The sequence below is a fragment of the Flavobacterium sp. N1719 genome, assembly GCF_025947045.1.
GTDB classification, from domain to species: Bacteria; Bacteroidota; Bacteroidia; order Flavobacteriales; family Flavobacteriaceae; genus Flavobacterium; species Flavobacterium stagni.
The window spans coordinates 230,687-461,372 of sequence record NZ_CP109993.1 but is presented as its reverse complement, the minus strand read 5'-3'; the positions used below and the strand labels follow the sequence as shown (position 1 = coordinate 461,372).

At 38.1% G+C, this 230,686-nt stretch carries 185 protein-coding genes and 3 tRNA genes (1 of these 188 only partly in view); 95 read left to right on the top strand and 93 right to left on the bottom strand.

What is annotated here, in order from left to right; genetic code table 11:
* Positions 1-127 precede the first annotated feature (127 nt).
* Both OLM45_RS01760 and OLM45_RS01755 read left to right on the top strand, forming a co-directional pair.
* Entirely contained in the window at positions 128-667 is a 540-nt protein-coding gene (locus OLM45_RS01760) for a hypothetical protein (RefSeq protein WP_264511464.1), read from the top strand.
* Between the two features lie 108 nt (positions 668-775).
* Positions 776-1,495: a porin family protein gene (locus tag OLM45_RS01755; RefSeq protein WP_264511462.1), complete on the top strand. Its 720-nt coding sequence runs from the start codon at positions 776-778 to the stop codon at positions 1,493-1,495.
* Here the strand turns inward: OLM45_RS01755 and OLM45_RS01750 are convergent.
* From OLM45_RS01750 to OLM45_RS01735, 4 genes are read right to left on the bottom strand one after another with little or no spacing between them, the layout of a single operon-like run.
* Positions 1,490-2,095 carry a hypothetical protein gene (locus OLM45_RS01750; protein WP_264511460.1) on the bottom strand — a complete coding sequence of 202 codons (606 nt, stop codon included), beginning with the start codon at positions 2,093-2,095 and terminating at the stop codon, positions 1,490-1,492. The two genes, OLM45_RS01755 and OLM45_RS01750, sit on opposite strands and share 6 nt — an antisense overlap.
* Positions 2,096-2,121: 26 nt before the next feature.
* Positions 2,122-3,591: an RNA polymerase factor sigma-54 gene (gene rpoN, locus OLM45_RS01745; protein WP_264511458.1), complete on the bottom strand. Its 1,470-nt coding sequence runs from the start codon at positions 3,589-3,591 to the stop codon at positions 2,122-2,124.
* Positions 3,592-3,644: 53 nt separating this feature from the next.
* Complete coding sequence (gene asnS, locus OLM45_RS01740; RefSeq protein WP_264511456.1) at positions 3,645-5,078, bottom strand: asparagine--tRNA ligase; 1,434 nt, start codon at positions 5,076-5,078, stop codon at positions 3,645-3,647.
* Positions 5,079-5,114: 36 nt separating this feature from the next.
* Positions 5,115-7,535, bottom strand: coding sequence for an efflux RND transporter permease subunit (locus OLM45_RS01735; protein WP_264511454.1), 2,421 nt, complete (start codon positions 7,533-7,535; stop codon positions 5,115-5,117).
* A 186-nt stretch (positions 7,536-7,721) separates the two neighbouring features.
* Between OLM45_RS01735 and OLM45_RS01730 the strand changes: the two genes are divergently transcribed.
* The gene (locus OLM45_RS01730) at positions 7,722-9,992 is read left to right on the top strand and encodes a cation:proton antiporter (protein WP_264511452.1); all 2,271 of its coding nucleotides are present in this window, start codon (positions 7,722-7,724) and stop codon (positions 9,990-9,992) included.
* On the opposite strand, the gene OLM45_RS01725 is transcribed toward OLM45_RS01730, so the two are convergent.
* The 4 genes from OLM45_RS01725 to OLM45_RS01710 all read right to left on the bottom strand — a co-directional run bounded on the left by OLM45_RS01725 (position 9,989) and on the right by OLM45_RS01710 (position 14,718).
* Positions 9,989-12,469 (bottom strand): DUF5686 family protein, encoded by a 2,481-nt coding sequence (locus OLM45_RS01725; RefSeq protein WP_264511450.1) that lies wholly within the window; start codon positions 12,467-12,469, stop codon positions 9,989-9,991. The genes OLM45_RS01730 and OLM45_RS01725 overlap by 4 nt on opposite strands.
* Before the next feature lie 97 nt (positions 12,470-12,566).
* A complete protein-coding gene (frr, locus tag OLM45_RS01720) occupies positions 12,567-13,127 on the bottom strand; it encodes a ribosome recycling factor (RefSeq protein ID WP_129460568.1) in 561 nt (186 codons plus the stop codon).
* 22 nt (positions 13,128-13,149) lie between these two features.
* The gene (pyrH, locus tag OLM45_RS01715; protein WP_264511448.1) at positions 13,150-13,857 is read right to left on the bottom strand and encodes a UMP kinase; all 708 of its coding nucleotides are present in this window, start codon (positions 13,855-13,857) and stop codon (positions 13,150-13,152) included.
* 78 nt (positions 13,858-13,935) lie between these two features.
* Positions 13,936-14,718, bottom strand: coding sequence for a patatin-like phospholipase family protein (locus tag OLM45_RS01710; RefSeq protein WP_129460570.1), 783 nt, complete (start codon positions 14,716-14,718; stop codon positions 13,936-13,938).
* 72 nt (positions 14,719-14,790) lie between these two features.
* Between OLM45_RS01710 and OLM45_RS01705 the strand changes: the two genes are divergently transcribed.
* Positions 14,791-15,393: a thioredoxin family protein gene (locus OLM45_RS01705; RefSeq protein WP_264511446.1), complete on the top strand. Its 603-nt coding sequence runs from the start codon at positions 14,791-14,793 to the stop codon at positions 15,391-15,393.
* 31 nt (positions 15,394-15,424) lie between these two features.
* Here OLM45_RS01705 and truB read toward each other — a convergent pair whose 3' ends face one another.
* The 4 genes from truB to OLM45_RS01685 are packed head-to-tail and all read right to left on the bottom strand — an operon-like array spanning position 15,425 to position 18,080.
* On the bottom strand, positions 15,425-16,117 hold the full coding sequence (gene truB, locus OLM45_RS01700; RefSeq protein WP_264511445.1) for a tRNA pseudouridine(55) synthase TruB: 693 nt from the start codon (positions 16,115-16,117) through the stop codon (positions 15,425-15,427).
* A complete protein-coding gene (locus OLM45_RS01695; protein ID WP_264511443.1) occupies positions 16,117-16,926 on the bottom strand; it encodes an undecaprenyl-diphosphate phosphatase in 810 nt (269 codons plus the stop codon). Before OLM45_RS01695 ends, truB begins: the two co-directional genes overlap by 1 nt.
* Positions 16,927-16,946: 20 nt before the next feature.
* Positions 16,947-17,192 carry a DUF3098 domain-containing protein gene (locus OLM45_RS01690; protein ID WP_264511441.1) on the bottom strand — a complete coding sequence of 82 codons (246 nt, stop codon included), beginning with the start codon at positions 17,190-17,192 and terminating at the stop codon, positions 16,947-16,949.
* 12 nt (positions 17,193-17,204) lie between these two features.
* On the bottom strand, positions 17,205-18,080 hold the full coding sequence (locus OLM45_RS01685) for a cell division protein FtsX (protein ID WP_129460575.1): 876 nt from the start codon (positions 18,078-18,080) through the stop codon (positions 17,205-17,207).
* Between the two features lie 173 nt (positions 18,081-18,253).
* On the opposite strand from OLM45_RS01685, the gene leuS reads away from it, so the two are divergent.
* The 3 genes from leuS (at position 18,254) to OLM45_RS01670 (ending at position 22,677) form a co-directional block, all read left to right on the top strand.
* On the top strand, positions 18,254-21,088 hold the full coding sequence (gene leuS, locus OLM45_RS01680; protein ID WP_264511439.1) for a leucine--tRNA ligase: 2,835 nt from the start codon (positions 18,254-18,256) through the stop codon (positions 21,086-21,088).
* A gap of 163 nt (positions 21,089-21,251) precedes the next feature.
* Complete coding sequence (locus OLM45_RS01675) at positions 21,252-21,920, top strand: hypothetical protein (protein WP_264511437.1); 669 nt, start codon at positions 21,252-21,254, stop codon at positions 21,918-21,920.
* Between the two features lie 67 nt (positions 21,921-21,987).
* Complete coding sequence (locus OLM45_RS01670) at positions 21,988-22,677, top strand: zinc metallopeptidase (RefSeq protein ID WP_264511435.1); 690 nt, start codon at positions 21,988-21,990, stop codon at positions 22,675-22,677.
* A gap of 85 nt (positions 22,678-22,762) precedes the next feature.
* On the opposite strand, the gene OLM45_RS01665 is transcribed toward OLM45_RS01670, so the two are convergent.
* Together OLM45_RS01665 and OLM45_RS01660 are read right to left on the bottom strand one after the other, a co-directional pair.
* Positions 22,763-23,047, bottom strand: a complete 285-nt coding sequence (locus OLM45_RS01665) for a hypothetical protein (RefSeq protein WP_129460578.1) — start codon at positions 23,045-23,047, stop codon at positions 22,763-22,765.
* Entirely contained in the window at positions 23,047-23,517 is a 471-nt protein-coding gene (locus tag OLM45_RS01660; RefSeq protein WP_264511433.1) for an Lrp/AsnC family transcriptional regulator, read from the bottom strand. The genes OLM45_RS01665 and OLM45_RS01660 overlap by 1 nt, the downstream gene beginning before the upstream one ends.
* A 194-nt stretch (positions 23,518-23,711) precedes the next feature.
* Here OLM45_RS01660 and OLM45_RS01655 point away from each other — a divergent pair, with 194 nt between their 5' ends.
* A complete protein-coding gene (locus OLM45_RS01655; RefSeq protein ID WP_264511432.1) occupies positions 23,712-23,906 on the top strand; it encodes a hypothetical protein in 195 nt (64 codons plus the stop codon).
* Between the two features lie 64 nt (positions 23,907-23,970).
* Here OLM45_RS01655 and OLM45_RS01650 read toward each other — a convergent pair whose 3' ends face one another.
* The 3 genes from OLM45_RS01650 to OLM45_RS01640 form a co-directional block, all read right to left on the bottom strand.
* Positions 23,971-25,347 carry a saccharopine dehydrogenase family protein gene (locus tag OLM45_RS01650; RefSeq protein ID WP_264511429.1) on the bottom strand — a complete coding sequence of 459 codons (1,377 nt, stop codon included), beginning with the start codon at positions 25,345-25,347 and terminating at the stop codon, positions 23,971-23,973.
* An 80-nt stretch (positions 25,348-25,427) separates the two neighbouring features.
* A complete protein-coding gene (locus OLM45_RS01645; protein ID WP_264511427.1) occupies positions 25,428-25,754 on the bottom strand; it encodes a hypothetical protein in 327 nt (108 codons plus the stop codon).
* Between the two features lies 1 nt (position 25,755).
* Positions 25,756-26,517 (bottom strand): DUF3108 domain-containing protein, encoded by a 762-nt coding sequence (locus tag OLM45_RS01640; protein WP_264511426.1) that lies wholly within the window; start codon positions 26,515-26,517, stop codon positions 25,756-25,758.
* Positions 26,518-26,633: 116 nt separating this feature from the next.
* Here OLM45_RS01640 and OLM45_RS01635 point away from each other — a divergent pair, with 116 nt between their 5' ends.
* Both OLM45_RS01635 and pckA read left to right on the top strand, forming a co-directional pair.
* Complete coding sequence (locus tag OLM45_RS01635) at positions 26,634-27,020, top strand: DUF423 domain-containing protein (protein ID WP_264511424.1); 387 nt, start codon at positions 26,634-26,636, stop codon at positions 27,018-27,020.
* 82 nt (positions 27,021-27,102) lie between these two features.
* On the top strand, positions 27,103-28,728 hold the full coding sequence (pckA, locus tag OLM45_RS01630; RefSeq protein WP_264511421.1) for a phosphoenolpyruvate carboxykinase (ATP): 1,626 nt from the start codon (positions 27,103-27,105) through the stop codon (positions 28,726-28,728).
* Between the two features lie 124 nt (positions 28,729-28,852).
* On the opposite strand, the gene OLM45_RS01625 is transcribed toward pckA, so the two are convergent.
* Positions 28,853-29,611 carry a uroporphyrinogen-III synthase gene (locus tag OLM45_RS01625; RefSeq protein ID WP_264511420.1) on the bottom strand — a complete coding sequence of 253 codons (759 nt, stop codon included), beginning with the start codon at positions 29,609-29,611 and terminating at the stop codon, positions 28,853-28,855.
* Between the two features lie 8 nt (positions 29,612-29,619).
* Entirely contained in the window at positions 29,620-30,285 is a 666-nt protein-coding gene (locus OLM45_RS01620; protein ID WP_264512904.1) for a DUF4271 domain-containing protein, read from the bottom strand.
* A gap of 98 nt (positions 30,286-30,383) precedes the next feature.
* On the opposite strand from OLM45_RS01620, the gene OLM45_RS01615 reads away from it, so the two are divergent.
* Genes OLM45_RS01615 through OLM45_RS01605 form a run of 3 tightly spaced genes read left to right on the top strand, consistent with a single transcriptional unit; the run spans position 30,384 to position 32,830 of the window.
* Complete coding sequence (locus tag OLM45_RS01615) at positions 30,384-31,106, top strand: polyprenol monophosphomannose synthase (protein ID WP_264511418.1); 723 nt, start codon at positions 30,384-30,386, stop codon at positions 31,104-31,106.
* A 1-nt stretch (position 31,107) separates the two neighbouring features.
* Complete coding sequence (locus OLM45_RS01610) at positions 31,108-32,445, top strand: dihydroorotase (RefSeq protein ID WP_264511416.1); 1,338 nt, start codon at positions 31,108-31,110, stop codon at positions 32,443-32,445.
* Positions 32,446-32,452: 7 nt separating this feature from the next.
* A complete protein-coding gene (locus tag OLM45_RS01605; RefSeq protein WP_264511414.1) occupies positions 32,453-32,830 on the top strand; it encodes a DUF4296 domain-containing protein in 378 nt (125 codons plus the stop codon).
* A gap of 1 nt (position 32,831) precedes the next feature.
* Here the strand turns inward: OLM45_RS01605 and OLM45_RS01600 are convergent, their stop codons facing one another.
* The 3 genes from OLM45_RS01600 to OLM45_RS01590 form a co-directional block, all read right to left on the bottom strand.
* Positions 32,832-33,842, bottom strand: coding sequence for an NAD-dependent epimerase/dehydratase family protein (locus OLM45_RS01600; RefSeq protein WP_264511412.1), 1,011 nt, complete (start codon positions 33,840-33,842; stop codon positions 32,832-32,834).
* Positions 33,843-34,207: 365 nt separating this feature from the next.
* Positions 34,208-34,636, bottom strand: coding sequence for a hypothetical protein (locus OLM45_RS01595; RefSeq protein ID WP_264511410.1), 429 nt, complete (start codon positions 34,634-34,636; stop codon positions 34,208-34,210).
* A 4-nt stretch (positions 34,637-34,640) separates the two neighbouring features.
* Entirely contained in the window at positions 34,641-36,176 is a 1,536-nt protein-coding gene (locus tag OLM45_RS01590; RefSeq protein ID WP_264511408.1) for a glycoside hydrolase family 19 protein, read from the bottom strand.
* A gap of 396 nt (positions 36,177-36,572) precedes the next feature.
* Between OLM45_RS01590 and tyrS the strand changes: the two genes are divergently transcribed.
* Entirely contained in the window at positions 36,573-37,868 is a 1,296-nt protein-coding gene (tyrS, locus tag OLM45_RS01585) for a tyrosine--tRNA ligase (RefSeq protein WP_264511406.1), read from the top strand.
* A gap of 148 nt (positions 37,869-38,016) precedes the next feature.
* On the opposite strand, the gene OLM45_RS01580 is transcribed toward tyrS, so the two are convergent.
* From OLM45_RS01580 to OLM45_RS01570, 3 genes are read right to left on the bottom strand one after another with little or no spacing between them, the layout of a single operon-like run.
* Positions 38,017-39,285 (bottom strand): nucleotide sugar dehydrogenase, encoded by a 1,269-nt coding sequence (locus OLM45_RS01580; RefSeq protein ID WP_264511405.1) that lies wholly within the window; start codon positions 39,283-39,285, stop codon positions 38,017-38,019.
* Complete coding sequence (locus OLM45_RS01575; protein WP_264511403.1) at positions 39,282-40,574, bottom strand: glycosyltransferase family 4 protein; 1,293 nt, start codon at positions 40,572-40,574, stop codon at positions 39,282-39,284. Before OLM45_RS01575 ends, OLM45_RS01580 begins: the two co-directional genes overlap by 4 nt.
* A 9-nt stretch (positions 40,575-40,583) precedes the next feature.
* Positions 40,584-41,933 (bottom strand): OmpA family protein, encoded by a 1,350-nt coding sequence (locus OLM45_RS01570; RefSeq protein ID WP_264511401.1) that lies wholly within the window; start codon positions 41,931-41,933, stop codon positions 40,584-40,586.
* A gap of 252 nt (positions 41,934-42,185) precedes the next feature.
* Here OLM45_RS01570 and OLM45_RS01565 point away from each other — a divergent pair, with 252 nt between their 5' ends.
* The 13 genes from OLM45_RS01565 (at position 42,186) to OLM45_RS01505 (ending at position 63,125) form a co-directional block, all read left to right on the top strand.
* A complete protein-coding gene (locus OLM45_RS01565) occupies positions 42,186-45,086 on the top strand; it encodes a TonB-dependent receptor (protein ID WP_264511400.1) in 2,901 nt (966 codons plus the stop codon).
* A gap of 167 nt (positions 45,087-45,253) precedes the next feature.
* Positions 45,254-49,150, top strand: coding sequence for a T9SS type A sorting domain-containing protein (locus OLM45_RS01560; RefSeq protein ID WP_264511398.1), 3,897 nt, complete (start codon positions 45,254-45,256; stop codon positions 49,148-49,150).
* A gap of 102 nt (positions 49,151-49,252) precedes the next feature.
* The gene (locus OLM45_RS01555; protein ID WP_264511396.1) at positions 49,253-50,500 is read left to right on the top strand and encodes a hypothetical protein; all 1,248 of its coding nucleotides are present in this window, start codon (positions 49,253-49,255) and stop codon (positions 50,498-50,500) included.
* Positions 50,497-51,945, top strand: coding sequence for an MOP flippase family protein (locus OLM45_RS01550; protein ID WP_264511394.1), 1,449 nt, complete (start codon positions 50,497-50,499; stop codon positions 51,943-51,945). The genes OLM45_RS01555 and OLM45_RS01550 overlap by 4 nt, the downstream gene beginning before the upstream one ends.
* Entirely contained in the window at positions 51,942-53,000 is a 1,059-nt protein-coding gene (locus OLM45_RS01545; protein ID WP_264511392.1) for a glycosyltransferase, read from the top strand. Before OLM45_RS01550 ends, OLM45_RS01545 begins: the two co-directional genes overlap by 4 nt.
* Positions 52,991-54,118, top strand: a complete 1,128-nt coding sequence (locus OLM45_RS01540) for a glycosyltransferase family 4 protein (protein WP_264511390.1) — start codon at positions 52,991-52,993, stop codon at positions 54,116-54,118. The genes OLM45_RS01545 and OLM45_RS01540 overlap by 10 nt, the downstream gene beginning before the upstream one ends.
* A gap of 64 nt (positions 54,119-54,182) precedes the next feature.
* Complete coding sequence (locus OLM45_RS01535; RefSeq protein WP_264511388.1) at positions 54,183-54,869, top strand: class I SAM-dependent methyltransferase; 687 nt, start codon at positions 54,183-54,185, stop codon at positions 54,867-54,869.
* 3 nt (positions 54,870-54,872) lie between these two features.
* On the top strand, positions 54,873-55,982 hold the full coding sequence (locus tag OLM45_RS01530) for an acyltransferase family protein (RefSeq protein WP_264511387.1): 1,110 nt from the start codon (positions 54,873-54,875) through the stop codon (positions 55,980-55,982).
* Positions 55,983-55,984: 2 nt separating this feature from the next.
* A complete protein-coding gene (locus OLM45_RS01525; protein ID WP_264511385.1) occupies positions 55,985-57,172 on the top strand; it encodes a glycosyltransferase family 4 protein in 1,188 nt (395 codons plus the stop codon).
* A gap of 92 nt (positions 57,173-57,264) precedes the next feature.
* Positions 57,265-58,257: a glycosyltransferase family 4 protein gene (locus OLM45_RS01520; RefSeq protein WP_264511383.1), complete on the top strand. Its 993-nt coding sequence runs from the start codon at positions 57,265-57,267 to the stop codon at positions 58,255-58,257.
* Positions 58,244-59,263 (top strand): acyltransferase family protein, encoded by a 1,020-nt coding sequence (locus OLM45_RS01515; protein ID WP_264511381.1) that lies wholly within the window; start codon positions 58,244-58,246, stop codon positions 59,261-59,263. The genes OLM45_RS01520 and OLM45_RS01515 overlap by 14 nt, the downstream gene beginning before the upstream one ends.
* Positions 59,264-59,307: 44 nt before the next feature.
* A complete protein-coding gene (locus tag OLM45_RS01510) occupies positions 59,308-60,405 on the top strand; it encodes a hypothetical protein (RefSeq protein ID WP_264511379.1) in 1,098 nt (365 codons plus the stop codon).
* Positions 60,402-63,125: a leucine-rich repeat domain-containing protein gene (locus OLM45_RS01505; RefSeq protein WP_264511377.1), complete on the top strand. Its 2,724-nt coding sequence runs from the start codon at positions 60,402-60,404 to the stop codon at positions 63,123-63,125. The genes OLM45_RS01510 and OLM45_RS01505 overlap by 4 nt, the downstream gene beginning before the upstream one ends.
* Here OLM45_RS01505 and OLM45_RS01500 read toward each other — a convergent pair whose 3' ends face one another.
* The 7 genes from OLM45_RS01500 to OLM45_RS01470 form a co-directional block, all read right to left on the bottom strand.
* The gene (locus OLM45_RS01500) at positions 63,126-65,501 is read right to left on the bottom strand and encodes a polysaccharide biosynthesis tyrosine autokinase (protein ID WP_264511375.1); all 2,376 of its coding nucleotides are present in this window, start codon (positions 65,499-65,501) and stop codon (positions 63,126-63,128) included.
* A complete protein-coding gene (locus OLM45_RS01495) occupies positions 65,502-66,242 on the bottom strand; it encodes a polysaccharide biosynthesis/export family protein (RefSeq protein ID WP_264511373.1) in 741 nt (246 codons plus the stop codon).
* A 157-nt stretch (positions 66,243-66,399) separates the two neighbouring features.
* On the bottom strand, positions 66,400-67,377 hold the full coding sequence (locus tag OLM45_RS01490; RefSeq protein WP_264511372.1) for an acyl transferase: 978 nt from the start codon (positions 67,375-67,377) through the stop codon (positions 66,400-66,402).
* 70 nt (positions 67,378-67,447) lie between these two features.
* Positions 67,448-69,166 carry a T9SS type A sorting domain-containing protein gene (locus OLM45_RS01485; protein WP_264511370.1) on the bottom strand — a complete coding sequence of 573 codons (1,719 nt, stop codon included), beginning with the start codon at positions 69,164-69,166 and terminating at the stop codon, positions 67,448-67,450.
* A gap of 93 nt (positions 69,167-69,259) precedes the next feature.
* Positions 69,260-69,592: a T9SS type A sorting domain-containing protein gene (locus OLM45_RS01480; RefSeq protein ID WP_264511368.1), complete on the bottom strand. Its 333-nt coding sequence runs from the start codon at positions 69,590-69,592 to the stop codon at positions 69,260-69,262.
* A 109-nt stretch (positions 69,593-69,701) separates the two neighbouring features.
* Positions 69,702-70,886: a hypothetical protein gene (locus OLM45_RS01475; protein ID WP_264511366.1), complete on the bottom strand. Its 1,185-nt coding sequence runs from the start codon at positions 70,884-70,886 to the stop codon at positions 69,702-69,704.
* Positions 70,887-71,017: 131 nt separating this feature from the next.
* Positions 71,018-73,807 carry a TonB-dependent receptor gene (locus OLM45_RS01470; RefSeq protein WP_264511364.1) on the bottom strand — a complete coding sequence of 930 codons (2,790 nt, stop codon included), beginning with the start codon at positions 73,805-73,807 and terminating at the stop codon, positions 71,018-71,020.
* 199 nt (positions 73,808-74,006) lie between these two features.
* On the opposite strand from OLM45_RS01470, the gene OLM45_RS01465 reads away from it, so the two are divergent.
* Positions 74,007-74,690, top strand: coding sequence for a response regulator transcription factor (locus tag OLM45_RS01465; RefSeq protein WP_264511362.1), 684 nt, complete (start codon positions 74,007-74,009; stop codon positions 74,688-74,690).
* A 36-nt stretch (positions 74,691-74,726) separates the two neighbouring features.
* On the top strand, positions 74,727-75,767 hold the full coding sequence (locus OLM45_RS01460) for a sensor histidine kinase (RefSeq protein WP_264511360.1): 1,041 nt from the start codon (positions 74,727-74,729) through the stop codon (positions 75,765-75,767).
* On the opposite strand, the gene OLM45_RS01455 is transcribed toward OLM45_RS01460, so the two are convergent.
* Positions 75,741-76,799 (bottom strand): glycosyltransferase, encoded by a 1,059-nt coding sequence (locus tag OLM45_RS01455; protein ID WP_413614190.1) that lies wholly within the window; start codon positions 76,797-76,799, stop codon positions 75,741-75,743. The genes OLM45_RS01460 and OLM45_RS01455 overlap by 27 nt on opposite strands.
* Before the next feature lie 68 nt (positions 76,800-76,867).
* On the opposite strand from OLM45_RS01455, the gene trmB reads away from it, so the two are divergent.
* The 3 genes from trmB to OLM45_RS01440 are packed head-to-tail and all read left to right on the top strand — an operon-like array spanning position 76,868 to position 78,535.
* The gene (gene trmB, locus OLM45_RS01450; RefSeq protein WP_264511356.1) at positions 76,868-77,539 is read left to right on the top strand and encodes a tRNA (guanosine(46)-N7)-methyltransferase TrmB; all 672 of its coding nucleotides are present in this window, start codon (positions 76,868-76,870) and stop codon (positions 77,537-77,539) included.
* A 21-nt stretch (positions 77,540-77,560) separates the two neighbouring features.
* Complete coding sequence (locus OLM45_RS01445) at positions 77,561-78,184, top strand: LysE family translocator (RefSeq protein WP_129460603.1); 624 nt, start codon at positions 77,561-77,563, stop codon at positions 78,182-78,184.
* Positions 78,185-78,535 carry an MGMT family protein gene (locus OLM45_RS01440; protein WP_264511354.1) on the top strand — a complete coding sequence of 117 codons (351 nt, stop codon included), beginning with the start codon at positions 78,185-78,187 and terminating at the stop codon, positions 78,533-78,535. It begins immediately after the preceding gene.
* Here OLM45_RS01440 and OLM45_RS01435 read toward each other — a convergent pair.
* Positions 78,513-79,343 (bottom strand): UDP-2,3-diacylglucosamine diphosphatase, encoded by an 831-nt coding sequence (locus tag OLM45_RS01435; protein WP_264511352.1) that lies wholly within the window; start codon positions 79,341-79,343, stop codon positions 78,513-78,515. The two genes, OLM45_RS01440 and OLM45_RS01435, sit on opposite strands and share 23 nt — an antisense overlap.
* 321 nt (positions 79,344-79,664) lie before the next feature.
* Between OLM45_RS01435 and OLM45_RS01430 the strand changes: the two genes are divergently transcribed.
* The 4 genes from OLM45_RS01430 (at position 79,665) to OLM45_RS01415 (ending at position 82,691) form a co-directional block, all read left to right on the top strand.
* Complete coding sequence (locus OLM45_RS01430; protein ID WP_129460606.1) at positions 79,665-80,795, top strand: Mrp/NBP35 family ATP-binding protein; 1,131 nt, start codon at positions 79,665-79,667, stop codon at positions 80,793-80,795.
* A 56-nt stretch (positions 80,796-80,851) separates the two neighbouring features.
* Complete coding sequence (locus OLM45_RS01425) at positions 80,852-81,091, top strand: NifU family protein (protein WP_129460607.1); 240 nt, start codon at positions 80,852-80,854, stop codon at positions 81,089-81,091.
* Between the two features lie 211 nt (positions 81,092-81,302).
* The gene (locus tag OLM45_RS01420; RefSeq protein WP_264512902.1) at positions 81,303-82,355 is read left to right on the top strand and encodes an NAD(P)/FAD-dependent oxidoreductase; all 1,053 of its coding nucleotides are present in this window, start codon (positions 81,303-81,305) and stop codon (positions 82,353-82,355) included.
* Positions 82,356-82,358: 3 nt separating this feature from the next.
* Complete coding sequence (locus OLM45_RS01415) at positions 82,359-82,691, top strand: 2Fe-2S iron-sulfur cluster-binding protein (protein ID WP_264511350.1); 333 nt, start codon at positions 82,359-82,361, stop codon at positions 82,689-82,691.
* Here the strand turns inward: OLM45_RS01415 and OLM45_RS01410 are convergent.
* The 6 genes from OLM45_RS01410 to OLM45_RS01385 all read right to left on the bottom strand — a co-directional run bounded on the left by OLM45_RS01410 (position 82,688) and on the right by OLM45_RS01385 (position 88,597).
* On the bottom strand, positions 82,688-83,383 hold the full coding sequence (locus OLM45_RS01410) for an SGNH/GDSL hydrolase family protein (protein ID WP_264511348.1): 696 nt from the start codon (positions 83,381-83,383) through the stop codon (positions 82,688-82,690). The two genes, OLM45_RS01415 and OLM45_RS01410, sit on opposite strands and share 4 nt — an antisense overlap.
* 98 nt (positions 83,384-83,481) lie before the next feature.
* On the bottom strand, positions 83,482-84,864 hold the full coding sequence (locus OLM45_RS01405; RefSeq protein ID WP_264511346.1) for a T9SS type A sorting domain-containing protein: 1,383 nt from the start codon (positions 84,862-84,864) through the stop codon (positions 83,482-83,484).
* Positions 84,865-85,155: 291 nt separating this feature from the next.
* The gene (locus OLM45_RS01400; protein ID WP_264511344.1) at positions 85,156-86,160 is read right to left on the bottom strand and encodes a T9SS type A sorting domain-containing protein; all 1,005 of its coding nucleotides are present in this window, start codon (positions 86,158-86,160) and stop codon (positions 85,156-85,158) included.
* 90 nt (positions 86,161-86,250) lie between these two features.
* Complete coding sequence (locus tag OLM45_RS01395) at positions 86,251-86,868, bottom strand: hypothetical protein (protein ID WP_264511342.1); 618 nt, start codon at positions 86,866-86,868, stop codon at positions 86,251-86,253.
* Entirely contained in the window at positions 86,865-87,548 is a 684-nt protein-coding gene (locus tag OLM45_RS01390) for a LytR/AlgR family response regulator transcription factor (RefSeq protein WP_264511340.1), read from the bottom strand. Before OLM45_RS01390 ends, OLM45_RS01395 begins: the two co-directional genes overlap by 4 nt.
* Entirely contained in the window at positions 87,545-88,597 is a 1,053-nt protein-coding gene (locus OLM45_RS01385) for a sensor histidine kinase (protein WP_264511338.1), read from the bottom strand. Before OLM45_RS01385 ends, OLM45_RS01390 begins: the two co-directional genes overlap by 4 nt.
* 247 nt (positions 88,598-88,844) lie before the next feature.
* Between OLM45_RS01385 and OLM45_RS01380 the strand changes: the two genes are divergently transcribed.
* The 5 genes from OLM45_RS01380 to OLM45_RS01360 are packed head-to-tail and all read left to right on the top strand — an operon-like array spanning position 88,845 to position 93,603.
* A complete protein-coding gene (locus OLM45_RS01380) occupies positions 88,845-91,103 on the top strand; it encodes a CotH kinase family protein (protein WP_264511336.1) in 2,259 nt (752 codons plus the stop codon).
* A 9-nt stretch (positions 91,104-91,112) separates the two neighbouring features.
* Positions 91,113-91,496: a hypothetical protein gene (locus OLM45_RS01375; protein WP_264511334.1), complete on the top strand. Its 384-nt coding sequence runs from the start codon at positions 91,113-91,115 to the stop codon at positions 91,494-91,496.
* Positions 91,497-91,504: 8 nt separating this feature from the next.
* Complete coding sequence (locus OLM45_RS01370; RefSeq protein WP_264511333.1) at positions 91,505-92,287, top strand: polyphosphate polymerase domain-containing protein; 783 nt, start codon at positions 91,505-91,507, stop codon at positions 92,285-92,287.
* The gene (locus tag OLM45_RS01365) at positions 92,256-92,891 is read left to right on the top strand and encodes a DUF4956 domain-containing protein (protein ID WP_264511331.1); all 636 of its coding nucleotides are present in this window, start codon (positions 92,256-92,258) and stop codon (positions 92,889-92,891) included. The genes OLM45_RS01370 and OLM45_RS01365 overlap by 32 nt, the downstream gene beginning before the upstream one ends.
* Entirely contained in the window at positions 92,884-93,603 is a 720-nt protein-coding gene (locus tag OLM45_RS01360; RefSeq protein ID WP_264511329.1) for a DUF2490 domain-containing protein, read from the top strand. Before OLM45_RS01365 ends, OLM45_RS01360 begins: the two co-directional genes overlap by 8 nt.
* Here OLM45_RS01360 and OLM45_RS01355 read toward each other — a convergent pair.
* Positions 93,600-94,382, bottom strand: a complete 783-nt coding sequence (locus OLM45_RS01355; RefSeq protein ID WP_264511328.1) for a DUF3050 domain-containing protein — start codon at positions 94,380-94,382, stop codon at positions 93,600-93,602. The two genes, OLM45_RS01360 and OLM45_RS01355, sit on opposite strands and share 4 nt — an antisense overlap.
* A 232-nt stretch (positions 94,383-94,614) precedes the next feature.
* On the opposite strand from OLM45_RS01355, the gene OLM45_RS01350 reads away from it, so the two are divergent.
* Entirely contained in the window at positions 94,615-97,140 is a 2,526-nt protein-coding gene (locus tag OLM45_RS01350; protein ID WP_264511325.1) for a zinc-dependent metalloprotease, read from the top strand.
* 69 nt (positions 97,141-97,209) lie between these two features.
* Here OLM45_RS01350 and OLM45_RS01345 read toward each other — a convergent pair whose 3' ends face one another.
* The 5 genes from OLM45_RS01345 to OLM45_RS01325 all read right to left on the bottom strand — a co-directional run bounded on the left by OLM45_RS01345 (position 97,210) and on the right by OLM45_RS01325 (position 101,428).
* The gene (locus tag OLM45_RS01345) at positions 97,210-98,388 is read right to left on the bottom strand and encodes an acyl-CoA dehydrogenase family protein (RefSeq protein ID WP_129460620.1); all 1,179 of its coding nucleotides are present in this window, start codon (positions 98,386-98,388) and stop codon (positions 97,210-97,212) included.
* A 175-nt stretch (positions 98,389-98,563) separates the two neighbouring features.
* Positions 98,564-99,298: a hypothetical protein gene (locus OLM45_RS01340; RefSeq protein ID WP_264511323.1), complete on the bottom strand. Its 735-nt coding sequence runs from the start codon at positions 99,296-99,298 to the stop codon at positions 98,564-98,566.
* A 209-nt stretch (positions 99,299-99,507) separates the two neighbouring features.
* Positions 99,508-100,215 carry a tRNA1(Val) (adenine(37)-N6)-methyltransferase gene (locus OLM45_RS01335; protein WP_264511321.1) on the bottom strand — a complete coding sequence of 236 codons (708 nt, stop codon included), beginning with the start codon at positions 100,213-100,215 and terminating at the stop codon, positions 99,508-99,510.
* A 47-nt stretch (positions 100,216-100,262) separates the two neighbouring features.
* Positions 100,263-100,790, bottom strand: coding sequence for a ribosome maturation factor RimM (gene rimM, locus OLM45_RS01330; protein ID WP_264511319.1), 528 nt, complete (start codon positions 100,788-100,790; stop codon positions 100,263-100,265).
* A gap of 14 nt (positions 100,791-100,804) precedes the next feature.
* A complete protein-coding gene (locus OLM45_RS01325; protein ID WP_264511317.1) occupies positions 100,805-101,428 on the bottom strand; it encodes a 30S ribosomal protein S16 in 624 nt (207 codons plus the stop codon).
* A gap of 181 nt (positions 101,429-101,609) precedes the next feature.
* Between OLM45_RS01325 and OLM45_RS01320 the strand changes: the two genes are divergently transcribed.
* From OLM45_RS01320 to OLM45_RS01290, 7 genes are all read left to right on the top strand, one after another.
* Complete coding sequence (locus OLM45_RS01320) at positions 101,610-102,359, top strand: DUF6252 family protein (protein WP_264511315.1); 750 nt, start codon at positions 101,610-101,612, stop codon at positions 102,357-102,359.
* Between the two features lie 134 nt (positions 102,360-102,493).
* Complete coding sequence (dnaE, locus tag OLM45_RS01315) at positions 102,494-107,002, top strand: DNA polymerase III subunit alpha (RefSeq protein ID WP_264511313.1); 4,509 nt, start codon at positions 102,494-102,496, stop codon at positions 107,000-107,002.
* Between the two features lie 118 nt (positions 107,003-107,120).
* Positions 107,121-107,438 (top strand): thioredoxin, encoded by a 318-nt coding sequence (gene trxA, locus OLM45_RS01310; RefSeq protein WP_129460628.1) that lies wholly within the window; start codon positions 107,121-107,123, stop codon positions 107,436-107,438.
* Between the two features lie 62 nt (positions 107,439-107,500).
* A complete protein-coding gene (locus tag OLM45_RS01305; RefSeq protein ID WP_264511311.1) occupies positions 107,501-108,427 on the top strand; it encodes a DUF58 domain-containing protein in 927 nt (308 codons plus the stop codon).
* Positions 108,428-108,512: 85 nt separating this feature from the next.
* Positions 108,513-108,586, top strand: a tRNA-Asp gene (locus OLM45_RS01300).
* 1,020 nt (positions 108,587-109,606) lie between these two features.
* The gene (locus OLM45_RS01295; RefSeq protein ID WP_264511310.1) at positions 109,607-109,972 is read left to right on the top strand and encodes a hypothetical protein; all 366 of its coding nucleotides are present in this window, start codon (positions 109,607-109,609) and stop codon (positions 109,970-109,972) included.
* Between the two features lie 3 nt (positions 109,973-109,975).
* Complete coding sequence (locus OLM45_RS01290; protein WP_264511308.1) at positions 109,976-110,449, top strand: hypothetical protein; 474 nt, start codon at positions 109,976-109,978, stop codon at positions 110,447-110,449.
* Here the strand turns inward: OLM45_RS01290 and OLM45_RS01285 are convergent, their stop codons facing one another.
* Positions 110,450-111,580, bottom strand: coding sequence for a glycosyltransferase (locus tag OLM45_RS01285; protein WP_264511306.1), 1,131 nt, complete (start codon positions 111,578-111,580; stop codon positions 110,450-110,452). It abuts the gene before it with no gap.
* Positions 111,553-112,494: a lysylphosphatidylglycerol synthase domain-containing protein gene (locus tag OLM45_RS01280; protein ID WP_264511304.1), complete on the bottom strand. Its 942-nt coding sequence runs from the start codon at positions 112,492-112,494 to the stop codon at positions 111,553-111,555. Before OLM45_RS01280 ends, OLM45_RS01285 begins: the two co-directional genes overlap by 28 nt.
* A 47-nt stretch (positions 112,495-112,541) precedes the next feature.
* On the opposite strand from OLM45_RS01280, the gene ruvC reads away from it, so the two are divergent.
* The 13 genes from ruvC to OLM45_RS01215 all read left to right on the top strand — a co-directional run bounded on the left by ruvC (position 112,542) and on the right by OLM45_RS01215 (position 122,070).
* Positions 112,542-113,093, top strand: coding sequence for a crossover junction endodeoxyribonuclease RuvC (gene ruvC / locus OLM45_RS01275; RefSeq protein WP_264511302.1), 552 nt, complete (start codon positions 112,542-112,544; stop codon positions 113,091-113,093).
* 68 nt (positions 113,094-113,161) lie between these two features.
* Positions 113,162-114,295 carry a radical SAM family heme chaperone HemW gene (gene hemW / locus OLM45_RS01270; RefSeq protein WP_264511300.1) on the top strand — a complete coding sequence of 378 codons (1,134 nt, stop codon included), beginning with the start codon at positions 113,162-113,164 and terminating at the stop codon, positions 114,293-114,295.
* 39 nt (positions 114,296-114,334) lie between these two features.
* Positions 114,335-115,093, top strand: a complete 759-nt coding sequence (locus OLM45_RS01265; RefSeq protein WP_264511298.1) for a cyclase family protein — start codon at positions 114,335-114,337, stop codon at positions 115,091-115,093.
* Position 115,094: 1 nt separating this feature from the next.
* Positions 115,095-115,493 (top strand): GNAT family N-acetyltransferase, encoded by a 399-nt coding sequence (locus OLM45_RS01260; protein ID WP_264511296.1) that lies wholly within the window; start codon positions 115,095-115,097, stop codon positions 115,491-115,493.
* Between the two features lie 24 nt (positions 115,494-115,517).
* On the top strand, positions 115,518-115,889 hold the full coding sequence (locus tag OLM45_RS01255) for an MmcQ/YjbR family DNA-binding protein (protein WP_264511294.1): 372 nt from the start codon (positions 115,518-115,520) through the stop codon (positions 115,887-115,889).
* A 48-nt stretch (positions 115,890-115,937) separates the two neighbouring features.
* A complete protein-coding gene (locus OLM45_RS01250; protein ID WP_264511293.1) occupies positions 115,938-116,636 on the top strand; it encodes a PH domain-containing protein in 699 nt (232 codons plus the stop codon).
* A 170-nt stretch (positions 116,637-116,806) separates the two neighbouring features.
* Positions 116,807-117,217: a response regulator gene (locus OLM45_RS01245; protein WP_264511291.1), complete on the top strand. Its 411-nt coding sequence runs from the start codon at positions 116,807-116,809 to the stop codon at positions 117,215-117,217.
* A gap of 4 nt (positions 117,218-117,221) precedes the next feature.
* Positions 117,222-117,773: a heme NO-binding domain-containing protein gene (locus OLM45_RS01240; protein WP_264511290.1), complete on the top strand. Its 552-nt coding sequence runs from the start codon at positions 117,222-117,224 to the stop codon at positions 117,771-117,773.
* Entirely contained in the window at positions 117,770-120,115 is a 2,346-nt protein-coding gene (locus OLM45_RS01235; RefSeq protein ID WP_264511288.1) for a PAS domain S-box protein, read from the top strand. Before OLM45_RS01240 ends, OLM45_RS01235 begins: the two co-directional genes overlap by 4 nt.
* Positions 120,090-120,422 (top strand): Hpt domain-containing protein, encoded by a 333-nt coding sequence (locus tag OLM45_RS01230; RefSeq protein ID WP_264511286.1) that lies wholly within the window; start codon positions 120,090-120,092, stop codon positions 120,420-120,422. The genes OLM45_RS01235 and OLM45_RS01230 overlap by 26 nt, the downstream gene beginning before the upstream one ends.
* Positions 120,419-121,120 (top strand): LytR/AlgR family response regulator transcription factor, encoded by a 702-nt coding sequence (locus OLM45_RS01225; RefSeq protein ID WP_264511284.1) that lies wholly within the window; start codon positions 120,419-120,421, stop codon positions 121,118-121,120. The genes OLM45_RS01230 and OLM45_RS01225 overlap by 4 nt, the downstream gene beginning before the upstream one ends.
* Before the next feature lie 159 nt (positions 121,121-121,279).
* Positions 121,280-121,702, top strand: a complete 423-nt coding sequence (locus OLM45_RS01220; RefSeq protein ID WP_264511283.1) for a hypothetical protein — start codon at positions 121,280-121,282, stop codon at positions 121,700-121,702.
* A gap of 5 nt (positions 121,703-121,707) precedes the next feature.
* On the top strand, positions 121,708-122,070 hold the full coding sequence (locus OLM45_RS01215) for a hypothetical protein (RefSeq protein WP_264511281.1): 363 nt from the start codon (positions 121,708-121,710) through the stop codon (positions 122,068-122,070).
* Positions 122,071-122,237: 167 nt separating this feature from the next.
* On the opposite strand, the gene OLM45_RS01210 is transcribed toward OLM45_RS01215, so the two are convergent.
* Together OLM45_RS01210 and OLM45_RS01205 are read right to left on the bottom strand one after the other, a co-directional pair.
* Positions 122,238-123,341 carry a DUF4407 domain-containing protein gene (locus tag OLM45_RS01210; RefSeq protein WP_264511279.1) on the bottom strand — a complete coding sequence of 368 codons (1,104 nt, stop codon included), beginning with the start codon at positions 123,339-123,341 and terminating at the stop codon, positions 122,238-122,240.
* A gap of 432 nt (positions 123,342-123,773) precedes the next feature.
* Positions 123,774-125,162: a dipeptidase gene (locus OLM45_RS01205; protein ID WP_264511278.1), complete on the bottom strand. Its 1,389-nt coding sequence runs from the start codon at positions 125,160-125,162 to the stop codon at positions 123,774-123,776.
* A gap of 108 nt (positions 125,163-125,270) precedes the next feature.
* Here OLM45_RS01205 and OLM45_RS01200 point away from each other — a divergent pair.
* The 3 genes from OLM45_RS01200 (at position 125,271) to OLM45_RS01190 (ending at position 129,847) form a co-directional block, all read left to right on the top strand.
* Positions 125,271-125,352: transfer RNA gene (locus OLM45_RS01200), tRNA-Leu, on the top strand.
* A gap of 275 nt (positions 125,353-125,627) precedes the next feature.
* A complete protein-coding gene (locus OLM45_RS01195) occupies positions 125,628-128,945 on the top strand; it encodes a T9SS type A sorting domain-containing protein (protein ID WP_264511276.1) in 3,318 nt (1,105 codons plus the stop codon).
* Positions 128,946-129,103: 158 nt separating this feature from the next.
* Positions 129,104-129,847 carry a hypothetical protein gene (locus OLM45_RS01190; RefSeq protein ID WP_264511275.1) on the top strand — a complete coding sequence of 248 codons (744 nt, stop codon included), beginning with the start codon at positions 129,104-129,106 and terminating at the stop codon, positions 129,845-129,847.
* Between the two features lie 30 nt (positions 129,848-129,877).
* Here the strand turns inward: OLM45_RS01190 and OLM45_RS01185 are convergent, their stop codons facing one another.
* Together OLM45_RS01185 and OLM45_RS01180 are read right to left on the bottom strand one after the other, a co-directional pair.
* Positions 129,878-131,641: a DUF885 domain-containing protein gene (locus tag OLM45_RS01185; RefSeq protein WP_264511273.1), complete on the bottom strand. Its 1,764-nt coding sequence runs from the start codon at positions 131,639-131,641 to the stop codon at positions 129,878-129,880.
* Between the two features lie 10 nt (positions 131,642-131,651).
* Positions 131,652-132,545, bottom strand: coding sequence for a NifU family protein (locus OLM45_RS01180; protein ID WP_264511271.1), 894 nt, complete (start codon positions 132,543-132,545; stop codon positions 131,652-131,654).
* 129 nt (positions 132,546-132,674) lie between these two features.
* Between OLM45_RS01180 and OLM45_RS01175 the strand changes: the two genes are divergently transcribed.
* Genes OLM45_RS01175 through OLM45_RS01165 form a run of 3 tightly spaced genes read left to right on the top strand, consistent with a single transcriptional unit; the run spans position 132,675 to position 141,249 of the window.
* Positions 132,675-139,679 (top strand): T9SS type B sorting domain-containing protein, encoded by a 7,005-nt coding sequence (locus tag OLM45_RS01175; RefSeq protein ID WP_264511269.1) that lies wholly within the window; start codon positions 132,675-132,677, stop codon positions 139,677-139,679.
* Positions 139,680-139,683: 4 nt separating this feature from the next.
* Positions 139,684-140,685 (top strand): type IX secretion system membrane protein PorP/SprF, encoded by a 1,002-nt coding sequence (locus OLM45_RS01170; protein WP_129461770.1) that lies wholly within the window; start codon positions 139,684-139,686, stop codon positions 140,683-140,685.
* Positions 140,686-140,727: 42 nt separating this feature from the next.
* Positions 140,728-141,249 (top strand): gamma carbonic anhydrase family protein, encoded by a 522-nt coding sequence (locus OLM45_RS01165; protein WP_264511267.1) that lies wholly within the window; start codon positions 140,728-140,730, stop codon positions 141,247-141,249.
* A gap of 132 nt (positions 141,250-141,381) precedes the next feature.
* Here the strand turns inward: OLM45_RS01165 and OLM45_RS01160 are convergent, their stop codons facing one another.
* Genes OLM45_RS01160 through mvaD form a run of 3 tightly spaced genes read right to left on the bottom strand, consistent with a single transcriptional unit; the run spans position 141,382 to position 144,351 of the window.
* The gene (locus tag OLM45_RS01160; protein WP_264511266.1) at positions 141,382-142,299 is read right to left on the bottom strand and encodes a geranylgeranylglycerol-phosphate geranylgeranyltransferase; all 918 of its coding nucleotides are present in this window, start codon (positions 142,297-142,299) and stop codon (positions 141,382-141,384) included.
* 9 nt (positions 142,300-142,308) lie between these two features.
* Entirely contained in the window at positions 142,309-143,247 is a 939-nt protein-coding gene (locus tag OLM45_RS01155; protein ID WP_129461767.1) for a mevalonate kinase, read from the bottom strand.
* 15 nt (positions 143,248-143,262) lie between these two features.
* Positions 143,263-144,351 carry a diphosphomevalonate decarboxylase gene (gene mvaD / locus OLM45_RS01150; protein ID WP_264511264.1) on the bottom strand — a complete coding sequence of 363 codons (1,089 nt, stop codon included), beginning with the start codon at positions 144,349-144,351 and terminating at the stop codon, positions 143,263-143,265.
* Between the two features lie 75 nt (positions 144,352-144,426).
* Here mvaD and OLM45_RS01145 point away from each other — a divergent pair, with 75 nt between their 5' ends.
* The gene (locus OLM45_RS01145; RefSeq protein WP_264511262.1) at positions 144,427-144,903 is read left to right on the top strand and encodes a TspO/MBR family protein; all 477 of its coding nucleotides are present in this window, start codon (positions 144,427-144,429) and stop codon (positions 144,901-144,903) included.
* Between the two features lie 52 nt (positions 144,904-144,955).
* Here OLM45_RS01145 and OLM45_RS01140 read toward each other — a convergent pair whose 3' ends face one another.
* The 12 genes from OLM45_RS01140 to OLM45_RS01085 all read right to left on the bottom strand — a co-directional run bounded on the left by OLM45_RS01140 (position 144,956) and on the right by OLM45_RS01085 (position 164,008).
* Positions 144,956-149,017 carry a fibronectin type III domain-containing protein gene (locus OLM45_RS01140; RefSeq protein WP_264511260.1) on the bottom strand — a complete coding sequence of 1,354 codons (4,062 nt, stop codon included), beginning with the start codon at positions 149,015-149,017 and terminating at the stop codon, positions 144,956-144,958.
* A gap of 98 nt (positions 149,018-149,115) precedes the next feature.
* On the bottom strand, positions 149,116-150,324 hold the full coding sequence (locus OLM45_RS01135) for an NAD(P)/FAD-dependent oxidoreductase (protein ID WP_264511258.1): 1,209 nt from the start codon (positions 150,322-150,324) through the stop codon (positions 149,116-149,118).
* Positions 150,321-150,980, bottom strand: coding sequence for a glycerophosphodiester phosphodiesterase (locus tag OLM45_RS01130; protein ID WP_264511257.1), 660 nt, complete (start codon positions 150,978-150,980; stop codon positions 150,321-150,323). The genes OLM45_RS01135 and OLM45_RS01130 overlap by 4 nt, the downstream gene beginning before the upstream one ends.
* Positions 150,980-151,843 (bottom strand): cupin-like domain-containing protein, encoded by an 864-nt coding sequence (locus OLM45_RS01125; protein WP_129461760.1) that lies wholly within the window; start codon positions 151,841-151,843, stop codon positions 150,980-150,982. Before OLM45_RS01125 ends, OLM45_RS01130 begins: the two co-directional genes overlap by 1 nt.
* A 110-nt stretch (positions 151,844-151,953) precedes the next feature.
* Positions 151,954-153,612, bottom strand: a complete 1,659-nt coding sequence (locus tag OLM45_RS01120; protein WP_264511254.1) for an alpha-amylase family glycosyl hydrolase — start codon at positions 153,610-153,612, stop codon at positions 151,954-151,956.
* A gap of 5 nt (positions 153,613-153,617) precedes the next feature.
* Complete coding sequence (locus OLM45_RS01115; protein WP_264511252.1) at positions 153,618-155,984, bottom strand: TIM-barrel domain-containing protein; 2,367 nt, start codon at positions 155,982-155,984, stop codon at positions 153,618-153,620.
* 83 nt (positions 155,985-156,067) lie between these two features.
* Positions 156,068-157,894 (bottom strand): glycoside hydrolase family 13 protein, encoded by a 1,827-nt coding sequence (locus OLM45_RS01110; RefSeq protein WP_264511250.1) that lies wholly within the window; start codon positions 157,892-157,894, stop codon positions 156,068-156,070.
* Between the two features lie 71 nt (positions 157,895-157,965).
* Positions 157,966-158,331, bottom strand: coding sequence for a GxxExxY protein (locus OLM45_RS01105; protein WP_264511248.1), 366 nt, complete (start codon positions 158,329-158,331; stop codon positions 157,966-157,968).
* Between the two features lie 106 nt (positions 158,332-158,437).
* Positions 158,438-160,738: a glycoside hydrolase family 65 protein gene (locus OLM45_RS01100; RefSeq protein WP_264511246.1), complete on the bottom strand. Its 2,301-nt coding sequence runs from the start codon at positions 160,736-160,738 to the stop codon at positions 158,438-158,440.
* Positions 160,739-160,790: 52 nt separating this feature from the next.
* Positions 160,791-161,444: a beta-phosphoglucomutase gene (pgmB, locus tag OLM45_RS01095; protein ID WP_264511244.1), complete on the bottom strand. Its 654-nt coding sequence runs from the start codon at positions 161,442-161,444 to the stop codon at positions 160,791-160,793.
* A gap of 4 nt (positions 161,445-161,448) precedes the next feature.
* Positions 161,449-162,795 carry an MFS transporter gene (locus tag OLM45_RS01090; protein WP_264511242.1) on the bottom strand — a complete coding sequence of 449 codons (1,347 nt, stop codon included), beginning with the start codon at positions 162,793-162,795 and terminating at the stop codon, positions 161,449-161,451.
* Between the two features lie 190 nt (positions 162,796-162,985).
* Positions 162,986-164,008 (bottom strand): LacI family DNA-binding transcriptional regulator, encoded by a 1,023-nt coding sequence (locus OLM45_RS01085; RefSeq protein ID WP_264511240.1) that lies wholly within the window; start codon positions 164,006-164,008, stop codon positions 162,986-162,988.
* Positions 164,009-164,233: 225 nt separating this feature from the next.
* On the opposite strand from OLM45_RS01085, the gene OLM45_RS01080 reads away from it, so the two are divergent.
* The 5 genes from OLM45_RS01080 (at position 164,234) to OLM45_RS01060 (ending at position 175,792) form a co-directional block, all read left to right on the top strand.
* Positions 164,234-167,185 (top strand): SusC/RagA family TonB-linked outer membrane protein, encoded by a 2,952-nt coding sequence (locus OLM45_RS01080; protein WP_264511238.1) that lies wholly within the window; start codon positions 164,234-164,236, stop codon positions 167,183-167,185.
* 10 nt (positions 167,186-167,195) lie between these two features.
* Complete coding sequence (locus tag OLM45_RS01075) at positions 167,196-168,779, top strand: RagB/SusD family nutrient uptake outer membrane protein (RefSeq protein WP_264511236.1); 1,584 nt, start codon at positions 167,196-167,198, stop codon at positions 168,777-168,779.
* A gap of 48 nt (positions 168,780-168,827) precedes the next feature.
* Positions 168,828-169,985 (top strand): SusE domain-containing protein, encoded by a 1,158-nt coding sequence (locus tag OLM45_RS01070; protein WP_264511234.1) that lies wholly within the window; start codon positions 168,828-168,830, stop codon positions 169,983-169,985.
* Positions 169,986-170,055: 70 nt separating this feature from the next.
* Entirely contained in the window at positions 170,056-172,929 is a 2,874-nt protein-coding gene (locus OLM45_RS01065) for an alpha-amylase family glycosyl hydrolase (RefSeq protein WP_264511232.1), read from the top strand.
* 100 nt (positions 172,930-173,029) lie between these two features.
* Entirely contained in the window at positions 173,030-175,792 is a 2,763-nt protein-coding gene (locus OLM45_RS01060; RefSeq protein ID WP_264511230.1) for an AsmA family protein, read from the top strand.
* A gap of 186 nt (positions 175,793-175,978) precedes the next feature.
* Here the strand turns inward: OLM45_RS01060 and OLM45_RS01055 are convergent.
* Positions 175,979-176,051, bottom strand: a tRNA-Phe gene (locus OLM45_RS01055).
* Between the two features lie 99 nt (positions 176,052-176,150).
* On the opposite strand from OLM45_RS01055, the gene OLM45_RS01050 reads away from it, so the two are divergent.
* From OLM45_RS01050 to OLM45_RS01020, 7 genes are all read left to right on the top strand, one after another.
* Positions 176,151-176,882 carry a type III pantothenate kinase gene (locus tag OLM45_RS01050; protein ID WP_264511228.1) on the top strand — a complete coding sequence of 244 codons (732 nt, stop codon included), beginning with the start codon at positions 176,151-176,153 and terminating at the stop codon, positions 176,880-176,882.
* Positions 176,875-178,119, top strand: a complete 1,245-nt coding sequence (locus OLM45_RS01045) for a hypothetical protein (RefSeq protein WP_264511226.1) — start codon at positions 176,875-176,877, stop codon at positions 178,117-178,119. The genes OLM45_RS01050 and OLM45_RS01045 overlap by 8 nt, the downstream gene beginning before the upstream one ends.
* Before the next feature lie 17 nt (positions 178,120-178,136).
* Complete coding sequence (locus tag OLM45_RS01040; protein ID WP_264511225.1) at positions 178,137-179,384, top strand: hypothetical protein; 1,248 nt, start codon at positions 178,137-178,139, stop codon at positions 179,382-179,384.
* Positions 179,384-179,926, top strand: a complete 543-nt coding sequence (gene lptC, locus OLM45_RS01035) for an LPS export ABC transporter periplasmic protein LptC (protein WP_264511223.1) — start codon at positions 179,384-179,386, stop codon at positions 179,924-179,926. The genes OLM45_RS01040 and lptC overlap by 1 nt, the downstream gene beginning before the upstream one ends.
* A 1-nt stretch (position 179,927) precedes the next feature.
* A complete protein-coding gene (locus OLM45_RS01030) occupies positions 179,928-180,125 on the top strand; it encodes a hypothetical protein (protein WP_264511221.1) in 198 nt (65 codons plus the stop codon).
* Entirely contained in the window at positions 180,126-181,391 is a 1,266-nt protein-coding gene (locus tag OLM45_RS01025; protein ID WP_264511219.1) for a hemolysin family protein, read from the top strand. It abuts the gene before it with no gap.
* 98 nt (positions 181,392-181,489) lie between these two features.
* Positions 181,490-183,580 carry a peptidylprolyl isomerase gene (locus OLM45_RS01020; RefSeq protein WP_264511217.1) on the top strand — a complete coding sequence of 697 codons (2,091 nt, stop codon included), beginning with the start codon at positions 181,490-181,492 and terminating at the stop codon, positions 183,578-183,580.
* A 51-nt stretch (positions 183,581-183,631) separates the two neighbouring features.
* Here the strand turns inward: OLM45_RS01020 and OLM45_RS01015 are convergent, their stop codons facing one another.
* Both OLM45_RS01015 and OLM45_RS01010 read right to left on the bottom strand, forming a co-directional pair.
* Entirely contained in the window at positions 183,632-184,549 is a 918-nt protein-coding gene (locus tag OLM45_RS01015) for a GYDIA family GHMP kinase (protein WP_264511215.1), read from the bottom strand.
* Positions 184,550-184,559: 10 nt separating this feature from the next.
* Positions 184,560-185,876, bottom strand: a complete 1,317-nt coding sequence (locus OLM45_RS01010; protein WP_264511213.1) for a hydroxymethylglutaryl-CoA reductase, degradative — start codon at positions 185,874-185,876, stop codon at positions 184,560-184,562.
* A 168-nt stretch (positions 185,877-186,044) separates the two neighbouring features.
* On the opposite strand from OLM45_RS01010, the gene OLM45_RS01005 reads away from it, so the two are divergent.
* The 5 genes from OLM45_RS01005 (at position 186,045) to OLM45_RS00985 (ending at position 193,797) form a co-directional block, all read left to right on the top strand.
* Entirely contained in the window at positions 186,045-188,213 is a 2,169-nt protein-coding gene (locus tag OLM45_RS01005; RefSeq protein ID WP_264511211.1) for a S9 family peptidase, read from the top strand.
* A gap of 26 nt (positions 188,214-188,239) precedes the next feature.
* Complete coding sequence (locus tag OLM45_RS01000) at positions 188,240-189,949, top strand: peptide MFS transporter (protein WP_264511209.1); 1,710 nt, start codon at positions 188,240-188,242, stop codon at positions 189,947-189,949.
* A 78-nt stretch (positions 189,950-190,027) separates the two neighbouring features.
* Entirely contained in the window at positions 190,028-191,686 is a 1,659-nt protein-coding gene (locus OLM45_RS00995; protein WP_264511207.1) for a peptide MFS transporter, read from the top strand.
* Positions 191,686-193,191 (top strand): peptide MFS transporter, encoded by a 1,506-nt coding sequence (locus tag OLM45_RS00990; RefSeq protein ID WP_264511205.1) that lies wholly within the window; start codon positions 191,686-191,688, stop codon positions 193,189-193,191. Before OLM45_RS00995 ends, OLM45_RS00990 begins: the two co-directional genes overlap by 1 nt.
* Positions 193,192-193,227: 36 nt before the next feature.
* A complete protein-coding gene (locus OLM45_RS00985; protein ID WP_264511203.1) occupies positions 193,228-193,797 on the top strand; it encodes a thioredoxin family protein in 570 nt (189 codons plus the stop codon).
* Positions 193,798-193,802: 5 nt separating this feature from the next.
* Here OLM45_RS00985 and OLM45_RS00980 read toward each other — a convergent pair whose 3' ends face one another.
* Genes OLM45_RS00980 through surE form a run of 5 tightly spaced genes read right to left on the bottom strand, consistent with a single transcriptional unit; the run spans position 193,803 to position 198,713 of the window.
* The gene (locus OLM45_RS00980) at positions 193,803-195,794 is read right to left on the bottom strand and encodes a ComEC/Rec2 family competence protein (protein ID WP_264511201.1); all 1,992 of its coding nucleotides are present in this window, start codon (positions 195,792-195,794) and stop codon (positions 193,803-193,805) included.
* A gap of 25 nt (positions 195,795-195,819) precedes the next feature.
* Positions 195,820-196,506 (bottom strand): C40 family peptidase, encoded by a 687-nt coding sequence (locus OLM45_RS00975; protein WP_264511199.1) that lies wholly within the window; start codon positions 196,504-196,506, stop codon positions 195,820-195,822.
* 44 nt (positions 196,507-196,550) lie between these two features.
* Positions 196,551-197,663 carry a lipid-A-disaccharide synthase gene (gene lpxB, locus OLM45_RS00970; RefSeq protein WP_264511197.1) on the bottom strand — a complete coding sequence of 371 codons (1,113 nt, stop codon included), beginning with the start codon at positions 197,661-197,663 and terminating at the stop codon, positions 196,551-196,553.
* 2 nt (positions 197,664-197,665) lie between these two features.
* The gene (locus OLM45_RS00965) at positions 197,666-197,941 is read right to left on the bottom strand and encodes a hypothetical protein (RefSeq protein WP_264511195.1); all 276 of its coding nucleotides are present in this window, start codon (positions 197,939-197,941) and stop codon (positions 197,666-197,668) included.
* 1 nt (position 197,942) lies between these two features.
* The gene (surE, locus tag OLM45_RS00960) at positions 197,943-198,713 is read right to left on the bottom strand and encodes a 5'/3'-nucleotidase SurE (RefSeq protein WP_129461728.1); all 771 of its coding nucleotides are present in this window, start codon (positions 198,711-198,713) and stop codon (positions 197,943-197,945) included.
* Between the two features lie 147 nt (positions 198,714-198,860).
* Here surE and OLM45_RS00955 point away from each other — a divergent pair, with 147 nt between their 5' ends.
* A complete protein-coding gene (locus tag OLM45_RS00955) occupies positions 198,861-201,032 on the top strand; it encodes a carboxy terminal-processing peptidase (protein WP_264511193.1) in 2,172 nt (723 codons plus the stop codon).
* A 31-nt stretch (positions 201,033-201,063) separates the two neighbouring features.
* On the opposite strand, the gene OLM45_RS00950 is transcribed toward OLM45_RS00955, so the two are convergent.
* The 7 genes from OLM45_RS00950 to purH are packed head-to-tail and all read right to left on the bottom strand — an operon-like array spanning position 201,064 to position 208,851.
* The gene (locus tag OLM45_RS00950) at positions 201,064-201,570 is read right to left on the bottom strand and encodes a hypothetical protein (RefSeq protein WP_264511191.1); all 507 of its coding nucleotides are present in this window, start codon (positions 201,568-201,570) and stop codon (positions 201,064-201,066) included.
* Between the two features lie 44 nt (positions 201,571-201,614).
* Positions 201,615-202,880: a rod shape-determining protein RodA gene (rodA, locus tag OLM45_RS00945; protein WP_264511189.1), complete on the bottom strand. Its 1,266-nt coding sequence runs from the start codon at positions 202,878-202,880 to the stop codon at positions 201,615-201,617.
* Complete coding sequence (gene mrdA / locus OLM45_RS00940; protein ID WP_264511187.1) at positions 202,877-204,853, bottom strand: penicillin-binding protein 2; 1,977 nt, start codon at positions 204,851-204,853, stop codon at positions 202,877-202,879. The genes rodA and mrdA overlap by 4 nt, the downstream gene beginning before the upstream one ends.
* Complete coding sequence (locus tag OLM45_RS00935) at positions 204,850-205,359, bottom strand: rod shape-determining protein MreD (RefSeq protein WP_129461723.1); 510 nt, start codon at positions 205,357-205,359, stop codon at positions 204,850-204,852. Before OLM45_RS00935 ends, mrdA begins: the two co-directional genes overlap by 4 nt.
* A complete protein-coding gene (gene mreC, locus OLM45_RS00930) occupies positions 205,349-206,182 on the bottom strand; it encodes a rod shape-determining protein MreC (protein WP_129461722.1) in 834 nt (277 codons plus the stop codon). Before mreC ends, OLM45_RS00935 begins: the two co-directional genes overlap by 11 nt.
* 55 nt (positions 206,183-206,237) lie before the next feature.
* Positions 206,238-207,266 (bottom strand): rod shape-determining protein, encoded by a 1,029-nt coding sequence (locus OLM45_RS00925; RefSeq protein ID WP_264511185.1) that lies wholly within the window; start codon positions 207,264-207,266, stop codon positions 206,238-206,240.
* A 58-nt stretch (positions 207,267-207,324) separates the two neighbouring features.
* Positions 207,325-208,851: a bifunctional phosphoribosylaminoimidazolecarboxamide formyltransferase/IMP cyclohydrolase gene (gene purH / locus OLM45_RS00920; RefSeq protein ID WP_264511183.1), complete on the bottom strand. Its 1,527-nt coding sequence runs from the start codon at positions 208,849-208,851 to the stop codon at positions 207,325-207,327.
* 149 nt (positions 208,852-209,000) lie between these two features.
* Between purH and OLM45_RS00915 the strand changes: the two genes are divergently transcribed.
* Positions 209,001-210,245 carry an ABC transporter permease gene (locus OLM45_RS00915; RefSeq protein ID WP_264511181.1) on the top strand — a complete coding sequence of 415 codons (1,245 nt, stop codon included), beginning with the start codon at positions 209,001-209,003 and terminating at the stop codon, positions 210,243-210,245.
* Positions 210,246-210,315: 70 nt separating this feature from the next.
* Here OLM45_RS00915 and accD read toward each other — a convergent pair whose 3' ends face one another.
* Genes accD through OLM45_RS00900 form a run of 3 tightly spaced genes read right to left on the bottom strand, consistent with a single transcriptional unit; the run spans position 210,316 to position 214,915 of the window.
* The gene (gene accD, locus OLM45_RS00910) at positions 210,316-211,170 is read right to left on the bottom strand and encodes an acetyl-CoA carboxylase, carboxyltransferase subunit beta (protein ID WP_129461718.1); all 855 of its coding nucleotides are present in this window, start codon (positions 211,168-211,170) and stop codon (positions 210,316-210,318) included.
* A 51-nt stretch (positions 211,171-211,221) separates the two neighbouring features.
* Complete coding sequence (gene fbaA / locus OLM45_RS00905) at positions 211,222-212,289, bottom strand: class II fructose-bisphosphate aldolase (RefSeq protein ID WP_264511179.1); 1,068 nt, start codon at positions 212,287-212,289, stop codon at positions 211,222-211,224.
* A gap of 49 nt (positions 212,290-212,338) precedes the next feature.
* Positions 212,339-214,915, bottom strand: coding sequence for a BamA/TamA family outer membrane protein (locus tag OLM45_RS00900; RefSeq protein WP_264511177.1), 2,577 nt, complete (start codon positions 214,913-214,915; stop codon positions 212,339-212,341).
* Positions 214,916-214,930: 15 nt separating this feature from the next.
* Here OLM45_RS00900 and OLM45_RS00895 point away from each other — a divergent pair, with 15 nt between their 5' ends.
* Positions 214,931-215,656: a TrmH family RNA methyltransferase gene (locus tag OLM45_RS00895; protein ID WP_264511175.1), complete on the top strand. Its 726-nt coding sequence runs from the start codon at positions 214,931-214,933 to the stop codon at positions 215,654-215,656.
* On the opposite strand, the gene OLM45_RS00890 is transcribed toward OLM45_RS00895, so the two are convergent.
* The 3 genes from OLM45_RS00890 to OLM45_RS00880 form a co-directional block, all read right to left on the bottom strand.
* The gene (locus OLM45_RS00890; protein ID WP_264511173.1) at positions 215,653-216,354 is read right to left on the bottom strand and encodes a porin family protein; all 702 of its coding nucleotides are present in this window, start codon (positions 216,352-216,354) and stop codon (positions 215,653-215,655) included. The genes OLM45_RS00895 and OLM45_RS00890 overlap by 4 nt on opposite strands.
* Positions 216,355-216,356: 2 nt before the next feature.
* Positions 216,357-217,085, bottom strand: a complete 729-nt coding sequence (gene ubiE, locus OLM45_RS00885) for a bifunctional demethylmenaquinone methyltransferase/2-methoxy-6-polyprenyl-1,4-benzoquinol methylase UbiE (protein WP_129461714.1) — start codon at positions 217,083-217,085, stop codon at positions 216,357-216,359.
* 66 nt (positions 217,086-217,151) lie between these two features.
* On the bottom strand, positions 217,152-217,634 hold the full coding sequence (locus tag OLM45_RS00880; RefSeq protein ID WP_264511171.1) for a dihydrofolate reductase: 483 nt from the start codon (positions 217,632-217,634) through the stop codon (positions 217,152-217,154).
* A 314-nt stretch (positions 217,635-217,948) separates the two neighbouring features.
* Here OLM45_RS00880 and OLM45_RS00875 point away from each other — a divergent pair, with 314 nt between their 5' ends.
* On the top strand, positions 217,949-218,245 hold the full coding sequence (locus OLM45_RS00875; RefSeq protein ID WP_264511169.1) for an isoamylase early set domain-containing protein: 297 nt from the start codon (positions 217,949-217,951) through the stop codon (positions 218,243-218,245).
* A 50-nt stretch (positions 218,246-218,295) separates the two neighbouring features.
* On the opposite strand, the gene OLM45_RS00870 is transcribed toward OLM45_RS00875, so the two are convergent.
* The 5 genes from OLM45_RS00870 to OLM45_RS00850 all read right to left on the bottom strand — a co-directional run bounded on the left by OLM45_RS00870 (position 218,296) and on the right by OLM45_RS00850 (position 222,650).
* Positions 218,296-219,225 carry a hypothetical protein gene (locus OLM45_RS00870; RefSeq protein WP_264511168.1) on the bottom strand — a complete coding sequence of 310 codons (930 nt, stop codon included), beginning with the start codon at positions 219,223-219,225 and terminating at the stop codon, positions 218,296-218,298.
* Positions 219,226-219,235: 10 nt separating this feature from the next.
* Positions 219,236-220,060, bottom strand: coding sequence for a thymidylate synthase (locus tag OLM45_RS00865; protein ID WP_264511166.1), 825 nt, complete (start codon positions 220,058-220,060; stop codon positions 219,236-219,238).
* 12 nt (positions 220,061-220,072) lie between these two features.
* A complete protein-coding gene (locus OLM45_RS00860; RefSeq protein ID WP_129461709.1) occupies positions 220,073-220,693 on the bottom strand; it encodes a bifunctional nuclease family protein in 621 nt (206 codons plus the stop codon).
* Between the two features lie 219 nt (positions 220,694-220,912).
* Entirely contained in the window at positions 220,913-221,881 is a 969-nt protein-coding gene (locus OLM45_RS00855; RefSeq protein ID WP_264511164.1) for an electron transfer flavoprotein subunit alpha/FixB family protein, read from the bottom strand.
* 22 nt (positions 221,882-221,903) lie between these two features.
* Positions 221,904-222,650: an electron transfer flavoprotein subunit beta/FixA family protein gene (locus OLM45_RS00850; RefSeq protein ID WP_264511162.1), complete on the bottom strand. Its 747-nt coding sequence runs from the start codon at positions 222,648-222,650 to the stop codon at positions 221,904-221,906.
* Between the two features lie 344 nt (positions 222,651-222,994).
* Here OLM45_RS00850 and OLM45_RS00845 point away from each other — a divergent pair, with 344 nt between their 5' ends.
* The 5 genes from OLM45_RS00845 to OLM45_RS00825 form a co-directional block, all read left to right on the top strand.
* Positions 222,995-223,972 (top strand): pyruvate dehydrogenase complex E1 component subunit beta, encoded by a 978-nt coding sequence (locus OLM45_RS00845; protein ID WP_129461706.1) that lies wholly within the window; start codon positions 222,995-222,997, stop codon positions 223,970-223,972.
* A 68-nt stretch (positions 223,973-224,040) separates the two neighbouring features.
* Positions 224,041-226,527, top strand: a complete 2,487-nt coding sequence (locus OLM45_RS00840) for a DUF5686 and carboxypeptidase-like regulatory domain-containing protein (RefSeq protein ID WP_264511160.1) — start codon at positions 224,041-224,043, stop codon at positions 226,525-226,527.
* A 278-nt stretch (positions 226,528-226,805) separates the two neighbouring features.
* Entirely contained in the window at positions 226,806-227,336 is a 531-nt protein-coding gene (locus tag OLM45_RS00835) for an inorganic diphosphatase (protein WP_264511158.1), read from the top strand.
* Between the two features lie 319 nt (positions 227,337-227,655).
* Complete coding sequence (locus tag OLM45_RS00830) at positions 227,656-230,106, top strand: sodium-translocating pyrophosphatase (protein WP_264511156.1); 2,451 nt, start codon at positions 227,656-227,658, stop codon at positions 230,104-230,106.
* A gap of 143 nt (positions 230,107-230,249) precedes the next feature.
* On the top strand, positions 230,250-230,686 hold the 5' portion of the coding sequence (locus OLM45_RS00825; RefSeq protein WP_264511154.1) for a carboxypeptidase-like regulatory domain-containing protein. Its footprint extends 718 nt past the window's final position; only the first 437 of its 1,155 coding nucleotides appear in the window; the start codon lies at positions 230,250-230,252; its stop codon lies beyond the right edge, outside the window.

Sequence of the window (230,686 nt, the reverse complement as noted above, 5' to 3'; positions counted from 1 at the left end):
CGTTTGGAGGATTTCGGCATTAAACCCGTTGCAATTTTCTTCGTTTTTTTACTACAAATAACAGGACACTCTTCTTTTGTTTTTCATTAATTCTTATATTTGAAGAGAACCCTAATTTTATAAGAACATGAAAAAAATTATTTTGAGTATTGCTTTGGCCTTTATTGGGCATTTATCGTGGAGTCAGACTAGTATTGGTACCTATGCCGAAATTTCAGAGCCCTCTACTGTAGGTGTGAGCTTTGAATACAAAAACGAAACAAAGAAAGACGGTCGTACAACAACCGGTTTACTCAATGTGGGTTATTCCTCAATGACCTTATCCGATGGGCCATTGAGTGTAGATGGGAAAGGATATACCTTACAATTGGGCGGTCGCACCTATTATTCTGGTACTAAAGGTTGGTATGGTGAAAATTTTATAACCTACAGTTCGGTAAAATTTGAGGAAACAATTTTAGGAACAAAAGTGGATGGAAAATACAGTTATTGGTCATTAATCAACCCAGCAGTAGGGTATCGATTTGATTTAGGGAAATACATTATGATTGATCCTTATATCGGATTCAATTGGAAATGGGAAGTTAAAGGCACCGGAATTGTCGATAACAAAGCCGTGGATAATTTAATTTACAAAGCGGGAATAAAAATCGCATTTAAATTGTAATCTCTTCACCCGCCTCGTGCGGGTTTTTTAATGCGTTCTATTCAGGATTCGGAATTGATGGGAACTCCAAAAAAAACTGTAGTTTTGTTTTTATAAATCCGCGCTATTTTGAAAAGTAATTGGTATTTGTTTGTTTGTGTGCTATTCTTTGGTTCGATGCATTCCATTTGGGCTCAGGAGGAACAAAATGATAAACCTGAAATTCAGGTCGTAGATTCCCTGTATCGTGAGGATCAATTTTATTTTACGTTTACTTACGACAGCGCCAATAAAGTGAAAGGATTGTCGCAAAATAAATTTTCTCCTGGAATTTCATTAGGTTTCCTAAGAGATTTTCCAGTAAATAAAGCCCGTACGTATGCAATCGCTATCGGAATGGGGTACAATTTATCCGTTTTCAATCATAATGTCTATCAATATGCCAATACAACGGGTGTGGGAACATCGTATCAATACGAGTTTATTTCTTCAGACACCTATTATCAAAAGAATAAATTGACATTGCATACTATCGAACTCCCCATTGAGTTTCGTTGGCGAGCTTCTACCGTAGGAAGTCATAAGTTCTGGCGAATTTACACAGGATTTAAAGTGGGATATGTGGTGTCCGACCGCTATCGTTTTCAAAATGATGTCCAAAATGTGTTGTTTAAAAACAATAGCGATTTGCAGCGGATTCAATACGGTTGTTATATTTCAACGGGTTGGAATACTTGGAATTTCTACGCCTATTATGGGTTAAATTCATTGTACAAAAATGCAACCGTTTCAGGGAAGCCTTTGGAGCCGCATTCACTAAATATAGGTTTGCAATTCTATATTTTATAGCCAAAAATACCAAAGACAAAGTTGTGGAACAACCCCGCAAAGGTAACCCACCGTCAATTCTTCTTGCGTATGGGCGCGCATGTACAATCGAGAGGAAGCAATGATTCCGGTAAGTAAAACCAAGGAAGCAATGGTGTAAATGATATTGATTTGGAAGTGAATGCTGAGTCCGATTACAAAAAAATTCAATGCACTAATGGCCACCATGTGAATACTTGCCTTAAAGTGGATGTAAATCAACAGAAACACAATCAGCGTACTTATCAATCCACCTAAAAAGAAAAAATACAATTCTGGAAAGCGATCGATAGTAATGCTTTTTTGAAGTAATACAGCGGTAAGCACCATCTGCATGATCAAGGGAATTTTTCGTTGTTTAACCTCAGACATCATGATGGAGTCTACTTTTCCAAAGGTTCGCAACAAATAAAAAAAGGATAGTGGTAAAAAAAAAGTAATAATAATTACTTGAAACAATACCAAATAATACTGTTCTTCTGTATAGAGTCGCTCGCTAAAAATAATATAACTCAAGGTGCCCAATATCGGAATGAATATAGGGTGGAAGGCATACGAAAAAAAGGGGAGTATTTTTTTCATTGTTCCGAATGAATTACCGCATTCGTTTAAATTTTCTTGCGCATTCGTGCCACGGGGATATCTAATTGTTCGCGGTATTTTGCAATCGTTCGACGGGCAATTAAATAGCCTTTTTCTTTTAAAATATCAACCAATTGATCGTCAGGAAGCGGTTTGCTTTTATCCTCTTCTTCAATGACGGTTTTCAATATTTTTTTGATTTCTAAAGTAGAAACGTCTTCGCCTTGATCGTTCTTCATAGATTCCGAAAAGAACTCTTTGATCAATTTTGTGCCGTAAGGGGTTTCCACATATTTGCTATTGGCTACTCGGGAAATGGTAGAAATATCCAACCCGACCATATCGGCAATATCTTTTAAAATCATCGGTTTGATTTTCAATTCGTCACCTTCTAAAAAGTAATCGTATTGAAAATGCATGATGGCATTCATCGTCACAAACAAGGTTTCTTGCCGCTGTTTAATGGCATCAATGAACCATTTGGCAGAATCCAATTTTTGTTTGATAAATTGAACCGCATCTTTTTGGGCATTCGATTTGTCTTTCGAATCTTTATACGTGCGCAACATGTCTTGGTAATCCCGCGAAACATGCAAGGTGGGCGCATTTCTGCCGTTCAAGGTAAGTTCCAATTCTCCTTCTACAATTCGGATGGTAAAATCGGGAACAATATTGTCAGTAACGCGGGTGCTGCTTGAAAAACTACCTCCGGGTTTCGGATTTAATTTCTCTACTTCAGCAATCGCTTTTTTTAATTGGTCCTGACTAATTCCGTATTTTGATAATAATTTGTCGTAGTGTTTACGCGTAAAACCGTCAAATTGTTCTTCGATAATTCGGGTAGCCAAATCCACCGATTCAGTAGGGGTTTTATGCTTTAACTGTAACAATAAGCATTCTTGTAAATCACGCGCGCCAACACCGGAAGGTTCTAATTCATGAATGATGTTTTTTAAAATGCTTTCTACCGTTTTTTCATCCGTGTAAATCCCTTGCGTAAAGGCCATATCATCGACTATGTCTTGGATGCTTCTACGGAGATAGCCATCATCATCAATGCTTCCCACGATAAACTCAGCGATGTCACGTTCGGCATCACTGATGATAAAGGTTTGCAATTGATTGAGTAAATCTTGATGAAAACTCATTGCTGCAGCCAACGGTGATTCACGATCATCATCGTCGTCACTGTAATTGTTGGCGGCTAATTTATAATCGGGAATTTCATCATCGCTCAAATATTCATCAATGTTGATGTCGTCGGCGTCGATGGATTCATTGCCATAATCATCATCAAAATCATCGCTGTTGTTGAAATCATCGCCTTCATACAATTCCTCTTGCTCGGTTGATCCTTCCAGCGCGGGATTCTCAACCAATTCTTCTTTTAAACGTTGTTCAAAAGCTTGCGTAGGCAACTGAATCAGTTTCATCAACTGAATCTGCTGCGGGGACAGTTTTTGCGAAAGTTTAAATTGTAGGTTTTGTTTTAACATGAAGATGAAGTTTCAAGTTTCAGGTTTCAGGTTTCAAGTTGTTCGAATTACGTTTAGAATTCAGCGTTTTGTGGTGTTCTTGGGAATGGGATTACGTCACGGATGTTTGTCATTCCGGTTACAAACAACACCAATCGCTCAAATCCGAGTCCGAAGCCTGAGTGTATAGCGGTTCCGAAACGTCGGGTGTCTAAATACCACCACAATTCTTCTTCAGGAATGCCCAACGCGTTCATTTTTTCAACCAATACATCCAAACGTTCTTCCCGTTGTGATCCACCTACGATTTCGCCAATACCTGGGAATAAAATATCCATAGCGCGAACCGTCTGTCCGTCTTCATTCAAACGCATGTAGAACGCTTTTATTTTTGCCGGATAATCAAACAAAATTACCGGTGATTTGAAGTGTTTTTCAACCAAATAACGTTCGTGCTCACTTTGTAAATCAGCACCCCATTCATCAATAATATATTGGAACTTTTTATTTTTATTCGGTTTCGAATTTTTCAAAATGTCAATCGCCTCCGTATAGGAAACGCGTTTGAAGTTGTTTTCCAAAACGAAGTTCAACTTCTCCAACAAACTCATCTCACTGCGTTCCGCTTGCGGTTTGTTTTTCTCTTCATCAATCAAACGTTGCTCCAAGAATTTCAAGTCATCTGCGCAGTTTTCCATCGTATATTTGATCACATAGCGAATGAAATCTTCGGCCAAATCCATGTTGTCGTTCAAATCGTTGAAGGCCACTTCGGGTTCGATCATCCAGAATTCCGCCAAGTGACGTGAGGTATTCGAATTCTCCGCACGGAATGTTGGACCAAAAGTATACACCTGACCCAAAGCCATCGCATAGGTTTCCGCTTCTAATTGACCCGAAACCGTAAGGTTGGTTTCACGACCAAAGAAATCTTCTTTAAAATTCACTTTACCGTCTTCGGTTCGCGGTGTACCATCAAAAGGTAAAGCCGATACTCGGAACATTTCACCCGCACCTTCGGCATCACTTCCCGTAATAATGGGCGCATTGAAGTAGAAAAATCCTTTTTCATTGAAATATTTGTGAACGGCATACGCCAATACAGAACGCACACGCATAATCGCTCCAAATGCATTGGTTCGCACACGCAAATGGGCATTTTCACGTAAAAATTCTAAGGAATGTTTTTTCGGTTGAATGGGGTATTTCTCCGCATCCGAATCGCCTAAAATTTCCAGTTTAGTGACTTGAATTTCGTATTTCTGGCCCGAACCTTGGCTTTCTACTAACGTGCCTTGGATGTCCAATGCCGCTGAGGTAGTAATGCGTTTTAAGGTAGCTTCAGGTGTGTTTTCAAAATCAACAACACATTGAATATTGTGGATGGTCGAACCGTCGTTCAACGCGATAAATTGCTTGTTACGAAATGTTCTTACCCAACCGCGGGTTGCTACTTCCATACCGCCTTTTTCACTTTCAAGTAAGGCTTTAATCTTAGAATATTTCATGATTTTATCTTGATTTTCTGCTACTGCAAATATAATTTAATTCTCGTTTTTTTCCAGCGCATCCAATTCTTCATCGGTATGCTCCAAAATGTCAATGGTGGGTTCTATAAATTCTTGTTTATTAGCGAGTGATTTATTGAGCGAAAGTACCAAAGACGGTAATAAAACCAAATTCGATAACATTCCGAAACACAAGGTAATGGCCACTAATCCTCCTAACGCTACGGTGCCGCCAAAACTCGACAACATGAAAACTGAGAACCCGAAGAACAATACAATGGAAGTGTAAAACATACTGATTCCTGCATCGTCAAAGGTCGCAAAAACCGACTTTTTAATTTTCCAATCGTTTCGCGACAATTCCAATCGGTATTGGGCTAAAAAGCGCAAGGTGTCGTCGACCGACATTCCAAACGCAATTCCAAAAACCAAAAGGGTAGAAGGTTTTAACGGAATGCCGAGGAAGCCCATCAAGCCTGCCGTCATCAATAAGGGAAGAAGGTTTGGAATAATTGAAACCAATACCATTTTGAAGGAACGGAACATGATGGCAACTAATCCGCCGGTAATGAAAAAGGCAAACAACAAAGAAGATAATAAGTTGTCTAACAAATAATTCGTCCCTTTTTGAAATACCGAAGAACGTCCCGTGATGACCACATTGTAGCGCTCTTTTGGGAAAAGTTTGTCGGCTTTTTGACGAATTTGCTGTTCGATCCATGGCATTTTTTCACCATTTTCATCTTTGATAAAAGTGGTAATTCGCGCTATGGATTTGTCATCGCTTAGATAACTTTTGAAAATATTGGCGTTTTTGCCTTTGGCGGTATTTTTTATGTAGGAAGCAATAAACAATTCTTCTTGTGAAGAGGGTAATTGGAAGTATTCGGGGTTGTCATTGTAATAGGCTTGTTTGGCATATTTGGCTACACTCACTATCGATAAGGGTTGGGAAAGATCGGGAATGTCGGTGATGGTTTCTTCCAACTCTTCCATGCGACGAAGATTGGTGCCTTTCAGCGCTCCGTTTTTCTTTTTGGTATCGATCATGATTTCCAAAGGCATGACGCCATCAAATTCCTTTTCAAAAAAGCGAATGTCAGCGAAGAAGTCGGTTTTCTTTGGCATATCTTCAATGATACTTCCCGAAATTTTGATTTCGTAAATCCCAATAATTCCGAAAATCAATAAGATCAAGGAAACGATATACACGCCCAAACGATTGTATTTAACCGTATTGATGATCCAAACGAAAAATCCAGTTAAATATTCGCGTTCAAGGTGACCCAAGTGTCTTGGAATCGGTGCCGGAATATAACTGAAGAAAATCGGGATCAACAACAAACTCAGCACATAAACCGCTATGATGTTGATGGTTGTGAGTACTCCAAATTCTTGAAGCAATACATTGTTCGTGGCAATAAACGTAGCAAATCCAACCGCTGTGGTGATGTTGGTCATCAACGTGGCGGTCCCAGTTTTGGTAATTACCCGTTGTAACGCTTTGGCTTTGTTGGCGTGTTTGTGATATTCTTGGTGGTATTTGTTGATAAAGAAAATACAATTGGGAATCCCAATTACGATCATTAACGTGGGCACCAATGCGGTCAACACCGTAATTTCATACCCCATACCGCCCATGATTCCGAAGGACCACATTACGCCGATAATTACAACAATCATCGAAATTAATGTCGCCCGGAACGAACGGAAGAAGAAAAAGAAAATGAGTGAGGTGATTAGTAAAGCCGCCCCAATGAACAATCCAATTTCGTCGGTGATGGTTTTGGAATTGTAGGAACGAATATACGGCATTCCAGAAACCCGTAAATCCACACCATTTGCTTGTTCAAAGGCTTTGATTTTATCTGTGAAACGACCGAGAATATATTCTTTTCGCGCTTTGGTATTGACGATTTTTTTATTCAAATATACCGCAGAGCGCACCGCGGTTTTGTGTTTGTTGTATAACAAACCGCTGTAAAACGGAAGTTTGTTTAGTAGATCTTTTCGTACAGTTTGCAAATAGTTGGCATCGGCAATTTTTGTTGAATCGACAAAAGGAACCAATACAAAGGTTTGCAGCGAATCGTTTTTCTGTAAAATTTTTAAATTATCAACGGATAAAACTAAGCCCACTTCTTTGTCTTTGGCCAGGTTTTGCATTAAAGCGTTGTAAGCCTTAAAAACTTTGGGCGTGAAAAGTTTAGGATCTTTTGTACCAATGACTACCAGGTTTCCTTCTTCTCCAAAAACCTTCAAAAATTGGTTGTAATCCACATTGACTTGGTCATCGGAAGGAATTAGATTGGCTTCGGTGTTGGAAAAGCGAATATTCTTCCATTGCAGCGCTAATCCTACTGTAATGAGTACGATGCCGGCAATGAACGCGATGCGGTTGCGAAGAATGATTCGAGCAATCAATTCCCAAAAACCGATTCCGAGTAATTTTTTCATAGGCTAAAAAGGTGCGCAAAGGTAGTGAAAACCACTGAAAACAAAAGGGTAACCTTAGAATCTTTTGTCAGAAAATGGAATTGAAATAGGGAGGCACTTCAAACGTATAAATTTAGCGATTCACTAACAGAAATTGCTGAAGAAATTCCCATATTTGTAAAACAAACCGCTTCAAATTTCAAATTCATGAAAAATCTAAAAAATGCACTTTTTTATTTGGGAATCACAGGAGGCTTTACGGCTCTGATTTTTTGGATTGTTACCAAAGGAAAAGATCTTGAGCTTGGACGTCATATTGTTTCCAATGCCTCCAAAGATACCTTGTTCAATCAGTTTTTGGATTCGATGATTCATAATTTGAAGCATCCTTTGGCGATTTTACTCCTTCAAATCATCACGATTATTATCGTAGCTCGCTTTTTTGGCTGGATTTTCCGAAAGATTGGGCAACCCACCGTTATTGGTGAAATTATAGCGGGTATATTTTTAGGACCTTCTGTGGTGGGAATGTACTTACCGGAATATTCTGCATTGCTTTTTCCAGCAGAATCACTCGGAAATTTACAGTTTTTGAGTCAGATCGGTTTGATCCTTTTCATGTTTGTAATCGGAATGGAATTGGACTTAAAAGTGTTAAAAAATAAAGCCAATGACGCTGTAGTAATCAGTCATGCGAGCATCGTAATTCCATTTGCCTTGGGGATTGGTTTGTCGTATTTCATTTATCATAAGTTCGCTCCCGAGGGTGTCGAATTTTTAGCCTTCAGCTTGTTCATGGGGATTGCCATGAGTATCACTGCATTTCCCGTTTTAGCCCGTATCGTTCAAGAACGCGGTATTCATAAAACACGTTTGGGAACCATCGTAATCACTTGTGCTGCCGCCGATGATATTACCGCTTGGTGTTTATTAGCAGCCGTTATTGCGATTGTCAAAGCGGGAACATTTATGAGTTCGCTCTACGTCATCGGCTGTGCGACTTTGTACGTGTTGATGATGTTGTTTATCGTCAAACCTTTCTTGAAAAAAGTAGGGGATTTGTATGCCAACCGCAGTGATTTAAGTAAACCCGTTGTGGCCATCTTTTTGTTGACGTTAATTGTATCGGCTTACATGACAGAAATTATTGGGATTCATGCGCTGTTTGGGGCATTTATGACGGGTGCCATTATGCCGGATAACACCAAGTTTCGAAATATTTTTATAGAAAAAGTAGAGGATGTATCGCTAATCCTTTTGCTTCCTTTGTTCTTTGTGTTTACGGGTTTGCGTACCCAAATCGGGTTGATTAGCGATCCTGAACTCATGCGAATTACGGGCTACATCATTTTAGTGGCCGTGGCTGGTAAATTTGTAGGTTCGGCCTTGGCGGCCAAATTTGTAGGTCAAAATTGGCGCGACAGTCTTACCATCGGGGCGTTGATGAATACGCGCGGTTTGATGGAATTGGTTGTGCTTAATATCGGGTATGATTTGGGTGTGTTGTCTTCGGAAGTATTTACCATGATGGTGATTATGGCCTTGGTGACCACGTTTATGACCGGACCCGCCATTGACATTATTAATTTTATTTTTAAACGAAAAGAAGCCATTCTTCCCAAGGAGAGTATTGGCGACGGTAAATTCAAAATTTTAATCTCTTTTGGGAACAATGAAAAAGGGAAATCGTTATTGCGATTGGCCCATAGTTTGGTCAAAAAACAAAAAGAAAACACCAATATTACGGCTTTGCACTTGTCGTTAAGCGATGAAATTCATTCCTATAATTTGGAAGAATACGAACAAGAAACCTTTGCGCCGATTCTAGCCGAATCCCAAGAACTCAATCAAGAAATTACACCCATTTTAAAGTCAACCGTCGATATCGAAAATGACATTTCTGAGATAGCTACAGAAGGTAACTTTGATTTGGTTTTGGTCGGACTAGGAAAATCGATCTTCGAAGGGTCGTTGCTAGGGAAAGTACTCGGATTCACTACGCGCATCATCAATCCCGATCGTTTGTTGGATAAGTTTACAGGAAAAGAAGGATTGTTTGAGAATTCTCCATTTGATGATCGTACCCGTTTGATTATTTCCAAAAGTAAAAAGCCGTTGGGAATTTTGGTTGACAAAGAATTGAACCAAGTCAATGAGGTGTTTTTACCCATAGTAGTCACGGAAGATGTCTTTTTGTTGGATTACGCCCAAAAATTAATTGTAAACAGCAATGCCAAAGTGACTTTGTTAGATACCAACAATCATTTAAACACCCATTTTGTGGTAGAACAAGCAGTTAATGGTTTGCAACAAAAGTTCCCCGATAAAGTAGCAGTCATATCAGAAGGTGACATCAAAGCCGGATTTATGGCGCATCAAGATTTAATGGTTATTTCATTGGAAAGTTGGAAACAACTCGTCGATGCTCAAACCTTATGGTTGAGTACGGCACCGTCTACACTAATCATTAAACCTTAAAAACCGAGGTCTAATACATAACTAATTTTCAACGAAAGATTGTCCTCAAATTTTGGCAATCCATACGGACCGTAACGGGTGAAAAAGGTTACACCAAAGCCTTTGAAGAGTTGGTTAACTTCGACGCCGCTTTCAAAATAACCCTTTTCCATCGTTTTATAGGCAAATCCAATATGGCGGTTTTGGTTTTCCATAGTACCAAATGCCACGCGGGATACCACCGAAATTTCGGGTTTGATTTTATAGGCCAATTTGACTTTGTTGAACGTGTGACGCGCTTGCAAACTAAGGTACCGACTGGAGAAAAATTCATTGAAAAACATCGTTTCAAAGCTGTATTTCCCTGCGAAAGTAATGCGTTTTAAAAGAGCGTCTTTATTTAAGTTGTTGGGCGCAATACTGTACAAATGCGTCAGTGGTGCTTCTCCAAACACCAAACCGCTCTGAAGAATGAAAGCCGTTTCATGTCCGGATAAATATTTAATCTCGTGCGTAATACGAAAATCTACTTTGGAATAACTAAAATCGGAGCCCAATAAATGATTAAAAGATTGGGTGAGTTGTAAGGCAAATTTTGGAAAACGTTTGTCGATTTCCAATCGTCCCGTTGAGGTTTGCATGAACGAACTAAACGGATTCCATTGTATCGCAAACTGCGCTGTGGTGAGGTTGTAATCGGTTAACGCTTCAGTTCCCCGAACATACGTATAATCAAACAGCGGTTTTATAGCGCTTCGCGACAAACCAAAATACATTTCTGTCTTGGGAATGTATTTACTTTCTATAAAAGCATTGGCCGTTTTATGGTTGTAAAAAGTCGAAATATTGATAGGGCGAGGATCGTAAATTTTAAAGCGACGGCTTTGTGTTGCAAATTGAATCTGACCAATTTCGGCGACATCATCGGTGTACGAAGCCGAAACCCAAGTGGTTGTCTCTTTGTCCAAAAGCAACGAGGGTGTCAGTTGGTATTTCCATCCATTGTCTTTTAATCCATACGCAACATAAGCCCCTAAACGGTATTTTTCAGATAATTTATCATTGGTCACACCGCCAATCCCAAAACGAAATCCTTCGTAATTGTTATACTTCAACAAGGTTCGCAAATCAATGTCAAAAAAGCTTACAGGTAAATAGCCGTTGAATATTTTCTTTCCTAAAAAGATTTTGTGCTCGATTTTCTCCGCGGCCGATAAACTGTCAATGTTGATGTAAGTAGGCGCTTTTCTCCGGTCGATAGAATCCCGCTGAAAATTACGCCAATAGCCTTCGGGCTTACTCATGCTCGATTCTGGCACTTCAATGCGAATGGCGGGTTGCTTGATGATGACATTCTCGTTGATTTTGACATCATACGGTTTGGATTCCAATTTCAAATACATACGGTCCGAGGCATTCTGACCCAAACCTTCAATGCTGGAATTGAATTTGATCGTTCCTCCAAAGATTTTTAAATCTTCTGTATTGTTGCCCTTTACCACGGTAAACGTTCGCTTTTCGGGAAACCAAATCTGGTGTTTTTTTAGGTAATTAAAACTAAAGGTCGCATTGATGTTGACCACACCATATACACGATAAAATGCTTTCGCAATGGCAAAATTCTCGGCATCAATGTATAATAATCCACGAAGTTTGTTGGAGTTTAATTTTTTTGGTTGAAAATAAATGCGGTAGATTTTTCGATCCTGAATTTTAACCGTATCAATCATTTTAAAAACAAACATTCTTCGCCCTGCATTGGAAACCGGATTTTGAACCGAAACTTCCAAGATGTCCAAATGGTTTTCATACAACGAATAGGAAACCAAATTCAGGCCCAAATATTCATACAACGGTTTTTTAAACCCGGCCATGCGCGAAGCCAAAACCGTTTCCTTTGTACCGTATTTACTGTGCTGAATTAAGTTGACCTTCTCCGTTTGGTAAATGTGCTGTTTTTCGACTAGTTTTTTGAATTTATAATTGGTGGAATCCAAGACGAGTTTGGGCTTGCCAAACCAACGCGATTTATAGGTCGTGTCGATTTTTGAAGCAATCGAATCGGGATTTGCCGTTACCAATAAATGCTCGTAATTCTTGTATTCGTAGGTATTGAGTACTTTCTCGGGTTGGTTTTGGTTCCGACTTTCAATCACCTTTTTAATCACCAAGTTGGTTTGGTTGTCGGTATACATTTCTTGGTTGGCTTGTGAATTGTCCGAAACCATTTTGATGATAATGTATTTGGCGCCCACGCTCAAATAATGGCTTTTGTCGTGGTAGCCTTTGTAGCTCACATTAATGGGTTTGCTTTCATCTTTGATGTCAACGGTGAATCGGCCTTCCCAATTGGTGTACAGTATTTTATTGTTGTAATTGATTTTGGCAAAAGCAATAGGAATCGTCGTGTCATAGTCAATCACTTGACCGTGCATGATTTTTTGGGCAAAAAGAATTTGGGTGAGAAAAAATAACCCGAGTATCCAACTCTTTTTCATGTTGCTTATAGGCTTTTGTAAGAATGACAAAGGTAGAAATAAAAAAATCCGTCAAGGAATTCCCGTTGACGGATTTTCTATAGTTTTAACGAAAAACTTATACTTTCATGATTTCGGCTTCTTTTACTGCCAAATGTTCTTCGATTTTTTTGATGAAATTATCCGTTAATTTCTGAACATCGTCTTCTGCTTTTTTACACAAGTCTTCAGAAACACCGTCTTTTTCTAATTTTTTGATTTCCGTGTTGGCATCTTTTCGGTGGTTGCGAATTCCGATTTTTGCATCTTCCGCTTCGTTTTTCGCTTGTTTTACCAAATCACGACGACGTTCTTCAGTCAAAGGCGGAACGCTAATGATGATCACATCACCGTTGTTCATTGGGTTGAAACCGATATTAGCCATTAAAATCGCTTTTTCAATCGGGGTCAACATGCTTTTTTCATACGGTTGAATGGTCAATGTACGCGCATCGGGCACATTGATGTTAGCAACTTGAGAAAGAGGAGTCATCGAACCGTAATAGTCAACGAAAACACTTCCCAACATTTGAGGAGAAGCTTTTCCTGCACGAATATTTAAAAACGATTTTTCAAGGTGCGCCACTGATGCGTTCATTGCATCTTTCGCTTCTTCCAGAATCAATTCAATATCTTCCATGAGTTTATTTGTTTAGCTACGATTAAATTTTAACTACAGTTCCTACGTTTTCGCCTTGACAAATTTTCAAAAGATTTCCTTCTTTATTCATGTCAAAAACCACAATTGGCAATTCATTTTCTTGACTCAATGTAAAGGCTGTAGTGTCCATTACATTCAAGCCTTTTTTCAATACATCTTCAAAGGTGATGGTATCGAATTTTACTGCATTTTTATCTTTTTCTGGGTCGGCGGTATAGACACCGTCCACACGCGTTCCTTTTAAAATTACGTCGGCATCAACTTCCACACCGCGTAAAACCGCAGCTGTATCGGTAGTGAAATACGGATTTCCTGTTCCTGCACCAAAAATTACAATGCGACCTTTTTCCAAATGGCGTACCGCTCTTCGTTTGATATATGGTTCCGCAATCGATTCAATTTTTAAGGCGGTTTGTAAGCGGGTTTGCATGCCTTTGTCTTCCAAAGCACCTTGCAACGCCATGCCGTTTATCACCGTCGCCAACATACCCATATAATCTCCCTGCACACGATCCATTCCATTACTAGCTCCCGCTACACCTCTGAAAATATTTCCACCTCCAATAACAATCGCAATTTGTACTCCTTGATCGTGGACTTGTTTGATTTCATCCGCGTATTCAGCTAAACGTTTCGGGTCAATGCCGTATTGACGGTCACCCATAAGTGCTTCACCGCTTAGTTTTAAAAGAATTCGATTGTATTTCATAATGGTAGTTCTGTTGTTTCAATTTTTGCATTGCAAATATAGAGATATTCTCTCGTAGAAAAAGTGAGGCGAAAAAAATTATCCAAACTGGGCAGTGAATCGTTTTTTTGCTTCATCATAGCCTATTTGGAAAATTTCATCCATCTTGGATTTGTTGGTTTCAAAGGTACTATAATTGCATAAAGCCTCGGGTTCGATGACCAAATCACAATTGCCAAACTTTTGCATGTGCGTGTGGGCATAGAGCAAGTCAAAAGCCCGCGTTGTTACTGCTTTGATGGAACGCAACTGGTGGGCTTCTATTTTTTCAATCGGACTCACATAAATGCCAATGATAAAATCGCATTCGTCTGCAAGAATATCAGCCGGAAAATGATTGAGAATGCCGCCATCACTGTACATGGTGCCGTTAATTATATGTGGTGAAATCACCCCCGGAAAGGCAGAAGAAGCCAGTACGGCATCGGCGAGGGGAACCTCAGACTCAAATATTTTCAATTCGCCTTTTACCAAGTCGGTTGCTGTAATATAAAGGGGAATCTGAGAATCTTGAATTAAAGCATTACCAAAAAGCGCTTCAAAATATTTTTTAAACGAATTGGAATCAATCAATCCGGGTTTTTTTAGGGTGAAATGGGTCCAATGAAAAAAATAAATCGACTTGAAGAAATCGAGAATTTCCTCGGGTTTTTTCCCCCAAGCATAAAGTGCTCCCACGATAGAACCCGCACTAGTTCCCGAGATCACAGCCGGACGAATGCCTTGTTCTTCTAAATATTGAAGTGCACCAGCATGGGCCAATCCCTTGGTTCCTCCACCAGAAAGTACAAAACCAATGCGTTGCGCTTGAAAAATTGACATAGGCGTGTAATAAAGGTTACTTACCAAATGTACTAAAAGAACTACCTTTGTACAAACAAATTAACTAAACCCATGAACCCAATTATTGAAAACAGTTTACAATCGAGTTATTCCTATCAAGAATATCGAAACTTGATGCAAACCTACGCACAAGAAGGTAAAACCACGGGCGAATCCACAGAAGCCTATATTCATTACACGCATTTGAACGAAGCACGCATGCACCGTTTAGACAAAACAATGCAATTAACGCCAGAAGTTGCTCAACAATTAGAACAGTTAGCCACCGATTTTCTTTGGGTGGTTTTAGCCGAAACTTGGTGTGGAGATGCCGCTCAAGTATTGCCCGTTTTGGATAAAATGGCATCGCATACGGATAAAATTGAGTTGCGTGTTATCTTACGGGACGAACATCCGGCGGTAATGAATTTGTTTTTGACCAATGGAACCCGTTCTATTCCGAAGTTGATTATTATTGACAAAATTTCTGGGGAAGTAATCGGTAATTTTGGCCCACGACCTCAAGGAGCAAAACAGCTTATTCTCGATTACAAAGCTACACACGGTGTGGTCGATGAAACCGCCAAAACAGAATTGCAAAAGTGGTATTTACAGGATAAAGGGGTCAGTATTCAAAATGAAATTATGGAGTTGCTCAAACTTTCCATAGCATAAAAAAGAAAGGATTTGGAAACAAGTCCTTTTTTTATAACTGTTCTTCAAAGGCTATTGGCGTGATGCCATTGGTTACATCAAAATCCCCAATTTTGGTCCGACGTAAAGCCGTTAAATGCCCCCCCGATTGCAACGCTTTTCCGAAATCGTAGGCCAAGGAGCGAATGTAGGTGCCTTTACTACACGTTACCCGAAAATCAATTTCAGGTAAGGCAATGCGCGTGATTTCAAATTCGTAAATGGTCGTTTTTCGCGCTTCAATTTCAACTTCTTCACCTGCTCGTGCATGTTCATATAAGCGTTTGCCGTCTTTTTTTATGGCTGAAAAAACGGGTGGCTTTTGCATGATTTCCCCTTCAAAGGTTTGAGCAGTTGCTCGAATCAATTCCTCTGTAATATGTGCGGTGGGAAAAGTGGCGTCTACTTCGGTTTCTAAATCATACGAAGGTGTCGTTGCGCCTAGGGTTATCGTTCCCGTATATTCTTTGGTTTGCCCTTGAATTTCAGGGATTTTTTTGGTGAATTTTCCAGTGCAAATGATGAGTAAGCCCGTGGCTAGTGGATCCAGCGTTCCCGCGTGTCCAATTTTAAAGGTTTTTGGAAATTGGTATTTGCGTTTTAAAGCGTATTTGATTTTATTCACCGCTTGAAACGAACTCCACGTTAGGGGTTTGTCAATCAAAAGGATTTGTCCTTCTTTGTAGGCTTCAGCGGGTAAACTCATTATTTTCCTAAAGTGAAGTATAACAACAATACGGTTCCAGCAATGATGCGGTAGTAACCCCAGGGTTTGAAGCCGTATTTTTTGATAATGCCAATAAAAAACTTTATAGCCAAAATAGCTACCACAAAAGCGACTGCATTACCAATTAAAAACAATTTTAGGTTTTCACTGTGTTGGGTTAACAATTCATAGCCTTTTAAACCCGAATGCTCGTAGGTTTTTAAAAAAATGGAGTACGTTGTCACGGCCAACATGGTGGGAACGGCCAAGAAAAACGAAAATTCAGCGGCTGCAGCACGGGTCAATCCCTGTTGCATGCCACCTATAATCGAGGCTGCCGACCGACTCGTTCCGGGCATCATGGCTAAGCATTGCCACAATCCGATGAAAAATCCTTTTTTTACCGTAATCTCTTCTTCAGAGGAAATGGTCGGGTTTTGAAAACGGGAATCGATAAACAATAGAATGAAGCCGCCCACGATTAATACAATCGCAATCGGAATGGGATTTCCTAAAACGGCATCGATTTTATCATCAAACAATTTGCCCAAAACCAATGCAGGAACAACCGCAATCGCTAATTTGAGGTAAAAATGAATTCGTTTAAAATCAAAGAATTTGCGCCAATACAATACGACTACGGCTAATATAGCGCCAAATTGAATCGCCACTTGAAAGAGTTTTACAAAATCATCTTCTTGAATACCAAAAAAGGAACTGGTAAAAATCATGTGTGCCGTTGAAGAAACCGGTAAATATTCGGTCAATCCTTCTACGATGGCAATCCACAAGGCTTGAAGTAAATCCATGAATTAAAGAGGTACTTGAATTAAACTTCTCCTTTTCCTTTGCGGAAAATAGAATAAATGGTAATGCCAAACCCGATTAACACTACTGTAGGTGCCAAACGAATACGACGGAAACTCATGATGTCTGCATTCCAAACCTCAGGATTGTTGTTGCTGCTTCCCGACATTAGTATAAAGCCCAAAGCGATTACGCCCAATCCAATCAATAAGAATTTATAATTTTCTTTTCCAAAAAGGAAATCCGGTTTTTGTTCGTTGTTGCTCATGTTTATTTCCTTTTAGTATAAATCGTCTGTTCGTAAATTTAAAAAGCGTTGCGTTGCAAAATAAGTGCTGATCCAAGTAATCAAAATACTCATTCCAAGTACAGCTACCAAGACCAAAACGGTTAATTCAATTTGGTTAAAAATATCCAATCCGGGGTAAGCCGTTTCAATGTTGAGTAGAACGATAACTAAAGTAACTACCGCTAAAATTCCGCCGATCAATCCCAACAGCATACTGCGCAAAATGAAAGGGCGACGAATAAACGACTTGGTAGCGCCCACCATTTGCATGGTTTTAATGATAAATCGGTTGGCGTAAATCGAGAGGCGCATCGAACTGTTAATTAACAATACCGAAATCACCATCAAGACACCCGTTACGATCAACACCCAAAAACTGATTTTTTTGATGTTGTCGTTGACCAAAGTGATCAATTGTTTATCGTATACCACATCAGCGACAAAGGTGTTTTTGCGAATGGCGCGTTCCATATTGGCAAAGCCAGGATTTGAAACGTATTCGGCTTTCAAGTGAATATCATACGAATTCTGCAACGGATTCATGCCTAAAAACTGCATGAAGTCTTCACCAACAATCTCTTTGTGCATTTTTGCAGCTTCTTCTTTGGGAACAAATTTGAAGTCTTTTGCATATTTCCCAGCTTTGATTTCTTCTTCAAATGCTTTGAAAACGGTGTCGTTGGCCTCATTTTTAAAGAAAACCGTCATCACAATATCTTCCTTGAAGTTGTCAGATAATCGCTTGGAATTGATGATGAATAATCCCAAGGCGCCCAAAAGGAACAACACTAAGAATACACTCAACACCACCGAAAAATAGGAAGAAATTAATCTGCGCTTTTGATACTTATCGAAAGAAGATGCCATAGAGTTTGTTTTACGCCGTAAAAATAAAAAAGAAAATCATTTTACCCTTAATAACGCACAAAGTTTTCTCTTCTTACAATTATCGTGTAAATTTGCGCTTAAATTTTAAAAACCGCCTGAAAATCCGTGGTTTGTCGCAGATTTCAGGACCAAAGACTATTTTGTAACACATCATGAAATATTTTCACGAACAAATTGAAGCCAGATGGCAAAAATATTGGGCCGATAACCACACGTTTGCTGCCTCCAATTCCTCCAAAAAACCCAAATATTATGTGTTGGATATGTTTCCGTATCCTTCTGGTGCGGGATTGCATGTGGGGCATCCGCTAGGGTATATTGCCTCGGATATTGTTGCCCGTTACAAACGCCACCAAGGTTTTAATGTGTTGCATCCGCAAGGCTATGATTCTTTTGGGTTACCTGCCGAGCAATATGCCATCCAAACAGGACAACATCCAGAGAAAACAACCCGTGAAAATATTGCGCGTTATCGCGAACAGTTGGACAAAATCGGATTTTCCTTCGATTGGGATCGCGAAGTGCGCACCTCCAATCCAGAGTATTACAAATGGACGCAGTGGATTTTCATTCAGTTGTTTGAATCCTACTATTGTTATGATGCGAATCAAGCGTTGCCTATCGCCAATTTGGTGGCAATTTTTGAAAAAGAAGGAAATGCTGCCGTCAATGTTGCTTGTGATGACGATGTGTTTGTTTTTTCAGCCAACGAATGGAACGCATTTTCTGAAGATGAAAAAGCACGTTTGTTGTTGAAATATCGTCTGACTTATTTGGCAGAAACCGAAGTGAACTGGTGTCCGGCTCTAGGAACCGTTTTGGCGAATGACGAAATCGTAAATGGCGTTTCAGAACGGGGCGGTCATCCGGTGATTCGCAAAAAAATGACCCAATGGTCCATGCGTATTTCGGCTTACGCTGAGCGTTTGTTGGAAGGCTTGGAAACCATTGATTGGACCGAATCCTTGAAAGAATCGCAACGCAATTGGATTGGAAAATCCGTAGGAGCTTCAGTGAAGTTTCAAGTTTCAGGTTCCAAGTTTCAAATAGAAGTATTTACAACGCGTCCCGATACCATTTTCGGCGTTACGTTTATGACTTTGGCACCCGAACACGAGTTGGTTCCACAAATCACTACTCCTGAACAAAAAGCAGCGGTAGAGGCCTACATTGAAGCCACCGCAAAACGTTCAGAGCGCGATCGTATGGCCGATGTGAAAACCATTTCAGGGGTGTTTACTGGGGCGTATGCCGAACATCCGTTTACCAAAGAACCCATTCCGGTTTGGATTGGGGATTATGTGTTGGCAGGATATGGAACAGGTGCCGTTATGGCGGTTCCGTGTGGCGACGAACGCGATTATGCGTTTGCCAATTATTTCAAAGGAACCTTGGGCATGCCCGAAATCAAAAATATTTTCAACCAAGATATTTCTGAAGCTGCTTTTGCAGAGAAAAGTGGTTTTGAATTGGTAGCTTCCGATTTCCTAAACGGATTGGATTATAAAGCGGGTACCCAAAAAGCTATTGAGGAATTGGAAAAAATCGGAGCCGGTAAAGCCAAAGTGAATTACCGTTTGCGCGATGCGGTGTTTTCGCGTCAGCGCTATTGGGGCGAACCTTTTCCCGTATATTATGTGAATGGCTTGCCGCAAATGATTGATGTCCAACATTTACCCATTGTATTGCCCGAAGTGGAGAAATATTTACCGACGGAAGACGGTCAGCCACCCTTAGGCAATGCGACCACTTGGGCGTGGGATACAGCGAAGTGTACAGTAGTTAGTAATCAGTTCATAGACAACGTAACTGTTTTTCCTTTAGAATTAAATACCATGCCGGGTTGGGCTGGAAGTTCGTGGTACTGGATGCGCTATATGGATGCGCAAAACGAATCCGAGTTTGCTTCAGAAAACGCGTTACAGTATTGGCAAAATGTCGATTTGTACATTGGCGGAAGCGAACATGCTACAGGACACTTGTTGTATGCCCGTTTTTGGAACAAATTCTTGAAAGACCGCGGATTTGCACCTACCGAAGAACCGTTCAAAAAGTTGATCAACCAGGGGATGATTTTGGGAATGAGTGCGTTTGTGTACCGTTCTGAAGATTCAAAAAAATTATATTCTAAAGGACTAATTGCTGGATTAAACGTACATCCCATCCACGTCGATCTGTCGGTTATCAATGATATTACCAACGAATTGGATATTGAAAAATTTAAAGCACATCCGTTATACTCTGATTATGTTGATGCGGAATTTATCTTAGAAGACGGCAAATACATCGTAGGTCGTGAAGTGGAAAAAATGTCCAAATCCAAATACAATGTGGTCAACCCCGACGACATTTGTAACGAATACGGTGCCGATACCTTGCGTTTGTATGAGATGTTCTTGGGGCCGCTGGAACAAGCCAAACCCTGGAATACAGCCGGAATTACGGGGGTTTACGGTTTCTTAAAAAAGTTATGGCGTTTGTATTTTGACGACAACGGTTTGGTGGTGGTAAACGACGAACCTACGGCGGACATGTACAAAACCTTACATAAAACGATTAAGAAAGTAACGGAAGATATCGAGAACTTCTCCTTCAATACTTCGGTGTCGCAGTTTATGATTTGTGTGAATGAATTGGCGCAACAAAAATGCCGTCACCGTGCGGTTCTCGAACCTTTAGCGGTGTTGATTTCGCCCTACGCACCACACATCGCCGAAGAATTATGGAATCAATTGGGTCATGAGGGTTCGATAGCCACCGTTGCTTTCCCACAATTTGAAGCCAAATATTTAGTAGAAAGTGAAAAAGAATATCCGGTTTCGTTCAATGGAAAAATGCGTTTTACCATCAAATTGCCGTTGGATTTATCCGTAGCCGAAATCGAAGCAATTGTGATGGCCGACGAACGTACGCAGCAACAATTGCAAGGACGTACGCCAAATAAAGTGATTATTGTCCCCGGGAAAATTATCAACTTGGTGGGGTAATTAATGTGCCAACCTGCCTGCGGGTAGGTAGTTGTAACAATGAGTCGATTAATGAATAAATTAGGAATCCGTGGAGTTGCGACTTCACGGATTTTTTTTAACAAAAAGTTAAAGTGAAATCGGTCTCGCAATTTGTGATTTATTTTTAAAAAAAATTAAACACATGAAAAAAATTGTACTTATTCTCGGAATGGTTCTCCCTAATTTGATGGGAGCTCAGGTGGCAAAAGATTCGACAAAGTCGAAAGTAGAAACCGATTTTTACATTGGTGTTTCTTTCAATGCCAACCAATCCCTCAATTTAAATCAAAAATTACGAAACGGAAATCTTCCTGAAATGCGGGATGTGACGCCTGAATTAACCTTTGGATTAAATTTTTTGGGTGAAAAATACTCGGGGGATTTGGAGTTGGGTACTTCTTTTTTGGAAAATAAAAAAGGGGACAATACATTGAAATACTTAGGGTTGAATTCAAGAGCACGTTTTAATTACAACCTCATTCACAAGCCAAAAGTAACCCTTGCAACAGGATTGTCGTTGGCGTATCAAACCAATCGCTACGATTTGTACAGCAATAACAACAGTACGGATTTGAATGTATTGGCTCCCGAATTAAATAGTGGACATGTCAATTTGGAAAACCGAATGTTTTATGTAGGTCCGACAGCCACCGTATATTTATTTAAAAAATCGAGTTTTAAATTGCGATTAAACTTGGGGTATGATTTTGCTTTAACGCGAGGAAAGTACCGTTCGGAATATGGCAGTATCACGAACAATATTCGTGAAAACGGAAATAATCGTTTTGTTTTTGGAATAGCCTTTATGTAATGCCACTTTGTCAGCACCGTTCATTTGGTCTTGATTTTGCAGTATTTATTTAAAAATAATTGAAAAAATGGGATCAGGTTATATGTTATTGGCCTTATTGATAATGGGCGCCAGTTGGTTAGTGAGTAGTACGCTGAAAAGCAAATTTGAACATTACTCCAAATTGTATCTGCAAAACGGCATGAGCGGAAAAGAAATTGCCGAACAGATGTTGCACGACAACGGAATTTACGATGTAAAAGTAATTTCGACGCCCGGAATGCTCACGGACCATTACAATCCAGCGGATAAAACGGTGAATTTAAGTGAGGGTGTTTATAATCAGCGGAATGCAGCAGCGGCAGCAGTAGCCGCACACGAATGTGGGCATGCCGTGCAACACGCCAAAGGCTACCAATGGTTAACCATGCGTTCGCAGTTAGTTCCCGTGGTTTCTTTCGCTTCCAATATTGTGCAATGGGTGTTGTTGGGTGGTATTTTAATGATTAAGGTTTTCCCTTCCTTATTGTTTATCGGAATCCTATTATTTGCGGCTACCACTTTATTTTCCATCATTACATTGCCAGTAGAATATGACGCGAGTAATCGTGCGCTAGCTTGGCTAAAAGACAAACGAATGGTAAATCAAGCGGAATATGCCGGAGCAGAAGATGCTTTGAAATGGGCGGCTCGAACGTATTTAGTGGCTGCTATTGGATCGATTGCCACCTTGTTGTATTATGTGTCGATTTTCATGGGGAGTCGGGAGCGTGAGTAATTAGCCAGTGAGTCGATGTAACAATGAATTGATGAATCGATTTGAAATAAACGAATGAAATCCGTGGGGTGTATGCTTCACGGATTTATTTTTTTGCGGAAGAGAAAGCAAATAAAAGGACGAACAACGCCACCCAAGCCACGCCGTGAATCAAGATACACTTAGTATAATTTCCTTTGCCAAAAAGTTGTTTGACCAAATGAACCATGAAATACACCAAACTAATAGGAATGAATAAATACATCAAGGCAATGCCCATATTCGGGTTTTCTGTATCCCCAGGAAAGAGTTCGAAGCAAATTCCCGCGGTTAAAAAATAGAGAATATAAAAGCCTAAGGCGATATTTTCTTTGGTGTATTTTAGTGCCATTAGAGTTGAATTTGTCGTTCGATTTGTTGTTCTAAAGAAATAAAAGTTTCGGTTCGGGAAACACCTTCGATGGGTTGGATTTTTTTGTTGAGCAATTGCATCAAATGTTCGTTGTCTTTGCAAATGATTTTTACCAAAATACTCCAATTCCCAGTCGTATAGTGGCATTCCAACACTTCTGGGATTTTCCGTAGTTCCCGCACTGCTTCAGAGTTGCTGGATGCTTTATCCAAATAGATGCCTACAAATGCCATGGTTCGGTAGCCCAAGACTTTGGTATTGATGATGAATTTTGAACCCGAAATGACCTGTGCTTCTTCCAGTTTTTTAAGTCGTTGATGAATGGCCGCACCCGAAATTCCGATGCTGTGCGCAATTTGCAAAATCGGTTTTCGCGCATCTTCCATCAATTGACGCAGAATCTCTTTGTCAATCCCGTCAATTTCAATTTGTAGCTGATTTATTTTCATTTTGAAAATAGTTTAAGCAAAAATACACATCTTGTTGTAAACAGCAATTGAAATGATTCGGTTTAATCCTTTTTTTAATTAATAAATGAATTAAGTTTTTATTAAGTCGGACTTAAGTCGCTTTAAAGATAGTCTGGCCAACTTTGTTATGTCGAAAGGCAGAAAACAATTATTAATTCAAAAAAATAGAAATCATGAAAAAAGTAGTAATGATGGTTGCTTTGGCAACTTTCGCAATCGCAGGAACAGTTTCAGCACAACAAACTAAAGCAACAGCTGAAAAACCAAAAAAAGAAGTAAAAGCTGAAAAAAAAGAAGCTAAAAAAGAAGCCAAAGCTGAGGTGAAAAAAGAAGCCAAAGCCGCAACTCCTAAAAAAGAGAAAAAATAATAAAATCCCTGTTTGTTTTTTTAAGCGCCTGATTTTTTTGGTTTTCAATCAGGCGCTTTTCTTTTTATACAGCTTGCGTAATTTTATCGGGATTATAACCAATGTACGGCAAGGTTGTTTCTTTAAAAATTACCCCATATTCCTCCAATTCAGCTAAAATTGGTTCGTACACTTCTTTACGAATCGGCAATTGCACACCGGGCGTGGTGATTTTTCCATTTAAAATTTGGAGTGTAGCCATGGCTACTGGTAATCCCACTGTTTTCGCCATGGCGGTATAGGTTTGGTCATCTCCAATACACACCATTTTAGAATCGATTTGCTCTTCTTTTCCATTAAGTGAATACCCAAATTTGTGATACATCACAATCATGTCTTTATCTTCGGGAGCTAAAGCCCATTTCTCATTTAAAATATGTTCGAGAATCTGTGCAGGCGTGGCATTCGGTAAGCCTATTTTTTTCGACCCATTAAACAAATCCAATTCGATCAATTTATCCCACATCACATCATCTTGCTCAATGCCCAATTGTAAACGCATTTTGATTTCAACGGAGTCGGTTGGGTGATAGGGTAGGAACGAATTCACAAAATCGCGGTAGCTCATGTGCTCCGAATTTTCAATCACGTACGTATCATCAGTCATTCCCAATTGCACAAACATATTCCATGCTCGCGAGTAACCCACACGGCGAATCGTACCGCGGTACAACGTTAGTACATCATCCAAACCATAAACGCTACGGTATTTTAGTGAATCCCGATTGGCATAAGCTTCGAATTTTCCATAGCCTTCAACATGTAAAAATTCGGTACGACGGAACAATCGATTATATGGAATGTATTTGTATTTGCCTTCTTGAATGAATTTGGCAGCACCACCTTGTCCAGCCAAAACCACATTACGAGGCGCCCAAGTAAATTTATAATTCCAAAGGTTAGTATCCGATTCAGGCGCTACTAAGCCGCCACAAAACGACTCGAATAAAAGCATTTTTCCGCCTTTTTCTCGAATTTCGTCTATGACTTTCATCGCACTCATGTGATCGATTCCGGGATCGAGACCGATTTCATTCATGAAAATTAGTTGGTTTGCTTTAGCTTCGGCATCTAAGGCTTGCATCGCGTCCGAGATATAGGAAGCAGTAACCATGTGTTTTTTGAATTGGATACAATCTTTAGCTACTTCGATGTGCATGTGAGCAGGCAACATGGAAATGACAATGTCGGCTTTTGCAACTTCGGATTGGCGTTGTTCTTGGTTTTGAATATCCAATTGAATCGCTGTCGCATTGGGATGATTGTTCGTTTTGCGTTGGGCTAATTCCAAGGATAAATCGCCAATGGTTACGTGTAATTGTTGGTCATCAGATTTCTCCAACAAATATTTGATTAAAGAGGAAGCCGAACGGCCAGCTCCTATGATTAATACATTTCTCATTCGGTTGGTTTGTTGTGCGACAAATGTATAAAAAGGAAGGCGGATTCAATAAAAAAAGTCTGCGATTAAGCAGACTTCCGTTATTCTAGATCTTTTTCCAATTGTTCGAGTTCTTGTTTGGCTTCTTGTTTGGCTTCTACTTTTTGTTGTTCAAAGACTTCATCTTTAACGATTTCATCTTCCATCAAAAATGTTTTGCCTAAAACGCCTAATGCACACACATAAGCAACAATAAATAACCGTTTTGGCCATTTGCGTTGGTCGGGAGCTGATTTAACAAAGGTAATGGTTATAAAAACCAAAGCTGGGATTATCATTACAAATGCCAAAGTGTCCAAAGGTAACACAGAGAATACTATACTAAGTGCAGTAAATAGATAAGCTAAAATTAAAAAGGTTTTTCTCATGTTACAATCCGGTTGCTGAGGTCAATTTTAATTCGCCGGTTCCTACAGGAATACTGAATTTCATAAGAGCCGGAACTTTATGATTGTCGGCTGTAAGCCAAATTAAGTTTTTGTCTTTGCCGCGCAAGGCATCCGTTTTGGCGCCAATGGATAATTTATAACACGATTTCGATCCCAAATTACCTGCCGAAATTGTCTCCGTTCCCATGTATTTTAACGTCACCGGAATTTGTTTTTCGTCGAAAACAATGGTGAAAGATTGGGTTTGTCCCGGTTTCATTTTGGTGAAATCTACGGTTCGAACCTTGTAAAGTAACGTAATGGCATCAACAGTACTGGCGCCAATAGTAAAGGTACGTGTCGTTTCCGGTTTGTTGCGTTTTTTGGAGGTACTAGTAACCGAAGTTCCTTTGAAAACATATTTTTCTTTTTTGGTATACCCACCTTCGTCGATGCTTCTTTTGTAAAGGTTAGGTTTTAAAGATCCCGGCGTCACATAGGATTCGTATAAATCTCTAATTTTAAAAAATTTATCCCATTTGCTAAACGTGGATAATTCACAGCTTAAATGGAGGTATTGATTTTTGGAAGTATTCACATTTTCAGTACTCATAGTAATTTGAGCAATATGCGTCATCAAGCCACTCATGTTGTAGGATCCAGCATACACTAATTTTTCACCGGCTTGAATTTCAGTAGCATCATCTGCTTTGAAGGAACTTAATAATAGGGCAAAGCCAAGGAATACAAAAAACTTTTTCATGATTGAAATTTGATTGCAAATATAAAACTTTAAAATTCGACTCTTGTGAAAGAAAAGTCAAAATGACTTGGTAAATCAGTTGAATAACCGGTAATTTTGTGAAATAGTATTGACTTATGGATAAAAAAATTCTTTCAGCAGCAGGTTTTTTAGGCATGACGGCCATTGTATTAGGAGCTTTTGGGGCTCATGCTTTAAAGAAAGTATTGGATGTAGAGGCCTTAGCTACTTTTGAAACAGGAGTGAAATACCAAATGTACCATGCGTTATTTTTATTGTTTGTGGCGGTAAATGGTGCTTTGAGCCACAAGATGAAACAATGGATATATCGATTAACGTTACTAGGAGTTTTGTTGTTTTCAGGCTCCATTTATTTGTTGGCTACCAAGAGTTTAAGTGGGATGGAGTTAAAATTTGTGGGTCCGTTAACTCCGATTGGAGGCTTCTGCTTAATTAGTGCATGGGGTGTGCTTATGGTACATTTTTTAAAGAAAAAAGCATAAAATTTTTCCCAACTACAACGTTGTAATAATTAATTTTTACCTTTGTGCAAAAATTTAGATTAACACAACAAACGAATTATCTATGGATAACTACACCCAATTTACGAAAACGATTTCGTTAGAAAAGTACGGAATTACCAATGTACAAGAAATCGTTTATAATCCTTCATACGAGCAGTTGTATAATGAAGAGTTAAGTCCTGAACTTTCGGGCTATGAAAAAGGACAATTGTCAGAGTTGGGTGCGGTCAATGTGATGACGGGTGAATTTACCGGTCGTTCCCCAAAAGATAAATACATTGTCAAAGACAGTGTGACTGAAAATACCATTTGGTGGAATTCAGATAAGGCAGCCAATGATAACAAGCCCATTTCTACTGATACGTGGAATGCTTTAAAAGAAACGACGGTCAATCAGCTTTCTGGAAAACGGTTGTTTGTTGTAGATGCTTTTTGTGGAGCCAATGAAAATACCCGTTTGAAAGTTCGCTTCATCATGGAAGTAGCTTGGCAGGCGCATTTTGTAAAGAATATGTTCATTCGACCTACCGAGGAAGAGTTGGAAAACTTTGGCGAGCCTGATTTTATTGTGATGAATGGGTCGAAGACTTCGTTCAAGGATTATGCCGCTCATGGCTTAAACTCAGAAGTATATATCGCGTTCAATCTTACAGAAAAAATGCAATTGATTGGCGGTACTTGGTACGGTGGTGAAATGAAAAAAGGAATGTTCGCCATCATGAATTACTATTTACCACTTCAAGGTATGGCTTCGATGCACTGTTCGGCCAACAAAGGAAAAGACGGCGATGTTGCGGTATTCTTCGGGTTGTCAGGAACAGGAAAAACAACATTGTCTACCGATCCAAAACGCGAATTAATAGGAGATGATGAGCACGGATGGGACAATGAAGGGGTTTTCAATTTTGAAGGAGGATGTTATGCCAAAACTATCGACTTGAGTAAAGAAAACGAGCCGGATATTTTTGGTGCCATAAAACAAGATGCGTTACTAGAGAATGTAACCTTAGATGCGGATGGCGTTATAGATTTTACCGACGGTTCGGTTACACAAAATACACGCGTTTCCTATCCTATTTATCATATTCAAAACATTGTTAAGCCAGTTTCAAAAGCAGGACATGCGAATAAAGTTATCTTTTTAACGGCTGATGCTTTTGGGGTTATGCCACCCGTTTCTAAATTAACTCCTGAGCAAACAAAGTACTATTTCTTGTCGGGATTTACTGCGAAATTGGCCGGAACGGAACGCGGAGTGACACAGCCTGAGCCAACATTTTCCGCTTGTTTTGGAAAAGCATTTTTAACGTTACATCCCACGAAATATGGTGAGGAATTAGTGAAAAAAATGGAAGAGCATAAGGCTACAGCATATATGGTGAATACGGGCTGGAATGGAACGGGTAAACGAATTTCTATTAAAGATACGCGTGCCATCATTGATGCCATTTTAGATGGATCGATAGAACATGCGGCTACCAAAACAATTCCGGTGTTTAATTTTAATGTTCCAACGGAATTGCCTAATGTGAATCCTGCGATTTTAGATCCGAGAGATACATATGATAATGCTGCTGATTGGGAGGTGAAAGCGGCTGATTTAGCAGGTCGTTTTATTAAGAATTTTGTTCAATATACCGACAACGAAGAAGGGCAACGTTTAGTGCAAGCGGGGCCGCAATTATAAAACAAACCAAACAAATTATAACTAACCCAACCTAGAAGTCCGACAATAATATGTCGGGCTTTTTTTATTCCATAAAAAACCCGAACTGTAAAAGTTCGGGTGAATATTTTAAGGGTTGAAGGTCTTATTTGCCTTTATTAACTTCAGCGACATATTTTTCAAGCGCCATTGTCATAGAAGGAGTGTCGGGCGTTGGGGCTAAAATGTCGATTCGAAGTCCGTGCTCTAACGCTTCTTTTTGCGTTGTACTTCCAAAGACAGCAATACGCGTGTTGTTTTGTTTGAAGTCGGGGAAGTTTTTGAATAAAGATTTGATTCCGGTCGGACTAAAGAACGCCAAAATATCATAGTACACATCGGCCAAATCCGAAAGGTCACTCATGACGGTTTTGTAAAATGTTCCTGCAGTCCAATCCAATTTTAAATTGTTCAAGGTTTGCGGAATGTCAGCATTCAATTGATCAGACGAAGGAAGTAAGAACTTTTCATCCTTGTACTTTTTAAACAAGGTAGACATGTCTGCAAAGTCTTTCTGACCCACATAAATCTTTCTTTTACGATACACCACATACTTTTGCAAGTAGTATGCAATCGCTTCAGATTGGCAGAAATAACGCAAATCTTCGGGAACTTTATAACGCATTTCCTCAGCCACTCTAAAAAAGTGGTCCACTGCATTTTTGCTGGTTAGAATAATGGCCGTAAAGTTGTTAAGGTCAATTTTTTGAGCTCTGACATCTTTTGCACTTATTCCTTCAACATGAATAAAAGAGCGAAAATCAACTTTTACCTTGTGCTTTTGCATCAAATCGTGGTACGGTGAATTTTCAACTTTTGGCTCGGGTTGGGACACCAAAATGGTTCTCACTTTTAGACTAGACATCGTAAACTCTAATTTTTTGTAATCAAATAATAGATGAAATAATAGGGCGCTATTTCAAGTGCGCAAAGATACAAAATAAAATAAAACAACTTCCCTATTACAAAATTTTGATAAATCTTCAAATAAAACAGATAAGTCAGTAAGTTTATTAGCAATAAAGTGCCAATAATGATGATTATAAGAGAATTTGTTGCATAATCTCCATAATACATGATGGCAGACACTGGAAATAATAGTAATCCAATGTAGGTTCTAAAGTTAACTTTCTGTAAATTAAATTCATCGATAAGTTCTTCGATGTCAAAGGTTACAGCAATGATTTTTTCAATTAAGAATTTGGACAAAATAAAAACAGTGAGTCCGGTAAATATTCGGGTAAAAAGCATCCAGTCCTTTTTTTCTCCCAAGCCATAATGGTCGAGCACTAATTGAATGAAAAAGGAAAATGAAACTAGATTTACCAGAAATAATAAGATATTGAAACCGTTCCAAAGATGGGAACTATCTCTGTAAATTTTGGTGTATTTGTCCGAGACTAGGAGTCGGATGTAATCATTAAATCGAGATGAAAAGGCCGTGCGGGCAATGACAATTAGTGCCAAAGCAAGAATAAAAATCAGGGTTGCCCAATCTTTGCTCTCATAAATCCTCGGATGTAAAGCCCATACCATCATTGCATGCAAAAATACTAATTTTATTTCGCGCTGTATTATGAAATTATTAGCAGGAACGCATTTAATTTTGATTATTTTTGCCAAAATTTATTTCCTACATGAACAGCGGTATTGTAATCATTCCAACTTACAACGAAATTGAAAATATCGAAAGTATTATTCGTGCCGTTTTTTCATTGGAGAAATCGTTTCACATTCTTATTGTGGATGACAATTCGCCGGACAAGACTTCAGAGAAAGTTAGAGAATTACAGGCTGAATTTTCGGACCAATTGTTTTTGGAAGTCCGAACCAAAAAAGCGGGACTAGGAACTGCTTATGTTCATGGTTTTAAATGGGCATTGCAACATCATTATGACTATATTTATGAGATGGATGCCGATTTTTCACACAATCCGACCGACTTAAGTCGTTTGCATGACGCAACGGAACAAGGCGCGTCGATTAGTATAGGTTCGCGCTATGTGACTGGAGTTAATGTGGTGAATTGGCCATTGAGCCGCGTACTATTATCTTATTTTGCTTCTGTATATGTTCGTTTGATTACAGGAATGAAAATAATGGATACTACAGCAGGTTTTGTTTGTTATCAACGTCAAGTTTTGGAAGCTATCAATTTGGATCAAATAAAATTTGTAGGCTACGCTTTTCAAATTGAAATGAAGTATCGCGCTTGGGCAAAAGGATTTTCAATTGTTGAAGTTCCAGTAATATTTACCGATCGTACCAAAGGACAATCTAAAATGAGCGGCTCCATTATCAAAGAAGCTGTTTTTGGTGTTTTGGCCCTTCGCTTAAAAAAACTACTCAACCGACTATAATATGAATACAACGCTAATTAAGAATGCCAAAATTGTCAATGAAGGTATAGTTACCGAAGGCGATGTTTTGGTAAAGGACGGTATTATTGCGCAAATTGGAACCACTCTTTCCCATGCTACGGCTGTAGTGCTTGATGCAAAAGGGAAATATTTGCTACCTGGAATAATAGATGACCAAGTACATTTTCGGGATCCTGGACTAACGCACAAAGGCGATATTGAATCAGAGAGTCGCGCAGCAGTAGCTGGCGGTGTTACTTCGTATATTGATCAGCCTAATACAGTACCACATGCGATTACCCAAGAATTATTAGCCCAAAAATACCAAAATGCTGCGGGTCGTTCGTATGCCAATTATTCGTTTATGATGGGCGGTACGAATGATAATTTAGAAGAGATTCTAAAAACGAATCCGCGCAATGTGGCGGGTTTGAAATTGTTTTTGGGGTCGTCAACAGGTGATATGTTGGTTGATAGTTCAGCGGCAATCGAATCCATTTTTTCAAGTACACCACTCTTAATCGCAGTGCATTGTGAAGATGAGACTACAGTTAAAAATAATTTAGTCCACTACAAAGAACAATTTGGAGAAGATATTCCTGTTTCTTATCACCCGATTATTCGCAGTGAGGAAGCGTGTTATTTATCCTCTTCCAAGACGGTTGAATTAGCTAAAAAGACGGGAGCTCGTTTACATGTTTTTCATATTTCTACCGCTAAAGAGTTGGCACTATTTGATAATTCACTTCCTTTAGAAGAAAAGAAAATTACGGCTGAAGTCTGTATACATCACCTATGGTTTACGGATGCGGATTATGCGACCAAAGGGAATTTTATCAAATGGAATCCAGCGGTAAAAACAAGTGCCGATCGCGAGGCGCTTTGGAAAGCAGTGTTGAATGATACTATTGATGTCATTGCTACGGATCATGCACCTCATACTTTGGAAGAAAAGGCACAAGTGTATACTAAAGCACCTTCAGGCGGACCTTTGGTTCAGCATTCGCTAGTTGCTATGTTGGAGAAAGTTCGAGAAGGCAAGATTTCCATTGAGAAAGTGGTGCAAAAAATGGCGCACAATCCGGCGTTATTATTTAAAATTGAAAACCGCGGTTTTATTCGAGAAGGCTATCATGCCGATTTGGTTTTGGTTGACCCAAATGCCGAATGGACGGTAGAAAAATCAAATCTTTTGTACAAATGTGGTTGGTCGCCATTGGAGGGAACTTCGTTTCATCATCAAGTGACGCATACTTTTGTCAATGGAAAATTGGTTTACGAAAATGGTAAAGTCAATGATATTAAAGCGGGGGAACGACTTTTATTTAATCGAATGTAAGGCAAATATGAAAAAAATAATTGCAATTGGATTACTGGTTTTTTTGGGAATATCATGTAAAGATGATGCCATTGCTCCTCCCAAAAATAAAATCGATAAAGAAACCATGATTAATATTTTGTATGACATGGCGGTTTTGGAAGCTGCGCGTTCACAATCGTATGCTACTCAGGTGAATTATCCTTCATCAGTGCAGTTTGTAAAAGAGAAGTACAAAATCGACAGTTTGACATTAGCCGAAAATACAAAATACTATGCTTCTGATTTGAAAGGCTTTAAAAAAATGTATGAGGAAGTTCGCAACCGGCTAGAAGAAAGTCGGAAAGCTGCTGGAGATGTTGTCATCCCAAATCCTGTGAATGCCTCTGATGGAGTTGTAAAATAGGTTACTTATAGCAATTAATAATTTTTTTAAGGTACTCGTCTATTGCTTCAAACTCAAATTGAAGTGTATTTTTTATTTTTTCATTTGAAATTTGATCCCTATTCAGCAAGGCGTTTGCACTGTGTTTGGACAATCTGCGACGGGTTCTAAAAACAAAACTCATCAAGGCATCCAATCGCCATCCCAATTCAAGTATCCCTTTTTTTACTTCGAAAGAGGGTTTTTTAGCGTTGAGTAATGAAGCGATGTAGAAAATAATATCCTTGTAGGTTCGGTTTTCTGCCACCACTATAAATCGCTCTCCTGTAATCGATGAATTCATCAATTGGTGCATGGCTTTTACTACATCATTTACACTTACATAACCAGTGCTGCCACTACTGTAAAATGGCATTCCTTTTTTTATGGAAGAAAATAATGCTCCGCTTCCTTGGGATTTATCCCAGTTTTCAGGATAAGGGCCCAAAATAATTCCGGGGTTAACGATCACACATGGCAAACCTTCTTGAAGTCCGCGCCAAACTTCCATTTCAGCGCCATATTTAGAAATAGCATAGTCGCTGTGAGCAAGTTCTGGATTCCATTCGGATGTTTCGGTAATTATTGATTCGTTTTGTTTTGGGCTTCCCAAAGCGGCTATAGAGCTCACAAAACAGAGTTTTTCTATTTTTTTTGCAATACAAAAATTGACAATATTGGCTGTTCCTTCGATATTGGTTTTTCGCAATAGGTCTTCGTCATTTGGGTCAAATGAAATTTGAGCGGCACAATGGTAAACGTGTGTACAATTTTCAAATGCCTTTTCTAAAGAAGGAATATCAAGAATATTTCCTTCAATCCAGTGAATAGCTGAAAATAAATCTTCTTTATTATAGTAATTAAAAAGGGATTTTGTTTTTGCTTTTTGGTTTTCAGAACGATATAAAGCACTTACTTGTTGTTTGTCGTTTTCGAGCAAATATAGCAGTAAGTGAGCCCCAACTAGTCCAGTGCCTCCAGTAACTAATATCATAAGTTCAAAGGTAAACTTTTCTTCAAAGTTAATGAAGGATTTGAAGTTACTTTCTGTATTTAGATCAAATAAATTATGAGTATAATAAGCGTGACAATTAATGAATATAGGGCAAATACTTTTAAAAATAATTTTCTCATGGTTTGTAAATTGAAAATAGAAAACTGAGCCCTGAGGAACAGGACTCAATTTTCAAGAATTAACGAAAGTGAACGTTTAACCAATTCGATTGGTTGTATGATTATTTTTTTACTGTAAAAAGACCAAGTTATAATTTAATAATATGTTTTTTATAGATATCAAAATTGGAATCGTAAAACAAAGTCTTTCATATAGTTACCGAAAATTGTTCATTTAAACTTAATTTATTGGCGTACAAGAATTATAATTTTGCCTCTTTCATCCATTAAAGACATCATTCCACTATTGTTTTCATTTATGCCATTTATTAAATAACAATTTTCAAAACCATCTTGATCCGTTTCTTTTAGAAAAATATCGTTTGGGTCGGATGAACTAAAATTATTACAAGTTGTTGTAATTTCATAAGTGCTACTATATAATAGCACATTATCAGAATAAGTGTTCTTTATACCATTACTTAGAAATTCATAAGTGTCAGTACTTGAGTCTTCAAGGTGCCATGTTCCTAATATTTCTTGATTGGGTGGTGTTAAAGGCATTATTGTTGCCTCTTTTTTGCTAATTGAGGTTTCATTCAATTTAGTATATGCAAATGCCATTCCTAAACTTAATATTAAAATAAGTGGGAAAATTATTTTTTTTGATTTCATGATTCTAACAATTTAATTTACTTAATGTTTGATTGAATTTATTTTGTCTAATTTGTCGACTATTATCACTTACATACTTGTTTACCTTATTTGTAACAGCATTTGAGCTTGCATTTTCAATATCTATGGCATCGATAATTCTAGTTTTAAAATACCAAAGTCCACTAAGTAAAGCATGTAATTGGTTTGGATCAGATAAATTATCTGGATGAGTGTAAGGAATATTTATATTGTGTGTAGTTAAATAGTTTAAATAACTATTGTAATTGTCTTTAAATGTAAGTTGAAAAGTACCTCTGCCACGATATAACCAACCCTCTCCGCTGTTTTTATCACCATTTCCCATTTTACAACAATATACTAAATTTGCTAATAATTGAGGGTTGTTAATGTAGTTGTAAGGCAGTGTTAAATTTGGATCAGTTGTTGAAAATTTTTTTGGCCAGGTTTCTATTAATTTTTGTGCAGTAGTATAATTTAAATTCTCTTGAGCATTTAAAATGTTGGTTCCTCCAGTCTCTCCCATTACTTGTGCCAAAAAATGTGCTAACTTTTTATTTGAATTTATCCCAAATACGGGTCCATATTCTTTTAATTGATTATAAAAAGTAGTTATAGTTGCTGTAGACGCATTTGGAAAAATTTCTCCTAATTTGCTAACGGTTAGACAGTCTAACGGGTTTTTGACTGGTTCCATAACACCAATCAATCCTTCAGGATTACAGGGGTCATCTTCTGTGCGGCAGAGCATGTTGTATTGATAATTGATGACAACGGTGACCGAATAGCCGGGGTAAGAACCATTACCACATACCGAACTTGTATAATTATCCCAACTGCTGTAGGATCTTCCGCATGAACATTCCACACTGACCACGATGTCGACACAACCCGATGACATTCCTCCACCGGCGCCTGGATCACTTCCAGGACTTCCATAGCTTGGTTCTCCTGGATCGGCACTTCCTCCTGCTGGATCGCCTGGTGTTTGTGAAATTGGGTCAGGGATTTCGACAATTATTTCTTGGCAAGGATCGGCGATTGGTGTAATGCTCGAGGCACCTACTCGTCCAGCAAATTCTTGAAAGGATTTCAATTGACTATTATAAGCTGCTGCAAATTGTTCGGTCATTTTGTATTCCATCATAGTGGCTTCAAAAACACCTTGTTTTTCGGTTAAAATGAGATTATGAAATGTCTTATAATCATCTTGGGGATGATTAATGACTCGAAATGTATAGTTTTTTACACCCAATGTGTCCATAACTTCAAGAATGGAATTAAAATCAATCGTGCCGCCATCTGTTCTGGCAAATTCGTTACTTTCTTCTAAAACATGTATTGTACCTTTTTCTTTGAGAAGGGACATTAATTTATTTCGTACTTGTTGTGCATCTTCGCCATTTAAGGTTCGGATGGAATTCCCGTTATCTACTTTTTCATGGGGATTGTGTTGCACTTCGTCTTCTAGTTGACAACCTATAAAAATAAGAGTTGCCACAAGTAGTGTAGCCACTACATACAATTTACTTCGCTTCATTGTGTTTGATTTTGGATTATAAAAAATTTTTTGGCTTAGATGAAGGATATCTTAATGAGGAAGTTGCGGTGTGATTTCTTTTTTAATGTTTCATAGGCGTATAATTTAATAGGTTAAAATTAACAGTTTGTTTTTAATAATCGGTACACAAAAAGTGTATATCGTGTTAAAAAACAGCATTTTAGCTATTTTGTTTTTGAACGATTTGCTAAAAATGCGAATTGGATTACAAAACCTGTTGTTTAGCCCTGATCGAAGTGGAAATCCTGTTGGCGGGAGGTTCGGTTTTCCGACCGCCAACCGATTGCTACGAAGAGCAGGAAGTGACTTGATGAAACGCTAAAGCTGCTGCTCCAAATCAATAAATCGTGTATCTTTGCGCAAAATTTTTATCCGATGAATAATATTGTTGAAGAATTACAATGGCGTGGTTTAGTGCATGACATGATGCCGGGAACGGAAGAGCAACTTTTAAAAGAGGCCACCTCGGTTTATATTGGATTTGACCCGACGAGTGATTCCTTACATATCGGGAGTTTGGTGCCCATTATCTTGTTGGTACATTTGAAAAATTTCGGTCACCGTCCCATCGCTTTAGTGGGTGGTGCTACAGGAATGATTGGTGATCCTTCGGGAAAATCGGACGAACGCAATCTTTTGGACGAAGCAAGTTTGCAGAAAAATGTAGAAGGAATAAAAGGTGTTTTGTCGCGATTTTTGGATTTTAATGCGGAAGGACCTACAGCTCCGGTTTTGGTGAACAACTATGACTGGATGAAAGAATTCTCGTTTATCGCTTTTGCGCGTGATGTGGGGAAACGCATTACGGTAAATTATATGATGGCTAAGGATTCTGTAAAAAAGCGCTTAACAGGTGAAGCGGGTTCCGGAATGAGTTTTACCGAGTTCACTTACCAATTGATTCAGGGTTACGATTTTTATCATTTGCACAAACACTACAATTGTTTGTTACAAATGGGAGGATCTGATCAATGGGGGAATATTACGACAGGTACCGAGTTGGTGCGTCGAATGAATGACGAACATGCCAAAGCTTATGCAATGACGTGTCCGTTAATTACAAAAGCGGACGGATCCAAATTTGGTAAAAGTGAAGGTGGAAATGTATGGTTGACCGCCGATAAAACATCGGTGTATAAATTTTACCAATTTTGGTTGAATACGACGGATGTTGATGCAGAAAAATACATTAAGATTTTCACCTTTTTAGATAAAAATACAGTTGCTGGATTAATTGAAGAACATCAGCAAGCTCCCCATTTACGGGTGTTACAAAAACGTTTAGCCGAAGAAGTGACGGTATTTGTGCATGGGCGTGAAGAATTTGATAAAGCGGTATTTGCCTCAGCAGCATTTTTTAGTCCGACCATGGATGAGTTGAAGCAATTGGATACGCAGACCTTTTTAGAGGTTTTTGAAGGCGTTCCTGTTGCTGAATTAGCGGCTTCCGAATTGGAAAATGGTTTGGATATGGTAGGTGCTTTGGCTGCCAAAACGGGTTTTTTGAGTTCGAACAGCGAAGCCATGCGTGAATTGAAGCAAAATGCAATCTCCTTGAATAAAGTAAAGGTAACTTCAGCGTATAAAATTACGTCCAGTGATTTGATACATGGTAAATATTTGTTGCTTCAAAAAGGGAAGAAAAATTACTATTTGATTGTAGTAAATTAAAAAAAAAGAGGGTCCGATAAGGGCCCTTTTTTTTCAATATAGTGTTTTTTTAAAATTTTAACATTGATGCCTTTTTCATGCATTATCCATGCTTTTGACTAGCTTTTTATTATGAGTGTCAAAACTTTATTAAAGAGATTAAATTATGCTATAATTTCTTGTCTACTTCACAGGTTAAAAAACCTTTAATGTCATATATGATTGATTTTTTCTTTAAGTATTGAGTGGGGTTGAAATTTTTAAATTCTTGGTGCTTTACTGCCAAAACAGCAGCATGATATTTTTGAGTTAAAGGGAGTTGGTTCAACAAACTGATTCCATATTCGTGTTTTACTTCATCACGATCTGCAATGGGGTCGTAGATGTCAACTTTGAATCCAAAATTAACCAAAGCATGATATAAGTCGACTACTTTTGTGTTTCTTATATCTTTGCAATCTTCTTTAAAGGTTATACCGAGTAGTAGTAATTTAGAGTTTTTTATTTTTATTTTTTTCTCAAGGGAAATTTTTACGATTTCGAATGCTATAAAATTACTCATGCTATCATTCATTCTTCTTCCTGCAAGAATGATTTCAGGATGATAGCCCAATTCTTGAGCTTTATTTGCTAAATAATAAGGGTCAACACCGATACAATGACCTCCAACTAAACCAGGTCTAAAATTAATAAAGTTCCATTTTGTAGCAGCAGCATCTAACACTTCATTAGTGTCAATATTCATTAAGTTGAAAATTTTGGAGAGTTCATTTACAAAAGCAATATTTATGTCTCTTTGTGCATTTTCAATGACTTTTGCGGCTTCTGCAATTTTTATACTACTTACTGGAAAAGTCCCTGCTTTGATTACTGATTTGTATAATTGGTCAACTTTTTCTGCAATTGTAGGATTTGACCCTGAGGTAATTTTAATGATGGTTTCAACCGAATGTATTTTATCACCGGGGTTAATTCTCTCTGGAGAGTAACCTGCAAAAAAATCAACATTATATTTTAATTTACTGTATTTTTCAATTACCGGAATACAAATTTCTTCTGTAGCACCAGGATAAACCGTTGATTCAAAAATTACTATTGAGTTTTTAGTAATTACTTTTCCAACAGTTTCACTAGCCTTGATTAAAGGAGTGAAATCCGGATTATTAAATTTATCTGTTGGGGTAGGGACAGTAACTATGTAGAAATCAGCATCTTTTATTAAATCGATTGAATTGGTAAATTTTATGGAATTGTCAGATAGACCGTACTGTAATTCTTGTAATGTTTTACTTTCTATTTCATTGGTATTGTCATTACAATTTTCTAATTCTTGAATTCTTTTTTTATTGATATCGAAGCCAATAACAGAATATTTTTTTGCAAACAAGACACTTAATGGTAAGCCAACATAACCAAGACCAATTACTACAATTTTCATTTTTTTAATTGGGATATACTAAGATTTTTATATTCATTGATGATAATTTCCCATAAGTTTTTTTGGTCATATTTTTCAGCAATGACTTTTCTAGAGTTATTTTTTAAATGATAATAAAGCAAATGGTTACTGCTTATCCATAACATTGCTTTCAATAAAGATTTATCACATTTTGGAGGTACTAGTAGCCCGTTTACATGAGATGTTATAATTTCATTACAACCATTAATATCAGAGGCAATAATAGGTAATTTCATTGCACCTGCTTCCATAATAACATTAGGAAAACCTTCTCTATAACTTGGAAAAATAAAAACGTCTGAAAGTTTATAAAACATTCTAACGTCAGATTGATAGCCTGTAGTTATAATATTATTATTGGATTGGATAATTTTTAATGTAGAAGCATGTAACGGATTTAAATCTTGTTCATAAGGTCCAACTAATACAAGTTTAAATTGATTATCTGAATTATCAATTTTTGAAAAGGCTTTCACTAATTCATTGATACCTTTATCGCCAACCAATCTACCAACAAAGAGAAAAACAAAATCATTATCGTGAATATTAAATTCTCTTCGATATTCTGATTTGGTTTTTAATGTGTCATGGTTAGGGTCAAATTGTTTTAAATCTATACCATTTGTACTGCCATTACCCAACACGTTAATTTTAAAAGAAAACGGGAAAAGGGTTTTGATTAGTTTTAAGATATTAAATGAATTGGCATATACATTGGTTGCACAAGAATAAGTGATTGTTTCACAAAGGATTAGCAATTTCTTTTTTAAGCCTTTTGTTTCAACTAGAGGGAGTCCACTTATAGTATGCATTCGAATTGGTACTCCACTGAGTTTAGCTGCAATCATGCCAACAAGCCCAGCTTTTGGCGTGTGAGTATGGACTATTTCGGGTCGTATTTCTTTAAAATATTTGTACATTTTAAAAATAGAGATGATGTCCTTAAAAGGTGTTATCTTTCTTGACATTTCAATATTTTTAACTTTAATTTTTTCTTTTTCACCAATCTTTTTAAGGTATTCTTCATCTGAAGATACCGCAATTACTTCAAAGTGATTGTTTACAAAGTTTAATTGGCCATTTAGCAATTTGTCGAGAGATAGCGGTACTGTTGTAACGCGAACAATTCGAATTTTATGTTCCGTTTCAGGGGTATTTGTTTTGGATACTTCAGTATTCGCAATAGTTTTAGTAACAGTTAATATATTTTCTTGATTTGAAATATATTCAAGACTATTTTTTTCGGCTATTTTAACAGAAGCATTCATACAAACAAATTAATTTATTTTAAATATTACTCTCCTTACCAGTTTTCTTGCTTCAATTGCATTGATATCAACAGTATCATCCATACCTCCTGAAATTGCCTTTAATCTATTGGTTTCAATCCCAGATTTCACGAGTATATTCTTCACATTTGTAGCTCTAGCCAAGGCTAATTTTTTATTGTATTCAAGATCCCCTTTAGCATCTGCATAACCAATAATTGTGAGGTTTGAAGAAGGATTTTGTTTTAAGAAATTTAGAATAAAATAAATACCATCATAAGAGATAGAATTTGGAGTCGCACTATCAATATCAAATAATATTGAAACATATCCTTCTTCGATAGAGCGTCTGAAAAAGTCTGCAGATTCTTTGTCTTTGGATAAGTTTGTGGATTCTAGAGAACCATATTTTTTCTCTAAATAACGTTCCAGTTCATCAGGTACACCATTTTTATTGATATCAACCATAACACCTCTTGAATCTACTGCAACACCAGCAACCGAATTATTTTCACTGTCCAAATAGTCGGCTACTCCATCTTTATCAGTGTCATTCATTTTTATTTCGATGTCCTCAATTCTCTTTTCAAGATTTTTGTTTTTGTTTTCTAGATCAACAATTTCTTTGTTTTCCGATTTCCATTTTAATTGTTTTCCAAATGAATAGGAAAATCCTAGAGAAGCGTTGAGCATGTGGCCGTATAGGTTGTTATTGGGATTGGAATACGTTCCATCCCAGGTATAGTGCTGTCTAAAGTTGTGAATTGTTGAAAGATCTAAGTGAACAAATCCCTGTTTAGTAATACGATACATGGGTGTTAATCCTAAAATCACACCCCCATTTAGTTCTCTTCTTCCAGCTACAGGATTGTTTTCTGAAGTGATTTTCTGAAGTGTTGAAAGTACAATTCCCGAGTGTAATAAAATTTTAAATCGGGAATCCTCAGAATTAAATTTTAAATAACTATTTAAGTTTAAAACAGTTTCTAGGCTCAATCTAAATTGTGCAGTTTCAAAAGACTTACTTTTATTTTCTTTTTCTCGAAATCGATCAAAGGCAAGAGTACTTTTAAATCCAATTGAATTTGAATACGTGTAGTGAACTCCCAATGTGTAGGAATTAATGTCTATGTTTCCAAATTTCTTATTGTTATTAGTAGAAAAAAAACTTTCGGAAAAAGGAACAATCCCTTTACTTTCTCCAATGGACATTTCAAATCTCCATCGATAATTATTTAAATTGGAAATCGTAGAATCTTTTATTTTTTTGGTTTCAACTTCACCAGTTTGTTCACTATTTTGACCAAAAGTACTATTTAAAGAAAGTAAAATTATGACTAAATTAAGTTTTGATTTCATTGCATATTTAGATAATTGTTGAGCAAATATAATGTTAAAATATATCCAATTTTGACTGTGCGAATTACATAATATTATTGAAACATTTACATAACATATTGTCCTAAAAAAATGAAATAATTTCAAAAAATAACAATGTAAAAACCACATAATCAGAACTATAGAATATGAATTGATTTTTTAAAAATGTTAATTTTAAGTTAACTTATATTGGTACTTATTGTATTTATTTTGGAGTTTCAAATTTTAACTATGAAAACAACAATACTATTATTTTTTACCTTTTTAAGTAGTTTAACATTTGCTCAAAATGGATCAGTACGAGGGACTGTTGTTGATGCCAAGAATGGGACTACATTAATAGGAGTTAACATTGTAATAAAAAGTGTCAAGAAAAGTACAATTACTGATGGTGATGGTAAATTTGTGATCAGTGGTTTGCCAATTGGAGTCTATGAAATTGATTTTTCATTTATTGGCTATAATTCAAAAACAGTAAGTGAAGTTATTATTGTAGCTAATGAATTTATCGAACTTAACGTTACATTAGAGGAACAAAAAAATACACTTGATGAGGTGGTCATTACAAAAACTAGAGCAAAAGCGGAGTCTATTAAATCGTTATTGACACAACAAAAGAACAATGCAAGTGTTTCAGACGGAATTTCAGCAGAATCCATTAAGAAAACCCCTGATAGAACTACCTCTGATGTATTGAAAAGAATTAGTGGTGCAAGTATTCAAGATAATAAATTTGTAGTCATTAGAGGATTAAATGATCGCTATAATGTTGCCTTTTTAAATGGGGCTCCTTTACCAAGTTCTGAATCCGATAGAAAAGCTTTTTCATTTGATATATTCCCTTCCAATCTTTTAGATAATTTAATAATCACAAAATCAGCAACTCCAGACTTGCCAGCTGATTTTGCTGGGGGTGTTGTTCAGATCAACACAAAGTCAGTTCCCGATAAAAATTTTCAAACGTTTTCATTTGGATCGGGCTACAATACCATTACCACATTTAAAGAACAACGAACATACGAAGGAAGTTCTACTGATTGGATCGGTTATGATAATGGTACGCGTGCCATACCCAGTACACTTCCATCTACAGCCATATTCAATACCTTATCTTATCAAGATAAAGCACAGTTGGCGAAAACATTTGAATACGATTGGAGAATTAACAGTCAAAAATTTGCTCCTAATTATAGTTTTCAGTACAGTATTGGTAGAAGCATTAAATTCAATGAAAAAACCTTGGGTTTAATTTTTTCCATTTCGAATACAAAATCCAATACTTTCGCAAATGTAAAACGTTTTGATTATGATAATCCAGATCCAAATTCTTCGTTATTAATTTCAAAATTTTCTGACAATAATTACACAGAGCAGGTAATGACAGCTGGGTTAGCCAATTTGTCGTTTAAATTTAATGATAATCATATACTTTCATTTAAAAACATTTATAGTATAAATTCAACTGATTTAGTTGTAGAACGAACAGGGCAAAGAGATATCAATGATACGCGAGTTTTGCAAGCTGATGTTAGATGGTTTACGAGCAATAAAATCTATTCCGGACAATTAACAGGAGAACATTCTTTTAATAATAAAAAACAAAAATTAACCTGGAATGCATTTTACAGTAACATTAATAGAAGTATTCCAAATTTGAGAAGAAATATTTATTCTATAACTGACCCAAATAGTACAGATCCCAATTTAAATACACCAAGGGCTGAAATAGCTTACAATAATGGAGGTCCAGATTATGGTGGGGGTATGTTTTTTTCTGAAAACAAAGAAGATATTAAAGGAGGTAAAATTGATTTAATCAATAAGTTCAACTTAGGTAAAGAAGTTATCAATGAATTTAAAGTAGGTGGATTAATTCAAAAAAGAGATCGTGATTTTTATGCTCGTCAATTACAATATAATGCATTAAATCTGGGGGGTAACTTTGATACTAACCTTTTAACATTACCTAATGATCAAATTTTTAATTTGGCTAACATGGGGGTGCTTTCACCAGGAGTAAATGGGTTTACCATTGCAGATTTTACCAAATTTACAGATTCCTACACCGCGGGTTCAGATTTAATTGCAGGATATGCAATGTTGGATAATCGTTATAAATTTTTACGCTTGGTTTGGGGGGTTCGTTATGAAGAGTATACCCAAAGAATTAACTCACGTTTAACGGAGAATGATTATCTAGCACTTGAAGATAAAATAGATAATTTACTGCCTTCTGCTAACTTAATTATTTCATTAAATTCAAAACAAAATTTACGATTCAGTTACTCTAAAACCCTGAATAGACCCGAGTTTAGAGAATTAGCACCCTTTGGTTTTTATGATTTTACAAATCAATTTTTCACACAAGGTAACCCACTTTTAAAAACAGGTGAAATTAAAAATTTTGATGTGCGTTATGAAATTTATCCCGGGAAAAATCAAATATTTTCAGTTTCATATTTCAGAAAAAAATTCAAAAACCCTATTGAAATTCAACAGCAAGTGAATAATAAAACCATTACTTATGTCAATGCAAATGCAGCAGTAAATAGTGGTGTTGAAATCGAATTTCGAACGCTATTAAGTAGTATACTGAATTTTCCAAGCTTGAAATTCTTAGAGGATATGACTTTATTTTCTAACATAGCAATTATTCAATCTGAAGTAGATATTTCCAATTTAAATTCGGCTAATATTAACACTAAAAGACCCTTACAAGGGCAATCTCCTTACGTTGTCAATGCAGGATTGCAATATTTAAACAATGATAATGGATGGTCTATCTCGGCAAATTTAAACCGAACAGGTAATCGAATTGCCTTTACTGAAAGTGAAGTGAAACCCGCCATCTGGGAAAAAGGAAGAACATTTATTGATTTACAGATTTCAAAGACTTTCAATAAAAAAATGGAGGTTAAATTAAATGTTCAAAATTTACTTGCTCAAGATTTAATATTTTATCAGAATAATTATAAAAATTCTGTTCGCTATGGAACCCTTGAAACTTTAGCAAATCAAGTTTTTACAGGAGATTATCATAACCAAGATGGTTACAATTCTATAGAAGATGATGTGATTTGGAGGACTCGATTTGGACAAAGTATTTCTTTAACTTTTACCTATAATTTTTAAATATTTTTTATTCCCACTATATGAAGACGCCTCTTAAAAGGCGTCTTTTTTTAACATTAAATTTAACATTCATTAACTAAATAGTGACAAAATGGTAATCCTCACTTTTAATTAGTTAAACCCTTAAAAATTAGATTTGTATACAAATTAAACCTAAAATTTTAATTATGAGAAAAAATTATTTTTTGCCATTTCTTTTACTGTTAGTTAGTATGTTGAATGCGCAAATCGAGCAAACCTCGTATAGAGGTGCTTTTGCACCGGCACCAACGCCGATGTGGACGGATTCTTGGACAAATTATGATCCAAAAAATGAAATTTATCCTGACGGTACTGTTGTTAATATCACCACTGATATTACAACAAATACCACTTGGACAACAGGTAAAACGTATTATCTATCAGGATTAATCTACGTTAGAAATAATGCAACGTTAACCATTCAACCTGGAGTTGTAGTGAAAGGAAATTACACCAATTCTGGAACTGCATTAATTGTAACGAAAGGTTCAAAATTAAATGCAATTGGAACAGCTTCTCAACCTATTGTATTTACTTCTGCAAAAACTGTTGCTGAGGGAAGACAGCCAGGTGATTGGGGAGGAATTGTATTGTTAGGTAAAGCAGGATTCAACATCAATAATGGTGTGAATAACATTGAAGGGATTACTGCATCAGTTAATACTGAATATGGTGGTGGTGCTGCACCTGATGATAACGATAACTCTGGAACATTAAAATATGTTCGTATTGAGTTTGGTGGATATGTATTTTCACCAAATAATGAGATTAATGGTTTGACAATGGGTGCTGTTGGTAAAGGAACTACGATTGACTATGTTCAAGTTTCTTATGCTAATGATGACGCTTTTGAATGGTTTGGTGGTTCTGTGAACTGTAAACACTTAGTAGCTTACAGAAATTTAGACGATGATTTTGATACAGATAACGGTTATAAAGGATTAGTACAGTATGTATTAGGTATTAAAGATCCATCTATTGCTGATAATCCATCGGTATCAACTTCTGAAGGTTTTGAATCTGATAATAATGCAGCAGGTACTACTGTAGTATCGCCAAATGATAATACTTCTGCAATTTTTACAAATGTAACTTTAATTGGTCCGGCTTTTAGAGCAACATTATCTCCATCAACTACAGTTGCAACAGGTCACGAACGTCCATTACGTTTAAGAAGAGCAACACAGTTGAAAGTGTACAATTCCATTTTTATGGATTTTAAAAATAATTTTGTGTTCATAGACGGGTCAGCAGCTGTAGCTAACGCCAATGGAGGAACTTTGAAATTTAAAAATAACATTATTGCTGGAACACCTAATGCATCATTTACTGGAGGTGTTAACCCAACATCTTTAAATTCATGGTTTACTTCAAATGGAAATTCATTTTTATCTTCTAGTACAGGTTTATTAGCAACACCTTACGGTTCAACAAATACTTATTTAGGTTTGGATTATCGTCCAACAGGAGTTGCTGCTTCAGGAGCTGATTTCGCAGACAGTTCAATTGCTCCTTATGTAGTTATTGTAACAGGATCTACACCTCAAGTTACCAATGTAACGTATTGTAAAGGTACAGTTGCTTCTCCTCTTACAGCTACTCTAACTACAACTGGTGTTTCTTTAAAATGGTATACTTTAGCTACAGGAGGAACAGCTGCAACAACTGCACCAACACCTACAACAACTGTTGTTGGAGTAAAAACATATTATGTGTCACAAGTTGATACAAATGGCGTTGAAAGTGCTCGTGTTCCGTTAACTGTAACAATTTTAGCACTTCCAACAGAAGTCTTGAGTGCAATCACTGGTGTTGGTCCTGCTGGATCAACTTCTGCCACTGCAGTTGGACCTTATGTTGCAACAACAGCACAATTTACGTATTCAATTTCAACATTTGTGGATACTTCATTAAGTTATTTATGGACTGTTCCAAATGGAGTGAATATTGTTTCTGGTCAAGGTACAAATTCAATTGTAGTAAATTATTTGAATGTTCCTCCAGGAGCAGGTAATGTTGGTTCTATTCAAGTTCAAGCTGTAAATGCGAACGGATGTAAAACATTAGCGAAGTCATTGTTAATTACTAAAGCATTACCTGCTGCTCCAACAGTAATTAATTTCTATGATAGAGCAAGTGCAACTCCAACAACAGCCCTGACTTCTTATGCTAAATACATGGGTTCTACTACACCAATTACTATTTTGGTAAGTACTGTACCGGCTGCTACTGGTTATGAATGGGAATTACCTTCAGGTGTTCAATTATCTTTACCATCTAATACTCCTGCACCTGTTGTTACTACTGTAACTTACACTGCAGAGCCATTCTACAGTCCAGCTTCAACGCCAACAACAGTTGGAACTAAATATTGGGTAGTTACTTTTAACAAATATACCGTTGATGTTAATGGAGAATCTACAGATATCGTTGTTTCAACATGTCAACAAAGAATTGTTGGTTCGGGAGCTTATGGGGCTACAACTTCACAAAATTATCCGCGTTACGGAACTAAGATTGTGTCGAACAAACCATCAATTTTAGTGAATTTTTCAGGAGTAAATAATTCAGCTACAACTGCATTATATTTTGGTGTGAAATCTGTAAATGGTGTAGGTACATCTGTTACAACGAATGCTACAAATGCTGATGTAGTTGCTGGAAATATCATCCCTGGTCTTTATTATACTTCATACAATGAAGTTTTTACACCAGTAACACCGCCTAGCACAAATGCAACTTCTGTATTTTCTGTGGCTAGTACTACAGTGGTAAAAAATTCTAAATTGAAAAAATTAGTTGCTGCAATTCCAGCTGCACCAACAACAGTTAAGTTATTCAATGATGCAATCAGTTCTACTACAGCGGTAACAATTGTAAGTAAATATATTGGAACTACAACTCCATTACGTTTATTAGCTGCTGTATCTCCAACTGCTTCTTCCTATTCTTGGGAATTACCTTCAGGTGTAAATCAAGTAAGTGGTGGTAACACGAATGAAATCGTTGTAAATTTCGCAGGCGTTGCTCCAGGTACAACTGTACTTTATTTGGGTGTAAAAGCGGTTAACGGTATTGGGTCATCCATTACAAATAATGCAGCATTAACTCCTGCAACTACATCAACTGCTAAGTTGTTAAAAGTTACTGCTACTGTACCAGCAGCTGTATCAATTGTTTCCGGTCAAATTACAGGTATTTGTGGTGATTCTACATACACTTATACAATAACGGCTTCTCCATTGGCAAATAGTTATGTAATTACTGGGCCTGTAGGATCAATCGTTACATCAGCTAGTAATCCATCTAATGGGTCATCATCATTATCAACAAGTGATTTGACATTCTCTGTAACAATGCCTGCTAATTTTGCAACAATCACACCGAAAACAATTGTTATTTCTGCTGTGAATGGTGTTGGTGCTAGTTTAACAAATAAAACATTGACGTTATCAACTGCTTTATCTCCAATTGGAGTAGCTACTGGAGGTACTACATTTACTCGTTGTGCCACACAAACTTTCTCTGTTCCAGAAGTTCCTGGAGCTGTTTCATACACATGGTTACCAGCAGCTGGAGCTACAATTGTATCAGGTCAAGGTACAAATACAGTAGTAGTTGATTTTTCTGCTGTACCAACTACAGCTACATCAAACTTGTTAAAAGTTACTGCAACAAATGGTTGTGGTGTGTCAAGTGCTGCTAAATCTATTTCTTTAACAAGCGTTTCTTGTGCTCGTGAATCTCAAATTGTAGAAGAGAATCCTGTTAATGAAGTGTCAATTGTACGTTCAGAAGTTTATCCTAACCCAACTTATGGAGCAATCTCAATTACAGTAGAAAATGAATTAAAAGGTTCTGTTGAAGTTGCTATTTTCTCAATGGATGGTTATTTGGTAAATGAGCCAAAAACAATTCAGTTAGAAGAAGGTGTAAATACAATTCAAGAAGATTTAAGTCGCTTAGAAAAAGGTATTTATATTGTAAAATTAATTTCTTCTTCAAATAAAGAAGTTGTTGTTAAAAAAGTAATTAAACAATAATAAAGTTTAGTTCTAATTTATAAAGCCGCCCAAAAGGCGGCTTTTTTCTTTAAATCATCCTTAGCACTATAATTTTGGTTATTTTTATACAAACAAAAACAAATGAATAGGAGAATTGTAGTTTTAGGCCTAGGACAAAATAATTTCTTGTCTTATCTATATTCAGTTTTGAAAATTCATCATCAAGATTACAGTATATCCGCCCCTTTTTTTAGTGAATTAAATACCGAAAAAAAAGATGAATCTTGGATGTATGATAATCAAAACATAATTCGTAAACCCAGAATTCCCCATTTTTTAAAAGCAGTTGTTTCTATATTATTAAACAAGTACACCTACATCTTTTTTCATTATATCCTCTTTGTAGACGGAAAAGGGAAAAAGGCTTTTCATTTTTTATACTCTTTTTTTAAAGAGCAATCTTTTCTTTATGCAAATGACGCCTTCAAAACGTATGATATTGCACATTTTCATTTTATGCAATACAGTTATGTGCGAAGTGTATTTTTATTGCCTTCTACAAAAAAAATAGTTTGTTCTTTTTGGGGGTCTGATTTGTTGCGAACATCGGACAATTTTAATCATTTTATCATTCAAAAAGTTTTGTCAAGGGCTAATGCAATTACTTGTCAAACACCTGAGATGAAAGAGATAATATTGTCCAAATTCGGTAGAAATTTAGAAAAAAAAATAAAGTTATGTCTCTTTCCATTAGATCGTCTTTCGTATGATAATATTGATTTATACAGGAACGATAATGCTGAAATTGAAAAATTTAAAAAAGATTTTGGTTTTCATTTGACTAAAAAAAACATTTTGATAGGGCACAATGGGAATGCGTCTAATCAGCAGATTGAAGTCATTCAATCGTTATTAGATTTAAAAACAATCAATGATTATCACTTGATTATTAATTTAAATTATGGCTGTCCTCCTGAAGAAATAACAGCATTTAAAAATGCACTAGAAACACTTTTAAAAAGTACACAAACCACATTCTATATTAATGAAATTTTTTACAATAAAAAAGAATTAGCGCTTTCACGATTAGCCACAGATATTTTTATTCATGTTCCCATTTCAGATGCTTTGAGTGGTAGTATGTTAGAAATGCTCTATGCAAATACAACGGTTATTACAGGTACTTGGTTAAATTACAAAACTTTTAAAAAAGCGCATCTTGACTATTTTGAAGTAGAAGCAATTCGTGATATACCTTATACAATTGAAAAAAGCTGTTTAGAATCCGATAGAGATCATAAAGTGTCAAATAATCAAAGAAATATTATTACATATTTCAACAATGCTATTTTAATCGAAAATTGGCACAATACCTTTCAAGAACTATGAGTCTCAAGCAAAAAGTAACAAAAAGTTTGATTTGGACTTTTTCAGACCAAGTAGTTGTTCAAATAGCCAATTTATTTTTTGGGTTATATATTGCACGATTGTTAGGCCCTGAGACCTTTGGAATTATAGGGATAGTACTAATGTTTACCAATTTTGCTCAGTTATTTGTAGATATGGGTTTTGGTTCTGCTATCATACACAATCAACAGCTTAATACGATTCATTTTTCTTCTGTTTTTTGGATAAATAGTATTGCTGCTTTGCTATTGTATTTTCTGTTTTATTTATCCGCTCCAAGTCTTGCATTATTTTTTAAACAACCAATTTTAGAAAATGTCATCCGGGTTTGTAGTTTAACACTACTCTTGAATGCATTTTGTGTTGTCCAATTTAGTTTGATGGTAAAAGAATTAAATTTTAAGAGAAAAGCAATTATCAATTGGATTTCACTTTTTACAGGATATGGGGCAGCATTATATATGGCTTATAATGGTTATGGCGTTTGGTCCGTTGTTGGAATGTATTTAACAATGGGATGTTCTAACGTACTGGTTATATGGCTAACTACAAAATGGAAACCCAGTTTTCAATTGAATAAAGAAGCCATCAAAACGATTTGGAGCTATGGAATCCACGCTTTTGGAGATAATGCACTAAATTACTGGTCACGAAATTTTGATAATTTTATTATAGGAAAATGTTTAGGCACTCTTCAACTCGGACTTTATACTAGGGCTTATTCATTAATGCTTTTGCCTGTAAAAAATTTATCAACTGTTATTTCAAAAGTTTTTTTCCCTGCATTTGCTCAACGACAAGAAGACAAAGAAAAATTAGCGAAACATTATTTACAACTAATTCAATATATCTCTTTAGTTACCTTTCCTCTCTTAATTGGCTTGTCTTTGGTGTCTTCAGAATTTGTAATTATATTTCTGGGTGAAAAGTGGCGCGCAATGATACCTATATTATCGCTACTTTGCATTGTTGGTGCTTTGCAATCCATTGTCACATTGAATGGTGTAATTTATTACTCATTGGGTCAAACCAAAACAGCATTTAAAATTTCCATTCTTGTAAATATTACTTTGATAATTGCTTTTGTAATTGGAGTTAACTACGGAATAAAAGGAGTGGCTTGGAGTTATTTAATAGCCAATATTTTGTTGTTTTATCCTGTTTATACCACAGCTATACGATTGCTTAATTTGTCATTAATAAATGTTTTTTATAGATTAAAAGGCATATTGGCAGCACTTATTTTAATGGTTGCGGTGATTTCATTAATTGGGTATTTTATTAATTTTACGGTAATTATTGCCTTCACTTTCAAAATTTTGATAGGAACCAGTGTGTATTTAATATCTCTTTATGCTTTTGAAAGAAAACTTGTAATCCAAATAATTGATAAGGGTAAAAAGACATTCAAAAAACTAAAAAAATGAAGATTGTTCGTTTGACTACATTACTCGATTTTGGGGGGCAAGAGCGTAAATACTTGTCTTTCACAAACGATAAATCAAAATTGCATCATGAGTATATTTTTGCGGCCTTAGGCCATGGTGGCTATACTTCAAATGAATTACAAAAAAGAGGATTTTCTGTAGAATTATTGGATTTAAATTATAGGCTAATTCATATCAAAACATTGTGGAAATTGTACAAATGGTTGAAGAAAGTAAAACCGGATTTAGTTCATACTGCTGCAGTAGAAGCAAATTTTTACGGTGTTTTAGCGGCAAAACTTGCTGGAGTTAAAATAATTGTTGCTGAAGAAATTGGAATCCCAAATCATTCGCAAAAAGTACAAATTCTAATGCGTTTCGTTTATTTACTGACCTATAAAGTAATTTGTGTTTCCCAAGCAGTTAAGGATTATTTAATTCAAATTAAAGAAATTAAAGATTCAAAAGGGTATGTCCTTTATAATCCAGTTGCACCCAAGCCTTTTCAGAATCCTTCTTTAATTGGAAGTTCGATAGTTTGTGTCGGTCGATTGGAAAAGGTCAAAAATCAAAAAATACTAATTCAGGCTCTCGCACTATCAAAACACAAGGATTTGAATTTAATTTTAGTTGGTGATGGAAGAGAGCGGGGTAATTTAGAACAACTGATAAAGGATTTACATGTTCAGAATCGTGTAATAATTTCCGGTTTTGTTCCTAATCCAGAAATCTATTTAGGAAAAAGTGATTTATTTGTTTTGCCTTCATTATCAGAGGGGTTCGGAATAGCCGTTTTAGAGGCAATGCAACAAGGAATTCCCTGTTTATGTACAAATGTAGGGGGTGTTCCAGAATTTATTGATGATGGGATTAATGGCTGGCTTTTTAATCCACATGATGAGAAAGAACTTGTCAACAATATAGATGCATACTTTGACTTGAGTGTGGAAGAAAGAAAACAAATAGGTGAGGCTGGACGCCTAAAAGTGCGCTACAATTTTTCAGAATCTGAATATATTTTGAAATTAGAAAATCTCTATACTCAATGGAATTGATACGGGTTTTACATATAGTAGAGACTATTGGATCAGGCGGAGTAGAACGCAGGAAATTATTACTTTGTAAAAATTTGGATTCTTCTCGATTTGAGCAAAAAATACTTTGTACCAATGCTTATGGAGATTTTATCAAAGCATTTGAGACACTTGGGATTGAAGTGGTAGCGGTGGGGAAGATGAGTTCCCCCTTGGATGTAAAGTGCCACATAAAAGTGCAAAATTTCATCAAAAAATTCAAGCCTCATATTGTTCACGGTGCTGTTTTTGAAGGAGTAACATTAGCGGCGATTAATGGTTTTCTATGTCGTGTACCTTTAATACTTATTGAAGAAACCTCTGCACCTATTCATAGAAGTTGGAAAGCAAATTTATTGATGCGATTTTATGCAACACTGTCAAAAAAAGTTATTGCTGTATCGCCTGCAACCCTAGATTATCTTCAAAAAACTTTACGGTTGTCAAATAAAAAAACGGTGTTAATTAACAATGGAGTGTCAACTCCAACTTTTTTAACAAAAGAGGAAAAAGAAAAACTTAGATTGGATTTACATATCAAAGATCATGAATTTGTTATCGGAAGTGTAGGTCGATTACACGACAATCATGTAAAACGATTTTCGGATGGTATTCGATTAACAGCAATGTTATTAAGCAAAGGTTTACCAATGAAGTTCCTTTTAGTAGGTGGCGGACGTCAATTACCGTATTATAAACAATTAGCAAAAGAGTTGCAAGTAGAAGATGCCATTGTTTTTACTGATTATCAAAACAATGTACAGCCCTTTTATGAAATTATGGATTTGTTTATTTTACTGTCGACAACCGAATCCTTTGGTTTAGTGCTTGCAGAAGCTATGTTGCATAAATTACCAATTGTTGCCACGAATGTTGGTGGAATACCCTATATTGTTGAACACGAAGTACATGGGTTAATTATTTACGATTATAATTTAGAATCTATTTCAAACAAGATTGAAACACTCTATTTTGACAAGTTTCAACGAAAACTGATGGGCGAAACGGGGTATGTAAAAGCTTCTACAAAGTATTCGGAGCATTCATATTGTCAGTCAGTTGAAGAGTTGTACCTAAGTTTAATGAAAAATTTGGGTTAACAAATTATTATCATTTGTAATAGGTAATGCATTACTCCAATTTCATTTTAATTTTGAAAGAAAAATGAAATCATTCATTTCAAAAATTTTTAGAAAATTTTTCCCTTTCAGAAATGAGGATATTCCTTCATTTCTATTACATTCTTTATTTCATCAAGGTACTTTTTTACCCTTTACGACTTCAAGTTTAAAGTTTCGTTCTCTGGCTTGTGTGTGTAATGATTTGGTGGTAAACAACCGTCAAGAATACCTTGAGTTTGGGTCGGGAATTTCAACGATAATTGTGGCCCGTTTAATTAAAAAAAATCAACTTAAAACAAAAATTACAACTGTCGAAGAAGATTTAGGGTGGATTTCAATAATAAAAAAAATAATTGAAGATGAAGGGCTAGAGGATTTGGTAACTTTTATCCATGCGCCAACAGAAAAATCTGAAGAAATAGATAATGCTTTTGGGTATTCTGCCAGCCTAGTCAAAACCCATTTTTCACAAGGGAATAAATTTGATTGTGTTTTAATTGATGGTCCTGCAGCTTGGGAACCCCATAAAAAAAACAGTAGAATATGTAACGCAATATTACTCAATGAAAATTTAGCTTCAAACTATTCCATTTTTGTTGATAATGCAAACCGTCCAGGCGAATTGAAGTTATTGGATCGATTAGCTACAAATGCCCATGTGAAACCATTACATATTGATGAAACTTTTGCGGTATTGATTAAAGGAACACACTATAATTTCATAATTTAATTGATGGGTAAATCATTGTATTTTAAGGGATTAAATGGTATCCGTGCCATTGCGGCTTTAGCTGTAGTGGTGAGTCATATCAATAATCGCTTAGACTATTTTCAGTTGCCAAAATTGCCCTTATTGGATTTGGCAAATTTTGGAGTGACTCTTTTTTTTACACTTAGTGGATTTTTAATTACCTATTTACTTCTTGAAGAAAAAGAGCAAACAGGAACAATTGCCTTACGAAAATTCTATTGGCGACGGGTATTACGGATTTGGCCACTGTATTTTTTTTATCTACTAATTGTAATTTTATACGTTGGGGATGCGGAAATAAATTGGAGTATTTTGTTTTTCCTGTTTATGATTCCCAATTTTAGAAATTCTTTTAAAAATAGTCTCAATATCCACCCTGGGAATCATGATTTAACCTATATGATAGGACATTATTGGTCATTGGGTGTTGAGGAACAGTTTTATTTGTTTTGGCCAATACTTGTTCGTAAAGTAAAACGTATTTTATTTTTTACCCTTTTATTTCCCATTTTTTTCATTCTTTTAAAATTGACATTAAAAGTAATGCATGCCCCAGAGGGCTTGACTACTTTTTTTCATTATACTCGATTGGGATGTTTGGTTATTGGTGCATTGGGAGCATATTTGTTAAAATTTAATTACACAAAGATTATTTCCTATTTTCTACATCCAATTTCAGAGGTAATAAGTTGGTTATTTTTAATTATAGTTTCTTTTAATCAATTTCATATTGCATCAATCATTGATCATGAAATAATTTCTGTGGTGACTTTAGTTATAATTTTTAATCAAATAAAAAAAGACAAGCCCATTCTAAATTTGGAACAGAAGATTTTTGATTTTCTAGGAAAAATATCTTTTGGACTATATGTTTATAACCCCCTTGTAATTTATCTTACAGCTCAATTTATAAATCGTTTGGGGATTGAAAATACTGTAGTTAAATATGGAGTGATATATTTCATTTCAATATCTTTTTTGATTTTAGTGGCTTATTGTTCCTATCAATTTTTTGAAAAGAGATTTTTAAAATTAAAAAATCGCTATGCAGTAATTCAAAGTAATGCCAGTAAATCTGCTCAGTTTAATTAAAAATGAAACAAATACTATTTATCAGTTGGGACGGTGCTGAAACCAATTATATGGAGGGACTTTTTCTTCCTATTTTTGATGTCATTCAAAAAAATAGCGATTATCGTTTCCATGTCATACAATTTTCTTGGAGTGAACCTTATAAAATCAGTAAGATAGAATCTACTGCTGTTTCCATGGGAATAAAATACCATCATTTAAAAGTGATAAAAAAACCAACTAATAGTATTGGGAGTATATATTCTTTATTCAAAGGTAGAAAGTTTATTGAGAAATATATAGTCGCGCATTCCATCGATATAGTAATGCCACGAAGTATTATGCCTGCTTTATTAGTCAATAAGCTTCGAATGAATGGATTTAAATTAGTTTTCGATGCAGACGGATTGCCTTTAGAGGAACGAATTGACTTTGGACAATTACAAATGAATAGTTTTCAATACCGGTATTTAAAAAAGCAAGAGGATATTATTTTAGCCAATGCAGATTTGGTAATTACTCGGTCAAAAAAATCGATTCATATCCATACGGAATCCATTGGAGGGAAATCTTTTGAAAAATTTTCAAGAGTAATCAATGGAAGAGATGTTGATTTTTTTAAACCGAATAAACTATCGCGTAAAAACATAAGAGAGCGGTTAAATATTGGTCCCAAAGAAACCGTATTTGTGTATTGTGGTTCACTAGGACCTCAATATTGTTTGGAGGAAATGATTGAAATTTTTACGCGCTATCAAGAACAAAATATCAATTGTAAGTTTTTAATTTTAACAACAAACATTGCGTATGCAGAACGATTTATACCGATATCAAAAAAAGAATTATTTATCGTAAAGAAAATACTGTTCAATGAGGTTCCAATGTATTTATCTGCTGCAGATATAGCTTTTTCATTGCGAATTCCCAGATATAGTATGCGGGGTGTTTTTCCAATTAAATTAGCGGAATATTTGTTGATGGGTTTACCGGTTATTACTTCTAAAGGAATTGGTGATACTGAAGATTTGCTAAAGGATGCTCCTGGGTGTTTTATTTTCAACCATTTTTCAAGAAAATCGATGCATTTAGTTTTTGAATTTATTTTGCAAGTTCAAGATGTTGATCATAAAAAAATAAGGGCTTTTGCTGTAAAGAACTTTTCTTTGGAACGTAGTGCCAATCAATATATAAAAGCGTTTGATAAATTGTAATGAGGATTGTCTATTTTACTAAATATTCGCGTCTTGGAGCTAGCAGTAGACTTCGAAGCTTTCAATTTGAATCGTATTATCAAATGAATCAAATGGAAGTATCGTATTTTTCGTTATTTGATGATGAATATCTATTAAAATTATATCAAAATAAATCCATTTCAGTTCTTAAAGTATTGTATTTGTACTTTCGACGATTTTTTCAATTATTTCGTGTTTTTGAATACGATCAAGTGATAATTGAAAAAGAACTTTTTCCTTATTTACCCCCTTTATTTGAACAAATTTTATCCTTACTAAAAGTCTCTTACATTGTTGATTATGATGATGCCATTTTTCACAACTATGACATGCATCCAAATAAATATGTTCAAAAATTACTTGGAAAAAAAATTGCACATGTAATGCGAAACAGCGCTGTAGTTACGGTAGGTAATCAATACCTCAAATCATATGCAGTGCGTTCAGGAGCAAAATCAGTAGTTATTTTACCCACGGTTATTGATTTAAGTCGTTACACCATACAATCCCCAAAAGCGAATAAAACCAATCGAAAAATTAGTATTGGATGGATTGGAAGTCCTTCAACATTTAAGTATTTTAAAACTCTTGAAAATGTTATTCGAGTATTAAACCAAAAGTATGAATTGGAATGGCATGTTATCGGTGCAGACTGGGATGATAAACCGTTGGATATTCATTCTGTGATTTTTAAAAAGTGGTCTGAAAAAGAGGAGGTAAACATGTTAAATCAGGTAGATATTGGTATAATGCCGCTTCATGAAACACCTTGGGAAAATGGAAAATGTGCGTATAAGATTATTCAATACATGGCCTTGGGTTTGCCAGTAGTAGCCTCTCCTGTCGGGGTAAATTCTGAGATTGTCAAGCATGGAGAGAATGGCTTTTTAGCAACACAGTTAAGTGATTGGGAGTTATATTTGGAAACTTTAATTGAAAATAAGGAGTTACAGAAAAAATTTGGGCAAAAAGGGCGCTATCAAATAATTGAAAAATTTACTGTAGAAAATAATTTTAGAGTTCTTAGTGAATTATTTAAGATGAATCAAAATGGCAGCACCTAACCGTTTTTTCATACTTGAAGTTTTTCGTGGAATTGCAGCACTTTTTGTTGTGTTTCACCACGCATTAGTATCTATAGAATATTACCATAACTATACCACTCCTTTTTTGAAATTTATTTGCCATATTGGAAAATACGGAGTCGATTTCTTTTTTGTTCTTTCAGGTTTTATCATCACCTATTCATATTCGGAAACTACATCAAACAATTTTCAAGGGTTGAAGCGTTTTTTGAAATTACGTTGTATTCGGATTTACACACCTTTTGTACCCATAAGTATATTTTTATTATTATTATATTATATTTTCCCAACGATTTCCAATGCTTCAAAAAACATAGATCTAATTACATCTCTAACCTTAATACCACTTGGAAAACCAGCATTAACAGTAGCTTGGACATTAAGTCACGAAATGTTATTTTATCTTATTTTTTCTTTACGGATTTTACTGCCAAAATATTGGAATACACTCATTATCTGTTGGGTTAGTTTGATTGTATGCCATTATCTTTTTTTTGATTTTTCATCCCATTCAATGATTCAAGTTTTGGTATCACCTTATAATTTAGAGTTTATTTTTGGGTGTTGGGTAGCGCATTTATTTTTGACAAATCGAATGTTTTCAATCAAACAAATGGGAAGTATACTCTGTCTTTGCTTAGTTGTTTTCTTTTATATAGTTGCAAATGGGTATTATGAAGTTCCTTTTTTGTCCAATTTTGTTTTTATGCTTTTTTGTGGATTACTCATCCAATGGAGTTTAGTAAAGCAATTACAGCCTGTTAAATCTATAATATATGTTGGAACAATTTCGTATTCTATTTATTTAATTCATAACCCTTTACAGGTAATCATTGTACGTTTTTTCCCTAAGTTTCATTCGGAATTATCCTTGATTTTCTTGCTGACTTTAATTCTATTCTTCGTACTTTTATTTAGTGGGTTTTATTACCAAATTTTTGAAAAAAAATTAACAAATTTCTTCAAGCGAATATGGATTTCATAGTGTTAATCTTAATTGTATTGTTAAGTGTATTTTACCTCTTTCGTTTGAAACAAAAGTTAAGTAAAGTTAACTTCCAAAATCTACTTTACTTATATTTTTTTCATTTACTCTTTGGTATTTATTATTATTTCTTCGTTTTTGGTGATTCTATTGGTTATTGGAGTCAAGCAGCTTTATTGGATGAAAGTACTTTCTATTATTGTTTGACAGAGCAAAAAGGAACTTTATTTATATATGCAATCAACTACATTCCGGCAGGAATTCTTGGATTAAGTTATTTTACCGGAACCATGCTCTATACTTTTTTAGGATTCGTTGGATTAAGTCATTTCTACATCACAAGTATTCAATTGATACCACAAAATCCAAAGTTTAATTCGCTACATTTATTTCCGTTACTTTTTTTTCTTCCTAACCTTCATTTTTGGAGTTGTGCTGTAGGTAAGGATACTCTATTATTTTTAGCACTAGGATTAATAGCACGAGCTATCATCTCATTTAAATCAAAATGGTATTTGTTTATTACTGGGATATTTTTAGCTTATTTGGTTAGACCTCATATTAGTTTATTCATAATCATAGCTGTTTCAGGGGCAATTTATCTATCTAATAAAACAAAAACGTATCAAAAGGTAATATTGACAGGAATAATGATTACGCTTTTCCTAATGATTTTTCCGAAAGTCATGGAATTTGTAAAATTAGAAGAAGCATCCATCGATAGTTTCAATAATTATGCGAGTACAAAAGCATCAAAATTGGGTAGCGCTAACAATTCAACTGCTATTGATATAAGTAATTATCCATTTTTATTAAAAGTATTTACCTTTTTGTTTCGACCATTACCATTTGACATCTCGAGTATTCCAACCTTATTAGCCGCAATTGAGAACATATTTTTGCTGATTTTATTTACAGTTGGCTTCAAATTTAACTATATAAAAAGCATCAAACAGGCACCTTTAACAATCAAATATTCGGTTTTATTTTTTTTATCAGGGGCTACTGTTTTGTCTCAGTCTTTAGGAAATTTAGGAATTATGTTACGTATGCGTAACATGTTCTTGCCGGCAATGATATTTGTATTGTTATGGCATTATTATTTTGCGAATCAAAATGTAAAAAAAATAACCTCACTATGAAAACAATTTTAGGTTCATTATTCTTCTTTTTTGGATTTCAGTTGTTTGGACAAACAATAAATTTTACAGATACTGTTTTTAAACAACGATTATTGCAGTCAAATCCAGGAAATTTCATCGCACAAAATTTAAATGGCGATTACTTTGCAATAGATAGCAATTCAAACAATCAAATCGAAGTAAATGAAGCATTAGCCGTAAGTTATCTTAATGTAGAAGATTCAGGCATTTCTGATTTAGGTGAAATAAATTATTTTTCGAATTTGACAGGGTTAAATTGTAATCACAACAATTTGCAAAGTCTGAACGTAAGTTTAATACCTAATTTAATAGATCTAAATTGTTCTTATAATTTATTGTCAAATTTAAATATCGCAAATACAACACAGCTTCAAGTTTTGGATTGTTCCAATAATGCATTAAATCAACTGGATTTAAGTTCTGCAATAAGCTTAGAGCAATTATATTGTGACCATAATTTATTGAGTTCATTAAATTTTTTAGGAAATGCGATACAATTAGAAAATCTTAACTGTAGTAATAATTCCCTTTCCCAAATTGACATAACAGATTTAGTTGTATTGAAGTATTTTGATTGTTCTTATAATTTATTGACCAATATTGATATTAATTCTAGTGGTCAATTAATTAATTTAAATGTTGCACATAATTCCATTACTTCACTTGTACTTATTAATTTAAATCAACTTCAGGAATTAGACTGTTCTTATAATGCTATTTCTCAGTTGGTTTTGCAGAATTTGATTCACTTAACCACATTGAGTTTGCATCATAATACATTAACATCACTTGGGTTTATTGGTTTGACAAGTATACAAAGTATTGATTGTTCATTCAATCAATTGACAGCTATTGATATTTCAGATTATACAACATTATTATATTTAGACACCAGTTATAATGCCATTAGTTCATTACATCTTTTAAACGTATCTAGCTTACTTAATTTAGATATTCAACATAATGCATTGCAGCAATTAACCTTTGAGAATTCCTATCAAATTCGGTATTTGAATTGTAGTTTTAATACTTTACAAATACTCGACATAACTCAACTAGTCAATTTGGTTCAGTTAAATTGTAGTTCCAATAACATAAATGCGCTCAATGTTCAAGGAAATGTTTTTCTTCAATCTTTGATTGCTAATAATAATGAAATAACAATATTAGACTGTTCATCAAATATTTCTTTAGTCAATGTTGAAATACAACAAAACCTTTTAACACAATTAAATATCAAAAATGGAGTTTCCGAGAATTTGGTTAATTTTTCTAATAATCCAAGTTTAGTTTATCTCTGCTGTGACTATTCAGAATTGAGTTTTATTCAATATTTAATTACACTATATAATCAGCAAAATTGTATTGTCAATGATTTCTGTAGTTCACCATCAAATTATAATTTACTGACATTAGATAGTCAAATTGATTCCAATACGAATGGTCTTTGTGATACGAATGATATTTATTATCCTTTTTTAAGGCTTAAAGTAGCCGATTCAAATCAGGAGACTGTTTATTTTTCAAGTAAATCGGGATTATTTACCCATTATTTTTCACCTAATTATTATTATATCACACCGGAAGTATTACCATTAAATAATTTTTCGATATCTCCGTCCGAAGCCATTGTTGATTTTCCAGCGGATGCCCCTTTTTCCAATACATTTTGTGTTGGTCATCAAGCGTCAAGTAATGATTTAGAGGTGGTTGTGTTTCAAAACAGTAATCTTACGGGGTCCAATTTACTTTCGCTAAGTATAGTTTTTAAGAATAATGGGAATTTGAGTGCTAATGGAACATTACAGTTGAATTTTGAGTCAAATTCTTTTGTTTATAGTAGTTCAAGTAGTACTCCTCTGAGTTTTGGAAATGGGACAATAAATTGGAATTTTATAAACATATTACCGGGTGAGACGCGTGTTATTTTAGTAACATTTCAAATTATTGGGGTGCCAACAAACACAGTTTTTTCAGCAAATATTACAAATAATCTGGCCTTGGATGATCAACCCGATGATAATATTTTTATTTATCAAATGCCAAATTTAAATCTCTCAACTGATGATTTAATAGCATTAAATGGGAATCAAATGAGTTCTTCAGCATTAACAAAATATCAATATTATTCTGTTACTTTTTCTAATACAAGTAATCAAACAATTCAACAATTAAATATCCAATTGCAAATTCCTAATTATGGGTATGATATCGCCACATTTTGGCCCGTTTTTTCAAACAACAATGATGTTATTAGCCGAATGAATATTTCAAGTGTAGATTTATTATTTCCGACTTTACATTTAGAGCCAAATCAAAGTTTTGTGTATGTATTTAAAATTAAAGCCAATTCGAGTTTACAAGTAGGTGATCAAATCAATCTCGTTAGCAATATATTCAATTCACCTTCAACAATAGCTTTAACTTCACAAGTGACCACAACGATACAAGATCTTAAAAACATAAATTTTCAACAAGTACAAGTAACGATTTATCCAAATCCTTGTTATGATTTTATAGAATATAAAGTTGATGGATTTGAACCAACGTTTTATGAAATTTATGATATTCAAGGAAGATTGATCCGCAAAAAAAGTATGGAAACTAAGATTCAGACCACTAGTTTTGAAACAGGGCTATATTTTATTTTGTTTTCTGATGGAAAAAATAAAACAGTAAAGCGATTTTATAAAAATTAACTAATTCATTTTTTTACTTCGAAGCCAACGGAAAAATTTAAATTTAAAGGGTAATTTTTTACTATAGTTTTTTTCATAACCATAGCCATAACCATAATTGTAGGAATAGCTATAGCTAGAGGAATAGATTTTGTTTTGTCCAACATTATTTAAAAGTATACCAAAACTAATAGTAGGGTTAATTTTTTGAAAATCCTCGATATGTTTTAGAAGTTTCTTTTCTGTGAAATTAGCTCTAGTAACAAAGATTATAGCATCAGCTAGCCCAGATATTAACGTTGTGTCAGTAACTAAAAGTGTGGGAGCAGTGTCAACTATTATATAATCATATTTTTCTTTGAGAATTTCTATTAATTCTAAAAATCGATTACTTGATAACAATTCAGCTGGATTTGGAGGGATGGTTCCTGAGAAAATAACATCGAAATTATTTTTTAGTTGTTCGTCAGAACCTGAAATAATAATTTCATCAACGTGCATTTCTTCGTCAAAAATATAATTAGAAATTCCTTTATTATTTTTTCTGTCAAAATTTAATATAGTATGTAATTGAGGATTTCGCAGGTCTGCGCCTACAAGAATTACTCTTTTTTTTGTAGCATTCATTGAGATTGCCAAATTGACCGAAGTAAATGTTTTTCCTTCACCTTTAACAGAGGATGTAACATAAATAACTTTACTTTTTTGCTTTTTGTTGTTGGATAAAAGAAAAGAAATATTAGTTCTTAAAATGCGAAAAGATTCTGAAAGTACTGAACGATCAAATTGTTTAATTAGTTTGCTTTCAGTCGACTCAACAAATGGTATTTCCCCCAATATGGGTAAAGAAATTCTAGACTCTAATTCTGATTTTGTTTGTATTTTATCGTTTGAAATGTAATAAAAATAAATTATGAGAATAGGAATTAAAAGTCCAGTTATAAATGCTAAAATATAAATTAACGACCGATCTGGTGCTATAGGATTACTACTAGTATTTGGTAATTCTATTAATTTAATGGTTGGATTTGTAATAGCGAGATTTACTGCGGCCTCCTCTCTTTTTTGAAGTAATAATATATATAGAGATTCTTTTATGTTTTGTTGACGCTCGATGGATCGCAACGATTTTTCATTGTCAGGGATTCGATTGTAATCTTTGTAACTTAATCCATTAATTTTTACGAGTTGTTGTTTTTGGTAATTAAGGGTGTTTTTATAGGTAAAAATTGTTGATTTTAAATTGTTTTTAATTAAAGTAGATTGTTGACTTAATGAAACTATCATGGGATTAGTTTTACCTCCTCCATCACTGATGAATTTATTTCGGTTTAAAATCACTTCATTCAATTTGCTGCTTAAATTGTTGATGTCTTCATTAGTTATGCCAATATTCACAGGTATTAATTCATGCTCTTTACTATTATTAATAGCATTTAGCATTAAATCAGATAATACAATTTGGGTGTCAATTTTTTCTACTTCGTTTTTTGAAGAGTAATTTTTTTCCATTAATACTCCAGCGTCAGCTTCTAAAAATGAAAGTCCCTTGGATTTTTTAAAAGAAGCTTTTTCATTTTCAATTGAATCAAGTTCTGTAAATAGAAAACGAAAACGATCATCAACAAATTGTATTGTTTTTTTGTAAATCATTTGTCGATCTTTAACCCCATCTTCATCGAATATGCCAATTAAAGTATTCAATATGGTGTTAATTTTTGAGGTGTTACCGCCTTTCAGATTTATTTTTAAAATATTACTTTGCGCACCTTGTTTTGTTATTGTTAAGTTGTTGGAAAGTTCTTGAATAACCTTTTTCTTGTTTTTTAAGTAAACAAAATAGTTGCTAACCTTGATAGGTTGATCATTTTTTAAAATGATATTGAACGGAATGCTTAATGTTAGATTAGTTTTATTATAGGGATGGATAGTGTTAGATGCATTGATTTGATATCCATTTTCTAACAAAGTAACTTCAAATGATAAATTATTTGCTTCTAATTCATCATGACTCATTCCCCAGATTACCTTAAAAGGAGCGGTGTCCCAAACTTCAATAGATTTAATCTTACCTTTGGCAAAAATTTCAGTTTGTAAATCAAGACTATCGATTACTTTGTTGAAAATTCGAGTTGATTTAAATAATTCGATTTCATTTTCTAATTGTTTGTCATTTTCACCAAAGATTGTGAACGCGTTTGTAGGTAATTTAAACGTGTTATTGCTTTGATCTAAAATTTGAATTTTTGCTTGAGTGGCATATATATCACTTACATAGCGCAAATAAATAAAAGCAACTAGTATCGAAAGGATTAATGAAAGTAGTATCCATTTCCAAAAAATGAAATATTTGACTAATTCCTCTTTTAAATTAAATTGAATAGTATTGCCTTCCATTTATTTTGCTAGTAGTATGATTGCTAAAATTGTTGATATGCCTACAGATGTTATTGTTAATAAATTGCCCAAGCTTTTCACATAGCCTCCAGTTTTCACTTTAGGGTCATTGGGAAGTACATAAACTACATCGTTGGGTTTAATATAATAATAAGGGCTTGTGAACCAGTCTTTAGAAGTTAGGTCAAGTTTATTGTATTTTAAAACGTTATTTTCTTCACGAATTAAATAAACCTCTTTTCTTATACCGTTTATTGTTAAATCTCCTGCATAACCTAATGCTTGAAGTAAGGATATATTCTCTTCTAAAAAATTATAAGTTCCTGGTTTATTTACCTCACCAAGAACAGTAAATTTTGAGTTAGTCACTCGTACATTCACTATTGGGTTGTAAATATGACCTCCACTAATAAGTAGGTTGGAAACTAATTGTTCTAATTCGCTACAACTTAAACCTACAACATTTATTTTCCCTAAAATTGGCAAAGTAATCATGCCATCAGAATTAACTAGATATCCTGAAGGTGATGAAGCGCCGTCTTGATTGTATAGTTTAACTAATTCAGAGGAAGTCGAAGAAATAACCACACTTAAAATATCATTTTTAGAAATTTTAGTTATTTCAAGTTTAGTTTGATCTGAACTTTGAGTATTAATATTGTTAAAATAAATAATATCTTTTTTAGAAGTACAAGAGGAAAAGATTAAAAGTAATAGAATAAAATGGAGGTATGTTCTCATTTATTATTTTAATAAAATGGTTTCACCTACTAAAGTAGTTAATTTTTAAATAAAAACAGAAGTAGAGTATATCTGATTACAAAACTAAGTATTTACATGTATACACTTATTTCGATTCTATCTACTTGATAGTTATTTAACATTAAGATAATATAGGTTAAATAACCATCAGATTACATCCTCGAATATCAGAATGGTCAAATCGGCCCAAAACTTCAAAGGAATTATTTGAATATTTTTTGCCTAAGTCTTGGGTGGCAATAAAAGAGCACGAATTGTAATTGGCCAAATCAATCACATTGATGCCACCATTTTTTCCATTGGCTACATACGATAAGGCATCCTCAGGATCACGGATGAGAATGTGCATCCAATTGGGACATTCAAATAGTCCATCACCAAATGAATAGGCTTGAGAAAGTAATTCGGTCATCCCGTATTCGGAATGAATCGTTGGCACACCAAATCCTTGGCACAACACCTGATGAAGTTCTTCGCGAATCATTTCTTTACGGCGACCTTTCATGCCGCCGGTTTCCATGATAATGGTGTTTTTGAGTTGGAAGGTTTCTTTTTCGATGAGGTCCAACAGGGCATATGTCACTCCTATTAAAAGTATATTTTGACCCGATGCATCTAGTGTTTTTAATGTGGTGATGAGTTCGTCGTAATTGTTCAAATAAAACCCACTTTGTTCGTTTTGCGAACCTTCAATTAAGTCTTCCACCATATAAATGAGTGACGAACCTTCCCTTTCCAAATAGGAGGGAAGTAGTGCTAATACGGCATAATCTTCAATATGGCCATAAAAATTGGAAAAAGCAGCACGAAAACTTTGGGTGTACAAACTTAGGTCGGTCACATGGTGTTGACTTGTAATTGTGCCAGTGGTACCGCTAGAGGTGAAAGTAGTTTGTGCAGGATCGTTGTTTGAAACCACTTTCCGACTTTTAAAAAATTGAATAGGTAAAAAGGGAATGGCTTCAAGTGATTTTACTACTGTTTTTTCTACGTTTAATAAATCACAAAATTCACGATAGACGGCATTGTTTTCGTGTTGATGACGAAAAACTTTAAGTGCCATTTTTTCAAATTGCTTGGGATTAGCTATAGTAAATATATCGTGAGGATTCATTGGGCAAAAGTACAGAATAAAAAAAGCCCCGACAAATTGCCGGGGCTGGTGTTTATGTGAACTGTGATAATTATTCGATGATTAATTTTTTCACAGCTGTATTTCCATTTTCAGTGATTTGTACTAAATACAAACCTTTGTTTAATCCGCTTACGTTAACTGCATCAGTAGTTGTAGTATTGATAACTTCTTTACCAATCATATCATAAACACGAACTGATTTAGTTGCATTAGCGTCAGTATTGATGTAGAAAACACCATTTTTAACAGGGTTTGGATAAACCGCTAAACCTGCAATAGTGTTATTGTTAACCGCTAATAAGTTAGGGGTAGTTGAAATTCTTAATTCGTCAACAGTAACAACAGGAGTTGTATTGTCTGAATCTTGACGGAATAAGAAACCACCTAACGTTGCAATTGCTGTTGCAGGAGTATCTGTTAATGTTGGAGTTTGTGTTCCATCAAAACCGGCAACTGTTGGGTTAATCCATACTTTTAAAGCATTGTTAGCAAAATCGTATCCCATAACTACGAATACAACATCATTTAAATTGTATGTAGCAGTTGTATAGTTTGTAGTTGAGGTTCCAGAAGTTAAACCTAACTGGTAAGTAGTGCCTGTTTTTTTGTAGAATAAACGACCTTTAAAGTTGCTAGCTACACCGTCAGTTAAAACAGCGATGTACGTTTCAGCTGGATCAGTTGTTAAAGCGAAATCAGTTACTTTCATTAAGAAAGAAGCGTACAATGCGCCTTCAGTAGCAGTGGTAGCTGTAAAAGTTTTGTGGATTTCTTTACCCTGACCGTTCAAACCAGCCGCATTACCAGATGAAGTTAAACCTGTATACGATAAGTTGTCAGTAGTTACTAATACATCATCGCCAGAGTTTGCATTTGCCCAATATTGAGTAGCACCTACTGATGCACCTGTATTATAAGCAAATCCGTCATATAATGGTAATGTGTTAACAGGTTTACAATCAGGAGCATTAATAGTTACTGTATAAGAACAGTTACCGCGTGTCATTGTTACAGTTGCACCAACACCTTCTGTAATACCAGAAACAGTGATTGTACCGTCAGCAACAGTGCCAGGGTTATCACCACCCACAGTTCCCGCTGTAGAAGTAACTGTATAAGCACCTCCGCCGCCGCCTGTGTAAGCGATAGTTGCAGAATAAGTATCTAAGCCAAAAGTTGTAGCGTCACAAGTAGTTGTTACTGTTCCAGGAACTACGGTACATGTTGGGTCAAAACTAAAAACACGCACATCATCCAAGCGGAATTGTGATGTTGTGGAAGTTTGCGTAAAACGAATACGTAAATTCGTTGCGCTTGGAATTCCTGAAGTAATTGTAATTAAAGTCCAGTTTGTTGTTCCTGTTCCAGTAGGGCGCGTATAAGTAAGAGGAGCAAAAGTAGTTCCGTCAGTACTTACTTCAACAGTTAATTCATTACTAGCTGCTGTTGCACTTTTATAATGCCCAAAGCTCAATTGTAATGTAGAGGTGTTGTATGCAGAAGTATTGATTCCTTCAATTAAAAAGTCTTTTCCTGCAGTGTTTGTAAAAAATACGTTTCCACTTCCTGAAGCTCCTGTATATCCAGAAGAAGCTGTAGTAGCTCTTACATCAGCTGTTCCTGTGTAAAGAATTGGCGATGAATTTTGAAAAACATTAGAAGCAATTGCAGTAGTCGCTGAAGGAGTTCCCATGTTTTCGCTGTAAATAGTTTGAGCTAAAACATTTACTCCGGTCAGCATTAAAAGCATGAAGTAAAATTTTTTCATAGTTGAAATATTAAATTAAGCATACAAAGATAAGCACTATTTTTAGAATTAAAAAAAGCGTAAGTTAAAAAAAGGTAAATAAGAGGTTTTTAACTATCTGACAATAAGTTTTCTAGTGGCTGAAGCATCACCTTCTTCAATTTTAATGAAATAAACCCCCGGCTGAAGTGTCGATAAGTTTAATTCTCGAGAAGATAGAACGGTTTGAAAAACTTTTTTACCTAAAACATCATATATGGTGATGTTTTTGTCGTCATTGTTACGAGTAGTGATATACAATTTACCACCAGTTACTGGATTGGGGTAAAAGCTCAGACCCTCGATGGAGTTGCTCTCCTTCAAGTTCGGCTTAGCTTCTTGTGCAGCTACACTAGCTGTACCAAGAACTAAGAAAAATAAAACACTATACAAGTAATTTTTGGTCATGAGTATACAATGATTAAAACAAATATACTGGAATTATTTCAAATACAATGCCACAAAAAGAAAAAATCCCTCCAAAAGAAGGGATTTTAACATATTTTGAGAAAAATTCTTATTGAATCAAATTGGTTCCATCTACAGTAGCCCATGCGCCAGGCGACAAAGTAGCTCCCGTAGCTGAAGTACTAGTAGTGAATTGACCTGAAGGAAACGCGACTGTAAAGGTATTGGCTCCTGTGGCAACATCCACCGAAGTATTTGTTATTTTGAAGTTTGTCAATTTGATTTTACTTCCATTCACTTGATTAGTGTTCGTTGTGATATCTTGAATTTTTATAGCAGCACCTTGATAGGTTGTAGTCCCTTCAGTGTAAGTTCCATAACCATCGATTACCACATTACTAAAGTCACCATTACCTTCTTTTTTGAATTGGATGGCATCAATTTCAATGGCTCCAGCAACTTCAGGTACACAACCTGCTGCACGTTTTAACGTAATGTTGGTGAATTTTGGGTAAAATGTATTGTTGTTTGAAGAAGATTCAATTTCAATTCCGAAGTTCCCTTTCGTTACTTGATACGCTAACCAGTTAGTGTTGTTTTGACCTTGCCATCCATCTTGCCAGTCGAATGAATCGTCATAATTGCCATACGAAATAGCATTGGTTAAACTTGCTGTTCCACCATAAAATTCGAATCCATCATCCGCACCTTTGTAGGACACTAAGTGGTCTAAAATCGTTCCAGAACCCACTGCATAGAATGAAAATCCGTTCAACTCTTTTGTACCATCCGCTAATTTTTTACCAGCATATTCAACACGAGTATAACGTAATGATCCACTACTGTGTGTAGCATTTGTACCTCCGTAAGTATACGATAATCCATCTTCTGAAGTAGCCGTTGAACCACCACCCAATACTTTTACAGGAGCATCACCATACATGATGATACCACCCCAAGACCCAGGAACTTTTGAAACTTCAGTAAATACAACTGGAGCAGATTCAGTTCCGTTAATTACCAATTTACTTCCGTTTTCAATCACAAGTGCATTATCACCATTGTTTTTATCACAAGTAATCGTGCTTCCCGCTTCAAAAGTAAGTGTAGCTCCATTTTGAACTTTTACAATTCCTTTTAAAGTATAATTTCCGTAAGCATAGGTTTTGCTTGTTGTAATGTTTCCAGTAATTTCACCTACTTGTGGAGTTACTGTATTTTCGTCTTCATTATCACTAGAACAACCCGTAAATACAGTTGCTAAAAGGGCAAGACTAAAAAGAAATTTTTTCATTTTTTATATGTATTAATTTTTTGCAAAGTTATTTTTTAGTTGAATTTTTTGTGTTAATTCAAGGCTAAGTTATTTTTATTGAATTTTAAATCAATAGTTAATTCAATGTTAATGGTGTTAGCCTTGTATTATTAGAAGGTATAACTTAAGTTAAGCGAGAAGCCTACTCCTTTTTTATAATCTTGAATACGGTGCGAAGCCTCTGTAAACGTGTCTTTGTTGTTGTCTCCCAATTCCAAACGGTAATACGGATTCAAAAGATTGTCTGCAGAAAATTTAACATCAATGTGTTTGTTTACTTTGCTTGTCCAAACAAAATCCAATTTACTCACTGGCAATTCATATACATGATCAATTCCCGCCGTTCCTAAACTATAAATACGTTTTCCAAAAACGGAGTATACTAATGTCACAGTATTTGTCCAATCTTTTGTGAATTTAAAATCGTATTTCACATCAGAGTTGATTAACCATTTTGAAGCACCTTGTAATTCACGCTCTCTGTGCGTTTCAATACTCTGACTCACATTTCCTGTCGGGCTGATATTCGTAGAAGGAACTGTTACCTTCGTATTCATTACCGAAGTATTGAATCCCCAAGTAAAATCTTTTAAGCTCTCAGAGAAACGCGATAAGTCTAAGATAAATTCCGCCTCAATACCATATAATACAGCTTTTTCAGAATTTAAAAAGGACATGATGGTAGTTCCAGGATTCGCTACAAACGTGCGCTCAATAGGATCTTTGATGTTTTTACCAAAGGCACCCACCGCTAACATTTCTTTTCCGGTTGGGAAAAACTCATATTTAAAATCAACATTTGTATTGGTGCTGTTTTTCAAATAAGGATTTCCTTGAAATACCGTTCCGTCTGGATTTACGATTGAAATTGGGAACGACTCCATAATGACCGGTTTGGTGTAGGTTTGAGAAATCGCCAAACGCAAGTTGGTCTTTTCATTCAAACTGTATTTTGCATTCACAGAAGGCAATACATACAAGTCGTCGGTTTTGATTTTTAGATAATTTTGATCCCAACTTCCGATTTCCTTGTATTTGGTAATACGGTTGTATTTTTCCAAACGCAATCCAGTATTAATCCCTAAGTTTTCATTGATTTTGAAATAAATATTAGCATAACCTGCATTAATGGTTTCTTCTAATTTCGATTTCCAGTTGGCATTACTTTGCTCTTGGAATGAAATCTCATAATCCAATAAATCTTGACGGATTACATTGTCAATTTCATAAGGGTTTACCGTAAAGGTCGATGCCGAGTTGAAGTTTTTGATGGTATTAATAAAACGGTACGATGATTTTGTAAAATTGTGGTTACCGTTATACCCAACAGTTAACTTATTATCCGATCCAAATTTCCATTGGTATTCTAAAAAGGCCGATGAAAATAAGTTGCTCTTAATATCTAAATATTGACGTAAGAAGTTATTTCCGCCATAGCTTACAATCACTTCTTGGTCGTTTACATACGTTCCTGTATAACTGTTGCGGTCGGGTTGACTGAATTTTGTTTGTGCCAAAGACCCTCCGTATTTCAATACATGATTTTTGTTTTTTGTGATTTTATAATCCCCAAAAATTTGTCCATTATAAAAATCAGATTGTTCAAATTGATTGGTGCGAATCAAATAATTTGGATTATTGGCAAAGGCACTTTGTACCCCCAATTGATCTTGAATCTGACTGTCGGTTGATTTTAAATACAATAGTGAAGTAGAAACTGTGAAGCGTTCTGTGCTGAAGTTAATCCCAACAATTGAAGATAAATTCGTTTTGTAATCGTACGTTGTTCTGCGGAAATTGTTCGAATATTGGATCAAACTTCCCGCTTGTAATGTGCGGTCAACTCCTTGACGGAATTGATAACTGTTGTCAAAATTGATCGAAAACAAATAACTCAATTTATTTTTTCCAACGTCAAATTTTTCAGCATGTAAAATACCTACACTAGTATTCAACGGACTTTTCGATTTCTCCATGCCAAATCCGTTTTTGAACGCATTGATAGCGTCATTACGACTCACCGTAATCGGAGGGTTGGGTGTTGAACCAAATACGGATGGTAAATCGCGATCACTTCCTGAAAAGCCAAAAAACCCTTTGGTGGATCCCGCTGAAGTGGGTAAATTAAAATCGCGTAAGTTGTTGTTGGTGGTAAAACCCGTTCCCAAACTCAATTTGGTAATGCTTTTTATTGGTTTTGTCGTCGTTACTACATTAAAAGTAGCTCCCGCAAAATCCCCATAAATATCAGGATTGAATGTTTTGTACGTTTCAATCAAACTCACCACGTCAGTCGGAATTAAATCCAACGGAATAATCTTTTTAAAAGGATTGTTTGACGGTACCGCCAAGTTGTTGATCAATAAATTGTTGTAGCGGTCTTCCAATCCACGAACAAACAATCCGCGCGAACCTACTTTGGAAATCCCTGTGATTTTTGTCAAACCTTCTTCCACATCGCTCACCCCTTTACGAGACATTTCTTGGGCACCAATACTTTGTTTGATTTCAACAGCTTTCTTTTGTTCTAATAACAAAACCGTTTCTTTCTCGCGATTCACCGATTTTTGAATGACAACATCTTCCAATTTGAAACTTCCAGATCCTAGTGCTTTATCAATTGTTACCGTTTCGCCCGCTTTTACATGGATTGGTACTTCAATCGTTTCATAGCCTACAAAACTAAAAACCAAGGTGTAATTGCCAGCCTCAGCTTTTATACTGTATTTTCCTTTTTCATCGGTAGTAACACCCACTCCAGCGCCTTTCAAACCTACATTAGCAAATTGTAAAGGTGCATTATTCATGTCTTTATCGGTGACAGTACCGCTGATTGTTCCTTTTTGTGCGGTCATTACCAGACACATAAAAAAAGTAAGGAAGAAAAATTTAATTTTCATTGTATTTACGTTTTCTTAAAATTTTGTGCAAAGAACGCTTTAGAGTTTAAACAACAAGTTAACAACAAGTTATTTAAATGTTTTATAAATATGAACATAATGTTAAGTGATTAAATTATTGTTAACTCAAATCTTAGGGTAACTTGGACTTTGTAATAGTGTTATATTTACCGAAGATTTATTTGCGTAAATTTACGTTATGAAGAAAAAGGACATTAAAATTTTATTGGTTGATGATGAGCAAGATATCCTCGAAATCGTTGGGTATAACTTGGCTCAAGAAGGTTACAAAATAGTAACAGCTACTAACGGTAAAGAAGCCATTGCTAACGCAAAAAAAGAACGTCCTCATCTCATTATTATGGATGTGATGATGCCTGAAATGGACGGTATGGAAGCTTGCGAAAACATTCGTAAAATCCCCGAATTAAACAATGTAATCATTACCTTTTTGACGGCTCGTAACGAAGATTATTCGCAAGTGGCCGGATTTGATGCCGGTGCTGATGATTACATCGCAAAGCCTATTAAGCCAAAGTTACTTGTAAGTAAGGTAAAAGCTTTACTTCGTCGCCTAAAAGATGATGCAGTAGTTAATGAAAATATTACGGTTGGCAGTATTGAAATCAATCGTGAAGAATACAAAATTATTCGCGAGGGTGAAGAAATTATTCTACCTCGAAAAGAATTCGAACTTTTCTATCTACTCGCTTCAAAACCCAGTAAGGTGTTCAAACGCGAAGAGATTTTAGATAAAGTTTGGGGAAATGAAGTTATTGTTGGCGGTCGCACTATAGATGTTCATATTCGCAAACTTCGTGAGAAAATAGGTGAAGATTTCTTCAAGACGATTAAGGGTGTTGGGTATAAGTTTGAAATATAAATTACCTACCTTTATAAACTCAAACTAATGAGTTTTATGAAATTAAAAATTAAGAAAACATATAAATTTGCTGTAGTTTCTTCTCTCTATATTACGCTTTTTTCTGCCCTTTTTTTAACTATCACTCAATTGTTTTTTATTGAGTTTTCATGGGAATTAACCCTGATTTTTACACTTGGGATTCTCATCTTTTCCTTTTTTGTAATTCAATACCGTTCGGAGCTTTTTATTTATCAAAGGGTAAAAAAAATCTATGATGATGTCTCGTTACTAGATTCTACTTCTTTTCGAAGTCAATCCATCACTACTGATATGGCTGCTTTAGAACGAGAAGTCAAAAAGTATGCTACCGATAAAAAAGTAGAATTAGAAAACTTGAAAGAACGCGAAGAATACCGTCGCGAATTCATGGGTAATGTATCCCATGAATTAAAAACGCCCTTATTTACAGTTCAAGGTTATATTGACACCTTAATTGATGGTGTCAAGGATAAAGAAATACGGAAAAAATACCTCAATCGTGCCCAAAAAGGAGTTGAACGACTCGTATATATTGTAGAAGATTTGGATATGATTGCCAAATTAGAAATGGGCGAACTCACCCTTGACTACTCCGAATTCAATATTGTCGATTTGATTCAGAGTGTGTTTGATATGCTGGAAATGCAAGCCGACAAAAAAAATATTATTTTGATGTTTGATCGAAAGTACAGCAAAGACATCAAAGTAAGAGCCGACAAAGAAAAGATTCGTCAAGTCTTGATCAATCTTGTCATGAACTCTGTAAAGTACGGGAAAGAAAACGGCACAACCGAAGTCACCATTGAAGATTTGGTCAAAAATAAAGTGATTGTACGCATTCGCGATAACGGTGAAGGTATTGAAAAACAATTCATTCCCCGCTTGTTTGAGCGGTTCTTCCGTGTGGACAAAAGTGGGGCGCGCAGCGAAGGCGGCTCCGGATTAGGGTTGTCCATTGTGAAACACATCATTGAACGCCACGACGAAAAAATATATGTAGAGAGCGAATTTGGAAGTGGCTCCGAATTTTCATTTACGCTCGAAAAGGGAGAATAAATTATCGGGTAAATTTTGATTTTGATTTTTAGGAAGCCCTTGATAAAACATTGCAGAATTAATTTTTCTTAAAGAAAAATCATCTTGTTTTACCATTAAAACCATCCCTTTTTTGTGAAAATATTTAGCTAAGTATTCTTGTTCATATTGACCAGGAGTGGGAATAAATATTGCCTTCTTTTCCATTTCAACCAAATCCATGATGGTAGTGTAGCCTGATCGACATATTACTTTTCCACAACTTGCAATCGCCTTAGGTAAATCAACTGAAGTTAAATAGTTAACTATAGTAAATGGGGGTTCGTATCGAATAGGTTGGTCCTCAATAACACCTCGAATGAGCAGCAATTTACCCTCAAAATCCTGCATTTCTTTTCGGATTTTTTCTTCCAATAAACTGCGCTGCGGCTCTGGGCCCGAAAGTAAAATGGTATAATCGTATTCTTGGGGAACATCCATTTTTTGCAAACGGCTCAAAGGACCGATGTACCGAACATTGGAAATTTTCTTGTTGGGATGGCCCAATTCTCCTGTTAAGTTTAACACGCCATTCCAGTCGGGGACCCAACATTCCTTAAATTTTTTGATGAAAAAATGATGCAAACTGCTCGAAATCCAAGTCGTTTTTCCCGAAAAAACAGTCAGTTGATGGGTGATAATAACCGAAGGAATTTTTTTACTATACACTCCTAATCGATTATCCGAAATAATGCCTGCCAATTGAAAATCGGAAATCCATTGATTCACCAATTTTTTTTCTTTAAAAATGGCAGCAATGGTTTTCGGACTGTTTTTCAGCAATTTCCATTTAAAATTCTTCGGATTTTTTGCATAAGCAATGTGATAGGAAGGGAGTTCTAAACATTGTACGTTTGGAAATTCTTTCTTTAAAAGCGCTAAAGCAGCTCCATCGCTCGCGATGATGGGGTTGTATCCCACCGTCTGCAATTGACGAATAATCGGAATACAGCGGGTTGCATGGCCTAGTCCCCAATTTAAGGGTGCCACTAAAATGTTGTTCAAGGGTTCCACATTACAAATATAAAAGAATTTGTTATGTCCTACTTTTCGTTAATTTTGCCAAAACTTTAAGAAATCTCGTGGGTAGTAAAAACAAATTAAAACGATTCAACGAAAACGCTAGCTTTAGTAATGTCATCCAACCAACACGCGAGGAAGTCGTCGAAGGACGTTTTCCACACCGTGGCTCTTGGCGTCAATTTTTTAATAATGACAATCCGATTATTATCGAACTCGGTTGCGGGAAGGGTGAATATACCGTCGGTTTGGCCCAACGCAATCCGAATGTTAATTATGTGGGGATCGATATCAAAGGGGCCCGATTTTGGCGCGGGGCAAAAACCGCTGTCGATACGGGTTTGCATAATGTAGCTTTTGTACGTACGCAAATCGAACTCATCGAATATATTTTTGCAGAAAATGAAGTCGATGAAATCTGGATTACCTTCCCCGATCCGCAAATCAAATACAAACGCACCAAACACCGCATGACCAATGCCGAGTTTCTCAATCGCTACAAAAAGATTTTAAAACCCAATGGCGTGGTGAATTTGAAAACGGATAGCGAGTTTATGCATGGCTATACGTTGGGATTATTACACGGTTTAGGACATGAAGTCTTATATGCCAACCACAATATTTACCATAATCTCGGTGCCCCTGAAGAAGTAACCGAAATAAAAACATTTTACGAGCAACAATATTTGGAAATCAACAAGGCGATTACGTATATTCGTTTTAAAATCAATTAGTTTCCAATTTAACCCTATTTAATGACTCTTTTCATCCCATTTTTAACGGGATTGGTGGCGGCAATTGTGGGCGTACTTCCGCCTGGTCTCATCAATATGACTGTCGCCAAGGTTCGATTGACCGATGGGTTGAAACGGGCGATGATTTTTGTATTGGGTGCCTTGTTGGTCATTGCGATACAAACCTATGTATCGGTTCTGTGCGCGCGATATATCAGTCAGCACCAAGAAATTGTAACCACCTTGCGCTTGATTGGATTAATCGTTTTTGTCGTTTTGACTCTCTATTTTTTCTTTTTTGCGAAAAAACCGGATCTAAACGATAACCGCATCCAACTCAAAAGCAAGCGCAGTCGGTTTTTTATGGGGATGTTGATTTCAGCGTTAAATTTATTGCCCGTACCGTATTATGTAGTGATTAGCGTGACGTTGGCTTCTTACGGCTATTTTGATTTTAGTTGGGGCCAAGAAGTAAGTTTGGTCGTGGGCGTTGTGGCGGGATCCTTTTTGGTTTTCTATAGTTATATGATTTTTGTGGCGCATTTAAAATCCAAAACTGATTTTTTCCTGCAGTACATGAATCGGATGATTGGTTCAATCACCGCTATAGTTGCTTTACTTACCCTTTGGAATATTCTCAAATAAATGAAAAAACAACCCGATAACGACCATTTTTTCGAACGGGTATATGCCATCGTTCGGCAAATTCCGGAAGGGAAAGTAACGTCGTATGGCGCTATCGCGAAAGCACTCGGGGCAGCACGTTCAGCGCGTATGGTGGGTTGGGCGATGAATGCGAGTCACAACCGTGAAGATGTTCCTGCACATCGCGTAGTCAACAGACTGGGTTTACTCACGGGGAAACACCATTTTGAGGGAACGAATTTAATGCAGCAACTGCTCGAAAGCGAAGGTATTCGTGTAGAAAACAACCAAATCGTTGATTTTAAGAATCACTTTTGGCAACCGGCAATTAGTTCCGAATCAACTCCATAAACTGTTCAACCAACTGGTTTTCATAATCGAAATTTATTTCCTCTTCTATATTTTCTTGGCGAATAAAATCCGTTTTGTGGTGGTAGATTTTCCACCGTTGGTGATGGTATTCCAAGGCGGTTAAGTTTTCTACCCAGTCGCCCGAGTTGAGGTAGAGGGTCGAACCCTTTTTTGTTGTCACCGTTTCCATTTTGGGTTCGTGAATGTGGCCGCAAATCACATAGTCATAGTGGTTTTCAATCGCAATCTCAGCGCAAATGCTCTCAAAATTGGAAATAAATTTCACCGCACCTTTTACACTCGATTTAATTTTTTTGGAAAGCGAATAGGGTTCTTTCCCCATTTTCTTCAAACCCCAATTGATACAACGGTTCAAAACAATCATCAAGTCATAGCCCCATCCGCCGAGTTTGGCCAACCATTTGGCGTGGGTAATCGACGCATCAAAAACATCACCGTGAAACAGCCACGCTTTTTTGCCATCTAGGTTTAACGTAAGTTTGTTTAACAATGAAAAGTTGCCCAAATGCACATCGGTAAACTTGCGCAAGAGTTCGTCGTGATTGCCTGTTAAATAATAGACTTTTGTTCCTTTGGCGCTCAACGAAATGATTTTCTTCAATACTTTTTGATGTGCAGGCGGAAAATACGATTTCCGAAATTGCCAAATGTCTACAATGTCGCCATTTAAGACCAAGGTTTTGGGTTTGATCGAATTCAGGTATTCCAACACTTCGGTGGCATGACAGCCATAGGTGCCCAAATGAATGTCAGAGAGCACAACCAATTCTACTTTTCGTTTTTTCACGATTGTTAGTTTTCTTCAAAGTTAGAACAAGCATGTTGCGTCACCGTAATGCACAAATTATCAAAAAGTAAAGGTTGATAGCCGCACGTTACGTCAAAGTTAGCCCCGATAGCAGTGGAAATCCTGACGGCGGGAGGGCGGTTTATCCGACCGCCGGCAGATTGCAACGGATAGCGGGAAGCAGCGTGAAAAGTGCAGCCTACTGCCGCTCCAAATTCACTATAATTAAATGCCCTTTTCCCATAAACATTTTCAATTCTTTAACGGTCGTTTCTTTGCATTTCCTTGTATCTTTGCAATCTAAAATCAGTCTTAATAAAAATGAAATTAGATCGTAAAGATATTCTCAAGGCGTTGGAATCCATTTCAGTGGCCGGAGAAGGTAAAAATATGGTGGAGAGTGGTGCGGTAAAAAACGTCATGACCTTTGGCGATGAAGTGGTGGTGGACTTGGTATTAACCACACCCGCCATGCACATCAAAAAACGCGCAGAAGACGATATTCGCAAACTTATCCACGACCAATTTTCAGCGGAAGCGGTGGTGAAAGTGAACATCAAAGTAGAAGTGCCCGAGAAAAATGAAATTAAAGGCCAACCCATTCCAGGTATCAGCAATATCATTGCAGTAGCTTCAGGAAAAGGCGGCGTGGGGAAATCAACCACAACGGCGAATCTAGCTGTAACCTTAGCCAAAATGGGCTTTAAAGTGGGGGTGCTCGATGCCGATATTTACGGACCGTCGATGCCAATCATGTTTGATGTTGAAACCGAGAAACCGATTTCCATCGAAGTAGACGGCAAGTCCAAAATGAAACCTATTGAGAGTTACGAAATCAAGTTGCTTTCTATCGGTTTCTTCACGTCACCGAGTCAGGCTGTGATTTGGCGCGGACCCATGGCGGCCAAAGCGTTGAACCAAATGATTTTTGATGCGGCTTGGGGCGATTTGGATTTTATGTTAATCGATTTACCGCCAGGAACGGGTGATATTCACCTTTCGATTATGCAATCGTTACCGATTACAGGTGCCGTTGTGGTGAGTACGCCGCAGCAAGTGGCCTTGGCCGATGCCCGCAAAGGAGTAGCGATGTTCCAATCGGAGTCCATCAACGTTCCGGTTTTGGGAATCATTGAAAATATGGCCTACTTCACACCTGAAGAATTGCCGAACAATAAATACTACATCTTCGGAAAAGAAGGGGCTAAAAATTTGGCCGACGACTTGCAAGTACCCTTCTTGGGGGAAGTGCCGTTGGTACAAAGTATCCGCGAAGCCGGCGATTTCGGTCGTCCCGCTGCCTTGCAAACCGCTTCTCCGTTGGAGAAAGTGTACGAAGACATCGCGCGCAATGTGGTGAGCGAAGTGGTGAGTCGCAACGAACATTTGCCACCCACCGAAGCCATCAAAATTACCACGATGGCCGGATGCTCTGCTGTAAAGAAAAACTAATCCATTAACCCTAGCGCGGTGCCCATCGCCCTGGGGTTTTATACTATTTTGAGAACATGAGTCAGGATCAATTAATTGAAAATATTGAAAAAGCCCTCGAGGAAATTCGACCCTTCTTGAATTCAGACGGTGGCGATATCAAATTGGTTGCTATCGAAGAGGATAAACACGTGAAAGTGCGTTTTGAAGGCGCTTGCATCGGCTGTAGTGTGAATCAAATGACACTCAAAGCCGGCGTAGAAACGACCATCAAACGCTATGCACCCCAAATCGAAACGGTAGAAAACGTACTGTAATTTGATTTTGGGCGCGCCCCCGCTGGTCACGGTTGTGCAATACACAGCATAAGCCATCATCGGGGTCGGGCTTTTGGCACTCGCATCCCTTCGGGCGTGCTCAAACAATGCCGCAATCCCTCGCGCAGTGCTCGCCGGACGTGACAATTATCATAGAATGTTTCGAGAAGTGGGACGAAATTTGGATCCGACTTTTAAACCCAAAAGACAAATGATTACAACCGATATTTTAATAATTGGGGCCGGACCCACCGGACTCTTTGCTGTTTTTGAAGCGGGACTTTTACAGATGAAGTGCCATTTGATTGATGCTTTGCCCCAACCGGGCGGGCAATTGGCCGAACTCTATCCGAAAAAACCCATTTTCGATATTCCCGGTTACCCTGAAGTTTTAGCGGGTGATTTGGTGAACAACTTGATGGAACAAATCAAGCAGTTCCAACCCGGATTTACCTTAGGAGAAACCGCTGAAACCATCGACAAATTAGAAGACGGAACATTTATCGTAACTACCAATAAAGGGACAAAACACCATGCCAAAGCAATTGCGATTGCAGGCGGCCTAGGAACCTTTGAACCGCGTAAACCGCTCATCGATAACATCGACGAATACGAAGAAAAAGGCGTGGAATATTTCGTGAAAGATCCAGAAATGTTCCGTGACAAGCGTATCGTCATCGCGGGTGGTGGCGACTCCGCTTTGGATTGGAGTATTTTCTTGTCCAATGTGGCGAGTGAAGTGACTTTAGTACACCGTCGCAACGAATTCCGTGGCGCATTGGATTCGGTAGAAAAAGTACAAGAATTGAAAAAGTTGGGGAAAATCAACTTGATAACCCCAGCAGAAATCACCGCCATCGAAGGAAACGGTCATGTGCAACGCTTAACCTTAGACATCAACGGTGAACAACAAACACTCGACACAGATTTCTTCATTCCGTTGTTTGGCTTGACTCCAAAGTTGGGCGCTATTGCCAACTGGGGCTTGGAAATCGAGAAAAACGCCATCAAAGTAAACAATGCGTTGGATTATCAAACCAACATCGACGGCATCTATGCCATTGGTGATGTGAATATTTATCCGGGCAAATTAAAATTGATTTTGTGCGGTTTCCATGAAGCGACGTTAATGTGTCAAAGCGTGTACAATCGTTTGAACCCCGGAAAACGCTATGTGTTGAAATACACTACGGTTTCAGGTGTTGACGGTTTTGACGGTACCCGTAAAGAAGCTGAGAAAGCGGTCGTAAAATCAATCGAATAACGTATGGCAACCGATATTACAATTTCCATCACCGATCGTGACGGGGTCACTCATGAAGTACAAGCACCTACCGATATGAACATGAATATCATGGAGTTAGTGCGTGCCTACGAATTAGCTCCCGAAGGAACCATTGGGGTGTGTGGTGGTATGGCGATGTGTGCCTCGTGTCAATGTTATGTATTGAATGATGTCGCCTTACCCGAAAAAAACCCCGATGAAGATGCCATGTTATGGGAAGCCTACAATGTAAAAGATAACAGCCGCTTGGGCTGTCAAATTCATATTACCCCCGAAATTGACGGATTGGCTATAGAATTGGCGCCGTATGCTTAATTCGTGAGCCCTAGTTTTTGTAAAGCTACCGGAAGAATACGTTCCACAAACTTCGTGTAGGCTAGCGTAGAAGGATGCAAACCGTCGGAGGCGACCAAATTAGGTTGTTGTAGTCCCAACTGTGTAATATCCGTAATATTTACAAACGTAATTTGCTGTTGCGAACAGTAATCCGCTGCAAATTGGTTGTAGGGTAAAAGTCCATTGGTAATCGCCGGATTTCCGCCTCCATACGGTGTGAAAGCATAATCCGGAATCGAAACCACAATGACTTTTGTTTTATCGCCTTTTGCTTTTTGAATGGCCGTTTGTACCAATTCAGGGAATTCGGTTTGGTACAAAGAAAAGGGTTGGTTTTGGTATTGATTATTCACTCCAATTAATAAGGTAACCAAATCATAGTCATTTGGGACATTCGCTTGATTAATTCCATTTTTTAAATTGTAGGTTGTCCAGCCTGTTTGGGCAATAATTCGTGCCGTGGTGAGGGTGTTTTTTCTGCGTCCGTTGATACTGTCTCGAAGTTGTGAAGGGAAATTGCAGGTACTGCAAACCGATTCGCCTTTGGTATAGCTATCGCCCAAAGCAAGTATATTAATCATCCGTGTATCCGTTGGTGTGGATACAGTGCTATTTTCTGAAGAGCATCCTATTAGTAGGAAGGTGAGCCCTAATGCAATGAGTTTTCGCATGAAATTGCCTTTTAACTACTTACGAAAGTACGAGACCTAAGGATGAAAAAAAAGGCACAATTGTTAAACTGTGCCCTTTTTTCAATTAGAATAAACATTTATTTTTTCAGCAATTGCAATGTTTTAAAGCTGTTTTGTTTGATTACCTTGACAAAATACACCCCACTTTCCCAGTTTTCAGTGGAAAGGGTTAAATCGGCACTTGAAGCAACTTGACCTTCAGCGATTTTTTGTCCCAAAGCATTAAATACTTGATACGCATCGGGTAAGTCCGTTCCTTCTGAGATATTGATAATAACCTTATCAGTGGCGGGGTTAGGATACAGTTTTAAGTTGTCCAATACGCCAAATTCAGCCCGACTTAAAGGCGCTTGACAAGCCAAGGAAGTTGGTAATGTACTTCTACGAGGCGAATTTTGAATTACGGCCAAAATACGCGCTTTTTGATTTAAAGTAAACGTATTCATACAACTGTCATTCGTGTAATCCATATAGTTTTCGGTCATATCATTTCCTGTTGCAGAAGGACACGAATCATAGGTTGAAGCACAATCGTAGTTTTCGTTGGCTGCCGCAGGCGTATCGGGACAATAATCTTTGGCGCTATCGGTAGCATTAACTGTACAACTAGTATTGTCTCCCCAAATGTGGCGTAAACCAAAACAGTGACCGATTTCATGGGTAGCTGTTCGACCCAAATCATAGTCGGTGAAGTAAGTTCCAGGTGCAATTTCACTAGTGCCAAAACAACGGTAATCGATGATTACACCGTCGGTGTTCGCTGTATTGGTCACTCCAGTTAATCCTGAAAGTCCAGAGCCGTAAGGAAATTGTGCATAACCCAAAACTCCACCCAATTCTGCAGATGCACTTGTGCTAAATGCACACACCCAAATGTTGAAGTATTGGGTAGGATCCCAAATGGTATTGGGTTTTAAGGTGCCTTCTACACTGGCTTCAGTCGCCCAATTGGCTGTGCCCAAATTTACACGGTCAATACCATTGGTTGCTGTTCCATCCGGTTTGCGTTGCGCCATGCAAAATTCCACTTCAATGTCTGCACCTACAGCATTAGAATTATAGCCATTGGTGTTCAACATTCTTCTAAAATCCTGATTCAGTACAGTGATTTGCGATAATACTCGTGCATCTGAAATATTTTCATTGCTACCTACCGCATCTCCGTTATGAATCACGTGAACTACAACAGGAATTGTCACTACAGTTGCAGTAGATTTTCCACTCAATAATTGATTTTTGATGTTTTCTACTTTTGGAGCAATCCATTGTTCAAAGGCTGCGGTATTTCGGGATGCATCCTGACTTTGTAAATAGTTTTCATATTCGGTTGAAACACATTTAATTAAACCATTGTTTGGGTTTATTTTTTCCACTGTGTTACCAAATACGGTTCGTTGTGATTGACCCCAAGAAGCATATCCTGCAACAAGAGCCAACAATGTAAATAGTTTTGTTTTCATTATAAATTGATCATTAGGGAGCTAATGTATTTCGCTATCATTTTAATTACAATAAATTGAGGTAAATAGGATTTTTTGGGAGGTGAAATTCAATTTTAGTCAAAAAAACAATGAAGGAGCTCAAAACTTGAAACTCCTTCATCATGAAAAAAACTAAACACATTACTTAATTCACAACAAGTGTGATATAGCAAACTCAATTAAGTTTGTCCTTAATTGCTGATTCAAAATTGAGATTAAATTTTTTGACAAAAAAAAGATTGAGGTAAACAGCAGTATTCTTGCGGTTAATTAATCTTTAATCAATTTTTTACTCTGTTCCAATCGGCCAGAAGTGTTTTCCACAACCACTTTGTAGATGTACATCCCTTTAGCTAGCGAACTTACATCAAGTTCGATTTCATGAATACCCGCACTTAGATTGGATTGAATTGGCGTTAGTATACGCTGACCCGTAAGTGTGAAAAGTGTTGTTTCAACTTGTGAGTCTTCATTCAATACAATTGGGATTTTGGTTGAAGTAGCAGACGGGTTGGGGTAATTTTGACCCAAGAAAAAGGAATTGGAATTGAATTCCTCTGATTCAAGTACAGGTCCTGCTACATAAATCGTATGTGTCAATGCAAAACCTGAACTAACGGAGCCCGTAATCGTACTCATTTCACTAGTCACACTATCCGAAAAAACATTATCACTGGCGTTGTAAGTGTACCCTGTCATGCCTTTGGTGTAGCCATAAGCAGTGGCACTATTGGCTTGTACAACGGCACTGTTAGTTCCTTCAGGAAATGCAATTTGTGTGACTAACAAAGAAGTCCCCGCTGCATTATAAATATGAACGTGTATATGCGTGGCTCTACTGGTATACCATCCAGGGAAAATGGAAGTAAAAGCTACTTGACCATTTGCATTTGTGGTCTGTCTTCCTCGTAAAAAAGTATTAGTCGTATAATTGACAGTTTGCATGGCCGTTCCTCCATATTGCGAGTAGTAACCGTCTTTGTCACAATGCCAAATATCAACAATTGCACCTTCTAAAGCAGCACAATTGGCATTAATATTCATGATTGAAATTGTGATATCAAAAGGAATGCCTGTACGATCGCCGACTATGTTCGTTCTAATAAGGGAGTCGGGTGTAAGCGTAGGAAAGGGTCCTGCAGTTTCACTACTCGTTACTGAACAAGTAGTCGTACTTTCTTCATTTTCTGAATTACCTGCTTTTAATATACTCGGCACAACAATAGCTGCGCTTAATACACCAAAACTTTTTCGAATAAAATCTTTTCTTTCCATGATTTTTTTGTTTTAGTGTAATAAAGAAAAAAAATTTAAGAATACATTTATGAATTAAGAGGTTAACTAGATAATTTATGCGGTGAAACTTTAATATTGCTCTATAAACAGCAGTATAGAATCCTCAATTAGAGATTCCATTTCACATTTGTCAATAGCCATCAACCGAAGTGCTTCACGGTCTTCGACCAAGCGATTTTCAAATTCAAAAGCCCCTGCTAGACAAACTATAAGTAGTTCGCTGCTAGTTTTTTGTGGGTGATAATCATATTCTTCTCGATTACCAAATTTGCGTATAGCCAGATAAAAGTTGTCGTGAGTAAGTTCGAACAATGGAAATTCAATCGTGTAAAGTCTCTGTTCAAAGGATGATTTTTTTATTTGAATGGCTAAAAAATTAACGGCATCATTATTATACGGATTGGTAATTCTTCCGCTTTTTTCATCGAAATTTGAAGCAAATGCCAATTGGGATGGTGACAATTCTTCGGAAAACGTCACACAGTTGACACCAATTGTGCCAGCTAATGGCAATAGAATTATGGAGGTGTCTGGAGGAGGAATTTGCCACTGATGCTCCGGAAAAATCACAAGGTCATAAATAGTTAATTCATTTGGAATTGCTACAATAGTAGTACATTGAAAAGCGGCTGTATTTTCCTGTTTTTGGAGAAAACGTTTATAGATAGTGGATGGGAATTGTTTCATTGAATAATTTTTAAAACATCATCTCTATATGTGTCTCCGATGGGCAAAACAAAATCATTCAATGTTACGGTTTTGTTTTGAATGGATTTGATATAATTGGTGGACACGATATAAGAGCGGTGAATCCGTATGAACTTTTGATCGGGGAGTTTTGCCAAAATACTTTTCATGGAATACCGCGCCACGATCTTTGTGCCGTTAGTTTGGTGAATTTGAATGTAGTCGTCCAAACCTTCTATAAAAAGGATAGAATCAAACTCAATGCGGTACAATTTATAATCGGCTCGAATCATCAAATGCGTTTGGACAGAACGGTTTTTTCGGAACTCAAATTCGTTGCGTGCTTTCATTGCGGCCTGTACAAAGCGTTCTTCAGAGAACGGTTTTAAAAGATAATCCGTCGCATTGATATTGAAACCTTCCACAGCAAATTCGCTATAGGCCGTTGTGAAAATTAAAATCGGATCAGCATTTAACGATTTAAAAAAATCAATTCCATTTTTTTGAGGCATGTTGATGTCCAAGAATATTAAATCAACCGGATAATTACGCAAATACTTCATCGCTTCATTTTGTTTGGTAAATGTTTTTTCCAAGTGGATAAAGTCAATGGATTTTGAGAAATGACTAATTATTTCTAGCGCTAAAGGTTCGTCGTCTAAGGCAATTGCTTTTATCATTCCAAATAGATTTTGAGTTGGATAGTATAAACAGTTTCGGACTCAAACACCCTAAATTGATGTTTTTTGGGATAAATAAATTCCAAACGTTTCAAAGTGTTTTCTATGCCTTGTTCTGTTTTGAATTCTTCAGAAATTTCAGCATTCACAATGGAATTTTCGACCTCCAAGTACAATTCATTTTCAAAAATTTTAATCAAAATGGAAATGTAGCTTTGTTCATCGGGATTAATACCATATTTAAACGCATTTTCAATAAACGGAATTAATACTAAAGGCGCAATTTGTTTGTTATTACTATCACCTTCAATATTGACTTTCAAATTAACCGATTCATCCAGTCGTAATTTTTGTAGTTCAATATAATCCTGAATGTAATTAATTTCTTTAGATAAAGATACGTGTTCCTTAGAGCTTTCCACGACTACATAGCGCATAATGCCGGATAATTTTAAAACGGCTTTAGAAGCTTCGTCTGATTTTTGAAGGGTCAAAGCATATAAACTATTCAAAGTGTTGAATAAAAAATGCGGGTTAATTTGCGCTTTCAAGTAGGAAACTTCAGCACTCAACTTTTCATTTTTTAATTCTGAAAAGCGTTGATTCATTTTTAGCAAATAGGATAACCCTAAAATGAGTCCTGCTTTAAAAATTCCTCCTTCCATGAAGGGACCAAAAATTCCATTTTTGGGTTTGGGGAAACTTTTCATAGGAGGAATTTCTCCCATCATCGCATTCGGAGGTAATTTATTTTCTCCCATATGAAAAGGAAAAAAATAGGAGGGAATTGTAAGTATTAAGGCTAAGAATAATCCATTAAACAAGTAATAGTAAAGCGTTGGGTTTTTGCCAAAAAAGTAATTTGGAATGAGCCAATAGTAGTTAACGTAAAACAAAGTCAACAAAAAAAATTGCTGACTAAAATGATTTAAAAAGGGATTGATCCGAAATAAATTCCAACCCATATTTATGTCGGGAGAAAGTAGTACAGGCAGGCTTAAAAAAGCAATGCTTCCCAATAGATGAAGGAAAAATTTTTTGTTTTGCATGGTTTTGTTTCTATGACCTAAAGATAAACAATGTGTTGGTTATGTTTATTTTATTGAGGTAAAACGCTTTTTTTTGGAGGTAAAATATAGTTGACCTACAAAAAGCTGCGGTTAACCGAATTCTTTTTTTTGCAAAGACATTTCAATCTACTTTCACAAAATATTACCAAATTGTTAAGAAATTGAGAAATTTGTGCATGAAGTTTTTGATAATTTCGTCTAATCAAGTTTAAATAATTTAGTAAAAATGAAAAAACTCATTACTTGTTTTGTTGTTGTTCTCTTTGCAGGAATTGTGAACGGTCAGTCCTTTTACGATACCAACACCATTCAAACTATCGAAATTACCTTTTCCCAATCCAATTGGGATGCTATTTTAGATGCGGCAGAAGCTTCGGATGTTTACACTCAAGCGCAATCGGTTTCTATTAATGGCACTGTTTTTCCCAATGTTGGGGTGAAATACAAAGGGAACAGTTCGTATAATCCCAATAATGTTAAAAATCCGTTTCACATTGAATTGGATGCCTATGTTAATCAAGATTATCAAGGTTATACCGATATTAAATTGAATAATGTTTTTTCCGATCCATCCTTTGTGCGTGAAACCGTTGCCTATGATATACTTCGCCAATACATGCATGCGCCTAAAGCCAATTATGCAAAGGTGTATGTGAATGGGACTTTCATCGGACTGTATACCAACGTAGAGTCTATTTCTAAGAAGTTTGTCGATGCGCATTTTGGTTCCAATGGAAATGCTTTTTTTGATTGTAGTCCGCCAGCTGGAGCCGGTCCAGGTTCGTCCAACTATCCAAGTTTGGAGTATTTAGGAACTTCCAGTGCGAGTTATACTGCCGCTTATGATATGAAATCATTGGATGGCTGGAATGACTTAATCAATTTGTGTAATGTGTTGAATAACAATACCGCTGCCATCGAAACGGTATTGGATGTTGATCGTGCACTTTGGATGCTGGCCTTCGATAATGTGATGGTGAATTTAGATAGCTATATCGGTAAGTTCAAACAAAATTATTATTTGTACAAAGACGATAACGGTCGCTTTAATCCTATCGTTTGGGATTTGAATATGTCGTTTGGAACGTTCAGTGATACAGGTTCGGGCAACCTTACCACAACTGCTGCAAAACGTCAAATGTCACACACATTGCATTCAGCCGATGCGGCTTGGCCGTTGGTGAGTAAATTATTGGCTATCCCAACGTATAAGCGCAAATATTTAGCCCATTACAAAACGATTTTGACAGAAAATATTTCCAACAATTCCTATTACACCAAAGCGCAAAGTTTCCAATCGTTAATTGCAAGTGATGTTGCTGCTGATGTAAATAAATTCTTTACAACTGCTCAATTTACGTCCAACTTGACAACCGATGTAGCTTCGGGAATGCAAACGGCTCCTGGGTTGTCGAATTTAATGAACGGAAGAAATACGTATTTAGTGGCACAGTCCGATTTTACTGCCACGCAACCTTCTATTGCAGCGATAACCGCGGTACCTGCTGCACCTGCTCTTAACAGTACTTTCACCATGCGGGCAACCGTTACCAATGCCACAGCAAGTTCGGTGTACATCGGTTACCGGTTTAATGCACTCCAGCCTTTCACTAAAGTAACGATGTATGACGATGGAGCGCATAATGATGGTGCCGCCGGAGATAATGTCTATGGTGCTCAACTTACGTTAGCAGCCATTTCAATGCAATATTATTTATATGCAGAAAATACGACTATTGGTAAGTTTGCACCCGAACGCGCCGAGCATGAGTACTATACTTTGTTGGGCGATTATCCCGCAGTTACTTCAGGTCAAGTAGTGATTAATGAATTGATGGCACAGAATAACAGTACGATAACGGATGAGGTTGGCGAATTTGAAGATTGGGTAGAGTTGTATAACAATATGAGTTATCCTGTCGATTTAAGCGGATTTTACCTGAGTGATAATACCACCAATTTAACCAAATGGCAATTTCCTGTAGGAACCATTATTCCTGCCAATGGGTATTTAATAGTTTGGGCTGATGATGAAGCCATTGATGGTATACTCCATGCCGCTTGGAAATTATCGGCTACTGGAGAATCAGTGACCTTGGCCAATCCCGCACAAGTTGTCATTGATCAAGTGGTTTTTAATGCCCAAACAGTCGACATGGGGTATGCCCGTGTACCAAACGGAACTGGAAATTTTGTGATTCAAGCGCCAACATATAACGCGAATAACAGTCCGCTGGCCACCGCCGAATTTGGAAATCAAACTCCAATGATGCAAATTGTTCCCAATCCAACCCATGGTTCGGCAACGGTAGTATTAAATCAAATCAATGAGAATACTAAAATTGAAGTATACAATATGTTAGGTCAATTGGTGCAAGAAACCAATGCTCAATTGGAAACCGTTATCAATTTTGACAGTAGGGTTTCTGGAACCTACCTTGTTAAATATGGAGCGTTAACCCAAAAAATAATCGTCTTAAATTAAACTATAGTCATGAAAAAAATAGCATTTTTAGTAGTAATTACGATATTATCCTTGTCTTGTTCTCACGATGAAGGATACGGTGGATTGGCCACTATTCGAGGAAAAGTATTTGGAAAAGATTACAATTCGAATGGAAATGTTGTGGGACAAGGTTATGTGGGTGGTTTCAAAGTCTATATCAGCAAACACGGCGAACCCAATTATTTTGATAGTAAAGACTCTGCTCCCGATGGTTCATTCAAATTTGATTATCTCTACGAAGGGAAATACGATATTTGGGTCTATGGCGATTGTGATTATTGCGCTTGGGATCAAGTCTATGTGTTAAAAACCATAGAAATCACTTCTAAAAAACAAACGGTTGAAACCGAGGATTTTGTCGTTTCATTCTAATTAAAATAATGAATTTGCACCCACTTCATCCTACTATACAGCGTCTACAAGGCATTTCGTTGTACGAACTCGATGGTGTTGCTTTGCAAAATCGTATTGACTCAAAATACGTTTTGACAAGCTCCCAACTCGAGGCATTGATGCCGGTTATTATGCAGCATTATCAAGTGCTTGACATAGATGGCAACCGTATTTTTACTTACGAAAACAATTATTTTGATACTCCCGATTTGCGGTTTTATTACGATCATCACAATGGATATACCCAACGTATCAAAGTGCGAAGTCGGAAGTATGTGGAAACAGGGGCAAGTTTCTTTGAAATCAAGAAAAAGGAAAAGGTAGAGCGAACCCAAAAAATTCGGCAACCTCTTACCGATATTCTTTCCCGATTGGATTCGGTTCGACAAGAATTAATTGATGGGTTTTCAAGAAAAAATGTGAAGAATCTGGAAGTAATACTATCCAATACATTTCAACGCATCACCTTTGTAAATAATGAATTTACCGAACGCATGACGTTGGATTTCAATATATCGTTTTCCAATACTACGGAAACCAAAGCATTAACCGATTATTACGTATTGGAAATCAAACAACCCAAGTCGACCAATTCCCCCATAGTTAATGCATTAAAATCGGATGGAATTCGTCAACGTGGATTTAGTAAATACATCTATGGTGTGATGTTATTGCATCCAAGAATTAAAAAAAATAATTTTTTACCTCTAATTAAAAACTTAAATAAACTCAATGGAAATGGAAGAATTGACCACAACGAATGCCTTTAATTTACTTGATTTTGGATCGCGTGCTGCAATTGATGTAGTTGCTTTACTTGTATTAGTCGGGTTTATTTATTACCCCAAACACCGCAACAAAGATTTTGTCTTCACTTTTGTGTTGTTCAATATCATCAATTTTATGATCTGTTTTTTATTGGGGACGGCCAAGATTAAAATGGGATTTGCCTTCGGGTTGTTTGCCATTTTCTCGATTATTCGTTACAGAACCATCATGGTGTCCATTAAGGACATGGGCTATTTCTTTGTCTGTGTAGCTTTAGGAATGTTGAATTCCTTAGCTTCTGCCAAAGATGGATTTTTGTTATTAGCCGTTTGTAATGGGATTATTTTGATCATGACGTTCTTTTTAGAGCGATTGAATTTTATCAATAACGAAAGCTACAAAGAGATTTTATACGATAATGTGCTTTTAATTCGCCCAGAACAACGCCAAGAATTAATGGAAGATTTACGCAATCGAACTGGATTGGAAGTGCACAAAGTAGATATTGTTTCCATAAATTATTTAAAAGATACGGTGTTGTTAAAAGCGTATTATTATTCGGCAGAAAGCGAAAATTCATTACCAACGAGTATTGACAATGACTAAGAAAATCCTCTTCTTTTGCCTAATGACCATGAGTCTGGCTGCTCAAAACATTGACAATCAATTGCGGTTGTCAGCGGCTGTGGATTATCAATTTGCAAAAAAATGGAAAGTAGAAACCCAGTACCGCTATGGATTAGATCATGATTTTGGGGCTTTTCAATCCTGTGTGATTCAGACTGGTATTACGTATAAGTTGACAAAAAAATGGGACATCGAAGTCGGTTATCGTTTTGCTACGGCCTTTGATCATGACAATCACCGTTTGTTTGCTAGTATAAAATTTGAGCACAAGTTCAAAAAGCAATACAGTATTAGTGCCCGAACACGCTACCAATGGACAACGCAACAATTTGATGCTGATTTTATGGCCAATTTTAAAGCGCCTTCGCAGTATTTGCGGGAACGCATTGCTTTTGAATATAATGTACCAAAAAGCAAATGGTCGTTTAATGTGGGTCCCGAATTTTTCATCCGTTTGGATAAAAGTCCGATTGCCTATCACCGAATCCGGTATTATGTTGGTGCCAAATACGATTTGAAGTATGGCCAAGCCATCGGAATCACGTACTTCTTTGAAGACCGATACAAAGCCACTCAAGATGATCGCTCGGTATGGAATGTCAATTATAGCTTATCCTTAGATACCTTTTTAAAGAAATTGAAAAAGGGGAAAGACAAAGAAAAAAAGGCTAAAAAAGAAAAAGCCGACTAAACGAGTTCGGCTTTTTGTACTACTTGCTCTTCAATCGCATTCCATAATCCAATGCGTTTTTCCAAGGCTTGTTGGGAAACTTCGAGTACTTCATTCCATTTGGTTGCGCTGTCTCCACATAATTCGGTAATCATTTGCATCGCCATCGGACCGTGTTCGTCGGCATCCAATTCAATATGGCGCTCAAAGTAATAGATCAGTTTTGACAAATCGGTTTGTGGAAAGTTCTGTTGAAAATTCTTTAAAATTTCCGTAAACATGTTCGGAATCAAATCTTCTCGCCCAAAGGTAAATGCCGCCGCAATTTTGTGGGGTTTGCCTTCTTCAATCACACGGAAGGTGAAATCCAAGAAAGCGCGTACGTTGGGATGTACATCCGCATGTTTGATGGAAACAAAAATATTTTGTGTTTTTTGAATGTCTTCTAAAAATTGACTCACCGTCACTACGTCAGCACCGCATTGGGCCATCGCATCCAAATACATTTCGTAATGACTCATTCGTCGTCCGTCTAAGGCAATATCCGTTTCCTCTGCCACCACAATCTCATTGATTAAGTAGCGAATTTCTGGATTTCCCACAGGTAACCATGGCGTAGTTGTACACGTCAATTTTTGTTGTAATGCCTTCAATAACGACATAAAATCCCAAACTGCATACACATGGTTCTCTAAAAAACAATGTAAATCTTCGGGGGTTCTCACTTTCTCGTATAACGAATGCTGCAACAACTGGTCTTTCAAAGGTTGAATCGCATTGTTAATTTCTCGGATAGTCATAGCGTAATTTTTTGTAAAAATAAAAAGGCTACCTAAATAACGGAAGAATTTTAAATCAATTTTATTTATTGTTTGATTTTTTAGTTTGGATAAAATGGCTACTCCCATAAGTTAGCTTTGAAATCACAAGAAAGCCCGGTCACTAATTTCACAATAATCACATGTTAATTTTATTTTAAAATATGATAGTCTACTATCTTAATTGTATTTTTAGCCAACTAAACTCACAAACATGAATAGTAAATTCTTAAAGGTTTTTGTATTGTTTTTGCTTTTTTTCAATATAAAAACGGTTGCTCAAAAAAAGGATAAAGGTGCTCCACCGGTAACGCAAGAAGTCAAAAAACCGGAGACGAAGAAAGAGCCAAAGCCCTATAAAAAAGTAATCGATTCGACGGCAGTTACTCAAAAAGGGTTAATCGATGTGCACAAAGTTTCAGATAAATACTTGTTTGAAATTCCGGATGCTTTATTAGGAAAAGAAATTATGACCACCACACGGTATTCCAAAACACCTGCTGGAGGCGGAATTTTTGGTGGAGAAGAAGTAAATCGACAAGTTGTTCGTTTTGAAAAAGGGTTAAACAATACTCTCATTTTGCGTTCAATTACCTATGTAATCATGGCAACTGAGGAAGATAAACCCATTACACAATCGGTTAAAAATTCCAGTGCCGACCCCATAATTGGGATTTATGACATATTAGCTTACAAAAAAGATGAGGCTGGGAAAAACAATGTAGCCAGCGTTATTGACATGACACCCACTTTTGAAGCCGATGTGCAAACCTTTTCTTTGGACCCTATCAAAAAACAATTATTAAGCATACAAGCGTTTCAAAAAGATAAGTCGTTTATTCAATACGTAAAAAGTTTCCCCATCAATACCGAAATTAGAACCACAAAAACATTTAGTACGGTGGCGCCTCAAATTTCGCGTTCTCCTGCCCCCAAAATCGGGGTTGATTTGCCTGCAGGTTTAGACGCGGGTGTGGTGACAATGGAATTGAATACCTCTTTTATTTTGTTGCCTGAAAAGCCGATGCGCAAGCGTTCATTCGACAAACGCGTGGGATATTTTGCTAATCGCTATGAGGTCTTTGAAGAGGATTCACAAAAAGCAGATACCGATGTCTTTGCAGTTCGCTGGCGCTTAGAACCCAAAAATGAAGAGGATGCCCAAAAACAAAAGCGTGGCGAATTGATCGAACCGTTAAAACCTATCATTTATTACATCGACCCAGCAACACCTGATAAGTGGAAGCCGTTCATCAAACAAGGAATTGACGATTGGCAAGTTGCCTTTGAAGGTGCAGGATGGAAAAACGCCATTCGCGGGGAATACTGGCCCGAAAACGATCCAACCATGAGCTTGGAGGATGCCCGTTTCTCAGTGTTGCGCTACTTTGCGGCCGAAATTCAAAATGCCTATGGTCCAAATGTGCACGATCCCAGAACGGGTGAAATCATGGAAAGCCATATCGGTTGGTACCACAACATCATGAGCTTGTTGCGCGATTGGTATTTAATTCAAACCGCGGCAGTCGATCCGAAAGCACGCAATAAAAAGTTTGACGATAAATTGATGGGCGAACTCATTCGTTTTGTCGCCGCTCACGAAGTGGGACACACCCTAGGCTTACGCCACAATATGGGAGCAAGTAATGCAACTCCTGTGGAAATGTTGAGAAATCCCGAATACCAAAAGAAAAATGGACACACGTCTTCCATCATGGATTATGCCCGTTTCAATTATGTGGCACAACCGGGCGATGGGGTAACCGATTTGTTTCCACGCATTGGCGATTATGACAAATGGGCCATCAAATGGGGCTATTCTTATTTTCCAGATGCGAAATCCGAAGACGAAGAGAAAGCCTTGCTGAATGAAATGACCAAAGAAGCCTACAAAAATCGCCGACTTTGGTTTGGTACCGAAAGCAGTCCTTTTGATCCGCGTTATCAAACGGAAGACTTGGGAGATAATGCCATGAAAGCTTCAGAATATGGGATTAAAAACCTAAAATTTATTTTACCGAATCTTATCGAATGGAGTAAAGAAAAAGGTGAAGATTATTCCGAATTGGAAGATATGTATATGGCTTTGGTGGGTCAGTTTAGACGGTATATGGGCCATGTAACGAAGAATGTGGGCGGAATTTATGAAACGCCAAAAACCTACGACATGCAAGGGAATGAATACGAAACAGTACCGTCAAGTATTCAAAACGAAGCCGTTGACTTTTTGAACAAGCAATTATTTAAAACCCCTACGTGGTTGTTGGATCAAAATATTTTGGCAAAAATTTATCCGGATAAAGGGGTCGAACTCATTCGCGGCATTCAAGACGGAACGCTTTCCAACTTATTGTCCTTAGATCGAATGGCACGCTTGCAAGAAACCGCTTCTTTAGGGAAAGAAAACTATTCGGTTGACGAATTGATGAGCGATTTGAAAGGCGGAATTTTCTCGGAACTTAAAGCCAATGCACCTATTGATGTATACCGAAGAAATCTACAAAAAGCCTTTGTTTCGAAACTCATCGATGCCATCAAATTGGATAAAAGTGCAGTGGCCAATTTCAACGGAAGACGCATCGTTATGGTAGACACCGATTTACCGTCGATTGCTCGCGGTCATTTGATCGAGTTGAAAGGTCAGTTAAAAACAGCGTATACCACAGCTACAGATCGACTAAGTAAGTTCCATATCGCTGATTTAATCGCTAGAATTGACCAAGCGTTAAATCCGAATTAATACCCCTATAAGACACAAAAAAAATGCTTCACGATTCGTGAAGCATTTTTTATATCGAGTAATTTTATTTTATTTAAAAGCCGCAAAACCGGTAATGTCCATACCTGTAATTAACAAGTGGATGTCGTGCGTTCCTTCATACGTAATTACCGATTCCAAGTTCATACTGTGACGCATGATCGAATATTCACCGGTAATTCCCATACCACCCAAAATCTGACGCGCTTCACGAGCAATGTTAATCGCCATATCCACGTTGTTGCGTTTCGCCATCGAAATCTGAGCCGAAGTCGCTCTTCCTTCATTGCGCAATACGCCCAAACGCCATGTCAATAATTGTGCTTTGGTGATTTCTGTAATCATTTCGGCCAATTTCTTTTGTTGTAATTGCGTTGCAGCAATCGGTTTGTCAAATTGTACACGCTCTTTTGCATAACGCAAAGCCGTGTCATAACAATCCATCGCAGCACCAATGGCTCCCCAAGCAATTCCATAACGTGCCGAATCCAAGCAACCAAGCGGCGCTCCTAATCCGGATTTGTTGGGTAATAAATTTTCTTTGGGAACTTTAACGTTGTCAAAAATTAATTCACCCGTTGCCGAAGCACGCAACGACCATTTGTTGTGCGTTTCCGGTGTGGAGAAACCTTCCATTCCACGCTCCACGATTAACCCGTGAATACGACCTGTTTCATCCTTGGCCCAAACCACCGCAATGTCTGCAAAGGGTGCATTTGAAATCCACATTTTGGCACCATTCAACAAATAATGATCGCCCATATCTTTGAAGTTGGTCACCATACCGCCCGGATTCGATCCAAAGTCGGGTTCGGTCAATCCAAAACAACCCATCATTTCACCCGTCGCCAATTTAGGAAGGTACTTCATGCGTTGTTCTTCGTTGCCGTATTTCCAAATCGGATACATCACCAAAGAGGATTGTACCGATGAGGTCGAACGTACGCCCGAATCCCCGCGTTCAATTTCTTGCATAATCAAACCGTAGGAAATTTGGTCCAATCCTGCACCACCGTATTCCTCGGGAATGTAGGGGCCAAATCCGCCGATTTCTCCCAAACCTTTGATGATTTGTTTCGGGAATTCCGCACGTTGTGCATAATCCTCAATGATGGGAGAAACTTCGCGTTTCACCCAAGCACGGGCCGCATCGCGTACCAATTTATGTTCGTCTGTCAATAGATCATCCAACAAATAATAGTCGGGTGCCTGAAATAAGTCTGGTTTCATTTGTTTGTTATTGTTGTTGACGGACTTACCGTCGGATTGTTATTTTACGAAAACGTTTGCAAATTTAACAAAACCAACTTCAGAAAGAAACGAACAACTGTTATTTTTTGGAGCTTTTTCCTGCTATCCGCTGTATCTCCCTTCTTACGTCGGGAGGATGCCGCTCCTATCAGGGCTAGGGCTTGGGTGCAACGATGACCGCTTGGCCTTCGAATTCCTTCTTTTTCTGCAAGAAAAATTCCGTTAATTCCAAGCCGTCTTCCCGCGCCAAAATGGGTTTTATTTTAGGGTCTTGAAGGCAGTAGGTAATAAATGCCTCTTTTTGTTCAGGTTTGATATGAAGGGTGGTTTCCCAATAATCTTCCGTAAACCGACTGTCGATAAACTCGTTTACCGTTGGCGCAGGAGCAGTTGTCGTTTCTTCGGTTTTCTTTTTGAATAATCCGCCCAGTTTTTTGAAAATACTCACAAAGTCGACACCAAGGGGCATCGAACCGTTGTAGACACCCGTGTAGCGTTCAAATTCGGCATTTTTAATAGCGGTCATTTTCGCGTCTGCGGGATCAAATTTTACTTTTACTTTGTTTAACTTGGTAACATCCACTTCGTCCAGTTGTATGGCTTTTGGGGTGAGTTCTTCTTCATAAAGCCATGTGGTCGCACTCATTATAATGATTTTTTTGACTTCAAAATCGGGGTGCACTAAATACAACACATCGTCCAACGCCACATCGATTTCGAAATAACCGTTGGCATCAGTAGTCACATGTTTTTTGGTGCGCTCGTTGGCGACATCCACTTTGGAAACGTATAGTTCTTGGGAGCGCAACGTACCGTGAATGCGGAATTCTTGGGCGTGTACCCATGAAAAACTGAAAATAAAAAGGAGAGCAGCGAGTATTGGTTTCATGGTCTTGTGGTTGTACAACGAAAGTACGAAGGTTGCCACCGACCCTTTTCCAAAGTTTTGTTAATTAAAAACTAGCGAAATGTGAAAGTTTTTCTACGTGATTTGAAAAGCGGCAGGTCTTTTTTAGCCCCGATAGGAGCAAGCTACCGTGTAGCGCGGATAGCGGGGAGGTACGGGAAAATAAACGAGACTACAGCTCCTTAGTCGGCTTATTTGATATAAAACTCTTGAGTCAATGTTTGGTAGGCTTCCGTGTAGTTATGACGCGTGGTTTCAATAATTAAGGAGTCGATTTTTGGTTCTTGGGGTTGTCGTGAAAAGGCCAACAAGCTGCGTTTGATTTCGGATTCGGGCGTACCTTGAACGCGGGTGATTTTGAACGGGAAGAGGTCGTTTTCTGCAGCGAGAGCGATAAAATTCTCTTCTTCTTTGTGGGGAATGATAACGGCCAAAACGCCATTTTCAGTGAGGAGAATGCCAGCGGCTTCGCAAAGATCTTCGAAGGGCAAGGATGCGTTTTGACGGGCTTGATCCCGTTGTTCATTACCGGACGAGACGGTTTCTGAGTAAAAAGGCGGATTGGAAACAATTAAATCATATTCCTCGTCTTGGAGATCATCCATGAAGTCGTCGAGTGAGGCATGAAAACAAAAGAGACGGTCGTTCCAAGGCGAATTTTCAAAATTTTCAACCGCTTGTTCGAAAGCATCACCATCGATTTCTAGCGCTTCAATTTGTTCGGCAAAACTGCGTTGCGCTACCATCAAAGCAATCAGACCTGTTCCAGTTCCAATATCCAACACGGAATAGGGTTGGTGCTCCAGTGGACACCAAGCGCCCAGCAGTACACCGTCTGTTCCCACTTTCATGGCACAACGGTCTTGTTCAATGGTGAATTGTTTGAATAGGAAAGGCATGCTTAGTAATTATTCTAAATTCTAAATTCTAAATTCTGAATTCTAAATTATTCCATGTACAAATCCACCAATCCTACCGGTGTATTGAGTACAATTTTCTTTTGAGCACGATTCACCTCGATGATGAAGTCGTCAATCATAGGAACGAGAATTTGTCGGGTGTTCCACTCGATTTCAAAAAGGGGTTGGGCCGAGGAGTCATTAACACCTGTGATTGTTCCTATGGGTCCGAGGCGTTGGTCTTCAACCGCAAATCCGATAATCTCGTGAAAGTAGAATTTATTGCCTTCCAGTTGGGGCAAGGCAGATAGCGGGAGGTAAATTTCGCAGCCAATTATTTCATCAGCTTCCGCTTCACTGTCCACATCTTCAAATTTTACGCGTAAGAAGTCGCCTTTGTGAAGATTGGAATTTTCAATAAAAAATGGAATCAGATCTTTGCCAAAATCGACAAATACTGATTCCATATTTTCATACATTTCGGGTTCATCCGTATCTAGATAGATGAGAACTTCCCCTTTAAAGCTAAATTTTTTCGCGATTTTGCCGAGATAGAAACAGTCTTTCTTACGCATTACCGCTGGGTATATTAAGCTTCAGTTTCGTTGTTTTCTTCAGCAGCAGGAGCTTCTTCTGTAGTTTCTTCAACTGCAGGAGCTTCTTCAGCAACTTCAGCAACTTCAGCAACTTCAGCAACTGTTTCTTCTACCGCTTCTTCAGCAGCAACTTCTTCAGCAGCCGCTTCAGCTTCAGCCGCTTTTAATGCTTCTTCAGCCGCTTTTGCACGTTTTTCGTTAACTTCTTTTTCTGCTTTTAACGCTTTTGCTTTTGCATCATCTTTTGCTTTAGCCAAACCGTCTTTTTTCGCATCCACTTTAGAAGCTTTTTCTTCTAACCATGCAGCTAATTTTGCATCAGCTTGTTCTTGCGTTAACGCACCTTTACGAACACCGCCATCTAAGTGGTGTTTTAATAAAGCACCTTTGTACGATAAAATAGCTCTTGCAGTATCAGTAGGTTGAGCACCATTGTGTAACCATTGAACCGCTTTGTCTAAGTTTAATTCGATCGTAGCAGGATTCGTGTTTGGATTGTAAGTTCCTACTTTTTCTAAGAATTTACCATCGCGTTTTGAGCGTGCATCTGCAGCAACAATCCAGTAAAAAGGCTTCCCTTTTTTACCGTGTCTTTGTAATCTAATTTTTACTGACATAATCTATTGATTAAATTATGGGGTTCCCGACCCCGATTAATAAGGGCGCAAATATACAAAACTTTTTAAATCAACCGACTGGTAATTAAAAATTTAGTGAGCCAAGAGAAAATCGTTAAAAAATGACCGATAATTCGCCAAAAAAACTATTTTTGTGCTGATATAAACGATATTAGAATTCATGAAGAAATACATTGCCCTTTTTCTAGCTGTAGCTTCATTCGTTTCCTGCAGTGAAGAAGTGAAGTTTAACGATCCCGGTTTACAAGGTTACCGTGACGGAATTTTATTCCGCGGTATTGATGTAAAAGCCTATAAATCCTCCAATGGAGCGATTAGCCTTGTCGGTTTGGCGCAAGATGAAGATTTAACTATGGATGTAAGTTCTGGAAATGTTGGAACCTATTATTTTGGGACTACCAATACAGCAACTAAGGCCGCTTACACCTCGTCGTTTAATGATATTGTGGTGGATTATGAAACCAAAATCATCAACGGACCAGTCGCTAACATTGCCAAAAATTTTCCTTCAGCGGGTTCGGGTTACACGCCCAATTGTACTACCTTGAATGGTGTATTAACGTGTAGCGGTTCGTATCCAACAACGGGTGGAAATGGTAGTGGTTTAACCTTATCTATTGCAACCAATGCTGCGGGTGGTGTGACTTCTGTAAAAGTAGCTTCTCCCGGGAACAACTACAAAGCGGGCGATTTAATTACGATTGTTGGCGGCAATAATAATGCTAAAGTTCGCGTTTTGAATGTAGAAGGAAGCAATGGTGAATTAGTCATCACTGAAAACACAGGAAGTACAATTTCTGGAACATTCAAATTTAATGCTGTACAAACTTCAAACAATCCTTCTTACGGAGAATTATTAAATTTCCAATACGGAACATTTTATAAAGTGCCGATTTTACCGGCACCGTAATATTTACAACGCATACAAAAAAGCTGTCCACTGGACAGCTTTTTTTGTTGATAACTATTCCTTGAATCTTCCTTGCCGAAAGTGTATTTTTGAAAAGTAAGGCCGCTAAATGAAACGGCCTCTTTTTCAGGAATATGTATTTAATTTTTGATACCGAAACCACCGGTTTGCCCCGTAATTGGGCAGCCCCTATTACCGATACCGACAATTGGCCGCGTGCGGTGCAAATTGCTTGGCAGTTGCACGACGAGCTTGGAAACTTAATCGATAATCAAGATTACCTTGTAATTCCCGAAGGATATGATATTCCTTATGATGCGGAACGCGTACATGGAATTTCTACTGAATTGGCACATAAGTACGGGGTTCCTTTACAAGAAATGCTCTTGAAATTCAATGAAGCTTTAGCGCAAGCTAAATTTATTGTGGGTCAAAATGTAGGTTTCGACGTCAATATTATGGGATGCGAATTCTACCGTGCCGGTATTGCAACAAATTTGGCACAACTCCCCGTTTTGGATACCTGTACCGAAGTTACTGCTGAAATGCTCAAACTTCCAGGCGGTCGTGGCGGTCGGTATAAATTGCCTACGTTAACGGAATTGCATCAGTATTTGTTTGGCGAACCTTTCGGCGAAGCCCACAATGCCACCGCCGACGTGGAAGCGACTACGCGTTGTTTCCTTGAATTGATTAAGCGTGAGGTGTTTACCAAGGAAGAATTGGATGCGCCAAGCGATTATTACCGCCGTTTTCAAGAACACCATCCTGGAGTTATTCAGCCTATCGGACTCACGCATTTGAACCTGAAAAAGGAATCAGAGGATTTGCGTAAAAAAGCCGCACCCGTAGCTGCCGCGCCCGTTTCCACACAAGATATTCAACAAGGTCAAGCCGAAATGGCCGCCGTCGATTTTGTGCATTTGCATAATCATACCCAGTTTTCTGTTTTACAATCCACCATTTCTGTTAAGGATTTAGTAAGTGCGGCTGTGAAGCAGAAAATGCCAGCCGTGGCCATGACGGATATGGGTAACATGATGGGAGCTTTCCATTTTGTTCGGGACGTTTTGGCGCATAATAAATCCGCCAAACAAAAAAATGAACAAGCCCTTGAAGCGGGGGAATCGCCTTCTGAAACAATTATTAAACCGATTGTAGGCTGCGAATTCAATGTGTGTGATAACCACAGAGATCGTACGCGCAAAGACAATGGTTATCAAGTGGTTTTTTTAGCCAAAAATAAACGCGGGTATCATAATCTGGCAAAAATGGCTTCCATCGCCTATACGGCCGGATTTTATTACGTGCCCCGAATTGATCGCGCGATTATTGAACAATACAAAGAAGATATTATCGTCTTAACAGGAAGTTTGTATGGCGAAGTTCCGAGTAAGGTTTTGAATATCGGACTCAATCAAGCGGAGGAAGCGCTTCTGTGGTGGAAATCCCAGTTTGGGGAAGATTTGTATATCGAACTCATGCGCCACAATCAAGAAGATGAAAATCGGGTGAACAGTGCATTGATTGATCTTTCGCGAAAGCATAACATCAAAACGGTGGCAACCAATAATGTTTTCTATGTACAAAAAGAAGATGCCAATGCGCATGATATTCTGTTGTGTGTGCGGGACGGTGAAAAGCAATCCACACCCATAGGTCGCGGCCGTGGCTACCGTTTTGGATTGCCCAACCAAGAATATTATTTTAAGTCGGGTGCCGAAATGAAGCAATTGTTTGCCGATTTCCCCGAAGCCATTACCAATATCGCTGAAGTTGTAGATAAAATTGAAATCTACGAATTGGCACGGGAAGTTTTGTTGCCCAAATTTGAAATTCCGGCTGAGTTTGAAGATCCGCAAGATGCCGAAGACGGAGGAAAACGTGGCGAGAACAAATACTTAAGCTATCTTACATTCAAAGGGGCTGAGAAACGGTATCCCGAAATCACTCCCGAAATCAAAGAACGCCTCGATTTTGAGTTGGCTACTATTGAACGCACTGGTTACCCGGGTTACTTTTTGATTGTACAAGATTTCATTGCAGAAGCTCGAAACATGGGCGTTTCCGTGGGACCTGGTCGTGGTTCGGCGGCGGGAAGTGCCGTAGCCTATTGTTTGGGAATTACGAATATCGACCCGATTGCGTACGACTTACTTTTTGAGCGTTTCTTGAATCCAGACCGGGTGTCCATGCCCGATATCGATATTGACTTTGACGATGAGGGTCGCAGTAAAGTCATGGATTATGTGATTCAAAAATACGGCTCCAATCAGGTGGCGCAAATCATTACATACGGAACGATGGCTGCCAAATCCTCGGTGCGTGATACCGCTCGGGTATTGGATTTGCCCTTATTTGAAGCCGATAAAATTGCAAAGTTGATTCCGAATAACTTGAATTTGGCTAAAATTTTCACCTTAGAAAATGACAAACTCAAAGCCGCTTTGCGTTCGGATGAATTTGACAAAGTCAAAGAATTAATTGAATTGGCGAATGGCGGCGATCTCAGTTCGGAGACCATTCAACAAGCCAAAGTTTTGGAAGGAAACCTTCGGAATACCGGGATTCACGCTTGTGGGGTAATTATCACGCCTAGTGACATTACTGATTATGTTCCGGTAGCTACGGCAAAGGATTCCGATTTGTACGTGACCCAATTTGACAACTCCGTTGTAGAAAGTGCGGGATTGTTGAAAATGGACTTCTTGGGTTTGAAAACCCTTACCTTGATTAAAGATACCTGCAAGTTGGTGAAATACCGCACCGGAATTGAATTGGATCCCGACACTTTCCCGATAGATGATGTGAAAACCTATGAGTTGTTCCAACGCGGAGAAACGGTAGGGATTTTCCAATACGAATCTCCGGGGATGCAGAAATACATGAAAGAGTTGAAGCCGACGGTTTTCGGGGATTTGATTGCGATGAATGCCTTATACCGTCCGGGACCGTTGGAGTATATCCCCTCGTTTATTCGCCGTAAAAATGGGGAAGAACCCATTACGTACGACTTGGATGCCTGTGAGGAATATTTGAAAGAAACCTACGGAATTACGGTCTATCAAGAGCAGGTAATGTTGTTGTCGCAGAAGTTGGCCAACTTCTCCAAAGGAGATGCCGACGTTTTGCGGAAAGCAATGGGTAAAAAGCAAAAAGATGTCTTGGATAAAATGAAATCCAAGTTTATTGATCAAGCCGTTGCCAATGGGCATGACGCGGAAAGATTGGATAAAATTTGGAAAGACTGGGAAGCGTTTGCCAGTTATGCCTTCAATAAATCGCATTCTACTTGTTATGCTTGGATAGCCTATCAAACGGCTTATTTAAAAGCGCATTATCCAGCGGAATACATGGCGGCCGTGCTTTCCAATAATATGAATGATATCAAACAGGTGTCGTTTTTTATGGAAGAATGTAAACGGATGGGCTTGAATGTTTTGGGTCCAGATGTGAACGAATCCTTTTATAAGTTTACGGTTAACGAGTCGTATGCCGTTCGTTTTGGAATGGGTGCGATAAAAGGGGTAGGTCAAGGTGCTGTAGATACCATTGTGGCCTGCCGTAAAGACGGAAAATACCGTTCGATCTTTGATTTGGCAAAACGCATTGATTTGCGGGCTGCCAATAAAAAGGCATTTGAAAACTTAGCTCTTGCAGGAGGATTTGATTGTTTTGAAAACACCCATCGAGCGCAATATTTCCATCACGATGGGGACAATATCACGTTTTTAGAAAAAGCGATGCGTTATGGGTCGAAGTTTCAAGAGAACGAGAATTCGGCGCAAGTCAGTTTGTTTGGCGAAGCGAGTGAAGTGCAAATTGCCGAGCCACAAATCCCGCCCTGTGAAGAATGGACGACTATGGCCAAATTGGCGCGAGAGCGAGAAGTAGTAGGAATTTACATTTCGGGTCATCCGTTGGACGATTACCGTTTTGAGATGAAATATTTCTGCAATGTGAAATTGGAGCATTTGAGAAATCTAGAAGGTTTGGTCAATAAAACGGTGACCTTTGGAGGTATTGTGTCCAATGTACAATACAAAACGGGCAAGAATGGAAAAGATTGGGCGATGTTCACTTTGGAAGGTTATGACGAAAGTTTTGAGTTCCGCATTTTTGATGAAGAGTATTTGAAGTTCCGTCATTTTTTGGTGAACAATCAATTTGTGTTTTTTAAAGTCTTGGTGCGTGAAGGTTGGGTGAATCGCGAAACGGGAAAACGTTCAGATCCCCGAATTACGTTTCAAGAGGTGAAATTGTTGGCCGATGTATTGCCGACTTTTGCCAAAAAATTGGTTATCCAAATGAATATTCAAGAACTGCATCAAGCGATGATTGAGCAATTGGCGGCCCTATTCCAAACGCACAAAGGCGACCACCAAGTATCTTTTGAAGTTATGGAGTTGGAGCGTGTAAAGAAAAAAGTGGAGTTGGCCGCTAAATCGGTTGAAGTAACAGCAGAAGAAACCGGAGAAGAAGAGTTGGATACGGATGCTTTTGATGCGGAAGTTCCTGCAGAAACCGAAGAAATTAAGGTGGTCACGTATTTGGCCATGCCTTCGCGCAAAGCAAAAATCAAGATTTCAAGTGAATTGTTGAGTGAGTTGGAGAAGTTGCAAGTCAATTTCAAATTGAACTAAGTATCAGTTTCAATGATTAAAAAATAATTAAAAGTAATCCGAAGGGGAAAGGTATGCATTCATAAATAATTATCTTTGTCCTTCAAAACGAATACATAACTAAATAAAGACAGATATTATGGCATTAGCAATTACCGATGCTACTTTTGAAGATGTAGTGTTAAAATCCGAGAAACCGGTATTAGTAGATTTTTGGGCAGCATGGTGTGGTCCTTGTAGAATGGTTGGTCCGGTTATCGATGAAATTTCTTCAGAATACGATGGAAAAGCGGTTGTTGGAAAAGTAGATGTGGATGCAAATCAAGAATTTGCAGCGAAATATGGTGTACGTAACATTCCAACCGTATTAGTATTCCAGAATGGAGAAGTGGTAGGTCGTCAAGTAGGTGTTGCACCGAAAAAAACCTACACCGATGCAATTGATGCGTTATTATAACGGATATACGAAAGTGAACGAAAAGCCTGAAGAAATTCAGGCTTTTTTTTATCTTTGAAGGTATGAAGATCGAACAAGAAAAAGAACTCATCTCCGGATTTAAGCATTTGGAAATTTTAGCCAACCAAGTTGTGGAAGGTTTTATTTCGGGGATGCACAAATCGCCTTTTCATGGGTTTTCGGCTGAGTTTGCCGAACATAAAGTCTACAATAAAGGGGAGAGTACCAAGCATATCGATTGGAAATTGTTTGCCAAAACGGATCGTTTGTATACCAAACGGTACGAGGAAGAAACCAATTTGCGTTGCCATTTGATTGTGGACAATTCCTCCTCGATGCATTATCCCGCGTTGAAGTCGGGCCAACCGTTTTACGAAAGTAAAATTGGATTTTCGGTACTGGCATCGGCGGTTTTGATGAATCTATTGAAAAAGCAACGCGATGCCGTGGGTTTAAGTGTATTTTCGGATCATTATGAATATTATGCTCCTGAAAAGGGTTCGGATCGGCATCACCGCATGTTATTGTCGATATTAGAAGGCGTTTTAGAGCAACCCAAAGTAGCGAAGCGCACCGATACAATTACGTATTTGCACCAAATCGCTGAAAAAATGCACCGTCGTTCGATGATTATCTTGTTTACAGATATGTTTCAAGGCGAAGATCATGAAAAATTATTCAGTGCTTTACAGCATTTGAAACACAATAAACATAAAGTGGTGGTGTTTCATGTGGTGGATGAAGCGACCGAGTTGCAGTTCAATTTTGACAACCATCCGCGTAAATTTATCGATGTAGAATCGGGTGAAGTGGTCAATTTATTTGCTGAAAATGTCCAAAAAGAATACGAAAAACGGGTAGAAAGTTACTTTAAAGACTTGGCGATGGCCTGCGCTCAGAACAAAATTAAGTACGTTCCCGTCAATGTTGGCGCGGATTTTGAAAAAATAGTAACCACCTATTTGGTTGAAAAACAAATGTTTGGTTAGTGGTCCAAAAAATTATTTGAAAATTTCTGCAAAAACGTTTGCAAAGCTGAAATTTGCTCGTATATTTGCATCCGCAATAAAGCAAGGTTTGGTAGTTCAGTTGGTTAGAATACATGCCTGTCACGCATGGGGTCGCGGGTTCGAGTCCCGTCCAGACCGCTAAATTGGGAGAAGCGTTCCGTTATACGGAGCGCTTTTTTGCCCAAAAAAGCATTGGAATGATGCTTCTTTTTTACAGGAAGCACATTTAAAATAGTTGTGTTGTTTCGTCTCGTGTAACAACGAGACAAGGTTTAGTAGTTAGACCAATGAAAAGCTTTTCCGATTCATTTCGGAATAGCTTTTTTGTTTTTAAAAAGGTTTAGTCAACTTGTCGCTGATGAGGTTTTGAAGTTTTAGTGTTACTTTTTCTTTGCCACGAAGGCATGAAGACACTAAGTTTGATGGTTGTAAGTCGCAGTCGCAGTCGCAGTATGTATGTGGTGTAAAAGTGGAATGGGTTTAATAGTGTAACTTAAGCTGCGAAAGAACGAGCATTTTCAAATCTTCAAATCACAACATTTTAAAATTGAAGTTTAAAAGTGGAATGGGTTTACAATGTGTATTGGGTACACCTATTTTTTCTCTTGTTTTTTGAATCTTTCTTTGCCACGAAGGCATGAAGACACTAAGTTTGATGGTTGTAAGTCGCAGTCACAGTCGCAGTATGTATGTGGTGTAAAAGTGGAATGGGTTTAATAGTGTAACTTAAGCTGCGAAAGAACGATCATTTTCAAATCTTCAAATCATCACATTTTAAATTGAAGTTTAAAAGTGGAATGGGTTTACAATGTGTATTGGGTACACCTATTTTTTCTCTTGTTTTTTGAATCTTTCTTTGCCACGAAGGCATGAAGACACTAAGGTTAATGGTTGTAAGTTGCAACGCTCAGTGGCTTAGTTGCTCAGAAGCTCAGTAACACAAAACTCAATAAGATATATCATTTAAAATATAAACTTGTAAGTTAGCCCCGATTGAGGCATTGTTGGAGCTCTTGGAGCGTTAGCGGAAAAGCGACTGCCGAAAGCGGGAAGACACGAGATTAGAACACGCAGTATGTGCTCCAAAAAATGAACTAGCTGTTCCGACTGCCATTTCCGTTTATTTTACTATTTTTGGGTTCCTTCAATGGTTGAGTTATGCAAAAGTTACTATGTTTTTTTGTCTTGTGGATGGGAATGGTTTTCGCGGTACCCGCTGTGCATGCACAAAATTCATCCGATCCTGATTTGGCGATGAAACACGCTTTGTATACCAAGTACCGCAAAGAGGTTTTGGCTTATGACAAAAAACATTACGACGAATTGTTTTTTGCGTTTTTTGAAAAACAAAACGACCCCACTATTACGTTGGCCAAAGAGGAGTATTACACCTACACCATTAAAATCGCGATTTATTCGGAGAAGTTGGGAATGCTCTACAAAGACCAAAAAGAAGTAGCGGAACAGACCAAGCGCGAATGGTTTGATAAACGGTATGAAGCCTATTTGCAATCTAAAAAATAAGCTGTGAAACGAATTGTTGTGCTTTTGGCGTTCGCCTTGACTTCTTGTAGTTATTTTGAAAAGCAAGTTCCCAATGAACAAGAACTTTTGCAAAAAGAACTCAAAGCCATCAATTGGAATCAAGTCGATGAATATCCATCTATCGCTGAATGTGAAAAATTAACGGATGCCACGCAGCGCAAACAGTGTTTTTTCGAATTTTTATCGAGTACGATCCAACAAAAATTGGATACCGATACGTTGTCGGTTTTGTATCCTGAATTGGATACCATTGAAGTGAAAATTACCGTAAATCCTGATGCGACTCTTGTATTCGAACCCCAATTTCCACAAGATTCAACCGCTTACGATAAAGAAAAAATAGATAGTATTCTTCGGGTCCGACTTACGGATTTGCCAAAAATTAATCCGGCCATCAAGCGCGGAATTCCGGTGAAAACGCAGTTTATCTTACCCGTTATTATTCGAGGTGAATAATTAGCGTTGAAATGTACGCCCTTTCCATTGAAAGCCCCCGAACAACGCGCAAATTCCGGTTACACTACTAAAAAACGGATAAATCACACTACTCGCTAGAGGCAAGAAGAACTTTCCGTGTCGTAAAAAAGCATTCGTACGGTACATTACCGCAAAATCCACCGCATATTTTACTGCCCACATGCCCCAAATGATGGACCATTGCAGTTGCTGGTTGAAGGCAAGAATGACGGCAGTAACCCAACTGAGATTCATCAACAAAACGACAACGGCGAGCATTTTTGCATAATTAATGGAATAGCCCGTTGATTTGGCTGCCCAACGAATACGCTGTTGGATAACTGCAAAAGCATCGTCGATAGGTCGGGTTTTGACAATAGCATCGCTACTTTTCAAATAGCCTACTTTTTGCGGTTGTTGTTTCAATGCTTTTTGTAACAACAGCACATCATCGCCACCTGCGTATTGATTTAGTCCGTCAAAGCCTCCCAATTCATGAAAAAAAGAGGTGGTATAGGCAAAGTTGGCACCGTTACACATGAAACCTTGGTTATTGCCAAAACTACCGATAGTAGTTCCTTGTAACGCTAAAGTTTCGAATTGTTGAAAATCGTGAAACCAGTTGTTTTTTGTTTTTAAAATAACGGGTCCGGCCACCATTGCACATTTCGTTTCTTGAATAAAATCGTGATAGGTTTGTAACCAATTTTGAGGAAGGATGCAATCTCCGTCTGTTGTGATGACCCAGGAATGTTTAAGGATGGGTAAGGCACGGGAAATGGCGTCTTTTTTGGGCGAACCTGTGCGGCGAACGTTTTCTAAATAGGTGGTGTCAAACTGACTGTGGGATAAACGCCAATTCAAATAGATTCGTTCACTTTGGTCTTCCGAGAAATCGTCGATGATAATAACTTCAAAATGTTCGGGGGGATAATTGAGTTTTGCAATGGATTGTAGTAGTGCCGGGAGGTTCTTCGCTTCATTACGAATGGGAATGACGATTGAAAATCCGGTAGTCGGTGTTGTTTTTTTGGAAACAAAAACGGGGAGTTTTGCAATTCCGGAATAAATTTTCAAAAGATATCCGGTATAGATTGCCGTTATTAGTCCGAAGCCGATGTAGATGCCCATTGTGGTTTAAAGATTAAGATGAAATAACTTCCGAGAAGCACGGGAACCACTACATTCATCAGCCACATTAGTGTGCTAATGAAAACGACGGTCCAATCGTCTACTCCCAATTTTCCGAAGAAAAATAATGCAACACTGCCTTTTACTGCAAAATCTAAAAACTGAAAACTCGGTAAGGACGATGCCATAAAATAGACGGCTGCAATAGCGCCCATTAAGGTTGCATAAGGTAAATGTACCTCAAAAGCCCGAAATAAAAAATAGTATTGGTGCGAAAAGATGAGGTAACGGCCTAAGGCTAAGAGGTTGTTTTTTTGGTGAACCAGCTTTGGAAGTGCTTGAATTTTGGTATAAAGGAAATGAAATGAATACCCTTTGAGGGTAATTTTTTGGGTAAAATAAAAAAGCATTCCCATCGCGGTTGCCAATACGATAACGCCCCAAGCCCATTGGGTATATCCTAAAATGAAGAGTCCGATAGTGCCAAAAACAACCGTGAGCACCATTTGAATCCCATTACAAATCAAATTTAAAAAAACGACTTGTCCCGCCTCTTTTTTGGGAAAATAAAAGGCTTTACCTGCATATTCTCCAATCCCGTTGGGCGTGAAAAGTCCGGCAGTTAGGGCGGCTAATACTTGTTTGGTGGATTCCCAAAGTGAAAGTGGGCGTAGGGTCGAACCCAAATTTTGCCATTTTACAATTTCTAAAAAACGATTGCTGAAGGTCAAAGCAAACAATACGAAAATCATCGCAGGATGGGCAATTTTTTGAAGTGCTTCTCGAAATGAAGTCCATGACAACTGGGGATCTGCACTTAATTTGTGGTAAATCACATAAAACGCACCCGATACAATCACAATTTTAAGGAGAACTGTGAGGAATTGTGTAGCTTTGTCTGACCATGGATTCATGGTACAAAGAAACTGCTTTTTAGCGACAACTCCCGAATTATTTGACATTGGCAAACGAACGTATCATATTAGGTATTGACCCTGGAACCACGATTATGGGCTTCGGACTCATTCGTGTGGTGAATAAAAAGATGGAATTTATTCAGTTAAATGAATTGTTATTGAGTAAATACGACGACCATTATATGAAGTTGAAAAAAATCTTTGAACGCACCATTGAGTTAATCGATACGTATCATCCCGATGAGATTGCGATTGAAGCCCCTTTTTTCGGTAAAAACGTCCAATCGATGTTGAAACTGGGTCGGGCGCAAGGTGTTGCGATGGCCGCGGGTTTGTCTCGTCAAATTCCGATTACCGAATACGAACCCAAAAAAATCAAAATGGCGATAACCGGTAACGGAAATGCCAGCAAGGAGCAAGTCGCTAAAATGCTACAACAATTATTGGGGTTAAAAGAATTACCCAAAAATCTTGACTCTACAGATGGTTTAGCGGCAGCAGTTTGTCATTTTTTCAATACGGGCAAAGTGGTCGCTGGGAAAAGTTATTCGGGTTGGGATGCGTTTGTGAAACAGAATGAACATAGAATTAAATAATTTGAAGATTTGAAAATTTGAAGATTACTGTCATTTTCAAATTTTCAAATGAATTAATTTTCAAATCAATGAGTGGCATCTACCTCCATATTCCTTTTTGCAAACAAGCCTGTCATTATTGTGATTTCCATTTTTCGACTTCTTTGAAAAAAAAGGAAGCGCTGGTGGTCATGATGGCGCGCGAAATAGCGTTGCGGAATACTTGGATGGGTGACCAAACCGTGATTGAAACCATCTATTTTGGAGGGGGAACGCCGAGTTTATTGACGATTCCTGAACTTCTTTTTCTTATCGAGACCATTTATCAGCATTTCAAAGTGGTAGAGCACCCCGAAATCACACTGGAAGCCAATCCCGACGATTTAACTCCGGACTATTTACATGCTTTGGCACAAACACCGGTGAATCGTTTATCCATTGGAGTACAGTCGTTTTTTGAAGCGGATTTACGCTTGATGAACCGGGCACACAATGCGCAAGAAGCGTTAGCTAGTTTGCAATTGGCGACTACACTATTTGATAACATTACCTTGGACTTGATTTATGGGATTCCCGGACTCACGAATGAAAAATGGTTGGCCAATATCCAAACAGCACTGGATTTGGGGGTACCGCATATTTCGAGTTATGCGTTGACAGTCGAACCCAAAACGGCCTTGCATTCGTTTGTGCAAAAGGGTATTATTCCCAATCCGGATGATGGCCAAGCCCAAGAGCAATTCTTATTGTTGATTGACCAACTCGAAGCAGCGGGTTATGTACATTATGAGTTGTCCAATTTTGGGAAAGAAGGTTTTTTTTCTAAAAACAATTCAGCCTATTGGTTGGGGAAATCCTATGTAGGAATTGGTCCAGCAGCGCATAGTTTTAACGGTACCCAACGCGGTTGGAATATTTCCAACAACACTAAATATATACAAGCCCTCGAAGCCCATGAATTGCCATTGGAATTGGAAACCTTGTCCCTGACCGATCGCTATAATGAATATGTGATGACAGGTTTGCGTACCATTTGGGGTGTCGATTTGAATCGTTTGGAAACGGAATTCGGACCCCGATTCAAGACGTATTTTCTACAACAAGCCGAGGTGCATTTGGAAGACCATTTACTCTTCATAGACGGGGATATCGTTCGCACTACCCGTAAAGGAAAGTTTCTAAGTGATGGGATTGCCAGTGATTTATTCCTACTGAATTTATAAATTTATACCTTAGCGTACTTAGCGGTTAATTCTCAGCTTATGATTCTACAATTTGACAACTATAACTTCGACACATCGCAACCCATTGATATTTCGATTCCGTTGACTAATTCCGATGCCAATCCAATTGCTTGGTATTTGGAACAACCCGTAATTGAACCCGTTCGTTTTGGTGATTGGGTTGGAAAAGTGGCAGAGGGGAGTTCGACCAACTTCAACAACATCCATTTCAACCCGCATGGACATGGAACGCATACGGAATGTTTGGGACACATTACCCGCGATTTTTACAGTATAAATCAAAGTTTGCAGACCTTTTTTTTCCGTGCCGAATTGATTTCGATAACGCCTGAAGTTCATGCTAGTGACGGAATCATTACCCAAAATCAACTGGAAAAAGCCTTGGCAGGCAATACGCCTGAGGCTTTGGTTATTCGAACTTTGCCCAATTTAGCAACAAAAAAGCACCAAAACTATTCCCATACGAATCCGCCGTATTTGGCAGCGGAAGCGGCTCATTTTCTTCGCGAAATTGGCGTCAAACATTTGTTGATTGATTTGCCCAGTGTTGATCGGGAAGAAGACGGTGGTGCCTTGGCGGCGCATAAAGCCTTTTGGAATGTGACCGATGTCAACCAACTCAATGCAGATGCGCGTTTGGATTGCACCATTACGGAATTAATTTTTGTACCGGATACAGTACCTGACGGGAGTTATATATTGAATTTGCAAATTGCTTCGTTTGAAAATGATGCATCGCCCAGTAAACCGGTTTTGTATGCTTTAAAAGAAAAGTAAAATGATTAAAGTCAGTACCGATAAATCCCGTTTGGATGTTTCTTTTGTCCAAAATTTCTTGAAAGACATCTATTGGGCGGCAGGACGAACAAGGGAAGAAGTGCAAACCACTATTGACGCCTCCGTGTGTTTCGGACTTTATTTGGACCAAAAGCAAATTGGTTTTGCTCGTGTAATTACCGATTATGTGGTGTTTGCTTATGTGATGGATGTCTTTGTAGATGCTAATTATCGCGGAAATGGTTATGCTTCAGTGTTGATTGAGGCGATGATGAACGAACCCCAGTTGAATGAAGTGAAAATTTGGCGTCTAGCAACCTCGGATGCTCACTTTTTATATGAGAAATTTGGATTCAAAGCGTTGGCGCATCCCGAAAAGATGATGGAATACATTCGATAATTGGATACTAATAAATAAAAAAGCATGAATATTCAGCAACTGTATGACTATTGCTTGTCTAAAAAAGGAGTGACCGAACATTTCCCGTTTGATGAAGATACATTGGTCTTTAAAGTAGGAGGGAAAATGTTTTGTTTGACCTCTTTAAAGGAATGGGAGAATGGATCTCCTTCTTTAAATTTGAAATGCAATCCTGAATGGGGAGAAGAGTTGCGGGCACGTTACGATGCCATTCAAGCAGGTTATCACATGAGTAAAGTACATTGGAATACAATTGCCTTTCATGGAGATGTTAGCAATGTATTTATGTGTGAATTAATAGATCATTCCTACGATTTAGTTTTTAAAGGATTAACCAAAAAAGTTCGGGAGGAAATCCTTCAAAGTAAAATTTAGGCATTACTTTTGTAGCCAATCGATTCGTTTAAAAAAGTAATTAAGACCATGTTAGATAATCTCAAAAAAATTCTCAACGAAGATCAAGATCCCAAAGCGATTGAAAAAATCACGGCTAAATTGGAAAACCTGTTAATGTCCCATGAAGAAGTGGGCTACATTGCCGTTCAAAAAAAACCCGCCATCACTGTTTTCCCGGATAGTATTGTGGTGACCAACAAACGTATCATTTTATGTAAACCCAAAAACTTGGGCTTGTCCATGGAATTTGTGGATTACGATTGGAATGACATCGCAGGGACTTTCGTTAAAGAAGGAATTCTCGGTTCTGATTTTACCTTTACTACGCAATCGGATTTGACGCATACCGTCGATTATTTGCCTAAAAATCAAGCACGAAAATTATACACTTTTGCTAAAGAACAATTGGATGCCATAAAAAATCCAGTCGCCACACCTGTCGCAGCTCCTGTTCAAGAAGCTCCAATGGCAGAAGTTTTTACCGACACAGTTGAAGAACCTGAAGTGGAAGAAGTAACGAATTTTGCAGAAATTATTCCAGCACCTGCTATGGATTCACCTGCCGATCCTTCCATTTCAGCGCCAACAGGGGAGAAAAAAATTAGCGATTTGTCGAAGGAAGAATTGTTTGAAAAATTGCAGAACTACAAGAAGCTTTTAGATAACGGTTTGATCTTGCAAGGTGAATATGATCGCTTAAAGGCAGAAATTTTAAACTATTTATAAAAGTAAACATTATTCTATACTTGAAATGCGCATTAACTACGGTAAACGCGCATTTTTCTTATTACACCGATAGTATTCGTCTACAGGTAAAGTATTTTGAACGACTTTTTGACAACGACCAACGAAAATTAAATTTTATAGTAGATATTTGAGTAAACTTTGTTAGAACAATGAAAAGCTCTGTGCGAATCCTATTGTTGGAAGACGATCAAATTGAAATTATGAAATTTGAACGCGTCATTCAATTAGTAGATGCTTCTTATCACGTTCAAATCGCTAAAAACGGTGAAGAAGCATTGGACTATTTACAAACATGCCATCCGTTGCCCAACTTGATTTTGTTGGATTTAAACATGCCTAAGTTTAGCGGAATCGAATTTTTAAAAGCGTTGAAAAAACATGAAAAATGGTACCATATCCCTTGTGTAGTATTGACTACTTCCGATAATAATGTTGATTTATTGGAGTGTTACCGTGAGGGTATTGCGGGCTATTTTTTAAAGCCGTTACGCTATAATGAATACGTAGAGCTTATTCATATGCTGTTAAATTATTGGAATAAAAGTCTCACAGTTAAATAGGGTCATGTACGGGATATTTATCAATTCTATTAAAGATTATATCATCCAAAACTTCGGAATGGAAGTTTGGGAAAAAGTGTGCGAACATGTGGGTTTGGAAGAAGATTATTTTATCAATTCAGAATTTTATACTGATAATTTGTTAGAACGCATAATTGCCGCTTTTATTTATTTTCAAGAATGTGAAACAGAAGATTTATTTTATGAAATTGGGTATTGGTGGGCGTTGAAGTTTGTTCCAAAACTTTATCCCGGAAACATAAGCAATAAAGGTCATGATCATTTTAAAAAGTTTTTGATTGATTTCCCTTTGTTTATTAATCGTTTATCTTTAATTTATCCAAATATAAATTTGACAGAATTTCAATCGCGTCAACTCTCTGAAAATGAAATCCAATTTTCACATGCTCCCTACAAGTTAAAAAAACATACATTTACCAAAGGAATTTTGAAAGGTTTTGGGGATTTGTTTGAAGCTAAATTTGAATTAACTTTACTGCAAGTCGAAAGTGACCAAAGTTTGTATAACGAATACAAGATTACCTTCACGGCATGATGGATAAAGGATTTTGTTTTGATGAGCAATCGTTTACATCTTTATTTCCATTTTATTTTATTATGGATACGCAACAGCGTATCTTAAATTTTGGACCCAGTTTGAAAAAAATGATCCCTGAATTGGATATCAACGATTCATTTGACCGTTTTTTTCATTTTAAATCCCCCATTTTTTTAAAGAATGCTGCGGAAATTACTGTTGAAAAATTAGAAGATACCCTAATTGTACTCACGGTATTAAATCATAGCAAAACTTTTTTGCGTGGACAAATGATTTCCTATCATGACAATATCTTATTCATTGGCTCACCTTGGGTTTCTAGTATTGATGAGTTGGCAGAAAAGAAATTGGAAATGACCGATTTTGCCATACACGACACCAGTATCGATATGCTCAATATGTTGCGCAGTCTTGAAATCAGCAACAATGATTTGAAGTACATGGTACATGCGATTACATCACAAAAAAGAGAATTACAACGCGATAAAGAAGAAATTAAAAAACTTTCTTTGGTGGTTAGTACCAATGAAAATGGGGTGGTATTGACCGATTTAAACGGAGAAATTTTTTGGGTGAATGAAGCCTATATGTCCATGACTGGCTATCGAGAGGAATCCGTTATTGGGAATACCTTGTATCGACTAGGTGTATCAAAGTTTACGGATGAGACCATACTAGAGAAAATGATAGAGGCTTTCCGTAAAGCCGAGGTTTTTGATCACGAAGTGGTTCATAAACGAGCCGATGAGAGCTTTTTTTGGGCACGAATAAAAGGACATCCTGTTTTTGATAATTTGGGGAATTTCATCGAATACTACACGATGATTGAAGACATTACTCATGAAAAGGAAATGCAAGACCGACTTAAAGAATCGGAACAACGCCTGCGTTCCCTTATTTTAAACTTACATGATGGTATTCTCTTGGAAGATGAAAATCGGAAAATCCTTTTGGTCAATCAAAAATTCTGTTCCATGTTTGGAATTCCTGTGGCGCCCGAGTTGTTAATTGGATCGGATTGTACCAATTCCGCCGAAGAATCCAAAGAATATTTTAAAGACAACACTCATTTTATCAGCAGAATCGAACAAATTTTAACCGATAAGCAACCTGTATTACACGAAGTGTTGGAATTGGTGGACGGACGTGTTTTTTCACGCTCTTATATTCCTGTAGTGATTGATAATGTGCACAAAGGCCATTTGTGGACCTATGAGGATATTTCGCTTGAACGCCATTTTCAGGATAGTTTAAATAATGAAAAAGAGAAATACCGTCGCATTATTGAAAATATGAATATTGGGTTGTTAGAAGTAGATAATGACGACCGAATTTTAATGGCCAATCAAAGGTTCTGCACCATGAGTGGCTATACTCCTGAAGAACTCGAGGGTAAAAAAGGGGTGGATGTCTTTCTAAATGAAGAAACTAAACGATTGTTAACCGAAAAATCACAATTGCGTCGCAGTAAAATTTCTGATTCGTATGAATTAGAAGTCCGCGGCTCCGATGGTGAAGAACGGGTTTGGTTGGTCAGTGGTGGACCCAATTATGATCTTACCGGTTCGGTAATCGGTTCCATCGGATTGCATTTTGATATTACCGAAACCCGAAATCTAGAAATTCAACGCGAGCAATTATTGGAACGTTTAGAGCGTCAAAATCGCCAATTGAATGAATATGCGCAAATTGTTTCACACGACTTGAAATCGCCGCTTCGTAGTATTCACTCTTTAATTACATTTATTAAAGAAGATAATGATAAAGAATTTAACGAGCAAACAGCCAAATACTTTAATCTTATCCAAGAAAAAGTAGAGAAAATGGAGCTCTTAATTCAAGGAATCTTAGCCTATTCCAAAATTGATAGTCCTACTTCACGAAAGCAATTAATTGATTTGAACGATTTAGTCAAATCTATTGAATCCATTATATTTATTCCTTGTCATATTTCATTACAAATCAAGAGACCATTGCCTACTGTAAAAGAAGATCCTTTCCGAATGCAACAACTCTTTTTGAATTTGATTAGCAATGCCATTAATTATAATGACAAGTCGATTGGATTTGTAGAAATCGATGTGGAAGAAGAGCCTCAACGCTATATTTTTAGTGTTCGCGATAACGGCATCGGAATCTCAACGCGTAATCAATCCCGTATTTTTAAAATGTTTGAATCCATTAATGGTAATGAAAAATCAACCGGAATTGGTTTGAATATTGTCAAAAAAATATTGGAGAATATCGGAGAGGAAATCTGGCTCATCAGCGAAGAAGGTGTAGGCACTACGTTTTATTTTACCTTACAAAAATATGATAAACGAAACCCCAAATCTTGAGTATCTAGAACAGTTGGCTGCAGGTGATCCAAAAGTCAGACAAACTATCTTTGACGTTATGGCCAAAGAGTATTTTGCAGACTATCAGGAATATAAAGCGGCAATTGCGCAAAATGATGTCAAAAAAAGCATTACTTTTGTTCATCGCTTGAAACATAAAATTGGCTTTTTAGGCATGGAGTACTCTTACCAAATAGCTCATCGTTATGAAGAAGAATTGCGTCGAAATTCGAATCGATTTCAATCCGAATTTGAATCGGTTTTACTGAAAATTCAAGAATTTATTAATTCAACGCCAAGCCTATGAAATGTGTAATTGTTGATGACGAATTGTTAGCACGCGAGGTGTTATCGCATTTGGTTTTAAAAACGCCCGACTTGATTGTCACAGAGACTTTTTCCAATGCGATTGACGTGATGAAATACCTCAATTCCAATCCCGATGTGGATTTGATTTTTTTGGATATTCACATGCCCAATTTTTCTGGATTTGATTTTGTCCAAACCATTAAAAATCCGCCACTCATTATATTGGTAACCAATGATAAAAATTTAGCCTTGGAAGCCTTCAATTATGATTGTATTGTGGATTATTTGGTAAAACCAATTCTTCCTGAACGCTTTGAACGTGCCATGGAACGCGTCCGCATGAAATTGCATGTAGGCTACATTAAACCTGTAGATTCCAATGATCCCCAAGAAATTTATGTGAATATCGACAAACGGTTAATAAAGATTGATTTGAATGCGATTAACTATATCAAAGCCAATGGGGATTATGTGATAATCAAAACAGAACAGCAAAACTATATTGTGCATACTACATTGACCAAGTTGCAAGAAAAGTTGCCCAAAACCCAATTCTTAAAAACGCACCGTTCCTTTATCATTAATATTGCTAAAATCATTGATATCAAAGATTCTACCGTATTAATTGGGAAGGATGTTATACCAGTGAGCAAGAACAATCGTGCCGAATTAATTGAGCGATTGAATTTAATCTAAATCGTTTAAACGGAAGCAATAGATGTTCAGCATTTTGCTTCGTCGACACCGAATCCACTTTCGTCGACAGTTCCTTGTAGGTCTGTCGATTTTTTATTTTACAGCTCTTTTAGCATACTACATTTGGTACAGATTTCAACCCCAAGTTAAATCTACCCTATGGAAAAGTTAGAATATAAAAATAATTTCGGTTTACTCTTTGAGTCCCATTTCTGTGTTTTACAGTCCGGTTTGATGAAAGATTATTCTTATGACGGATTTCGTAAAATACGCTTGTTTAAAATCCGAAACTATCATTACAACTTGGTGTTGTTTTTAGTTTCCATTGGCATGACGATGCTTGGTTTTGGTTTACGTTCTTATGATCCGTCAATGGTGGTGTTGGGTATTGTTGTTGGTGCTGTTTTACTTTTTATGAGTTATCGTACCAAAAAATACCGATATCAATTGCAAATGGTGACTTTGAATTACGAACCGATCGTTGTTGAAGTGGCCGCAATTATCCACGAAGATGCGAAAACCATAGTACGAAAATTGAATCGAAAACTCAATCAAAAATCGACCTATTTACAGGCGGTATAACGATTATGGCAACAGCAAAATTAGCAGTGTATGATACCTCCAAAGGGTTTTCCTCTTTTGTGAAACATTACTTCTCAAAAAGAGTGGATATTGAGGTATGCACCAGCAAGAAGAAATTCAGCTTGGAGTGGTTTAAAAACTTTAAACATTGCTTTTTTGTAGTGAATGATATAGAAGATTTGTTCAATTTGATGAAAGTGGCCCAACTGCACAATGAGGTTGTTGCCGGTTCGCCGAGTCGAATTTTAGAAATGAAAATAAAAACAGTAAATGATCAAGACGTGAAAGTAATGGACTTTAGTCTTAACAAAAACGAATTGATGCTTTACATTGATAATTATTTGAAAAATAACCAATTATTGGAATAATATAAATCATGGTTGATTTTAGCAGATTGTTTTTTAGAGTGTGACAATCTGCACCAAAAAGCTAACCGGCACAACCATTAGGTTGCAGAAAGTTGTTAGGGTTCTATCTGTTGTCCGGTTAGTTTTTTTTGATTTGAATGATAAAGTCCCGGTAACGGGACTTTTTTTTATTCCAAAGCTTTCTTTTGTTTCGCGACAAAACCATCCGCTTGCAATTGGAGCAACTCCTTAGCGCCTTTGCGCTTGTATTGATAGAGCTCTTTATCCTCACGGATATCGGCATAAATTTTATCGTTAATCGCAGCATCCGTTTGTTTTTGCAGATTGCTTTGGTAACGGTTTTGTTCCAAGACTGTTTTTAACGCCATTTCTTGATCTTCGATTTTAAAATCGTATTCGCCTTTTGGAGACAATAATTTTGCAATTACAGGCGCCGTTTCAATCGCCAAAAACAACAGCATAATGAAAAATGAAGGTAAAAAAGGCAACTTTCCTAGAGCATTAATACGCGCCATGAGTCCGTCAAAACCATCAATAACGGGTTGCGTTTCACTCACTTTTTTATCCACATCGGCTTGTAAGGTTTTGGCACGCGATTCTTTTTCGGCTAGGGTAGTAGCGGTTGCTTTTTTTAACGAATCCAATTGCAAGGCGGCGCGATCGTAGGCCGCTCGTTTTTCTTTGTAAATCGGACCCTTGCCCATTTTCTTGGTGCCCGCCGTACCTTCCGCTTCGGTGATGTAGGATTGGTACAAGGCGGCGACTTCTTTCTCTTTGGTAGCAATCGAACCTTTCAAACTGTCCATCGCGGCCTTGTTTTGGTCCAAATCGGATTTGTAGAAATTGGCTACTTGTGTTTTGTTGGCGAGCGCCATCTCATTTTTCTCTTTTAAGATGACCGTATTAATTTCCTTTTCAAAAATTTTAATTTCCAACGGTTTTGAAATCACGATGGCAATGATTAACGCCAGCACAATTCGCGGCGAGGCTTGAATGAACTCGTCCAAAAAAGAATCTCTTTTTTTTAAGGTAGACACAATAAAGCGGTCCAGGTTGAAAATGAGTAAGCCCCAAACCAAGCCAAAAGTTGTGGCTGCATAATAGTTGTCAAAAACGGTGAACAGCGCATAACTCCCCGCGAGGAAAGCCATGAATGCCGTAAAAAATACCGTTGCACCAATTCCGGCATACTTGTTTTGTTCCCCGTTGGAACAGCCTGCAATAAGGTCTTTGTCCACTCCCGAACAAAGCAAGAAGAAGCGTTTTAACATGATGATTGATTTTTGATTGATGATGAGTATACAAAAGTAACGCCAAAAGTTGGGAACTGGTATGTTAATGCTGAATAAATTGAATTAGGTGTTTGAAATCCAGTGTTTTGTATTGTTGATTTTTGTGGTAATTAGGCAGCAGCAGTAACGGTAATTATCCAGTGCCTTCCCGTTATCCGTTGCAATCTGCTCCGCTTCGCTTCGCAGGATTTCCACTGCTACCGGGGCTGAGGTTGGAGTGCCAATTTTCTAATTACGTTCTTTCAAAATGCAGTTACCCGCCTTGTGCACATTCGCGTGAGGGATGGGAGTAAGGTGCCGCGCACCACGGACAGCCCGACCCCGTTCCCGATAAATGATTTGGAAGCTAAAACGTGATGAACGGGGGCACGCCCAAAAAAAAAGCTGCCTCTTTCGAAACAGCTTTGCTAATTATTTGCTTAATTCCACAAAGTACTTGTAGAACAACGGGATCGTTTCAATGCCTTTGAGGTAGTTGAAGATGCCATAATGTTCGTTGGGTGAGTGGATGGCATCGCTGTCCAATCCGAAGCCCATCAAGATGGTTTTGGATTTTAATTCTTTTTCAAACAAAGCCACAATAGGGATACTTCCGCCCGAGCGCACCGGGATTGCAGGAACACCAAAGGTTTCCGTATAGGCTTTGTTGGCGGCTTGATAGCCAATACTGTCGATCGGGGTCACATAACCTTGACCACCGTGGTGAGGCGTTACTTTTACTGTAACAGAAGGCGGTGCAATGCTTTCAAAGTGTTTGGCAAACAAATCAGTGATTTCTTCCCAGTCTTGATTGGGCACTAAACGCATCGAGATTTTGGCATAGGCTTTACTCGCGATTACGGTTTTGGCGCCTTCGCCGGTGTAGCCGCCCCAAATACCGTTGACATCCAATGTTGGGCGAATCGAATTGCGTTCGTTGGTGGAATAGCCGGCTTCGCCATAAACATCGGCAATGTCCAAGGCTTTTTTGTAGGCGTCTTCACTATACGGGCGTTTTGCCATTTCGGCACGCTCGGCTTGCGACAATTCCTCTACTTTATCGTAAAAACCAGGAATGGTGATGTGGTTGTTTTCATCGTGGAGCGAAGCGATCATTTTGGCTAAAATGTTGATCGGGTTGGCCACCGCACCTCCGTATAATCCGGAATGCAAGTCGCGATTGGGTCCGGTTACTTCCACTTCCACATAGCTCAAACCACGAAGTCCAGTCGTGATTGACGGTTGTTGGTTGGAAATCATTCCGGTATCAGAGATCAAAATCACGTCGTTGGCCAATTTGTCTTGGTTGCGTTCTACAAACCAACTTAGGGATTTAGAACCTACTTCCTCTTCGCCTTCGATCATGAATTTCACGTTACACGGCAAGGTGTTGGATTGAATCATGTATTCAAACGCTTTGACGTGCATGAACATTTGTCCTTTGTCGTCGCAAGCACCACGGGCAAAAATTGCACCTTCGGGGTGGATTTCGGTCGATTTAATCACGGGTTCGAACGGCGGGGAATCCCATAAATCAATTGGGTCGGGCGGTTGCACATCGTAGTGCCCGTAGACCAATACTGTAGGTAAGTTCGGGTCGATGATTTTTTCTCCGTAAACGATAGGGTAGCCAGGGGTTTCGCACAATTCGGCTACATCGCAACCGGCTTTGAGTAGACTATCTTTGACCGCATTGGCAGTATCGATGACATCTTGCGCGTAGGCGCTATCGGCACTCACCGAAGGAATTTTTAAGAGTTCGATGAGTTCTTGAATAAAACGTTCTTTGTTTTGTTGAACGTAGGGTTTAATATTGTCCATTGTTGAAATTAAATTGTCGTATTCAAATTTACTAAAAAAGACGGTTAAAAAAATTTGTTATTCATAATTCGTAATTCATATTTATCTTTATATTTGCACTCACAATTCGCGGGTGTGGCGAAATTGGTAGACGTGCCAGACTTAGGATCTGGTGCCGCAAGGCGTGTAGGTTCGAGTCCTATCACCCGCACAAAATCCAGACAGTAGTCTGGATTTTTTTTTGCGCGTAGGTTCTCCCGAAGTTTCGGGACTATCACCCGCACAAAGGTTCAAACAATTGTTTGGACCTTTTTTTATGAATTTTGGTTCGAAATTCAATTCAAAGGAGAATTATTTCACAATACTTCGAAATACTAATTCAAACAATACCATTGCTAGTTGAAAAGGATGAATTTCTCCATTCTGATGATTTCTAAGTATTAAATTTTTATATTGCGTTCAAAATCAAACAAAAACGAATGCTTTATGAAACAATGCTACGCCATCATTGCTTTCTTTTTATGCTTTAGTATAAAGGGGAATGCACAAATTCCGTTGAATCCACCCTCACCCTATTATCTCTGTGATATCAATAATGATGGGGTAGAGACTTTTGATTTGAATACAAAAAAGTACGAGATTTTAGGAAGTTTGTCGCCCAACGAACATACGGTTACTTTTCATTTAACGCAAGTGGATGCGACCAATGATGTTGGCGGGATTAATCCCATCTACACGAATACAGCATGGAATTTAACTTTGTTTGTACGTGTTGAAGAAATTGCAAATCCTTCAAATTATGGAGTAACTACGTTGGTATTAGGTTTGAATCAGTTACCATCTGCATCCACGTTTACATTAACGGTGTGTACCAATACACCTGGAGCTTCTTCCTGTATAGATTTGACTTCTATAAACAATCAAGTGACGGGTGGGAATCCCATTTTGTTAGTTCAGTATTTCCCTACTTTAGCCGATGCAGAAGCGAATACCAATCAAATTTTAAATCCTACTTGTTACCAAAGTTTAGCAGCTACACCCACTTTATCTCCGGTATATTACAGTGTCATGAATGTTGATACAAGCTGCAGATCTGTTGGTATTATTGAGTTGGTAAGTGTTTTTTGCAGTACTTGTACAGCGTCCACAGCATCGGTATTGAGTACATCCCAAGAGAGTGCTCAAATTGTCATGATGTCTAGCAATCCGAACGAACCGTTGTACGGTTGGGAAGTCGTGGTGCAACCTGCTGGGGGTCCACCACCATCGCAAGGCACAATCTATCTAGCGCCCAATTCTGTGATTAATTTGACCGGATTGCAATGTGCTACCGATTATGAATTTTTTGTACGTACAATTTGTGAATTAAGTCCTTATAATGCTAGTAATTGGAGCAGCGTGTATTCCTTTACGACAACAGCTTGTGGCCCACAATATGGACAACCCTTGTCTTTTCAAGCCTGTGTGGACGGGACGAATTTAGCGTGTTTTGATTTGACCTTAAATAATGCACCTATTATTGGAACCCATGATCCAAGTCAGCACACTATTACTTATCATGCCAGTGCCAGTGAAGCAGAAGCTGGCGTTAATCCAATTGACACCAATCATTGTGTAGGCGTTGGGTCGTCTTCTGTGTATGTACGCGTATTGAGAAATGACGGAAGTTTCTTTACGTCGGTTGTTTTCTTTTTCGTGCAATCGTATACGTATGATACCACGCCGCATGTTGAATATTCTGAATGTGATGTGGATAATAATGGGATTGTCGTTTTCAACTTAACCAATTTAGCGTCGCAAATTTCTTCAAACAATACATTAGAATATTACACGAGTGCTACTAACGCGGAATTGCAACAAAATCCAATCAGTACGCCTTCAAGTTATTCGGTAAATGTACAAGGGACTTCGCTCCCGATTTTTGTTCGCGAAGTCATTCCGAATGCCTGTGATAAGATCCATAGTTTCAGCATTCGCACCTTTGGAAATTGTAATCCGGCATCGACTTGTCAAGGTGCCAATTCGTTGTGTGGTAATTTAGGAATTCCGTTTCAAAATACAGTCAATGTAAATTCAGCGGGAAGTGCAGGTTGTCTGAATACTACTCCCAATCCTACATGGTTTTATATGCCGATTAGTCAGTCGGGGGTATTGAATTTAAGAATTGAACAAAATCAAGATGTCAATTTTGCAAGCACACAATTGGATGTGGATTATGCGATTTATGGTCCATTTGATGATCCTATTTCGGCTTGTGCATTAACTACCCCAAGTAATATTGTGAATTGTAGCTATTCAGCTTCACCTATAGAATATCCTACATTCAATGCCATTGGTGGGAAATACTATTTAGTAATGGTCACTAATTTTAGTAATCAAGCAGGATTTATCCGTATCATTAACATGGGTAGTCAAGCGGTGATTGATTGCAGTGGGATGCAGTTTCAAGCCTTCTTGGATAGTAATGCCAACGGAACCATGGATGTGGGAGAATCTCCATTTCCGTTGGGTGAGTTTTCGTATGAGCGAAACAATGATGGGGTAGTTCATCATTATTCTAATCCGTATGGAAATCTTTCTCTTTATGATTTAAATATGGCCAATACATACGATGTTGGGTTTACCATTCAGCCCAATTATGCTGCGCAGTATGCCGTAAATCCGGCCATGATGTCCAACTTATCAATTACCCCTGGAAGCGGTGTTCAAACCTATTATTTCCCAGTAACTGTAGTGCAATCCTATAACGATTTAGCGGTTTCGATTGTGTCTTTGGGTTCGCCCCGACCTGGATTTATGTACACCCAACGTGTGATTTATTCCAATTTGGGTAACCAAACTATAAGTTCGGGTTCCATTAATTATACCAAAGATGCATTGGTAACCTTAATCAATACGCCCAATGGCGCAACGCCAACAGCCAATGGGTTTAGTTATGGATTTACCAATTTAGCACCGTTTGAAACCCGTCATTTTGAGGTTACGGCACAAGTACCTGCTGTTCCTGTGGTTAATGCGGATGATGTGTTGGTTTCTTCAGCGTCAATATTACCTGTTTCTGGTGATGTCGTGCCTCAGAACAACGATTTTACATTACATGATTTGGTGATTAATTCGTATGACCCTAATGATAAAATGGAAGCCCACGGACGGGAGATTGTTCAATCGCAATTTACGGCAGACGATTACTTGTACTACACGATTCGTTTTGAAAATACAGGAACCGCGAGTGCAGTGAACATTCGGGTGGAAGATGTTTTAGAGGCGCAATTGGATGAAACTACCGTTACTATGGTGGCTTCGAGTCATGATTATTCCTTAGATCGCGTGGGTTCTACCTTAACTTGGCGTTTCCCTTCTATCAATTTGCCGGTTTCTGTAGCGAATACTGCCATTGGAAAAGGCTTTGTTACCTTTAAAGTCAAACCAAGAGCAGGTTATGAAGTGGGTGATAGTATTTTAAATACGGCGTATATTTATTTTGATTTTAATCCGGCGATTATTACCAATACGTTTGAAACAATTTTTGTAGCACCATTAGCCACTCCTGAAAATAGTCTGCAAAATGTAGTAATGTATCCGAATCCAACTTCAGGCATGCTTACCATTGATTTCGGTTCAACGCAAATGAGTGGAGTACAAGTTGAAGTTCGATCACTATTAGGTGCCAAAGTGTTTGAACAAAAATTAACGGGAGGCGTTCAAGAACAAGTGGATGTGTCGGGATTAGAAAACGGCGTTTATCTCGTTACTGTTTTCACTACTGAACAACAAAAAATACGCTACAAATTGATTAAAAAATAATAATAAGGGCTGTCTCAAAAAGGCAGCCTTTTTTTCGTCTACAGTTAACAACACTTTGTCAAACTGTTAAGAACTTCTCTGAGCTAGTTTTATTTAATAGGTAAGGTTGGTTATTTTTGTATCCTCTCCGGATTGATGATATGAAAAAGAGAACCGTTATGATAGCATTAATTGTCGCATTTATTGGGATTGTCCTAGTTACTGGGGCTTTGTTTTATTTGTATAGTTCGAATGAAGTAGCCAAAACCAAACAAGAAACGGGAGAGCTAAAAGTAGACCGTGCCAATCGTGAAATTGATGATATCAAAGGTGAAATCGAAGACACTAAAGTGCAGTTGGTCGAAACGGAAACGAAACTGGAAGAGGCAAAGCCGAATTTAGAAGCGCAAATTGCCTCGGACAATATTCCTATTGTTGAAATTACGGATATTGATTTGGGTGAAACTAAAGAAGTGAATGAAGCTCGTAAAAAAGGAGAGCGACTAACCTACATTCATCAATTAAAATTTAATTTGGTGAATACGGGGAAATTTTCTTTGAAAGATGTTATTTTTTCGATTAAGGATATATATACCGAGAATGGCGGTCGTAAAAAGAAAGCCAAAGATTATAATTATATGGGGCGTACCTTCAGTACAGAGGATGTGGGCGCCTATCAAAATGTAGAAATCCCAACCCTAAATTTGAAATCTAAAAAACAAGTTTATGTGTGTAATTTACCTTCTAGTTTTGGCGTTGGAGACTATTATTTTGATATTATTTTAGAATGGAATGGCGGTTTTTACCAAATGCATGTGGATATAGAAGAGTTGCAAGGGAAATTAAAATACCGTTACCAATTTTATGATATTGATGGAAAAGCCATTGATTTTAAAAAGGTAGAAGACAAAATGAATAAATAAAAAAAAGCCCCATTTTACGGGGCTTTTGTGTTATTTCGAAGTTGCAATCCAATCGTTGACTTTTTGTTCCAAAAGTGCCAATGGCATGACACCCGATTCCAATACAATTTGGTGGAACTTTTTAATGTCAAAGGATTTTCCTAATTCTTTCTGGGCTTTATCGCGTAGCTCTCGAATTTTTAATTGCCCAATTTTATAGGATAACGCTTGACCCGGAATGGCCATATAACGTTCAATTTCAGCAACAATACTGGCTTCACTTTCGGCTTCATTTTCTAAAGAGAATTGGATTGCTTTTTCACGAGTCCAACCTTTCGTGTGAATACCCGTGTCTACCACTAATCGAATGGCGCGGTGCATTTCGTTGCTCAACATTCCAAAATATTGAAAAGGGTCTTTGTACAAGCCGAGTTCAGTTCCTAAACTTTCTGTGTACAGTGCCCAACCTTCGCCGTAGGCGCCAAACCAATTGAATTTGCGAAAATCGGGTAAGTCCTTATTTTCTTGTTGTAACGAAATTTGGAAATGGTGACCAGGAATCGCTTCATGTAAAAACAAATCTTCGTCGCCATAATAATTGTAATGGGTTACATCAGGAATTGGAACATAGAAGGTTCCTGGACGTGAGCCGTCAGCTGCACCTTGCACATATTCGGCACTGGCTGTTTTCTCACGAAACGCTTCAGTACGCTTGATGCGGAAAGGTGTTTTAGGTTGTAAGGCAAACAGTTTATCCACATTAGGTTTGATGGTAGCGTGAATTTTTTCAAAGTTGGCAATCACTTCATCCGGTGATTTGAAAGGCATCAATTCTTTTTTGTTGCGAACGAAATCAAAAAATTCGATGATGCTTCCTTTAAAGCCCACTTGATTTTTTACTTTTTCCATTTCCGCTTTGATGCGGGCTACTTCTTTCAAACCGAGTTCGTGAATTTCGGCCGGACTTTTTGTTGTAGTCGTCCATTGTTTTGCCAATGAAGCATACCATTCGTTTCCGCCGGTTAAACTACCAATACCACTTGTTTGACGCGATTTTGGGAGGTATTCATTTTTCAAAAAAGCCACCATACGCTGAAAAGAGGGTACAAGTTTCTCTTGAATTGCTTTTTTGTAATCGGCGGTTAATTTGTCACGTGTAGCTTGGTCAATAGTAGAGGGAAATTTGGTAACAGCGGTGTAATACAAATGTTTTTCGGGTTGTGTGACCATTTCCTCAAATTGAGGGATAAGTTTTTCGGTTAGTGCTTTGGGTAACACATAGTTTTTCGCAATTCCTTTTTTCATGTAGACTTGGGCAGAATCCATCCAAACTGCAAATTTGTCCATACGAGTCAGGAAGTTGCGATAGTCTTTTTCAGTTTTAAAAGGTTGTGCCCCTTCCGCTCCAGCAAATTGCCCCATGGTTAAGTGAGTTCCAGAAAACTGATTTAATGGAATCAAATTGCTGGGATGTTGCAACATTTCTTGTCCGACACTAACTTCCCATTTTATTATGTCATAACTGATTTTTTCCTCGGGGGAAAGCGTTTCATAGTCAACATCGCGAAGTGACTTTTCCGTTTTTTCAAAAAATACTTGTTGAACTTTGCGATAACTGTCAGTCATTTCAAATTGCAATTGATCATTGAATTGGGATTGACCGTTGACGGTTGCCTCTAATGGATTTAATTGATTTTTACCGTCAAAATAGTCTTTGGTGATTTGTGTAAAATCAACGGAAGATTTTTCGGACTTACAACCGATTAATAGCGTGATAAGTCCGGCACCAATTGCCAAGAATTGTATTTTTTTCATCTTTTTTAGGTTAAGAGTTCAACGCTTCAACCACGATATCTTGGTCTTTTAGCATGTCTTTTAGCATGTTTTCAATGCCATTTTTTAAAGTGAATGTAGACGATGGACAACCATTACATGAGCCTTGTAATACGACTTTTACGCGTTTGGTGTTTTCGTCAAAGGAATCGAAAAGAATATTTCCACCATCTGCTGCCACTGCAGGTTTTACATACTCTTCCAAAATATTGATGATTTGTTGCGAAGTCGTATCTAGGTTGTCAAAATTCTTGATTTGTTGTTTTTCTTGTTTTGGGGCCGATTGCACTAAAGTTTCATCGACTACAGTTCCGCCATTCTCTATAAATTCTTTGATGAAGGTACGCATTTCCAACGTAATTTCATCCCATGAAGCCACTTCGTATTTGGTGATTGAAATGTAATTTTCATCAATAAATAGTTCTTTGACAAAAGGGAATTTGAAAAGTTCTTTGGCTAGGGGAGAGGCTTGCGCTTCGTCAATATTTTTACACTCTAAAGCTTGTATGGTAATTTTTCGATTGACAACAAATTTTAAAGTCGCTGGATTGGGAGTGGTTTCACCATACACTGAAATCGGAATTTTCTTAGCAGTGGTATCTTCGATAATAATTTTCCCACCATCTGCAACAAATGCTTCAATTTGAGCGGCCACTTCTTCTTGTACATCAGTCCATTCTACAATGCTAAAGCGTTCTATGGCAACGAAATTGCCTGATATATAGACGGTTTTAACAAAAGGGAGGTAAAAAAGTTTTTGGGCTAAAGGTGAATTTTTAGTTTCATCTATATTTTTGAACTCGTAATTTCTTCCGTTTGTAATAAATTCTGGAAATTCGAATTTTAAAATCGTAGGGTTTTGTGTTTCTTTTATAGTAATTTTCATGGTTTTACGGGTAATTTCTGCAAATTTAACAAAGATATTTTTTGAGAAATACTATATTTGAAGTTTTAAACAATTAATTAACAAATTACTCGTTGTCTGTAATAGATTTCGATTCAAAATAAAAAGCGAATGAAAGGGAAATTACTATTCTTCTTATTGGTATTTCAATTTAGTTTTTCACAAGTTATAAATGTTGATGTTACAACGTATAATGTTCCGCAATTGGTTCGTGAAAAGCTTTTTAATCTGCCTCCTGGTGTTACTAGTAACTCTTGTACAGGTTCAATTTCAAATATCACTTGGAGTACGGGGACAAACTTTGGGTCTGAAAATGGGATTGGATATTTTACTAATTCCAATGTGAATTTTCCTTTATCGGCTGGGGTGATTTTGAGTACCGGACGAGCGCTAGCTGCTTCTGGACCCAATACTTCTATTCAAAGTAATGGAGATTGGCCAGGAGATACGGATTTGTTCAATTATATTGATGGTTTAGGGATTGATCCTGGACTGATTGATTACAATAATGCAACATTGTTAGAATTTGATTTTGTTCCATTGACCACCTCAATGAGTTTTGATTTCGTATTTGCCTCTGAAGAATACGGAACTTTTCAATGTTCATATTCTGATGCTTTTGCCTTTTTCTTGACGAATACTACAGCAGGCACGCCTACAACGAACTTAGCGTTAGTACCTAGCACTACTACACCAATTTCAGTAACTACAATTCGTAATAATGCCAATAATAATGGTTGTACTTCACAAAATCCAGCCTATTTTGGATTTTATACGAATGGTAATGCAACCAATGCTCCCTCGTTAGCTGCACCTACAAATTTTAATGGGAATACTATTCGAATGACGGCATCTTCGAATGTAGTGCCAAACAATACTTACCATATCAAGCTTGTAATTGCTGATAGAAATGACGATGCATATGACTCAGCAGTTTTCTTAGGGGCAGGAAGTTTTAATTTTCCTTTGCAAACAGGTGGATTTGGTTTAGATGGATATTTAATTGCCGATCAAACGGCCATTTGTTTTGGAAGCACACGTCCCGTTTATGCTGAAGCGACCCCAACACCTGGTGCAACGTATCAATGGTATTTCAATGGTTCACCAATCCCAGGTTCTAATAACAATACTTATGTGATTTCGCAACCAGGATCTTATTCTGTTTCAATTACCTATCCCAATGGTTCGACTCAAAGCAGTTGTCCTTTTCCAGTGGAGTATTATCCACCAATGCCTGTTGGGAATCCTAACAATTTATTCCAACCTGTAACCAATCCGGTATTTAATTTAGACCAGAATACTTCAATAGTGTTGAACGGTTTAGATCCTTTTGACTATGAAATATCTTATCATTTGACATTAGCGGATGCCCAAAATGTAGCAAATCCAATTACTAATACTACTGCGTATACAGCTTTAGCTAATGGTCAAACTATTTATGTGGTTGCAATGGAGACAAGTGGAAATGCATGTACCTCCATCCAATCTTTTACTTTAAATCTTACGTCTATAGCATGTGAAACAATCACAAATCCTTCTAGTGACCTTACCGTATGTCAAGGTGCAGATCCAACACCTTTTTCTGTAACAACAAGTGCAACGGGTGCAAATTCAATTCGATTTGTGTATTTTTCTTCTCCTCAAACAGGGGATGCAATGTATACTGGAGGAACTACTTTGGCAGATGTTACACCGAGTTCAGGTGTTGCCAGTCATGATGCAGGAATTTTAGGATCATCAGGGTCAATTCCAAATTTACCCGGTACATATTATATCTATGCAATTTTAAATCCAGCACCAACTGATGTAACTTGTCGCCCTTATCAAGAAATCCAATTTACAGTAAATAGTGCTGTAAATGCTGGTACAGACGGATCTATAACGGTTTGTCAATCCAATACAGCAGCTGTAGATTTATATAGTCTAATAACTGGAGAACAAACTGGGGGTACATGGGTGAGAACTTCAGGAACAGGTGGGATCTTTAATGCTGGTGCAGGTACATTTGTACCTACAGTTACAGCAACTTCAAGTACTTTTACGTATACAATTTTAGGTTCAGCACCATGTCCAAACGACAGTAGTGTAGCCTCTGTGATTCTTGTTTCACCACCTAATGCTGGGATTGATGGGTTAACATCGATTTGTGAAACAAGTACTACTCCAATTGATTTGTTTAGTTTGATAACAGGCGAACAAACAGGTGGAACATGGGTTCGAACCACAGGAACGGGAGGTAATTTTGATGCCGCAAATGGATTATTTACACCAGCAATAGGCGCTACTTCGAGTACATTTACGTATACTGTTTTAGGTGGTTTTGGGTGTTCACCGGATTCAAGTACAGCTTCAGTTTTTATATCTGCTCAACCTAACGCAGGTTCAAATGGAAACTATTCTATTTGTAGTAATGACCCTTCAACCATTAATTTAAATACAGTAATTACGGGACAACAATCAGGTGGAACTTGGGTGCGAACTACTGGAACAGGCGGAGTTTTTAATGCCGCTGCAGGAACCTTCAATCTTACAGTGGGAGCGACTTCAAGTTCGTTTACATATTCTATTACTGGGACAGCACCCTGTGTCAATTCAAGCAGCGTTGCTTCTGTAAATGTAGTGCCTCAATCTAATGCGGGTGTCGATGGTTTTACAACGGTCTGTGAATCAAGTACAACTCCTATTGATTTGTTTAGTTTAATTACTGGAGAGCAAACGGGTGGTACATGGGTTAGAACGACAGGCACAGGCGGTGTATTTAATGCCGCTACGGGGACTTTCACCCCTGCAATTGGTGCTACTTCAAGTACATTTACATATACCATAACAGGTGTTATTCCTTGTGCAAATGATGATAGTGTTGCTACGGTAACAATTCAGGCGCAACCCGATGCAGGTCTTGATGGTAATTTGACAATTTGTAATACAAATACTTCAACAATAGATTTATATAGTTTGATTACAGGTGAGCAAACCGGAGGAACATGGGTTAGAACTTCTGGGTCTGGGGGTGTATTTAATGCAGCTTCTGGATTGTTTACACCTAGTTTAACTACTACAACAAGTTCGTTTACCTATACCATAACCGGTGTTGCGCCATGTGTCTCTGATAGCAGTTTAGCAACGTTAACTGTAAATGTACAACCAACAGCTGGAAATAGCGGTTCTACTACGGTTTGTGAAACAAGTACTACTACGATTAATCTTTTTAATTTAATTACAGGAGAACAAACCGGAGGAACATGGGTAAGAACTTCTGGAAGTGGAGGTAACTTTGATGCGGTAAATGGTTTGTTTACTCCAGCAGTTGGTGCTACAACGAGTACATTTACTTACACTGTAAATGGTGTAAATCCATGTGGTCCTGATTCAAGTGTGGCGACTGTAAATATTTCGTTAGCACCTAATGCAGGGGCTGATGGTTCTATTACAGTATGTCAGTCAACAACTCCAGTGGTTTTAGCTACGGTTATTTCTGGTCAACAAAATGGGGGGACTTGGATAAGAACTTCGGGTACTGGAGGAACATTTAATGCAGGGGCTGGGACTTTTATTCCTGGATTTAATGCTACAGTAAGTACATTTACGTATACTGTATCGGGAGCTTCTCCATGTCCGGCAGACACAAGTGTGGCAACAGTAAATCCTATTACGTCTCCACCTTCAAATCTACCCACCCCCTACATAGTCTGTGACGACAACAACGACGGCGTGGCGTGTACGTTTGATTTGATAACAAAGATTCCTGAAATCACAACCGATCCGAATGTTCAAGTGACGTTCCACTTAACGACAACCGATGCACAAACGGGTTCGAATCCGATTCCGCTGACACAATTGTTCTGTAATAACGATTACGACCAACAGACATTATATATTCGGGTGTTTGATCCTCTTGCACCGAACTGTCCGTCATATACTACGTTACAATTAATCGTGAATAAAAAACCAGTAGCGACACCTCCAGCGGATTACCACAAATGTGATGACAACACGGATGGTATTGCGGTATTCAATTTGAATACGGTGTTGAACCCACAAGTATTGGGTAGTTTAGCCGCTTCACAGCATACCGTGACTTATTATACTTCACAAGCCGATGCTTTGGTTCCTCAAAATGCCTTAACAGGTACTAATGCATATGCCTCGGCCTCGACGACTTTGTGGATTCGGGTGCAGAACAATACTACAGGCTGTTTTGATGTAGTGTCCGTAAATTTGGTCGTTGACCCACTACCGCTGTTACCTGCAGCAGGGTACTTCCCGCAATATGAATTGTGTGAGACTACGGCTCCAGTGGGCTATGAAATCTTTAATTTGAATTCGCAATTACCGACTATATTAAACGGACAAACGGGCATTCAAGTGAAGTTTTATCCGACTTTGGCTAATGCCAATGCGAATACCAACGCGATTGCGAATCCGGCAGCCTATCAAAACGGAGCGCCGTACAACCAAACTATTGGTATTCGTTTAACCAATACCACGACGGGATGTTATGTCGTGTCTACCATGGACTTGATTGTGAATCCGAAGCCAGCACCACACGTACCAACGGCTCCGTATGTGGTGTGTGATGACAACCAAGACGGCGTGGGTCAGTTTGATTTAAATACGTTAACTCCTGTCTTGTTAATGGGTACCCCAGCTTTGTATACCATCAGCTACCATCTTACGCAAGTAGATGCACAAACCCCTGTTAACGCAATTCCGTTAACCCAACCGTTTATCAATAACGATCCGTTTGTACAGATAATTTGGGTGCGTGCCGAAGATCCTACCACTGGTTGTTACACGGTAGTTCCTGTAACCTTACAAGTGAATGTTTCGCCGATAGCGCCAACTAATTTACCAACGATTAACAACTGTGATGTGGATAGTAACCCACAAGACGGTTGTACAACGTTCAATTTGGCAGCACAAACCCCTGCGGTCTTGGCCCAACAAACTACAGCAGCTAACAATTATACCGTAACCTATTACACTTCACAAGCCGATGCGTCAGCTTCACCAGCGGGTATCAACCCGATTGTGAATACGACCAACTATACCGCTTGTGGTACGACGACCATTTGGGTGCGTGTGGAGCACAAATCCTCGCATTGTTTTGCAGTGGGTTCGTTTGACTTGCAAGTGAACACTTCTTTGGTGTTGACCACGCCTACGCTGTATGCGCTGTGTGATGATGATGCGCAGCCGAACAACCAGTTTACTACGTTTGATTTGGTCAGCTTCGTGGGTACGGTTCCCGGGCATACCCTTGCATTCTATTTGAATGCCACCCATACCCAACCGATCAATAACCCAAGCGCGTTTGTCAACACAGTAGCGGCTAACCAGACCATTTTCGTGGTGGCTACCGATAATACGACAGGTTGTAAAAGCTACCGTACTTTAACCGTACGTGTATTGCCAGTTCCTACACCGCGCACCAACCCACCCGCTTTGGCAGCGAAGTGTGACGATACCAACCCTGGAGATGGGTATGAGATTTTTGACTTGACGGTGAATGCCGCTTATATCTTAAACGGGCAAGCCAATGTGAGTTTGCATTACTATCCGAGTTATAACGATGCGGTGGCGAATACCAATGAGATTCTTACCCCAACGACGGCCAACGTGAATCAGAACGTATGGATTCGTGTGGAGAGCAACTTGAACATTGACTCGTTCAACGAACACTGTTATGTACTGGTTGAACAAGCCTTAACGGTGAATCCGTTGCCGACTTTGGTACAGCCTGTGGCCGATTACCAAGAATGTGACGACGATACCGATAACATCACGGCGTTTAACTTAACCGCTTGGGGGCAGGCCAATTTGCTTACAGGGAATCCCCTTCCGCTGAGCAACTACAGCTTGAGTTTCTACGAAGATGCGGCACATACGGTATTGATTCCGAATCCAAGTAATTATTTAAACACCAGTTCGCCACAGCAATTGTGGGTGATTGCTACCAACACGACTACAGGTTGTCGCTCGGTAGTGGGCACATTCAACATCTTGGTGAATCCAAAACCATTGGCTACAGCACCGGGTCCATTCGACACGTGCGATACCGACGGAACGAATGATGGACAATTCAGCTTGGATTTGAGTCAGTATGTCACAACAATCTTAACGGGACAGTCGGCAACCGACTTTACAGTAACTTTCTACAACACCCAATTGGATGCAGAGAATGAGACCAATGCCATTGCTGATTTAGTGAATTATATGGCGTATACCCATACCATTTGGATTCGGGTAGAGGACAACTTGACGGGTTGTGCGCGTTTGGTTTCCTTTAATGCAACCGTTGCGCCGTTACCCGAGCCTGTGATTGAAACAGCCAATAACTCCCATGTGATTTGTGTGGACTTCCTTACGGATCAAGTGGTGCGTCCGTTGTTGTTGACCGCGAGCAACCTAATCCCAGGAACGTTTACCTACGAGTGGTATGAGGCGTCCAACCCGACTACTGTCATTGGAACGGGATCGACCTATTTGGTAGACACTGCGGCTACGGGTGGAGCTACACGCACCTATACGGTAGTGATGACCAGCACGAATCCGACGCTACCATGTAACCAAGCTTCGGCGAGTTTTGATGTGATCCAATCGGGTCAAGCTGTGGTGCCTGCAGGTACGGTAGGTTATGTGGTGACCAATGCGTTCTCCGACTTACAAACCATCACGGTGAATGTAGACGGTCATGGAACGTATGCGTACAGCTTAGACGACGGTCCGAGACAAACCTCGAATGTATTTGAAAACGTACCGCTGGGTGAACACACCATCACGGTTTGGGATACCGAAGGAGGCATGGACAACAGTTGTGATCCTTTAGTGATCAGTGGTGTTTCTATCATTGACTATCCGCATTACTTCACTCCGAATGGAGACGGTATTCACGATACGTGGAATATTGTAGGATTAAGTAGTCAAATCAACGCAAAAATTTATATATTTGACCGCCAAGGAAAACTCATCAAGCAAATCAGTCCAGCCTCTCCTGGATGGGATGGTACCTACAATGGTTACCTTATGCCTGGAACGGATTACTGGTTTAAAGTAGAATACCTTGAAGGGAATATTGTAAAAGAATTTAAAGCCCATTTCTCATTAAAACGATAATACAATGAAACTGAGACGTTTGTTCCTAATTGTAGGACTGCTACTTGCTAAACCCATTTTTTCACAGGAGATTTTACCGGTCTATTCCGATTATCTTTCTGATAACTATTTTTTACTACACCCTTCAATGGCAGGTGCTTCAAATTGTGCAAAGTTGCGTTTGACGGCACGTCAGCAATGGTTTGGACAAGAAGATGCTCCAGCGCTTCAGACTTTAAGTTTTAATGGAAGTTTGACGGATAAGGATGGTATGGGTATCATTTTAATTAATGATAAAAACGGTTACCATTCACAAAAAGGTTTCCGTTTAGCGTATGCCCACCACATTATGTTTTCAAGAGATAATATTGATTTAAATCAGTTGTCATTTGGTATTAATGCTGGTTTTGCACAAAGTTTATTGGATGAAACTAGTTTTTTATTGAATAATCCTTCTTACGATCCAATTATTGACGGAACTATTGTTCAAAAAGCATCTTATTTCAATATGGATATTGGTGCTTCGTATAATTACATGGATTTCTATGCCCATTTTACGGTTAAGAATGCGGTAGCCAATGCACGTCGTTTGTATACAGATCGTGAGCCAACCAATTTAAGACGTTTGTTGTTTAATATGGGATATACTTTTGGTGATACGGAAACCATTCAGTGGGAGCCTTCCTTCATGTTACAACATGTTTTTCAAACGAAGGAAACTACTGTGGATTTGAATGTGAAAGCGTATAAAGATCTTGAATTTGGAAAATTATGGGCGGGATTATCCTATCGCAGAAGTTTGGACGGTGCAGAATATATTGAAGGTGTATCTGTGAATAACCAGAAAATGCAATACATTACACCGATTTTAGGGGTAAATTATAAAAGTTTCATGTTGTCGTATACCTATTCTCATTTGATGGGTAATGTGAAGTTTGATAATGGTGGTTTTCATCAAATCACGCTTGGTTTGAACTTGTTCTGCAAGCCTGAAAAATACCACTGTAATTGTCCTGCAGTTAATTAATAATCAACTTATAAATCCCGATTCGTCGGGATTCTTTTTTATATGAAAATAATTAAACCCGTTCGCGGAATAGCACCCGACATTCCTGAAGATTGTTATGTTGCAGAGAATGCAACGATTGTTGGCGAAGTTACATTTGGTAGTCAGTGTAGCGTTTGGTTTAACGCTGTTGTGCGCGGCGATGTACATTCTATAACAATAGGAAATAAAGTAAATATTCAGGATGGAGCTGTGATTCATGCTACGTATCAAAAACATCCAACGGTCATTGGTAATAATGTGTCCATTGGTCATAATGCAATTGTTCATGGTTGTACGTTGCACGATAATGTATTGATTGGCATGGGGGCGATTGTGATGGATGGCTGTGTGGTTGAGAGCAATTCGATAGTAGCGGCGGGTTCTGTGGTGACACAAAATACGGTGGTGGAATCGGGAACAATTTATGCCGGTGTACCCGCGAAGAAAGTAAAAGAACTCAATGCTTCGGATTTTGCTGGGGAAATAGAGCGCATTTCGAACAACTATGTGATGTACTCGGGTTGGTTTAAAGAAACGGAATAATACTTGATAAAACCCTATAACTCCTCAATTAGCCCCGATTGCGCCGGTATCCTCACCTGACGTTAGGAAGGTGAGATAAAGGCAAAAGCGGGAAGGTAGGCGATAGATGCACGGGTATGTGCTCCTTATTCACTAAAACGGCAACAAACTTCTGCCGTGCACGAGTACTTTTGGATTGATCAGAACAATACTAAATACTCCGGTAACAATCAGGAATTTTAAGATTAGGTGAAGCGTTAAATAATCTTTTTTTACGCGTGACCGACTTACGAAAAGGCTAAAGCCAATGAGGCCTAATGCTGCGCTATAAAAGTATAAATCCATATAGCCAACGTCGTATACTTCGATTAAAAAGTATAAGGGTACTAAGGTGAAAATCGTCAGTCCAGTTAAAATGGAATGTGCCGTTTTTTCACCATATTTTACAGGTAGGGTTTGGTAGTTATTGGCTAAATCACCTTGAATGTTTTCAAGATCTTTAATGATTTCTCGCATTAAAATTAGAATACCTAAAAAAGAGGCGTGGGCCATAATTTCGGGGTAGAAATTTTTATAATACAATAATATAGCGAAGAAAGGGAGTACGGCTAGTAATGCCGCTGTGAGGTTGCCAATAATCACTTTTCGCTTTAATTTGTGGGAATACAGCCAAATCAGAAAGATATAGGCAGAAAAGAAACACACGGCTCGAAACGAAATGAAGCAGGCGAGTAGCGCAACGATAAAATTTAAGGTGAAATAGACTTGAAGTTTTGTTTTTTGACTAACGAGTCGGTCCAACATCGATTTTGTAGGTCGGTTGATTAAATCTTTATTACTGTCGTAAAAATTATTGATGATATAGCCTGATGCAATGGTGAGCGAAGAGGCTAAAACGATGAGAAACAGTACGCCGTCTAAAACCACATTGAGTGCCCGTTTGTTAGGAGCAAAAATGTAAATAGCGGAAAGGTATTGGGCCAAAACAACAACAGGTATATTGTAGCCGCGAACCACTGAAAACATACTGATGATTTTCATCATCGTAAGTTTGGTTTTACGACTCAACATGGGGTTGTGTTAAAATTGGTAAACGACTTCGAGTTTGTAGTCTTTTAAGGCGTTTTGCGCTTTTTCTAAATCTTGGGTAAACCCTAAGATGTAGCCACCGCCGCCGGAACCGCATAATTTTAAATAGTAGTCGTCGGTTTCAATTCCTTTTTGCCATACGCCATGAAATTGTTCCGGAATCATGGGTTTGAAGTTATTTAAAACCACTTTTGAAAGTTGTTTGGTATTGGCGAATAACGATTTAAAATCACCGCCCAAGAAATTTTCAACACAGGCATCCGTGTATTTCACGAATTGATTTTTCAACATATTGCGAAAACCTTGGTCTTTCAAATTTTCCATGAATATATTCACCATAGGAGCTGTTTCGCCTACAATACCAGAATCCAAAAGAAATACGGCGCCTTTGCCTTCTGCGCTTTGCGAAGGAATGCCCGTAGCTTCGATATGGTCTTTGGAGTTGATTAAAATAGGAATGCTCAAATAGCTGTTTAAAGGGTCTAATCCCGAACTTTTACCATGGAAAAACGATTCCATTTGTGAAAAAATGGTCTTTAAGACTAATAATTTTTCGCGGGTAAGGTTTTCTAAAATGGTAATTTTATTTAAAGCGTATTTATCGTAAATCGCAGCTACTAGTGCGCCACTGCTTCCCACGCCATAACCTTGTGGGATGCTGGAGTCAAAATACATACCATTGGCAACATCCGTTTTTAAAAGTTCCAATTGGAATTGTACTAAATCGGGTTGTTCGGTTTGTAATTGTTCTAAATACGTTACAAATTTTTGAAGACTTGCATTCGATTGGAGTGCTTCTGCTGACGTGTTTCCGTCGATTTTCAAAGCACCGTTGTAAAAATTATAAGGAATGGATAAACCTTTCGAATCTTTAATAATTCCATATTCACCAAAAAGTAAAATTTTCGAGTAAAATAGCGGTCCTTTCATAAGTTTCACTTGCTGTTAACGTTGAATTTTTAGTGCTCCGTTACCAATTTCATCACAAATATACTGCTCCTTTTGACAATAGCCAACTAATTCGCTCTGAATAAATTGCAAAACAGTCGCTTTATCGTTTTCGGGATACAAAACATGCACATTTGCACCGGCATCTAAGGTGAAACATACGGGAATTTTTGTTTCTCGACGGAAGCTCCATATTTTATTGATGATTTCCAAGGTATTGGGTTTCATTAATATAAAATACGGCATGGAGGTCATCATCATCGCATGAAGCGTTAAAGCTTCATTTTCCGTTAATTGAATGAATTGCTCTAAATCACCTGTTGTTAAAACGTTTTGCATAGCCTTTAAATTGTCATGGGCTTGTTCAAAACGTCTTGTTGCATACGGATGATTGTGCATTAAATCATGTCCGACCGTACTGGAAACTTGCTTTTCTCCTTTATCTACCAACAAAATAGTATCTTGATAATGGTTGAAATTGGAGTGAATTTCATCCGGAAATTCAACACCATACAAGTCAGTACTCCCTTGAATGGTAGCATGTTCGCCCCAAACAACCACTTGTCCTTTCAAACTTCTGCAGGCGCTTCCCGAACCCAATCGCGCTAAAAACGAGGCTTTTTGCCAAAAGTATTCCTCAGACATCGATGGGTTTAATTGGCGTTCTAAATCTATAAGGTTTACGGATAAAGCCGCCATTCCTGAAGCTGATGAAGCGATTCCTGAACTGTGTGGGAAGGTGTTTTGGGAATCAATACTGAAATGAAAGTGGGATAAATACGGACAATAGGGAAATATTCGTTGAAAAAAACTTTCAATTTTTGGATGGAAACTTTCTTTGGGTTGTCCTTCAAAAAGGAAATCAAAAGAAAATTGTCCTGTATTTTTTTTGGGTTGAAAGTCAATTCCCGTGATTGTTTTGCATTGGTTTAATGTAAAACTGATGGATGGGTTGGCCGGAATTTGGTTTTCTTTTTTCCCCCAATATTTCACAAGGGCAATATTACTTGGAGCTGACCAGCAAGATGATCCCGAAAGTGAATCATCGATGGAAGCCGTAAACTTAAAATCTGCGGTTGCAGGCATGGTTTATTTTTTACACAAAGATAAAAAGAAAATCAGCGTGACGTTTGGCTTTAGTATCTTTGTCCAAAAAAAGATATGCAACGGTATTTACGTATTGGTTTAGTAGTGATGACATGCCTTGTTGTGGGCTATTTGTCAGGAATGGCAACACAAGAAAGTATAAAAACTTGGTATCCCACATTGGTCAAACCTTTTTTTAATCCGCCCAATTGGGTGTTTGCACCGGTTTGGACCCTCTTGTATATTTTTATGGGAATAGCGGGCGGATTGGTATGGAATCAACAAAATGAGCATCCTGAAGCCGTAAAAAAAGGCTTTTTGTTTTTTGTGATTCAATTGGGATTAAATGCCCTTTGGTCGTATTTGTTTTTTGTGTTATGCAACCCGTTTTTGGCTTTAATCGAGGTGGTTTTATTATGGCTAATGATTTTTGAAACGTATACTCAATTCAAAAAGATTCATGTATGGGCCGCACGATTATTGGTGCCTTATTTGGCATGGGTAGGTTTTGCAACATTGCTGAACGCTGCCATTTGGTGGTTAAATCGATAAAAAAAGCCGTTCATTTTTTGAACGGCTTTTCTATTTATATAAAGTATTGAAACTACTTCACGTTTAATTTTTGAGTGAGTTTTAAACCACTGCTTGTCGCAATTTCCACTATATACAATCCTTGAGGTAACTCCTCAATTGAAATTGTACTATTTGATGTGTTTAGATCGCGAACCTCTTTTACGGTTTTACCTAAAAGATCATAAATGATAATGTCTTGAAGGGTTTCACCACTGTTGTTGGCAGCAAAAGTAACTTCATGGTCCGCTGGATTTGGATACATCACAAAAGCCACATATTCTTGACCATTAACACCAAGTGGAGCTGTGAATTTTGTAGTCCAAGTATTCGTAATAATAGCAGGATTACTATCAAAGAAAATGGAAGCGGTGTTGGGTACAATGGTTCCTACTTGGAATCCAGGATTGAGTCTCACGCGGAAAGTAACATAGCCTTTACTAGCGTCCGGACTCACAATCTCAGGAACCAATTGGATATTTTCAAATTTCCATTCTACATGGTTTCCTTCACGTGTCATGATGTAATTGTGGCTCGAACTCACCATTCGGATGCTTTCTTGATCTATCAACGGACTCAAATCATCTTCTATACGAACGTCAATCGCATTCGCCGTTCCCATATTTTGGAAATGAATGGTGTAAAAAAGATAGTCTGTTTGATTAAATGAACTGAACGGTATTTTATCTCCATGCGCTTCCATTTTATCGTTAGGATCCCATGAGTTCACCACAATTTGTGCTAATGAAGCGGAATTGTTTTGTGCATTTATATCATTACTTGAGGAAACTGTAGCTGTAGCCGTCAATACATCATTCAGATTTACAGTTGGTGTTGCAGGAACGGTTAACGTGAGGATTAAAGTAATCGTTTGATTAGGCTGTAAATTAGTAAACGCGTATGTGAAACCATTCGCAGTTGCTACAGTTCCTGTTGGATTTACTGTTACACCAGTAACTGGAGTGGGTCGAACATAGGTTACTGTACCCGTTGCAGCAGCTATACCATTATTTTTAATTAATAAACGCTGTGTGTACGTGAGTCCCGGTCTTGGAGGTGCGCCATAAGGAGTTAAACTTATTTCAACATCACTAAAGGGTTGTGTGTTGGTGATGGGGAAATAGAATACTTGTGTACCTCCATTAGCAGGAATATTTACATCGTTTACTGTAAAACCGTTGCCCGAGAAATAAGGTGCCGCTTCAGGTAGAATTTGATAACTAATATCGTATGTATTATTTGGGTCGGTATCATAAATCGTATACATCCCAGTGGGCGCATATACTAACATATCCGTTCCTGAATTGTTTTGTTGAACCACAAAGTTTCCACCAGGGAAATAGGGTTCTCCAGCATCTTGTGTACCGTTGTTATTGGAGTCCACAAATGCTACCACTAAAATTTTTGGTTGGTCGGGGGCACAAGTTACATTGGCTGTCCATCCACTTTGAACTACAGATCCATCACTTCTGAAAACAAACGTTAAACATCCGTCAGGGCTACTAGAAGTAAATGGGCCCGGAATTGCTGTTCCCCAATAACCACCTGCTAAGCCTCCAGGGACATTGGCAGCGCCATTGGTACTCGGAATCATTGGTGCAGAAGCTGAGTTTCCATTGTAAACATATAAAGCATCCCAATTGGTTTCTGTACTGAATGTAGTAAAGGTAACTGTAACAATTTCTCCCGGAGTTGAAGGACAAATGACATAGGTTTGATTCGAGTTGTTTGGATAATTCGCATTGGGTCCACCCGCATCTGTAAATGCACCACCACAAGCAGGTGGTGCTAATTGGGTGGATTGGTTAGGAAGGAAAGTACAAACACTCACATCAGTGGCCGAACAAACGGTGCGAACATAAATATCATAACATGTACCCGCCGATAGTCCAGTTAGTGAAGTTGGATTAACACTAGTAATAATACCTCCTGTTGAAGTAGTTGTTGGAGCTGGAGCCCCACATGGAACTGCAAAAATCTCCCATTGGGTGTTGGCTGTTGAAGCCGCTGTCCAACTCACATTCATAGTGGTTTGTGTAACGTTTGAAGTGACTACATTGGTTGGACGAAGACAGGTTGGTGCAGGGCCGCAGATAACATCGGCTACCCATCCAATACCATTTACTGAACCATCACTTCTAAAACGGAAAGTTAAACATCCATCGGGAGATGTGGAAGTAAATGAAGGTAAGTTGCCGCCCGTTAACGTTCCCCACCAAGCACCTGCAACGCCGCCTGGAACGTTTCCGGAAGCATTCGTACTTGGAATCATGGGTGCATTAATGGAATTTCCATTGAAAACATAGAGTCCGTCCCAATTTGCTTCCGTAGAGAAGGTTGTAAAATTAACAGTAACAACATCCCCAGGATTTGTTGGACAAATCGTGGTTGTGGAATCGGTTAAATTAGCGTAATTCGCATTAGGTCCAGCGGGGTCAGTAAATGTGCCACCACATACTGGAGGAGCAATTAATGTTGTGATTGAAGTTGCCGTTGATGCCCAAACACTCGTTTCGGTCGGGCTACAAACTGCACGTACAAATATATTATAACAAGTAGCCGCATTTAAACCAGTAAGTGTAAACGGATTTGTTGTTGCAATTGTCGTAGTGAAATTGGGGGTAGGGGCTGTTGTTCCACAAGGAACAGCAACTACTTCCCATTGCGTTGTATTGGGGGAATTATTCGTCCAAGTTACAACGGCTGAATTACTTGTTACATTGGATGCCGTAACTACTGATGGAGGTAAACAATTGGATTGTGCACCACAGCTTACATTAGCTACCCAACCTGCTTGTGTTACTGAACTGTCACTTTTGAATACAAATGTTAAACAACCATCTACGCTAGTTGAAGTAAATGGACCGGGTGCTGTTGAGCCCCAATAGCCTCCTGCAGGTCCAACATTACTTGTGGGAATAGGGTTGGTGCTCGCAATTATAGGCGCGTTAGCAGAATTACCATTGTACACATATAATGCATCATAATTGGTCTCCACAGCAAATGAAGTAAAGGTAACGGTTACAGCTTGTCCAGGTGTGTCTGGACAAAGAACGTTGGTTACATTGGCACCATTCGCATAATTTGCATTGGCACCCGCGGGATCGGTAAATACACTTCCGCAAGTTGTTGTGGCACCAGCAAGTGTAGTAAATTGTGATAAATTATTCCAAGGAGAAGGAACTCCATTACAAATCGATCGAATATATACATTGTAAACTGTGCTAGGATTTAACCCCGTCGCATTAAAGTTGGTTGCAATAACAGGTGTTCCAGATGTTGTTGCGGCTGGTGAACCAGAAGCAACCGGTAGCACTAAAATTTGCCATTCTGTAGCTTGTCCGCCAATCCAAGCGATGTCTGCTGTATTGGTAGTGATGTTAGTAACTACCGCATTTGAGGGGCTGTCACATCCCGGAAGATAAAAAGTATAACCGGTAGACCAATCACTCGTGGTTACAGGGTCACAATACGTGCGAATGTATACCGTGTAAAAGTTATTTGAAGTCAGATTGGATGCTAAATACGATGGGGATGTCACAATTACACCCGTGTCGCTAGGTAGCGGCGCCATCCCAGAAGTAGAAATAATAACTTCCCATTGCATAGCCGAACCATTTGGATCGGCCCAATTAATCAAAGCAGAACTTGAATTTAAGGTTTGCACACTAATTTGTGATGGTGGCATACAAGCTGATTGTATACATTCAACTGCACCAGTCCATCCCGTATTATTTCCATTCGCATCAGAAGTGAATCCGTACGACAAGCTACCCGATACATCCGTAGAAATAAAAGTGTATTGTTCTCCTGTTACGTTGGTAATCGTTTGAAGAATAGGGTAATTGGGTGATGGGCCATTATAGATGGTGAGTACATCACCGTCATCTAGGGTAACATTGGTTAATGTTAGAATTACGGTTTGACCCGGAATGGCACTGGATAAAACGGCCATATTATTTTCATTGTCTCCGTAATTACCGTTCGGCCCGCCTGTGTCGTAAAAAATTTCGCCACAAGAGTAGGTCGTTTGAGCCAATAAAGAAAATGGGGCAACCAGTAAGACTAATAAAGTCAGAAGTAGTTGTTTTTTCATATTTGGATAGGTTTTGTCTACCAAATATACATTGATTTTTAAATAATTAACTATTGTAAATTATTATTTTAACACTTTGACAGAGAATTTGAAATTTGTTATTGTAATGAATTTGCAATAATAAAACCTCCCGTCCATGCATTTTGAAAGTTGAATCCACCGGTTATGGCGTCAATGTTCAAAATTTCTCCCGCAAAATATAGGTTGGGCAACAATTTGCTTTCCATCGTTTTGAAATTTACCTCTTTCAAATCAATCCCACCTGCTGTGACAAATTCTTCTTTAAACGTACTCTTACCATTCACCTGAAAATGTCCCTCTGTCAATTGTAATTGGAGTTGGTGAAGGTCTTTGTTAGAAAGGTCGGCCCACTTTTGTTCTGAGGAAATACCTGAAGCCAGCACTAATTTTTCCCAAAGTCGGTTGGGGAGTTCAAATGGTGCTTTTTTAGCCACCGTTTTCTTGGCTTGCTCGGTGCGAACTGATTTTAAAAAGTCCTCACAACTTTCTGCATCATGATCGGGAAGCCAATTCACTTGTAACGTAAATTGGTAGTTTTTTTCAGCCAAAATACGGGCACCCCAAGCGGAAAGGCGCAATATTCCCGGACCGCTCATGCCCCAATGGGTAATTAACAACGGTCCAGAGGCACTGAGTTTGGTGCCTTTGACACGAACATCTGCAGGACTCGATAATCCCATCAAATCTTTAATGCGGGGGTCTTTGATATTAAAGGTAAATAAAGAAGGAACGGCCGGAACGATAGTGTGTCCCAATGCGGTCATCATATCCCAAATTTTTGGATTACTTCCAGTTGTTACAACAATACGTTCAGCTTTAAATTGCTGGTTTTGTGTTTCTACTTTCCAATAATTTTCAGCTTGATATAACGATTGTACACTTTGTTGAGTCAGAATGTCAATGCCTAATTTTTGGGTAGCTTTTAAAAAACAATCGATTATCGTTTCCGAAGAATCAGAAGTTGGAAACATCCTGCCATCGTCCTCAATTTTTAATTCGACTCCATGTTTTTCAAACCATTCAATGGTATCGCCTGAACAAAATTGATTGAAAGGACCTAATAACTCTTTTTCGCCACGGGGATAATTTTTTACCAAATCACTAGGAACAAAACACGCATGGGTAACATTGCAACGGCCGCCACCAGAAATACGAACTTTGGATAAAACTTCCTTGCCGCGTTCCAAAATGGCCACTTTGCGATGGGGATGTTTTTCAACTAAATTAATAGCCGTAAAAAAACCAGCCGCACCACCTCCAATTACAAGTACATCATAATGTTTCATAGTCGATCGGGGAAATCCGAAATAATACCATCCACTTGCCACGATTTTAATCGTTCGATATCTTCAAGTGCATTAACGGTCCAAGGATAAATCGTAAACCCTTTTTGTTGGATGGATTTCACCGTTTCAAAAGTAAGTAATTTATAATCGGGATGTAAACTGTAGGCGCGAATGTTTTGGGCAAATGCTAACGGATCTTTTTGCAAATCTTCATACAAAACACCTAAAGGAAATCCAAGTTTCCTAGCTGCAATTTCTGCCAGTATATCCCAATCAAAAGAAGATAATAGAAAATCGGAACCCGAATTTTTTCCTTCACTTATTCGTTGATTCAAAAGGGAAAGTGTGGGCAACATCGCCTCTTTGGATTTGAACTCGATATTGATGATCACCCGACGTTGAACCAATTCGATGACCTCCAATAATGTTGGAATCCCCAATGTTTTCAGTTCGGCGCTCGTTTTGGTTTGTACCAATCCATGACTGTTTGTGGTGCGGTCTAGGGTGGCATCATGAATGACCATTACGGTGCCATCAGCGCTGCAATGCACATCCAATTCTAGGACATCAACTCCTAGGTCTAAAGCTTTTTGAAAGGAAGCTATCGAATTTTCAGGTGCATATCCACAAGCGCCACGATGTCCTATTTTCCACATTATTTTACCAGGGCGTTAGTTCGACGAAACGCTTCTTCATCTTTGTAATCCAACCACGCTTGTCCTTTGCGTTTACGCATCCAGTTGTCATAATTTCTTCGAATGAAAACATTGGTAAAGGCTTCGGCTATATTGGCCGGTTTATGGGCTAATGAACGCAAACTGAGCGAAAATCCCGGTGTTAAATATTTCATATAATGCCACCAACCTTCGGGCATGTACAACATTTCTCCGTGTTTTAGGTTGGTGATATAAGGTTTAACTTGTTGTAAAGCGGGAAATTTTTCAAAGTCGGGTTGGTCAAAATCGATATCTTCATTACAAATCCAAGAATAGGGTAGACGGTACATGTATTTCGTTTCTTTGGGATCCACCAACACACATTGTTTTTCACCGTGAAAATGGAAATGAAAAATGTTGGCCAAATCGATATCGTAATGCATAAACACTTTCGAATCTTCGCCACCAAAAAACACTAATGGAAATCCTTTGAACAAGCGTACCCCAAAGTCGGGCCACTTGATGTCGGCTTTCATCGCTGGGGCATCTTTAAATAAATTGTATAGAAAAATGCGCAAGTCCGTCGGACCCTTTTCCATGATATCCAAATATTCATTCATGGTCATGGTAAAATCGGGTTCGTTTACCTTTTTGGTATGATCTGTTTTTCGGCTGTCGTATAAAGGAACCATTGTATGCCCAGCTTGTTCGCGAATATAGGCTAAATCCCACTTGTGAAACGCCGGCCAATCTTCGATTTGATTGGTAACGACAACAGGTTTCTGTTTGGCGTAATAGTTTTTTAAAAAGTCTTCTTTGGTTAATTTTTCGACACGTTCAATTTCGATATACTCAAATCCCATACACAACCTGTTTGAAAATTAAGACAAAGTTAGAGAAATGTAAAGCCGAAAATCTTAACAAAATGTGAATGTTTACTACAAAAGAAAACCGACACGAGGTCGGTTTCAATTTATTTTTTTTCTAAAAGGACAATCATGTAATCGGTGTTGAGGCTAACTTTCCCTTTCTTTACTGTGGCTATTTTCCCGGAATACGCATCGCGCAAAATAGTACCTTCTGGAAATGTTTGACCCGTTTCAATAGTTTTTTCTCCAGAGGGAACATCCAATGCAATTACCACAGCATCTGAGTATGCCCCATTTTGATAAATGCGACTGAAAGTGTACGGAGTGGCTGCTATTTGTTGGTGAACCCCAGCCCCAACTGCTGGATGATTTTTTCGGAAGTTGCCTAATTTTTGCCAATGCTCCAATACAGCTTGTCGGTAGGTGCTGTTTTTCAGTTCGTTCCAATTCATCATCGAGCGCAACGTTGCATCGCCTTGTGTGCCTGGAATATCCAAAGATCGAGCCGTTTCATCCCCGTAATAGACTTGTGAAATACCAGGTGCTAACAAAAGTTTTGTCCCACTTTCAAAAGCCTTTTCTCTTTTTTTGTCAAACGGCCATCCGTCGTCGTGCGAAGAGACATAGTTCATGACGGTATGTCCTTTTAAATCATTTTGTAAAATGGTATTGTATTTTGAAAATAACGGTTCGTAGGTCATTTTGGCTTCATTTCTAAAATCAAAATTGATCAAACCTGTAAAGCCATTTTCAAAATAGTTCACCTTTTTATCGCCATAATCGTAAAATTGTTTGCCACCAATATAGTAGCCATATACTTCACCAACCGTGAAAAATGGATTGTTGTCCAAAACTTTTTTTGGGTTGTTTTTTTTGTAAGTAGCAAAAGCCTGATCGCACACTTGTTTAAAATCAGCCCAAACATCTTCGGTGGTGTGTTTGGCCGTATCCACGCGGTAACCGTCAATCCCAAAATCGGTGATGTAATCCGCTAGCCATTTCATAATGTAATACCGTGGCGCTCGGGGATAACCGGTTTGCTTGAAAAAAGCATCTAGCTCTTTAATTTCTTGTTCATAGCGACCTTCCTTTTTCCATTTTTCGACTAAAAAAGGCGGTAATTCCACATTCGCTTTGCTTTCTGTTTTTACGTCCGGAAGATTTTCAACTAATGTACAATTGATGTTGGTGTCGTACGAATTGTACTGACATTTCGGACTTGTACGCACCCATTCGCTAGGGTACACCGAGTCTTCTGCCGTTACGGGTCCGGTGTGGTTGATCACCGCATCCAACATGATGCGAATGCCGCGTGCATGGGCTTTGGCAACCAATTCGGCCAAATCGTTACGGGTGCCAAAGTTGGGGTCTAAAGCCGTCCAATCTCGTGTCCAATACCCATGAAATCCGTAGGTGTATCCCGTTCCTTCATCCACACCACTATGAATTTGCTCCACTATGGGGGTCATCCAAATAACGGTTATCCCCAATTTGGTGAAATAGCCTTCGTCCAGTTTTTGAATGATACCACGAATGTCGCCGCCTTCAAAGCCGCGTAATTTTCCGGTGGGTTGGTTGCGATTGAATTGATGATCGTTTTTAGGATCGCCATTTTTGAATCGGTCGGTAACAATGAAATAGACGTTGGCGTTTTCCCATACAAAAGGAGTTTTTGTTGGCGCTATTTTGGTTTTAGTTTTGTTTTGGGCGAATGTGAGTCCGCTCAACAACAGCAAGGCAAAGGGAATAAGTATTTTTTTCATAAGGATTAGTTGATCACAATTGACGTTTTTTCTTGATTGTGGGTATAGCTAATGGTTAATTTTTTTGTTTTTGCGTTCCACTCAAAGGGAATTTTCTTTCCGTTTTGTACAACAGTTTTGGGCGAAATGGAACAATTGTATAAAGTAATAGTTCCTTTTTTCTCAGCGGGTGTTCCAGTGGTTTTTTGTTCCAAAGAAAGGCTAATTTTTTTGAGGCTCACGTCTAAAGAAGCCACAAGCAATTCATGATTGCCTTCTTCGGATTGTGCATTAGGGGTTGTTCCGTTGTCAAAATAAAAGGTTCGTTGCGAACGTCCCACACCATCGAGATAAGCCAATACATCCAATTGACTGTTTTGGTAGGCGGCCGTGTTTTGAACCACCTGGGTCATTGGAATGAGCGTATTGGCACGAACAAATGTCGGGATATGTTCTTCGACTACCGAAACCGTTGCTTTTTTACCGCCGCTGTATTTTTTATGGGTATAAAAATCAAACCAATTGGCGGTATTCGGGAAATACACTTCGGTTGAGGTGATTCCGGGGTTGACAATGGGTTTGATTAAGAAGTCGGCACCCCATAAATACGTGTCAGCAACTGTTTGTAAAGCTTCATTTTTGGGTTCTTCAAAAAACAAAGGACGCATTAGCGGAATTCCGGTGCTGCTATTTTGATAAGCCAATGTGTAATTGTAAGGCAATAATTGGTAGCGCAATTCCACGCTTTTTTTGGCTTTGGCTTTGGTAACAATGTCTTTTCGTGCCACTTCAGAAGCGACCTCTTCTTGGGCATGTGGACGGAAAATGGGATTGAAGACACCGTACTGTAGCCAACGTAAATACAATTCATTGTCGAAATAATCGCCAGCAAATCCACCCAAGTCGCTGTGCATATAGCCCATACCTTGCATACCCATTTGGAGTGCAATTTCCATCTGACTTTGCAATCCGCCCCATGACCGACTCACGTCGCCGCTCCATGGAATCATGCCAAAACGCTGGGAGCCTGAGTAGCCCGCGCGCATCAAGATAAAGGGACGTTGGGTAGGAAAATCATTGCGGTAGCCTTCGGTGATTAATTTAGCCCAATTGTGACCGTATATATTATGAATTTCATCGGCTTTTCCACCAGCCGTGATGACTTTGGAAGGAAACACTTCGGGTTCGCCCAAGTCGCCCCAAATGCCTCCTGCTCCTTGGTTGATCAATCGTTTGTAGATGTTCCAAAACCAAGTTTTGGCTTCGGGTTTGAATACATCGACAATCCCTGTGTTGCCAAAATAGAAATCCCATGTGGCGGGTGAACCGTCTTTGAAAGTAGCGAGCACTTTTTGATCCGCGGCTTCTTTCCATTTGGAAGAAGTTGTAAGAATAAACGGCTCAGTGATCAAAACTGTTTTTACCCCTTTGGCACTTAAGTTGGCCATCATTTTTTCGGGATTTGGAAAATTGTCTTTATCCCAATCCAAGTTACCCATAGTGCCTTGTACGGTTTTTCCAAACCAATACAAATCAAGAATGATTGCGTCTACTGGGATTTTATCGTTTTCAAATTTTTGAATCGTTTTTTCCACTTCTTCTTGTGAATGGTAGCCAAAACGCGATGCAAAATTCCCGAAAACCCAACGCGGTGGTAGGGGTTGGCGTCCGGTGAGTTCGGTATAGTTACGAATCAATTCGGGCCATGAAGCACCCACAATTACTTGATAGGTTTTACGTCCAGAAATAGTTTCGTATTGTAAAGTGTTGTTTTTTTGACTGTCCAAATCCAAATGACCGATGGCAGGATTGTCAAAATGAACCAAGTATTGTTTGGAAGAAATTACAATCGGCATGCAGAAATTCATCAATTCGGCACGGGTTTCATAGCCGTAATGGGCGCGATTGTAGAGTGCCAATCGATTGCCGCGACGGTTCATGCCTAGGGCGCGTGCTCCGCCACCGTATAATTTTTCTTCTTGGGTTAAATTGAAATCCAAGACTTCTGTAGAATCTTTTTTAATATAGCCCAAACGTTCGGTAAACAGTACTTGTCGATTGGCATTGGTGTACCGAATTTGAAACGGTTGTTTGGTAATCACCACGTTTATTTTAGGTGTGCTGAGCTGAATTTCAGTATTGTTTTCAACGGCTTTGTACTGCGCAACATGTTTATTTAGCAGCGTAGCATGAGAAACCGGGTTAAACGTTTCGCCTTTGGGAATAAAGGAAGTTTCTACCGTATGGTCCGCGAGAACTTTGATCCAATAATAGCCATCGGATACCGCGATTTCGATACCGTCTTCTTTGGACTCTAGGTGAAGAAAAGTTCGGTTGGGATTTTGCGCACCCAATTGTAAAGCAAGAAATAGAAAAAAAAGTGTCTTTTTCATAGTACGTTTTTTAGCCCCGATAGTAGCGGCATCCTCCCGACGTTAGGAGGGAGATACAGCGGATAGCGGGAAAAAGCTCCTTCTTATTTTAATTCTAAAATAGAGCCGGAAAGCGGTTCGAGGGTTAACGATTGATTGAGGGGAATATTTTTCTGGGTGAGAACATCGGTTCCTGTAGTGTATTTCTTTAAATTTTCTTGGAAGCGATCCATAGAAAGGGTTTGTTTTTCGTTGCTGTTATTGATGATAACCATCACACTTTCTTGATCGTTGTGACGAAAATAAACATAGACATTGTTTTCAGGAATGTAGTGGGTGGTTTTGCCCGTATGGATCACGTTTTTGGTTTTGCGCCAATTGAAAAGCTGGGCGGTCAGGTCAAAGTATTTTTGTTGATTGGGTGTGCGACCCGCTTTGGTGAAGGCATTTTGCGAATCACCCGGCCATCCTCCGGGGAAGTCGCGACGGATATCGCCGTCACCTTGACCTTTGTCACCTGCCATCCCGATTTCGGAACCGTAATAAAGCTGTGGTATACCGCGCAGCGTCGCCAGAAGCATCATGGTGAGACGGTATTTCTCAAATTCGGGATAGAATTGATTGAGTCGGTTGGTATCGTGGTTTTCGGCAAAAATTAAAATATTATTGATGTTTGGATAAAGGAAATCGCTGGAAAGGCTGTTGTAAATACGCACCATACCTTTGTTCCATTCGCCTTTATTTTCGTTGAGCACACCTTCGGCGAGAATGCCTTGAAGCATAAAATCCATTACAGATGGCAAGTGGGTATTGTAGTTTTGAATGGCCGCGATTTTACTGTCTTTTTGCCAATAGGCAATTTGAGCACTGCTGTACAACCACGCTTCTCCCACGATATTAAAGTGCGGATATTCTTCCATGATGGCTTGGGTCCATGCCGCGATGCCTTTTTTATCGGCATACGAATAAGTATCCACACGGAAGCCATCAAGGTCGGCATATTCAATCCACCAAATAGCGTTTTGGATGAGGTAGTTGAGCACTAAGGGATTGGTTTGATTCAAGTCGGGCATCGATTTTACAAACCAACCGTCCATGCAATTTTTGGTATCAATTGCCGAAGCATTGGTGTCAAATTGGGTCGTCATGCGGTAGTTGGTTTGTTTGAAACCTGGGAATTGGTTGATCCAATCGTAAGTGGGTAGGTCATCCATCATCCAATGTTTGTAACCCCAGTGGTTGGTTACATAATCTTTGATGAGTTTCATGCCGCGTTTGTGCAATTCAGCACTCAATTTCAAATATTCTTCATTGCTTCCAAAGCGCTCGTCGATTTTGTATACATCAGATTGGCCGTAAGTGTGGTAGGAACCGCGTTCGTCGTTGTCTTCGCAAAGTGGGGTAGGCCATACAGCAGTGGCTCCGAGTTCTTTGATGTAATCCAAATGTTGGATCATACCTTCAATATCGCCTCCATGACGGCCGTCTTTGTTGGTGCGGGCGGCTTTTTCGATAAGGTTGGGTGAAGAATCATTTTTAGGGTTGCCATTCGCGAATCGATCGGACATGATCAGGTAAATCATATCGGAGCTATCAAAACCTTTGCGCAATGCGGAATCCTTTTTACGGGCTTTGAGGGTATAGTTTTGGGTAAATGATTTTTTCCCGTTTTTGAAAGTGAAAACGAAAGTTCCGGGCGCTACATTTTTGGTGTCGATGGTCACAAAAAGGTAATTCGGATTTTCGGTTTTTTGTACGTTTTTGATGATGAGGTTGGTTGCACTCACTTCATTTTGAGCGATGTTTTTGCCATAGAACATAATTTGCACATCAGCATGGTTCATGTCGCTGTACCAAAATGGGGGTTCGATGCGTGTGATCTGTGCAATGCTTGAAATGGAGAGGAACAAGAAAAAAATAAGCTTTTTCATTTTTAAACATTAAGAGTTTTAGATGTATTTAAGATTCATTAAGCGCATGAAAATGTTCATTAACGAATGGTTTAGTTGACTTTGTTATATTTTGTGTAAAAAAAATTAATTAATAAACCTTGCGGCTTCTTCATTAATCTCATGTAGGTTAACAGTTGCGCTTCATGAATTGGCAAAATGCTTTCAACACTTTTAACTTCTACAATAACGGTGTCGTTAACAAGCAAGTCTAGTCTTAATTCACTATTTATAATGCAATTTCTGTATTCAATTTGAAACGTTTTTTGAGTCTCTACTTGATACCCTTTGAAGCTCAACTCCTCCTTGAGGCACTTTTCATAAACACTTTCCAGTAAACCTGGGCCTAATACTTTGTGGACAGTAATTGCAAAGCCCACAATTGCATAACTTAGCTGAGTAACCTCTTTTTTTGTCATTTTTTGGCGTTTAAATGGAGTGAATGGAATGTATGAAAAAAGAAGTTAAGGTAATAAATATCTTATAAACTCCTTAACTTCTTAATTTTCTTAATGGTTCAAAATTTTATACCGTTACTAAACCATTGGGTTCCACGAGTATTTCTTTTCCAAAGACATACACGCGAATGGGTTCGTTCCCTTCTAATGCAAATTGGGTTTCGTTTTGACCAATGCTCACTTTCAAAATTTGATTTCTGAAATTGATTTTGAACGAATAGGCTTCCCATTGTGTTGGGATACGCGGTTCAAAGTGTAAGGCGTTGTCGCGAACACGCATACCGCCAAATCCTTCTACAATACTCATCCAAGTTCCAGCCATGGAAGTGATATGTAACCCTTCTTCCACTTCTTTGTTGTAATCATCTAAGTCCAAACGCGAAGTACGCAAGTAGAACGTATAGGCTTGTTCCATTCGACCTAAAACAGCGGCTTGAATGGAGTGAACGCAAGGAGAGAGCGAACTTTCATGAACCGTAAAGGGTTCGTAAAAGTCGAAATGTTTGGCCAATTCCTCTTTGGTAAAATGATCCTCAAAGAAATAAAAACCTTGAAGCGTATCGGCTTGTTTGATGTAAGGCGAACGCAAGATGCGGTCCCAAGACCATTTCTGGTTGATAGGGCGCTGACTCTTGTCGAGGTCGGCTACGGTAATGAGTTCTTTGTCTAAGAAACCATCTTGTTGCAAGTATACACCATGTTCTTCGGAATAGGGGAAGTACATGTTGTCGGCTACTTTTTGCATAGCAGCACGTTCCTCTTCACCCAATTGGACTTTGGCCATGATTCGGCTGTAGTCTGCAGGGTATTCCGCTTTTATGCGGTCGGTTTGTTCCAAGGCATAGTCGATACACCATTTGGCAATATAGTTGGTGTACCAGTTATTGTTGACGTTGTTTTCATATTCGTTCGGACCCGTAACTCCCAAAATCACGTATTGGTTGCGGTAAGTAGAGAAGGTCGAACGTTGGTGCCAGAAGCGGGCTATGCCTAAAAGCACTTCCAATCCTTTTTCAGGAATGTAACTGTAATCGCCAGTAAAGCGATAGTAGTTGAAAATGGCAAAGGCAATGGCGCCGTTACGGTGAATTTCTTCAAACGTAATTTCCCATTCGTTGTGGCATTCTTCCCCGTTCATGGTTACCATAGGGTAGAGGGCAGCTCCGTTTTTGAAACCCAATTTACCTGCATTTTCGATGGCACGGTCGAGTTGGTTATAACGGTAGGCTAATAAATTACGCGCCACTTGTTGGTCTTTGGTCGCCATATAAAAAGGAATACAGTACGCTTCGGTATCCCAATAGGTCGAACCTCCGTATTTTTCACCGGTAAATCCTTTAGGTCCGATATTCAAACGCGAATCTTTACCCAAATAGGTTTGATTCAATTGGAAAATGTTGAAGCGAATACCTTGTTGGGCTTTCACGTCACCCTCGATAGTGATATCACTCATTTCCCAAATGCGTGCCCAAGCTTCTTTTTGTTTGGTTTCGTAGGCTTCAAATCCAAGTGCCAATGCTTGATCAATTACTTGTTCAGCCGCTTGTTGGGTGTTTTCATGATTCATGGAAACGGTATACCCGCCAATTTTTTGGATGGCAGCGGTTTGACCTTGTGGACAAGAAATGGCATACGAAAAGGCCACATGATCTTCTGAATTTGAAGCTTGAGGAGTTATTGTTTGTGGTGAACCGCCTAACACAATTGTATTGTGCATGAAGGTTGTTGCTGTAAAATGCGTTTTGAATGTACGTGCAGTTACAAATCCGCGGTTGTCGGTATGTTGAGCCTGTAAGGGTTCCCAGAACTTTTCTTCCCAGTTAGCATCTTCATTGTGAACGCCCGCATCCAAATAAGGTTTGAAAACGATAGCGGCGTCTTTGTTCAAAGGCTTGATTTGGTAATTGATGAATCCGGCTTCATCCAAATCAAGGGAGAGAAAACGGCGTACATTGACTTCGATTTCCGTTCCGTTTTGGAGCACAGCTGAAAAAGAGCGTGTATAGATTCCTTCTTTCATGTTAAGTTCACGACGGAAATCGGAAACTTGGGTACATTTTGCTAAGTCAAGCTCTTCCCCATTAATTTCGATATTAATACCGATCCAATTGGGTGCATTTAACACTTTTGCAAAATATTCGGGATAACCGTTTTTCCACCAACCCACTTTGGTTTTATCGGGATAATAGACTCCGGCAATATAACTTCCCTGAAAAGTATTTCCAGAATACTGTTCTTCAAAATTGGCACGTTGCCCCATGGCACCGTTACCGATACTAAACAAACTTTCGGAAGATTTTACTCGTTCGGCATCAAATCCTTCTTCAATAATACACCAGTTGTCTGGTTGAATATAATCCTGATTCATTGTATTGGTTTTTATGTAAGGTTTGGGAAACCTTGCTAGGGTGTTTTAATTACTAATTCAAGAGCGAATCAATAAATGACGGCTCTATAAAGGTGAAATCGTTAAAGTTGAATTGGGCTTCATGCAAGATTTTAGCATCGCCAATGCCAATACTGGTCATGTGCGCAATGTTAGCAGCTTGAATTCCGGCCACACTGTCTTCAAAAACGATAGCGTTTTCGTTGGTTGCACCCAATAATTGCGCTGCTCGAACGAAAACTTCGGGATCGGGTTTGGCGTTAGACACGTCATTACCGTCGACAACGGCATCAAATAAGTGCATAATGTTCACTTTTTCCAAAATAGGTCGGGCATTTTTACTGGCCGAACCCAAGGCAATCCATTGTCCTTTTGCTTTGATGTATTCTAAAATTGGAAGTACACCGGGAAGGATTTCACTAGCATCCATATTTTCAATGTAAGCGAGGTAATCCTGGTTTTTTTGGTAGAGCCATTGCTCTTTTTCTGCATCGGTAGCGGTAACATTACCGAGGGCAAGAATAATTTCTAGCGAACGCACACGACTCACTCCTTTGAGTTCCTCGTTGTGTTCGGGGGTAAATTCGATTCCGAGTTCTTGTGCGAGTTTTTGCCACGCGAGAAAATGGTATTTCGCGGTATCGACAATCACGCCATCAAGGTCGAAAATGAAGGCTTTTTTTGACATAATTTTAATTTACGGTGTCGTCGACATCATTTACTTTGGAGACTAATAATGCGGCGATAATGAAACTTACCCCACTGGTAACAATGGCAAAAATGGCATGTTCACCATAAAGATACTTCACGATAGGTCCGCCAATTAATGCATTTACAATTTGTGGGATTACGATAAAGAAATTGAAAATCCCCATATACACGCCCATTTTTTTGGGTTGGATAGAACCGGCAAGAATGGCGTAAGGCATAGCTAGAATACTAGCCCAAGCTATACCAACTAGAATCATGGAAATAATAAGCATTTCTTTACTGTGGATAAAATACATAGAAATCAATCCGATACCACCTATGAAAAGCGAAACGGCATGGGTTTTTTTACGTCCATATTTTTTGGCAATGGCAGGTAAAGCAAAAGCAAAAAACATGGAAACAAGATTGTATACTCCGAAGATGATTCCGACCCAATTTCCAGCCTCTTGAAACAAAGGATTTTTGGTATCCGATGGGTCAAGACCATACACGTGTTCGGCAATGGCTGGCGTTGTAAAAACCCACATACCAAATAATCCAAACCAGGAGAAAAATTGCACCCAACTCAGTTGGCGCATGGTTTGAGGCATTTTTGCAAAATCGGTGAAAATATCTTTCAGAGAGGACTCTTGTTGTTCGCCAATCGCTTCTTGGTGTGCTTTTTCATCATCAAATTGTGCCAATTCTTCTGGTGAATATTCTTTCGTTGAAACAAGTGTGACCAAAATGGATCCTACTAAAATAACGGCACCGGTAATAAAGGAGATGATTAAACTTGTGGGAACACCACTTGAAGAGACGGAGTTAATTCCGAACCAATTCGTAAGCACCCAGGGTAACCAAGATCCAATTACAGCACCTAATCCAATAAGAGCCGTTTGAACGCTAAATCCTAAAGTACGTTGGTTGGTATGCAAACAATCTCCCACTAAGGCTCGGAAAGGTTCCATGGCAATGTTAAAGGATGCATCCATAATCATCAGCATTCCTGCACCTACCCAAAGAGCAGGTAAGAAAGCGATAAAAATATCTGCTTGCGGCATGAGTACTAATCCGATGGAGGCAAGAAGTGCGCCTGCTAAGAAGAAAGGTTTGCGTCGACCAAAACGTCCCCATGTTTTATCACTAAAATGACCAATTATGGGTTGGACAATAAGTCCCATCATAGGAGCAATTATCCAAAACCAGGAAAGTTCATGGACATCGGCACCAAAGGTTTGTAAAATTCGGCTGGCATTGGCATTTTGCAAGGCAAAACCCATCTGTATCCCCAAGAAACCGAAACTCATGTTCCAGATTTCCCAGAAACTTAACGTACGCTTTTCCATTATCGTATAACGTATTGATTACTATTACGATAAGCGGTTGAAGGCTTATCAAAACTTACTTTAATTTCGAAGTACAAGCCAAGCTTTGATGTTGTAAATATAGTAAAGTTTTGAAAATCGTAATTTTAAGCCTTCATTTTTTAAGAAAAATCGGTTACGAAAACGTTGTTTGTTGATAAAAAAGCAATTTTTAGTGGGTCGACTCGCGTTCGACTAATTCCGTTTCGATGACTTCCGTTTTGTAATGTTCTTCGATTTCCATTTCTTCATTTTCGAGGCGTTCGATGAGCATTTTTGCGGCTTTTTCACCCATTTTCACCCCGTTCTGACTCACAGTCGAGATGCTTGGTGTTGAATATTTTGAAATGATGCCGTCGGTGAAACCGATAATCGAAATATCAGTTGGTATTTTAAGTCCAAGTTTACCAGCAATTTTGATGGCAGTAACGGCAAAAATTTCGTTTACAGCAAAAATAGCTTCCGGTTTTTGATCCCGAAGTAAGGCTTCTATTTGGGCATCAAAGTTATCGGTGTCTTCAATTTTTAAGATTAAATTGGGATCGACTTTCAAATCGTGATCCATCATGGCTTTGGTGTAGCCATCGGTGCGTAATTTACCTACACTTACATAATCAACAGTAGTAATCAGCGCAATTTTTTTATAGCCTTTATTAATGAAAAAACGGGTGGCGTTGTAAGCGGCTAAGTTGTCGTCTATGATTACTTTGTCACATAAAATGTCATTCGTTACACGGTCAAACATTACTACAGGCATCCCTTGATTGATGACTTCGGTGATGTGGTGAAAGTCACGTTTTTGTTGGGTTTCTTTGGATAAAGACATAATGAAGCCGTCGATACTTCCGCCAGCCAACATTTCCATATTGATAACTTCTTTGTCGAAAGATTCGTCTGATAAACAAACCAAAACGTTGTATCCATTTTCGTTAGCCACATGTTCGACCCCACTAATCACCGTAGCAAAAAAGTGATGGATGATTTCAGGAATAATGATGCAAATCGTTTTGGTCTTTTTGTTTTTTAAACTCAGCGCAATATTGTTGGGTTTGTAGTTGTAAAGCTTGGCAAATGCTTGCACTTTTTGTCGGGTATCTTCACTGATTTCAGGGCTGTCTCGTAGCGATTTTGAAACGGTTGAAATGGATACATCTAATTCTTTTGCAATTTGCTTGAGCGTTACTTTTCTTTTCATGCGAAATTTTCGGTTATGTTTAATTGTCAATAAAGGTAGAGGTATTTTTTTAACCTATCAATTTTCTTCCTAATTTTATGGGGTATTGCAAAAGTTTTCAACACGAAAACGTTTTCGGATAGTATATAATAGGGTGTCATTTTTTTATCCTAAAAATTATCATAAATTTAACTCTTCGAAGTGCAAGTACAAGCAAAAAACAAATTATTAACCTAAACAAAATGTATGAAAACAATTTATAACAAGTTGTTATTTTTTCTACTCATGTTGCCTTTAACCGCATTGGCTCAAGCAACATTGGAAGGGAAGGTTGTAGATGCTAAATCTAAACAATCGCTTCCTGGAGTAAATGTGGTAGTTCAGGGCACTCAGTCCGGAGTTTCCACAGATTTAGATGGTAATTTTAAAATCGGCAAACTTAAAAAAGGAGACAAATTAGTCTTTTCGTTTGTAGGTTACAAAAACCAAACCATCACTTTTGACGGACAGAAATCAGTTACTGTCGCTATGGAAGAAGAAGCCAATACGCTTCAAGAAGTCGTGGTGCAAGTAGGTTACGGTTCTGTTAAGAAAAAAGATGCTACCGGTGCAGTAGAGGTGTTAACGACCAAAGAATTCAACAGAGGGTATAACTCTACCGTTGAAGGGTTGTTAAACGGTCGTGCTGCGGGTGTAACAGTTACTCAAGGCGGATCGCCAGGTGCGGGTGCAACTATTCGTATTCGTGGAGAATCTTCATTGTATGCTAGTAATGATCCATTAGTAGTTGTTGATGGTGTGCCTGTTGCTAATGGTATTAATTCTGTGAATCCAAATGATATTGAAACTATTTCGGTTTTGAAAGATGCGGCTTCTACGGCTATTTATGGTAACCGTGCTTCTGGAGGTGTGATTTTAATTACTACTAAAAAAGGAGCAAAAGGAGAGATCAAAGTTAACGCAAGTACTACTTTTACAGTAAATACGTTGGCTAAAAAAATCAACACCACTTCTGCAGATCAATTCCGTGCTTTTATGACGAATCCTGCAAATATTGCTCAATATAATATTGATCCAAACCGTGTTGCGCGTTTAGGGACTGCAAATACCAACTGGCAAGATGAGATTTTCTCAAATTCAGTTACCGTGGATAATTTTGTGAGTATGCGTGGAGCTTTATTCGGAAAATTACCTACCTCGTTCTCGTATGGTCACTCTTATATTCCAGGTATTTTAGAGACTTCTAAATATGACAGAACAACTATGGCATTGCGTTTGAATCCTTCTTTCTTTAAAGATCATTTAAAGATTGCTGTGAATGCTAATATGACAGTTACTAAAAACCGTTATGCAGATGAAGGTGCCATTCGTGACGCGATTAATTTTGATCCTACACAACCAGTTTACTCTGCAAATGGAGCAAATGGTGGCTATTTCGAATGGTATGATACTTCAAATCAGCCAATCTTCTTAGCAACAGACAATCCAGTAGCTAAATTATATCAAAGAAATAATGTAGGTAAATCCTACCGTTTCTTGTCAAATATTCAAGCTGATTATAAGTTTCATTTTTTACCTGAGTTAAAAGTTACTGCAATCGCTGCTGTTGACCGTTCATATGGTGAAGGAACCAATGAATTAAGTAATCAAAGTATCAATGGATTTTACAATTCAGGAAACAACTTAGGTAGATATTCCTATTCTTCTGGAGCTAATACGCAGAAGTTATTGGATGTATATTTAAACTATACCAAAACATTTGGTAAGTTCAATGTTGATGTAACTGCAGGTCACTCTTATCAAGAAACAAATAGTGATAGTTTCAATTCTGGAGAAACAAGAAATCCAAATAACATTATCAACTCTAATAATTATACTTTAAATCCTGCGGTTAAATTAGAGTCGTATTTTGGTAAAGCTTATTTTGGATATGATAACCGTTATTTAGTGAGTTTTAATGTTCGTCAAGATATTTCGAACAACTTTGCAAAAAGTAATCGTTCTGAAATTTTCCCTGGAGCATCTTTTGCATGGAATGTGTCTAACGAATCTTTCATGAAAGACAGCAAGTCGCTAACAAACTTGAAAGTACGTTTAGGTTGGGGTGTTGTTGGGCAACAAGCATTACCAACAAGTTTCTCCTATATTCCACAATACTTAACAGCATCAATTGGATCGTATTACCAATTTGGAAGCAATGTAGTTGTGCCAGTTTCACCATTGTTTTATTCAGATATTGTGAAATGGGAAACAGTGGAATCCTCTAACTTAGGTATCGATTTTGAATTGTATAAAAAAGTAAAAGGTTCATTAGACTTTTACCAAAAGAATTCAAAAGATTTATTAGCTGTTGGAGTTCCATTTCCTGATGGAGCTAATTTATCTAACACAGGACCAAGAAACTTTGGTAGTTTACGTGTAAGAGGTATTGAATTGAATTTAAATACCGATGTAGTTAAAACCGATAATTTCACATGGAATTTGAATTTTAACACCAATTATCAAAACCGTAAAATGACTTCAACTGCGGTTGATGGAACTGATTCTCCAGGTGTGGCTTGGGGTGGTATCGCAGGTGGTGTAGGTAATACCATTCAAATTCAATCTACAGGTTATGCACCAAGTTCTTTCTACGTATATGAACAAGTTTACGGAACTGATGGAAAGCCATTGGAAGGTGTTTATGTTGACCGCAATGGAGATGGAATCATCAATGCAAAAGACATGTACCGTTATAAAAAACCGTATGCTGATTTCATTTTTGGTTTAATGTCAAATATGACTTACAAAAACTGGGATTTCTCTATGGCATGGAGAGCAAGTATCGGTAACTATATGTATGATAATATTTCTTCTTCTTTGGGTTATTTGACCAATTCAACAAATCAAATTACTCCATTGAACAATATCAATCCAAGTTTCTTTGATACAGGATTCGTTAATGAAGGAAATAACCGTTATTTCTCAGACTACTATATCAAAGATGCTTCTTTCATCAAGTTGGATAATATCTCAGTAGGTTACAACTTTAAAGAGCCATTCGGAAAGTCAACTACAGCTAAATTATCTTTAGGTGTTCAAAATGCTTTAATTATCTCTAAATACAAAGGAATTGATCCTGAGATTTATGGAGGTATTGATAATACCATTTATCCAAGAGCGAGAATGTATGTTTTAGGATGTAATGTTAACTTCTAATTAAATTGTTATGAAATTAAAATTTATTAATCGATTTTTTCTGGTAGCAGTAGTAGGGCTTTTGTCTTTATCCTGTACCAAAGAAATGGACGAAATCAAGTTAGACGATGATATTTTTTCATCAGAAACTTTTTATCAAAATGAATCGGCTTACCGTCAGTTTTTGGCAAAGTTGTATTCAGGTTTGGCAGTATCGGGTCAATATGGTCCAAATGGAGGTCCGGACATCGCAGGTATCGATGGTGGTTTCGGTCAATATTTAAGAGCGTATTGGCAATTGAATGAAGTAACTACTGATGAGGCCATTATTGCATGGGCTGACGGGAACTTACCTTCATTAAACAACCATACATGGGCGGCAAATAATGAATTTATTTATGCCATGTTTTCTCGTGGGATGTACCAAGTGTCTTCATGTAATGAATTTTTACGTCAAACAACTGACGACAAATTGAACAGTCGTAATGTGTCAGCTGCTACACGTGCAGATATCGTAAAATATCGTGCAGAAGCGCGTTTCTTACGTGCGTTATCGTACTGGCATTTGATGGATATGTTTGGAAATATTCCATTCACAACAGAAAATGATCCTGTTGGCTATTTCTTACCAGCTCAAAAAGACCGTGCCTTCATGTTTAACTTCATTGAGTCTGAATTGAATGCAATTGATGCAGATTTAGCTGCATCAGGTGCCAATGAGTTTGGTCGTGTAGACAAAGTGGCTGCTAAAATGTTATTGGCTAAATTATACTTGAATGCTCAAGTGTATATTAACCAAAACAAATTTACTGAAGCATCAAACGCATTAGCGACTGTTTTAGGTTCTACGTATTCAATCAACGTAACATCTAACTATGCCAAATTATTCATGGCGGATAACGACATCAATGGTTCACAATCGGAATTCATTTTTGCAATTCGTTATGATGGTATCAATACACAAACGTATGGTGGAACTACCTTCATTACACATGCTGCAGTGGGAGGTTCAATGAATCCATCTAACTTCGGAATCAACGGAGGATGGTGGGGATTACGTACTCGTCCAGAATTTGTGGCTAAGTTTGGTACCGATCCACGTGGTATGTTCTATACAGCAGGCCAAGCACTTTCAATTGGAAATATTGGAACATTTACTGACGGGTATGCGGTTCAGAAATATAAAAACATCAAATCTACTGGAGGTCAAGGGTCAGATCCATCTGGAAACTTTGTAGATATCGATTTCCCTGTATTCCGTTTATCTGATGCTTATTTGATGTATGCGGAGTTAGCGGTTCGTGGATACGGAAGCATGACTCAAGCGGCAGACTATGTAAACACACTTCGTTTGCGTGCAGGTGCGAATGCAATTACATCTTCAGATTTAACATTGGATTTTGTTTTGGATGAAAGAGGTAGAGAATTGTATTGGGAAGGACACAGAAGACAAGACTTAATCCGTTTTGGTAAATTCTCAGGTTCTTCTTATGTATGGCAATGGAAAGGAAATGCGCAAGCTGGAGCAAGTATTGATGATAAATACAAAGTGTTCCCAATTCCTTCTCAAGCAATCGGTTCAAACCCAACATTACAACAAAACCCAGGTTACTAATCTTATATATTCCCACAGTTAAGGCTGTGGGAATTTAATCCAGAAATTATGAAAAAAATAGTATTAAGTTTATTCGTATTAGCAGGAGCCGTTACATCAATGGTGTCTTGTAGTGATGAGACTCTGGATCCGGTAGCTTCTGTAAAAAATAATATTGTTGTTACAGAGCCCAATGGAGGAAGTTTTACTCTAGGGGCTACAACTGCTGGTGATAATGTTTTCACTTTAAAATGGACTGGAGCAGACTTCGGTTATAATGCTGCGGTTACCTATAAATTACAAGTAATTAAAGCAAGTGGAAGTTTTACTACTCCACAAGAATTATCTTTAGGAAGTTATAATTCTAATGGTTCATCAAGCTATGAAAAAGCGGTAACACAACGTCAATTAAATGTGATGTTGTTGGGTTCAGGAGGATCAATTGGTTCTACAGAATCATACAAGCTTCGTGTTGTAGGTGTACCTTCAACGCAATTGGCTACTTCTACCAATGGCGTAATGTCAGTTTCAAACGAAGTTTCATTTAGTGGAAATCCTTACGATACCTTTGATGAATTTAGTCGAATCTATGTGCCTGGTGGATACCAATCTGCAAGTGGATATGGAAATGACTGGTCACCAGATAATGCTAATGTAGCTCGTTTATATTCGGCAGGTAATGACGGTAAATACGAAGGTTTTGTATGGATGAACGTGAGTAATCCAGCTTTCAAATTTACTCCAGGTCCAGCTTGGAACGGAGATAAAGGGGATGTTAGTAACCCTAACACTTTTACAACATTAGCTTCACCAGGAAATGATATTAAGCCAAATGATGGTGCAGGAACTTACTTTTTTACAGTAGATTGGGCAGCGAACACTTACACTGTAGCAAAACGTCAAGTAGCAATTATTGGTGCCGCTACTCCAAATGGATGGGGTACACCAACATACATGACATTTGACACCAATCCAAGTTCACCTTACTACCAAATGTATACTATTGATATTGCATTAGCAGCTGACGAATTTTTGATTCGTTTGAAAGATGACTGGTCAGTGAAAATGGGAACATTATCAGGTAGTACTGAAAATACCACTGTAGGTGGTCAATACAAAATCAAGTTAAACGGTGGTAACATGAAAGTGCCCACTGCTGGAAACTACAAAGTGGTTTTAGATATCCGTAACTCAGCGAATTACAATATTCGTTTGATGCCTAACTAATTCCTAAAAATACCGAAACCTCTTGGATGTTTTACGTCCAGGAGGTTTTTTTTACTAAGAAATAAATGCTATGAGAAAAATAATACAATTCGTCTTCCTTTGCTTTTCTACGGTGCTTTTTGCACAACAACAAACAGTGACTTATTCTATAAATCCGGCTGTTTTTGAAGAAACGCAATCCATTACAATTACCATTAATGGTAGTAGTATTAATGAGACAACTTGGGGTGTAACCAATAATGCACTCTATCTTTGGGCTTGGTCCTTTGATATTAATGACACCAATATTCTTGATTGTCCAACTAACGGTACTTGGGATAATTCCTCTGAGACCAATCGTCTTACCTATAATTCAGGTAATGATACCTATACAATGACAATTACTCCTACCACTTTTTACAACCGAACCAATATTGGTAGAATTGGATTTTTGGTGAAAGCTAAAAATGGTAATGGTGATAAAAAATCACAAGACATTTTATCTGAAGTAGGCGCTTTTCAAATGAGCTTACTATCGCCAACAGAGAACAGTTTGACCATCATCAATTCCGGTACCAATGTAAGTATCGTTGCCCAAAATACAGGAGGTAATGCAACTTATGCTGTAACCGCAAATGGTACACCGATTACGTGTTCAACTGCTGCGACTTCATTTTTTACTTGTGGTGATACTAATGTCACATCAACAAAAGTATACCAAGTTTCTGCAACCATTGGTACAACTACCATTTCAAAACGATTTACCGTTATAGTAAATCCAGGTACCATTTCATCGGCTTTGCCCTCAGGAATGGAAGATGGTATAAATTATAATGCAAGTGATGCTACTACTGCAACTCTTGTTCTAAATGCACCTTTCAAAGATTTTGTATATGTAGCAGGTAGCTTTAACAATTGGCAACCTACTACAGCTTATGCAATGCGTAAAGATCCTACAACGGGTAAATTTTGGTTGACATTAACGGGTTTAACTCCTGGTCAAGTTTATACGTATCAATATTGGGTATGTGATGTGACTAGCCGTCCTGCAAACTCCCCCGCAGTTGTTAAAACAGCCGATCCTTTTTCAACTTTGGTATTATCACCGTTTGATGATCCAGAAATTCAATCTTTAGGAGTGTTCCCAAACCTTCCACAATACCCAACAGGGCAAGAGCGTGAAGTTACAGTTCTACAAACAGGTGCCAATACTTTATTCAGCTATAACTGGAGTAGCGCTTCAGCGAATTTTCAAAAACCACAAAAGAAAGATTTGAATATTTATGAAGTATTAATTCGGGATTTTGATGCAAACCGAACGTATCAGGATTTAATTAATCGTATTGATTATTTTAAAAATTTAAAAGTAAATGCCATTCAGTTAATGCCTGTTATGGAATTTGAAGGCAATATGAGTTGGGGCTACAATACCGCTTACCACATGGCCTTGGACAAGCGTTATGGTCCGCCGACAAAACTGAAAGAATTCATAGACCTTTGCCACCAAAATGGAATAGCTGTCATCTTAGACTTAGCATTAAATCATGTTTTTGGACGTTCACCACTTGTGCGTATGTGGATGCAAGATGCCGATAACGATGGTTGGGCTGATGCCGTGGCTACAACCACTGAAAACCCTTATGTTAATCAATATGCAACACATTCATACAGTGTTGGAAGTGATTTGAATCATTTCCGTGAGCCTGATAATCTTACCAATACTTATGCTGTTCGTACTATTCGTCATTGGATTCAAGAGTATAAAATTGATGGTTTCCGTTGGGATTTAACCAAAGGTTTTACCAATCAATGTACTTCTGGTGATGATACATGTACCAACGGATACCGTTCTGATCGTGTAGCTAAATTAAAATGGTATGCCGATAAACAATGGGAGATTGATCCAAATTTCTTGGTAATTTTTGAACACTTAGGAACAGGTGGTTCGTACACTGAAGAAGTGGAGTGGGCCAATTATAACCGTAATGGTAATACGGGTGGAATTATGCAATGGCGTAAAATGACTGATTCATATGCCGAACTCTTAAAAGGAAATTTCTCAGACATCACCGGTGTGGCAGAATCGACTAACCGTTTTATTGGTTATGCCGAAAGTCATGACGAAGAACGCGTAGGGTATAAAGCTTTAAATGAAGCCGGACAAACACAAGGTAACTTGGCAAAAGTGCATACCCGCATGGCCGCAATGGGATCGGTATTGTTTTTAGTACCTGGTCCAAAAATGATTTGGCATTTTGGTGAATTAGGGATGACCAATTCCTTGTGGACGTGTAATGCGGGTAATGTTTCATACTCAAATCCCGATTGTAAATTGGATACCAAACCTCAACCCCAATGGACAAATAACTGGATGGGAGATGCCAATCGTTTGAACGTTTATAATACGTGGTCTCGTTTGATGGATTTAAAAACAAGTCAGAATGTTTTTGAGAACGGGACTTACAGCTGGAATATTAGTAATACAGGTAAACCTCGTTTGGATGTGTGGACCAGTACATCTTCTACATCCAATTTAAGTTATGTGATTGTGTTAACGAATTTCTCCGATGCGACCTACAATGCCGTTGGCGGATTCCCTTACACAGGTACTTGGGCAAATTTAATGGATAACTCAACTTTTAATGTGACCAATGTAAACATGGCCATTAGTATTGAACCCGGAGGATTCCGCGTATTTGGTAACCAACCTGCATTGAGTAATTCTAATTTTGATATGATGCAGTTTATCGAACTCGCACCAAATCCTGCTACAACTTCTTTCATGGTCAATGCAGAAGTTAAAAATGTAACATTGTATACCTTGACTGGCCAGTTGGTGAAGTCTTTTGAAAACCTTTCAATTAACCAAAACTATTCCATTGAAGAATTGTCAAAAGGCATGTATATCGCCAAAATTGAAGCGGCTAACGGTCTTTCAAAAAGCGTAAAATTGATCAAAGAATAATTATTTTAGTTAAGTTACTACCTAAAGGTTCCTGTTTTTTCAGGAACCTTTTTTTATTCGTAAGACTTGTCTTAGCTTTGTAGCTGTATTTCAGGTAATCATGAAACGAACCCTAATTAAGTTTTTAAAGATTACTGGAATTTTTGTTTTGGGAATGCTGCTATTTATGGTTTTATTTCCCATTCTATTTCCAGGTAAAATCGAACAAGAAGTCAAAGCTTTTGCAAACCGCAAATTGAATGGCGAACTCAATTTTAAAGAAGCAAATCTATCTTTCTTTGAACATTTCCCCTATTTAACGCTTACCCTTACCGAGTTTGATCTTAAAGGTTCGGCTCCATTTCGTAAAGAAACACTGGTTGGAGCCGACGAAATTGCGTTTGGGATTAATTTAAAAGCTTTGGTTTTTGATGGGGCTGTTTCCATTGATAAAATATTTCTCGATCATGCCTACATCAATGTCAAAGTCGATAAAAACGGAAATGCCAATTATAACGTCTATGTTTCGGATACCAAAGAGGCGCAAAATCCAGAGGAATCTTCAGATACGAGTTTACGATTGGACCGAATTGCCATTGAAAACACCCATTTAAAGTTTGATGACAAATCAACTGGGATTTTTATTGATGCCAAAGGATTCAATTATTTAGGGAAAGGCGACTTGGATCAAGCCATTTTCGATTTGGATACCGAAGCTGAAATTGAGGATTTTAATTTTGCTTTTGGAAAAGAAGTATACCTGAAAAATAAGAAAGTCAATGCCGATCTTATAACCAAAATCAACACGAATTCACTTTCATTTATATTTGAAGAAAATAATTTAAAAATCAACCAACTGCCCATCGATTTCGTGGGTAAATTGGATTTTCTAAGCAATGGCTACGATCTGGATTTTAAAGTCGAATCCGTGAATAGTCAATTGAAAGATTTCTTTACCGCACTTCCGCCTGCGTATGTGAATTGGCTTGATAAAACCCAAGTCGATGGACAAACGGATTTAATTTTGACATTAAAAGGCAAATACATCGCGTCTACACAAACCAATCCCGATTTGGGGTTCATCATGCGGATTCGTGATGGTGCAATCAATCATAAAGAAGCGCCTTTGACCGCTAGCAATATCTTTTTCAATTTTGAAACGAAACTTCCCGAACTCAATCCGGAGAAGTTACAAGTCAATATTGATTCCTTGTTTTTTAATGTAGGGAAAGATTATGCGAAAGCCATCGTGAAAACAGAAGGTTTAACCATGCCAAAAGTTCATGCTGTTATAAAATCTTCTTTGGATTTAGGAACAATGAATCGCGCCTTGGGAATCGCCTCACTTGATGTGAAAGGAAAATTGAAAATGGATATCAAAGCGGACGGAACCTATTTTCCAAAATCCAATAAAATTCCAGCGACACAAGCCAAAATTCAATGGTTGAAAGGGTATTTAAAAACAGATTTTTATCCTAATCCCATTCAAAATATTGTAGTGGATACCGAAATAAAAACGACAACAGGACAACTCAAGGATTTAAAAATAAATATTCAACCGGCTTCTTTTGTGTTTGAAAACAAACCGTTTGTTGTGAAAGCTAAATTGCAGAATTTAGAAAATATCGCTTACAACATTCAAGCGAAAGGCGATTTGGATGTCGGTCGTATTTATAAGGTTTTTTCCCAAAAAGGACTCGATGTAAATGGATTGGTAAAAGCCAACGTGCATTTCAAAGGAACACAGTCGGATGCCATGAATGGTAAGTATGCCCGTTTGCAAAATTCGGGAACATTGTATTTGAAACAGATTAAAACTACAACCGATTACTTGCCGAAACCTTTTGTAATCGAAGAAGGAACTTTTAGTTTCAATCAAGACCGCATGTCGTTTGCTGATTTTAAAGCAAGTTACGGACAATCCGACATCCAGATGCGAGGTGAATTGCGCAATGTAATTGACTTTGTGCTGAGTTCTACCGCTGTATTAAAAGGAAATTTTGATTTAAAATCTCAATACTTCAACGCAGATGAGTTTTTATCTGAAACGGTAACCACCGATTCGAAGACAAAAGAAACGGTTGTGGTTGAAAAAGGAGTGGTGGTATTGCCTAAAAATTTTGATTTGCAATTTGGGGCCCATATCGATCAATTAAATTTTCAAGATGTAAAAGTCAGTCAACTCAAAGGAAAGCTTGGTGTGCAACGCGGTCAATTGCATCTCACAAATGCACAAGCTGAAATAGTGGGTTGTCAAGTGAAAATGGATGCTAATTATGCCAACGAAACGGCAAATCGGGCTGCTTTTGATCTGAAACTTAAGGCATCCAATTTTGATGTAAAACGGGCCTATACCGAAATAAAACTGTTTCGTGAGATGGTTACGGCAGCGGAAAGCGCTGAAGGTTTAATCAGTTTGGATTATCAATTGTCTGGGAAGCTAAACGATCAAATGATGCCCATTTTTCCTTCGTTAAAAGGAGGCGGTGTTTTGACGGTGAATAAGGTCAAAATGAAAGGGTTTAAATTGATGAATGCGGTAAGTCGTAAGACAGGTAAAGAGAAAATCAAAAACCCTGATCTATCTGAAGTGGCTATTAAAACTTCGATCAAGAATAACATCATCACTATTGAGCGCTTTAAATTCAAAGTGGCTGGTTTCCGTCCACGCATTGAAGGAACAACTAGTTTTGACGGGCGTTTGAATCTCAAAATGCGTTTGGGATTGCCACCGTTAGGTATCATCGGAATTCCGCTTAAAATTACGGGAACGCAAGACAATCCAAAAGTTAGGCTCGGTAAACAAACCGAAGATCTTCAAGAAACCGAATACCAAGAGGGCATGGAAATTACACCCAATCCGTTGCCCGTGCCGATGAAATGAGTTAAAGTAAGTTTTGGTATTCACTATCACACAACTTTGTAAACAATTGTGATATATCTATTATACTTTATTCTGCAAAAACAAATGGTAAGCGTTTAGGATGTTTTTTATGACGAAAAAGAGTTTAAAATTTAGGTAAATAAAAAACCCTTGAAAATCTTTGGATTTCAAGGGTTTTTGTTTTTGTGGTACCTCCAGGAATCGAACCAGGGACACACGGATTTTCAGTCCGTTGCTCTACCAACTGAGCTAAGGTACCGTTGCTAATGCGGGTGCAAATATAGAACCATTTTTAATTTATCCAAAAGAAAAATCAAAAAAAATCTATTTGTACTTTTGTAGCCTAATCGAATTGACCATGCTATTAATCTTGGATTTTGGGAATACACAAATCAAAGCGGCTGTTTTTGAGGGAACTACTCTTTTGAATAAGTATTGGCTTAGCAATGATAATTTAGAAATAGAGTTGGAAAATATTTTTTTGACATATCCTCAAATTACCACTATTGGGCATGTTTCGGTGACTCATCAATCTATTGAAGCGTTAGATTACCTCAGAAACCGCTTTGAAGTTTTTGCCATTGAGCGTACCGGTAAGTTTCCTTTTTTAAATGCGTATGCCACCCCCGAAACCTTGGGAATGGACCGAATGGTATTGGCAGCAGGAGCTGTTTTGCGTTATCCTGCCCAAAACCGATTAGTAATTGATGCGGGCACTTGTGTAACCTATGATTACATCAGCGCTGATGATGTGTATCGTGGTGGAGCCATTAGTCCGGGCCTTCAAATGCGCTATGAGGCATTACATCACCATACCGCAAAGTTGCCGTTATTGAAAGCTTCAGAGCATCCCAAGTTAGTTGGGAATTCCACTGAGAATTCGATCCATTCAGGTGTTATAAATGGAATTCAATTTGAATTAGAGGGATTCATTAACAACTATTGTGAAGAAAAAGAGAACATTATCATAATTTTAACGGGTGGAGACGCCAATTTTTTGGCTGGTCATTTAAAAAACACCATATTTGCCAATCCTAATTTCTTATTAGAAAGTATTGTCTTATTACATCAATATCAAACGAATGATTAAAAATATTGCATCCGCATTTCTTTTGTTTATTTCTACATTAACCTTTGCGCAACAAGGAACAAGTTCGCCCTATTCTTTCTACGGTATCGGAGACGTTCGGTTCAAAGGAACTATTGAAAATCGTGCCATGGGAGGAATAACTTCTCAAGCGGATAGTATCCACGTAAACTTGCAAAATCCAGCTTATTTTTCGTCAATACGACTAACTTCTTTTACCGTTGGTGGAACATTTGGCTCCGGTAAAATTGAATCCAATTCAGATTCAAGTAAAGCACAACGTACGAGTTTGGATTATATCGCTGCGGTGATTCCGACCAAAAAAATGGGGTTTTCTTTTGGAGTGATGCCTTATTCTTCCGTGGGATACAATGTATTAAATACAACTAACACGAATTTAATTCGTCAATATTCAGGTTCAGGCGGTATTAATAAAGTATTTTTTGGAACAGCTTATTCAATAACCCCTAATTTTTCTATTGGAGCTGATGTACAATATAATTTTGGTCGCATTGAAACCAAAGCGATTAATGCCTACAGCGGAGTTGAATATGCGACAAGAGAGACCAATGTCTCTAATGCTACCGGCGTGAATTATAATTTGGGTATGCGTTATCAAAAAACGATTAAAAAGAGTTACTTCTTGTATACGGGTTTGGTCTATAGTCCCGAGTCAACCTTACGATTCACCAATGATAGAAATCTTGCGTTGATAAGTTGGACTTCAAGCGGTGGTGAAATTGCTGTGCAAGATGAAAGTTTAACTGTAGCTGATTCTAAATTGAAACTGCCTTCTAAATTTGATTTTGCACTCGGTTTTGGTAAAAAAAATCATTGGTCTTTTGGGGCCAATGTTTTGATGCAAAACAGTAGTAATTTCGGTAACCGCTACAACGAAATTGACAATGTGAAATTTGAAAATGCAATGCGTTATAGTGTAGGAGGTTATTTTATTCCTAATTATAAATCGTTTACGAGTTATTTTCAAAGAGTGGTATATCGTGCAGGATTCCGTTATGAAAATACCGGGCTAGTAATCAATGAAAAATCGATAACTGATACAGCTGTCACAGCAGGTTTAGGGTTGCCAGTACGTGGGACTTTTTCAAACATGAATTTGGTATTTGAATACGGTATGAAAGGTACCCAAGCCAATGGATTGGTTCGTGAACGTTACTTTAATGTTGGTTTCAGCTTGTCTTTCAATGATCAATGGTTCCAAAAACGTAAATTTGATTAATCATAATACGTAGTTCAATGAAAAAGTTTATTCAATTTTTACTACTAGTTAGTTTCTTGAGTGTTCAAGCACAAAACGAATATTGTAAACTGCCTGATGATTTACAGGACTACTACAGGTATGGTAAATCTGAAGAATTGTTGGAATTATGGCAAAATTATGAAGCCAAATGTGCTGAAAAAACGTTCGGCGAATTTGCAAAAGGGGAGCAAATTCTGCGCTATGAATACGATAATGCAACTGCAGATACACGTAAAGAGAAACAACAGCAACTTTTAGACTATTATTTTTACTCTCAGAAGTTTTTTCCTGAACAAAGTAAAAATATAGTATCAAAAAGGGCTATGTTATTAGCTGAAGATAAAGATTTTTCAAAAGAAGAACTTTTTGTAATATTACAAGAAGCAATGAACAAACGCAAGGAGCAGTTTGAAGATCCAATGGCATTGAAATTGTATTTCGATACTGCACTCGAGTTAGACAACAGCGATTCAAAAGTTGCTATCAATATAGTCGAAGAGTATTTAAAAGTAAAAATTAAAGCACTACAAAATGCCAAATTGTTCCCGGCAAAGGCAGATGAGTTTGAGAACTTAATACAATATATGAGTACCCATTCAAAAATTAAAGAGCGGGTTACCTGTGAGAGTTTAGAGAAAACAATTCAAAATGTAATTGAAAATAAAGTAAACGACTTCGATTTGTATCTGGCTTTAACAAATGAGATGTATGAAAAGTGCTCCCGTAGTGCTTCATTTTTAACCATAGCCTTACATACTTATAAATTAAAGGAGACCGCTCAGTCTTCATTTTTGTTTGGAATGGCAAAATTCAAACACGAGTCTTTGGAACGCGCTGAGCCGTATTTGATTGCATCAGTGGATACCGAAGAAAATAAGAGTGTGAAAGCCGATCGTGCCAGTAATTTGGCTATGATCTTCCTAGGTTACGATCCAGGAAAATCAGCTGCTTTATTACAAAAGGCGATGCAGGCGGATCCTAAAAATCCAAATTATCCCTTATTAATGGGTGAGGTGTACCAAGCCTCAATTTTATTTTGTGATCTTAAAGATAAACAAGCAGATGCCGCCTATTATTTAGCTTCACAAGCTGTGTTGGAGGCTGCAAAAGTGGATGCAAAATATACTGCCGCTGCGCAGAAAAAATCAATAGAATACAAAGCAAAAATGAAAACCCCATCCGCCAAAGGCAAAAAAAATGCTGTCGAACTCGGATGTTGGATTAATAAAACGGTGAACTGGTAATGCAAAAAAAAGTTTCTTTACTTTTTCTAGGAGTTATCTTGACAAGTCTTCTGGCTTGTGAAGGCAATTTTCGTGAAGTACAGAAATCCGTTTTTTCAGAATTTAATCCCAGTGGCGACGCCGACTCCATTGCTATCAAGTATACCGATTCGGGTCGTATAAAATCCATTTTGGAAAGTCCGAAAATGTTGGATTATGCCACGGTAAAATACCCGTTTACTGAATTTCCTAAAGGCGTGCGCGTGACACTTTATGATGAAAAAGGAACACCTACGTATGTTACAGCCAAGTACGGTGTCAGTTTTAAAGAAACCGATTTAATCGATTTACGCGGGAATGTCAAAATCACTAATACAGCCGGACAAGTGTTTGAAACGGAACAACTGTATTTTGATCAAAAAAATGAATGGTTCTTTACCGAAAAGAGATATAAATTCTCAGATCCGAAAGGTGTATCTTATGGTGAAGGCGTCGATTTTAGTAAGGATTTAAAAATTATCAATTCGCAACGTGTTTCTGGTGAATTGGACAAAACAGAATAAAATGGGATATCTCAATTTTACAAAATACCTTTATTTACTAGCGGCTTTATTTGCTGCATTTGATGTAGTAACACATTGGCAAGATAATCCTAAGCCATGGATTAGTGTCGGAATTGCTTTAGTTTCACTATTTTTATATTTCTTTAGAAACCACTTTGGGAAGAAGTTTAAAAACAGACAAAATTCATCGCAACCCTAAATGAATATACTTGTAATCATCCTCTGCCTGATATTGTGCGCCTTTTTTTCAGGGATGGAGATTGCTTATGTTTCTTCCAATAAAATTTATTTGGAAATCGAGAAAAAACAAGACACGTTTTTGTCTCGTATTCTAACCAAAATCACTGAAAAACCTTCCAAGTTTATAGCAACCATGCTCGTTGGAAACAACGTCTCATTGGTTGTTTATGGGTTTTTTATGGGGGATTTAATCACGCACAAAATCTTCGATTGGGGTTTTAAATTTGATGATCTGACCAATGTATTGATTCAATCCGTGGTGTCAACCTTTATCGTTTTGATTACCTCTGAGTTTCTTCCTAAGGTGTTTTTCCAGATTTATGCGAATAGCGTGATGAAATTCTTCGCCGTTCCCAGCTATGTATTTTATACGCTTTTCAATTTTATTTCTTCGTTTATTATTTGGATTTCCGATTTTTTGTTAAAAAAATTTTTCAAAACGGAAGGGGATTATGTGCCATCGTTTTTCAGTAAAATCGAGCTTGGAAATTATATTTCCGAACAAATGAATGCTAAAGATGAAAATGAAGAAGTCGACTCTGAAATTCAAATTTTTCAAAATGCTTTAGAGTTTTCGGGTGTGAAAGCGCGCGATATTATGACGCCTCGAACTGAATTAGTAGCAATAGAAATTTATGATTCAGTAACGGAATTGCGGGAATTATTTGTGCAAACCGGCTATTCCAAAATCCTAGTCTATCAAAATACAATGGATGATATACTCGGTTATGTGCATTCGTTTGAATTGTTTAAAAAACCACGAACCATAAAGTCGGTGATGATTCCAGTTGAGTTTGTACCCGAAACCATTTTTATCAAAGATGTGCTGAATCTTTTGACCAAAAAAAGGAAGTCTGTGGCTGTTGTTTTGGATGAATATGGCGGTACTTCAGGAATAATCACTGTGGAAGATATTATTGAAGAATTGTTTGGCGAAATTGAAGATGAACACGATAATGATGTTACAGAAATTGAAGAGCAATTAGCCGAAGCAGAATTTCGTTTTTCGGCCCGTTTAGAGGTGGCCTATTTAAACGAAACCTACAAGTTGAATCTTCCAGAAAATGACTCATATAGTACATTGGGCGGACTCTTGGTTGATCATTCGGAAGAAATTCCGCAGAAAGACGATGTGCTCACTATTGACGGGTTTCAATTCCAAATTGAAGCCGCTTCCAATCGTAAAATTGAGGTCGTTCGCCTTGCCGTTTTGCAACGGGATTAAAAATTTTAACTTTTTATGTAAATTATACTTCTATCATGATAATTATTTCATAGATAATTGTATTTTCGCAGACTGAAATAAAAAATAATAGTAATAAAATGGCAGTTTTACAGAAAATTAGAAATCGTTCAGGGTTACTTTTACTGATCATCGGTTTTGCACTTTTAGCCTTTGTAGTACAAGATTTATTTACCAAAGGATTGAAAAGTCAGTCGCATGATGTAGGAAGTGTAAATGGAAAAGATATTGCATTTGAAGATTTCAAACTTAAAGTAGTCAATCTTGAAAAGAGTGGGCAAGGCGGTCAAATGACTCAAACGCAAGCCGTTAATCAAACTTGGGAAATTGAAGTAAACAAAGCCCTTTTGGTTGATCAATTCGATAAAGCGGGTATCCGTGTTGGGGAAGCGTACAAATTGGATTCTTTCAAAAAAGACCCTAATATTGGCTCGAACCCAATGTTCCAAACGAATGGAAAATTTGATTTAAATAAATTCAAAGAGTTCTTCAAAAACAATCCTGAGCAAGCTAAAATGTTTGAGGATCGTGAGAAAGACATGGAATTGAACGGTCAATATCAAATCTACAATACATTAGTGAAAGCAGGTATGTATACTACAACTGCTGAAGGAAAGTTCAAATATGCTTTAGAACAAGATAAAGTAAACTTTGATTACGTAGGTATCATGTATTCTTCTGTAAAAGATAGCGAAGTAAAAGTTACGGATGAAGATATTACGGCGTACATGAAAAAACACGAAAAACGATTCAAAGCGGAAGAAACACGTGAAATCGAATTTGTGTTAGTAGAAGATAAACCGTCTACGAAAGACCAAGACGAAGTAAAAGAAAAATTAGTAGCCTTGTTGAATTCGAAAGTAGAATACAACAAAACTACAGGAACAAACGATACACTTCCTGGATTCAAAAATGCAACTAACATTGCTGAATTTGTAGGTGAAAATTCGGATTTACCTTATGATACAACGTATGTGTCAAAACAACAATTGCCTGCTGAAGTAGCTGATGCGTTGTTTAATTTACCAAATGGAGAAATCTACGGTCCTTATGTAAACAACAAATATTACTGCTTGAGTAAAATGATGGGGCGTAAAGCGAATGATAAAGCAAAAGCGAGCCACATTTTAATCAGCTGGGAAGGAATTGACCGTGTTCAGAAAAAAGAAAAAAGAACCAAAGAAGAAGCAAAAGCGAAAGCAGAAAGTTTGTTAGCACAAGCGAAAGCTAATCCAGGTTCATTCATGATGTTGGCGTTAACTAACTCTGATGATTCTTCTGCTCAACAAGGTGGTGATTTAGGATATTTTGGTCCGGGTCAAATGGTAAAACCATTCAACGATTTCGTTTTCAATAATCCTGTTGGAACTATCGGTCTAGTAGAATCAGAATTTGGATACCACATTATCAATGTTACTGATAAACAAGATGCAATTCGTTTAGCGACGATTGCACATAAAATCCAACCTTCTGAAGCGACAACGAACGAAGCGTATACGAAAGCTACCCAATTTGAAATGGATGCTGCAGGAAAAGATTTTGCTGCTGTAGCTAAAAAAGCAAACTTGAAAGTAGAATCTACTCGTGCTAAAGCCATGGATGAAGCGGTAGGTGCTGCTGGGAATCAACGTCAAATTGTGAAATGGGCGTATACTGATGATACCAACATTGGTGATATCAAACGTTTTGAAGTAGTAAATGTTGGTCACGTGATTGCCCGTTTGAAAAAGATTAACCCTAAAGGATTGACTAGTGTTGAAGAAGCTCGTCCATCTGTAGAAGGAATTATCAAAAACGAGAAAAAAGCACAAATTATCTTAGCTAAAGTTAAAGGTGGTTCGTTAGAATCTATTGCTAAAGCTAATAAAGTTACCGTTCAAAATGTAGCTGCTGCTTCTGTTGACAGTCCAATGTTACCTAATGTGGGGATGGAACCTAAAGTAGTAGGTGCCGCTTTCGGAACTCCTGCAAACAAAGTATCGGCTCCAATTGAAGGAATTTCTGGTGTTTTTGTAGTAAAAACTAAATCAGTTACGAAAGCTCCTAAAATTGCTAAGTACGATGAGTATGTAAACAAATTAAAACAACAAGCGGCTCAAAACACAGGACGCGTAATTTCAACATTGAAAAACGCTGCTGATATTGAAGATAATCGTTTAGATTTCTATTAATAGAGCGCTAATCCCATAAAAAAATCCCGATTTACATCGGGATTTTTTAGTTTATAGTAATATCATTTCTTGATACGAAAGTACCGTCGGATACCCTTTGGAATGAAAATAGTCTGTCGGATTTTCTTTCGAAATTGCCATAACAAAATCACCGCCCCAAGCACCTAAACTTTTAATAACGCCATCAAATTCGGGAAATAAAGCTTCTTGTATCGTCATTTCCTCCAAAACATTACTCAGCTCAATCTCATGTTCGCGTAGTGCCAAAGCAAAATCTTTGGGTTGATCTGCATTAAGAATACGCTGCGTTAAACCATTGATTTTAGTTACAGTCTTCGCAATATCCCCTTGTTTGTCCAAATAGGCTGCAATAGCCGCTTTGGAACTTCTTTTTTGATTAAGATAGACAAAGTAGATTTTATCTGCAAACACTGGAGCAAAATCAACCGATTCTACCACAGGTAACTCATTTTGTAATTGATAAAGAATAGGCGTGTTGTATTGGGCACAAGCAACATCATAACCGCTCCCTCCAAAACTGCGTTTCAGCAATGTAAAGGCATCAATTTGCGCCCATTGTGCTATATTGTTGATTAAAGTGGACGAAGTACCCAAGCCCCAGTTTTTGGGAAAACTCAATTCAGTTGTAACCACATATCCTTCTGATTCCAAAAGGAAGTCGGCATTCATTAAATACGCTTCGTGCAGAATTTCAATCAACGTATTTTTGAGGTGATGGGGTGCATCAAACCGTACTTTTCGTTGTATCGATTCAAAAGGAATTGTCGCTTCAAACCATACACTTTTGTCATGATCATAACTCTTCCAATGCATCATTTGGTCGCTTCCCTGTTCAATGTGCAAACTTTGACCAAATCGCGTTGGCAAAGCCAAAGCTTTCGCGCCGTCGAGGACGACATATTCGCCCGTAATGAGTAATTTACCATTGCTGTAGAACGTCTGTTTCATAGCGGTTTAACTAACGGCGTAAATTTTCAATCATTTCAACCACAGAAGCATGTGTCACAGTTTGATCCGCAAAATGCGTGAGTACGATTTTACGCTCTTCTGCTGTGGCTTGAAATTGGTTTAAAATATTGTTCAAATGCATTTTCATATGGCCTTCTTGAATCCCGGTTGTGGTCAACGAACGTAAGGCGGCAAAATTTTGAGCCAAACCTGTCGCCGCCACTACTTGCATCAGTTCTTGAGCCGAAGGTTTTCCTAAAATCTCCAAAGCCACTTTAACCAAAGGATGCAAAGAGGTGAGTCCGCCCACCGTGCCTAAAGCTAGTGGAACATCCATCCAAAACGTAAAGATTCCGTTTTCGATTTTAGCATGCGATAAACTGCTGTATTTGCCATTACGTGCGGCATAGGCATGCACTCCGGCTTCAACAGCCCGAAAATCATTACCCGTTGCCAGAACAACCGCGTCGATTCCGTTCATAATGCCTTTGTTGTGGGTTACCGCACGGAAGGTTTCGATCTCGGCTATGCTAACGGCTTGCACAAATTTTTCAGCAAATGCCTGAGGGTCTTCAATTTTCTTTTCTGCCAATTCTTCAACGGGACAAGAAACTTCGGCACGAACGACACAATTGGGAACGTAGTTGGATAAAATACTCATCACTACAGTAATATTTTGCTCGTCTGGAGTAAAACTTTCCTCAGTTGCTGCGGCTTCGCGTAGGGTTTTGGCAAATTGTTCCAAACACGAATTGATGAAGTTTGCCCCCATGCTGTCTTTGGTGTCAAACGTCGCGTGCAATTGAAAGTAGTTGGCTAATCCCGAGGTTTTATCCCGTAATTCAATGTCGAGAATCCCACCGCCACGCTTGTTCATGTTTCGTGTGATGGGTTCGGTAGCTTCGAAAAATTGCGGTTTTATTTTGTCAAAAAACGGTTGAAGTTTTTCGATCGAACCTTGAAATAAAAAGTGGACTTGGCCAATTTTTTCCGTGCCAATAATCGAGGTTTTGAATCCGCCACGGGTACTCCAAAATTTAGCCGCTTTAGCTGCTGCTGCCACTACCGAACTTTCTTCAATAACCATCGGAACGGAATAATACCGTCCGTTGATGTTGAAATTGGGCGCAATTCCCATCGGTAAATAGAAATTGGTTAGCGTATTTTCGATGAATTCATCATGCAATTGTTGGAGTTTAGCATCCTGATTCCAATACTGTTTCAGGATTTTTTCCGCCTCTGCCGGCGTGTTGAAGTAGGTTTGAGCAATCCATTGGATTTTTTCTTCTTTGGATAATTTCGAAAATCCAGATACGGCTTGATTCATTTTCAGTTGATTATCAATTTGCCCCACAAAGATACAGCTTCGAACAAGAGAATAAAGTAATTTTAAGGAAATAAAAAGCCTTGTTGAAGTGCATTTTGGCTAAAAAAAGACGGTGGTTTGCTTTTTTTTCATTAAAATTGGACTCGTTAACAAACCACTTTTTAGAATATGATAAAAAGAAGCCTTGTCGCCTTGTTTTTGGCCGTAGGAATTACTGTTTCTGCTCAGTCCAAACTTTCTGTAGAAGAAATATACATGGGCATGTTTCGTTCCAAAGGAATGGACGAATTGCAAGCCATGAAGAACACCAACCAATACACGGTTTTAAACACTGACCGTGGTTCGAGAAGTCAGCAAATCGACTTGTACGATTATGCGACTTTGAAAAAAGTGTCGACTCTTTTGGATACCAAAAATCATAAAGAATTGGCAGAAGGTATCGATAGTTATGTCTTTAGTTCGGATGAAAAACAAATTTTAATAGCCAACAATTCCAATCCCATTTACCGCCACTCGTTTACCGCCGATTATTATTTGTATGATTTAACAACCAAATCCCTTCATAAAGTTTTAGAACAAGTTCAAGAACCTTTGTTTTCTCCAAATGGAAGTAAGATTGCTTATGTAAAAGCCAACAATCTTTATGTGATGGATGTGGCTTCAGGGAATTCAACGGCAATTACGAATGATGGTGAAAAAAATGCCATTATCAACGGAATCACGGACTGGGTCTATGAAGAAGAATTTGCTTTTGTGCGTGCGTTTGATTGGAGTGCCGATAGTAAGAAATTAGCGTTTATTCGTTTTGACGAACGCCAAGTGCCCGAGTTTTCTATGGATATTTACCAGAAAGCGTTATATCCAACCCAAGAAAAATTCAAATACCCCAAAGCTGGCGAAAAAAATGCGTTGGTTTCTTTACATCTTGTAGATGTTGCTTCGAATACAAAGAAAGAAGTTAATCTTTCGCAATACAATGATTTTTACATCGCCCGTATGCGTTGGACCAATGATGCCAATGTATTGTGTGCGCAAGTTTTGAATCGTCACCAAAACAATTTGGATTTGTTGTTTATTGATGGTACTTCTGCAGCAGCGAAAGTGGTGTTGAATGAAAAAGATAATGCTTATGTGGATGTTACGGATAATCTAACATTCTTAAAAGATAATAGTTTTATTTGGACTTCTGAGAAAGACGGATGGAACCACATTTATCTCTATGATAAAACAGGAAAGTTGAAAAACCAAGTAACCAAAGGGGCTTGGGAAGTGACTGCTTATTACGGCTTTGACGAAAAAACCAAAACTATTTTTTACCAATCGACTGAAAACGGTTCAATTGTGCGTGATGTCTACCGTATCGGTTTAGACGGTAAAAAGAAAATGAAATTAAGTAAACAAGTAGGCACCAATGCGGCGACGTTCAGTCCGAATTTTGAGTTCTTTATTAATACATTTTCTTCGGCAACAGTTCCGCCAACGTATTCATTGAACAGTGCCAAAGACGGTGTGCAAGTGCAAATGATTGTAGAAAATTCAGCCTTAACAGAAAAGCTGAAAAAATACGATTTGCCCACCAAAGAGTTTTTTGTATTGACGACTGAAAAAGGGCACCAACTCAACGCTTGGATGATTAAGCCCAAAGATTTTGATGCCACTAAAAAATATCCTGTTTTCATGTACCAATATTCGGGTCCAGGTTCGCAGCAAGTCGCCAACGACTGGTTGGATACCAACGATTATTGGTTTATGATGCTCGCGCAACAAGGGTACATCACCGTTTGTGTGGACGGTCGTGGTACCGGATTCAAAGGCGCTGCCTTTAAAAAATGTACGCAAAAGGAATTGGGTAAATTTGAAGTTGAAGATCAAATCGACGCGGCCAAAGTTATTGGGAATTATGCCTATGTAGACAAATCCCGTATCGGAATTTTCGGTTGGTCGTTTGGCGGATTCATGGCGAGCAACTGCTTGTTCAAAGGCGCCGATGTGTTTAAAATGGCAATTGCGGTTGCTCCGGTAACCAACTGGCGTTTCTACGATTCCATTTACACGGAACGCTACATGCAAACCCCACAAGAAAATGCAAGCGGCTACGATGATAATTCACCAATCAATCATGTGAGCAAGTTAAAAGGAAGCTTCTTATTGGTGCACGGAACAGCAGATGACAATGTTCACGTGCAGAATTCCATGCAAATGATTGAAGCTTTGGTACAAGCCAACAAGCAATTTGATTGGGCGATTTATCCCGACAAAAATCATGGCATTTACGGGGGCAAAACCCGTATACAATTGTTCAATAAAATGACCAATTTCATCAAAGAAAAACTATAATTCTAAATAAACTAAAACCAATATCTATGAGCGAAACTGCTGTAAAGACCGGACATCCAAAGGGACTTTGGGTGTTGTTTGGGACCGAAATGTGGGAGCGATTCAATTTCTACGGAATGCGAGCGATCCTAACTTTATTTATGGTTCATGCCTTAATGCTTGGGGAGTCAAATGCATCTATTATTTATGGTGGATTTTTGGCCCTTTGCTACTTAACACCACTTTTGGGAGGATTCATTTCTGATAAATACTTAGGAAATAGAAACTGTATTATGTTAGGTGGTTCATTAATGGCCATCGGTCAGTTTTTATTATTCTATAGTGCCACGATTTATGATTCAAATTTAGACCTTTCCAAATCTGTTTTTTGGATGGGGTTATTTGTGATAATTTTCGGTAATGGATTCTTTAAGCCGAACATTTCTTCTATGGTGGGAAGTTTATATCCTCCGCAAGAAAAGACTAAATTGGATTCGGCTTTCACGATTTTTTACATGGGTATTAATATCGGGGCCTTATTAAGTCAATATTTTGTTCCTCTTTTTGCTGATGTGAAAATTGGCAAAGTGCAAGATCCAACCGTTTTTAAATGGGGTTATTTAATGGCCTGTATTGCTATGGTTTTAGGAACAATGGTGTTTTACTTATTAAAGAATAAATATGTTGTAACTCCTGAAGGATTGCCAATTGGTGGTAAACCAAATACTAATGCTACTTCTGGTGAAGTTGAAGAACAAGCAAAATTTTCATCTAAATCAATTGGTTTAGTTGCGGTATTATTCACAGTTTTATTTTTTGTGTTCCGTTATTTGCATGTAGGCGAATTCGGATTCTCAAATTTTGAAATAGGAACATTAGTAAAAGGGATAATTTATCCTATTATTTATGGTGCAGGGATTTCATTAGCAATTCTTATTCTGTTGGATTCAACATTAACTAAAGTTGAAATTCAACGTATATTAGTGATTTACATCATCTCATTTTTTATTATTTTCTTTTGGGCTGCGTTTGAACAAGCAGGTTCTTCATTAACATTCATTGCATCAAATCAAACCGACCGTCATTTCTTATTTAATTGGGAAATGCCAGCTTCAATGGTACAGATCTTCAATGGATTGTTTGTTGTTCTTTTAGCTGTTCCATTCAGTTTAATGTGGGATAAACTACGTGCTTCTGGAAAAGAGCCGATATCTCCTATGAAACAAGCTTTTGGATTGGCTTTTATTGCATTAAGTTATTTCATTATTGCTTACAATGTGAAAGATTTGGGTAATTCAGGTATGTTGGCCATCAAATGGTTAGTGTTGTTATATTTCATTCAAACAATTGGAGAATTGTGTTTGTCACCTATCGGATTGTCTTTGGTGGGTAAATTAGCGCCTAAGCGTTTTGCCTCTTTGTTATATGGAGTGTTCTTTATTTCGAATGCTGCGGGTTATGCCTTAGCGGGAACATTGGGAGCTTTAATTCCAGCAACAGGGGATAAGTTTGAAAAAGCAAAAGAGATAGGCGTAAATCTCCAAGATGTTTTAGATAAGAAAATTACGTTATCAGCAGAACAAGTGAAAGCATTTGCTGACAATCAAATAGCTTTAGATTATCCAACCTTTGCAGGTTTCACAATTCACAACTTATTTGAATTCTTTATGGTTTTTGTGGTGTTGTGTGGAATTGCAGCAGTATTGTTAGCTTCTTTAACTCCTGTTTTAAAACGTATGATGCACGGTATCAAATAATTCGATTCCAAAATATTTTTATATCTTTCAAACCTACAAGTTCGTCTTGTAGGTTTTGTTTTTTAATACCCAAAAACTATGTGGAAAAGTCATCCTAAGGCACTGCCTTATTTGTTTTTATCGGAAATGTGGGAGCGTTTTGGCTACTACCTTATGATCGGAATTTTTACGCTTTATCTTAAAGATGTAGAAGCCGGTTTCAAAATGACCGAGAAAGAATCGTCTGATTTGTATGGAACCTTCATTGCCTTGGTGTTTTTAACACCGTTCGTTGGCGGATTAATTGCTGACCGCTACTGGGGCTATAAAAAGTCAATTGTGTTGGGCGGACTCATGATGGGTGCGGGTTATATGCTAATGGGAATCCACAGTCTGCCGATGCTATATTTGGCAATGACGCTCGTGATTTTAGGGAACGGGTTCTTTAAACCGAACATCTCAACATTACTAGGGAATTTCTACAACGACGAGCAATACAAAGACAAAAAAGACGAAGGCTACAACATTTTCTACATGGGAATCAATGTCGGGGCTTTTATTTGTAATTTCTTCGGTGCTGCTTTCAAAATCCTTTTTGGTTGGAAATATGCCTTTATGGCTGCCGGTGTTGGGATGATTATTGGCGTTATTGTGTTTTTGTTGGGGTCCAAACATTATGGCGACAAAGTCGAGAAAAAAGGAGAACAACCCGGCGACATGCCTTTCAGTAAAATTGTCCTTTACATCTTAGTACCTTCTGTGGTTTTTGGAATTATTGGATGGATGTTAAAAGGAACCTATTCCGATACCAATACCGACAGTTATATCTTTGGTTCGGATAGTACCGATGCTTTTATTTTTGCTTGTATTCCCGTAATTTTCTTCTACGGTAGTTTGTATTTCAAAGCCAAAGCCGAAGAGAAACGACCGATCGGTGCATTGCTTTCTATTTTTGCCGTAGTGATCTTGTTTTGGGCAGTATTCAAACTCAATGGTTCAGCCTTGAACAATTGGGGCGATAAATATACCGACCGCGAATTAACGGGAACGGCGCAACAAATTGGATCGAAATTAGTGCTCGTTGATACATTACACTATAAAAAAGACAGCGTTGCGTTATATGATGAATATTTCCGTATTCAAAAGAAAGACGGTGAAGTGATCAAAACCGTGGACTACCCCTTGTATTTCCGCAATGTAGCCCCTGAGAAAAAACCACAAGAAGAAGCCGCAGTCTACACCTGGTCGTCTAATTTAAGTCAGTCCATCAATCCGGGTTGGGTGATATTATTGACGCCTTTGGTAGTAGCCTTTTTTACTTTTTTACGTCACCGACAAAAAGAACCGACGACGCCGACTAAAATTGCGTTCGGACTCTTAATTTCTGCATTGTCGGTATTGGTTATGGTTGCCGCAGTGAAAGCGGGACATAACGGAGCCGAAAAAGTATCCGTTTGGTGGTTGGTCGCCAATTACGGGGTCATCACCATTGGGGAACTATTTTTGAGTCCGATGGGCTTATCAGTGGTGTCCAAATTAAGTCCGCGCAACATCACTTCCTTAATGATGGGCGGTTGGTTTTTGGCCACGTCCATTGGCAATAAATTATCAGGCGTTTTAGCCAGTATGTGGGACAGTTATGAAGACAAATCCAATTTCTTTTGGGTGAACTTCGGCTTACTTTTATTCGCCGCTTCATTAATGTTTGTCTTATTAAAACGATTAAACGCGGTAATGCGTGAAAATGGAATTCGCTAATGGAAACAACAATCGAACAAATTCAAGATTTTAAAGGGAAATACCCAAAACAATTGTGGTATTTATTTTTCAGTGAAATGTGGGAACGCTTTAGTTTCTATGGAATGCGCGGGATGTTAGCTGTATTTATGGTGAGTCAACTCAACATGAGTGAAACTACGGCCAATCTTCAATATGGCGCCACACAAGCATGGGTATATGCGTTCACTTTTATTGGAGGTTTATTTGCCGATAAAATTTTAGGTTTACGAAGATCGCTTTTTTGGGGTGGTATTCTCATGATTATTGGAAGTATTATTCTTGCGATAAGTCCGAAAGATTTATTTTTTACAGGTATCGGATTTACCATTGTGGGAACCGGTTTTTTCAAGCCAAATATTTCTTCCATGGTTGGCCAATTGTACCGCGATAATGATACAAGACGAGATGCTGGTTTTTCATTGTTCTATGCGGGTGTAAATCTCGGAGCATTAATTGGAGGTTACATTTGTATTGCTGTAGCAAATGGCAATCTGTGGAGCTCTTTTGTCTCAGAAAACTTGCGTTGGAATTACGCGTTTGGTTTTGCGTCCATTGTGATGATTGTTAGTTTGCTAACGTTTACGCAAACGCAAAAAAGTCTAGGTGAAATCGGACTGTCTCCTTTAGCTGATATGGAGGTTTCAAAGCGTAAAGCATTAGAAATTGGCACCTACATAGCTTCTATCATTTTTATACCTATAATCATAAAAATGGTGGCCAATACAACCTATACCGATTATTTCATGATGATTATTGGACCTTTATCGGTAGTTTATCTTTTTTATGAAATGAAGAACTTTTCAACGGCTGAGAATTTAAAACTATTGGCCGCTCTAATTTTCATAATCTTCTCCATCTTCTTTTGGGCGTTTTTCGAACAAAGTGGAGGTTCATTAAGTTTATTTGCTGCCAATAATCTCCAAAACACAGTTCTAGGTATCAAATTAGATCCAAACGGAGTTAATAATTCAGCCAATTCTTTGTTTGTCATTGTATTCGCCGCCTTAGTCGGAATGGTTTGGATTTGGATGGCAAAAAAGAAAATCGAACCTAATACAGTGGTCAAATTTGGATTGGGATTCTTATTCCTAGCGGGTGGTTTTTGGGTATTTTATTATACCAAATTCTTCGCAGGTCCTGATGGAAAAACCTCGTTAGATTTATTCACATTGGGTTGGTTTGTCATTACGTTTGGCGAATTGTGTTTATCGCCAATTGGTATGAGTGCCATGACCAAGTTATCTCCTCAAAAAACCCAAGCCGTTATCATGGGGATGTGGTTCTTGGCAAGTGCCTACGGTCAGTATTTTGCGGGTTTATTGGGTGCCGGAATTGCAGAAGCTTCTAAAAATGCCACCAATCTTCAAAAATTAAACACCTATGCCGACGGCTACCAACAATTGGCGTTGTATGCTTTGATCGCAGGTGTAGTACTCATTGTAATTTCGCCTTTGGTGCGAAAGTTGATGCAGGATGTTAAATAATTTGTAACTTTCGACCTTAAACAGGGAATTTAGACTATGAAAAAGATTTTATTCGCAATTTTAATTCTACTCGCTTGTCAAAATTTACAGGCGCAAGAAGAACAACTAACATGGCACACGGACATCAATAAAGCGATTGAATTGTCAAAGGCTGAACAAAAACCAATGTTCTTGTTTTTTACTGGAAGCGATTGGTGTGGTTGGTGCATGCGCTTGCAAAGTGAAGTGTTCAAAAAACCCGAGTTTATTCAATGGGCCAAAGAAAAAGTAATTTTGGTCGAATTGGATTTTCCACGTCGCACCCAACAACCCGATGCATTGCGTCAACAAAATATGCAAATGCAACAAGTTTTTCAACCCAGAGGTTATCCTACGGTGTATATCGTAAAACCAACGGTTGTTGACGGGAAAACTAATTTTGAACAATTGGGTCAAACAGGATATGTGGCGGGCGGACCTGAAAAATGGTTAGCGGGCGCCAATGAAATGATTGCACGCTATGTTCCCGATCCAAAGCCTGTGACGACTGAGCCTGTCAAAGCTCCAGCCAAAAAGAAAGCACCTGCTCCCAAAAAGCAACCCGCAACTACTCCCAAGAAAAAGTAATTTTTTTACAATATAAAAGGTCCCTTTTCAGCCGTGTCATGAAAAGGGATTTTTAATTTTTCACAACTCCTTTTCCATAATTTTTTGATGGCGGGTGTCGAACTACCATCTGCAACCACTTGGGCAGGGCGGTAGTTTTCCAGCCAACGCTCCAAATGGCACTTCGGACTGTTTTTTAAGACCAATACAAGTCCTCTCTTTTTTGGGAAAATGCCCGAGCTGTCGACTATGGCGATGCCTTTATTTTTGCATACTACTTTTTGTGGAAGTGTATTGATTTTTTGACCAACAATAAATTGAGCAATACAATAATCATCGATACATGGGCTTTGTTTGGCTTCCGAATTTATAAATAATTGATTCCTGTTTTTCCAAAGTATCGCGGATGCTTTCGGGAGATGGCAAACCACAAATTCCGATTGCTGTTGTTCAATTTTTATTTTGATAACGATTAATTGTAGTGTGATTATACTAATTCCAACACCCATCCATCGGGTATAGTTTCTTTTTTCAAAAAGGAAAAATAGTGAGAAAATAAGTAAATACAACGCCAACATCAAGGCTAAATTCATTGGAATTTTTTGAAAAATGAATTGATCCTGATCCGCAATCCAATGGATACAAGCGTTCATTTGTTTTATAGAAAAAGAAAGTAGGGGTGCAATGGGCCCCAAAGCAATGTTGAAACTGGCAAGCAGTACAGCCAACAGGCCTAAAAACATCAGAATGGTCAATGGCGGAAGAACAATCCAATTGGTAACAAAAAACAAACCCGGGAATTGATGGAAATAATACAACGATAAGGGAAAGGTGCCCACTTGTGCCACAAATGAAACCGTAGTGAGTTCCCAGAAATAGGTGCCGATTTTTGTTTTTGGAACATAGAATTTCTTGAATTTCGGTTGGAGCCAAACAATAAAAAACAACGCCAGATAACTCAATTGGAACCCCACATTCCACAACGTATTTGGGTCAAATAAAAGAATAAGGAAGGCAGAAATACATAACGTATTATAGATGTTTACTGTTCGTTTTAAATAAAGTCCGATAGAGACAAACGAATACATCGTTACCGATCGCAACACAGAAGGCGCCAATCCAGCCAAAATACCAAATCCCCATAATCCCAATACGATTAGAATCATTTTTACCAATCGATACTTTTTGATATTAGGAAAAGGTTTGACAAGCAATTGCAATAACAGCAAAATGAACCCTACATGCAATCCAGAAACCGATAAAATATGTACAGCTCCCGCCAACTGATAGTCTTTGTTGATTGTGGGATTAATATCGTGTTGTTGACCCAAAATCAGGGCCATGACGATTGGAGCGGTGGTTGCATCTAAAGCATGGGACAATCGTTGCGCAATTTTATCATGAAATGCGGGCACCCAATCCAAAAATGTTGTACGGGTTTTGGGGTAATTTTGGTATTTTTTGACAAAAATCTGCCCGTAAATGGATTGGTCTTTAAGATAGGAATCGTAATCAAATTGACCAGGATTCGGTATCCTTTGCAACGGAATAAACCAAACCAATCCAGCGTAATTCTCCTTAAAACGGGGTCTTTTTTGAGTTTTAGGAAACGATACAACGACACGACCGGTTACTGCAAGGTTGTTGATTGATTTCAGCACTCCCACATAGCGGTAGTTTTTTTTACTCGACCGCAAAGGCGTTTCTAAACTGAAAGTAACCCTCATGGATTGCGCAGTGGTAACCTTATGGGCAAAATGTTCGGAATGCATTAAATTGTCATGTATCCGAACGACTCCCATTCCGATGAAAAGAAAGAGTACAAAAGTACAACTGCCAAATCCCAATGCAGCGTGAATGTGCTGTTTGGAATACCAATAAAAGGCGCATACGATAGCCGCTGTAAGTACGATACAAGCCGTTAATTGGACATTAGTAAGTGCCAAAAATCGAGCACAAACAATTCCTGTAATAAATGCGAGTGTAATACGAATCAGCGGAAATTGAAAGGTATTCATATTTCCGAATTTAGGTGATTACAAATTATTCGATAACTCGATTCACCTGTGCGAAAGTTCTTTGGTAATAAGGCTCTTTGGTGGAGGAAACTACGACGCCTTGTTGTGTAGACGAATGTACAAATTTTATTTCATCTTCCGTCACTTCGGTCACCATTCCGACATGATTTATGGTGCGACGGCCATTAGTTCGGAAGAAAATTAAGTCACCACGACGAATTTCACTTCGGTCCAAAACCCTTCCAATACGGGCCATTTCATGCGAACTACGGGGTAAAATAATATCAAAAGCTTGAAATGTAGTAAACATTAATCCGCTGCAATCAAAACCGTCCCGACTGGTACCGCCGCCACGATAGGGAGTTCCAATATAATCCATGGCATTGTTCACCAATTGTTCAGAAAAATAGGTAGCATCATCGGTAGTTAATACGATGTCGTCTTCATTTTGATCAAGAACAATGGTTTGTTTTTTTGTTTGAGAAGGCGTTGAATTCTCAGGTTCTTTCGGAATAGGAACCGTTTTTACTTTTTTGGGTTTGGTGTCTTTGGTTGCAGTACTGGCGGTTGCCGTTGTTGTTTTTTGGGGCGTATACGTGGTGTATTTTTTCTGTTTGATGGCTTCTTTTTTGGTGGTAATAATAGGCGATTGCGTTGATTTACAAGAAACCAATACCAACAAAAGCGCTATGAATCCGAACCATTTTGACATGCCAAAAAAATTTTGCCAAAGATAAGGCAAACTAAGGAATTGTCCTATGTTAAATTGTTCCTAATATGAGCCGCTGTTTTTTCACTTGCGCCTAAACCTCCCAATTTTGTTTCGAGTTCGTTGTATTTTGCCAATAATTGAGTGCGATAATTGGGGTCTAAAATCTTATGCAATTCTTCTAGAATTCGGTCGTGATTCAATTCGTCCTGAATCAATTCGGCAACAACCGGTTCGTCCATGATTAAATTGACCAGCGAAATGTATTTAAGTGTAATGATGCGTTTGGCAATTTGATACGAAATCGGGTTGGCGCGGTAGCATACAATTTCAGGCACTTTAAACAAAGCCGTTTCCAAGGTTGCCGTTCCCGAAGTGACCAATGCAGCATGTGCTATTGCTAATAAATCATAAGTTTTGTTGGAAACAAATTTGATTGTTTTTCCTTGCAAAAACGGTTCGTAAAAAGAAAAGTCTTGACTGGGAGCGCCAGCAATCACAAATTGATAATTAGGGAAATCGGGGACAACGCTCAACATGAGTTGGAGCATTTTCGAAATTTCTTGTTTCCGACTGCCCGGTAAAAGGGCAATAATCGGGCGGTCGTCTAAACCGTGCGCCGTTTTAAAAGCAATTTCATCGGATTGGGGTCGGTTGTGAATAGCATCGATTAAAGGATGGCCCACAAAGGTTACAGGAAAATTATGTTTTTGTTCGAAATACTCTTTTTCAAAAGGCAAAATGACCGACAGTTGGTCGAAATCACGTTTGATGGCTTTAATTCTGTTTTCTTTCCAAGCCCAAACTTGTGGCGCGATGTAGTAATGCGTTTTGATTCCTTGTTTTTTCGCCCATTTGGCAATCCGCATATTGAATCCAGGGTAATCAATGAATACGATGACATCGGGATTGAATTCAAGAATGTCCTTTTTGCAAAAAGAAATATTACGAAGAATGGTGCCCAAATTGGAGACTACTTCGGCAAACCCCATAAAAGCAAGATCGCGGTAGTGTTTGACTAAGGTTCCACCCACCGATTGCATTAAATCACCACCCCAAAAACGAATTTCAGCTTGCGCATCATTTTTGAATAGCGCTTTCATTAAGTTGGAACCGTGAAGATCGCCCGAAGCTTCTCCAGCAATGATATAGTACTTCATAATCAAACAAATAAAGTCAGCAGCGTGAGTAAACAGGTAGCGATTAACACACCATACGCCCAAAAATCTTTCTTTTTATTTAAAAACCAAAAAAAAGTAGCCAAATTCAACAAGGTGCCCAACGTAATGGTTTTACCTAAAATTCCTTCAGCTTTGGTTATTTTGAGGTTGTAATGTTGGTGAAAATCCGTCATGAAAAACAAAACCAATGCGATGCCGACAGCAGCAGTTGCTAATCCCGCCAAACAGCCTAAAAAAAGTTCTTTGTATCGATTCATATTACAATTCCCAACGATTTAATACAGGTATTGCGTGATGCGCAGTCATATCAAATTGAACAGGAACCACAGAAATATAACCATTGGCTAATGCCCATTCGTCCGTGTCTTCACCTTTGTCAGGATTGATAAATTCACCTGTTAACCAATAATATTCTTTCCCAAAAGGAGTTGTTCGTTTGTCAAATTTTTCCTGCCAGTAGGCGTTGGCTTGTCGACAAATGCGAAAACCTTTAATTTCGTTTTCCGTCAATTTGGGAAAATTTACATTGAGCACAGTGCCTTGCGGCAGCCCTTTGTCCAATACTTCTAAAACTATTTTTTTTACAAAGGATTTTGTAGGTTCGAAATTGGCGCCCCAACTAAAATCTTGTAAAGAAAACCCAATGGCAGGGATACCCTCAATGCCGGCCTCAACTGCAGCACTCATTGTACCCGAATAAATTACGTTGATGGACGAATTTGACCCGTGATTAATCCCTGAAACACATAGGTCGGGTTTGCGTTTTAGCACTTCGTGAACAGCCATTTTCACACAATCTACGGGCGTGCCTGAACAACTGTATTCCAAAATTGGTGATTCAGTAGCGGAGACGCGTTGCAAATGCAAGGTGTCATTAACGGTTATAGCATGTCCCATTCCGCTTTGAGGACGGTCAGGTGCGACAACACAAACTTCACCAATTTCTTGCATCACCGCAATTAATGTACGAATTCCAGGCGCAGTGATACCGTCGTCATTGGTCACTAAAATTAAGGGTCTTGATTGCATAGTTTGTTTTCGAATTGTAACAAAAGTACATATTTTGGGACTGATACATGACAATTTTTCTAACTTTGGCAAAAGCCATGGTTTAACAAAATTTTATTCCAAGCCATCAATTGCTGGCATGGTTTTTTATGTAAATTAGTACACTTAATGAATGCAATTGTGAACTTTATGAAAAGACACTTCAAAAAAATCTTACTGGTACTGGTAGTTGCCATTGGGTTGTGGAGCTTTATGCCCAAATCTAAAGACGGAGATCCCGAAAAAGACAAACTACTTTTAGAATTGTTAACCTATGTGATTGAGAAAGGCCATTATAACCCAGCCAATATTGACGATACGTTTTCTAAAGGAGTGTATAAAGAATACATCGATGCATTAGATCCTTCTAAACGTTTCTTTTTACAGTCGGATATTGATGAGTTCTCTAAGTATGAAACGAAAATTGACGATCAAATTTTAAGTCGCGACTTAACGTTTTTTAATTTGACTTACAATCGTTTAGTTCAACGTATGGAAGAGAGTCGGGCCTATTATCGTGAGATTTTAGAAAATCCGATTGACTATAAAGTGGACGAAACAATTAATACCGATTATGAAAACGCGCCTTATTGTAAGGATGTATCCGAATTAAAGGAGCGTTGGAGAAAGCAAATCAAGTTGTCTACACTCTCTTCTTTGGTGGAAAAACAAAAATTGCAAGAAAAGGGAGGCGACAAGAAAGATGCTAAAATCGAAGTTAAATCGTATGAGCAATTAGAAAAAGAAACCCGAGAAAGTGCGTTGAAATCATTAAATGAAAACTTTGATTTCATCAAAGATTTAACCCGTTCAGATTGGTTTTCTGTTTATGTAAATGCCATCACTACGCGTTTTGATCCCCATACATCGTATTTTGCTCCTGAAGATAAAGAGCGTTTTGATGTAAGCATGAGTGGGAAATTAGAAGGAATCGGTGCTCGATTACAAAAGAAAAATGATTTTACGGAAATTACAGAGTTAATTTCAGGTGGTCCAGCATGGCGAGGAAAAGAATTGGAAGCGGGTGATGTAGTGTTGAAAGTTGCTCAAGGTTCAGCAGAACCTGTGGACGTAGTAGGTATGCGCCTTGATGATGTGGTGAAAAAAATCAAAGGCCCAAAAGGGACTGAAGTTCGATTAACCGTAAAAAAACAAGACGGTTCGTTGAAAGTAATTTCGATTATTCGCGATGAAGTAGAAATTGAAGAAACCTATGCGCGTTCCAGTATTGTAGAGAAAAATGGTGTAAAATATGGGATAATTTATTTACCTAAATTTTACATTGATTTTGAAAATAAAGACAGTCGTGACGCAGCCAAAGACGTAGCTGTGGAAGTTGAAAAGCTAAAAGCAGCAGGTGTTCAAGGTTTGATTGTTGACGTTCGTGATAACGGTGGAGGTTCTTTAAAAACCGTTGTAGATATTGGTGGTTTATTTATCGATCAAGGTCCAATTGTACAAGTTCGTTCTGCGGCAGGTCGCAAAGAAGTATTGTATGATCGTGATCCCAAAGTAGCTTGGGACGGTCCGTTGGTAATTATGACCAATGAGTTTTCCGCTTCCGCTTCAGAAATTTTAGCGGCAGCAATGCAGGATTACAAGCGTGCGGTCATCGTTGGTGGAAAACAAACCTATGGTAAAGGAACTGTGCAAAATGTAATTGATTTGAACCAATTTGTTCGTGGAAGTTCGGTAGGAGATTTAGGTGCATTAAAAACCACAACCCAAAAATTTTACCGTATTAATGGGGGTTCAACCCAATTAGAAGGAGTGAAAAGCGATGTGGTGATGCCTGATAAGTATGCGTATTTGAAAATGGGTGAGCGCGATATTGATAATGCGATGCCATGGGATAAAATTGATCCTGCACAATACAAAACTTGGAGTAATGAACCCAATTATGATTATGCATTAGCGAGTAGTAAAAAGCGTATTGCCAACAATCCCTACATGAAATTGATTGATGAAAATGCCAAATGGTTGGATGAGCGTAATGATGTGACTGCGTTTAGTCTTCAAATAGATAAGTACAAACAAGAGCAAAAACAATTGGATGAAACCAATAAAAAGTTCAAATCAATTGGGGATTACACCAACAAATTTGAATTCAAATCATTGCCTGATGAAGAAGAGCAAATGAAAACCGATGCAACATTAAAAGAAAAACGTTCGCGTTGGCATGAAAATTTATCCAAAGATATTTACATTGAGGAAGCCATTCATGTATTGGATGATTTACAAAACGGTTCCAACAAAGGCGTTTCCAACAAAGTGAAAAAAGAAAAAATAATGAAATCATAATAAAAAAGCCCCGAGTTAATCGGGGCTTTTTTTATCGTACACGTTGCAATTTTTCTTTTGCCTTTTCAAGGTCTTGCTGCGTTTCTAGAATTCGTTTTTGTTGTCGCAATATGGCTTTTTTGGCTGCCTCAAGATCATCGGGTTCTGTTTTGTTCCTACGAATATTCTTCACGAGTTTTTCCTGCATTTTGGTTAATTTGCGTTGTTCTTTCTTCAGTTTTTTCTCATAGGAATCTACTAGGTCTTGGGCTTTTTCAATTTTACGTTGTTCTTTTTCAATTTTACGCAATTTATCCTCGGCTTTTTCCTTTTCACGCTCGGCTTTACGTTGCGCTTTTTCGGCCTTTCGTTGTTCTTTTTCAGCTTGTTTTTGTGCTTTTAAAACTTCATCTTGTTGTTTTTGAATAACTTCAGGTGAAACCGTTGTGGTTTGTTGTTCTTGTGCTGATAATTTAGCACTGAAACACAGGAGTAAAGCGACTATACTGATTTTTTGTATTGTTTTTATAAGCTTGGATTTTAAAAAAGTAAGGTACAATAATCTCGAATAAAGGGTTAATAAGATTCTGTTAAATCCTATTTTTACCACTCATTTACCTTATTGGCATCCATTTTAAGGAAAATAAATAATAGAATGGTGAAACCCCAAAGTCCGGAACCACCATAAGAGAAAAAGGGTAGTGGAACCCCAATAGTTGGGAAAACCCCAATGACCATAGCGATATTGACAAAGAAGTGGATAAAGAGAATTCCCGCGACGCAATATCCATAAACCCTACTGAATTTCGTTTTCTGTCGCTCCGCCAAATAGATGATGCGGAGTATGAGTCCGACAAACAAGCCAATCACAAAAAGACTTCCCAAGAATCCCCATTCCTCACCTACAGTGGTGAAAATATAGTCGGTATGTTGTTCGGGTACAAAGCCTCCTTTGGTTTGTGTGCCTTCCAAATAGCCCTTCCCAAACCAACCTCCTGAACCGATTGCGATTTCAGACTGATTGGTGTTGTAACCCACGCCTTTCATGTCGACTTCTTTACCCAATAAAATGTTGAAGCGGTCACGGTGGTGTTGTTTGAAAACGTTATTAAAAACGAAGTTTACAGAGAATGTGAACACCGAAATCATCAAAAACATTAAAATACTTGCAAAAATATTGCGGTCGACTAGGCGACTTCGGTAATGATTAATGATAAGAGCTAGAGCCGTTAAACCAATTACAATATAGGGATTGTTTGTGGCTAATGTAAGAATGAATAGTAATATAGCTATGAATCCAGTAACCAAATACCAGCCGGGTAATCCTTCGCGATACAATACAAAAAAGAAAACAAAATAAATTAAAGCACTACCTGGATCGGGTTGTGGAAGGATAAGCATTACGGGGAGAAAAACAATAAATAGCGCTTGTATTTGGCGGTTCATTTCGCGCAAATTCACTTGCACATCGCTCAAGTATTTCGCCAAGGCTAAGGCTGTAGCCGCTTTAGCAAACTCAGACGGTTGGAGGGTAAAACTCCCGATTCCGTACCAGCAGCGTTGACCTGCTATGGTTTTTCCGAATACAAATAATCCAGCAAGTGAGAGAAGAGAAACCGCAAAAATAATGATGGAGTATTTCTCGTAAAACTTAGCCTCGATGGCTAAAATGGTAAATATAATCGGGATTGAAAAAAGGATAAATAGGAATTGTTTTCCATAAATCTGACTAAAGTCAAAAATAGAGGCATCCTCTGGCGCACCCGATAAGGAAGAAGAATAGATGTTTAACCACCCTAAAATAACTAGGGTAATGTATATCACAATGCTGATCCAGTCAATGTTGCTACTTACACTTTGGTTTCTCATGGTGTTTTTTTCTTAACCGTATCTTTTTTTACTTCTACAGGTTTTTTTGTGGCTAAAGAATCAATTTTACCTTTTTCTCGGGCTATACTGTCTTTCACGCGAGCATTTAATATTCCTAAACTGTCTTGGTGTTTTTGGGGATATCGCTTGTTGTATTGATCTTGTAAACTACCTTGTAACATTCTTTTTTCAAAATCTGTACGCGTGATTTTTCCTTTTAAATACCGTTCAATCATTAAGGTCGCGATTGGACCAGCCCAACGTTTTCCCCAATATCCATTTTCCACAAAAACGGCAATCGCGATTTTCGGATTGTCTTTTGGTGCAAAAGCAACGAAAATGGAGTGGTCTTGTAGTTTGGTTCTTTTGCCATTAATCACCATGAAGTTCTCCGCGGTACCTGTTTTACCACAAATTTCAATACCTTCAACGCCAAGTCCGGAGGCCGTTCCACCAGGTCCGTAAACCGCATGCATTCCTTCAATGATGGGGTCAAAGTATTTGCGGTCAATAGTTGTTGTATGTTTTTGCCTATATTTTGGGTCAATAGGTTGGTTTTTGATTTTTTTAATGATATGAGGGGTATAATAATACCCGCGATTGGCAATGGTAGCCATAAAATTAGCCAGTTGTATCGGACTCATCAACACCTCGCCTTGACCAATGGCATTGGAAACAATCGTTTTTCCATCCCATTTCCAACCGGCATAGGTACGATTGTAAATTTTGGAAGTAGGAATATTTCCTCGAACACCAATCGGTAAATCGTAGCCCATAAAATCTCCCAAGCCAAAACTCTTTAAATGTTTTGCCCACAAGTCGACAGCATAGCCATGGTCGTTGTATTTATTGATGATTTTGATATAGGAACTTGAAAAGAAAGTGTTACAAGATTCGTAAATGGCGCGGTGCAATTGGATGGATCCGCCCGAACAGTGGCAACGCATGAATCGGCCACGGGCATAACTAAACCCATGATTACAAACAAAACGGGTACTGTCACTGATAACTCCCTCTTGCAATGCCACGAGTCCGGTTAAAATTTTAAACGGAGAACCGGGTGTATATTGTGCTAAGAGTCCGCGATCATACAACGGTTTGGCAATCGAATCACGATACAATAAACTGTAGTTTTTCGAGCGTTGGCGCCCTACGAGTAAGGCTGGATCGTAATTCGGTGAAGTAACCAAGGCCAAAATCTCTCCCGTTTTGGGTTCGATAGCCACAATACCGCCCCATTTATTCACCATCAATTCTTCACCATATTGTTGCAAATCACCATCAATAGTAAGTGTGATGTCTTTTCCTTGTTGGGCAATGGTATCGTATTTACCGTCTTTGTAGGAGCCAATTTCTCGGTTGAATTTATCGCGAAGGATATGTTTTACCCCTTTTTGTCCGCGTAAAATCTCCTCGTAACTTTGCTCAATACCTTGCTTTCCAATCAAATCACCAGGTTTGTAATAGGGGTTTTTGGCTACAATGGCTTCATTAACTTGGGCGATAAATCCAAAAACATTCGCGCCATAACTCACTTGGTAATCACGAATCGACCTTTTTTGAATATAAAAACCATTGAATTTTCTAATTTTCTCTTGAAAAGCAGCGTATTCTAATTTATTGAGCTGGGGGAGAAATACCGAGGGAAGCATCGGACTATACACTCTTGCCTTTTCCATTTTTTTAAGAAAAAAGGCTTTGTCGATGTCTAACAATTGACAGAATTCAAGGGTGTCTAAATTTTTCACCTCACGAGGTACCACCATAATATCATACGACGGTTGGTTGGCAATCAAAAGTTTCCCATTACGATCGTACACATAACCGCGCTCGGGATAATCGTATTTGATTTTAATCGCATTATTTTCAGATTTCAGTTTGAACGAATCGTCAATGATTTGCAAGAAAAAAATACGAATCAACAATAAAGAACCCGCAATGATTACTAAGGAAGGCAATAAAACTTTTCTCATCGTTTTCCAGGCTTAATTAAATAGATGATCAGAATACACATGAGGATTGTAAACAAAGTACTTACAAGCGTGCGAACGATAATGCTCCAGAAAAATTCTAAAGCGAAAATTTCCATAAGAAACATACACAGATGGTGTACGGTAACCGCAATGAGTATAAACGAAAACCGTTCCGGTGTGAGAACATCATTTAATTTAACGGTTTGGTATTCATAACTCAAACCAAAGGAAAACTTAAAAATGGCGGGACGAATGGCTGCAAGAGTAATACAAGCCGCTGTATGAACGCCACCCGAGTTGCAAAATAAATCCATCACAATTCCCAATAGAAAACTGGCGGCAAGTAAGCCATAGCGGTTTCCGTTTACAGGATACAAAATGATGAATAAGATATAAGGATAAGGATTAATAAATCCTAAAAAGTTGATGTTATTGAATAGCACAACCTGCACCAAAAGGAGCAAAACAAATCGGGCGGTATTGAAGAGTAAGGCATTACTGTTCATTTTGCTTTTGTGTTTTCTTTTCTAGGTTGAGTATTTCATTACGGTCTTTGTTGCGAATGATATACACATGACCTAAGCTGGTCATGTCGTTAAATAAACGAACGTTGATGGTGTAATAATTCGTTTCGTCATCCGTGTAAATATTTTCAATGGTTCCAATATTGATATTTTCTGGGAATATCGTGGATTGTCCGCCGGTTACAATCGTGTCTCCTTTTCGAACTGAAGCCAAACGGGGTACGTCGATCAATTGTACAAAACCTGTATTTTTCCCATTCCAAATCAAAGAACCAATGTGATTTGATTTTTTGATTTTGGCATTAATCGGTGATTCGGTATTTAAAATACTCAATACGGTCGCATAATTTGGGGAAACATCTTCTACTACACCCACAATCCCCAAACTATTGATTACCCCCATTTCTTCTTTGATACCTTGTTTTGCACCAGAATCAAGGGTCAGGAAGTTAACTTGGGAGCTGTAGGAATTATGAATTACTTTGGCTACAATCAAATCAATTTTTTTCACACCTTTGATGGAATCCAAAAGCGGCACTTTAGTCGTGTCTTTTTGATTGAATAAGATGCTTTTTAAACGCGCATTTTCCAGTGCCAACTCTTCATTTTTTGTTTTAAGATTGAAATATTCGTTGACATCATTGATGCGCTGATAAATCCCGCCCGTTAAAAAATTGGCCGAACTAATCACTTTACTTCTGTGATACGAATGCGACTGAATTGTAAGCGAAACCGCTATTGCCATAAGCAGCAAAAACAGCATACGATAGCTGTTTTTAAATAGGAAATTAAATATTTGCTGCATGTGTTACACTACTAGGTACGACTCGAATCAATGCTAAAGTTAGGGAATTCTAGTATTATTTAATCAGAATACTTCTGAATTTTGGAATGTTTTTTAACGCCATTCCAGTTCCACGAACTACTGCTTTCAACGGATCTTCGGCAATGTAAACCGGTAAATCCGTTTTTAATGAAATTCGTTTATCTAATCCGCGTAACATCGAACCTCCACCGGCTAAGTAAATACCCGTATTGTAAATATCTGCCGCTAGTTCTGGTGGCGTTTGCGATAAGGTTTCCATAATCGCATCTTCAATACGTTGAATGGATTTATCTAACGCTTTAGCGATTTCACGGAACGATACTTCTACTTGTTTTGGTTTACCCGTTAACAAGTCGCGTCCTTGAACTGACATGTCTTCTGGTGGCGAATCCAATGAATCGGTTGCTGCACCAATGGTAATTTTGATTTTCTCTGCGGTCGTTTCTCCAACAAAAAGGTTATGTTGGGTACGCATATAATAAATAATATCGTTGGTAAATACGTCACCTGCAATTTTCACAGATTTGTCGCATACAATTCCGCCCAAGGCAATAACCGCAATCTCGGTAGTACCACCACCGATATCCACAATCATATTTCCTTTCGGTTGCATGATGTCGATTCCAATACCAATCGCCGCAGCCATCGGTTCGTGAATCAAATATACTTCTTTACCATTCACGCGTTCACACGATTCTTTAACCGCGCGCATCTCTACTTCAGTAATTCCTGAAGGAATACATACAACCATGCGTAACGCCGGAGTGAACATTTTTTTCTTTAAGGCAGGGATGCTTTTGATGAACGCTTTGATCATTTCTTCAGAAGCCGCAAAATCTGCAATAACTCCGTCTTTTAACGGTCGGATGGTTTTAATGTTTTCATGGGTTTTACCCTGCATCATGTTGGCTTCTTTTCCAACAGCAGTAATTTTACCAGTAATACGATCACGAGCAACAATTGATGGTGAATCAATGACTACTTTGTCGTTGTGAATGATTAGGGTATTGGCGGTACCAAGGTCAATTGCGATGTCCTCAGTCATGAAATCAAAAAATCCCATACGATTCTATAAGGGTGTTAGTTCGTTATTTATTAATCAGCCCACAAAAATAATAAAATTAATGTTTGAAATGACGCGTACCTGTAAATACCATCGCAACATTATTTTCGTTGCAATAATTGATGCTTAATTCATCTTTAATAGAACCACCGGGTTGAATTACCGCAGTGATTCCAGCATGGTTTGCAATTTCAACACAGTCAGGAAACGGGAAGAAGGCATCACTCGCCATCACTGCTCCTTTTAAATCAAATCCAAACGAATTGGCTTTCTCAATCGCCTGACGTAACGCATCAACACGTGAGGTTTGACCCGTTCCCGAAGCAATCAATTGCCCATTCTTTGCTAAAACAATTGTGTTGGATTTGGTGTTTTTGCAAATTTTTGAAGCAAAAAGCAAATCGTCTATTTCTTGATCTGTGGGTTTAGAAGTGGTAACGTAAGTAAGTCCCGCTTTAGTATCGGTACTGTTATTTCTGTCTTGAATTAACAGACCGTTTAAGCAAGTACGAACATTTTGGTTGGGTAACGCTACTTCATGTTGAACCAAAATAATGCGGTTCTTTTTTTCTTGTAATACAGCAATGGCTTCTGCATCATAAGCAGGTGCAATGACTACTTCACAAAACAACTGATTGATTTCTTGAGCAGTAGCCAAATCAATACGACCATTAGCAATTAATACACCACCAAACGCTGAGGTGGGGTCGCCCGCTAATGCATCCAAATAAGCGGCTTTCATGGTAGATCTAGTCGCTAGTCCACATGCATTGTTGTGTTTTAATATGGCAAAAGTGGGTTCGTTGTATTTAAATTCTAAAATTAAATTCACCGCCGCATCAACATCCAACAAATTATTATAGGACAATTCTTTGCCATGTAACTTGGTAAACATCGCTTCAAAATCACCAAAGAAGAATCCTTTTTGGTGCGGGTTTTCACCGTAACGCAAAACTTGTCCTTGGTCTGAACTTACTTTGAAAATCGTTTCTTCTTCATTAAAATAATTGAAAATTGCGGTGTCATAATGCGAAGAGGTATGGAACGCTCTGGAAGCTAAAAATTTTCGTTGAGCCAACGTGGTGCTGCCATTTCCTGAAGTAAGCATTTCCAAAAACAAACTGTATTCATTGACAGATGGAACGATAACGGTGTCTTTAAAGTTTTTGGCTGCTGCTCGAATTAAAGAAATTCCGCCGATATCAATTTTTTCGATAATATCCGCTTCCGAAGCACCAGAGGCTACCGTTTTTTCAAAAGGGTAGAGGTCAACAATGACTAAGTCCAATTGCGGAATCTGATATTCTTCCATTTGCGCCACATCTGAAGCATTGTCTTGACGGTTTAAAATGCCACCAAAAATTTTTGGATGTAATGTTTTTACGCGTCCTCCTAATATGGAAGGATAATCGGTTACTTCTTCCACGGGAACTACAGGAATTCCAAGGTTTTTAATAAATTCTTCGGTTCCGCCAGTGGAATAAATAGTAACGTTTAATTCGTGAAGTTTACGTACGATGGGTTCGAGACCGTCTTTCGAAAATACCGAAATCAGGGCCGACTGAATAGGTTTTGTAGTCGTCATTGTGTTGTTGTTGTTGTATTAAGGCGCAAAAGTAGTTCATTTTAAGCGTTTTTTGAAAACTATTTTTTTAAAAAATAAAATAGACGCTCACGATGTAACAATTCCCGAAAACGCCCTACAAATGGTTATCTTTGAGTATCTTTAAATTTATGTTACTATACCTTCGTTTATTGAAAGAAAGTTTTGCGTTTGCTGTTAATGCACTACGCAATAATAAGTTGCGGACATTTCTTTCGTTACTTGGGGTGACCATAGGTATTTTTTCCATCATAGCCGTTTTGGCAGCCGTTGATTCTTTAGACCATAAAATCAAAAAAGAATTGAGTAGTTTGGATAAAAACACCATTTATCTTTTTAATGACAGTTTTGGACCTTCCGATATTCCTGCCTGGAAACGCGAGCAATTCCCGAATGTTACCTATGCAGAATATGAATTTCTAAAAGACAATTTGGACGATGCTGAAGAAATGTCGTATCAAATTTTCTTGAGTCCGGAAAATATGAAATTCGAAGACAAAACGGTTACCAATGTCAATGTGGTGCCTGTGACCAATTCGTTTATCGATATTCAAGGTTTTGAATTTACCGACGGCCGTTTTTTTAATGAATCCGAATCCAATTCAGGTGCCGCGGTGGCGGTTATTGGAGCCGACTTGGCCGAAGGCTTGTTTGGAGATTTTAATCCAATTGGAAAACAAGCCCGATTGTATGGTCAACGTTTTACGATAGTTGGGGTGTTGAAAAAGAAAGGGGACGGGATGTTTGGCAATGACGATTCTTCCGCCATTATCCCAGTGAATTTTATTCGAAGAGCCTTAGGAGAAAATAAATACCAAACGCCAATTATCATTGTCAAACCCAAAAAAGGGATAGATATGCAGGCGTTTAAGGCCGAATTGTCCCTAAAACTCCGTAACTACCGCGGGATGAAAGTCGATGAAGAAGATAATTTCTTTATTAATGTGTTTTCAGGATTCACCGATTTAATTGATGGAATTATCAGTATGATGAATCTAGGAGGTTGGATTATCGCTGGCTTTTCATTATTAGTGGGCGGATTTGGTGTCGCCAATATTATGTTTGTTTCTGTAAAAGAACGCACCAATTTGATTGGGATTCAAAAATCGTTGGGTGCCAAAAACCGTATGATTTTGTTCCAATTTTTATTTGAAGCCGTTATCCTTTGCTTGTTCGGAGGTTTGGTCGGTATTGGATTGGTTTGGGGCCTCACCTTTATTCTAACTTCTGCGTTGGATTTTGAGTTTATCCTTAGCTTTAGCAATATTGTTTTAGGTTCGGTTTTAGCGATAACAATCGGTGTAGTTTCTGGAATTTTGCCTGCTATTTCTGCCGCCAAATTAGATCCTGTAGAAGCCATTCGCAGTGGAATGTAATTTTCTTTAGCATAAATAAAAAAGCACAATAGAAAACCTATTGTGCTTTTTTTATGGAGTACTATTTGAATTATCGAATCTCTTGGTTCAAGATTAAATCCAAATATAAATTCACTTTGTTTTTTAATTCTTTGCGGTGAGCAATGAAATCCAAGAAACCATGATCTAAGACGAATTCAGCGGTTTGGAACCCTTCCGGTAAATCTTTACCCGTCGTGTCACGAACCACACGCGGTCCCGCAAATCCAATTAAAGCGCCGGGTTCTGAAATATTAATATCGCCTAACATTGCATAAGAAGCGGTTGTTCCTCCTGTTGTTGGATCCGTACATAAAGAAATGTAAGGAATTTTTGCATCGGCTAATTGCGCCAATTTAGCAGAAGTTTTTGCTAATTGCATCAACGAATACGCCGCTTCCATCATACGGGCTCCCCCAGATTTCGAAATCATCAAGAAAGGAACTTTATGTTGGATGGAGTAATCAATACCCCGTGCAATTTTTTCACCCACTACAGCACCCATCGAACCGCCAATAAAGGCAAAGTCCATGCAGCATACTACCAAGTCTTTTCCTTTGGATTTTCCTACTGCTGTGCGAACAGCATCTTTCAGTTTGGTTTTATCCATTACTTCTTTTAAACGATCGGAATATTTCTTGGTATCCACGAAATCCAACGGGTCTTTGGAGGTCATTTTTGCATCCAATTCTTTGAATTCGTTGTTATCAAATAAGATTTCGAAATATTCTTTACTACCAATGCGAACGTGGAAATCGTCTTCCGGACTTACCCATAAGTTTCTTTCTAATTCGTCTGCATCTACAATTTTACCGGTTGGAGATTTGTACCACAATCCTTTGGGTACGTCTTTTTTCTCTTCTGTAGCGGTCTTAATTCCTTTTTCAGTACGTTTAAACCAAGCCATAGTTATTGATTTAGCAATGCTGAATTATCAAAATAATTCGGCACTTAAATGTTATAATGTGTTTACGTTATTCAAATCGGCAAATGCCTGCTCCAAACGAGCATTGAATGTCATTTCACCTTCACGAACCCATTTGCGCGGATCGTAATGTTTTTTGTTAGGTGAATCAGCGCCTTCTGGGCTACCGATTTGCGTTCTTAAATAATCAATTTTATTTACCATATAATCACGAATACCTTCTGTAAACGCAAATTGTAGGTCGGTATCAATGTTCATTTTAATTACACCATACGAAATGGCTTCGCGAATCTCTTCCAAAGTAGAACCTGATCCGCCGTGGAATACAAAATCAACTGGATTTACACCCGTGTTGTATTTTTCTTGAACGTAATCTTGTGAGTTTTTCAAAATTTTTGGCGTCAATTTTACATTCCCTGGTTTGTAGACCCCGTGAACGTTACCAAAAGCTGCAGCAATGGTAAAGCGCGGACTTACTTTCATCAACTCTTCATAAGCATAAGCCACTTCAGAGGGTTGGGTATATAATTTTGAACTATCAACATCAGAATTGTCAACACCGTCTTCTTCGCCACCCGTAATTCCCAATTCAATTTCTAAGGTCATTCCCATTTTACTCATGCGCGCCAAATATTCTTTACAGATTTCAATATTTTCCTGTAAAGGCTCTTCGGACAAGTCAATCATGTGCGATGAGAATAAGGGTTTGCCCGTTTCTGCAAATTGTTTTTCAGAAGCGTCTAACAACCCGTCAATCCACGGCAATAATTTTTTTGCACAGTGGTCAGTATGTAAAATCACGGTCGCACCATAAGCCTCAGCTAAAGTATGAATGTGTTTCGCTCCAGCTACAGCTCCTAGAATAGCTGCTTGTTCACCCGCATTCGATAATCCTTTACCGGCATTAAATTGTGCACCACCGTTTGAAAACTGAATAATTACAGGGGCTTTTAATTTAGCTGCCGTTTCAATAGTACCGTTAATCGTACTAGAACCTACCACATTTACAGCAGGTAAAGCAAATCCTTTTTCTTTAGCGTAAGCGAAAATCTTTTGAACTTCATCTCCGGTAGCAACCCCGGGCTTAATGTTGTGTGACATGATGTAGTTATATTTTTAGTTAAGTGTACAAAAGTAAAAATAAAAAAAATTAGAACGGATAATTTATCCCGATATTTAGAACGGATTTAGCTAAGTTAAACTCCCTCAGCCATTTATTTTCAATTTGTTCTGAAGGGTTGTAGGTTTTAAATCCGATGTCAAAGCGAACCACAAAAAGTCCTTGGTCATAGCGCAAACCAAATCCTGTTCCCAATGCCATTTCTTTTAACGATTTCCATCCTTTAAATTGATAGGCCTCTTGGTCTACGGCATCGAAAACGTTCCAAATATTGCCTACATCTGCAAATACAGCACCGTTAAATTTGCCAAATAAATTACAACGAAACTCAGCATTGGCCGAAAGTTTCATATTTGCTTCGTTAAAGTCGTTGATTCCGCCGCTACTGCCCGGACCCAAACTGTAAGGTTGCCACGCTCGATTGTCATTGGAACCTCCAGAAAAATAACTTCGTGAAAAAGGAATCGTATTGGAATTGCCATAAGGAACTGCCAAACCAGCAAATGTGCGAACGGCGATCACATTTTTACCTTGTAATGTCCAATGTTTGATAAATTCAAATTCACCTTTTAAATATTGAGAAAATTGAACTTCAAAAAAGGTATTGGCTCCCGATTGATTTTGCAGTTGTTTGGAAGCACGGGCTAAAATGGATAACATATTTCCAGCCGATTCAAATTTGGTGCGAATGGAATAAAAATTATTGTCGCCCACGCCACGGCTAGTTGTTTTGTAATAGCTAACATTTGAGGCAAAAATCAAGTTGTTTTCGGTTAATCTTTTGCGGCGTTCTTCAATACTTCGTATGGTTTTTAAATCATCAGCTGTTGTAGTAATTGTCGGATTGGGACCAAGTACGGCATTCACAAATCCGTTGGTTCCCGCGTCAATAATCAACTTCCCATTGGAAAAGAACTGGGGGAAATTCGTGTCGGCATCGTAATAAATCGCCAAATTATTTAAAGCATCAAACGACGATTTGTATACATTAAAGTAATTGCTAATGTTTAAGTTTTTTACAAACTGAATATTGAACAAATCCAGACGAATGTTTTGATTTTTTTTAGGAACCCAGTTGTACGTGAACGAACCCGTAAAGTTTTGTTTGTCCAATCCAATATTTTGCTGTTTGGCATAACCCATCGAAACCGTAGTGGTAGGCAACATGGTTTTTGGGATAATTTTTTCAGTATTAAAAAGGAAAAACAAACGAGGAAAATTCAATTTCGCATCCAAACCGATTTCAGAAATATTGAAAAAAGTATTGTTGGGATTAGCTAAGTCTTTGGAAGCTCCTACGTTGCCACGAAATCCGATTTCAAACGTTTCGGCCCCATTAAATACATTCCGAATGCCCAACGATGTATTTCCTGAAATACCAAAATCCTGAATGTTGGAATGGGTAAAGTCAACCGAAGCCCCAAAGGTATATTTCTTCCGCGGCGTTAAATAAATATTCGCGATGAGTCCGTTGGGATCTTTGGGGTCTTCTTTGTATTGAATCGTTGGGTATTTAAACACCCGTAAATTACTCAAATACTTTGTGGTTAATGTGGTATTGTTGTCAGAAAACAAACTTCCTTTGGTAATCAAAACCGCGTCGGTAATTGCTTTAGGACGGTATTTTAATTTGTTTTCACTGTACAACACAAAATCATTATAGACCAAACTGTCTTTAACTTTGATTTCATTTTTACTCGTAGTTTGATCCGTGTAAATGGCTACTTTGTTGATTTTGTAAAGGCGAAAGGGTTCCGTTACCGTCGAGTCATTTTTACGGTACGAATTGTCTTTGATGATCAAATTTACGTTTACTTTTTTCCCCGTACTAATGGTGTCCAAACTGTAACGAATGTAATTTTGTTGGAAATAAAAAGCACCATTATTTCGGAAATCACTCGTAATACGATCGCGCTCCCCATTCAACAATTCAGTGTCGTATTGTTTACCGGATTTGATTAAGGTTCGGTTGTTATGAATACGGAAAAGGGAATCGAGCATCGGACTCGTAATTGCTGTCTTCAGACTGTCAATGGTGTACGGAGTTTTACGGTTGACGTTGTATTTGATTTGAATTCTTTTCGTTGTCGAAGTGTCTTTTTCTATCGTAGTTTCAACATCAAAATAGCCTTTGTTATAATAGTAAGCATTTAATCGTTTGATCGATTTTTTTACCGCTGTGGAATCATAAATCGCAGGCGCTTCCCCTGTTTTCATTAAAAAATTACTCAACCCAGATACCACAAAGGATTGGCCCAGACGCTCTACTTGCTTGGCGGATAATAATCGGTTTAATCGAGCTCTGCGTTTGGGTTTGCGGTCGAGCCATTGCTTGTAAAGACTGTCCGAATGTTGTTTGGCTAAGTTGTACAATTGTAATCGCAAACGGTATCCCAATATCGAAGTGTTCGGTTTTTGGTACAATTGAAAATAAACAACTTCATCATGATTGGGTTTTTTATCAATCACAATTTCATTTTTTGTCAATAAACGCTTGGATTCAGGTACCCGTTTGGTAACATCACAACTGAAGATGAACAACAGTATTACAATAAATAATGATATTTTTGTAAGGCGGTAGCGCAAAAGTTCAAAATTTAATTTCAAAAGTAACGTATTTTTATGGTTAGCAAAAACCAAATCAAGTTAATTGCATCTCTTCATCAAAAAAAGTACCGCGATCAAAACGGACTTTTTATTGCGGAAGGTTTTAAAGTAATTAATGAATTGCTGCATTCGGATTTTGAACTTCAAAACATCTACCAGACGACAGCTCTTTTTTCTGAAAACCAATTGCCCGTGACGACTGTTTCTGAAACGGATTTGAATAAAATGTCGGCACTGAAAACTGCCAATAATTGTTTGGCCGTTTTTAAAATGGCACCCGAACAAGCCATAACTCCACAAGGATTTCAACTAGTTTTGGATGATGTGCGCGATCCGGGAAACTTGGGCACCATTATACGTTTGTGCGATTGGTTTGGGATACCCCAACTCATATGCAGTTTGCAAACCGCCGATTTGTATAATCCCAAAGTGGTTCAAGCAACCATGGGTTCGATTACGCGGGTTCGTATAATTTACACGGATTTACTCGCGTATTTGAGTTCGACGAATCTCCCCATCATGGGAACGTTTATGGATGGCGAAAATGTATATGCAACCCCATTGCCCAAAGAAGGGATTTTGATTTTAGGCAATGAAGCGAACGGAATTTCCAGTGCCGTTGAAGCTCTTGTGCAGCAACGATTAGCCATTCCGCGTTTTGGTGCCATTCAAAAAACAGAAAGCTTGAATGTGGCTACAGCCGCAGCTATTTTTTTAAGTGAAATGCGTAGAAGGGATTAGTGGAAGGTGAAATTCACTAAAAAACCACGTGTTTTCATACCTGCAATATTTCCCGTCCATGGACTCGCCGGATTGTTATCGCGAATGAGTTCGTCATTCATCCCAAAAACACCCCGGATTGAGGGTGAGAACTTGAAATATTCCAAATAAATATCGATACCAAAGCCCAATTCATAATTATTGGTCCAAGGTTTTACACGAAATCGCTGTTGGTAATTGTCATCTATCGATTTAGAATTACTGGATAAATTCAAGGTTGCATCAATACCACCTACTAAATAAGGGCGAACATTACCCACACGTTGGGAGGAAAACTTAACCAAAAGAGGTAACATGATGTAGGTGGACCGCACTTCCCGCAGTGCATCTAAAGGTTTTGTAAATCCACTATAGGTAAGATTGCGTTGGGTGTAATAGAGTCCGGGCTCAAAGCGAAGGTCAATGTGTTCGTGCAAGCGAAGATTACCTACCAAACCTACATTGAATCCCGTTGAGTTGGCTACTGCAATATCTTTTACAGGTGGATTTATATAGTCAAATTTGAAATCAAAACTATTAAACCCTAAAAAGTAACCCCAATGCACCCGTTGTTTATCAAAGTTTTCTAAATGAATGATTGGGTCTTTAGAAAATATACCTTTCGATTGGGCCAAAACGCCCAAAGGGAAGCACAATAGGATTAGGATTAATTTCTTCATAATTATTTTGATGCCGAATAAATGGTCGCAACTCCAAATGTTTGTGGCATAGCTTTCACGTCTATAAACCCAATTTTACGTAAAATATTGTTTAGTTTTTCACCATAAGGGAAAACGGCTGCCGATTCGGATAAATAACCATAGGCTACATTGTCTTTGGAAAAGAGTTTGCCAATCAAAGGTAAAATGAATTTGGTATAAAAACGGTACCCTTGTTTAAATGGTGTTTTTTCGGGAACAGAAGTTTCTAAAATGACAAAAATACCGCCGGGTTTCAATACGCGTAAAATTTCGGCGAGACCTTTTTCAAGTGTTTCAAAATTACGAATGCCAAAAGAAACCGTGATGGCATCAAAATGATGATCAGGAAACGGCATGTTTTCCGAATCACCCAGTACCATGTCAATTATAGTGTCTAAGTTTTGCGCTTTTACTTTTTGTTTGCCCACTTCCAACATGCCGGAAGAAATGTCTAAGCCCACAATTTTTGAGGCTTTGGTCTGCGCCATTAAAATGGCCAAATCCCCAGTTCCTGTGGCGATATCCAATACCGTTTCCGGCTGGGTAGCTTTCACCAATTGCAGTACTTTTTTTCGCCATTTTACATCAATTCCAAACGAAATCACTCGATTTAAACCGTCGTAATTGCCGGAAATCGTATCAAACATTTGGGTAACTTGTTCTTTTTTACCCAAGTTGGAATCTTTGTATGGGGTTACATTTTCTGCCATTTCACTTGCATTTTTAGCGGCACAAAGGTAGCGATAATTGCTCCTTTTTGTACCGAATTTTTCGGATTATCTTTTGGTAAACGTTTGAAAGGTAAAGGCGCAAAGGTGCTTTTCATCACTGGGATGGAATTCCTCCGATTCGATTTTCCATTCTTTTTCATCTAATTCAGGGAAAAAGGCATCGGCTTCAAAAGTAGCATGAACGCGAGTGAGTTCGATTTTATCCGCAAAAGGTAAGGCTTGACGGTATATTTCGGCACCACCAATGATAAAGTTTTCTTCATCATTTGGGCAAGAAGCGATTGCGGCTTCCAATGAATGAACTACAATGCAGTTTTCGTAAGCGTAATCGGTTTGACGGGTGATGATCACATGCGTGCGATTAGGCAGTGGCTTGGGAAAACTTTCAAATGTCTTCCTTCCCATAATGATATAATGACCTGTAGTCAAGGCTTTAAATCGTTTAAAGTCGTCGGGTAAATGCCAAACCAATTGGTTGTCTTTGCCCAAAGCATTGTTTTCAGCAGCTGCCGCAATTAAAGTAATCATAAGGTGCTTTTTTGCGTTGTAAAAATACGGGGTTTCCAGCAATTGTTTTTATTGAATTGCGAGTTCACACCGATTTTAATACAATTTTGGCGTTTGTTGGACGGAAAATCATTCAATTTTTGAAAAGTCAAATTCATTATCTGAAAATAAGAAAACGTTTTCTTGATTTTATAATTTTTAAAAAGTGATTAAAAAATGGGAATTTGATTTAAAAAAATGGTTGTTTTTGTGAAAATAATAAATCGTTTTTGTGGGGGTACAACCTTTGTTTTTATTGCGTTACTTTGCTTAAGTAATCTATAAATGAAATAGTTATGGCGATTAAGAAACAGTTTGTTAAAACGAAACCGGTTTGTAAAGTGACGTTTACTGTGGAAGCTAAAGAAGCGGCTACTGCGTCAGTAGTAGGGGATTTCAACGATTGGAATTCTGAAGCCGGCTCACTATCAAAATTAAAGAACGGATCTTTCAAAGGCGCTTTTGATTTGCCAAAAGACAACTCCTTTGAATTCAGATATGTGGTAGATGGTGAATTTATTAATGATCCAGAAGCCGACAGCTACCGTTGGAATGCTTATGCCAACGCTGAAAACAGCGTTCTTGAAGTGTAAGTTTTAGTTGGTTTGTTTTAAAAATCCGCCCTTCAAGGCGGATTTTTTATTTATTCTTCTACTCCCTCCAACTGTATGGGGATAAAATAAGTAGAGTCAATGGGAATTCCTCGAACAACAGCTGGTTTGAATCCGTTGAATTCGTTTAGAATAGAAATGATTTTGGACTCAATCTCAGGAAATACTGTGTTTTCTATAATTATGTGTTCTATTTTGCCGTTTTTAGTGACGTTGAATTGTACAAGTACAAACAGTTTGATATTGTATTTACTAAAATCTAATTTCTGGAGTAGAAAATCATAAAAATCAGCAATTCCTTTTTTACTCTTGGTAGTTATACCTTTGTAGGGTTCTGTGTATGAGATTTTTTGATTATTGTTCATACAATAACCAGTTATACATATACCATTTTTATATTCTTCAACATAATTACAATGTATCCTTGTATCCAAACCTTCCCATTTTCCTTCCTTTAATCCTTCGATAAAACTCCCAGTTTCTTGACCATATTCCGTTTCAATAGTTGCAGTTCCATTTCCATTATCAATTAGTTTTAGGCCTGCTTCTGAATAATAGTTTTTAATCAAATAAGTTGTTGTTTTTTTATCATCATCAAAGGTAAATTCCCCTTCTTCTTTAATTTGACCGTTATTGTAATATGAAGTAAAGGCATCAATTTTACGGTTTTGTTTATAATTTGTAATGGATTTTATTGCTCCGTCCGCATAATATGTTTTGAGGTAACCATTTTTTATTTTTTTGGTATAATTACTATATTCTGTTGATTGTAGTAATTCATTTTTAGCATTGAATTTCTTTTCTAAAGCTTTAGTAGTATAAATGTCAACCGTTTTTTTTGTAAAAAAAGAGTTCTCTGTAGCCGGATAACCAATAGAATCACTGTAAATAACTTTGGAGACTTGGGCGAATAGTTCAGCGTTAGTAATTAAGAGGATAAGTGCGAATAAGATTTTTTTCATAAAGTTATTTTTAAACAGCGACAACCCCTTTAATATGCGGATGCGGGTCGTATCCCTCTAACGTAAAATCGTCAAATTCAAAAGCGAAAATATCTTTCACGTTTGGATTTATTTTCATGGTGGGTAAGGGGCGTGGCTCCCGACTCAATTGCAATTCCAATTGTTCGAAGTGATTGTTATAAATATGGGCATCGCCAAACGTATGAATGAAATCGCCCGGTTGTAAGTCGCACACTTGCGCAATCATCATCGTTAACAAAGCATAGGATGCAATATTGAACGGAACGCCTAAGAAAATATCGGCACTGCGTTGGTACAACTGACAGGATAATTTTCCTTCGGCAACATAAAATTGGAAAAACGCATGACAGGGTGGAAGGGCCGCTTTCCCGTTGGCTACATTTTCTGCGAAGGAAACCGAAGTGTCGGGCAATACCGAAGGATTCCAAGCCGAAATCAACATGCGACGGCTGTTCGGATTTTGTTTTAAAGTCTCAATTAACTCCGCAATTTGATCAATATTTTTACTATCCCAATTGCGCCATTGATGGCCGTAAACCGGACCCAAATCGCCGTTTTCATCCGCCCATTCGTCCCAAATTTTAACCCCATTTTCTTTAAGATAACCGATGTTTGTTTCTCCTTTTAAAAACCATAACAATTCATAGATAATGGATTTTAAATGGAGCTTTTTGGTAGTTACCATCGGGAAACCCTCGCTGAGGTCAAAACGCATTTGGTAGCCGAAAATACTTTTGGTTCCGGTTCCAGTGCGATCGCCTTTTTGAACACCGTGTTCTAAAACATGCTTAACGAGGTCGTGGTATTGTTTCACAGGGATTAATTTTTAAGATTCGCGTTTGGATATTTCGTCGCGGATACGGGCCGCTTTTTCATAGTCTTCATCTTGAACAGCAGCTTCCAACATATCGTTGAGTTCGGCCAAACTGTAAGTGTTTAGTCCGCTACCTGCTGTAGGAGTAGGTTCGTTGGATTGACCAAAAGTTTCCGGTTCTGACAGTACGCCATCGCCCATTTCTCCTTCATTTCCGGACGGATTTAAGTAGATACCCGCCTTGTCCAAAATGTTTTTATAGGTAAAAATTGGGGCTTGAAAGCGCAACGCCAAAGCAATCGCGTCGGAAGTACGTGCATCGATAATTTCTTCAATTTTATCGCGTTCACAAATGATACTTGAGTAAAATACCCCATCCACCAATTTGTGAATGATCACTTGTTTAACCACAATATCAAATCGATCGGCAAAGCTTTTAAATAAATCGTGAGTTAACGGACGCGGCGGCTTGATTTCTTTTTCTAAAGCAATCGCAATCGATTGGGCTTCAAAGGCACCAATTACAATCGGAAGTTTGCGCTCGCCATCCACTTCATTTAAAATCAATGCGTAAGCACCGTTTTGGGTCTGACTGTACGAAATTCCTTTTATGGTAAGTTTGACTAAACTCATACTATCTTAATATTATTGCGGCAATAAAATGAAAAACACCTTTATTGTCGGTCGTAAACTTCTATCTAAATCTTTTGATTTTTGAAAATCAGTGCGGCTAATTTTCTAGTCGAATACGGACTGCAAAATAACAAAAAGATTTGGGGATTTCTAAAAAAAATAAGCCGCTTGTAAAAAAACAAACGGCCTATCAAGTTTAGGTTATATTTTCAAAGAATCTTAGCTGTTTTGCGCTTTGAACTCTTTTAATTTTTGTGTTAAACGGGGCACTACATCCAAAGCATCACCTACGATTCCGTAGTCGGCTACTTTAAAGAACGGTGCTTCAGGGTCGGTATTGATGACTACTTTTACTTTAGAAGCATTGATTCCAGCAATATGTTGAATCGCACCTGAAATTCCGATAGCCACATAAAGGTTTGAAGCTACTGGTTTACCTGTTTGTCCCACGTGTTCGCTATGGGGTCTCCAACCAATATCCGAAACTGGTTTAGAACAAGCGGTTGCTGCTCCAAGTGTTGTAGCTAAATCTTCCAAAATGTGCCAATTCTCCGGACCTTTCAATCCGCGTCCACCAGAAACGACGATATCTGCATCAGCGATTGATACTTTACCACTTGCTTTTTCAACTGATTCTACTTTAGTATTGAAATCGGCATCGCTTAAAGCAGGTGAAAAATCTTCTGCACTTGCAGCGGTATTGTTTTCAACCAAACCAAATGAGTTTTTAGAAATAGACAACACTTTTACATCTGTGGTAACTTCCGTATAATTGAATGCTTTTTGTGAAAAAGCACTGCGTTTCACTTGAAATGGAGAAGTGCTTACGGGTAAGCCAACTACGTTAGAAGCCATACCAGCATCCAAGCCAACAGCCACTAACGGTGCTAAATACAAACTGTCTGTTGTTGAAGAAAGTACAACCACTTTAGCGCCTTCTTTTTGAGCGGCTTGTTTTACCACATCAGCATAAGCTTTTGCATTAAAGTTGGATAATTGACCGTTGTTTACATTTAAAACTTTGGAAACACCGTATTTGCCCAATTCTGAAGTATCACCCGCATTAACAGTTACTGCTGTTACGCTAGTGCCCATGGTGTCGGCTACGGCTTTGGCGTATGAAGCCAATTCCAACGCTACTTTTTTGAATTTGCCGTCTGCATATTCGGCATATATAAGTACTGACATAGTCTTTATCTTTTTTGGAAGCTTAGATTACTTTCGCTTCGTTGTGTAACAAGTTGATTAATTCGTCAAGATTATCAGGAGCAACCATTTTCACCGCTGATTTTGGTGCTGGTTTTTCAAATTTCACCGCTTTGGTTTTGTTGTCAGCTCCTGTTGCTTCTACCACAGCAAGTGGTTTTGTACGTGCAGTCATAATACCGCGCATATTTGGAATACGTAAATCTTTTTCTTCAACAATTCCTTTTTGTCCACCTACAACTAAAGGTAATGTTGTAGCAATCACCTCTTTTCCACCATCAATTTCGCGAGAGGCTTTTGCCGATCCACCGTCAACCGTTAATTCGGTACAAGAATTCACGAAGTTGTAGTTCAATAAGCCGGCTAACATTCCTGGTACCATTCCGCCGTTGTAGTCTAACGATTCTTTTCCGCAAATGATCAAATCATATCCGCCATTTTTAGCCACTTCGGCCAATTGTTTCGCTACGAAAAAACCATCAGTTGGTGTAGCATTGACACGAATCGCATCATCAGCACCAATGGCTAACGCTTTGCGTAAAGTCGCTTCCGTATCAGGTCCGCCCACATTTACAACTGTTACTTTCGCACCTTGTTGCTCCTGAAACCAAATGGCACGGGTAAGTCCAAATTCGTCATTAGGGTTAATCACATATTGTACACCGTTGGTATCAAACTCCGTGTCCCCGTTAACGAAGTTGATTTTTGAAGTAGTATCAGGCACGTGGCTGATGCAAACTAATATTTTCATATATTTTTGAGGGGTTTAAATTTTTCCGACGTAAAAGTAAAAAATATATTTCTAACTTTTATATGCATGCATAATATTTTTTCATATTTCAATCGATTTCGCTGAAGATTCCGTTGAGTGATGTGTTTTCTATTTTGAATTGTTAAAAATTTAACGCAAAAATTCAGTGAATACTAATTCTTTTTTGCTCAAAAAGATGGATTTAAGGCTGGCGGAAGTGAATTTTCTGCCCAATTATATCGATTTCGTAAAAAAAGCAGGCACAAAATCGAAAGACGGAATATTTTAATCATCGAGAATTCTTATTTTTGCGAATCCTAAAACTGAATAACGAAATATTCGATATGAGAACGATCCAATTTAGAGAAGCGATAGCCGAAGCGATGAGCGAGGAAATGCGTCGCGACGAATCAGTATATTTAATGGGTGAAGAGGTAGCGGAATACAACGGTGCCTACAAAGCCTCCAAAGGAATGTTGGATGAGTTTGGCGCAAAACGCGTTATTGATACGCCTATTGCAGAGCTTGGTTTTGCAGGTATAGCAGTAGGATCAGCCATGAACGGTTGTCGTCCTATTGTAGAATTCATGACCTTCAACTTTTCATTAGTAGGTATTGACCAAATCATCAACAACGCAGCCAAAATGCGTCAGATGTCAGCCGGTCAATTTCCTATGCCTATGGTGTTCCGTGGTCCTACAGCATCTGCAGGTCAGTTGGCAGCAACCCACTCACAAGCTTTTGAAAACTGGTACGCCAACTGTCCCGGATTGAAAGTGATTGTACCCTCAACGCCTTATGATGCAAAAGGTTTGTTGAAAGCAGCGATTCGTGATAATGATCCAGTTATTTTCATGGAATCCGAGCAAATGTATGGTGATAAAGGGGAAGTGCCAGAAGGCGAATACATCATTCCAATTGGTGTTGCCGATATCAAACGCGAAGGTGCTGATGTGACAATTGTTTCTTTTGGTAAAATCATCAAAGAAGCGTTAATCGCTGCCGATGAATTGGCCAAAGAAGGTATTTCTTGTGAAGTCATCGACTTGCGTACCGTTCGCCCAATGGATTATGACGCAATCATTAATTCAGTGAAAAAAACCAACCGTTTAGTGGTATTAGAAGAAGCTTGGCCGTTTGCCAGTGTGGCTTCTGAAATCACTTATATGGTTCAAGAGCGTGCTTTTGATTATTTGGATGCGCCTGTACAACGTATCACAACTGCAGATACACCTGCTCCGTATTCGCCAACCCTTTTGAAAGAATGGTTACCGAATGCAAGTGATGTTGTTAAAGCCGTCAAAAAAGTAATGTATAAATAAGGATTTCCTTTATATTTGAAGCCATTCCGAGAGCACTTGGAATGGCTTTTTTATTTTAACAAAACAGGATGAAGAAAAACCTACGCGCAAGTATTATTTTGTTCTTTTTTACCGTTCTTGTCGCTGCTCAAACCAAAGTGAGTGGAGTGGTTATTGACAAGAAAAATCAACCGATTCCTTTTGCAAACCTCGTGTTTAAGGGGTCAAATGAGGGTGTGGTTTGTGATGAAAACGGGAAGTTTTATATCGAATCAGCAAAAAGTTATACCACCTTAGTGGTGGCTTTTATGGGTTATACAACAAAAGATGTTGATTTGGAAAAACCTGTCACTTACAATTTGAAAATTGTACTTAATGAAGAAGAAGTGCTTCAAGAAGTCGTGGTGTATACCGGGAAAACGTCCAAGAAAAATAATCCGGCGTTACGAATCTTACGAAAAATCTGGGAACGCAAACGCAAAAATGGATTGCGCCTCTTCGATCAATACGCTTACGATAAGTACGAAAAAGTTGAGTTTGATCTCAACAGTGTTGACAGCAATTTCACCAAAAGCAAAGTGTTTAAAGGGATGGAATTTGTGTTCAATAAAATTGATACTTCCAAAATCACGGGTAAAACGTATTTGCCCATTTTTATCAACGAGTCGGTATATAAAGTCTACGGCGACAATAAATTAGGGAAACAAAAAGAAATTTTAGAAGGAAATAAAAATTCAGGTTTAAGTAACGGCGATGGCGTCAACACGTTTATCAAAGACTTGTATAACGATTACAATATTTACAACAACCACTTGACCTTTTTTGATAAAAGTTTTACAAGTCCAATTTCCACAACAGGAATTGACGTCTATAATTACGTATTGCGGGATAGTGCTTACATTGATGACAAATGGTGCTACAACATCGTTTTTTATCCCCGACGTAAAAATGAATTGACCTTCAAAGGGGATTTTTGGGTGAATGATTCCACGTTTGCTATCAAGACCATTAATATGGCCGTTTCGAAAAGCGCCAACATTAACTGGGTGAAAGACATATATATCGAACAAGAATTTGATGTAGTAAACGACTCGGTGTTTTTGCTCACCAGAGATTATATGATGTCCGATTTCTCGTTGTCTAAAAAGGAAGAAGCCAAAGGTGTGTATGGGAAACGAACTTCTTTGTACCGTAATCATAAGTTCAACGAACCCAAACCGGAAAAATTCTACCGCGATGAAGTCAACTTCATTGACAATGCAGTGTATACCCGAAATGAAGAATTTTGGGAACAAAATCGCTTTGAAAAATTGAACAAAGATGAAGTTGGGGTGTATAAAATGCTCGACACCCTTAAAACCGTCAAGAAGTTCAAACAAATGTATAATCTGGTGACTATTTTAGCCAGCGGTTACATTCAAAAAGGGCATTTTGATTACGGTCCCATTTTTTCCACTTTTGGGTATAATGTAGTCGAAGGTATTCGCTTGCGCGCAGGTGGACGAACGTATTTCGGGCCGAACGACAAATGGCGAATCCAAGGCTATACCGCTTTTGGGTTTGATGATCATAAATTTAAATACGGTGTTTCTGCCAAATGGATGGTCAATACCAAAAACCGTTTGATTCTCGCTGCGGGGAATCGGAGAGATATCGAACAAATTGGAGCAAGTTTAACCACAACCAATGATGTCTTGGGTCGAAGTTTTGCTTCCTCCGGTATTTTCATGTCGGGAACCAACGGGAAATTGTCCAACATCAACTTGACTTCTGCTTCTGCAGAAATTGAACCCGTGAAAAATTTAATTTTTGAAACCGGATTCTCTTTCCGTACACTCGAATCGGCTTCCCGCGATTTATTCACCATGGATTATTTTACTGATAAAGCACGCACACAAACGCGTGGCGATTTGCGCCAATCCGAAGTGTATTTTCAGGTCGAATTTACACCCAAGAAAAAATCGGTAGGATATGGAGTGGAACGCTTAACTGTTGATAATCCCTATAGTCGCTTGTTTTTAAAAATGAGTCAGGGTTTCAAAGGAGTTCTAAATAGTGATTTTGATTATACCAAGTTGCAATTGTATTATAAACAACCTATCGTTATCGGTCCATTAGGGCGAACCAATTTGACCATGGAAATGGGGAAAACCTTTGGTGCTGTTCCGTTAGGATTGATGAGTGTAGTGCCCGGAAATCAAACCTATTTTATCATTGGCAACACTTTTAGTAATTTGAATTTCTACGAATTTGTTACCGATGAATACGTAACACTTCAATGGGAACACAATTTCCAAGGGCGTTTGTTTTCTAGAATCCCTGGTATCCGAAAATTGAATTGGCGGGAGATTATCGGAATTCGTGGAGTATACGGAGATTTTTCAGAAGAAAACCGCTTGTTAAATGCTTCGGATTTAGTGTATAAAGCTCCTAAAACACCCTACTGGGAATACAGCGTTGGTATCGGGAATATCTTTAAAGTATTCCGCATTGATGCCAGTTGGAGAGGAAACTACCGCGATTTACCCGGAACCAACAATTTCACCATCAAAGGGGAATTTGGGTTCTATTTTTAAGTACGTCACTACAAATCAAGACAATAGACTGATTTTGGAACTTTTGTTTTCAAAATCAGTTTTTTTTTGGACAAAAATGTACTTTGTAGAGGTGAATAAAAATGTATAGTAAATTCATAAAAATTACAACCCAAAAAAACACGATATCTATTTTTTCGGTTAAAAAAATTAGGGATTCACAATTGCGTCGATAGTGTATATTTTTTTTGCAAATCTTTTTGGCGAATAGTCGATACACGCTGTAAATTTGCGCCCTCAGTTAATTGAACAGCAAGATTATGACAGCAGATAATAAAAATACTTTCGATGTATTAATCGAAATCCCAAAAGGAAGCCGCAATAAATACGAATACGATTTTGAATTAAAGAAAATTCGTTACGACCGTATGTTGTTTTCTTCCATGATGTACCCCGCAGATTATGGATTTATTCCAGAAACGCTTGCATTGGACGGTGATCCATTGGACGTATTGGTTTTAGTAACGGAACCAACTTTCCCCATGTGTGTAATGGAAGTAAAACCGATTGGAGTGTTCCACATGGCCGATGACAAAGGTCCGGATGAGAAAATCATTTGTGTTCCAGTTTCTGATCCTATTTGGAACAAGTTAAACGATTTGCAAGATGTGAATCCCCACTTGTTGAAAGAAATCGAACACTTTTTCGAAGTATATAAAGACCTAGAAAATAAAAAAGTAGACGTACACGGTTGGGGAAATGTTGACGAAGCCCGTGAAATCTTACAGCAATGTATCGATCGTTTTGCATTGATTGAAAACCGCCCAGAAGGATTATTTAGCATCAAATAATTGACAAATAGGTTGAGTTAGCGTTTATTGTTATCAAATCAAATTAAAAAGAGTGGGTTAATGCCCGCTCTTTTTGTTTTTTAATGCATTCAATTTCAACAGTACTTTTGAAAAGCAAATCAAGATTCATACCCAAAAAATGATGAAAAATTAACGATTTGCTTACGACATATCTTTCGAAAAGCCTCTTGATTCAAGGAAAATTGGTGATTCGGCAATTATTTGTAATAAAATGGCAAAATTCATAATCTTAGTATTTATTTTTCTTTATTTTTGTTCGATTTGATAATTTAAATTCTATAACTAACTAACCAACTTTATGGAGAAAATGTTTATCTATCTGCCAATTGCTATGGCAGTGTTAGGACTGATATTCATGGGGATTAAAGCCTCATGGATAAACAAACAGGATGCCGGTGATGAACGCATGCAAAGTATTGCCAAAAGTATTCAAGAAGGAGCCATGGCGTTCCTGAAAGCCGAATACCGAATTTTGGCTATTTTCGTAGTCATCGCTTCTGTAGCTTTATTCGCCGTTTCCCAAATTTCTGGAGTTTCCCATTGGATGATCGTTGTGGCGTTCATTTTTGGAGCCATCTTCTCAGCTTTAGCCGGAAATATCGGGATGCGCATCGCAACAAAATCGAATGTACGTACCACGCAGGCAGCTAAAACAAGTTTGCCTCAAGCCTTGAAAGTTTCCTTCTCTGGAGGAACTGTAATGGGATTGGGTGTTGCTGGTTTGGCCGTACTAGGTTTGAGCATTTTCTTTTTAGTATTCTTAAACCAATTCATGGGCATCGAAGGGAAATCCTTCTATGATAATATGTCTATGGTATTGGAAACCTTAGCCGGATTCTCGCTTGGAGCAGAATCAATTGCTTTGTTTGCCCGTGTGGGTGGTGGTATTTATACCAAAGCCGCTGACGTAGGTGCCGACTTAGTTGGAAAAGTGGAAGCAGGTATTCCTGAGGACGATCCACGTAACCCTGCAACTATCGCGGATAACGTAGGAGATAACGTGGGAGACGTAGCGGGTATGGGAGCCGACTTGTTTGGTTCGTATGTAGCTACCGTTTTGGCGTCAATGGTTCTAGGTAATTATATCATTAAAGACATGACCGAAGCCAGTGGTTCGCAATTTTCGGATGCTTTCGGAAACATGGGACCTATTTTATTACCGCTTGCCATTGCAGGTATCGGAATCTTGGCTTCGATCATTGGAACGTTCTTTGTAAAAATTAAAAACAACGATGCTAAAGAAGCCGAAGTACAAGGTGCTTTAAACTTAGGAAACTACATTTCTTTAGCCTTGACAGTGGTGGCTTGTTGGTTCTTAATCGACAAAATGTTACCCGCCACAATCAATATGAATTTCTTTGGTGAAGGGGTAAAAGAAGTGCCACGTATCAACGTATTCTACGCTACACTAGTAGGTTTAGCAGTAGGTTTGTTGATTTCTGCGATTACCGAATACTTCACCGCTTTGGGTAAAAAACCAGTATTAAACATTGTACAAAATTCATCTACAGGGGCTGCAACCAACATTATTGCCGGACTTGCAACAGGGATGAAATCTACTTTCGGTTCAGTGATTCTTTTTGCTGCAGCGATTTGGGGTGCTTATTTCTTGGCAGGTTTCTATGGAGTAGCTATCGCTGCTTCTGCGATGATGGCAACCACAGCAATGCAGTTAGCCATTGATGCTTTCGGACCCATCGCAGATAATGCTGGTGGTGTTGCTGAAATGAGTGAATTACCCAAAGAAGTGCGTCAACGTACCGACGTTTTAGACTCAGTAGGAAATACAACTGCTGCTGTTGGTAAAGGTTTTGCAATTGCTTCTGCGGCATTGACGGCATTGGCTTTATTTGCAGCTTATGTTACCTTCACAGGTATCGACGGTATTAATATTTTCAAAGCAGATGTATTGGCGGCCTTGTTTATCGGTGGAATGATCCCTGTAATTTTCTCGGCTTTAGCGATGCAATCCGTTGGGAAAGCAGCCATGGATATGGTGCAAGAAGTTCGTCGTCAGTTCCGTGAAATTCCAGGTATTATGGAAGGAACAGGCAAACCAGAATATGGAAAATGTGTGGACATTTCTACGAAAGCCGCACTTCGCGAAATGATGTTGCCGGGTGCTATTACAATCATTACTCCAATTATTCTAGGTTTATTAATGGGACCTGAAGCCTTAGGAGGATATATGGCTGGTGTTTGTGTATCGGGTGTATTGTGGGCTATTTTCCAAAACAATGCCGGTGGAGCTTGGGATAACGCGAAAAAATCATTCGAAGCAGGAGTTGAAATTAATGGTGAAATGACCTTCAAAGGTTCCGATGCGCACAAAGCAGCTGTAACAGGTGACACGGTTGGGGATCCATTCAAAGATACTTCAGGACCTTCGATGAACATTTTAATCAAATTAACGTGTTTGGTTGGATTGGTAATTGCACCGATCTTAAGCAACGGTCATAGCACAGTAGATAAAAAAGAATGCGCTAAAAAAGAAATGTGCGCTTCTAAAGAAAACTGTAAAGGCGATTGTACCGGTGATAAATGTGACGGTAAATGCGAAGGAGAAAAGATGGGCAAATGCGATATGAGCAAATGTGCTTCCATGACCAAAGAAGAATGCGCAAAAATGTGCGATTCTTTAGGTTGCTCTCCCGAAGAAAAAGAAAAATGTTTATCACATTATGATAAAGACGGAAAATTTATTGGTGAAATGAAAGGCAAAGAATGCTGTTCAGAAGCTCATAAATAATCGGTCAAAACGAATAAATTCTAATCCCCGCTCTATTGCGGGGATTTTTTTTGCTGAAAATGAAGCTTTTACAAAGTATTTAGTTACATTTGAGTACCTCAAGTCGCTACAGTTCAATTTTTTACCAACCAAAATCCAATCCCATGAAAAACAAAATTGTATTCTTAGCGCTCGCGACTTTAATGAGTTTTTTTCTTAGTTGTAGCAAAGACGATAATCAAGGTGAAATTACCGAACCTTCTGGAACCGTAAAAGGAACCCTTACGGTGAAAAACGGTTCAAAGCCTGTTGGAGGTGCACTCGTTTTTGTATTTGATTCCAAAAATGAAATCCACTACACCCGAACAGCTGCCGATGGAACGTTTACGCTATTAGCTCCCTCCGGACATCGAGATTTATACCTTCAAACAGGTAACGGGTCCAATTTTAGAACTACTCTCGAAATTGAGGTAGTGAAAGACGAAACAATTACAGTAGACCCCACACTTTGTCGTTTGGATCAAGTTGCCAATATGGCCTATGTACCGGGATCCTTTGATAAAATTGAATTAATTGTACAATCTTTAGGGTATACTATTCA

What these genes read in the sequence shown, in the direction of transcription:
- OLM45_RS01355 (WP_264511328.1), bottom strand. Translation starts at nt 94,382, where the DNA reads ATGACTATCCGAGAAATTAACAATGCGATTCAACCTTTGAAAGACCAG.
- mvaD (WP_264511264.1), bottom strand. Translation starts at nt 144,351, where the DNA reads ATGCCTGCAACCGCAGATTTTAAGTTTACGGCTTCCATCGATGATTCA.
- OLM45_RS01350 (WP_264511325.1), top strand. Translation starts at nt 94,615, where the DNA reads ATGAATAGTAAATTCTTAAAGGTTTTTGTATTGTTTTTGCTTTTTTTC.
- hemW (WP_264511300.1), top strand. Translation starts at nt 113,162, where the DNA reads ATGAGTGGCATCTACCTCCATATTCCTTTTTGCAAACAAGCCTGTCAT.
- OLM45_RS01555 (WP_264511396.1), top strand. Translation starts at nt 49,253, where the DNA reads ATGAATAGGAGAATTGTAGTTTTAGGCCTAGGACAAAATAATTTCTTG.
- OLM45_RS01545 (WP_264511392.1), top strand. Translation starts at nt 51,942, where the DNA reads ATGAAGATTGTTCGTTTGACTACATTACTCGATTTTGGGGGGCAAGAG.
- OLM45_RS00850 (WP_264511162.1), bottom strand. Translation starts at nt 222,650, where the DNA reads ATGAAAATATTAGTTTGCATCAGCCACGTGCCTGATACTACTTCAAAA.
- OLM45_RS01335 (WP_264511321.1), bottom strand. Translation starts at nt 100,215, where the DNA reads ATGCCTTTCCTATTCAAACAATTCACCATTGAACAAGACCGTTGTGCC.
- OLM45_RS01580 (WP_264511405.1), bottom strand. Translation starts at nt 39,285, where the DNA reads ATGAAAATTGTAGTAATTGGTCTTGGTTATGTTGGCTTACCATTAAGT.
- pckA (WP_264511421.1), top strand. Translation starts at nt 27,103, where the DNA reads ATGGATAACTACACCCAATTTACGAAAACGATTTCGTTAGAAAAGTAC.
- OLM45_RS00955 (WP_264511193.1), top strand. Translation starts at nt 198,861, where the DNA reads ATGAATGCAATTGTGAACTTTATGAAAAGACACTTCAAAAAAATCTTA.
- OLM45_RS01625 (WP_264511420.1), bottom strand. Translation starts at nt 29,611, where the DNA reads ATGTCTAGTCTAAAAGTGAGAACCATTTTGGTGTCCCAACCCGAGCCA.
- OLM45_RS01370 (WP_264511333.1), top strand. Translation starts at nt 91,505, where the DNA reads ATGAATTTGCACCCACTTCATCCTACTATACAGCGTCTACAAGGCATT.
- OLM45_RS01670 (WP_264511435.1), top strand. Translation starts at nt 21,988, where the DNA reads ATGGGATCAGGTTATATGTTATTGGCCTTATTGATAATGGGCGCCAGT.
- OLM45_RS01185 (WP_264511273.1), bottom strand. Translation starts at nt 131,641, where the DNA reads ATGAAAAAAATACAATTCTTGGCAATTGGTGCCGGACTTATCACGCTA.
- OLM45_RS01425 (WP_129460607.1), top strand. Translation starts at nt 80,852, where the DNA reads ATGAGTCAGGATCAATTAATTGAAAATATTGAAAAAGCCCTCGAGGAA.
- OLM45_RS01325 (WP_264511317.1), bottom strand. Translation starts at nt 101,428, where the DNA reads ATGTCAGTAAAAATTAGATTACAAAGACACGGTAAAAAAGGGAAGCCT.
- OLM45_RS01345 (WP_129460620.1), bottom strand. Translation starts at nt 98,388, where the DNA reads ATGAAACCAGACTTATTTCAGGCACCCGACTATTATTTGTTGGATGAT.
- leuS (WP_264511439.1), top strand. Translation starts at nt 18,254, where the DNA reads ATGAAATATTTTCACGAACAAATTGAAGCCAGATGGCAAAAATATTGG.
- OLM45_RS00990 (WP_264511205.1), top strand. Translation starts at nt 191,686, where the DNA reads ATGGAAACAACAATCGAACAAATTCAAGATTTTAAAGGGAAATACCCA.
- OLM45_RS01305 (WP_264511311.1), top strand. Translation starts at nt 107,501, where the DNA reads ATGAAGATCGAACAAGAAAAAGAACTCATCTCCGGATTTAAGCATTTG.
- OLM45_RS00840 (WP_264511160.1), top strand. Translation starts at nt 224,041, where the DNA reads ATGAAGAAAAACCTACGCGCAAGTATTATTTTGTTCTTTTTTACCGTT.
- OLM45_RS01570 (WP_264511401.1), bottom strand. Translation starts at nt 41,933, where the DNA reads ATGAAATCAAAACTTAATTTAGTCATAATTTTACTTTCTTTAAATAGT.
- OLM45_RS01575 (WP_264511403.1), bottom strand. Translation starts at nt 40,574, where the DNA reads ATGAATGCTTCTGTTAAAATAGCCGAAAAAAATAGTCTTGAATATATT.
- OLM45_RS01030 (WP_264511221.1), top strand. Translation starts at nt 179,928, where the DNA reads ATGGGATATCTCAATTTTACAAAATACCTTTATTTACTAGCGGCTTTA.
- ubiE (WP_129461714.1), bottom strand. Translation starts at nt 217,085, where the DNA reads ATGGCAGAAAATGTAACCCCATACAAAGATTCCAACTTGGGTAAAAAA.
- OLM45_RS01210 (WP_264511279.1), bottom strand. Translation starts at nt 123,341, where the DNA reads ATGTTAAAACGCTTCTTCTTGCTTTGTTCGGGAGTGGACAAAGACCTT.
- OLM45_RS01595 (WP_264511410.1), bottom strand. Translation starts at nt 34,636, where the DNA reads ATGAAATCAAAAAAAATAATTTTCCCACTTATTTTAATATTAAGTTTA.
- OLM45_RS01430 (WP_129460606.1), top strand. Translation starts at nt 79,665, where the DNA reads ATGAAATTAGATCGTAAAGATATTCTCAAGGCGTTGGAATCCATTTCA.
- OLM45_RS01130 (WP_264511257.1), bottom strand. Translation starts at nt 150,980, where the DNA reads ATGTGGAAAATAGGACATCGTGGCGCTTGTGGATATGCACCTGAAAAT.
- OLM45_RS01635 (WP_264511424.1), top strand. Translation starts at nt 26,634, where the DNA reads ATGGATAAAAAAATTCTTTCAGCAGCAGGTTTTTTAGGCATGACGGCC.
- OLM45_RS01400 (WP_264511344.1), bottom strand. Translation starts at nt 86,160, where the DNA reads ATGGAAAGAAAAGATTTTATTCGAAAAAGTTTTGGTGTATTAAGCGCA.
- OLM45_RS00830 (WP_264511156.1), top strand. Translation starts at nt 227,656, where the DNA reads ATGGAGAAAATGTTTATCTATCTGCCAATTGCTATGGCAGTGTTAGGA.
- OLM45_RS01155 (WP_129461767.1), bottom strand. Translation starts at nt 143,247, where the DNA reads ATGAAAGGACCGCTATTTTACTCGAAAATTTTACTTTTTGGTGAATAT.
- OLM45_RS01550 (WP_264511394.1), top strand. Translation starts at nt 50,497, where the DNA reads ATGAGTCTCAAGCAAAAAGTAACAAAAAGTTTGATTTGGACTTTTTCA.
- OLM45_RS01080 (WP_264511238.1), top strand. Translation starts at nt 164,234, where the DNA reads ATGAAAACAATTTATAACAAGTTGTTATTTTTTCTACTCATGTTGCCT.
- OLM45_RS01010 (WP_264511213.1), bottom strand. Translation starts at nt 185,876, where the DNA reads ATGAATCAAGCCGTATCTGGATTTTCGAAATTATCCAAAGAAGAAAAA.
- OLM45_RS01295 (WP_264511310.1), top strand. Translation starts at nt 109,607, where the DNA reads ATGCAAAAGTTACTATGTTTTTTTGTCTTGTGGATGGGAATGGTTTTC.
- OLM45_RS01100 (WP_264511246.1), bottom strand. Translation starts at nt 160,738, where the DNA reads ATGAATCAGGATTATATTCAACCAGACAACTGGTGTATTATTGAAGAA.
- rpoN (WP_264511458.1), bottom strand. Translation starts at nt 3,591, where the DNA reads ATGTTAAAACAAAACCTACAATTTAAACTTTCGCAAAAACTGTCCCCG.
- OLM45_RS01645 (WP_264511427.1), bottom strand. Translation starts at nt 25,754, where the DNA reads ATGAGAAAAACCTTTTTAATTTTAGCTTATCTATTTACTGCACTTAGT.
- pyrH (WP_264511448.1), bottom strand. Translation starts at nt 13,857, where the DNA reads ATGAAATACAATCGAATTCTTTTAAAACTAAGCGGTGAAGCACTTATG.
- OLM45_RS01225 (WP_264511284.1), top strand. Translation starts at nt 120,419, where the DNA reads ATGAAATGTGTAATTGTTGATGACGAATTGTTAGCACGCGAGGTGTTA.
- OLM45_RS01260 (WP_264511296.1), top strand. Translation starts at nt 115,095, where the DNA reads ATGATTAAAGTCAGTACCGATAAATCCCGTTTGGATGTTTCTTTTGTC.
- OLM45_RS01105 (WP_264511248.1), bottom strand. Translation starts at nt 158,331, where the DNA reads ATGACAAAAAAAGAGGTTACTCAGCTAAGTTATGCAATTGTGGGCTTT.
- OLM45_RS00860 (WP_129461709.1), bottom strand. Translation starts at nt 220,693, where the DNA reads ATGAGTTTAGTCAAACTTACCATAAAAGGAATTTCGTACAGTCAGACC.
- OLM45_RS01675 (WP_264511437.1), top strand. Translation starts at nt 21,252, where the DNA reads ATGAAAAAAATTGTACTTATTCTCGGAATGGTTCTCCCTAATTTGATG.
- OLM45_RS01650 (WP_264511429.1), bottom strand. Translation starts at nt 25,347, where the DNA reads ATGAGAAATGTATTAATCATAGGAGCTGGCCGTTCGGCTTCCTCTTTA.
- OLM45_RS01215 (WP_264511281.1), top strand. Translation starts at nt 121,708, where the DNA reads ATGGCAACAGCAAAATTAGCAGTGTATGATACCTCCAAAGGGTTTTCC.
- OLM45_RS01465 (WP_264511362.1), top strand. Translation starts at nt 74,007, where the DNA reads ATGAAGAAAAAGGACATTAAAATTTTATTGGTTGATGATGAGCAAGAT.
- OLM45_RS00835 (WP_264511158.1), top strand. Translation starts at nt 226,806, where the DNA reads ATGACAGCAGATAATAAAAATACTTTCGATGTATTAATCGAAATCCCA.
- OLM45_RS01390 (WP_264511340.1), bottom strand. Translation starts at nt 87,548, where the DNA reads ATGATAAAAGCAATTGCCTTAGACGACGAACCTTTAGCGCTAGAAATA.
- OLM45_RS00985 (WP_264511203.1), top strand. Translation starts at nt 193,228, where the DNA reads ATGAAAAAGATTTTATTCGCAATTTTAATTCTACTCGCTTGTCAAAAT.
- OLM45_RS01525 (WP_264511385.1), top strand. Translation starts at nt 55,985, where the DNA reads ATGAAACAAATACTATTTATCAGTTGGGACGGTGCTGAAACCAATTAT.
- fbaA (WP_264511179.1), bottom strand. Translation starts at nt 212,289, where the DNA reads ATGTCACACAACATTAAGCCCGGGGTTGCTACCGGAGATGAAGTTCAA.
- OLM45_RS00870 (WP_264511168.1), bottom strand. Translation starts at nt 219,225, where the DNA reads ATGAAAAAAATCTTATTCGCACTTATCCTCTTAATTACTAACGCTGAA.
- pgmB (WP_264511244.1), bottom strand. Translation starts at nt 161,444, where the DNA reads ATGTCAAAAAAAGCCTTCATTTTCGACCTTGATGGCGTGATTGTCGAT.
- OLM45_RS01340 (WP_264511323.1), bottom strand. Translation starts at nt 99,298, where the DNA reads ATGAAACCAATACTCGCTGCTCTCCTTTTTATTTTCAGTTTTTCATGG.
- OLM45_RS01480 (WP_264511368.1), bottom strand. Translation starts at nt 69,592, where the DNA reads ATGACCAAAAATTACTTGTATAGTGTTTTATTTTTCTTAGTTCTTGGT.
- OLM45_RS01060 (WP_264511230.1), top strand. Translation starts at nt 173,030, where the DNA reads ATGAAACGAACCCTAATTAAGTTTTTAAAGATTACTGGAATTTTTGTT.
- OLM45_RS01280 (WP_264511304.1), bottom strand. Translation starts at nt 112,494, where the DNA reads ATGAATCCATGGTCAGACAAAGCTACACAATTCCTCACAGTTCTCCTT.
- OLM45_RS01230 (WP_264511286.1), top strand. Translation starts at nt 120,090, where the DNA reads ATGATAAACGAAACCCCAAATCTTGAGTATCTAGAACAGTTGGCTGCA.
- OLM45_RS01115 (WP_264511252.1), bottom strand. Translation starts at nt 155,984, where the DNA reads ATGAAAAAGACACTTTTTTTTCTATTTCTTGCTTTACAATTGGGTGCG.
- OLM45_RS01140 (WP_264511260.1), bottom strand. Translation starts at nt 149,017, where the DNA reads ATGAAAAAACAACTACTTCTGACTTTATTAGTCTTACTGGTTGCCCCA.
- OLM45_RS00995 (WP_264511207.1), top strand. Translation starts at nt 190,028, where the DNA reads ATGTGGAAAAGTCATCCTAAGGCACTGCCTTATTTGTTTTTATCGGAA.
- OLM45_RS01490 (WP_264511372.1), bottom strand. Translation starts at nt 67,377, where the DNA reads ATGAATCCTCACGATATATTTACTATAGCTAATCCCAAGCAATTTGAA.
- OLM45_RS01245 (WP_264511291.1), top strand. Translation starts at nt 116,807, where the DNA reads ATGAAAAGCTCTGTGCGAATCCTATTGTTGGAAGACGATCAAATTGAA.
- trxA (WP_129460628.1), top strand. Translation starts at nt 107,121, where the DNA reads ATGGCATTAGCAATTACCGATGCTACTTTTGAAGATGTAGTGTTAAAA.
- OLM45_RS01020 (WP_264511217.1), top strand. Translation starts at nt 181,490, where the DNA reads ATGGCAGTTTTACAGAAAATTAGAAATCGTTCAGGGTTACTTTTACTG.
- rimM (WP_264511319.1), bottom strand. Translation starts at nt 100,790, where the DNA reads ATGCGTAAGAAAGACTGTTTCTATCTCGGCAAAATCGCGAAAAAATTT.
- OLM45_RS01410 (WP_264511348.1), bottom strand. Translation starts at nt 83,383, where the DNA reads ATGCGAAAACTCATTGCATTAGGGCTCACCTTCCTACTAATAGGATGC.
- OLM45_RS01495 (WP_264511373.1), bottom strand. Translation starts at nt 66,242, where the DNA reads ATGAGAACATACCTCCATTTTATTCTATTACTTTTAATCTTTTCCTCT.
- OLM45_RS00855 (WP_264511164.1), bottom strand. Translation starts at nt 221,881, where the DNA reads ATGTCAGTACTTATATATGCCGAATATGCAGACGGCAAATTCAAAAAA.
- OLM45_RS01730 (WP_264511452.1), top strand. Translation starts at nt 7,722, where the DNA reads ATGAAAAATCTAAAAAATGCACTTTTTTATTTGGGAATCACAGGAGGC.
- OLM45_RS01460 (WP_264511360.1), top strand. Translation starts at nt 74,727, where the DNA reads ATGAAATTAAAAATTAAGAAAACATATAAATTTGCTGTAGTTTCTTCT.
- mrdA (WP_264511187.1), bottom strand. Translation starts at nt 204,853, where the DNA reads ATGAGAAAAGTTTTATTGCCTTCCTTAGTAATCATTGCGGGTTCTTTA.
- OLM45_RS00975 (WP_264511199.1), bottom strand. Translation starts at nt 196,506, where the DNA reads ATGTCAAAATGGTTCGGATTCATAGCGCTTTTGTTGGTATTGGTTTCT.
- truB (WP_264511445.1), bottom strand. Translation starts at nt 16,117, where the DNA reads ATGAGTTTACCCGCTGAAGCCTACAAAGAAGGACAAATCCTTTTGATT.
- surE (WP_129461728.1), bottom strand. Translation starts at nt 198,713, where the DNA reads ATGCAATCAAGACCCTTAATTTTAGTGACCAATGACGACGGTATCACT.
- OLM45_RS00925 (WP_264511185.1), bottom strand. Translation starts at nt 207,266, where the DNA reads ATGGGATTTTTTGATTTCATGACTGAGGACATCGCAATTGACCTTGGT.
- OLM45_RS00980 (WP_264511201.1), bottom strand. Translation starts at nt 195,794, where the DNA reads ATGAATACCTTTCAATTTCCGCTGATTCGTATTACACTCGCATTTATT.
- OLM45_RS01070 (WP_264511234.1), top strand. Translation starts at nt 168,828, where the DNA reads ATGAAAAAAATAGTATTAAGTTTATTCGTATTAGCAGGAGCCGTTACA.
- OLM45_RS01685 (WP_129460575.1), bottom strand. Translation starts at nt 18,080, where the DNA reads ATGGCATCTTCTTTCGATAAGTATCAAAAGCGCAGATTAATTTCTTCC.
- OLM45_RS01090 (WP_264511242.1), bottom strand. Translation starts at nt 162,795, where the DNA reads ATGGAAAAGCGTACGTTAAGTTTCTGGGAAATCTGGAACATGAGTTTC.
- asnS (WP_264511456.1), bottom strand. Translation starts at nt 5,078, where the DNA reads ATGAAATATTCTAAGATTAAAGCCTTACTTGAAAGTGAAAAAGGCGGT.
- OLM45_RS01620 (WP_264512904.1), bottom strand. Translation starts at nt 30,285, where the DNA reads ATGATGGTATGGGCTTTACATCCGAGGATTTATGAGAGCAAAGATTGG.
- OLM45_RS01110 (WP_264511250.1), bottom strand. Translation starts at nt 157,894, where the DNA reads ATGAAAAAGCTTATTTTTTTCTTGTTCCTCTCCATTTCAAGCATTGCA.
- OLM45_RS01045 (WP_264511226.1), top strand. Translation starts at nt 176,875, where the DNA reads ATGATTAAAAATATTGCATCCGCATTTCTTTTGTTTATTTCTACATTA.
- OLM45_RS01145 (WP_264511262.1), top strand. Translation starts at nt 144,427, where the DNA reads ATGCAACGGTATTTACGTATTGGTTTAGTAGTGATGACATGCCTTGTT.
- OLM45_RS01135 (WP_264511258.1), bottom strand. Translation starts at nt 150,324, where the DNA reads ATGAAACATTATGATGTACTTGTAATTGGAGGTGGTGCGGCTGGTTTT.
- OLM45_RS01165 (WP_264511267.1), top strand. Translation starts at nt 140,728, where the DNA reads ATGAAAATAATTAAACCCGTTCGCGGAATAGCACCCGACATTCCTGAA.
- OLM45_RS01690 (WP_264511441.1), bottom strand. Translation starts at nt 17,192, where the DNA reads ATGAGCAACAACGAACAAAAACCGGATTTCCTTTTTGGAAAAGAAAAT.
- OLM45_RS00965 (WP_264511195.1), bottom strand. Translation starts at nt 197,941, where the DNA reads ATGAATCGATACAAAGAACTTTTTTTAGGCTGTTTGGCGGGATTAGCA.
- OLM45_RS01665 (WP_129460578.1), bottom strand. Translation starts at nt 23,047, where the DNA reads ATGGCACTAAAATACACCAAAGAAAATATCGCCTTAGGCTTTTATATT.
- OLM45_RS01360 (WP_264511329.1), top strand. Translation starts at nt 92,884, where the DNA reads ATGACTAAGAAAATCCTCTTCTTTTGCCTAATGACCATGAGTCTGGCT.
- purH (WP_264511183.1), bottom strand. Translation starts at nt 208,851, where the DNA reads ATGACGACTACAAAACCTATTCAGTCGGCCCTGATTTCGGTATTTTCG.
- OLM45_RS01440 (WP_264511354.1), top strand. Translation starts at nt 78,185, where the DNA reads ATGAAAAAACAACCCGATAACGACCATTTTTTCGAACGGGTATATGCC.
- OLM45_RS01655 (WP_264511432.1), top strand. Translation starts at nt 23,712, where the DNA reads ATGAAAAAAGTAGTAATGATGGTTGCTTTGGCAACTTTCGCAATCGCA.
- dnaE (WP_264511313.1), top strand. Translation starts at nt 102,494, where the DNA reads ATGTATTTAATTTTTGATACCGAAACCACCGGTTTGCCCCGTAATTGG.
- OLM45_RS01695 (WP_264511443.1), bottom strand. Translation starts at nt 16,926, where the DNA reads ATGGATTTACTTCAAGCCTTGTGGATTGCCATCGTAGAAGGATTGACC.
- OLM45_RS01375 (WP_264511334.1), top strand. Translation starts at nt 91,113, where the DNA reads ATGAAAAAAATAGCATTTTTAGTAGTAATTACGATATTATCCTTGTCT.
- OLM45_RS01500 (WP_264511375.1), bottom strand. Translation starts at nt 65,501, where the DNA reads ATGGAAGGCAATACTATTCAATTTAATTTAAAAGAGGAATTAGTCAAA.
- OLM45_RS01015 (WP_264511215.1), bottom strand. Translation starts at nt 184,549, where the DNA reads ATGAAACAGACGTTCTACAGCAATGGTAAATTACTCATTACGGGCGAA.
- OLM45_RS01075 (WP_264511236.1), top strand. Translation starts at nt 167,196, where the DNA reads ATGAAATTAAAATTTATTAATCGATTTTTTCTGGTAGCAGTAGTAGGG.
- OLM45_RS01505 (WP_264511377.1), top strand. Translation starts at nt 60,402, where the DNA reads ATGAAAACAATTTTAGGTTCATTATTCTTCTTTTTTGGATTTCAGTTG.
- OLM45_RS01380 (WP_264511336.1), top strand. Translation starts at nt 88,845, where the DNA reads ATGAAAAAACTCATTACTTGTTTTGTTGTTGTTCTCTTTGCAGGAATT.
- OLM45_RS01285 (WP_264511306.1), bottom strand. Translation starts at nt 111,580, where the DNA reads ATGGGCATCTACATCGGCTTCGGACTAATAACGGCAATCTATACCGGA.
- OLM45_RS01395 (WP_264511342.1), bottom strand. Translation starts at nt 86,868, where the DNA reads ATGAAACAATTCCCATCCACTATCTATAAACGTTTTCTCCAAAAACAG.
- accD (WP_129461718.1), bottom strand. Translation starts at nt 211,170, where the DNA reads ATGGCTTGGTTTAAACGTACTGAAAAAGGAATTAAGACCGCTACAGAA.
- OLM45_RS01515 (WP_264511381.1), top strand. Translation starts at nt 58,244, where the DNA reads ATGGCAGCACCTAACCGTTTTTTCATACTTGAAGTTTTTCGTGGAATT.
- OLM45_RS01365 (WP_264511331.1), top strand. Translation starts at nt 92,256, where the DNA reads ATGGAAGAATTGACCACAACGAATGCCTTTAATTTACTTGATTTTGGA.
- OLM45_RS01220 (WP_264511283.1), top strand. Translation starts at nt 121,280, where the DNA reads ATGGAAAAGTTAGAATATAAAAATAATTTCGGTTTACTCTTTGAGTCC.
- OLM45_RS01235 (WP_264511288.1), top strand. Translation starts at nt 117,770, where the DNA reads ATGATGGATAAAGGATTTTGTTTTGATGAGCAATCGTTTACATCTTTA.
- OLM45_RS01125 (WP_129461760.1), bottom strand. Translation starts at nt 151,843, where the DNA reads ATGGGATTTGAGTATATCGAAATTGAACGTGTCGAAAAATTAACCAAA.
- OLM45_RS01025 (WP_264511219.1), top strand. Translation starts at nt 180,126, where the DNA reads ATGAATATACTTGTAATCATCCTCTGCCTGATATTGTGCGCCTTTTTT.
- OLM45_RS01610 (WP_264511416.1), top strand. Translation starts at nt 31,108, where the DNA reads ATGAATACAACGCTAATTAAGAATGCCAAAATTGTCAATGAAGGTATA.
- OLM45_RS01265 (WP_264511298.1), top strand. Translation starts at nt 114,335, where the DNA reads ATGATTCTACAATTTGACAACTATAACTTCGACACATCGCAACCCATT.
- OLM45_RS01320 (WP_264511315.1), top strand. Translation starts at nt 101,610, where the DNA reads ATGAAGAAATACATTGCCCTTTTTCTAGCTGTAGCTTCATTCGTTTCC.
- tyrS (WP_264511406.1), top strand. Translation starts at nt 36,573, where the DNA reads ATGAATAATATTGTTGAAGAATTACAATGGCGTGGTTTAGTGCATGAC.
- OLM45_RS00880 (WP_264511171.1), bottom strand. Translation starts at nt 217,634, where the DNA reads ATGATTACTTTAATTGCGGCAGCTGCTGAAAACAATGCTTTGGGCAAA.
- OLM45_RS01195 (WP_264511276.1), top strand. Translation starts at nt 125,628, where the DNA reads ATGAAACAATGCTACGCCATCATTGCTTTCTTTTTATGCTTTAGTATA.
- OLM45_RS00915 (WP_264511181.1), top strand. Translation starts at nt 209,001, where the DNA reads ATGTTACTATACCTTCGTTTATTGAAAGAAAGTTTTGCGTTTGCTGTT.
- OLM45_RS01710 (WP_129460570.1), bottom strand. Translation starts at nt 14,718, where the DNA reads ATGTCAATTTTTCAAGCGCAACGCATTGGTTTTGTACTTTCTGGTGGA.
- OLM45_RS01560 (WP_264511398.1), top strand. Translation starts at nt 45,254, where the DNA reads ATGAGAAAAAATTATTTTTTGCCATTTCTTTTACTGTTAGTTAGTATG.
- OLM45_RS01175 (WP_264511269.1), top strand. Translation starts at nt 132,675, where the DNA reads ATGAAAGGGAAATTACTATTCTTCTTATTGGTATTTCAATTTAGTTTT.
- OLM45_RS01170 (WP_129461770.1), top strand. Translation starts at nt 139,684, where the DNA reads ATGAAACTGAGACGTTTGTTCCTAATTGTAGGACTGCTACTTGCTAAA.
- OLM45_RS00935 (WP_129461723.1), bottom strand. Translation starts at nt 205,359, where the DNA reads ATGAACAGTAATGCCTTACTCTTCAATACCGCCCGATTTGTTTTGCTC.
- OLM45_RS01750 (WP_264511460.1), bottom strand. Translation starts at nt 2,095, where the DNA reads ATGAAAAAAATACTCCCCTTTTTTTCGTATGCCTTCCACCCTATATTC.
- mreC (WP_129461722.1), bottom strand. Translation starts at nt 206,182, where the DNA reads ATGCAGCAAATATTTAATTTCCTATTTAAAAACAGCTATCGTATGCTG.
- OLM45_RS01065 (WP_264511232.1), top strand. Translation starts at nt 170,056, where the DNA reads ATGAGAAAAATAATACAATTCGTCTTCCTTTGCTTTTCTACGGTGCTT.
- OLM45_RS01005 (WP_264511211.1), top strand. Translation starts at nt 186,045, where the DNA reads ATGATAAAAAGAAGCCTTGTCGCCTTGTTTTTGGCCGTAGGAATTACT.
- OLM45_RS01120 (WP_264511254.1), bottom strand. Translation starts at nt 153,612, where the DNA reads ATGAAAAAAATACTTATTCCCTTTGCCTTGCTGTTGTTGAGCGGACTC.
- frr (WP_129460568.1), bottom strand. Translation starts at nt 13,127, where the DNA reads ATGGAAGATATTGAATTGATTCTGGAAGAAGCGAAAGATGCAATGAAC.
- OLM45_RS01660 (WP_264511433.1), bottom strand. Translation starts at nt 23,517, where the DNA reads ATGAAAATAAATCAGCTACAAATTGAAATTGACGGGATTGACAAAGAG.
- OLM45_RS00845 (WP_129461706.1), top strand. Translation starts at nt 222,995, where the DNA reads ATGAGAACGATCCAATTTAGAGAAGCGATAGCCGAAGCGATGAGCGAG.
- OLM45_RS01485 (WP_264511370.1), bottom strand. Translation starts at nt 69,166, where the DNA reads ATGAAAAAATTTTACTTCATGCTTTTAATGCTGACCGGAGTAAATGTT.
- OLM45_RS01725 (WP_264511450.1), bottom strand. Translation starts at nt 12,469, where the DNA reads ATGAAAAAGAGTTGGATACTCGGGTTATTTTTTCTCACCCAAATTCTT.
- OLM45_RS01615 (WP_264511418.1), top strand. Translation starts at nt 30,384, where the DNA reads ATGAACAGCGGTATTGTAATCATTCCAACTTACAACGAAATTGAAAAT.
- OLM45_RS01705 (WP_264511446.1), top strand. Translation starts at nt 14,791, where the DNA reads ATGAACCCAATTATTGAAAACAGTTTACAATCGAGTTATTCCTATCAA.
- OLM45_RS01085 (WP_264511240.1), bottom strand. Translation starts at nt 164,008, where the DNA reads ATGAAAAGAAAAGTAACGCTCAAGCAAATTGCAAAAGAATTAGATGTA.
- OLM45_RS01640 (WP_264511426.1), bottom strand. Translation starts at nt 26,517, where the DNA reads ATGAAAAAGTTTTTTGTATTCCTTGGCTTTGCCCTATTATTAAGTTCC.
- OLM45_RS01605 (WP_264511414.1), top strand. Translation starts at nt 32,453, where the DNA reads ATGAAAAAAATAATTGCAATTGGATTACTGGTTTTTTTGGGAATATCA.
- rodA (WP_264511189.1), bottom strand. Translation starts at nt 202,880, where the DNA reads ATGAGAAACCAAAGTGTAAGTAGCAACATTGACTGGATCAGCATTGTG.
- OLM45_RS01735 (WP_264511454.1), bottom strand. Translation starts at nt 7,535, where the DNA reads ATGAAAAAATTACTCGGAATCGGTTTTTGGGAATTGATTGCTCGAATC.
- OLM45_RS01205 (WP_264511278.1), bottom strand. Translation starts at nt 125,162, where the DNA reads ATGGACAATATTAAACCCTACGTTCAACAAAACAAAGAACGTTTTATT.
- OLM45_RS01565 (WP_264511400.1), top strand. Translation starts at nt 42,186, where the DNA reads ATGAAAACAACAATACTATTATTTTTTACCTTTTTAAGTAGTTTAACA.
- OLM45_RS01470 (WP_264511364.1), bottom strand. Translation starts at nt 73,807, where the DNA reads ATGAAAATTAAATTTTTCTTCCTTACTTTTTTTATGTGTCTGGTAATG.
- OLM45_RS01475 (WP_264511366.1), bottom strand. Translation starts at nt 70,886, where the DNA reads ATGAAAAAATTTCTTTTTAGTCTTGCCCTTTTAGCAACTGTATTTACG.
- OLM45_RS00875 (WP_264511169.1), top strand. Translation starts at nt 217,949, where the DNA reads ATGGCGATTAAGAAACAGTTTGTTAAAACGAAACCGGTTTGTAAAGTG.
- OLM45_RS01760 (WP_264511464.1), top strand. Translation starts at nt 128, where the DNA reads ATGAAAAAAATTATTTTGAGTATTGCTTTGGCCTTTATTGGGCATTTA.
- OLM45_RS01190 (WP_264511275.1), top strand. Translation starts at nt 129,104, where the DNA reads ATGATAGCATTAATTGTCGCATTTATTGGGATTGTCCTAGTTACTGGG.
- OLM45_RS01535 (WP_264511388.1), top strand. Translation starts at nt 54,183, where the DNA reads ATGAAATCATTCATTTCAAAAATTTTTAGAAAATTTTTCCCTTTCAGA.
- OLM45_RS01000 (WP_264511209.1), top strand. Translation starts at nt 188,240, where the DNA reads ATGAGCGAAACTGCTGTAAAGACCGGACATCCAAAGGGACTTTGGGTG.
- OLM45_RS01530 (WP_264511387.1), top strand. Translation starts at nt 54,873, where the DNA reads ATGGGTAAATCATTGTATTTTAAGGGATTAAATGGTATCCGTGCCATT.
- OLM45_RS01540 (WP_264511390.1), top strand. Translation starts at nt 52,991, where the DNA reads ATGGAATTGATACGGGTTTTACATATAGTAGAGACTATTGGATCAGGC.
- OLM45_RS01445 (WP_129460603.1), top strand. Translation starts at nt 77,561, where the DNA reads ATGACTCTTTTCATCCCATTTTTAACGGGATTGGTGGCGGCAATTGTG.
- OLM45_RS01240 (WP_264511290.1), top strand. Translation starts at nt 117,222, where the DNA reads ATGTACGGGATATTTATCAATTCTATTAAAGATTATATCATCCAAAAC.
- OLM45_RS01255 (WP_264511294.1), top strand. Translation starts at nt 115,518, where the DNA reads ATGAATATTCAGCAACTGTATGACTATTGCTTGTCTAAAAAAGGAGTG.
- OLM45_RS01590 (WP_264511408.1), bottom strand. Translation starts at nt 36,176, where the DNA reads ATGAAGCGAAGTAAATTGTATGTAGTGGCTACACTACTTGTGGCAACT.
- OLM45_RS01250 (WP_264511293.1), top strand. Translation starts at nt 115,938, where the DNA reads ATGTTAGATAATCTCAAAAAAATTCTCAACGAAGATCAAGATCCCAAA.
- lptC (WP_264511223.1), top strand. Translation starts at nt 179,384, where the DNA reads ATGCAAAAAAAAGTTTCTTTACTTTTTCTAGGAGTTATCTTGACAAGT.
- OLM45_RS01600 (WP_264511412.1), bottom strand. Translation starts at nt 33,842, where the DNA reads ATGATATTAGTTACTGGAGGCACTGGACTAGTTGGGGCTCACTTACTG.
- OLM45_RS01385 (WP_264511338.1), bottom strand. Translation starts at nt 88,597, where the DNA reads ATGCAAAACAAAAAATTTTTCCTTCATCTATTGGGAAGCATTGCTTTT.
- OLM45_RS01040 (WP_264511225.1), top strand. Translation starts at nt 178,137, where the DNA reads ATGAAAAAGTTTATTCAATTTTTACTACTAGTTAGTTTCTTGAGTGTT.
- OLM45_RS00890 (WP_264511173.1), bottom strand. Translation starts at nt 216,354, where the DNA reads ATGAAGAAATTAATCCTAATCCTATTGTGCTTCCCTTTGGGCGTTTTG.
- OLM45_RS01050 (WP_264511228.1), top strand. Translation starts at nt 176,151, where the DNA reads ATGCTATTAATCTTGGATTTTGGGAATACACAAATCAAAGCGGCTGTT.
- OLM45_RS01420 (WP_264512902.1), top strand. Translation starts at nt 81,303, where the DNA reads ATGATTACAACCGATATTTTAATAATTGGGGCCGGACCCACCGGACTC.
- OLM45_RS01405 (WP_264511346.1), bottom strand. Translation starts at nt 84,864, where the DNA reads ATGAAAACAAAACTATTTACATTGTTGGCTCTTGTTGCAGGATATGCT.
- OLM45_RS01180 (WP_264511271.1), bottom strand. Translation starts at nt 132,545, where the DNA reads ATGAAAATTACTATAAAAGAAACACAAAACCCTACGATTTTAAAATTC.
- OLM45_RS01415 (WP_264511350.1), top strand. Translation starts at nt 82,359, where the DNA reads ATGGCAACCGATATTACAATTTCCATCACCGATCGTGACGGGGTCACT.
- OLM45_RS01520 (WP_264511383.1), top strand. Translation starts at nt 57,265, where the DNA reads ATGGAAGTATCGTATTTTTCGTTATTTGATGATGAATATCTATTAAAA.
- OLM45_RS01160 (WP_264511266.1), bottom strand. Translation starts at nt 142,299, where the DNA reads ATGTTGAGTCGTAAAACCAAACTTACGATGATGAAAATCATCAGTATG.
- OLM45_RS00895 (WP_264511175.1), top strand. Translation starts at nt 214,931, where the DNA reads ATGGTTAGCAAAAACCAAATCAAGTTAATTGCATCTCTTCATCAAAAA.
- lpxB (WP_264511197.1), bottom strand. Translation starts at nt 197,663, where the DNA reads ATGAAGTACTATATCATTGCTGGAGAAGCTTCGGGCGATCTTCACGGT.